The organism is Polaromonas eurypsychrophila, assembly GCF_014641715.1.
In the GTDB taxonomy this organism is placed as follows: domain Bacteria; phylum Pseudomonadota; class Gammaproteobacteria; order Burkholderiales; family Burkholderiaceae_C; genus Polaromonas; species Polaromonas eurypsychrophila.
Genome location: NZ_BMIG01000003.1, coordinates 112,870 through 335,486, shown reverse-complemented (window position 1 = coordinate 335,486; position 222,617 = coordinate 112,870). Strand labels below are relative to the sequence as shown.

General features: G+C 62.0%; 224 protein-coding genes, 1 tRNA gene and 2 pseudogenes (1 of these 227 running past the window's edge). 160 read left to right on the top strand and 67 right to left on the bottom strand.

The genetic code is table 11. The features are described from left to right. Nucleotides 1-493: the 5' end (the start) of a sensor histidine kinase gene (locus tag IEX16_RS06540; protein WP_188707537.1), read on the bottom strand. 983 nt of this gene lie to the left of the window's left edge; only the first 493 of its 1,476 coding nucleotides appear in the window; the start codon lies at nucleotides 491-493; its stop codon lies beyond the left edge, outside the window. A 170-nt stretch (nucleotides 494-663) separates the two neighbouring features. Between IEX16_RS06540 and dtd the strand changes: the two genes are divergently transcribed. After that, nucleotides 664-1,110, top strand: coding sequence for a D-aminoacyl-tRNA deacylase (dtd, locus tag IEX16_RS06535; RefSeq protein ID WP_373288294.1), 447 nt, complete (start codon nucleotides 664-666; stop codon nucleotides 1,108-1,110). Nucleotides 1,111-1,367: 257 nt separating this feature from the next. Here dtd and IEX16_RS06530 read toward each other — a convergent pair whose 3' ends face one another. After that, on the bottom strand, nucleotides 1,368-2,057 hold the full coding sequence (locus IEX16_RS06530; protein ID WP_188707535.1) for a glutathione S-transferase family protein: 690 nt from the start codon (nucleotides 2,055-2,057) through the stop codon (nucleotides 1,368-1,370). A gap of 96 nt (nucleotides 2,058-2,153) precedes the next feature. Beyond that, complete coding sequence (locus tag IEX16_RS06525) at nucleotides 2,154-3,143, bottom strand: complex I NDUFA9 subunit family protein (RefSeq protein ID WP_188707534.1); 990 nt, start codon at nucleotides 3,141-3,143, stop codon at nucleotides 2,154-2,156. 237 nt (nucleotides 3,144-3,380) lie between these two features. On the opposite strand from IEX16_RS06525, the gene IEX16_RS06520 reads away from it, so the two are divergent. Further along, nucleotides 3,381-3,824, top strand: coding sequence for a hemerythrin domain-containing protein (locus IEX16_RS06520; RefSeq protein WP_188707533.1), 444 nt, complete (start codon nucleotides 3,381-3,383; stop codon nucleotides 3,822-3,824). Here the strand turns inward: IEX16_RS06520 and IEX16_RS06515 are convergent, their stop codons facing one another. Together IEX16_RS06515 and IEX16_RS06510 are read right to left on the bottom strand one after the other, a co-directional pair. Continuing rightward, on the bottom strand, nucleotides 3,825-4,367 hold the full coding sequence (locus IEX16_RS06515) for an MgtC/SapB family protein (RefSeq protein WP_188707532.1): 543 nt from the start codon (nucleotides 4,365-4,367) through the stop codon (nucleotides 3,825-3,827). A gap of 182 nt (nucleotides 4,368-4,549) precedes the next feature. After that, nucleotides 4,550-6,577 (bottom strand): lytic transglycosylase domain-containing protein, encoded by a 2,028-nt coding sequence (locus IEX16_RS06510; RefSeq protein WP_188707531.1) that lies wholly within the window; start codon nucleotides 6,575-6,577, stop codon nucleotides 4,550-4,552. A gap of 9 nt (nucleotides 6,578-6,586) precedes the next feature. Here IEX16_RS06510 and IEX16_RS06505 point away from each other — a divergent pair, with 9 nt between their 5' ends. Next, the gene (locus IEX16_RS06505) at nucleotides 6,587-7,225 is read left to right on the top strand and encodes a 5-formyltetrahydrofolate cyclo-ligase (RefSeq protein ID WP_188707530.1); all 639 of its coding nucleotides are present in this window, start codon (nucleotides 6,587-6,589) and stop codon (nucleotides 7,223-7,225) included. 559 nt (nucleotides 7,226-7,784) lie between these two features. Here IEX16_RS06505 and IEX16_RS06500 read toward each other — a convergent pair. Beyond that, nucleotides 7,785-8,771 carry a LysR substrate-binding domain-containing protein gene (locus tag IEX16_RS06500; RefSeq protein ID WP_188707529.1) on the bottom strand — a complete coding sequence of 329 codons (987 nt, stop codon included), beginning with the start codon at nucleotides 8,769-8,771 and terminating at the stop codon, nucleotides 7,785-7,787. Nucleotides 8,772-8,890: 119 nt separating this feature from the next. Here IEX16_RS06500 and IEX16_RS19945 point away from each other — a divergent pair, with 119 nt between their 5' ends. Further along, nucleotides 8,891-9,499, top strand: a complete 609-nt coding sequence (locus tag IEX16_RS19945) for a DUF2917 domain-containing protein (protein WP_229676212.1) — start codon at nucleotides 8,891-8,893, stop codon at nucleotides 9,497-9,499. Nucleotides 9,500-9,516: 17 nt separating this feature from the next. On the opposite strand, the pseudogene IEX16_RS19940 reads toward IEX16_RS19945, so the two are convergent. Continuing rightward, a pseudogene (locus IEX16_RS19940) lies at nucleotides 9,517-9,708 on the bottom strand (TfoX/Sxy family protein); the annotation flags it as partial. A 114-nt stretch (nucleotides 9,709-9,822) separates the two neighbouring features. On the opposite strand from IEX16_RS19940, the gene IEX16_RS06490 reads away from it, so the two are divergent. Together IEX16_RS06490 and IEX16_RS06485 are read left to right on the top strand one after the other, a co-directional pair. Then, entirely contained in the window at nucleotides 9,823-10,419 is a 597-nt protein-coding gene (locus IEX16_RS06490) for a TetR/AcrR family transcriptional regulator (RefSeq protein WP_188707527.1), read from the top strand. Nucleotides 10,420-10,612: 193 nt separating this feature from the next. Beyond that, nucleotides 10,613-11,602 carry an MBL fold metallo-hydrolase gene (locus tag IEX16_RS06485; protein WP_188707526.1) on the top strand — a complete coding sequence of 330 codons (990 nt, stop codon included), beginning with the start codon at nucleotides 10,613-10,615 and terminating at the stop codon, nucleotides 11,600-11,602. Nucleotides 11,603-11,924: 322 nt separating this feature from the next. Here the strand turns inward: IEX16_RS06485 and IEX16_RS06480 are convergent, their stop codons facing one another. Continuing rightward, complete coding sequence (locus IEX16_RS06480; RefSeq protein WP_188707525.1) at nucleotides 11,925-12,329, bottom strand: BLUF domain-containing protein; 405 nt, start codon at nucleotides 12,327-12,329, stop codon at nucleotides 11,925-11,927. 159 nt (nucleotides 12,330-12,488) lie between these two features. Here IEX16_RS06480 and IEX16_RS06475 point away from each other — a divergent pair, with 159 nt between their 5' ends. Then, entirely contained in the window at nucleotides 12,489-13,181 is a 693-nt protein-coding gene (locus IEX16_RS06475; protein ID WP_229676225.1) for a Crp/Fnr family transcriptional regulator, read from the top strand. A 273-nt stretch (nucleotides 13,182-13,454) separates the two neighbouring features. On the opposite strand, the gene IEX16_RS06470 is transcribed toward IEX16_RS06475, so the two are convergent. Beyond that, nucleotides 13,455-14,375, bottom strand: a complete 921-nt coding sequence (locus tag IEX16_RS06470) for a DUF6279 family lipoprotein (RefSeq protein ID WP_229676211.1) — start codon at nucleotides 14,373-14,375, stop codon at nucleotides 13,455-13,457. On the opposite strand from IEX16_RS06470, the gene glmU reads away from it, so the two are divergent. Beyond that, nucleotides 14,374-15,786 carry a bifunctional UDP-N-acetylglucosamine diphosphorylase/glucosamine-1-phosphate N-acetyltransferase GlmU gene (gene glmU, locus IEX16_RS06465; protein ID WP_188707523.1) on the top strand — a complete coding sequence of 471 codons (1,413 nt, stop codon included), beginning with the start codon at nucleotides 14,374-14,376 and terminating at the stop codon, nucleotides 15,784-15,786. The two genes, IEX16_RS06470 and glmU, sit on opposite strands and share 2 nt — an antisense overlap. Nucleotides 15,787-16,791: 1,005 nt before the next feature. Here glmU and IEX16_RS06460 read toward each other — a convergent pair. Beyond that, nucleotides 16,792-17,274 carry an Lrp/AsnC family transcriptional regulator gene (locus IEX16_RS06460; protein WP_373288286.1) on the bottom strand — a complete coding sequence of 161 codons (483 nt, stop codon included), beginning with the start codon at nucleotides 17,272-17,274 and terminating at the stop codon, nucleotides 16,792-16,794. 146 nt (nucleotides 17,275-17,420) lie between these two features. On the opposite strand from IEX16_RS06460, the gene glmS reads away from it, so the two are divergent. Beyond that, a complete protein-coding gene (gene glmS / locus IEX16_RS06455) occupies nucleotides 17,421-19,268 on the top strand; it encodes a glutamine--fructose-6-phosphate transaminase (isomerizing) (protein WP_188707522.1) in 1,848 nt (615 codons plus the stop codon). Nucleotides 19,269-19,284: 16 nt separating this feature from the next. Here the strand turns inward: glmS and IEX16_RS06450 are convergent, their stop codons facing one another. After that, on the bottom strand, nucleotides 19,285-20,079 hold the full coding sequence (locus IEX16_RS06450) for an IclR family transcriptional regulator (RefSeq protein WP_188707521.1): 795 nt from the start codon (nucleotides 20,077-20,079) through the stop codon (nucleotides 19,285-19,287). 142 nt (nucleotides 20,080-20,221) lie between these two features. Here IEX16_RS06450 and IEX16_RS06445 point away from each other — a divergent pair, with 142 nt between their 5' ends. From IEX16_RS06445 to IEX16_RS06425, 5 genes are all read left to right on the top strand, one after another. Then, nucleotides 20,222-20,674, top strand: coding sequence for a type II 3-dehydroquinate dehydratase (locus IEX16_RS06445; RefSeq protein ID WP_188707520.1), 453 nt, complete (start codon nucleotides 20,222-20,224; stop codon nucleotides 20,672-20,674). A gap of 39 nt (nucleotides 20,675-20,713) precedes the next feature. Next, nucleotides 20,714-21,703, top strand: a complete 990-nt coding sequence (dctP, locus tag IEX16_RS06440; protein ID WP_188707519.1) for a TRAP transporter substrate-binding protein DctP — start codon at nucleotides 20,714-20,716, stop codon at nucleotides 21,701-21,703. 130 nt (nucleotides 21,704-21,833) lie between these two features. Continuing rightward, nucleotides 21,834-22,346, top strand: a complete 513-nt coding sequence (locus IEX16_RS06435; RefSeq protein WP_188707518.1) for a TRAP transporter small permease — start codon at nucleotides 21,834-21,836, stop codon at nucleotides 22,344-22,346. Next, the gene (locus tag IEX16_RS06430) at nucleotides 22,343-23,641 is read left to right on the top strand and encodes a TRAP transporter large permease (RefSeq protein ID WP_188707517.1); all 1,299 of its coding nucleotides are present in this window, start codon (nucleotides 22,343-22,345) and stop codon (nucleotides 23,639-23,641) included. Before IEX16_RS06435 ends, IEX16_RS06430 begins: the two co-directional genes overlap by 4 nt. Beyond that, entirely contained in the window at nucleotides 23,638-24,531 is an 894-nt protein-coding gene (locus tag IEX16_RS06425) for a shikimate dehydrogenase (RefSeq protein WP_188707516.1), read from the top strand. Before IEX16_RS06430 ends, IEX16_RS06425 begins: the two co-directional genes overlap by 4 nt. Before the next feature lie 82 nt (nucleotides 24,532-24,613). Here the strand turns inward: IEX16_RS06425 and IEX16_RS06420 are convergent, their stop codons facing one another. Beyond that, entirely contained in the window at nucleotides 24,614-25,090 is a 477-nt protein-coding gene (locus IEX16_RS06420) for an FKBP-type peptidyl-prolyl cis-trans isomerase (RefSeq protein WP_188707515.1), read from the bottom strand. Nucleotides 25,091-25,234: 144 nt separating this feature from the next. On the opposite strand from IEX16_RS06420, the gene IEX16_RS06415 reads away from it, so the two are divergent. Beyond that, entirely contained in the window at nucleotides 25,235-27,364 is a 2,130-nt protein-coding gene (locus IEX16_RS06415; protein WP_188707514.1) for a TonB-dependent receptor family protein, read from the top strand. A gap of 73 nt (nucleotides 27,365-27,437) precedes the next feature. Then, nucleotides 27,438-28,145, top strand: coding sequence for a 7-cyano-7-deazaguanine synthase QueC (queC, locus tag IEX16_RS06410; RefSeq protein WP_188707513.1), 708 nt, complete (start codon nucleotides 27,438-27,440; stop codon nucleotides 28,143-28,145). Here queC and IEX16_RS06405 read toward each other — a convergent pair whose 3' ends face one another. After that, nucleotides 28,146-29,957, bottom strand: a complete 1,812-nt coding sequence (locus IEX16_RS06405) for an ABC transporter ATP-binding protein/permease (protein WP_188707512.1) — start codon at nucleotides 29,955-29,957, stop codon at nucleotides 28,146-28,148. It lies immediately after the preceding gene. 100 nt (nucleotides 29,958-30,057) lie between these two features. Between IEX16_RS06405 and IEX16_RS06400 the strand changes: the two genes are divergently transcribed. Then, entirely contained in the window at nucleotides 30,058-30,873 is an 816-nt protein-coding gene (locus IEX16_RS06400) for a crotonase/enoyl-CoA hydratase family protein (protein WP_188707511.1), read from the top strand. Nucleotides 30,874-30,993: 120 nt separating this feature from the next. Here IEX16_RS06400 and IEX16_RS06395 read toward each other — a convergent pair whose 3' ends face one another. The 7 genes from IEX16_RS06395 to IEX16_RS06365 form a co-directional block, all read right to left on the bottom strand. Continuing rightward, complete coding sequence (locus IEX16_RS06395) at nucleotides 30,994-32,052, bottom strand: 5'-nucleotidase (protein ID WP_188707510.1); 1,059 nt, start codon at nucleotides 32,050-32,052, stop codon at nucleotides 30,994-30,996. Nucleotides 32,053-32,320: 268 nt separating this feature from the next. After that, a complete protein-coding gene (locus IEX16_RS06390; protein WP_188707509.1) occupies nucleotides 32,321-32,890 on the bottom strand; it encodes a histidine phosphatase family protein in 570 nt (189 codons plus the stop codon). Then, the gene (locus tag IEX16_RS06385) at nucleotides 32,887-33,732 is read right to left on the bottom strand and encodes an adenosylcobinamide-GDP ribazoletransferase (RefSeq protein WP_188707508.1); all 846 of its coding nucleotides are present in this window, start codon (nucleotides 33,730-33,732) and stop codon (nucleotides 32,887-32,889) included. Before IEX16_RS06385 ends, IEX16_RS06390 begins: the two co-directional genes overlap by 4 nt. 148 nt (nucleotides 33,733-33,880) lie before the next feature. Next, a complete protein-coding gene (cobT, locus tag IEX16_RS06380; protein ID WP_188707507.1) occupies nucleotides 33,881-34,936 on the bottom strand; it encodes a nicotinate-nucleotide--dimethylbenzimidazole phosphoribosyltransferase in 1,056 nt (351 codons plus the stop codon). Beyond that, nucleotides 34,899-35,069, bottom strand: coding sequence for a cysteine-rich CWC family protein (locus IEX16_RS06375; protein ID WP_229676224.1), 171 nt, complete (start codon nucleotides 35,067-35,069; stop codon nucleotides 34,899-34,901). Before IEX16_RS06375 ends, cobT begins: the two co-directional genes overlap by 38 nt. 84 nt (nucleotides 35,070-35,153) lie before the next feature. Beyond that, the gene (gene ilvA, locus IEX16_RS06370; protein WP_188707505.1) at nucleotides 35,154-36,743 is read right to left on the bottom strand and encodes a threonine ammonia-lyase, biosynthetic; all 1,590 of its coding nucleotides are present in this window, start codon (nucleotides 36,741-36,743) and stop codon (nucleotides 35,154-35,156) included. A gap of 167 nt (nucleotides 36,744-36,910) precedes the next feature. Beyond that, nucleotides 36,911-38,023 carry a porin gene (locus IEX16_RS06365; protein WP_188707504.1) on the bottom strand — a complete coding sequence of 371 codons (1,113 nt, stop codon included), beginning with the start codon at nucleotides 38,021-38,023 and terminating at the stop codon, nucleotides 36,911-36,913. A gap of 280 nt (nucleotides 38,024-38,303) precedes the next feature. Between IEX16_RS06365 and IEX16_RS06360 the strand changes: the two genes are divergently transcribed. Together IEX16_RS06360 and coq7 are read left to right on the top strand one after the other, a co-directional pair. After that, the gene (locus IEX16_RS06360; protein ID WP_229676223.1) at nucleotides 38,304-38,576 is read left to right on the top strand and encodes a type II toxin-antitoxin system Phd/YefM family antitoxin; all 273 of its coding nucleotides are present in this window, start codon (nucleotides 38,304-38,306) and stop codon (nucleotides 38,574-38,576) included. A 7-nt stretch (nucleotides 38,577-38,583) separates the two neighbouring features. Next, the gene (gene coq7 / locus IEX16_RS06355) at nucleotides 38,584-39,201 is read left to right on the top strand and encodes a 2-polyprenyl-3-methyl-6-methoxy-1,4-benzoquinone monooxygenase (protein ID WP_188707502.1); all 618 of its coding nucleotides are present in this window, start codon (nucleotides 38,584-38,586) and stop codon (nucleotides 39,199-39,201) included. Nucleotides 39,202-39,272: 71 nt separating this feature from the next. On the opposite strand, the gene IEX16_RS06350 is transcribed toward coq7, so the two are convergent. Further along, entirely contained in the window at nucleotides 39,273-39,743 is a 471-nt protein-coding gene (locus tag IEX16_RS06350; protein WP_188707501.1) for an OsmC family protein, read from the bottom strand. Nucleotides 39,744-40,130: 387 nt separating this feature from the next. Between IEX16_RS06350 and IEX16_RS06345 the strand changes: the two genes are divergently transcribed. The 8 genes from IEX16_RS06345 to IEX16_RS06310 all read left to right on the top strand — a co-directional run bounded on the left by IEX16_RS06345 (nucleotide 40,131) and on the right by IEX16_RS06310 (nucleotide 49,520). Next, complete coding sequence (locus tag IEX16_RS06345) at nucleotides 40,131-40,877, top strand: DUF3047 domain-containing protein (RefSeq protein WP_229676210.1); 747 nt, start codon at nucleotides 40,131-40,133, stop codon at nucleotides 40,875-40,877. Nucleotides 40,878-40,968: 91 nt separating this feature from the next. Then, nucleotides 40,969-42,549, top strand: a complete 1,581-nt coding sequence (locus IEX16_RS06340; RefSeq protein ID WP_188707500.1) for an ABC transporter substrate-binding protein — start codon at nucleotides 40,969-40,971, stop codon at nucleotides 42,547-42,549. A 145-nt stretch (nucleotides 42,550-42,694) separates the two neighbouring features. After that, a complete protein-coding gene (locus IEX16_RS06335; RefSeq protein ID WP_188707499.1) occupies nucleotides 42,695-43,675 on the top strand; it encodes an ABC transporter permease in 981 nt (326 codons plus the stop codon). Next, on the top strand, nucleotides 43,675-44,907 hold the full coding sequence (locus IEX16_RS06330; RefSeq protein WP_188707498.1) for a M20 aminoacylase family protein: 1,233 nt from the start codon (nucleotides 43,675-43,677) through the stop codon (nucleotides 44,905-44,907). Before IEX16_RS06335 ends, IEX16_RS06330 begins: the two co-directional genes overlap by 1 nt. Nucleotides 44,908-44,939: 32 nt before the next feature. Further along, nucleotides 44,940-46,523, top strand: a complete 1,584-nt coding sequence (locus tag IEX16_RS06325) for an ABC transporter substrate-binding protein (RefSeq protein ID WP_188707497.1) — start codon at nucleotides 44,940-44,942, stop codon at nucleotides 46,521-46,523. A 7-nt stretch (nucleotides 46,524-46,530) separates the two neighbouring features. After that, complete coding sequence (locus IEX16_RS06320; protein WP_188707496.1) at nucleotides 46,531-47,442, top strand: ABC transporter permease; 912 nt, start codon at nucleotides 46,531-46,533, stop codon at nucleotides 47,440-47,442. Between the two features lie 102 nt (nucleotides 47,443-47,544). Beyond that, nucleotides 47,545-48,522, top strand: coding sequence for an ABC transporter ATP-binding protein (locus tag IEX16_RS06315; protein ID WP_188707495.1), 978 nt, complete (start codon nucleotides 47,545-47,547; stop codon nucleotides 48,520-48,522). Then, nucleotides 48,519-49,520 carry an ABC transporter ATP-binding protein gene (locus IEX16_RS06310; protein WP_188707494.1) on the top strand — a complete coding sequence of 334 codons (1,002 nt, stop codon included), beginning with the start codon at nucleotides 48,519-48,521 and terminating at the stop codon, nucleotides 49,518-49,520. Before IEX16_RS06315 ends, IEX16_RS06310 begins: the two co-directional genes overlap by 4 nt. Nucleotides 49,521-49,587: 67 nt before the next feature. Here IEX16_RS06310 and ybeY read toward each other — a convergent pair whose 3' ends face one another. Next, nucleotides 49,588-50,043, bottom strand: coding sequence for an rRNA maturation RNase YbeY (gene ybeY, locus IEX16_RS06305; protein ID WP_188707493.1), 456 nt, complete (start codon nucleotides 50,041-50,043; stop codon nucleotides 49,588-49,590). A 2-nt stretch (nucleotides 50,044-50,045) separates the two neighbouring features. Then, complete coding sequence (locus tag IEX16_RS06300; RefSeq protein ID WP_188707492.1) at nucleotides 50,046-51,056, bottom strand: PhoH family protein; 1,011 nt, start codon at nucleotides 51,054-51,056, stop codon at nucleotides 50,046-50,048. Between the two features lie 84 nt (nucleotides 51,057-51,140). Between IEX16_RS06300 and ruvA the strand changes: the two genes are divergently transcribed. Both ruvA and ruvB read left to right on the top strand, forming a co-directional pair. Then, entirely contained in the window at nucleotides 51,141-51,713 is a 573-nt protein-coding gene (gene ruvA / locus IEX16_RS06295) for a Holliday junction branch migration protein RuvA (RefSeq protein WP_188707491.1), read from the top strand. Nucleotide 51,714: 1 nt separating this feature from the next. Continuing rightward, the gene (ruvB, locus tag IEX16_RS06290; protein ID WP_188707490.1) at nucleotides 51,715-52,794 is read left to right on the top strand and encodes a Holliday junction branch migration DNA helicase RuvB; all 1,080 of its coding nucleotides are present in this window, start codon (nucleotides 51,715-51,717) and stop codon (nucleotides 52,792-52,794) included. Here the strand turns inward: ruvB and IEX16_RS06285 are convergent. The 7 genes from IEX16_RS06285 to IEX16_RS06255 form a co-directional block, all read right to left on the bottom strand. Further along, nucleotides 52,774-54,516 (bottom strand): lysoplasmalogenase family protein, encoded by a 1,743-nt coding sequence (locus tag IEX16_RS06285; protein ID WP_188707489.1) that lies wholly within the window; start codon nucleotides 54,514-54,516, stop codon nucleotides 52,774-52,776. The two genes, ruvB and IEX16_RS06285, sit on opposite strands and share 21 nt — an antisense overlap. Nucleotides 54,517-54,535: 19 nt before the next feature. Next, on the bottom strand, nucleotides 54,536-55,663 hold the full coding sequence (locus tag IEX16_RS06280) for a DSD1 family PLP-dependent enzyme (RefSeq protein ID WP_188707488.1): 1,128 nt from the start codon (nucleotides 55,661-55,663) through the stop codon (nucleotides 54,536-54,538). Then, on the bottom strand, nucleotides 55,663-56,316 hold the full coding sequence (locus IEX16_RS06275; protein WP_188707487.1) for a histidine phosphatase family protein: 654 nt from the start codon (nucleotides 56,314-56,316) through the stop codon (nucleotides 55,663-55,665). The genes IEX16_RS06280 and IEX16_RS06275 overlap by 1 nt, the downstream gene beginning before the upstream one ends. A gap of 150 nt (nucleotides 56,317-56,466) precedes the next feature. Next, a complete protein-coding gene (locus IEX16_RS06270) occupies nucleotides 56,467-57,090 on the bottom strand; it encodes a DUF4136 domain-containing protein (RefSeq protein ID WP_188707486.1) in 624 nt (207 codons plus the stop codon). A 28-nt stretch (nucleotides 57,091-57,118) separates the two neighbouring features. After that, on the bottom strand, nucleotides 57,119-58,060 hold the full coding sequence (ttcA, locus tag IEX16_RS06265; protein ID WP_229676209.1) for a tRNA 2-thiocytidine(32) synthetase TtcA: 942 nt from the start codon (nucleotides 58,058-58,060) through the stop codon (nucleotides 57,119-57,121). A gap of 20 nt (nucleotides 58,061-58,080) precedes the next feature. After that, the gene (locus IEX16_RS06260) at nucleotides 58,081-58,452 is read right to left on the bottom strand and encodes a dihydroneopterin aldolase (protein WP_188707484.1); all 372 of its coding nucleotides are present in this window, start codon (nucleotides 58,450-58,452) and stop codon (nucleotides 58,081-58,083) included. Nucleotides 58,453-58,492: 40 nt separating this feature from the next. Then, nucleotides 58,493-59,287, bottom strand: a complete 795-nt coding sequence (locus tag IEX16_RS06255) for an SDR family oxidoreductase (RefSeq protein ID WP_188707483.1) — start codon at nucleotides 59,285-59,287, stop codon at nucleotides 58,493-58,495. A gap of 38 nt (nucleotides 59,288-59,325) precedes the next feature. Between IEX16_RS06255 and IEX16_RS06250 the strand changes: the two genes are divergently transcribed. Then, a complete protein-coding gene (locus IEX16_RS06250) occupies nucleotides 59,326-60,450 on the top strand; it encodes a class I SAM-dependent methyltransferase (protein WP_373288285.1) in 1,125 nt (374 codons plus the stop codon). Between the two features lie 25 nt (nucleotides 60,451-60,475). Here IEX16_RS06250 and IEX16_RS06245 read toward each other — a convergent pair whose 3' ends face one another. Together IEX16_RS06245 and zwf are read right to left on the bottom strand one after the other, a co-directional pair. After that, the gene (locus IEX16_RS06245; RefSeq protein ID WP_188707482.1) at nucleotides 60,476-61,324 is read right to left on the bottom strand and encodes a MurR/RpiR family transcriptional regulator; all 849 of its coding nucleotides are present in this window, start codon (nucleotides 61,322-61,324) and stop codon (nucleotides 60,476-60,478) included. Between the two features lie 144 nt (nucleotides 61,325-61,468). Then, nucleotides 61,469-62,935 (bottom strand): glucose-6-phosphate dehydrogenase, encoded by a 1,467-nt coding sequence (zwf, locus tag IEX16_RS06240; protein ID WP_188707481.1) that lies wholly within the window; start codon nucleotides 62,933-62,935, stop codon nucleotides 61,469-61,471. 107 nt (nucleotides 62,936-63,042) lie between these two features. On the opposite strand from zwf, the gene tal reads away from it, so the two are divergent. The 4 genes from tal to IEX16_RS06220 all read left to right on the top strand — a co-directional run bounded on the left by tal (nucleotide 63,043) and on the right by IEX16_RS06220 (nucleotide 67,247). Then, nucleotides 63,043-63,990, top strand: coding sequence for a transaldolase (gene tal / locus IEX16_RS06235; protein ID WP_188707480.1), 948 nt, complete (start codon nucleotides 63,043-63,045; stop codon nucleotides 63,988-63,990). Between the two features lie 106 nt (nucleotides 63,991-64,096). After that, complete coding sequence (gene pgi / locus IEX16_RS06230; protein ID WP_188707479.1) at nucleotides 64,097-65,674, top strand: glucose-6-phosphate isomerase; 1,578 nt, start codon at nucleotides 64,097-64,099, stop codon at nucleotides 65,672-65,674. A gap of 113 nt (nucleotides 65,675-65,787) precedes the next feature. Further along, entirely contained in the window at nucleotides 65,788-66,759 is a 972-nt protein-coding gene (locus tag IEX16_RS06225; RefSeq protein WP_188707478.1) for an MBL fold metallo-hydrolase, read from the top strand. Between the two features lie 176 nt (nucleotides 66,760-66,935). Beyond that, a complete protein-coding gene (locus IEX16_RS06220; RefSeq protein WP_188707477.1) occupies nucleotides 66,936-67,247 on the top strand; it encodes a DUF805 domain-containing protein in 312 nt (103 codons plus the stop codon). Nucleotides 67,248-67,430: 183 nt separating this feature from the next. Here IEX16_RS06220 and groL read toward each other — a convergent pair whose 3' ends face one another. After that, nucleotides 67,431-69,086: a chaperonin GroEL gene (gene groL / locus IEX16_RS06215; RefSeq protein WP_188707476.1), complete on the bottom strand. Its 1,656-nt coding sequence runs from the start codon at nucleotides 69,084-69,086 to the stop codon at nucleotides 67,431-67,433. A 49-nt stretch (nucleotides 69,087-69,135) separates the two neighbouring features. Beyond that, on the bottom strand, nucleotides 69,136-69,426 hold the full coding sequence (groES, locus tag IEX16_RS06210) for a co-chaperone GroES (RefSeq protein WP_096667046.1): 291 nt from the start codon (nucleotides 69,424-69,426) through the stop codon (nucleotides 69,136-69,138). A gap of 288 nt (nucleotides 69,427-69,714) precedes the next feature. Here groES and IEX16_RS06205 point away from each other — a divergent pair, with 288 nt between their 5' ends. The 7 genes from IEX16_RS06205 (at nucleotide 69,715) to IEX16_RS06175 (ending at nucleotide 77,125) form a co-directional block, all read left to right on the top strand. After that, on the top strand, nucleotides 69,715-69,921 hold the full coding sequence (locus IEX16_RS06205; protein WP_188707475.1) for a hypothetical protein: 207 nt from the start codon (nucleotides 69,715-69,717) through the stop codon (nucleotides 69,919-69,921). A 3-nt stretch (nucleotides 69,922-69,924) separates the two neighbouring features. Beyond that, nucleotides 69,925-70,119, top strand: a complete 195-nt coding sequence (locus IEX16_RS06200) for a hypothetical protein (RefSeq protein ID WP_188707474.1) — start codon at nucleotides 69,925-69,927, stop codon at nucleotides 70,117-70,119. Nucleotides 70,120-70,591: 472 nt separating this feature from the next. Next, the gene (locus IEX16_RS06195; protein WP_188707473.1) at nucleotides 70,592-71,398 is read left to right on the top strand and encodes a biliverdin-producing heme oxygenase; all 807 of its coding nucleotides are present in this window, start codon (nucleotides 70,592-70,594) and stop codon (nucleotides 71,396-71,398) included. Nucleotides 71,399-71,450: 52 nt separating this feature from the next. Beyond that, nucleotides 71,451-73,823 carry an ATP-binding protein gene (locus IEX16_RS06190; RefSeq protein ID WP_188707472.1) on the top strand — a complete coding sequence of 791 codons (2,373 nt, stop codon included), beginning with the start codon at nucleotides 71,451-71,453 and terminating at the stop codon, nucleotides 73,821-73,823. After that, entirely contained in the window at nucleotides 73,816-74,010 is a 195-nt protein-coding gene (locus tag IEX16_RS06185; RefSeq protein WP_188707471.1) for a hypothetical protein, read from the top strand. The genes IEX16_RS06190 and IEX16_RS06185 overlap by 8 nt, the downstream gene beginning before the upstream one ends. Continuing rightward, complete coding sequence (locus IEX16_RS06180; RefSeq protein WP_188707470.1) at nucleotides 74,007-74,264, top strand: response regulator; 258 nt, start codon at nucleotides 74,007-74,009, stop codon at nucleotides 74,262-74,264. The genes IEX16_RS06185 and IEX16_RS06180 overlap by 4 nt, the downstream gene beginning before the upstream one ends. Beyond that, entirely contained in the window at nucleotides 74,264-77,125 is a 2,862-nt protein-coding gene (locus tag IEX16_RS06175; RefSeq protein WP_188707469.1) for a response regulator, read from the top strand. Before IEX16_RS06180 ends, IEX16_RS06175 begins: the two co-directional genes overlap by 1 nt. 15 nt (nucleotides 77,126-77,140) lie before the next feature. Here the strand turns inward: IEX16_RS06175 and metK are convergent, their stop codons facing one another. Beyond that, nucleotides 77,141-78,328 carry a methionine adenosyltransferase gene (gene metK / locus IEX16_RS06170; protein WP_188707468.1) on the bottom strand — a complete coding sequence of 396 codons (1,188 nt, stop codon included), beginning with the start codon at nucleotides 78,326-78,328 and terminating at the stop codon, nucleotides 77,141-77,143. A gap of 174 nt (nucleotides 78,329-78,502) precedes the next feature. On the opposite strand from metK, the gene IEX16_RS06165 reads away from it, so the two are divergent. Continuing rightward, entirely contained in the window at nucleotides 78,503-79,366 is an 864-nt protein-coding gene (locus IEX16_RS06165) for a lysophospholipid acyltransferase family protein (RefSeq protein WP_188707467.1), read from the top strand. Continuing rightward, nucleotides 79,363-80,259 (top strand): LpxL/LpxP family acyltransferase, encoded by an 897-nt coding sequence (locus tag IEX16_RS06160; protein WP_268236601.1) that lies wholly within the window; start codon nucleotides 79,363-79,365, stop codon nucleotides 80,257-80,259. The genes IEX16_RS06165 and IEX16_RS06160 overlap by 4 nt, the downstream gene beginning before the upstream one ends. A gap of 72 nt (nucleotides 80,260-80,331) precedes the next feature. Here IEX16_RS06160 and IEX16_RS06155 read toward each other — a convergent pair whose 3' ends face one another. Then, nucleotides 80,332-81,249 (bottom strand): alpha/beta fold hydrolase, encoded by a 918-nt coding sequence (locus IEX16_RS06155; protein ID WP_188707466.1) that lies wholly within the window; start codon nucleotides 81,247-81,249, stop codon nucleotides 80,332-80,334. Between the two features lie 91 nt (nucleotides 81,250-81,340). After that, entirely contained in the window at nucleotides 81,341-82,057 is a 717-nt protein-coding gene (gene yihA / locus IEX16_RS06150) for a ribosome biogenesis GTP-binding protein YihA/YsxC (protein ID WP_188707572.1), read from the bottom strand. A 221-nt stretch (nucleotides 82,058-82,278) separates the two neighbouring features. Here yihA and IEX16_RS06145 point away from each other — a divergent pair, with 221 nt between their 5' ends. The 5 genes from IEX16_RS06145 (at nucleotide 82,279) to msrQ (ending at nucleotide 88,451) form a co-directional block, all read left to right on the top strand. Then, on the top strand, nucleotides 82,279-82,923 hold the full coding sequence (locus tag IEX16_RS06145) for a c-type cytochrome (protein WP_188707465.1): 645 nt from the start codon (nucleotides 82,279-82,281) through the stop codon (nucleotides 82,921-82,923). 171 nt (nucleotides 82,924-83,094) lie between these two features. After that, nucleotides 83,095-85,278, top strand: coding sequence for a cytochrome c biogenesis protein ResB (locus IEX16_RS06140; RefSeq protein WP_188707464.1), 2,184 nt, complete (start codon nucleotides 83,095-83,097; stop codon nucleotides 85,276-85,278). Next, nucleotides 85,275-86,630 carry a c-type cytochrome biogenesis protein CcsB gene (gene ccsB, locus IEX16_RS06135; protein WP_188707463.1) on the top strand — a complete coding sequence of 452 codons (1,356 nt, stop codon included), beginning with the start codon at nucleotides 85,275-85,277 and terminating at the stop codon, nucleotides 86,628-86,630. The genes IEX16_RS06140 and ccsB overlap by 4 nt, the downstream gene beginning before the upstream one ends. Nucleotides 86,631-86,713: 83 nt before the next feature. Further along, on the top strand, nucleotides 86,714-87,712 hold the full coding sequence (gene msrP / locus IEX16_RS06130) for a protein-methionine-sulfoxide reductase catalytic subunit MsrP (RefSeq protein ID WP_188707462.1): 999 nt from the start codon (nucleotides 86,714-86,716) through the stop codon (nucleotides 87,710-87,712). A gap of 85 nt (nucleotides 87,713-87,797) precedes the next feature. Then, nucleotides 87,798-88,451, top strand: a complete 654-nt coding sequence (msrQ, locus tag IEX16_RS06125; RefSeq protein ID WP_188707461.1) for a protein-methionine-sulfoxide reductase heme-binding subunit MsrQ — start codon at nucleotides 87,798-87,800, stop codon at nucleotides 88,449-88,451. Nucleotides 88,452-88,488: 37 nt separating this feature from the next. Here the strand turns inward: msrQ and lysA are convergent, their stop codons facing one another. Both lysA and lptM read right to left on the bottom strand, forming a co-directional pair. Beyond that, nucleotides 88,489-89,796 (bottom strand): diaminopimelate decarboxylase, encoded by a 1,308-nt coding sequence (gene lysA / locus IEX16_RS06120; protein ID WP_188707460.1) that lies wholly within the window; start codon nucleotides 89,794-89,796, stop codon nucleotides 88,489-88,491. Further along, complete coding sequence (lptM, locus tag IEX16_RS06115; RefSeq protein WP_188707459.1) at nucleotides 89,793-90,065, bottom strand: LPS translocon maturation chaperone LptM; 273 nt, start codon at nucleotides 90,063-90,065, stop codon at nucleotides 89,793-89,795. Before lptM ends, lysA begins: the two co-directional genes overlap by 4 nt. 12 nt (nucleotides 90,066-90,077) lie before the next feature. Here lptM and cyaY point away from each other — a divergent pair, with 12 nt between their 5' ends. Then, on the top strand, nucleotides 90,078-90,413 hold the full coding sequence (gene cyaY, locus IEX16_RS06110) for an iron donor protein CyaY (RefSeq protein WP_188707458.1): 336 nt from the start codon (nucleotides 90,078-90,080) through the stop codon (nucleotides 90,411-90,413). A gap of 6 nt (nucleotides 90,414-90,419) precedes the next feature. Here cyaY and IEX16_RS06105 read toward each other — a convergent pair whose 3' ends face one another. Further along, nucleotides 90,420-92,846, bottom strand: a complete 2,427-nt coding sequence (locus tag IEX16_RS06105; RefSeq protein ID WP_188707457.1) for a penicillin-binding protein 1A — start codon at nucleotides 92,844-92,846, stop codon at nucleotides 90,420-90,422. A 273-nt stretch (nucleotides 92,847-93,119) separates the two neighbouring features. Here IEX16_RS06105 and IEX16_RS06100 point away from each other — a divergent pair, with 273 nt between their 5' ends. The 39 genes from IEX16_RS06100 to tatC all read left to right on the top strand — a co-directional run bounded on the left by IEX16_RS06100 (nucleotide 93,120) and on the right by tatC (nucleotide 130,094). Continuing rightward, entirely contained in the window at nucleotides 93,120-94,199 is a 1,080-nt protein-coding gene (locus IEX16_RS06100; RefSeq protein ID WP_188707456.1) for a pilus assembly protein PilM, read from the top strand. Beyond that, the gene (locus IEX16_RS06095) at nucleotides 94,196-94,837 is read left to right on the top strand and encodes a PilN domain-containing protein (RefSeq protein ID WP_188707455.1); all 642 of its coding nucleotides are present in this window, start codon (nucleotides 94,196-94,198) and stop codon (nucleotides 94,835-94,837) included. The genes IEX16_RS06100 and IEX16_RS06095 overlap by 4 nt, the downstream gene beginning before the upstream one ends. Before the next feature lie 27 nt (nucleotides 94,838-94,864). Next, complete coding sequence (locus IEX16_RS06090) at nucleotides 94,865-95,533, top strand: type IV pilus inner membrane component PilO (RefSeq protein ID WP_188707454.1); 669 nt, start codon at nucleotides 94,865-94,867, stop codon at nucleotides 95,531-95,533. Beyond that, the gene (locus tag IEX16_RS06085; RefSeq protein WP_188707453.1) at nucleotides 95,530-96,090 is read left to right on the top strand and encodes a pilus assembly protein PilP; all 561 of its coding nucleotides are present in this window, start codon (nucleotides 95,530-95,532) and stop codon (nucleotides 96,088-96,090) included. The genes IEX16_RS06090 and IEX16_RS06085 overlap by 4 nt, the downstream gene beginning before the upstream one ends. Next, nucleotides 96,087-98,234 (top strand): type IV pilus secretin PilQ, encoded by a 2,148-nt coding sequence (locus IEX16_RS06080; protein ID WP_188707452.1) that lies wholly within the window; start codon nucleotides 96,087-96,089, stop codon nucleotides 98,232-98,234. Before IEX16_RS06085 ends, IEX16_RS06080 begins: the two co-directional genes overlap by 4 nt. Nucleotides 98,235-98,371: 137 nt before the next feature. Beyond that, complete coding sequence (locus IEX16_RS06075; RefSeq protein WP_188707451.1) at nucleotides 98,372-98,926, top strand: shikimate kinase; 555 nt, start codon at nucleotides 98,372-98,374, stop codon at nucleotides 98,924-98,926. Between the two features lie 62 nt (nucleotides 98,927-98,988). Continuing rightward, entirely contained in the window at nucleotides 98,989-100,104 is a 1,116-nt protein-coding gene (gene aroB, locus IEX16_RS06070; protein WP_188707450.1) for a 3-dehydroquinate synthase, read from the top strand. Between the two features lie 81 nt (nucleotides 100,105-100,185). Then, nucleotides 100,186-101,397 (top strand): deoxyguanosinetriphosphate triphosphohydrolase, encoded by a 1,212-nt coding sequence (locus IEX16_RS06065; RefSeq protein WP_188707449.1) that lies wholly within the window; start codon nucleotides 100,186-100,188, stop codon nucleotides 101,395-101,397. Next, complete coding sequence (locus IEX16_RS06060) at nucleotides 101,394-102,590, top strand: MFS transporter (protein ID WP_188707448.1); 1,197 nt, start codon at nucleotides 101,394-101,396, stop codon at nucleotides 102,588-102,590. The genes IEX16_RS06065 and IEX16_RS06060 overlap by 4 nt, the downstream gene beginning before the upstream one ends. A gap of 180 nt (nucleotides 102,591-102,770) precedes the next feature. Further along, nucleotides 102,771-103,919: an ABC transporter substrate-binding protein gene (locus IEX16_RS06055; protein ID WP_188707447.1), complete on the top strand. Its 1,149-nt coding sequence runs from the start codon at nucleotides 102,771-102,773 to the stop codon at nucleotides 103,917-103,919. A 73-nt stretch (nucleotides 103,920-103,992) separates the two neighbouring features. Further along, a complete protein-coding gene (locus tag IEX16_RS06050) occupies nucleotides 103,993-104,685 on the top strand; it encodes a transposase (RefSeq protein WP_188707446.1) in 693 nt (230 codons plus the stop codon). 223 nt (nucleotides 104,686-104,908) lie between these two features. Continuing rightward, nucleotides 104,909-109,705: a glutamate synthase-related protein gene (locus IEX16_RS06045; protein ID WP_188707445.1), complete on the top strand. Its 4,797-nt coding sequence runs from the start codon at nucleotides 104,909-104,911 to the stop codon at nucleotides 109,703-109,705. A gap of 24 nt (nucleotides 109,706-109,729) precedes the next feature. After that, complete coding sequence (locus tag IEX16_RS06040; RefSeq protein ID WP_188707444.1) at nucleotides 109,730-111,208, top strand: glutamate synthase subunit beta; 1,479 nt, start codon at nucleotides 109,730-109,732, stop codon at nucleotides 111,206-111,208. Nucleotides 111,209-111,882: 674 nt separating this feature from the next. After that, nucleotides 111,883-112,731, top strand: a complete 849-nt coding sequence (locus IEX16_RS06035) for an ABC transporter ATP-binding protein (protein WP_188707443.1) — start codon at nucleotides 111,883-111,885, stop codon at nucleotides 112,729-112,731. Next, complete coding sequence (mlaE, locus tag IEX16_RS06030) at nucleotides 112,728-113,513, top strand: lipid asymmetry maintenance ABC transporter permease subunit MlaE (protein ID WP_188707442.1); 786 nt, start codon at nucleotides 112,728-112,730, stop codon at nucleotides 113,511-113,513. The genes IEX16_RS06035 and mlaE overlap by 4 nt, the downstream gene beginning before the upstream one ends. A gap of 97 nt (nucleotides 113,514-113,610) precedes the next feature. Then, a complete protein-coding gene (gene mlaD, locus IEX16_RS06025) occupies nucleotides 113,611-114,117 on the top strand; it encodes an outer membrane lipid asymmetry maintenance protein MlaD (RefSeq protein ID WP_188707441.1) in 507 nt (168 codons plus the stop codon). A gap of 14 nt (nucleotides 114,118-114,131) precedes the next feature. After that, nucleotides 114,132-114,863 carry an MlaA family lipoprotein gene (locus IEX16_RS06020; protein WP_229676208.1) on the top strand — a complete coding sequence of 244 codons (732 nt, stop codon included), beginning with the start codon at nucleotides 114,132-114,134 and terminating at the stop codon, nucleotides 114,861-114,863. Between the two features lie 140 nt (nucleotides 114,864-115,003). Then, entirely contained in the window at nucleotides 115,004-115,639 is a 636-nt protein-coding gene (locus tag IEX16_RS06015) for an MlaC/ttg2D family ABC transporter substrate-binding protein (RefSeq protein ID WP_188707439.1), read from the top strand. A gap of 17 nt (nucleotides 115,640-115,656) precedes the next feature. After that, a complete protein-coding gene (locus IEX16_RS06010; RefSeq protein WP_188707438.1) occupies nucleotides 115,657-115,926 on the top strand; it encodes an STAS domain-containing protein in 270 nt (89 codons plus the stop codon). 83 nt (nucleotides 115,927-116,009) lie between these two features. After that, nucleotides 116,010-116,939, top strand: a complete 930-nt coding sequence (locus IEX16_RS06005; RefSeq protein WP_188707437.1) for an ABC transporter ATP-binding protein — start codon at nucleotides 116,010-116,012, stop codon at nucleotides 116,937-116,939. Beyond that, a complete protein-coding gene (locus tag IEX16_RS06000; RefSeq protein ID WP_188707436.1) occupies nucleotides 116,936-117,691 on the top strand; it encodes an ABC transporter permease in 756 nt (251 codons plus the stop codon). The genes IEX16_RS06005 and IEX16_RS06000 overlap by 4 nt, the downstream gene beginning before the upstream one ends. Nucleotides 117,692-117,840: 149 nt before the next feature. Next, nucleotides 117,841-118,086 (top strand): BolA family protein, encoded by a 246-nt coding sequence (locus IEX16_RS05995; protein WP_188707435.1) that lies wholly within the window; start codon nucleotides 117,841-117,843, stop codon nucleotides 118,084-118,086. A 4-nt stretch (nucleotides 118,087-118,090) separates the two neighbouring features. Beyond that, complete coding sequence (gene murA, locus IEX16_RS05990) at nucleotides 118,091-119,377, top strand: UDP-N-acetylglucosamine 1-carboxyvinyltransferase (RefSeq protein ID WP_188707434.1); 1,287 nt, start codon at nucleotides 118,091-118,093, stop codon at nucleotides 119,375-119,377. Then, nucleotides 119,374-120,021, top strand: a complete 648-nt coding sequence (hisG, locus tag IEX16_RS05985; protein ID WP_188707433.1) for an ATP phosphoribosyltransferase — start codon at nucleotides 119,374-119,376, stop codon at nucleotides 120,019-120,021. The genes murA and hisG overlap by 4 nt, the downstream gene beginning before the upstream one ends. 7 nt (nucleotides 120,022-120,028) lie before the next feature. Continuing rightward, nucleotides 120,029-121,351, top strand: coding sequence for a histidinol dehydrogenase (gene hisD / locus IEX16_RS05980; RefSeq protein WP_188707432.1), 1,323 nt, complete (start codon nucleotides 120,029-120,031; stop codon nucleotides 121,349-121,351). A gap of 47 nt (nucleotides 121,352-121,398) precedes the next feature. Continuing rightward, on the top strand, nucleotides 121,399-121,632 hold the full coding sequence (locus IEX16_RS05975; RefSeq protein ID WP_188707431.1) for a CopG family transcriptional regulator: 234 nt from the start codon (nucleotides 121,399-121,401) through the stop codon (nucleotides 121,630-121,632). Continuing rightward, a complete protein-coding gene (locus tag IEX16_RS05970; protein WP_188707430.1) occupies nucleotides 121,629-122,087 on the top strand; it encodes a PIN domain-containing protein in 459 nt (152 codons plus the stop codon). The genes IEX16_RS05975 and IEX16_RS05970 overlap by 4 nt, the downstream gene beginning before the upstream one ends. Beyond that, nucleotides 122,084-123,175: a histidinol-phosphate transaminase gene (hisC, locus tag IEX16_RS05965; RefSeq protein WP_188707429.1), complete on the top strand. Its 1,092-nt coding sequence runs from the start codon at nucleotides 122,084-122,086 to the stop codon at nucleotides 123,173-123,175. The genes IEX16_RS05970 and hisC overlap by 4 nt, the downstream gene beginning before the upstream one ends. Continuing rightward, complete coding sequence (gene hisB / locus IEX16_RS05960; RefSeq protein WP_188707428.1) at nucleotides 123,172-123,792, top strand: imidazoleglycerol-phosphate dehydratase HisB; 621 nt, start codon at nucleotides 123,172-123,174, stop codon at nucleotides 123,790-123,792. Before hisC ends, hisB begins: the two co-directional genes overlap by 4 nt. A 95-nt stretch (nucleotides 123,793-123,887) precedes the next feature. Next, nucleotides 123,888-124,577, top strand: a complete 690-nt coding sequence (hisH, locus tag IEX16_RS05955) for an imidazole glycerol phosphate synthase subunit HisH (protein ID WP_188707427.1) — start codon at nucleotides 123,888-123,890, stop codon at nucleotides 124,575-124,577. A 75-nt stretch (nucleotides 124,578-124,652) separates the two neighbouring features. After that, nucleotides 124,653-125,393, top strand: a complete 741-nt coding sequence (gene hisA, locus IEX16_RS05950; RefSeq protein WP_188707426.1) for a 1-(5-phosphoribosyl)-5-[(5-phosphoribosylamino)methylideneamino]imidazole-4-carboxamide isomerase — start codon at nucleotides 124,653-124,655, stop codon at nucleotides 125,391-125,393. A 110-nt stretch (nucleotides 125,394-125,503) separates the two neighbouring features. Continuing rightward, on the top strand, nucleotides 125,504-126,283 hold the full coding sequence (gene hisF, locus IEX16_RS05945; protein WP_188707425.1) for an imidazole glycerol phosphate synthase subunit HisF: 780 nt from the start codon (nucleotides 125,504-125,506) through the stop codon (nucleotides 126,281-126,283). Between the two features lie 230 nt (nucleotides 126,284-126,513). After that, the gene (hisI, locus tag IEX16_RS05940) at nucleotides 126,514-126,903 is read left to right on the top strand and encodes a phosphoribosyl-AMP cyclohydrolase (protein ID WP_188707424.1); all 390 of its coding nucleotides are present in this window, start codon (nucleotides 126,514-126,516) and stop codon (nucleotides 126,901-126,903) included. Nucleotides 126,904-126,916: 13 nt separating this feature from the next. Then, nucleotides 126,917-127,297 (top strand): phosphoribosyl-ATP diphosphatase, encoded by a 381-nt coding sequence (locus tag IEX16_RS05935; protein ID WP_188707423.1) that lies wholly within the window; start codon nucleotides 126,917-126,919, stop codon nucleotides 127,295-127,297. A gap of 32 nt (nucleotides 127,298-127,329) precedes the next feature. Beyond that, nucleotides 127,330-127,701, top strand: coding sequence for a DUF4870 family protein (locus IEX16_RS05930; protein ID WP_188707422.1), 372 nt, complete (start codon nucleotides 127,330-127,332; stop codon nucleotides 127,699-127,701). A 22-nt stretch (nucleotides 127,702-127,723) separates the two neighbouring features. Continuing rightward, nucleotides 127,724-128,098 carry a histidine triad nucleotide-binding protein gene (locus tag IEX16_RS05925; protein WP_188707421.1) on the top strand — a complete coding sequence of 125 codons (375 nt, stop codon included), beginning with the start codon at nucleotides 127,724-127,726 and terminating at the stop codon, nucleotides 128,096-128,098. Between the two features lie 263 nt (nucleotides 128,099-128,361). Then, complete coding sequence (gene tatA / locus IEX16_RS05920) at nucleotides 128,362-128,610, top strand: Sec-independent protein translocase subunit TatA (protein WP_188707420.1); 249 nt, start codon at nucleotides 128,362-128,364, stop codon at nucleotides 128,608-128,610. A 139-nt stretch (nucleotides 128,611-128,749) separates the two neighbouring features. After that, nucleotides 128,750-129,229: a Sec-independent protein translocase protein TatB gene (gene tatB, locus IEX16_RS05915; RefSeq protein ID WP_188707419.1), complete on the top strand. Its 480-nt coding sequence runs from the start codon at nucleotides 128,750-128,752 to the stop codon at nucleotides 129,227-129,229. A 70-nt stretch (nucleotides 129,230-129,299) separates the two neighbouring features. Beyond that, on the top strand, nucleotides 129,300-130,094 hold the full coding sequence (gene tatC / locus IEX16_RS05910) for a twin-arginine translocase subunit TatC (RefSeq protein ID WP_188707418.1): 795 nt from the start codon (nucleotides 129,300-129,302) through the stop codon (nucleotides 130,092-130,094). A 100-nt stretch (nucleotides 130,095-130,194) separates the two neighbouring features. Here the strand turns inward: tatC and IEX16_RS05905 are convergent, their stop codons facing one another. Next, a complete protein-coding gene (locus IEX16_RS05905; protein WP_188707417.1) occupies nucleotides 130,195-131,355 on the bottom strand; it encodes a S1C family serine protease in 1,161 nt (386 codons plus the stop codon). A gap of 150 nt (nucleotides 131,356-131,505) precedes the next feature. Here IEX16_RS05905 and cysK point away from each other — a divergent pair, with 150 nt between their 5' ends. Together cysK and IEX16_RS05895 are read left to right on the top strand one after the other, a co-directional pair. Beyond that, nucleotides 131,506-132,429 (top strand): cysteine synthase A, encoded by a 924-nt coding sequence (cysK, locus tag IEX16_RS05900; RefSeq protein ID WP_188707416.1) that lies wholly within the window; start codon nucleotides 131,506-131,508, stop codon nucleotides 132,427-132,429. 145 nt (nucleotides 132,430-132,574) lie between these two features. Further along, entirely contained in the window at nucleotides 132,575-133,357 is a 783-nt protein-coding gene (locus tag IEX16_RS05895; protein ID WP_188707415.1) for a Nif3-like dinuclear metal center hexameric protein, read from the top strand. Nucleotides 133,358-133,372: 15 nt separating this feature from the next. Here IEX16_RS05895 and IEX16_RS05890 read toward each other — a convergent pair whose 3' ends face one another. Beyond that, nucleotides 133,373-134,665: a 7TM diverse intracellular signaling domain-containing protein gene (locus IEX16_RS05890; RefSeq protein WP_188707414.1), complete on the bottom strand. Its 1,293-nt coding sequence runs from the start codon at nucleotides 134,663-134,665 to the stop codon at nucleotides 133,373-133,375. A 225-nt stretch (nucleotides 134,666-134,890) separates the two neighbouring features. Between IEX16_RS05890 and pdxA the strand changes: the two genes are divergently transcribed. Further along, nucleotides 134,891-135,931 carry a 4-hydroxythreonine-4-phosphate dehydrogenase PdxA gene (gene pdxA / locus IEX16_RS05885; protein WP_188707571.1) on the top strand — a complete coding sequence of 347 codons (1,041 nt, stop codon included), beginning with the start codon at nucleotides 134,891-134,893 and terminating at the stop codon, nucleotides 135,929-135,931. A gap of 185 nt (nucleotides 135,932-136,116) precedes the next feature. Here pdxA and mscL read toward each other — a convergent pair whose 3' ends face one another. Next, a complete protein-coding gene (gene mscL / locus IEX16_RS05880; RefSeq protein WP_188707413.1) occupies nucleotides 136,117-136,545 on the bottom strand; it encodes a large conductance mechanosensitive channel protein MscL in 429 nt (142 codons plus the stop codon). Between the two features lie 275 nt (nucleotides 136,546-136,820). Here mscL and petA point away from each other — a divergent pair, with 275 nt between their 5' ends. The 6 genes from petA to IEX16_RS05850 all read left to right on the top strand — a co-directional run bounded on the left by petA (nucleotide 136,821) and on the right by IEX16_RS05850 (nucleotide 141,083). Beyond that, nucleotides 136,821-137,444: a ubiquinol-cytochrome c reductase iron-sulfur subunit gene (gene petA, locus IEX16_RS05875; protein WP_188707412.1), complete on the top strand. Its 624-nt coding sequence runs from the start codon at nucleotides 136,821-136,823 to the stop codon at nucleotides 137,442-137,444. Between the two features lie 76 nt (nucleotides 137,445-137,520). After that, a complete protein-coding gene (locus IEX16_RS05870) occupies nucleotides 137,521-138,921 on the top strand; it encodes a cytochrome b (RefSeq protein ID WP_188707411.1) in 1,401 nt (466 codons plus the stop codon). A gap of 16 nt (nucleotides 138,922-138,937) precedes the next feature. Beyond that, nucleotides 138,938-139,708, top strand: a complete 771-nt coding sequence (locus tag IEX16_RS05865) for a cytochrome c1 (RefSeq protein ID WP_188707410.1) — start codon at nucleotides 138,938-138,940, stop codon at nucleotides 139,706-139,708. An 87-nt stretch (nucleotides 139,709-139,795) separates the two neighbouring features. Continuing rightward, nucleotides 139,796-140,407, top strand: coding sequence for a glutathione S-transferase N-terminal domain-containing protein (locus IEX16_RS05860; RefSeq protein ID WP_188707409.1), 612 nt, complete (start codon nucleotides 139,796-139,798; stop codon nucleotides 140,405-140,407). A gap of 20 nt (nucleotides 140,408-140,427) precedes the next feature. After that, nucleotides 140,428-140,982, top strand: a complete 555-nt coding sequence (locus IEX16_RS05855) for a ClpXP protease specificity-enhancing factor (protein ID WP_188707408.1) — start codon at nucleotides 140,428-140,430, stop codon at nucleotides 140,980-140,982. A gap of 25 nt (nucleotides 140,983-141,007) precedes the next feature. Further along, nucleotides 141,008-141,083 (top strand) — tRNA-Thr (locus tag IEX16_RS05850). Between the two features lie 108 nt (nucleotides 141,084-141,191). Here IEX16_RS05850 and IEX16_RS05845 read toward each other — a convergent pair. Beyond that, a complete protein-coding gene (locus tag IEX16_RS05845) occupies nucleotides 141,192-141,509 on the bottom strand; it encodes a hypothetical protein (protein ID WP_188707407.1) in 318 nt (105 codons plus the stop codon). Nucleotides 141,510-141,540: 31 nt separating this feature from the next. Between IEX16_RS05845 and IEX16_RS05840 the strand changes: the two genes are divergently transcribed. The 7 genes from IEX16_RS05840 (at nucleotide 141,541) to eutC (ending at nucleotide 150,573) form a co-directional block, all read left to right on the top strand. After that, nucleotides 141,541-142,521: a M23 family metallopeptidase gene (locus IEX16_RS05840; protein ID WP_188707406.1), complete on the top strand. Its 981-nt coding sequence runs from the start codon at nucleotides 141,541-141,543 to the stop codon at nucleotides 142,519-142,521. Nucleotides 142,522-142,656: 135 nt separating this feature from the next. Continuing rightward, nucleotides 142,657-145,419 (top strand): preprotein translocase subunit SecA, encoded by a 2,763-nt coding sequence (gene secA, locus IEX16_RS05835; protein ID WP_188707405.1) that lies wholly within the window; start codon nucleotides 142,657-142,659, stop codon nucleotides 145,417-145,419. A 36-nt stretch (nucleotides 145,420-145,455) separates the two neighbouring features. Beyond that, nucleotides 145,456-146,697 (top strand): bifunctional glutamate N-acetyltransferase/amino-acid acetyltransferase ArgJ, encoded by a 1,242-nt coding sequence (gene argJ, locus IEX16_RS05830; RefSeq protein WP_188707404.1) that lies wholly within the window; start codon nucleotides 145,456-145,458, stop codon nucleotides 146,695-146,697. A gap of 19 nt (nucleotides 146,698-146,716) precedes the next feature. Further along, on the top strand, nucleotides 146,717-147,679 hold the full coding sequence (locus tag IEX16_RS05825) for an ATP-binding protein (protein WP_188707403.1): 963 nt from the start codon (nucleotides 146,717-146,719) through the stop codon (nucleotides 147,677-147,679). After that, nucleotides 147,676-148,146 (top strand): NUDIX domain-containing protein, encoded by a 471-nt coding sequence (locus IEX16_RS05820; RefSeq protein ID WP_188707402.1) that lies wholly within the window; start codon nucleotides 147,676-147,678, stop codon nucleotides 148,144-148,146. Before IEX16_RS05825 ends, IEX16_RS05820 begins: the two co-directional genes overlap by 4 nt. A 179-nt stretch (nucleotides 148,147-148,325) precedes the next feature. Next, the gene (locus IEX16_RS05815; RefSeq protein WP_188707401.1) at nucleotides 148,326-149,732 is read left to right on the top strand and encodes an ethanolamine ammonia-lyase subunit EutB; all 1,407 of its coding nucleotides are present in this window, start codon (nucleotides 148,326-148,328) and stop codon (nucleotides 149,730-149,732) included. Between the two features lie 13 nt (nucleotides 149,733-149,745). Next, nucleotides 149,746-150,573 (top strand): ethanolamine ammonia-lyase subunit EutC, encoded by an 828-nt coding sequence (gene eutC / locus IEX16_RS05810; protein WP_188707400.1) that lies wholly within the window; start codon nucleotides 149,746-149,748, stop codon nucleotides 150,571-150,573. On the opposite strand, the gene IEX16_RS05805 is transcribed toward eutC, so the two are convergent. Together IEX16_RS05805 and IEX16_RS05800 are read right to left on the bottom strand one after the other, a co-directional pair. Continuing rightward, nucleotides 150,570-151,211, bottom strand: coding sequence for a lytic transglycosylase domain-containing protein (locus IEX16_RS05805; protein ID WP_188707399.1), 642 nt, complete (start codon nucleotides 151,209-151,211; stop codon nucleotides 150,570-150,572). The genes eutC and IEX16_RS05805 overlap by 4 nt on opposite strands. Beyond that, the gene (locus IEX16_RS05800) at nucleotides 151,208-152,950 is read right to left on the bottom strand and encodes a proline--tRNA ligase (protein ID WP_188707398.1); all 1,743 of its coding nucleotides are present in this window, start codon (nucleotides 152,948-152,950) and stop codon (nucleotides 151,208-151,210) included. The genes IEX16_RS05805 and IEX16_RS05800 overlap by 4 nt, the downstream gene beginning before the upstream one ends. 114 nt (nucleotides 152,951-153,064) lie before the next feature. Between IEX16_RS05800 and IEX16_RS05795 the strand changes: the two genes are divergently transcribed. After that, entirely contained in the window at nucleotides 153,065-153,754 is a 690-nt protein-coding gene (locus IEX16_RS05795; protein WP_188707397.1) for an RNA pyrophosphohydrolase, read from the top strand. After that, nucleotides 153,744-154,247: a CNP1-like family protein gene (locus IEX16_RS05790; RefSeq protein ID WP_188707396.1), complete on the top strand. Its 504-nt coding sequence runs from the start codon at nucleotides 153,744-153,746 to the stop codon at nucleotides 154,245-154,247. The genes IEX16_RS05795 and IEX16_RS05790 overlap by 11 nt, the downstream gene beginning before the upstream one ends. Here the strand turns inward: IEX16_RS05790 and proB are convergent. The 4 genes from proB to rplU form a co-directional block, all read right to left on the bottom strand. Next, a complete protein-coding gene (proB, locus tag IEX16_RS05785; protein ID WP_188707395.1) occupies nucleotides 154,237-155,373 on the bottom strand; it encodes a glutamate 5-kinase in 1,137 nt (378 codons plus the stop codon). The genes IEX16_RS05790 and proB overlap by 11 nt on opposite strands. A gap of 83 nt (nucleotides 155,374-155,456) precedes the next feature. Next, complete coding sequence (gene cgtA / locus IEX16_RS05780; RefSeq protein WP_188707394.1) at nucleotides 155,457-156,539, bottom strand: Obg family GTPase CgtA; 1,083 nt, start codon at nucleotides 156,537-156,539, stop codon at nucleotides 155,457-155,459. A 130-nt stretch (nucleotides 156,540-156,669) separates the two neighbouring features. After that, the gene (rpmA, locus tag IEX16_RS05775) at nucleotides 156,670-156,927 is read right to left on the bottom strand and encodes a 50S ribosomal protein L27 (RefSeq protein ID WP_188707393.1); all 258 of its coding nucleotides are present in this window, start codon (nucleotides 156,925-156,927) and stop codon (nucleotides 156,670-156,672) included. Between the two features lie 38 nt (nucleotides 156,928-156,965). Next, entirely contained in the window at nucleotides 156,966-157,277 is a 312-nt protein-coding gene (gene rplU / locus IEX16_RS05770) for a 50S ribosomal protein L21 (RefSeq protein WP_077593996.1), read from the bottom strand. 160 nt (nucleotides 157,278-157,437) lie between these two features. On the opposite strand from rplU, the gene IEX16_RS05765 reads away from it, so the two are divergent. The 8 genes from IEX16_RS05765 to IEX16_RS05730 all read left to right on the top strand — a co-directional run bounded on the left by IEX16_RS05765 (nucleotide 157,438) and on the right by IEX16_RS05730 (nucleotide 164,487). Then, complete coding sequence (locus IEX16_RS05765; RefSeq protein ID WP_188707392.1) at nucleotides 157,438-158,421, top strand: polyprenyl synthetase family protein; 984 nt, start codon at nucleotides 157,438-157,440, stop codon at nucleotides 158,419-158,421. A gap of 239 nt (nucleotides 158,422-158,660) precedes the next feature. After that, nucleotides 158,661-160,388, top strand: coding sequence for a type IV-A pilus assembly ATPase PilB (pilB, locus tag IEX16_RS05760; RefSeq protein ID WP_188707391.1), 1,728 nt, complete (start codon nucleotides 158,661-158,663; stop codon nucleotides 160,386-160,388). A gap of 82 nt (nucleotides 160,389-160,470) precedes the next feature. After that, the gene (locus IEX16_RS05755; protein ID WP_188707390.1) at nucleotides 160,471-161,688 is read left to right on the top strand and encodes a type II secretion system F family protein; all 1,218 of its coding nucleotides are present in this window, start codon (nucleotides 160,471-160,473) and stop codon (nucleotides 161,686-161,688) included. Further along, nucleotides 161,688-162,548, top strand: a complete 861-nt coding sequence (locus IEX16_RS05750) for a prepilin peptidase (protein ID WP_188707389.1) — start codon at nucleotides 161,688-161,690, stop codon at nucleotides 162,546-162,548. Before IEX16_RS05755 ends, IEX16_RS05750 begins: the two co-directional genes overlap by 1 nt. A gap of 4 nt (nucleotides 162,549-162,552) precedes the next feature. Then, nucleotides 162,553-163,161 carry a dephospho-CoA kinase gene (gene coaE, locus IEX16_RS05745; RefSeq protein WP_188707388.1) on the top strand — a complete coding sequence of 203 codons (609 nt, stop codon included), beginning with the start codon at nucleotides 162,553-162,555 and terminating at the stop codon, nucleotides 163,159-163,161. A gap of 34 nt (nucleotides 163,162-163,195) precedes the next feature. Then, entirely contained in the window at nucleotides 163,196-163,951 is a 756-nt protein-coding gene (gene zapD / locus IEX16_RS05740) for a cell division protein ZapD (protein WP_188707387.1), read from the top strand. A gap of 30 nt (nucleotides 163,952-163,981) precedes the next feature. Continuing rightward, nucleotides 163,982-164,188, top strand: a complete 207-nt coding sequence (locus tag IEX16_RS05735; RefSeq protein WP_188707386.1) for a DNA gyrase inhibitor YacG — start codon at nucleotides 163,982-163,984, stop codon at nucleotides 164,186-164,188. Nucleotides 164,189-164,238: 50 nt separating this feature from the next. Further along, complete coding sequence (locus tag IEX16_RS05730; RefSeq protein ID WP_188707385.1) at nucleotides 164,239-164,487, top strand: hypothetical protein; 249 nt, start codon at nucleotides 164,239-164,241, stop codon at nucleotides 164,485-164,487. Between the two features lie 40 nt (nucleotides 164,488-164,527). On the opposite strand, the gene grxD is transcribed toward IEX16_RS05730, so the two are convergent. The 4 genes from grxD to hemA form a co-directional block, all read right to left on the bottom strand. Next, nucleotides 164,528-164,848, bottom strand: a complete 321-nt coding sequence (gene grxD, locus IEX16_RS05725) for a Grx4 family monothiol glutaredoxin (protein ID WP_188707384.1) — start codon at nucleotides 164,846-164,848, stop codon at nucleotides 164,528-164,530. A 102-nt stretch (nucleotides 164,849-164,950) separates the two neighbouring features. Next, nucleotides 164,951-165,835, bottom strand: coding sequence for a peptide chain release factor N(5)-glutamine methyltransferase (prmC, locus tag IEX16_RS05720; RefSeq protein ID WP_188707383.1), 885 nt, complete (start codon nucleotides 165,833-165,835; stop codon nucleotides 164,951-164,953). Between the two features lie 79 nt (nucleotides 165,836-165,914). Then, on the bottom strand, nucleotides 165,915-167,033 hold the full coding sequence (gene prfA / locus IEX16_RS05715) for a peptide chain release factor 1 (protein WP_188707382.1): 1,119 nt from the start codon (nucleotides 167,031-167,033) through the stop codon (nucleotides 165,915-165,917). Nucleotides 167,034-167,137: 104 nt separating this feature from the next. Continuing rightward, nucleotides 167,138-168,418: a glutamyl-tRNA reductase gene (gene hemA, locus IEX16_RS05710; RefSeq protein WP_188707381.1), complete on the bottom strand. Its 1,281-nt coding sequence runs from the start codon at nucleotides 168,416-168,418 to the stop codon at nucleotides 167,138-167,140. A 94-nt stretch (nucleotides 168,419-168,512) separates the two neighbouring features. Between hemA and IEX16_RS05705 the strand changes: the two genes are divergently transcribed. Beyond that, nucleotides 168,513-168,803, top strand: coding sequence for a hypothetical protein (locus tag IEX16_RS05705; RefSeq protein WP_188707380.1), 291 nt, complete (start codon nucleotides 168,513-168,515; stop codon nucleotides 168,801-168,803). Nucleotides 168,804-168,825: 22 nt separating this feature from the next. On the opposite strand, the gene IEX16_RS05700 is transcribed toward IEX16_RS05705, so the two are convergent. Continuing rightward, the gene (locus tag IEX16_RS05700) at nucleotides 168,826-169,653 is read right to left on the bottom strand and encodes a siderophore-interacting protein (protein ID WP_229676206.1); all 828 of its coding nucleotides are present in this window, start codon (nucleotides 169,651-169,653) and stop codon (nucleotides 168,826-168,828) included. Nucleotides 169,654-169,845: 192 nt separating this feature from the next. Here IEX16_RS05700 and purT point away from each other — a divergent pair, with 192 nt between their 5' ends. From purT to IEX16_RS05675, 6 genes and pseudogenes are all read left to right on the top strand, one after another. Further along, nucleotides 169,846-171,072 carry a formate-dependent phosphoribosylglycinamide formyltransferase gene (purT, locus tag IEX16_RS05695; RefSeq protein ID WP_188707379.1) on the top strand — a complete coding sequence of 409 codons (1,227 nt, stop codon included), beginning with the start codon at nucleotides 169,846-169,848 and terminating at the stop codon, nucleotides 171,070-171,072. A gap of 10 nt (nucleotides 171,073-171,082) precedes the next feature. Then, nucleotides 171,083-172,175 (top strand): annotated as a pseudogene (locus IEX16_RS05690) (mechanosensitive ion channel family protein). A 79-nt stretch (nucleotides 172,176-172,254) separates the two neighbouring features. After that, the gene (locus IEX16_RS05685; RefSeq protein ID WP_188707378.1) at nucleotides 172,255-173,187 is read left to right on the top strand and encodes a LysR family transcriptional regulator; all 933 of its coding nucleotides are present in this window, start codon (nucleotides 172,255-172,257) and stop codon (nucleotides 173,185-173,187) included. Between the two features lie 143 nt (nucleotides 173,188-173,330). Then, nucleotides 173,331-173,687, top strand: coding sequence for an SDR family NAD(P)-dependent oxidoreductase (locus IEX16_RS20225; protein WP_268236600.1), 357 nt, complete (start codon nucleotides 173,331-173,333; stop codon nucleotides 173,685-173,687). A gap of 14 nt (nucleotides 173,688-173,701) precedes the next feature. Further along, on the top strand, nucleotides 173,702-174,067 hold the full coding sequence (locus tag IEX16_RS20220) for an SDR family oxidoreductase (protein WP_268236599.1): 366 nt from the start codon (nucleotides 173,702-173,704) through the stop codon (nucleotides 174,065-174,067). A 47-nt stretch (nucleotides 174,068-174,114) separates the two neighbouring features. Continuing rightward, entirely contained in the window at nucleotides 174,115-175,107 is a 993-nt protein-coding gene (locus tag IEX16_RS05675) for a Bug family tripartite tricarboxylate transporter substrate binding protein (RefSeq protein ID WP_188707377.1), read from the top strand. 16 nt (nucleotides 175,108-175,123) lie between these two features. Here IEX16_RS05675 and IEX16_RS05670 read toward each other — a convergent pair whose 3' ends face one another. Further along, a complete protein-coding gene (locus IEX16_RS05670; protein ID WP_188707376.1) occupies nucleotides 175,124-176,062 on the bottom strand; it encodes a LysR substrate-binding domain-containing protein in 939 nt (312 codons plus the stop codon). A 152-nt stretch (nucleotides 176,063-176,214) separates the two neighbouring features. Here IEX16_RS05670 and IEX16_RS05665 point away from each other — a divergent pair, with 152 nt between their 5' ends. The 17 genes from IEX16_RS05665 (at nucleotide 176,215) to IEX16_RS05585 (ending at nucleotide 195,604) form a co-directional block, all read left to right on the top strand. Further along, the gene (locus IEX16_RS05665) at nucleotides 176,215-177,486 is read left to right on the top strand and encodes an ABC transporter substrate-binding protein (protein ID WP_188707375.1); all 1,272 of its coding nucleotides are present in this window, start codon (nucleotides 176,215-176,217) and stop codon (nucleotides 177,484-177,486) included. Nucleotides 177,487-177,579: 93 nt separating this feature from the next. After that, nucleotides 177,580-177,732: a hypothetical protein gene (locus IEX16_RS05660; RefSeq protein ID WP_188707374.1), complete on the top strand. Its 153-nt coding sequence runs from the start codon at nucleotides 177,580-177,582 to the stop codon at nucleotides 177,730-177,732. 16 nt (nucleotides 177,733-177,748) lie between these two features. Beyond that, nucleotides 177,749-178,624, top strand: coding sequence for a branched-chain amino acid ABC transporter permease (locus IEX16_RS05655; RefSeq protein ID WP_188707373.1), 876 nt, complete (start codon nucleotides 177,749-177,751; stop codon nucleotides 178,622-178,624). A gap of 24 nt (nucleotides 178,625-178,648) precedes the next feature. Then, complete coding sequence (locus IEX16_RS05650) at nucleotides 178,649-181,183, top strand: branched-chain amino acid ABC transporter ATP-binding protein/permease (protein WP_188707372.1); 2,535 nt, start codon at nucleotides 178,649-178,651, stop codon at nucleotides 181,181-181,183. 47 nt (nucleotides 181,184-181,230) lie between these two features. Continuing rightward, entirely contained in the window at nucleotides 181,231-181,623 is a 393-nt protein-coding gene (locus tag IEX16_RS05645) for a cupin domain-containing protein (protein WP_188707371.1), read from the top strand. Continuing rightward, a complete protein-coding gene (locus tag IEX16_RS05640) occupies nucleotides 181,623-183,083 on the top strand; it encodes an aldehyde dehydrogenase family protein (protein WP_188707370.1) in 1,461 nt (486 codons plus the stop codon). Before IEX16_RS05645 ends, IEX16_RS05640 begins: the two co-directional genes overlap by 1 nt. Nucleotides 183,084-183,118: 35 nt before the next feature. Then, nucleotides 183,119-184,897 carry a thiamine pyrophosphate-binding protein gene (locus IEX16_RS05635; protein WP_188707369.1) on the top strand — a complete coding sequence of 593 codons (1,779 nt, stop codon included), beginning with the start codon at nucleotides 183,119-183,121 and terminating at the stop codon, nucleotides 184,895-184,897. A gap of 32 nt (nucleotides 184,898-184,929) precedes the next feature. Next, the gene (locus tag IEX16_RS05630) at nucleotides 184,930-185,652 is read left to right on the top strand and encodes an SDR family NAD(P)-dependent oxidoreductase (RefSeq protein ID WP_188707368.1); all 723 of its coding nucleotides are present in this window, start codon (nucleotides 184,930-184,932) and stop codon (nucleotides 185,650-185,652) included. 2 nt (nucleotides 185,653-185,654) lie between these two features. Then, nucleotides 185,655-186,557, top strand: a complete 903-nt coding sequence (locus IEX16_RS05625; RefSeq protein ID WP_188707367.1) for a sugar ABC transporter substrate-binding protein — start codon at nucleotides 185,655-185,657, stop codon at nucleotides 186,555-186,557. Beyond that, complete coding sequence (locus IEX16_RS05620; RefSeq protein ID WP_188707366.1) at nucleotides 186,554-187,531, top strand: Bug family tripartite tricarboxylate transporter substrate binding protein; 978 nt, start codon at nucleotides 186,554-186,556, stop codon at nucleotides 187,529-187,531. Before IEX16_RS05625 ends, IEX16_RS05620 begins: the two co-directional genes overlap by 4 nt. A 22-nt stretch (nucleotides 187,532-187,553) precedes the next feature. After that, a complete protein-coding gene (locus tag IEX16_RS05615; protein ID WP_188707365.1) occupies nucleotides 187,554-188,525 on the top strand; it encodes a Bug family tripartite tricarboxylate transporter substrate binding protein in 972 nt (323 codons plus the stop codon). 10 nt (nucleotides 188,526-188,535) lie between these two features. After that, nucleotides 188,536-190,050: an FAD-dependent oxidoreductase gene (locus IEX16_RS05610; RefSeq protein ID WP_188707364.1), complete on the top strand. Its 1,515-nt coding sequence runs from the start codon at nucleotides 188,536-188,538 to the stop codon at nucleotides 190,048-190,050. A gap of 111 nt (nucleotides 190,051-190,161) precedes the next feature. Next, nucleotides 190,162-191,571, top strand: coding sequence for an FAD-dependent tricarballylate dehydrogenase TcuA (gene tcuA / locus IEX16_RS05605; protein ID WP_188707363.1), 1,410 nt, complete (start codon nucleotides 190,162-190,164; stop codon nucleotides 191,569-191,571). Continuing rightward, nucleotides 191,558-192,718, top strand: coding sequence for a tricarballylate utilization 4Fe-4S protein TcuB (tcuB, locus tag IEX16_RS05600; RefSeq protein ID WP_188707362.1), 1,161 nt, complete (start codon nucleotides 191,558-191,560; stop codon nucleotides 192,716-192,718). Before tcuA ends, tcuB begins: the two co-directional genes overlap by 14 nt. Nucleotides 192,719-192,744: 26 nt before the next feature. Then, entirely contained in the window at nucleotides 192,745-193,533 is a 789-nt protein-coding gene (locus IEX16_RS05595; RefSeq protein ID WP_188707361.1) for a class II aldolase/adducin family protein, read from the top strand. Between the two features lie 50 nt (nucleotides 193,534-193,583). After that, entirely contained in the window at nucleotides 193,584-194,600 is a 1,017-nt protein-coding gene (locus IEX16_RS05590) for a Bug family tripartite tricarboxylate transporter substrate binding protein (protein WP_373288282.1), read from the top strand. Further along, nucleotides 194,597-195,604 (top strand): D-2-hydroxyacid dehydrogenase, encoded by a 1,008-nt coding sequence (locus IEX16_RS05585; RefSeq protein WP_188707568.1) that lies wholly within the window; start codon nucleotides 194,597-194,599, stop codon nucleotides 195,602-195,604. Before IEX16_RS05590 ends, IEX16_RS05585 begins: the two co-directional genes overlap by 4 nt. Nucleotides 195,605-195,693: 89 nt before the next feature. Here IEX16_RS05585 and IEX16_RS05580 read toward each other — a convergent pair whose 3' ends face one another. Then, a complete protein-coding gene (locus tag IEX16_RS05580) occupies nucleotides 195,694-197,193 on the bottom strand; it encodes an AMP nucleosidase (RefSeq protein ID WP_188707360.1) in 1,500 nt (499 codons plus the stop codon). 105 nt (nucleotides 197,194-197,298) lie between these two features. Between IEX16_RS05580 and phnC the strand changes: the two genes are divergently transcribed. The 4 genes from phnC to IEX16_RS05560 are packed head-to-tail and all read left to right on the top strand — an operon-like array spanning nucleotide 197,299 to nucleotide 200,576. Then, the gene (gene phnC, locus IEX16_RS05575) at nucleotides 197,299-198,162 is read left to right on the top strand and encodes a phosphonate ABC transporter ATP-binding protein (RefSeq protein ID WP_188707359.1); all 864 of its coding nucleotides are present in this window, start codon (nucleotides 197,299-197,301) and stop codon (nucleotides 198,160-198,162) included. Between the two features lie 37 nt (nucleotides 198,163-198,199). Then, nucleotides 198,200-199,165, top strand: coding sequence for a phosphonate ABC transporter substrate-binding protein (phnD, locus tag IEX16_RS05570; protein WP_188707358.1), 966 nt, complete (start codon nucleotides 198,200-198,202; stop codon nucleotides 199,163-199,165). Between the two features lie 59 nt (nucleotides 199,166-199,224). Beyond that, a complete protein-coding gene (phnE, locus tag IEX16_RS05565) occupies nucleotides 199,225-199,983 on the top strand; it encodes a phosphonate ABC transporter, permease protein PhnE (RefSeq protein ID WP_188707567.1) in 759 nt (252 codons plus the stop codon). Nucleotides 199,984-199,994: 11 nt separating this feature from the next. After that, the gene (locus IEX16_RS05560) at nucleotides 199,995-200,576 is read left to right on the top strand and encodes a phosphonate degradation HD-domain oxygenase (RefSeq protein WP_188707357.1); all 582 of its coding nucleotides are present in this window, start codon (nucleotides 199,995-199,997) and stop codon (nucleotides 200,574-200,576) included. Here the strand turns inward: IEX16_RS05560 and phnN are convergent. The 3 genes from phnN to phnF are packed head-to-tail and all read right to left on the bottom strand — an operon-like array spanning nucleotide 200,519 to nucleotide 202,571. Continuing rightward, nucleotides 200,519-201,109: a phosphonate metabolism protein/1,5-bisphosphokinase (PRPP-forming) PhnN gene (gene phnN / locus IEX16_RS05555; RefSeq protein WP_188707356.1), complete on the bottom strand. Its 591-nt coding sequence runs from the start codon at nucleotides 201,107-201,109 to the stop codon at nucleotides 200,519-200,521. The genes IEX16_RS05560 and phnN overlap by 58 nt on opposite strands. Next, nucleotides 201,106-201,801 (bottom strand): DUF1045 domain-containing protein, encoded by a 696-nt coding sequence (locus tag IEX16_RS05550; RefSeq protein ID WP_188707355.1) that lies wholly within the window; start codon nucleotides 201,799-201,801, stop codon nucleotides 201,106-201,108. The genes phnN and IEX16_RS05550 overlap by 4 nt, the downstream gene beginning before the upstream one ends. Beyond that, the gene (gene phnF, locus IEX16_RS05545; RefSeq protein ID WP_229676204.1) at nucleotides 201,798-202,571 is read right to left on the bottom strand and encodes a phosphonate metabolism transcriptional regulator PhnF; all 774 of its coding nucleotides are present in this window, start codon (nucleotides 202,569-202,571) and stop codon (nucleotides 201,798-201,800) included. Before phnF ends, IEX16_RS05550 begins: the two co-directional genes overlap by 4 nt. A gap of 97 nt (nucleotides 202,572-202,668) precedes the next feature. On the opposite strand from phnF, the gene phnG reads away from it, so the two are divergent. From phnG to IEX16_RS05505, 8 genes are all read left to right on the top strand, one after another. Continuing rightward, nucleotides 202,669-203,133, top strand: coding sequence for a phosphonate C-P lyase system protein PhnG (gene phnG / locus IEX16_RS05540; protein ID WP_188707354.1), 465 nt, complete (start codon nucleotides 202,669-202,671; stop codon nucleotides 203,131-203,133). Continuing rightward, complete coding sequence (gene phnH / locus IEX16_RS05535; RefSeq protein WP_188707353.1) at nucleotides 203,130-203,729, top strand: phosphonate C-P lyase system protein PhnH; 600 nt, start codon at nucleotides 203,130-203,132, stop codon at nucleotides 203,727-203,729. The genes phnG and phnH overlap by 4 nt, the downstream gene beginning before the upstream one ends. Before the next feature lie 79 nt (nucleotides 203,730-203,808). After that, nucleotides 203,809-204,954, top strand: a complete 1,146-nt coding sequence (locus IEX16_RS05530) for a carbon-phosphorus lyase complex subunit (RefSeq protein WP_188707352.1) — start codon at nucleotides 203,809-203,811, stop codon at nucleotides 204,952-204,954. After that, on the top strand, nucleotides 204,951-205,856 hold the full coding sequence (locus tag IEX16_RS05525) for an alpha-D-ribose 1-methylphosphonate 5-phosphate C-P-lyase PhnJ (RefSeq protein ID WP_188707351.1): 906 nt from the start codon (nucleotides 204,951-204,953) through the stop codon (nucleotides 205,854-205,856). Before IEX16_RS05530 ends, IEX16_RS05525 begins: the two co-directional genes overlap by 4 nt. Next, nucleotides 205,853-206,680: a phosphonate C-P lyase system protein PhnK gene (gene phnK / locus IEX16_RS05520; protein WP_188707350.1), complete on the top strand. Its 828-nt coding sequence runs from the start codon at nucleotides 205,853-205,855 to the stop codon at nucleotides 206,678-206,680. The genes IEX16_RS05525 and phnK overlap by 4 nt, the downstream gene beginning before the upstream one ends. Before the next feature lie 35 nt (nucleotides 206,681-206,715). Next, a complete protein-coding gene (gene phnL, locus IEX16_RS05515) occupies nucleotides 206,716-207,414 on the top strand; it encodes a phosphonate C-P lyase system protein PhnL (RefSeq protein WP_188707349.1) in 699 nt (232 codons plus the stop codon). Between the two features lie 14 nt (nucleotides 207,415-207,428). Next, entirely contained in the window at nucleotides 207,429-208,568 is a 1,140-nt protein-coding gene (locus IEX16_RS05510; RefSeq protein WP_188707348.1) for an alpha-D-ribose 1-methylphosphonate 5-triphosphate diphosphatase, read from the top strand. 142 nt (nucleotides 208,569-208,710) lie between these two features. Then, the gene (locus IEX16_RS05505) at nucleotides 208,711-208,938 is read left to right on the top strand and encodes a hypothetical protein (protein ID WP_188707347.1); all 228 of its coding nucleotides are present in this window, start codon (nucleotides 208,711-208,713) and stop codon (nucleotides 208,936-208,938) included. Here the strand turns inward: IEX16_RS05505 and gorA are convergent. Further along, the gene (gene gorA, locus IEX16_RS05500; RefSeq protein ID WP_188707346.1) at nucleotides 208,935-210,323 is read right to left on the bottom strand and encodes a glutathione-disulfide reductase; all 1,389 of its coding nucleotides are present in this window, start codon (nucleotides 210,321-210,323) and stop codon (nucleotides 208,935-208,937) included. The genes IEX16_RS05505 and gorA overlap by 4 nt on opposite strands. Nucleotides 210,324-210,489: 166 nt before the next feature. Next, nucleotides 210,490-211,392: a LysR substrate-binding domain-containing protein gene (locus IEX16_RS05495; protein ID WP_188707565.1), complete on the bottom strand. Its 903-nt coding sequence runs from the start codon at nucleotides 211,390-211,392 to the stop codon at nucleotides 210,490-210,492. 108 nt (nucleotides 211,393-211,500) lie between these two features. On the opposite strand from IEX16_RS05495, the gene IEX16_RS05490 reads away from it, so the two are divergent. From IEX16_RS05490 to IEX16_RS05470, 5 genes are read left to right on the top strand one after another with little or no spacing between them, the layout of a single operon-like run. After that, nucleotides 211,501-212,367: an amidohydrolase family protein gene (locus IEX16_RS05490; RefSeq protein WP_188707345.1), complete on the top strand. Its 867-nt coding sequence runs from the start codon at nucleotides 211,501-211,503 to the stop codon at nucleotides 212,365-212,367. Next, complete coding sequence (locus IEX16_RS05485) at nucleotides 212,364-213,179, top strand: SDR family NAD(P)-dependent oxidoreductase (protein WP_188707344.1); 816 nt, start codon at nucleotides 212,364-212,366, stop codon at nucleotides 213,177-213,179. Before IEX16_RS05490 ends, IEX16_RS05485 begins: the two co-directional genes overlap by 4 nt. Before the next feature lie 14 nt (nucleotides 213,180-213,193). Beyond that, nucleotides 213,194-214,177, top strand: coding sequence for a Bug family tripartite tricarboxylate transporter substrate binding protein (locus IEX16_RS05480; protein WP_373288280.1), 984 nt, complete (start codon nucleotides 213,194-213,196; stop codon nucleotides 214,175-214,177). Between the two features lie 36 nt (nucleotides 214,178-214,213). Then, on the top strand, nucleotides 214,214-214,726 hold the full coding sequence (locus tag IEX16_RS05475) for a carboxymuconolactone decarboxylase family protein (RefSeq protein WP_188707342.1): 513 nt from the start codon (nucleotides 214,214-214,216) through the stop codon (nucleotides 214,724-214,726). Between the two features lie 2 nt (nucleotides 214,727-214,728). Next, entirely contained in the window at nucleotides 214,729-215,364 is a 636-nt protein-coding gene (locus IEX16_RS05470; RefSeq protein ID WP_188707341.1) for a hypothetical protein, read from the top strand. On the opposite strand, the gene IEX16_RS20290 is transcribed toward IEX16_RS05470, so the two are convergent. Then, the gene (locus IEX16_RS20290; RefSeq protein WP_308421327.1) at nucleotides 215,356-215,700 is read right to left on the bottom strand and encodes a LysR family transcriptional regulator; all 345 of its coding nucleotides are present in this window, start codon (nucleotides 215,698-215,700) and stop codon (nucleotides 215,356-215,358) included. The two genes, IEX16_RS05470 and IEX16_RS20290, sit on opposite strands and share 9 nt — an antisense overlap. A 319-nt stretch (nucleotides 215,701-216,019) precedes the next feature. Here IEX16_RS20290 and IEX16_RS05460 point away from each other — a divergent pair, with 319 nt between their 5' ends. Beyond that, on the top strand, nucleotides 216,020-216,514 hold the full coding sequence (locus IEX16_RS05460; RefSeq protein WP_188707340.1) for a hypothetical protein: 495 nt from the start codon (nucleotides 216,020-216,022) through the stop codon (nucleotides 216,512-216,514). Nucleotides 216,515-216,523: 9 nt separating this feature from the next. Here IEX16_RS05460 and IEX16_RS05455 read toward each other — a convergent pair whose 3' ends face one another. Then, the gene (locus IEX16_RS05455; protein WP_229676203.1) at nucleotides 216,524-217,054 is read right to left on the bottom strand and encodes a LysR substrate-binding domain-containing protein; all 531 of its coding nucleotides are present in this window, start codon (nucleotides 217,052-217,054) and stop codon (nucleotides 216,524-216,526) included. Here IEX16_RS05455 and IEX16_RS05450 point away from each other — a divergent pair. Further along, entirely contained in the window at nucleotides 217,053-217,799 is a 747-nt protein-coding gene (locus IEX16_RS05450) for a pyridoxamine 5'-phosphate oxidase family protein (protein ID WP_188707580.1), read from the top strand. The two genes, IEX16_RS05455 and IEX16_RS05450, sit on opposite strands and share 2 nt — an antisense overlap. Nucleotides 217,800-217,820: 21 nt before the next feature. On the opposite strand, the gene IEX16_RS05445 is transcribed toward IEX16_RS05450, so the two are convergent. Both IEX16_RS05445 and IEX16_RS19930 read right to left on the bottom strand, forming a co-directional pair. Beyond that, nucleotides 217,821-218,474 carry a LysR substrate-binding domain-containing protein gene (locus IEX16_RS05445; protein ID WP_229676202.1) on the bottom strand — a complete coding sequence of 218 codons (654 nt, stop codon included), beginning with the start codon at nucleotides 218,472-218,474 and terminating at the stop codon, nucleotides 217,821-217,823. A gap of 68 nt (nucleotides 218,475-218,542) precedes the next feature. Beyond that, complete coding sequence (locus IEX16_RS19930) at nucleotides 218,543-218,821, bottom strand: LysR family transcriptional regulator (protein ID WP_229676201.1); 279 nt, start codon at nucleotides 218,819-218,821, stop codon at nucleotides 218,543-218,545. Nucleotides 218,822-218,838: 17 nt separating this feature from the next. Between IEX16_RS19930 and IEX16_RS05440 the strand changes: the two genes are divergently transcribed. Both IEX16_RS05440 and IEX16_RS05435 read left to right on the top strand, forming a co-directional pair. Further along, nucleotides 218,839-219,126, top strand: coding sequence for a DUF2917 domain-containing protein (locus tag IEX16_RS05440; protein WP_188707338.1), 288 nt, complete (start codon nucleotides 218,839-218,841; stop codon nucleotides 219,124-219,126). Next, the gene (locus IEX16_RS05435; protein ID WP_188707337.1) at nucleotides 219,120-219,905 is read left to right on the top strand and encodes a crotonase/enoyl-CoA hydratase family protein; all 786 of its coding nucleotides are present in this window, start codon (nucleotides 219,120-219,122) and stop codon (nucleotides 219,903-219,905) included. Before IEX16_RS05440 ends, IEX16_RS05435 begins: the two co-directional genes overlap by 7 nt. A 14-nt stretch (nucleotides 219,906-219,919) precedes the next feature. Here IEX16_RS05435 and IEX16_RS05430 read toward each other — a convergent pair whose 3' ends face one another. Beyond that, nucleotides 219,920-220,762, bottom strand: coding sequence for a phosphatase PAP2 family protein (locus IEX16_RS05430; RefSeq protein ID WP_188707336.1), 843 nt, complete (start codon nucleotides 220,760-220,762; stop codon nucleotides 219,920-219,922). A 273-nt stretch (nucleotides 220,763-221,035) separates the two neighbouring features. On the opposite strand from IEX16_RS05430, the gene dbpA reads away from it, so the two are divergent. Continuing rightward, on the top strand, nucleotides 221,036-222,475 hold the full coding sequence (dbpA, locus tag IEX16_RS05425) for an ATP-dependent RNA helicase DbpA (protein ID WP_188707335.1): 1,440 nt from the start codon (nucleotides 221,036-221,038) through the stop codon (nucleotides 222,473-222,475). Nucleotides 222,476-222,617: the final 142 nt, after the last annotated feature.

Genomic DNA, 222,617 nt, shown 5'->3' with positions numbered 1-222,617 from the left:
CACGCACCGCACTGGTATCGGGCGCCATCGGCCATTCGCTCCACGGCACGACGGCGCGCAAATCCATTTGCAATGCATAACTGGTTGGCTCGGACGCCAGCACCAGGTGGTAACGGCCTCGGGCGAAGTCGACGGCGGCCAGCGCCGGACGGCGCAGGGCGCGGGACAGGGCTTCTGCCACGCGCAGGCGTTCATCCGGCCAGGATGAGCCGCTGTCGCGCCTTTGCACGGAGAGGATTTGTGGGTAGAGGGCGCTGAGCCGCTGCTCGGGCTGGGAAGCAGGGGCTGCGGGTTGCAGCAGCGCCAGCGTGGCCATCACCGCATCGTGCTGCACCACGCGCTGGCTCAGCAGGCGGTGCACGATGCGTGCGTCGGTTTCAAATGCGTCGCGCTGGTGTGCCAGTTCCATGCGGGCCAGCATTACACAGCCCAGTGCCGTGATCAGCCCCCAGAGCAGGAGCCCGACCCAGCGGTGTTGTTGTGCTTTGCGCATCGCTGCATTTTTGCATAGCGTGCCATGCATCGGGGACAATGGCCTGATGAAGCTCCATACTGAAATCGCTGGCGCCCAGCGCCTGCTCCAGGCCTTGCGGGTCACCATTGCGCTGCTTCCGCCTGACATGGAAGCGCATCTGACGATGAGAGGAGTTTGATGTGATCAGCATGATCCAGCGGGTAAGCCAGGCCCGTGTGCTGGTCGGCGGCGAAGTGATCGGTGAGATCGGTATAGGCTTGCTGGTGCTGCTGTGCGCCGAGCGCGGCGACAGCGAGGTGCAATCCGACAAGTTGCTGGCAAAAATTCTCAAGCTGCGCATCTTCGCCGATGACGGCGGAAAAATGAACCGCAGCGTGCAGGACGTGGCCGGCGGCCTGCTCATCGTCAGCCAGTTCACGCTCGCCGCCGACGTGTCGGGCGGCAACCGGCCCAGCTTTACCGGCGCCGCAGCGCCGGACGAGGGCAGGCGGCTTTACGACTATTTTGTGGCGCAGGCGCGGGCTTTGCATCCCGTCGTCGGGACGGGGCAGTTTGCTGCGGACATGCAGGTGCATCTGGTCAATGACGGGCCAGTGACGATTCCGCTGCGCATTGATCCGCTATCAATTCAGTAGCTGTTTGCGCATACGGGATAAGGGCTGGCGCCGTATTTGATGTTTGATGTCGGCCCACTCCCTGCGTGCTCACGCGGGGATGGCTGACGGGCATAGGAGCCTGGGCGGCAGAAGGAACGTCGGCTGCAAAGCGGCTGCGACGGTCCATTTTTCACCGGCTTTTTGCCCCATAGCTACGGCTATGGCGCTGCAAACCCGGCAAAAACTGTCCTCGCCGGGGCTACTTTTCGCTTCGACGCCTTCTGCCGCCCAGACTCCTACCGTGCCACCCGGTAAGGCTCATCCGCCACCACAAAGTCTTTCTCGGCCAGGGCCTCGTCCATCCAGGCCTTCACGCCGGGCAGGGCGCAAACGCGGCCGATGTAGTCGGTGATGGGGGCTGGCACTGGCAGGCCGTAATTTTTCAGGCGCATGCAGACAGGGGCGAAATAGGCGTCGGCGATCGAGAACCCGCCGAACAGCAGCGGCCCCTTGTGCTGCGCCAGAAGTTCAGTCCACATCGTCACGATGCGCTGCACGTCGCTGCGTACCGCCGGCTGGTCGCGCCACACAATGGTGCCGGTTTGGGACAGGTCCGCTTCGATATTCATCGGGCAAGCGCTGCGCAGCGCGCCGAAGCCCGAGTGCATTTCGGCGCAGACGCTGCGGGCGCGGGCGCGCGCCTGCACATCCTGCGGCCAGAGCTGTTTGGCCGGAAATTTCTCGGCCACGTATTCCGCGATGGCCAGCGTGTCCCAGACCGCAAAACCGTCGTCCACCAGCACCGGCACCCGGCCCCCCGGACTGACTGCCAGCACCGCCTGCTTGAAGCTCGAGGTGGCGGTGAAGGGGTCGGCACCGAAACGCACCATGACTTCCTCGAACGGGATACCTGCCTGCTTGAGAAGCACCCAAGGGCGCATGGACCAGGACGAATAATTCTTGTTGGCGATGTAGAGCTTGAGCACGGGGCCTCCCTTGAAAATGACCGCTTATGCTACTGCGCACTTGCCATCCCATTGATGCGAAAAGGCGCGCCTATTGATGCATGCCCACGCAGTCGTCTAGAACCTTCCCGCGGTCTTGCGTTTGGCCACCAGGTTGCTGCGCAGGCCCCAGCCGCCGGCGTTGGGCCCGAGGTAGCTGGGCGCAATTGCTTCGAGTGCCGCAGGCTTGATGCCCAGCGCCTCCAGGCCCGGCAGGTTGCCGCTGGCGATGTTGGGCACGCTCATCGAATCGAGGTTGTCGCGGCTCATCAGCGGCTCGCCGGGTGCCAGCGCCATCAGGTGGGCCTGCAGCCGGCCCAGCGCCGCGGGTAAAGCCAGCACGAAGCGGCCGCGGCCCTGGTTGATGCCGCTGAAACGTCCCGCCAGCTCGACCAGTTGCTTCAGCGTGAAAACGTCCGGGCCGCAGGCTTCGAAGGTCTGGCCGGCGGTAGCGTGCAGGTGCGCGTCCTGCAGGCAGTGCACGATGGCGCTGGCCACGTCTTCCACCCACACCGGCTGGAACAGCGCGTGGCTGCCGGCCAGCGGGATCACCGGGAAAATCTTCTGCAGTTGGGCAAAGGTATTGAGGAATTTGTCGCCATTGCCGAACATCACGCTGGGCCGCAGCAGGGTCAGAGCCAGCTCCGCATGGTGTAGCACGACCTCGCCCTGGCCCTTGCTGCGCAAATACATCGACGGCGCGGCGTCCGGGTTGCGCGCGTCGGCGCCCAGCGCGCTGACGTGGACCAGGCGTGTCACGCCGGTGGCCGCGCAGGCGCGGGCGATCTTCCGCGGCAGTTCCACATGCGCGCGTTCAAAAGACGGCTGTGTGCCATGCAGGATGGCCACCAGATTGACCACCGCATCGTGGCCGGCCACCAGCCGCGTCAGCGCGGCTTCGTCATGCACATTGGCCTGAACGACGTCGAGCGAGGGCAGCATCTGGATGTCACGGGCGCGGCCTTGCTGGCGCGTCGGCACCGTCATGCGCCATTGCAGTTGCGTGAGTTTTTCGCAGACGTGGCGGCCCACGAATCCAGTGCCGCCGAGAATCAGTATTTTTTTCATAGTCCCTTATTAAACGCTTTCATGTTCCAGGATGCGGAAAATCCGCGGATTTATCTCAATATCGGCTTGCAGTCCATAAACGAGAAGCGTGTATCGCTCCTAAAATTATCGCGCCCAACGCGTGAACAAATGCTCCCTGACGCCCTCGGAAATCTCCCCGGTGTAGGCAGCCACCGCAACAAATCTGGGCATGCCGGCCTACAGGCTTCAGGCGGCCTGCTGGCCATAATCAAGCGCATGAATATTTTTGAAGCCCTTCGCACCAGTCACGAAACCCAGCGCGGCCTGGCCGACGCCCTGATCAAGACCTCCGGTGACAGCAAAGACCGCGACGTATTGTTCAAGGAGCTAAGAACAGAACTTGCTGCCCATGCCGCTGCCGAAGAGCGTTTCTTCTACGTGCCGCTGATTGCGCACGACATGACGCAGGAGCCTTCGCGCCACGGCATTGCCGAGCACCACGAAATGGATGAGCTGGTGGAAAAGCTTGAAAAGACGGATGCCAGCTCACCAGCCTGGATTGCGGTGGCCAAAGAGTTGCACCACAAAATCTTCCACCACCTGAAAGACGAAGAGCAGGGCATTTTCCAGCTGGCCGGAAAGGTCCTGACCGAAGCCGAGAAGCTGTCGCTGGCCAAGGACTACGAGGGCGAGTTTGTCTCGCAGCGCCTGAAAGACTGATCAGTCTTCCGTCTGGATGCGTTGGCGGGGCGGGTCTTCGTCGGTGTTCAGCGGTCGCGGTTTGTCGATCAGCTTGACCAGCACTGGCACGACGGCCAGCACCATCAGTGCCAGAACCGTCGCCAGCACCGCTGTCAGTTCACGGCCCAGACCTGCGGCCACTCCGATAGCAGCGGTCAGCCAAAGACCGGCTGCCGTCGTCAGGCCTTTCACCTCGCCGGCCTTGTCTCCCTTGAGGATGGTGCCCGCACACAAAAAACCGACGCCTGCCGTTAGGCCCTGAATCACGCGGCTCAGGTCGTCCTTTTCCATGCCGAGTTGCTGTGACACCAGCACAAACAGCGCCGCGCCCATGGCCACGAGCATGTGGGTTCGCACGCCGGCCGCCTGCCCCTTGTGTTCACGCTCCCACCCGAGCAGGCCGCCCAGCAGGGCCGCCATCACCAGACGCAACACCACGCGGGTGGTCTGCATCACGTCGTTCAGGTCAGAAAATTCGGAGGCAATGGTGCCGGCAATCTGTTGCCACCAGCTGGGATTCATTCGTGTCTCCTGCGCATGGGAAAGCGTTTAATTTGGTCTGCACGTGTCGTTCGGTGAATAGCGCAAACCTGCAAAGGCCGGGTTTTCCGGGCGATCGTCCTCACGTTTGAAGTGTTTTTGACCTCCGGCCCATGGCAGGTGGTCGTCGTTAGCTATCAAATCAGGAGCGTCCCGGCTGCAACTCAGGGCATCTTTTCGTCCGGCGGAGGTGCCGATGCTTCGCGAGGCCCGACTGTGCCCAGCCGCGCCTTCAGCGACTGCGGCTGGCCGCTGAGCAGGGCAGCGTAGTTGGTGGTGTTGGACAGCACTTTCTTGACGTAGTCGCGGGTCTCGCTGAAGGGCACGTTTTCGGCCCAGATCGCAGCTTCAATCACCGGCCCGTTGCGCCAGCTGCGCGGCCGACCGGGTCCGGCGTTGTAGGCAGCGGCAGCCAGCGGCATGGACCCGCCGAAGTCGTCGAGTGCACGCTTGAGGTAGGCCGTACCGATGATGATGTTGGTGTCGCGGTCGTTGATCTGGTCGGAAGAGAAACCTGTCATGCCGATGTGGCGTGCGGTTTCGCGCGCGGTGGCCGGCATCACCTGCATCAGGCCCGAGGCACCGACGCCGGAGCGCGCGTCCATGATGAAACGCGATTCCTGCCGGATCAACCCATACACATAGGCTGGGTCCAGGCCAATGCCCTGGCTGCGCTGGGTCACAGCGTCGCGAAACGGCATGGGGAAGCGCTGCTCGACGTCGAAGGCAGTCGGCGTACGTTCGCTGGTGTTGATGCAGCGGTCCCAGATGGAGCGGTTGCAGGCAAACTGGGCGGCTGCCAGCAGCTCGCGCTCGTTCATGCCGCCGCGGGTGTGCAGGTTGGTGCTGTAGTTCCACTCGCGCACGCCTTCGCTGCGCAGGCCGATGGCAATCGCGTAGGCACCGCGGTTCAGGCCAGGGTTCAGGCGCGCTGCTTCTTTTTCCTCGGCAGTCGGCGCGGGCGGTCTGGCCGGCAGGGTGATCTTCTGACCCAGCTCTTCGAGCGCGAGTTGCTCGTAAAAGCCGCGCACCGAGGCAATCGACTGCAGCAGGGCCAGCGCCTCTGCGCGTTGTGGCGACACCGCCGCGCTGGCAGCAGCGGCCGGGGCATTGCCCAGCAGCGCGCGTGCCTTCCAGTAAACCCAGACCGGCTCCTTGCGCGCGCCTTCACTCATGGCGTTGATGCCGGCCAGCACCAGCGGCCAGCGCGGCGTGCTGCCGGCGCGCAGTGAGGCGCGCACCTTCCAGCCCAGCATGTCGTCGCTGAGGTCGGTGTCTTTGGTGACCCTGGCGAAATAGCCGACCGAGTCCGTGCTGGCCAGCCGCGTCGCCGCCTGCCGGCCAATGGCGCCCCAGACCCAGTTGCGTTCCTCGTCGCTGAGCTGCGAGCCCCACTTGTCCTCCATGAAGCGCGCTGCGCCCTCGGCATCGGTGCTGGCCAGCTTGACCAGTGCCAGCACAATGATTTCCTTGCGAACCTTGCTGATGGCAATCACCTTGGTGCTCAGGAAGCGCGCCGGGCTGGCAGTGAGTTCGATCACCAGGCTCACAGCTTGTGGCGCGATGATCTCGATCGCATCACGCGCAGCACGCGGCCGGTTCGCTTCTGTCGCGAGCCTGGCCTTGATCCAGGCGTCTTGTGTTGTCAGGTTCCGGTTGCCGATCAGGCGTGAAGCGGCAGCGGTGCAGCCGTCGCTGGCCTCCCGCTGGGCAAACCAGTTCCGGCGGACCTCGTCGGCCAGCTGTGCATCGGCGCCAGGGTTTTTCAGGTGTTCGATCAGCAGTGCATAACAGCGCACATCGCGGTCGTCGCCCATGCGGTAGTTCGGGTATTCAGCGGCAAAGGCAGACCAGTCGCGGCGCTGGCCCAGCAGCAGCAGCCAGTCGTTGCGCAGGCGGTCTTCCTGGTAACTGCCGGCGTAACGCGCCATGACGTCCTGCACCTCCTGCGCGCTGGCTTCACCGAGCCGGGCCCTGATCTCCCAGTAGGCCGCCCACGGCTCCAGCGCATGGCCGCGCGCCTGCGGCAGCAGGGCGGACAGGCGGTTTTTGTCACCGCGTTTGGAGGCCTGGTTCATCTCCACCAGCACTTCGTCGGCGCGCGAAGCGTTGTTTTGCGCCCATGTGGGCTGGAGGATCAAAAAGGACAAGAGGCCCGAAATCAGGGCGGTGACAACAAATTTGGATAGCATCGGTTCATTATGGACAAATTAACTGCGCGAAAAGCGTTGATCGAACAACGCCTGAACCTGCCCGACCGTCTACAGCGCGCCGACCTGTTACAGCGGGTCATGCGGATCTGGCTGGTGGGGCGCGAAGATGCGGTAATCGGCGCCTACTGGCCGATCAAGGGGGAGTTCGATCCGCTGCCCGCGCTGTACCGCTGGCAGGAAGACGCGATTTTAAGCCAGGAATCTGAATCCAATCAGGCCCCAGCCCATGAGGGACGGGCGGAAGCAGCTACAGAAAACATAGCAAACCGCTCGCCCCGCAAAATCGGCCTGCCGGTGGTCAACAAGCTGCACAAGACCCTGACCTTCCACGCCTGGTATCCCGGCTGTCCGATGGAAGAAGATGCCTATGGCATTCCCAAACCCAAGGACACCGAGATCATCGTGCCGACCCTCCTGTTTGTGCCCTGCGTCGGTTACGGGCCGGGCGGTTTTCGGCTCGGCTACGGCGGCGGCTTTTACGACCGCACGCTGGCGACGCTACAGCCCAAACCCTTCACCGTCGGCCTTGGCTACAGCCACGGCTGGCTTCCGGATCTGGAACCCGAGCCGCACGATGTGGCGCTGGATGCCATCCTCAATGACAACGGGGTGGTTTGGCCGGTGTGAGTTTGGTTATGGCTTGTCATCCCGGACTGGATCCGGAATCCATGTTCGCAGACCCCGATCGTCCGGTCTGAGCCTGTTGAGGCCTTTGCAAGCCTGTGCTTCGGTGGATCTTCCAGCAAGCCGGGGGTTGCCCGGCGGCAACTTACTTTCTTTTTTGCGTCGCCAAAAAGAAAGTGAGCAAAGAAAAAAGCGACCCGATGGTCTGGGTCCCTCCGCTTCGCTGCGGGCAGCCTGCGGTGCTCGACGAAAACGGGGTCTCGCTCGAACTCGCTTCGCTCAGACAATCGCTCGCCCTGATCCGTTTTCGCCTGCGCTCCTCGGCCCAGCCCGACGGGTGGGGAAACCAATACCGGACACAAAATCCGGAGACCAATGCGCGCGAAGCGCGCATTGGTCGGGATTCCCCACAGACGGTCATGTTTGCATGCGAGCGCAGCGCACGCGGCCACATGAAGTTCCCCTCCATCGCCCAGCGGGGCGAGGGAGGGGTTAGGGGTGGGAGTGGGGAGGCAGACCTGCTGTCGGACGCAAGCTGCAGCGGCAACGGAAGTGCCTGAGATCAATCAATGTCATCCACCGTGTCCGGATCCGGTACATCGCCAATTGCCTGGCGCGTGAGTGCGCCCTGCACCAGCAGCCAGTCGCAAAAGGCCTTGACCTCCGGCCGCGCCGCACTGCGCGGGCCGACGACGAGCCAGTAGGCCATGGGGGAGTCGAGCCGCAGATGCGGCAGCGGCTCGATCAGGTCGCCAGAGGCCAGGCTTTCGGCGATCAGTGGCAGGCGCGCAAGCACGATGCCCTGGCCGGTCAATGCCGCCTGCACCATCTGGTAGGCGTAGTTGAAATAGAGCCAGCGTTTGCCTTCCAGCTTGGGCGTGCCGTTGACTTCCAGCCAGCGCCGCCAGGTCAGCCATTCCATGTGGGTGGCGTGCGAATCGCCGGCCTCGATCAATGCGAAATTGGCGAGGTCTTCGGGCTTTTTCAGACGCGGGCTGCTTTTGAGCAGCCAGGGACTGGCGACCGGCGTGAGCTGTTCGCCAAACAGCCGGATCGCGCCGGAAGACGCCATGCGGCTGGCCGGACCGTAGCGCAGCGCCATGTCCAGATCCGAGGTGTCCAGGTCGATCGCGGAGTCCGACGCATCAATGCGGATGTCCATGTCGGGGTTGTCCCGCTGGAAGGCTTCCAGCCGCGGGATCAGCCACATCGACGCGAAGGAGGCGAAGGTGGTGAGCGCCACACTTTTGCGGCCCGCACTCTGGCGAATCTGCCGCACCGCGCCGTCGATGCGCTCAAGCGAAGGTGTCACGGCGCGCAGCAAAATGCCGCCGGCCCCGGTGAGTTCGACCGACCGGGTATGGCGGTGAAACAGGCTCAGGCCCACCTCTTCTTCCAGCGCCTGAATCTGCCGGCTCACGGCGGACTGGGTCAGCGCGAGTTCCTCCGAGGCGGCACGAAAGTTCAGGTGTCGGGCCACCGCTTCAAAGGCGCGCAACTGCCCGGCAGAGATCGGCCGGGAGCGCAAATGGGTCTGTGAATGCTGCATGGCGGGTTTTTCGATTCATGCGTTTATGGAATGAATAGCGTAACCCGAAATCATTGGACTGCCAAGCACCGCGCGAGGATCATTCACTTGCCCTTACTGGCTTTTGTTGGAGAAATGCAATGACCACCTCGACCCACTTTCCTCTGCAATCATGGAGCGGCGCTGATGCGTTATCGGGCTGCTGGAAGCTGGACGGCGGGCGAGCGCTGACCTTGCGGCCGACCCAGGCCGGCGTGCTGCGTATTGCCCACGGTCAGGTCTGGATCACCTTCAACAACGCGCATCAGGACGACGGTGTGCGCGGCGGCGATCATTTTTTGGGCGCGGGCGAAGAACTCAGGCTGCTGCCGGGCCAGGTGCTGGTGATGGAGTCCTGGCATGCGGCCAACGCATCGCCCGCTTATTTCAGGTGGGATCCCTTGCCTGCCGCAGCGGGGGTGGCACTGGCCAGCCCGTTCCGGCATGCACTGGCGCAGCGGGCGGTCAGCCTGCCCTGGCGTGCCGGTGTGGCTCAACCGCTGCGCGATTTGCGCGGCGCTTTGGGGTTGGCCGCCGCCGCCTCAGGCCGGCTCGCCTTTGGCTTGACCGGTGTGTTTGGTGCCGCCTTGCTGGTGCTGTTGCCGCGTTTTGTCGTGGAGTTCGCCACCGGCCGCGTCCGCACAGCCTTGGCCGAGCGCGCCTTCAAGGCGCAGGCCAGCGAAAGCCGGGCCCACTGCGCCATCAGTTGAACGGACTCCATCGCGTCCGCGGGCGCGCTGTAGTAATTCAGTTTTATGGCCTTGTCTTTGGCCTCATAGACAAAAGGCTTGCAGCCTGCGGCCTTGAAGAGGCCGCAAGTCTCTGCATCGGCCTTGAGCCAGAGCGTATCGCCGCCGCCGAGGTCGGCCAGCAACGCGATGTGGATGCCGTCGGTGCTGATGCCGAAGCCGCCGAACATGCGGCGGGCTGTGCATGGGCCGGCGCTGGCGAGCAGTTCGCAGCAATAGTGGGCAAAGGACAGGTCCGCAGGCATCACGCTACTTTAGCGCGGCGGCGTGCTTCACAATAGCGCATGGCCCGTCCCAAATCTGCCACCCACGAGCTCCAGCGCGAAGCCATCCTCGATGTGGCTGCCCAGTGTTTTGCGCAGCGCAGCTACATCGCCGCCAGCATGAACGACATCGCGGCCGCCTGCGGCACTTCCAAGGCCAGGCTGTACCACTATTACCGCAGCAAGGAAGCCATCCTGTTCGACCTGCTGGACCGCTACACCCAGCATTTGCTGGTCATCATCGGCCAGACCGAAGCCAGTGCCCAGCGCAAGAATCTGGACGACCGCGCGGCGCTGCATGAGTTGATCCGAAATTTCCTCGACCAATACGAAAGTTCAGCCACGCGCCATGTTGCGCTGCTGGGCGACACCAAGTTTCTTGGTGACGTGCAGCGCGAGCTGATCCTGGACCGGCAGCGCGATGTGGTTTCGGCCATGACGCGTTTTCTCAAACGCGCCTACCCACAGCGCATCACGGCCGCCAACCAGACAGCCGTGACCATGATGCTGTTCGGCATGATCAACTGGACATTCACCTGGATGCGCCCCGATGGGCCTATGAGTTACCGCGCGTTTTCCGAAGAAGTGATTGCCATGCTGGAGCGCGGGCTGGCCTAAGTTTGCCCCCACGCTTGTCACTGCGTGTACTGCGCTGCCCCCCGAGGGGGCTGTGCTCGCTTGGGGCGGCCCTGCGCGGCGCACGGTTGATAGCCCAGTGATTCAACTATACGTAATAAGTTACGTATAGTAGAATCACTAGGAGCCCCACGATCCAGCGCCGGCGCCCGTCCGGCCACTCCACGGAGACCCCATGTCCAAAGCTTTTGCCTCGCAGTCCGACCTCACGGACAAGAAAATCACTTTTGAGCAACTCAGCGCCCATTGCTGGGCCTACACCGCCGAGGGCGACCCCAATTCCGGCGTGATCATCGGTGAAAAGTTCATCATGGTCAGCGACGCGACCGCCACGCCGGCGATGGCGCAGGACCTGATCGCGCGCATCCGTGCCGTCAGCGACAAACCCATCAAATACGTGCTGCTCACGCATTACCACGCGGTGCGTGTGCTCGGCGCCAGTGCCTATATGGCCGAGGGCGCGACCGAAGTCATCGCCAGCCAGGGCACTTACGAGCTGATCGTCGAGCGCGGCGCCGAGGACATGCAAAGCGAGATGGAGCGTTTCCCGCGTCTATTTCGCAATGCCGAAAGCGTGCCCGGCCTGACCTGGCCGACCCTGGTGATTGCCGGCGGCAACCCGGTCAAGGGCGAGGTGCCCGGCAAGCTGGTGATCGACCTCGGCGGCGTGCGCGTGCAGATATGGCACCCCGGCCCGGGCCACACACGCGGTGACACGATTGCTTGGGTGGCGGAGGAAAAAGTGCTGTTCTCCGGTGACCTGGTCGAGTACAACGCCGGCGTCTACACCGGTGACGCCCAGCTTGAGGAATGGCCGGCCACGCTCGAAGCGCTGCGCGCGCTCGGTGCCGAAGCCATTGTGCCGGGCCGCGGCGAAGCCATGAAAGGCGTCGTGGATGTCAACAAGGCGATCGACTACACCGTGCAGTGGGTGCAAACGCTGTACCGCTGTGGCAAGGAAGCCGCTGCCGCAAAGATGGACTTGAAAAGCGCGATGGCGCATACCCGCAAAAGCATGGACCCGATCTTCGGCCAGGTCTTCATCTACGAACACTGCCTGCCGTTTGACGTGAGCCGCGCGTATGACGAAGCCAGCGGGATCAAGAATCCGCGCATCTGGACGGCGGAGCGTGACAAGGAGATGTGGGCCGCGCTGCAAGCCTGATCTCATTGATCGGCCTTGCGCGGATTTCCCTCATTGTTTTGCGCGTCGACCCCCACTGGGGTGGGGCCCCTCGCCAATCGCAAAACAACTCGCCGCGCATCTGGACGGCGGAGCGTGACAAAGAGATGTGGGCGGCGCTGCAAGCCTGATCTCATTGATCGAGCTGGCGCGGATTACCCTCATTGTTTTGCGCGTCGATCCCCACTGGGGTGGGGCCCCTCGCCGGTCGCAAAACAACTCGCCGCGCATCTGAACGGCGGAGCGTGACAAGGAGATGTGGGCGGCGCTGCAAGCCTGACACTCGGCTTAACAGGCGCGCGCTTCAGCTATCCAGATCGACGCTGGGGATGAGCGCCAAAAACTGTGTCATCGCCTGTTTCGCACCTGCCTCTTCGATGCGCGCCAACACGTCCACGTCATCCATCGTGACATAGCCCAGGCTGAAGCGCCGGAAGCGGCGCTCCGCAAGCGGCCCATGGTGCAGTATTTCGACGTTGACGTGGCGCGGGTCGTGCCGGATGCGTTCGATCAGCGCGAGTACCGGCTTGCGCGGCCCCTCAATTTGCTGACAAAAACGCATGCCGTCGAAAACCAGCAAGCCAGTGACACCGGCCGATTCGTTGGCGATCCGGGCCTTCACTGCGATTTGGGAAACAACCTTTACGGGGGAGTCGGGGGACAGGGTGCTGACATAGAGCACCTCGTGTAATTGCAAGGCTTTTTCCATAAGTGGCGTGTAATGTAGCCAGCATGTTGACCCGCAACAATGTCAAAAGACACAGGCGCTAGCTGCACTAATTCGGCACTAGAATTCTGCGTGATCATCTCCCCGCTCTCCTACACCAGTGGGTGCCCGCGGCACTGCAAAGATTGCCGCTTGCGCGCCCTGGACGCCTTCAAACCGGTCACGCCGCAGGAGCTGGACTTCATCCAGGGCTTTCGCAGCGGCGCAGGGTTCGCAGCGGCTGGCAGTTCCATCATTTCTGAGCAAAATCCCAATGGCAAACTGTTCACGCTCTACGCCGGTTGGGCCTTTCGCTACAAAACCCTCAGCGATGGGCGCCGGCAGATTCTCAATTTTCTGCTGCCCGGTGACTTCATCGGTTTGCAGCAGGAGTTTGCCAACGGTGCCAGCCACGGTGTGGAAGCCTTGACCGACGCGACCTTGTGCGTTTTTCCGCGCGATGGTTTATGGGACCTGTTCCGACACTTTCCCAGCCTGGGTTATGACGTGACCTGGCTGTCCGCACGCGAGGAAGGCATGGTCGACGAAAACCTGCTGACCAACGGGCGGCGCAGTGCCACCGAACGGGTGGCCATGCTTCTGATCCACCTGTACCGGCGTGTCAAGTGGCTGGGACTCGCGACGGATGGGTCGATTGAATTCCCGATCAACCAGCAACACATCGCCGACGCGCTGGGCCTGTCGCTGGTGCACACCAACAAGACCTTGCGGCGCCTGAAACAGCTTGGGCTGCACGAGTTGCAGGACGGGCGTCTGCGCCTGCTCAACCCCAAGGCGCTGCATCGCCTGGCCGATTACTACGACCTTCCCATGCGTCAGGTACCTTTGTTGTAGGTCTGCGCTGACATCGCTGCACTGTGCCAGACGACAGTGCAAGCCCCGGTGGTTTTCTAAGCTCAGCTTTCCGTGTCACCGACGCGATGGAACGCAGAAAGCCGTGATGATGAACAACAAAATTATTTTTCGGCCCGGTTTGCTTCAGCAGCAACCGCGGCGGCCGGTCAACCAGCAACAGCAGCAAAGCAGCGGTTCGGGCGACTTCCAGCCTTCGCGCGGCGGGCCAGGCCTCAAGCCTGACCAGGCAGCAGAGCAACGACGTCAGCCGCGTTAAAAATCCTGCGCTGCCAGAGTCCTGAAGTCCTGTGCATACTCCCCCAGCGTCTGGACCGCTTTCGTGCGCTGTGCCAGGCTCGTGCTGTTATGCAGCAGCGCCAGTGTTTTGCAGTTGTCGCGTGTCAGCTTTTCCTGGTAGCTGCGGTAAACCAAATTCGGTGAATTCAAGGAGCGCTCAAAGTAACCCCTGATCGCCGATCTGGCCTGCGCCGCCGTGGCAGTGCCGCCTGCCAGCGGTGCCAGGGTTTGCAGCGCATCCTGCTGGCGGCGTTGATGCTCGGCCAGGGACACGCTGGGGTCAAACACCGACTGCGTGATCTGCCGGCGCAAAACCGCCAGTTGCTTTTCTTCCAGCGAGCCATACAACATTTCAGCGCGGCTTGCAGCTTTTTTAACGCGTTTGTCGATGCGCGACATCGGCGTGCCTTCCAGAAAGTCGCTCTGGTACTCGCGGTTCAGTTTTGAAAATTTACGCTGGAGAAACTTCAATTGCCCGGATGTCAAAGTGCCTGCAAGCTCGGCCACCAGTGGTTCGGCCCGGTTCGAAATTGCCAGCAAGCTGCTGCGGAGATCGTCGGTGGCGCTGCAAACCTGCCCCTCATCCAGGTCACCGGGCAGCAGCCCTTGCCATTTCTTCAGGAAATCACCATAGGCCGGCAACTGGGTGCTGCGGTGCCAGCGCTGGACTTTCACCAGTTCTTCCTTGACCCGGCTGGACTGTGCGTCGCTGAAATCAAAATACCCATCGAGCTGCAGGTAAGCCAGCTCGTGCGCCTGGTTGTAGGCGAGTTTTACCGCGCTGCAGGCGCCCAGCATGCCGGTCAGCGCCAGCAGACCGGCAAGACCGATAATCCGCAGCAAACCTCCAGATGGCGCCAGACGCGCGCCCCACACACTAGGCACAGGAAATTTCATGGCAACTCCAGTTGATGTCGTCATCATGGCAGCGGGCAAAGGCACCCGGATGAAAAGCCGGCTGCCCAAAGTGTTACACCGTTTGGGCGGTCGTGCGCTGCTGACCCATGTGATTGACTGTGCAGCGCGGTTATCGGCGCGGCGGGCGGTGGTGATCACGGGCCACGGCGCCGCCGAAGTCGAGGCCGCCCTTACCGCAGCGGCGCCTGGCGGCCTGCAACTGGCTTTTGCGCGGCAGGAGCCCCAGCTCGGCACCGGCCATGCGGTGCAGCAGGCCATCCCGCTGCTGGGCGACGACGGCGTCACGCTGGTGCTGTCGGGCGACGTGCCTTTGATGCAGGCCGACACCCTGCAAGCCCTGCTGGCGCAATGCGACGGCCAGCGGCTGGCGCTGCTGACGCTGAGCATGGCCGACCCCACGGGTTACGGCCGCATCGTTCGCGCCGGCAAGGAGCCCTCGGCACAGGTACGCGCCATCGTGGAGCACAAGGACGCCAGCGAGGCCGAACGCACCCTCTCCGAAATCTACAGCGGCATCATGGCGGTGCCGACCCGGCTGCTGCGCGGCTGGCTGGCCCGGCTCGACAACAAAAACGCCCAGAACGAGTACTACCTGACCGACATCGTGAAGTTTGCGGTGGCGGATGGCGTGGCCGTGGTGGCGCACCAGATCACCGACGCCGCCCAGGTCGCTGGTGTCAACAGCCCGGTGCAGTTGGCTGAGCTGGAGCGGGTCTACCAGCTACGGATTGCGACGGCGCTGATGGAGCAGGGCGTGCGCCTGGCGGACCCGGCCCGGTTTGATGTGCGCGGAACGCTGGACTGCGCGCAAGACGTGGAGATCGACGTCAACTGCATTTTTGACGGCGCAGTAACACTGGGCGAAGGCGTGCGCATCGGCGCCCATTGCATGATCGCCAACGCCAGCATCGCCGCTGGCGCGGTGATCCACCCCTTCACCCACATCGATGGGGAGAAGCTCGGTGTACAGGTCGGCGAAGGTGCGCTGGTCGGCCCGTTTGCACGCTTGCGGCCGGGCGCGCAACTGGGCGCCGAGGTGCATATCGGTAACTTTGTCGAAGTCAAGAATGCCAGCCTGGCGAGAGGCGCCAAGGCCAATCACCTGGCCTACGTCGGCGACGCCGTCCTGGGAGAACGCGTCAACTATGGCGCTGGCAGCATCACCGCCAACTACGACGGCGCCAACAAGCATCGCACTGTGATCGAGGCCGATGTGCACATCGGCAGCAACTGCGTGCTGGTGGCGCCGGTGACCATAGGCGCAGGCGGCACCGTGGGCGCCGGCTCCACCATCACCAAAAGCACGCCGCCCGGCACGCTGAACGTGGCGCGGGGCAAGCAGGTCAGTCTGACGAGTTGGCAGCGGCCGGCGAAAGCGCCCAAAGCGTAGCTTTCAAGTGATTCAGGCCTCCGGCCCATGTACATCGGGCGCAATCAGCTATTAAATTCATAGCGAAATGTTCCTTCCATCGCGCATGTTGTTATCCCGGACTTGATCCGGGATCCATGCTTGATAACTCGTGCTGCTGGGATGTGCCAGCAAGCCGGGTCTCACCCCGGCGGGCGACTCACTTTCTCTTGCGTCGCCAAGAGAAAGTAAGCAAAGAGAAGGCGACCCGATGGTCCGGGTCCCTCCGCTTCGCTGCGGGCAACCTGCGGTGCTCGCCGTTAAAGGGGGGCTAGCTCAAACTCGCTTCGCTCAGACAATCGCTCGCCCTGATCCACTTTCGGCTGCGCTCCTCGGCCCAGCCCGGCGGGTGGAGAGAGGGTCAGACCTTTACGAGTCTGTGCGTTCAGATCTCTCTACCCCATGCCCATCGGGCGCAATTAGCTATTAAATTCATAGCGAAATGGGCCTTCCATCGCGTATGTGGTTATCCTGGACTTGATCCGGGATCCATGTTTGATAACTCGTGCTGTTGGGATGTGCCAGCAAGCCGGGTCTCTCCCCGGCGGGCGACTTACTTTTCTTTGCGTCGCCAAAAAACCTAAGGAAAAGAAAGGCGACCCAGATGGTCTGGGTCCCTTCGCTTCGCTATGGGCAACCTGCGGTGCTCGCCGAAAGTGGGGCCGAGCTAGCACTCGCACGCTCAGACAATCGCTCGTCCTGATCCACTTTCGGTTGCGCTCCTCGGCCCAGCCCGACGGGTGGGGGACCCATGCTCGGACAAAATCCGGAGTGCAGGGAGCGCGCAGCGCTTCCTGCACGGGAATCCCAACAGACCGTCATGTTTGCACGCGAGCGCAGCACATGCAGCCAAATGAAGTCCCCCTCCATCGCCCAGCGGGGCGAGGGAGGGGTCAGGGGTGGGAGTGGGGAGTTGAAACTACTGTCCAGAACGAACTACTGCGGCAGCTGTGATGCTATGAATTCAGTAGCTTCTTACCCATGTATCTATTGGGCCAACAGCAATCTCGGCTCAAACTTCGAGCGCTTGACGCTGAAAAACGCCTTGACGTTACGCACATTCGCATCGCTGATAAACAAGCGCTGTGCCAGCGCCAGATAGGCCGGCATGTCGCTGACGTGCACCACCAGCACAAAGTCCGGGCCGGGCGAGACGCGGTAACACTGCTGCACCGCGCTGTCCGGCGTCACGCGGGCTTCGAATGCTTCCTGCCATTCGGTGCCCTGCTGATCCAGCGTAATTTCAACCAGCGCTGTCAGGCCGTGGCTTAACGCGCTGGCCAGCTTGTCGGGGTTGAGAATCGCGATTTCTCGCTCAATCACACCGGCATCCCGCAGGCGCTTGACGCGCCGCAAGCAGGTTGGCGGCGAAATAAACACACGGGCTGCCAGTGCCTGGTTGCTTAGCGAGGCATCGTCCTGCAAGACTTCAAGCAGTTTGATGTCAGTTTCATCGACGTCAAAAATCAATTTTATTCCATAACTTTATGTTGTTTGAAAGAATATTTCAAAAATTGAAGTGCATGAAATTTATACTATATTTTTAACAAAAAATGTAGATTCAAAAAAATATCTTAAGCCTAATATCCGCTCATTGTTTTTCTCTGGAGCAGTTTATGTGCGGCATTGTGGCGTCGGTTTCGACTCGAAATATTGTTCCCATCCTGGTGCAGGGCCTGCAGCGCCTGGAGTATCGAGGCTACGACTCCTGCGGCGTCGCCATTTATGCAGACGGCCTCAAACGCGCGCGCAGTACCTCGCGCGTGACCGAGCTGATGGAGCAGGTCAGTAGCGACAAACTGGAAAGCGGCACCGGCATCGCCCACACGCGCTGGGCCACACATGGCGCGCCTGCTGTGCACAACGCGCACCCGCACTTCAGCCACGGCACGGGCGAAGCGGCGAACAAGCCCGGCAAGGTGGCGCTGGTGCACAACGGCATCATCGAGAACCATGATGAGCTGCGCGCCGCGCTGCAAGCTAAGGGTTATGTATTTTCCAGCCAGACAGACACCGAGGTCATCGTGCACCTGATGGACAGCCTGTATGACGGCGACCTGTTCGAAGCCCTCAAGGCCGCAACGCGCCAGTTGCACGGGGCCTACGCAATTGCCGCGTTTTGCAAGGATGAGCCGCACCGCGTGGTCGGCGCACGCGCGGGCTCACCGCTAATCCTGGGCGTCGGCAAGGACAAGACCGAGAACTTCCTGGCCAGCGACGCGATGGCGCTGGCCGGCGTGACCGACCAGATCCTGTATCTGGAAGAAGGTGACCTGGTGGACATGCAGCTCGGCAAGTACTGGGTCATTGACCGTGAGCACAAGGCCGTGCAGCGCGAGGTCAAGACCGTGCAGGCGCACAGCGGTGCGGCCGAGCTCGGCCCGTACCGTCACTACATGCAGAAAGAGATCTTCGAGCAGCCCCGCGCCATCGGCGACACGCTCGAAGGCATCACAGGCATCACGCCCGAGCTGTTCGGTGACGAGGCCTTCCGCGTCTTCAAGGACATTGACTCGGTACTGATCCTGGCTTGCGGCACCAGCTACTACAGCGGCTGCGCGGCCAAGTACTGGCTTGAATCGATTGCAGGCATCCCGACGCAAGTGGAAGTCGCCAGCGAATACCGCTACCGTACGTCAGTGCCCAACCCCAGGTCGCTGGTGGTCACCATCACCCAGAGCGGCGAAACCGCCGACACCCTCGCGGCGCTGCGCCATGCGCAGTCGCTGGGCATGACCCAGACGCTGACCATCTGCAATGTGTCGACCTCGGCGATGGTGCGCGAATGCAAGCTGGCCTACATCACGCGCGCCGGCGTCGAGATCGGCGTGGCTTCCACCAAGGCTTTCACCACGCAACTGGCCGCCCTGTTTCTGTTGACACTCGCGCTGGCGCAAAGCAAAGGCAAGCTCAGTGATGAAGAAGAAGCCACCCACCTCAAGGCCATGCGGCATCTGCCGGCCGCGCTGCAAGCGGTGCTGGCGCTGGAGCCGCAGGTTATTGCCTGGGCCGAAGACTTCGCCAAGATGGAAAATGCCCTTTTTCTCGGCCGCGGGCTGCATTACCCGATTGCGCTGGAAGGCGCCCTCAAGCTGAAAGAGATCAGCTACATCCACGCCGAAGCCTACCCGGCCGGCGAGCTCAAACACGGCCCGCTGGCTTTGGTGACCAGCGCCATGCCGGTGGTCACTGTCGCGCCCAACGACAGCCTAGTGGAAAAACTCAAGAGCAACATGCAGGAAGTTCGCGCCCGCGGCGGCGTGCTGTATGTGCTGGCTGATGCAGACACCAAAATAGCAAGCGGTGACGGCCTGCATGTGATCCGCATGCCCGAGCACTACGGCGCCCTAAGTCCGCTGCTGCACGTGGTGCCACTGCAATTGCTGGCCTATCACACGGCAGTGGCACGCGGCACCGATGTTGACAAACCGCGCAATCTTGCAAAGAGCGTGACCGTCGAATGACGGGGACGGCGTAATTTCAGCCTTTTCCCAGCGGCGGTCGGCCGAACAGGGTGGAGGCGTTGCTGATCGGTCCAAGCTGCGCAGCCGAACTTAGCAGCGCGGGTGCGAGTTCGTGCATGAGTGCGCTATCCAGCCGTGAGCGTGGTCCTGCAATACTGATCACGCCGATCACTTCCTTGCGACGACATACTGGGGCGGCCATGGCTGCCATGCCGGGCGCGAAGACCTCGTCGATCATGGCGTAGCCGCGCACACGCGCCGCATGCAGAAAACCCAGCAAAGCCTTGAGGGTGGTCGGAGCCTTTGGGCCATACGCCGAAGGCAGGCCGAACCCCTGCCGCGAGACCAGCCCCAGCGCCCGCTCGTCGCTCAGGCTCATCAGCCAGGCGTGACCTGATGCCGTGCAGGACAGCCGCGCATCCATGCCCATGTCGGGGTCGTAGCGCAGCCCGGTTTGCCGCATGCCCTGCGACTTGGCAACCCAGGTCAGGCGGTCGTCATCAATGATGGACAGGCGCACCAGCTCGCCGGAAGTTTGGGCAAGCCGCTCAAGCAGCGGCTCGGCGACATCAACAATGCCCGCGCTGCTCAGAAAGCCCAACCCCAGCGACACCATCTTGAGCGTGAGCACATAGTCGCCCTGTTTGCGCGCCTGGCGCACGTACCCACGCTGCTGCAAGTCTGCGAGCAGGCGGTGGCAGGCGCTGAGTGGAATGTCGAGCTCCGAGGCAAGCAGTGACAGCGGCAAGCCTTCCGGATAGCGGGTCAGGTGTTCCAGCACGGCCAGGCCGCGTTCAAGTGCGAGGTTCATTTTGTAATATGGAATGTGTTTCCAGTTTAGAAACATTTTCCCATCAGGCCAGCAGAATTGCCAGCAATCCAACGAATTGCCCTGATAGCGCACCCCGGAGACAAGCCTTGTTCTGCAATTTCATTTACCTGATTCGTGCCGCATGAGCCGCACCATCTACGTTCTCAACGGCCCCAACCTCAACCTGCTGGGCGTGCGCGAGCCGCAGCTGTATGGCAACACGACGCTGGCAGAGGTGGCGCAGTTGTGCCAGCGCGTGGCTGGAGAGTTGGGGCTGGGTTGCGAGTTTCGCCAGACCAACCATGAAGGCGTTTTGGTCGACTGGGTGCAGGAAGCGCGCGAGAAAGCCGCTGCCGTCGTCATCAACCCGGCCGGTCTGTCCTTTCGTTCTATCCCGCTGCTGGATGCGCTCAAGACACTGGACCAGCCGATTGCCGAAGTCCATGTGACCAACATCCACAAGCGCGACGCACTGTATCAAAGTTCGCTGGTGTCGCTGGCAGCCACAGGCGTCATCTGCGGCTTCGGCCCGTTCGGCTACGAGCTGGCGATTCGAGCCCTGGCCCAGAGTCTGGCGGCTGCGCCGGCACCCTGATTTCACCGTTCCTTCATCACAACACCTCAGGAGACAACCATGAACCATTTCATTGATCGACGCACACTGCTGGGCGCTGGAGGCGCACTCGCTGCCGGCACCATCCTGCCGGCATGGGCGCAGAGCCCGCCCACCATCCGCTTCGCCGCCGTTTTCTCCGACAAGGACATCCGCGCGGAGATGATGAACCAGTTCACCAAAGAGGTCTCCGCCGATTTCAAGGTCGAGATGCACCTGAACTCCACGCTGTTCCGCCAGGGCACGGAGCTGGTGGCGCTGCAGCGCGACAACCTCGAGATGGGAAACATCGCGCCGCAGGACATTTCCAAGCAGGTGCCGGCCTGGTCGCTGCTGACCGCGGCCTACGTATTCCGCGATGCCAACCACCTGAACCAGTTCTTTGCCAGCGAGCAGGGGGCGCAGATGAAAAAGATGGTCGAAGACCAGCTGAAGGTGAAGATCCTGGGCCCCACGTTCTTCGGCACCCGCCACGTGGGCCTGAAGCCGAAGAAAAAGGTCAACACCCCGGCTGACTTGCAGGGCGTGAAGTTGCGCATGCCCCCCGGCGATGCCTGGCAGTTGCTGGGCCGCTCGATCGGCGCCAATCCGACGCCGATGGCCTACGCCGAGACCTACACCGGCTTGCAGACCGGTTCTGTCGATGGCCAGGACAACCCGCTGCCCAACGTCCAGAACATGAAGTTCAACGAAGTGATGTCGCAGATCGTGCTGACCTCGCACCTGGTGGCCTATGACCTGCTCACGGTCAACATGAAGACCTGGAACGCGATGAACCCGCAGAAGCAGCGCGCCTTCCAGGCTGCTGCCGACAAGGCCATCGCCTGGAGCACGGCCGAGCACCAGAAACGCGAGGCCGAACTGGCTGACAGCTTCCGCAAGGGCGGGCTTGACGTTTACGTGCCCAACCTCAATGCCTTCCGCGACTATGCGCAAAAGGTCTACCTGGCGTCCGACGAAGCCAAGGTCTGGCCGGCCGGCATGCTGGCCCAGATCAACGCGATGAAATAGGCCCCGAAACGGCCTTTGGCCGTCTCACTCTCCAGGGGATGCCACCAGCGACCGGCCAAGCCGGTTCTGCGGCGGCGCCGGAATCACATGGCTTGCAGGCGTGCCGGATGGCGCGTCAGTGAAAGGGACGATGATCGATCACATTCTCAAACAGCTCCACCGTTTTGCAGAAGCGGTGGCCGCGACCCTGCTGGCGGTGATCTTTGCCGCCTTCATCATCCAGATCGTCCTGCGCTACGTCTTCAACTGGCCGGTGGGCTGGACCACCGAGCTGTCGCTCGCGGCCTGGCTCTGGCTGGTGCTGTGGGGGGCCGCCTTCGTGCTTAAGGACGACGAGGAGATCCGCATCGAGATTCTCGTCGACCGGATGGGACCGAATGGGAGGCGTGTGCTCGCGGGGCTGGGCGCCTTGTGCGTCATCGTGTTCTTCGGCATGTCGCTCAAGCCCGCGTACGAGTACGTTGCATTCATGAAGGTGGAAAAAAGTTCCTACATGGGCATACGCATGGACTTCACCTATTCGATTTATATCGTTTTTGTCGTCGCCGTCCTGCTGCGCGCTCTGCGCACGCTGGTGCGCGCCATCCGCGGCACATTGCCGGCGCCCCGCGCTCCCGACGCTGCTACCACTTCCGCCATATGAACTTCGCCAGTCCCTTCGCTTTCGCCCTCTACACCATCCTGGGGCTGTGCCTGCTGGGTGTGCCGGTGGGCCACGCCATGATTGCCGGTTCGGTGCTTTATCTCTACATGCGTGGCATGGACATCGGCACCGTCGCCGAGCAGTTGCTCAACGGCACCAACCAGAGCTTCCTGCTGCTCGCCATTCCGCTGTTCATCCTGGCCGCGGCCATCATGAGCAACGGCAGCATCCTCGATCGGCTGCTCATCTTCTGCAATGCAATCGTCGGCCGTTACCGCGGCGGGCTGGCGCAGGTGAACGTGCTGCAGAGCGTTGTCTTCTCCGCCATGTCGGGCAGCGCGCTGGCTGACGCGGCCGGCTCGGGCAAGCTGATGCAGGAGATGATGACGCGCGACAAGAAGTACACGCCCGAATTCGCGGCGGCACTCACTGCGGTGTCCTCGGTGCTTGGTCCCATTCTGCCGCCGTCGATTCCGCTCGTCCTGTATGCGCTGGTTTCCGGCACGTCGATCGGCTACCTGTTCCTGGCTGGCATCCTCCCCGGTATCCTGCTGGGCGCTGTGCAGATGGGACTGATCTGGTGGCAGGCGAAGTCGCGCAACTTCCCCGTGGAGGAAAAGGTCCCCCTGCGCGAGCTGCCGCGCATCACGCGGGAAGCCTTTCCGTCGCTGGTGCTGCCGCTCTTGCTGCTCGGCTGCATGTACACCGGCATCACCACGCCCACCGAGGCTGCCGGCATCGCAGCCGCTTACGCCCTGGTGATCTGCGTCGTGCTGTACAAGCTGCGGTGGTCCGAGTTCTATGATGCGCTGCTGTCCAGCGCCCGCATGAGCATTTCCATCGGCATGCTGATCGCGGGCGCGCTGGTCTTCAACTACGTCATCACTTCCGAAAACATTCCGGCGTCGCTGAGCCAGCAGTTGGGTGGCCTGCAGCTCTCGGCATGGGGCTTCCTGCTGCTGGTGAACGTGTTCCTGCTGTTGCTGGGCGGCTTTCTCGAAGGCTCCACCATCATCCTGGTGATTTTGCCGGTGCTGCTGCCCACGGCCGTGGCGTTGGGCATCGACCCGGTGCATTTCGGGCTGGTGGCGGTGTTCAACATCATGATCGGGCTGTGTACGCCGCCGTTCGGCTTGCTGCTGCTGATGATGATGAAGGTCGCCGATGTACGGATGGGACCGCTGATGCGCGAGGTCTGGCCCTTTCACCTGGTGATGATCGCCGCTCTGGCCGTCTGTACCGTCTGGCCGGACTTCGTGCTGGTGGTGCCGCGGATGGCGGGCTATAGCGGATGACACCAAGCGCAGGCAAGCTGCTGGTCGGCCTGATTGGCTCCGGCATCCAGCGTTCGCTGACGCCGGCGATGCAGGAAGAAGAAGCGCGCCATCATGGGCTGCGCCTGCATTACCAGCTGATCGACCTGGACCAGACCCCGGATCCGCTGCAACAACTGCCGGCCCTGCTGGCCTCGGCGCGCACCATGGGCTTTGCGGGGCTGAACATCACCTACCCTTGCAAACAGGCGGTGCTCCCGCTGCTGGACGGCTTGTCGCCTGAGGCCGAAGCCATGGGCGCCGTGAACACCGTGGTTTTCCAGGGCGGCCGGATGGTGGGCCACAACACCGATGGATCAGGTTGGGCCTGGGGCTTGCGCCGCTCGCTTCCGCAGGCCGATCTGGCTTGCGTGGTGCTGTTAGGCGCGGGAGGCGCCGGCTCGGCGATTGCGGACGCGGTGATGCGCCTGGGCACCGCGCAATTGCGTGTGGTGGATACCGATCTGGCGCGTGCATGCGCGCTCGCCGAAGCACTGAAGACCCGCTTTGGCGACCGCGTGATCGCGCTGGGCGATGCTGCGCAGGCCCTGGCAGGCGCGACGGGCCTGATCCATGCCACACCCACAGGCATGGACAAGTTGCCGGGCATGCCGATTGCGGCTACGTTGCTGCGGCCCTCGATCTGGGTGTCCGAGATCGTCTATTTCCCGCTTCACACCGGCTTGCTGAAGGCGGCACGTGCTGCCGGTTGCTCCACTGTGGACGGTGGCGCCATGGCCGTGGGGCAGGCCGTGGGCGCGTTCGAGTTGTTCACCGGGCTGAAAGCCGAACCGGAGCGCATGGTGCAACATTTCCGGCAACTGCTGGGTGCGCAGGCGGGACATGCAGCACAATTGCTATTAAAAAAGTAGCTGCTTACGCTTGTCCGATATGGGCTGAGAGCATTTTTTATTTATAAGTCGCGCCTGCCCGCCCGGCGTGGCCGCCATATGGTCAGTGGTGATGCCCGTGTTCACCATGCACATGGCGGTGAGCAATCTCTTCGGCGCTGGCGGCGCGCACATCGGTCACGGCCAGAGTGAAGCGCAAGGCCTTGCCGGCCAGCGGGTGGTTGCCGTCGAGCAGCACCGTGTCGCCCTTGATCTTCATCACGTTGAACACGATGGACTTGCCGTCCTCCCCGCGGCCCTCAAGCTGGCCGCCGACCTTGATACCGGGCGGAAATTGTTTTTTCGGGATGGTCTGGACCAGGCTTTCATCGCGCAGTCCAAAGGCGTCCTGCGGCTGCAGCTCCAGCGTGGTCTGGTAGCCGGTCGTCTTGCCAGCCAGCGCTTCCTCGATCTTGGGCAGCGTGTTGCCGTAGCCGCCATGCAGGTAGACCATGGGTGTCTTGCTGTCCTCGATGAGTTTGCCGTCCAGGTCGGCGACCTTGAAGCGCAGGCTGACGGCGGTGTCTTTGTCGATGTTCATAGTGAGCTCAAAGGAAGAAGTGGAGGAGTTGACCGTCATTTTCACCGAAAGGGCAGGCCATGCCCAAAAACGGGAAAGCGCCTACTGCACGGATGGCCGACAGCCAGTATGCTGAGGCAGTTATTTTATTTGCCCGACATCCCCATGAAACTTCCCTCACACCATCCTTCTTTCCTGGCGGCCGCCCTGGCCCTCGCCTATTTGCTGGGTATTCCGGCTTCGGCCCAGACGCTGGCGCCCATCAACGTCACCGCCACCCGGACCGAAGTGCCGCCTTTCGAGGTCCCTGCGTCTGTCGATGTGCTGGACGGCGAGCGTATCCGTGGCGATGGCCGGGCGCAGGTCAATCTGTCGGAAAGCCTGGCACTGGTGCCCGGCCTGCTGGCGCGGGACCGGCTGAACCAGGCGCAGGACATGCAGTTGTCGGTGCGCGGCTTTGGTGCGCGCGCGACCTTCGGCGTGCGCGGCGTGCGTCTGTATGTGGACGGTATCCCGGCGACCATGCCAGATGGCCAGGGCCAGCTCTCGCACATTGACCTGGCCTCGGTCGGCCGGCTGGAAATTCTGCGCGGCCCGTTTTCAGTGCTATACGGCAATTCGTCGGGTGGTGTCATGCAGGTATTCACCGAAGAAGGGCAGGGCAGCCCGGTACTGAGCAGCAGTGTGGCCGCCGGCTCGTACGGCCTGCGGCGTGCCGACATCAAGGCCAGTGGCTCTGCGGGTGCGCTCGGTTATGTGCTCAGCGCCGGGCGTTTGAGCACGAATGGCTTTCGCGAACACAGCGCCGCCGAGCGCGAAGGCGCCAATGTGCGGCTGGACTGGGCGCTGGGCGACGACCGCAAGTTGATCTTGTTGGCCAATACACTGTCGATGCGGGCTGACGACCCCTTGGGCTTGAGCCGCGCGCAGTTTGACGCCGCGCCGCGCAGTGCCGATGTCTCGGCGACCACCTTCAATACCCGCAAAACCGTGCGCCAGAGCCAGGTCGGTGCGGTGTATGAGCAGCGTGTGGACGGCGACAACCAGTTGCGCCTGATGGTTTATGGCGGCGAGCGGGCCACCACACAATTTCAGGCGATTCCAACGGGCGTGCAGGCCAACCCCTTGCACCCCGGCGGCGTGATCGGTCTGGCGCGCAGTTACGGCGGTCTCGATGCGCGCTGGACCACACGCACGGCGCTGGCACAGCGTCCGCTGGAGATTGTCGGCGGCCTGGCCTACGACACGATGAACGAAACGCGGCGCGGCTGGCAAAACTTCCAGGGCAGCACGCTCGGTGTGCAGGGCGCTCTGCGGCGCGAGGAAGACAACCGGGTCACCAGCCTCGACCCCTATGTTCAGGCCACCTGGAAACCGGATGCGCGCTGGACCGTCAACGCCGGTGTGCGACACAGTGTTGTGCGCTTCAACTCGGACGACAAATACATTGTTGGCCTGAATCGCAATGACAGCGGCAGCGTGCGCTACAGCGCCACCCTGCCGGCGGCGGGCGTGACCTATGCCCCGTCGGATCAGTTTCGGGTGTACGCGGCGGCCGGGCGAGGTTTCGAGACGCCGACCTTCAATGAATTGGCCTATCGTTCCCTTGGTACCGGACTTAACTTTGCGCTGCGTCCTTCCCACAGTGACAACTTGGAGACCGGCGTCAAATGGCGGACCCTCCCCGGTGCCGCTACGCGCATGGAGGCGACAGCCGCAATTTTTCACACCGCAACCCAGGACGAAATCGTCACGCAGTCCAATGTCGGTGGCCGCAGCACCTTCCAGAATGCAGGTGCCACGCGCCGCCGCGGGCTGGAGCTGGCGACCAGCATCACGCCTGCGCGTCACTGGCTGGCGCAACTTTCCTACACCTTGCTGGATGCCCGCTACCGCGATGCTTTTGTCTGCCCGGTCAATGTCAACCTTTGTCCGGCGGGCCGGGTCCCGGCTGGCAACCGCATTCCAGGGACCGCGCGCAATACGCTGGCGGCCGAAATGGGCTGGCGGCCACCGACCGGCTGGCGCACAGGTGTTGATGCGCGTTATCTCGGCAGCGTCGCCGTCAACGATGTCAACAGTGATGCGGCGGCATCTTTTGTGACCCTGGGCGCGCATGTCGGCTATGTGCTGGCGCTGGACCGCTGGAACATCGTTGCGACAGCGCGTGTCGACAACCTGACAGACCGCAAGTATGCCGGCTCGGTCATCGTCAACGAGGGCATTGGACGTTATTTTGAACCGGCGGCGGGGCGCAATTACGTGCTTTCGCTGTCGGCCAACTACCGCTTCTAGGGACTCTGGCCCTGCTGGGTTGGAGGCTGTGCGAGGCACAATAGCCGCTTTCTTGCCACCCGATTTTCCGCCCATGCACACCACCGCCCTTGTTCTTTTTTCAGGAGGCCAGGACTCCACCACCTGTCTGGCCCAAGCCTTGTCCAACTACGAGCGCGTCGAAACCGTAGGTTTTGACTATGGCCAGCGCCACAGCGTGGAGCTGCAGGCGCGGCTGGTGGTGCTGCAGCAAATGCGTGCGCAGTTTCCGCAGTGGGCCACAAGGCTGGGTGAGGACCATGTGCTGGACCTGGCGGTGCTGGGCCAGGTCAGCGAGACCTCGCTGACACGCGACATGGTGTTCAAGATGGAAAGCTCGGGCCTGCCCAACACGTTTGTGCCGGGGCGCAACCTGCTGTTCCTGACACTGGCCGCGGCGCTGGCCTACCGGCGCGGCTTGCAGGTGCTGGTGACCGGTGTTTGTGAGACCGATTTTTCAGGCTACCCCGATTGCCGCGACGACACCATGAAGGCCATGCAACTGGCGCTGTCGCTGGGCATGGACAAACGCTTTCTGATCGACACGCCACTGATGTGGATAGACAAGGCCGCCACTTGGGCCATGGCCGAAACCCTGGGCGGCCAGGCGCTGGTGGACTTGATCATCGAACACACCCACACCTGCTATTTGGGCGACCGCGAACACCGCCAGGCCTGGGGCTATGGCTGCGCTACGTGTCCGGCTTGCGAGTTGCGCGCGCGCGGGTTCACAGCTTACGCTGCGACCTTGCGCGCGCGCTGATCAGCGTCGGGTCTCCCGCAGCTCGTAAAGCGCGGGCGCGCCTTCGGGCAGCTTTTCCAGTTCCCACTGCTTGTCATGAAAAGCCGCAACCGCCGGCCGGTGCGCGATGGACACCAGCGCGCCGCCCGCCTGCCTGACCTGCGCCACCAGCCGTTCGTAGAGGGTTTTTTCGGCAGCCTCGTCGAGCGCGCTGGTGGCCTCGTCGGCGAACACCCATGACGGCTTTTTCAGAAGCACGCGTGCAATCGCCAGGCGCTGCTGCTCGCCGCCCGACAGTTTCTGGCTCCAGGCGTCCTCGTCGTCGAGCCGATCACGGAGCTGCGGCAGCAGGGCGTCATGCAGCGCCTGACGCAGGGCCTTGTCGCTGTAGCTGCCGGCCGGCTGCGGGTAGGCCAAAGCGTCGCGCAGGCTGCCATTGGGGAAATAAGGGCGCTGCGGGATGAACATGGTGTTGGCCGGCAGCACGGTGCGGCCGCGGCTGAAGGGCCAGATGCCCGCCAGCGCCCGGAACAAGGTGGACTTGCCGCTGCCCGATGGGCCCTTGATCAGCACTGTGTCGCCGGCTTCGGCGTGCAGCGTCAGACCGGCCAGCAGCACGCTGCCAGTCGGCAGGGCCAGCGTCAGATCCTGGGTGTCCAGTGACCCGGATGAGGTCCGGACTGCTACTGAATTAATAGCTGCTTGCTCTTGCTGTGCGTGGGCTAGCGCCCTAAAACTGTCTTCAAAGCTGGTCAGCCGGTCGGTCGTGGCGCGCCAGGCCGCCAGACTGCTGTAATTGTCGACAAACCAGCTCAGTGAGTCCTGAACCCGGCCGAAAGCGGACGCGATCTGCATCAGTTGCCCGAGCTGGATGGCGCCGCCGAAAAAACGCGGTGCTGCGACGATGAAGGGAAATACCACCGCTGCCTGGCCGAAGAAGTTGGTGAACCAGATCAGGTTTTTCTGCTTCTTGATCAGCGTAAGGTAGTTGGTCAGCACCGTCGAAAAGCGGCTGTCCAGTTGCACCCGTTCGACCGCCTCGCCTTTGTCCAGCGCAATCGATTCGCTGTACTCGCGCACGCGCATCAGGTGGTGGCGAAAGTCGGCCTCGTAGCGCTGTTGCAGGAAATTAAGCCGGATCTGCGGTCGCCCGATGTAGTGCGTGATGATGCTGCCGACCGTGCAGTAGAGCACCGCCATCCAGACCATGAAGCCGGGAATGTTGAAGCTGTTGCCGCCCAGCGTGAAGGCAAACGGCCCCGACAGGCTCCACAGGATGCCGACGAAACTCAGCAGCGTGACCACGGCGTTGAGCAGGCCCATGCTCAGCGAGATGGTGTAGGTGGTGAACAGGTTCAGGTCTTCCTGGATACGCTGGTCCGGGTTGTCCGGTGTGGCCGGCTGCGCGCCCGAAGCCGCATACCGGGCCAGCTCCATCTGGTAGAAAGCGTGGTTGGCCAGCCAGCGCTGCAGGTAGTGCGCGGTCATCCAGGCGCGCCAGCGAATCTCCAGCAACTGCGTCAGGTAAAAGCGGTAGACCGCGATGATGATGAAGGCAAAGGCCAGGTAGGTGAAACGGCCCAGTTGCTCCCAGAACACCGGCTGGTTTTTCTCCTGCACCGCGTCGTAGAAGACCCGGTTCCACTCGTTGAGCAATACCAGCATGTAGACCGCAGCCAGGTTGAGCAGCACGATGGCCAGCAACAAGCCGCGGGCCTTCCACTTTTCTTCGGACTGAAAGTAGGGCCGCGTCAGCGCCCAGGTTTTGCGGCAGAAGTCCTTGAAGGCGGCGAATTTGCCGGACACGGCGGCGGCGGGAGGTGTCGTGACCATGGGTGCTGTCCTTCTTGAGCGGGAGTGAACCAGTGTAGTGCGGCGGCAGGCTGTCGCGCGGGCGATGCGCTGTGGGAGGCGGTAGCGCTAGGATGGTTCCATGAACACACCTCCTTCGCTTGCGCCCGCCGAGGGCAGCATCGACTGCACCGTGCAAGGCCCGCTGCTGCTGATCGCCATCAACCGCCCTGCCAAGCGCAATGGCTTCACGCCGAAGATGTTCCGTGAACTCGGCCAGGCCTACACGCGTCTTGACGACGACCCGGCGCTGCGCGTCGGTGTGTTGCACGCGCTGGGTGAGCACTTCACCGCCGGGCTGGACCTGCCGACGATTGCGCCGCTGATGCAGCGCGGCGAAAAAGCCGTGCCGCTGGGCCTGGTCGATCCATTGAACCTCGGCATGGATGGCTACCGACGCCGCAGCAAACCCATGGTGGTGGCGGTGCAGGGCATCACCTACACGCTGGGCATTGAGCTGATGCTGGCTGCTGACATTGTGGTGGCGGCGGATAACTGCCGCTTCTCGCAACTGGAGGTCAAGCGCGGCATCATGGCCACCGGCGGCGCGACCCTGCGCATGGCCGAACGCGCCGGCCTGGGCAATGCGCTGCTGCATCTGCTGACCGGCGACGAGTTCGGCAGCACTGAAGCACTGCGGCTGAATTTTGTGCAGAAGGTGGTTCCCGCCGGGCAGGTACTGGACGAGGCCTTGCGCATTGCCGACGTGATTGCCGCCCAGGCGCCGCTGGCGGTGGTGGCCACGCGCAACAACGCGCTCAAGGCGGTCGAACACGGCCCACTGGCCGCCATGCAGGATTTCATCACGGTGCAGCAGGGGCTGTCGCGCAGTGAAGATGCGGCGGAAGGCGTGCGTTCGTTTGTGGAAAAGCGGCCGGCCCGGTTCGAGGGGCGTTAGGTTTTATCTGTCATCCCGGGCGTGACCCGGGATCCATGTCGCATGCACCAGCTAAGCTGTTGGTCCGCCGGCATGGATTGCGGATCGAGTCCGCAATGACATCGCATTGGCACTGGCGTCTCAGGACAACTGGTTGGAGACGCCGCTGACCACATGGCCCGAAGGCACATGCTGTGACGCTGAATCGACATGGCCGGTTTGGTCGTCGAAGAAGAAGTCGGGTTCAAACTCGCGCAAAAACTCGCCCTTGGCCAGGCCACCGAGAAACATCGCTTCATCGACCTCGATGTTCCAGTCCATCAGTGTGCGGATGGCTCGCTCGTGCGCCGGCGCGCTGCGTGCCGTCACCAGCGCCGTGCGTATGCGCATGTGTGAAGTGCCGACTTGCTGCAGCCGGTGCAGCGCTTCGAGCAGCGGCTTGAAGGGCCCGGCCAGCAGCGGTTGCGCGGCCTTGGCGCGTTCGTGCGCCTGGAAGGCCGACAGACCGTGCGACTGAAACACGCGTTCGGCCTCGTCCGAAAAAATCACCGCGTCGCCGTCAAAGGCGATACGCACCTCGTTGGGGTGTTTGTCGCTGGCATGCGCCGACTGCGGGTAGACCTGCGCGGCTGGCACACCGGCTGCCAGCGCGTCGCGCACATCGCTCAGGTGGGCTGAAAGAAACAGGTTGGCGTGCAGTGGCTTGAGGTAGCGCCAGGGTGCCTCGCCGCGGTTGAAGGTGCCGCGCTGGATGTTCAGCCCGTAGTGCTGGGCCGAGCGGAACACCCGCATGCCGGAGACCGGGTCATTGCGCGAGAGGATCACGACCTCGACGCGCTGGGCCAGTTTCGAAGTGCCGGCGGGTGCAGGATTTTCCGACGGGCCGCCCCTAGGAAAATCAGCCCCCTCGGGGGGCAGCGAAGTACGCGAAGCGACGAGCGTGGGGGCCAGCTCTTCATCCAGGTTGTCGGGCGCGTCATTGAAGGCCAGCAGCTTTTTGACCAGCGAAAAAGCCACGCCGGGTTTGGCCGGCACGTCGAGCCGATCGAGTTGCAGCTGCATGTAGGCCGCATCCTTCTTGGTGCCGGGCACCGGCGGCTGGACCTTGCCGTCCTCGAACACGCGGTTTTCTTCTTCAAAGTCGAACAGTGCGCGTGATGAGATCGCCACCACCAGTTGTCCGTCGAGCGTTGCTGCCATGTTAGGGCCTATTCACACTATGGATGCAAGTGCGAACATGGTTAAAACGGCACCAATCTAGGCGCGCGACGACGCTCAGCCTGGGCGGCTGAGCTAGGAGTGCAACAACGAGTGGTGCCGTTTTAGCCATGTTCCCTTCGGGTTGCGGCCAAAAAGGCCATGCGCAGCGTTGCAAAGCCTTGCCGGGCGTCAACCCGGCTGCATTTTGCGCCTCGCGCATGACCTTTTTGACTCGCAACGCATTTTGCATCCATAGTGTGAATAGGCCCTACCTTGCGGAGGGTTTGTCCAACGATAGCTCAAGTGTGCGCCATTGCCCGCAGGCCACACCGTCCTGCGGCCACTGGTCAGCGCGGCTGATCTGGCGCACACCGCTTGCCAGCAGCTGTACCGCGCGGATGATGCCGGCGTGGGTGATCCAGACGTGATCGGGCGCGTTGGGCAACTCGTCAAAAGCCTGAGCCACACGCGCCATGACCCCGCCGACGCTTTCGCCGTGACTGCCTACCGCATGATCGGCAAAATTGGCGGTCCAGTCGTCGAACTCGCTGCGCGCAATGTCAGCCCAGGGCCGGCCTTCCCAGGTGCCAAAGTTCATTTCCTGCAGGCGGGCGTCGGTTTTACAGATCAAATCCGGCCGCAGTCCAATCAGCGCCCGTGTAAGCTGCTCGCATCTTTGTAGCGGAGAGGTGCTGATGCAGGCGCCCGCCGGCAACACTGCGGCCAGGGCGTGGGCGCATGCCAGCGTCACCTCGGGGCCGGCCGGCACATCCAGTGCGCCGTAGCAGGTTCCGGGCGTGAACAGCACCTGGGCGTGACGAACCAGCCAGAGTTTCATGCCAAACCGATGGCCAGGCCGAGGTAAAAGGCGATTTCGCAGACCTGCTGCGTGGCACCCAGGCAATCTCCAGTGAAGCCCTGCAGACGCCGCGTGAACAGCCGCCCCATCCACAGCAGCGCGATCACGGAAAAGCTGCAAGCTGCTATCAATGCAATAGCGTCCAGCACATAACTGGCAAGGGCCAGGGCCATGAAACACCACAAAAAAGCGGCGGCTAGGCTGCCCATGCTGATCTGGTCGGCCAGCGGTTTGGACTTGGACGTGGCGGTGTCGCCCACATGCGGCAGCACTCGAATCAAGAGCAGGGGCAAGCCGCGCGAGACGACGTGGGCGGCAAACAGCGCAGCGGGTACCAGCCAGGGATCATGCGCCAGCGCGGCTTCCTCACTGTCCCGAAGCTCGGTTTCAACGGAGCCCAGCAGTGCGATCAGTGCCAGCTTGCAGCCCAGCACCAGCACCAGTGCCAGCGCGCCGAAAGCGCCGACACGCGAGTCCTTCATGATCTCCAGCGCGCGCGGCGCATCGCCGCTGCCGCCGAGGCCGTCGCTGACGTCGGCCAGGCCGTCCTCATGGAAGGCGCCAGTCAGCAGCACCGTGGCGACAGTGGAAAGCGCAGCAGCCACCAGCGGTGTGAACAGGCTCAGGGGCAGCAGCACCATCAGCAGGGCATAGACGGCCGCCGCGACAGCGCCGACCAGCCAGCCAATGCCGGGGAAATGCGCGGCGCTGGCACGCAGCATGGTCGGGCTGTAGCCGACCCAGGCTGCCAGCGCGCCGGTCACCGGAATGCGGGTGAAAAACTGCACGGCGAGCAGGAAATGACGCAGGAACTGGCTCATGGCGTGGCACTGGTCGGAGTTGTCATTGCGGGCTTGACCCGCAATCCATGCTGGATCACTGCGCCTGTTGGTACATGCTGCATGGATCCCGGATCGAGTCCGGGATGACAACGCAGGAAGGGGGACATCACTAAACCGGCCACGACGCCTATATCTCCGTTTTTCCGCTGACTCCGGCCGAATCAAAACTCGCCATCTCGGCCAGAAACAGCGACGCCGACTGCAGCAGCGGCCAGGCCAGAAGCGCGCCCGTGCCTTCGCCGAGGCGCATGTCGAGGTTCAGCAGCGGTGTGGCCTGCAGGTGTGCCAGCAGCAGGTGGTGGCCGCGCTCGGCCGAGCAGTGGCAAAACACCAGATAGTCCTTCGCTGCGGGCAGCAGGGCGCACGCAACCAAGGCGGCGGCGCCGGCGATGAACCCATCGACCAGCACCACGCGGCGCTCGCTGGCGGCTTGCAGCATGGCGCCGGCCATCATGGCGATTTCGAAGCCGCCCAGCGCCGCCAGCACCGCCAGCGGCTCCTGCACATCAGCGTGGTGGGCGAGCGCCCGCGTGAGCACGGACCGCTTGTGGACCAGTTGTGCATCGTCGAGTCCGGTGCCGCGTCCGACCACCTCGCTGATCGGCAGCCGGGCCAGCCGGGCCAGCAGCAGCGCGGCGGGCGAGGTGTTGGCGATGCCCATCTCGCCGAAGGCAACCACATTGCCGGGCAAATCTTTTACCACCGCCATACCGGCGTGTATGGCTTGCACCGCCTGCGCCGACGACATCGCGGGGCCTGCGCAGAGGTTGGCGGTGCCTGCTCCGATTTTGCGTTGCAGCAGTTGCGGGTGAGCGGCCAGCTCGGCGGCCACGCCGGCATCCACCACCTGCAGCGCAAACCCGTGCTGACGCGCAAACACATTGATGGCCGCGCCGCCGGCCAGCATGTTGCCGACCATCTGCAGCGTCACAGCCTGCGGGAAGGCCGACACCCCTTCGCTGGCGATGCCGTGGTCGGCGGCGAACACCACCATCTGCGGTGCATAGAAGCGGATGGTCTCGCTACGCTGGATCAAACCAAGCTGCAACGCGAGTGTTTCCAGCTGGCCGAGTGCACCCAGGGGCTTGGTTTTGTGGTCGATAAGGTGTTGCAGCCGCGCCGCCAATGCGGCGTCGGCGGTGGCTTCAATCGCGGGCAGGAGAAGGGCTGTGTTGTCGGTCATCGGTGATTTGTTGGAGGCAGGCGGGGCAGAAGCAGGAAGCTCCCGGCGCGCCGGTTGTAGATGGAGGCCCGGAAGGCACCGGCATGATGTGGGGCAGTTTGACGCACCAGCATTCACTGTCCCCGCCGACCATGCCACAGCGGAAACCGACGCCGCAGCGGGAGCACGAGGAGTTGGCTGACACGCCGTCCATTGCTGCAGTCATAACAGGGCTGGGTCAGGCTTGCAGAAACAGCCGGTAGACCGGGTTATCGGTCTCCTCCACATGCGGGTAGCCCAGGGTGTCGAGAAAGGCCTTAAAGGCCTTGTTGTCGGTCCTGGGCACCTGCAGCCCGACCAGGATGCGGCCATAGTCGGCGCCCTGATTGCGGTAGTGGAACAAGCTGATGTTCCAGCCAGGCTGCATGGTGGACAAAAATTTCATCAGCGCGCCGGGACGCTCGGGAAACACAAAACGCAGCAGCCGCTCGTTTTTTGACAGCGCCGTGTGGCCGCCCACCATGTGGCGGATGTGTTCCTTGGCCAGCTCGTCGTGGGTCAGGTCGAGTGCCTTGAAGCCGTGTTTGCTGAAATTGTTGGCGATCTTCGTGCTCTCGCCCTTGCCCTGCGTGGTCAGACCGACAAACACATGGGCCTGGCTGGCATCGCTGATGCGGTAGCTGAACTCGGTCACGCTGCGCGGGCCGCCGGGCAACTCGCCAATCAGCTCGCAAAAACGGCGGAAGCTGCCGCGCTCCTCGGGAATCGTCACCGCAAACAGCGCCTCGCGTTCCTCACCGACCTCGGCACGCTCGGCGACAAAACGCAGGCGGTCGAAGTTCATGTTGGCGCCGCACAGAATGGCTGCGTAGGTTTCGCCTTTGGTCTTGTGGGTGGCCACGTATTGCTTGATGGCGGCCACACTCATGGCGCCCGAGGGCTCGACAATGCTGCGGGTGTCGATGAACACGTCCTTGATCGCGGCGCAGACAGCGTCGGTGTCCACTGTGATGAATTCATCGACTAGTTCGCGGCTGATGCGGAAGGTTTCCTCGCCGACCAGCTTGACGGCCGTGCCGTCGGCAAACAGGCCGACGTCGGGCAGGGTGACACGTTTTCCGGCGCCCACCGACAGCGCCATCGCGTTCGAGTCGCTCATCTGCACGCCAATGACTTTGACCTCGGGGCGCACGGCCTTGATGTAATTGGCCACGCCGGAGATCAGGCCACCGCCGCCAATGGCGACAAAAACTGCGTCCAGCGCGCCTTTGCCGATGGTCTGGATCTGGCGCAGGATTTCCATGGCAATCGTGCCCTGGCCGGCAATCACGTCCGGGTCGTCGAACGGATGCACAAAGGTCATCCCGTTTTTTTTCTCCAGCGTGAGCGCGTGCAGGTGCGCGTCCGAGTAGCTGTCGCCGTGCAGAATCACTTCGCCGCCGAGTGCGCGGACGGCATCGACTTTGACCTGGGGGGTGGTCACCGGCATCACGATCACTGCGCGCGTGCCAAGCTTGTTCGCACCCAGGGCCACGCCTTGCGCATGGTTGCCGGCCGAGGCGCAGATCACGCCCTTCTTGAGTTGAGCCGCGCTCAGGTGCGCCATCTTGTTATACGCGCCGCGCAGCTTGAAGCTGAACACTGGCTGCTGGTCCTCGCGCTTGAGCAAGACCGTGTTGAGCAGGCGCTTGCTCAGGTTTTTTGCGGGTTCCAGGCCGGATTCCACCGCCACGTCGTAGACACGTGCGGTCAGGATTTTTTTAAGGTAGTCGGCCGGTTGAAGGCCAGGCGCCCGGGGGGCAGATGTTTTGCGGGTGGGCAATGTCATGGGGTCACTCTCTGCCTTCGATGATAGTGGGGTTTGAGACCGCGTCGAGAACGCTTCGTCTCGGCGCGTCTGTACGAAGCGCAGTTCAAAAATAAAAAAGCCGCCAGGTCCGAAGACTTGGCGGCTTTTGAGCTTTGAATCTCAAGCTGGCTTAAGCCAGCGTGGGATTAGAAAGCGTGGCGAACGCCGAGGTACAGCTGGCTGGCATCTTGGCCGACGGCGTTGTTAGGCGTACCGTTCAGAGCAGCTTGGGTGTACAGGTTGTAACCGGCTGCGGACTCGTTGTTGATGCGGGCGTAAGACACACCCAGCGAAGTGCGCTTGGACAAGGCGTAGTCGTAGCCCACCGACATCATCTTGGCGCCAGTGTTAGCAACGGTCGTGCCATTCAGCTTGACCCTTTGTGCTTTGGTGTACGTCACCAGGAAGGTGCCAGCACCAAGCGGCACGGTCACAGGGATGGAGAATGCACTGCGACGGCTTTCAGAAGAAGCGCCGCCGATGAGGCCACGGTCGATTTCGGAGCGGTCAAAGGTCAGGCCAACGGTGGCAACACCGAAGTTCCAGTCGACGAACGCAGTACCGGCTTCCTGGTCACCACGCGTTGCGCCAAGGACGCGGCTTTCGGTCTTGGCATCCCAGAGAGACACGCCAGCCTTCAGAGGGCCGTTGCCGTAGTTCAGGCCCAGCTGCATTGCGCGGCCTTTGCCTGCTTCGCCAACGGCGCCTTCAGAGCCAGCGAAGCTGGTGCTGTAGTTCGCCTGAGCCTGGAAACCAGAGAAGTTAGGCGAGGTGTAACGAACGACGTTCTGCGAACGGCTGGTGTTGGCAATCGCGTTGACGCCGCCGTTCACAAAACCGAGCAGTGCGCAGCTGGAAGCTTGCAGAGCAGTAGCGCGAGCGCCGTGCGAGTCAGAGCCTAGGCAGTAGTGAGTGTCGAGCTTGCCCAACTGGATCATGCCCAGGCCGCCGCTCAAGCCGACGAAGGTGTTGCCGCCACCCAGGGGGCTGGAAGTGGGCGCGCCGCCGTTGTCGTCAACGCGGACACGGGTGTCGAGCTGGAAAACAGCTTTCAGGCCGCCACCGAGGTCTTCAGTGCCACCGATGATGAAACGCGAAGAACCGTCAGCAATGGACAGGCCATTGCCATTGCCCGCAGGAGCGCCGGAGTATTTGGTATGTGCAATACCGCCTTTGACGTTGCCGGACAGGGTCACAGAAGACTGAGCGAAAGCGCCAACAGCCGCGAATGCAGCCAGAGCAACTAGGGATTTTTTCATTGCGAGTTTCTCCAAGGTTAAACATAGGGCTCCAGGATTTTGGATCCCCGGGCCAACCTCCATTTAGGAAGTTATACGTATTGCACCAGAGGCCGGAAGCTTTCGCAAAGGAATTAGCCTGCTAAATACATTTCCGTTGCACACCTGCAACAAATCTTTTTGCGGGAGTGGGCAAGCAGCCATGAGGCGCTTGGTCTTTAATAAGTACTACAAAGTGTAGTACATTGATCGCGGCAGCCGCCCAAACCTTTGTGTGATCTTTAACCTTGGTTGTCACTTGATGTCTCACCAATCGATCTCCCTGCGGGAGGCCAACCAGAACTTTTCCCGGGTGATTGCCGCAGTTGAGCGCGGCGAGGTGTTTGCCATCACCCGACGCGGCCACGAGGTGGCCCGCTTGGTACCCTGGAATCACGCTGCAGACGCTGCGCCAGACTCCAGCGCCACGGGGAAAAACCCCTTGGCCGATGCAGCCCTTGCTGAACGCATGCGCAGACTGGAGATCCTGGTGGATAAACTGTTGTTTGCCCTTTCTGAACCCGCCAAGAAGTAGACACGCCATGGACACCCTGATCAACGCCGCTGACAGCGCCCTGCGCACGCTTTTCGCAAAACCGCATGCGAGCCGGAGCTGCCCCACTGTGCCAGGACAAACGTCGGAGCTTTCCGGCGCAGACAAGGCACTGGCCGGCGCGTTGATGCGTGTCAACCATGTCGGCGAGGTGTGTGCCCAGGCGCTGTATGCCTCACAGGCGCTGAGTACGCAAAACCCGCTGCTGCGCCAGCATTTCATCGAGGCCAGCAAGGAGGAGGGCGACCATCTGGCCTGGACCCGCGAACGGCTTGAGGAACTGGGCGCCCGGCCTTCGCTGCTCAACCCGCTCTGGTACGCAGGCGCTTTTGGGCTGGGCTTGCTGGCCGGACGGCTGGGTGACAGGGTCAGCCTGGGCTTCGTGATGGAAACCGAGCGTCAGGTGGAATCGCACCTGGCCCGCCACCTGGAACGCCTGCCTCAGGGCGATCACGCTTCACGCGCCATCGTGGCGCAGATGAAGGACGATGAGGCGCGCCATGCCCAGGAGGCGCAGGGTGCTGGCGGCTTCGACCTGCCCGCGCCCGTGAAGGCCTTGATGCGGGCGTCGGCCAAAGTCATGACGACCACGGCGCATTACATCTGAGGCGAGCCGCTCCTCTTTCGATAGCTGTCCATGCTTGTTGGATATGGGCTGAAAGCCAATTGGACTTGAAATCAGGCTTCGACCAGCTCAAAACTCGTGGTGATGTCGGCGGTCTTGCCCAGCATGATGGTGGCCGAGCAGTATTTGTCGTGGCTCATGGCAATCGCGCGTTCCACGGCGCTGGCCGGAATGCCGCGCCCGGTGACCACAAAGTGCATCTGGATGCGGGTAAATACCTTGGGATCGGTTTCTGCCCGTTCGGAGTTGAGCTGGACCGTGCAGCCGCGCACATCGTGGCGCCCGCGCTTGAGGATCAGCACCACGTCATAGGCGGTGCAGCCGCCAGTTCCCGCCAGCACGGTTTCCATGGGACGTGGCGCAAGGTTGGCGCCGCCGTTTTCCGGTTTGGCGGCATCCGGCGCGCCGTCCATGACCAAGGTGTGGCCACTGCCGGTGGTGGCCAGAAAACGCATTGCCGACGCCGGCGTGCCGGTTGTGCCAGTTGAAGTGTTTGGGCCGGTCCAGCTCACTGTGCATTGCATAAATCGCTATCCTTTAAAACCAGAAATATTTGGATAAAACGCTGTAAATGTTCATTTTTCACAACAGATTATTGCTGCGGTGCAACATGCCTCCGCTATACTGAAATCATCGCACGAACATGCAAATGTTTTCATGCAATGGTTGTCTCCTCCATCCCTGAAAGGGTGGATTTACAGGTCCAGATCGCAAGGTCTGGACCTTTTTTCTTGCCTGAAGGTTTTCCGTAGCTTCGCGCCGCCTTGCAGCACAGACCCAAAAGGTGGGTAGGTGATTTTCAACAGCGCTGCCTATACTCGCGGCATTGTTTTAACCCCGTTCGCACTTGCATAAGTAGTGTGAACAGGCTCCAACCAGGCACGCCAATGTTTTACAGGGCAATAGCAACCGTGTTGACCGCAGCTGCCTTGATGCTGCTGGCAGCCTGTGCGTCGCCGCCCGACTTGCCCGAGGGGCCGGCTACGGCAGGCTTGGCGGCCACGCCGTGGACCCTCGCATCCAGTGCGGTGCCTGACGGCCCGGCCTGGCAGCACTACAAACTGCCGGGCAAGCAGCCCAGCCAGTTCAGCTACGTTCGCAAGGATGGGCGTGACGCCATGTCGGCTAATTCGACAGCTTCCGCCAGCATAGTGCGCCAAGTGGTGCGCATTGAGCCTGACGAACTGCGCAGTGTTCGGTTTTCATGGAAAGTGCCAGAGCTGATCGCCCAAGCCGACATGGCCTTGCGCGAGATGGACGATTCGCCGGTGCGAATTGTGCTGGCTTTTGAAGGTGACCGCAGCAAGTTCTCCGGTAAAAACGCCATGCTGTCCGAACTGGCGCGCGCGCTGACAGGGGAGGAGATGCCCTACGCCACCTTGATGTATGTGTGGTGCAACACGCGCCAGCCAGGCAGCGTCATTGTCAACCCGCGCACCGACCGCATACGCAAACTGGTGGTGGAGTCCGGCACCGGCAAGCTGCGCCAGTGGGTGGACTACGAGCGCAACATCCGCGCCGACTATGAAAAGGCCTTTGGCGAGGCGCCCGGGGCGCTTGTGGGCATCGGCATCATGACCGACAGCGACAACACCCGCAGCACGACCCAAGCCTGGTACGGACCTGTCACCGTGGGGACTTTCGGGCGCATGAAGTAGCTGCAGCGCAGCAGTTAGTGAAGGAAAGCCCTGATGCCGTCCCGGCCCGCTTATTGCATAGTAGCGGTCTTTCAATTGACGAGGAGTTTTCATGAAATTCAAACAGCTTGCCTGGTCTGCGGCCGCCCTTGCGGTGTTTGCTGCCGCACCGGCGTTACAAGCCAAACCTTTCAAATGGTCCAGTGCCAGCGACATTCCCACGCTGGACATCCATTCCCAGAACAATGCCTTGGGTAATGGCGTGCACGCCGCGATTTACGATTCGCTGGTTTATTACAACAGCCAGACCTTCAAGCCCGAAGCCCAGCTGGCAACCGCCTGGCGCGATGTGTCGCCAACTCAAGTACGTTTCACCCTGCGCTCCGGCGTGAAGTTCAGCGACGGCACGCCGTTCACGGCCGATGACGTGGTGTATTCCATCACTCGTGCCATGGCCAAGACCTCCAATTACGCGGTCTACACCCAGGGCATTGACAGAGTGGTCAAGGTCAACGACAGCACCGTTGACTTCATGATGAAAGGCCCGAACCCGGTGCTACTGAGCCAGTTGACCGAGCTGCGCATCATGAGCAAGGCCTGGGCGGAAAAAAACAAATCCGTTGAGCCCAAGGATATCCGCGCCAAGGATGAAACCTACGCGCACCGCAACGCCATGGGAACCGGCCAGTTCATGGTCAAGGAATGGCAGCCCGACCAGAAGCTGGTGCTTGTCAAGAACCCGAACTACTGGGGCACCACCCCTTCGAATGTGACGGAAATCATCTACACCCCGATCAAGTCCGAAGCGACGCGCGTGGCCGCGTTGCTGTCCGGAGAAGTCGATTTGGTGCTGGACCCGAGCCCGCAGGATATGACGCGTCTGCGTGGCAATGCCAATCTCAAGGTGATCGACGGCATCGAAAGCCGGACCATCTTCTTCGGCATGGACCAGTTTCGCGACGAGTTGCCCGGCTCCAACGTCAAAGGCAAGAACCCGCTGAAAGACCAGCGCGTGCGCATGGCGCTGTACCAGGCCATCGACATCAACAGCATCGTGCGCGTGACGCTGCGCGGCCTGGGCCAGGCGACCGGCACCATCGTGGCGCCGCAGGTCAACGGCTGGACCGAAGGCGTGCACAAGCGCTTCCCGTATGACCCCGAGGCTTCCAAGAAGCTGCTGGCCGACGCCGGCTACCCCAATGGTTTCGAGGTGGATTTCGCCTGCCCGAACAACCGCTACATCAACGACGAGGAAATCTGCCAGGCGGTCACGGCGATGTGGTCGCGCATCGGCGTCAAGGCCAAGCTGCGCACCTTGCCACTGGTGACCTACTTCCCGATGATCCAGCGCTTTGAGGCCAGTATCTACATGCTGGGCTGGGGCGTGCCGACCTTTGACGCGCTGTACAGCCTGCAGTCGCTGACGCGCAGCCTCGGCACGGGTGGCGACGGCAACTACAACGTCGGCCGTTACAGCAACCCGCGCATGGACATCATCGTGGACCGCGTGAAGGTCGAAACCGATTTGCCGGTGCGCAACCGCTTCCTGACCGAAGGCCTGCAACTGAGCAATGACACGGTGTCGCACCTGCCGCTTCACAACCAGATCATTCCCTGGGCCATGAAGAAAAATATCGACGTGACACACCGGGCCGACAATCGGCTGGACTGGCGAGTCATCAAGGTCAACTGATTGGCCTGGGTCCGCGAGAAATCAAAAAGAGCCCTCTGGGGCTCTTTTTTTGGACACAAAATAATATCTTTAAACCTAAAGGAAACCCGATGTTGGCACGTTGCGTGCTCTGCTAGCATCGGTTCTCGATTAAAAAACCTGCACGATGTTCGCATTTATTCTCCGTCGCCTGTTCCAGGCTGTGATCGTGATGGTCACGGTGGCTTTTCTGGCTTTCATGCTGTTCCAGTACGTGGGCGACCCTGTGGTGTTTTTGCTTGGGCAGGACGCGCAGCCCGACCAGATCCGTCAGCTCCGCGCTGATTTGGGGCTGGACAAGCCTTTTTTCGTGCAGTTCGGCCACTTTCTGGTCAACGCCGTGCAAGGCGAGTTCGGATTGAGCCTGCGTCAGGGCGCCAAGGTGTCGCGCCTGATTGCTGAACGCTTTCCGGCCACGCTGGAGCTTGCGATGGTGGCGGCCCTGATTGCGCTGCTGATCGGTGTGCCCATGGGTGTTTATGCGGCCTTGCGTCGGGGCACATTTTTCAGCCAGTTGCTGATGACGGTGTCACTGCTCGGCGTGTCGCTGCCGACCTTTTTGATCGGTATCCTGTTGATCCTGGTTTTTGCGGTTGGGCTCGGCTGGTTCCCCAGTTTTGGACGCGGTGAGGTGGTGCAGATGGGCTTCTGGAGCAGTGGCTTGCTGACGCTCAAGGGCTGGCACCACATCGTGCTGCCCGCTGTGACACTGGCCATCTTTCAACTCACGCTGATCATGCGGCTGGTTCGCGCCGAGATGCTGGAGGTGCTGCGCACCGACTACATCAAATTTGCGCGCGCCCGCGGCCTGTCCAACCGCGCAATTCACTTCGGTCATGCGCTGAAGAATACTCTGGTGCCGGTGATGACCATCACCGGCCTGCAGCTCGGCGGACTGATCGCCTTCGCCATCATCACCGAGACGGTGTTCCAGTGGCCAGGCATGGGTCTGCTGTTCATCCAGGCCGTGACTTTTGCCGATATTCCCGTGATGGCCGCCTACCTGTGCCTGATTGCGCTGATCTTCGTGGTTATCAATCTGGTGGTGGACCTGCTTTATTTCGCCGTTGATCCGCGCCTGCGCGTGGGCAATGCGGGAGGCCACTGATGCTGGCGCCCCGCCCCGCCCCGACGCTGAAGGCCAACGGCCGCGTATTTGCCCAGATTACCGAGTTCCATCCGGAGTTGACGGCTTTTCGCCGTGACCTGCATGCCCATCCCGAGCTCGGTTTTGAAGAGGTCTATACCGGGGCGCGCGTCCGGGAGGCTCTTGAGCGCTGCGGGGTGGACGAAATCCACACGGGTATCGGCAAAACCGGTCTGGTCGCTGTTATCAAGGGCCAGCAGAGCGGCAGCGGCCGGATGATAGGCCTGCGAGCCGACATGGACGCGCTGCCGATGACCGAGCACAACGAGTTTGCCTGGAAGTCGTCCAAAACCGGCCTGATGCACGGCTGCGGTCACGACGGCCACACCACCATGCTGGTGGGTGCGGCGCGATACCTGGCCGCCACCCGCAATTTCGACGGGACGGCGGTGTTGATTTTCCAGCCTGGTGAGGAAGGTTTTGCCGGCGCCCGCATCATGATCGAGGACGGCCTGTTTGACCGCTTCCCGGTGCAGGCGGTTTACGGCATGCACAACTGGCCGTCGATGCGACCCGGCACCGTGGGTATCCGCCCGGGCCCGATGATGGCTGCGGCCGACCGCGTCACCATCGACATTACCGGCCACGGCGGCCACGGCGCCCACGCTTACATGACGGTGGACCCGGTGGTGGTGTCGGCGCACATCATCACGGCGATTCAGAGTATTGTGTCGCGCAACGCCAACCCGATCGACAGTGCGGTGATCAGCATCTGCGCCATGCAGGCCGGTGACATGGGCGCCTTCAGCGTGGTGCCTGGCAAGGCCTCACTGGTGGGCACGGTGCGCACTTTCAGCCCCGATGTGCAGAACATGGTGGAGCGCCGGCTCAGTGAGTTGTGCAGCGCCGTGGCCTTGGGTTTCGGCGCCACCGCCTCGGTGCGTTATGAACGCATCTATCCCGCGACCATTAACTCCTATGACGAAGCCGTGTTTGCGGCCAACGTGGCCGAGGCCCTGGTTGGCACCGACCATGTGGTGCGCGACATGGCGCCCAGCATGGGCGCCGAGGATTTTTCCTTCATGCTGCAGGTCAAGCCAGGCGCTTACCTGCGCATCGGCCAGGGCGCCGAAAACGGCGTCGGCAGTTGTTTCCTGCACAACACCCGCTACGATTTCAACGATGACATCCTGCCGCTGGGCGCCGCTTTGCACGCGGGCCTGGTGGAGCAGTCCATGCCTTTACCCGTGTAGCCCCAAGACATTCCCACTCACAGGAGAATTCCATGAATTTCAAGAAAAAAACAGTCCTGGCCCTTATTGGCTCTGCGTTAGCCGCTGCAAGTTTTGTCGCATCGGCCGTCACGCTGCGGATTGGTAACCAGGGCGATGCGCAGTCGCTGGACCCCCATTCGCTCAACGAGTCGCTGCAACTCACGGTGGTTGGCAATGTTTACGAACCATTGGTCACACGCGACCGCAACTACAAGCTGGCGCCTTCGCTGGCCACCGACTGGAAGCAGACCTCACCGACAGTCTGGCGCTTCAACCTGCGCAAGGGCGTGCAGTTCCATGACGGCACACCCTTCACCGCTGACGACGTGATCTTCAGTTACGAGCGCGCCAAGGGCGACGGGTCGGACATGAAAAGTTATGTCGGCCAGATCAAGGAAATCAAGAAAATCGACGACCACACGATTGACTTCGTGTTGAACAACCCCTTTCCCATCCTGCCCGAGTTGTTCACGCAGTGGCACATGATGAGCAAGAAGTGGTGCGAGACCAACCAGGCGACCAAGCCGGTGGATCGCCGCAAGGGCATTGAAAACGCCGCGTCCTTTCGTGCCAATGGCACCGGCCCGTTCCGCGTGCGCGAGCGCCAACCGAATGTGCGCACCACCTTTTCCCGCAACGGCAACTACTGGGGCAAGATCGACGGCAACGTCGAAGAGGTTATTTTCAACGTGATCGGCAATGACAGCACGCGCGTCGCGGCGCTGCTGTCGGGCGAGGTTGACGTGATGGAGCCGGTGCCGGTGCAGGACGTGGCCCGCGTGCAGGCCAACAGCGCGCTCAAGGTGCTGCAAGGTCCCGAGCTGCGTGTGATTTTCCTGGGCATGGACCAGAAGCGCGATGAGCTGCTGTTTTCCAGCGTCAAGGGCAAGAACCCCTTCAAGGACAAACGTGTGCGTCAGGCCTTCTATCAGGCCATTGACATCGAGGCGATCAAGAGTCGCGTCATGCGCGGTGCGGCCACGCCGATGGCCATTCTGTTGCCGCCGCAGGTCAAGGGTTTTGCCCCGGACCTGGCCAAACGCCTGCCATTTGACGTTGAAGCGGCCAAGAAGCTCATGGCCGATGCTGGTTACGGCGCGGGTTTCGAGCTCAAGATGAACTGCCCGAACGACCGTTATGTGAACGACGGCGAGATCTGCCAGGCGGTTGCCGCCAACCTCTCGCGCATCGGCGTGAAGATCAACCTCGAGGCGGAGACCAAGAACAATTACTTCCCGAAAATCCTGCGCCGCGACACCAGCTTCTACATGCTGGGCTGGACCGCCAGCACCGTGGATGCGCACAACGTGCTCTACCCCATCATGTCCACACCCGGTGATGGCGGCCGGGGACAGTTCAACCTGGGCGCTTACAGCAACCCACGCGTGGACGAATTGACTAACTTGGTGGCGTCCGAGACCGACGACAAGAAACGCATGGAGATGATTCGCGAAGCACTGAAGATCCACCAGGACGATGTGGGCCATCTTCCGCTGCACCAGCAGGCCATCAACTGGGCCACGAAGAAAAATATCGAACTGGTGCAGTGGCCCGACAACGGCATGCCCTGGAAATTCGTCAAGCTGAACAAGTAATCTGTTGATGAGAAGCGCGCTTTTCCGGTTCTGGGACGGCGACGTCGGCTACAGCTTTCGCACCTCCCCGGTGGCGATGGCTGCGGCTGCGGTCGCCCTGATCTGTATTTTCTGTTCGGTGTTTGCGGGCTTTGTCGCTCCGCACAACCCGTTTGACCTGACGACGCTGGAACTCAGTGACGCGCGTTTGCCTCCGGCCTGGTCTGACGGGGGCTCGTCCAAATACCTGCTCGGCACCGACGACCAGGGCCGCGACATTCTGTCGGCCCTCATGTACGGTGCACGGGTGTCGCTGGCCGTGGGTTTTGCGTCGGTGGTTCTGTCAGTGGTATTTGGCGTGGGTCTGGGCCTGCTGGCCGGTTTCTACGGCGGCTGGATCGACTCTGCCCTGATGCGTTTGTGCGACGTCATGCTGTCCTTCCCGGCCATTTTGGTGGCTTTGCTGATTGCGGGGGTGGGACGGGCGCTGTTCCCCGATGCCCAGGACTCGCTGGCGCTGGGGGTGTTGATCATCTCCATCACGCTCACGGGTTGGGTCCAGTACGCGCGGACCGTGCGCGGCTCGACCCTTGTCGAACGCAGCAAGGAGTACGTGCAGGCCGCCCGTGTGACCGGCGTCGCACCGCTGCGCATCATGCGCCGCCATGTGTTGCCCAATGTGATGGGGCCGGTGCTGGTGCTGGCCACCATCCAGGTGGCCACAGCCATCATCACCGAAGCCACCTTGTCGTTCCTGGGCGTGGGCGCGCCGCCGACCTCGCCTTCGCTGGGCACGCTGATCCGCATCGGCAACGACTACCTGTTTTCAGGCGAGTGGTGGATCACGGTGTTTCCGGGTGCGATGCTGGTGACGATTTCGCTGAGCGTGAATTTGCTGGGTGACTGGCTGCGCGATGCGCTTAACCCGAGGCTCAGATGACACCCCCGAAGCGGCCTGCGGCCGCCTCTCCCTCGAGGGGGCGCCACCTGCGGCCCGGCAAAGCCGGTTCCACGGTGGCCGCTTGAATTTATCGAGAAGCTCATGAGTCTTTTACAAGTCAAGAACCTGATCGTCGAATTCCCTGGCCGGCGCGGTACGCTGCGTGCGCTGGACGACATTTCCTTTGAAATCGCACCGGGCGAAATCCTCGGTGTGGTCGGTGAATCCGGCGCCGGCAAGTCGCTGACCGGCGCGGCCATCATCGGCCTGCTGGAGCCACCCGGGCGCATTGGCGGCGGGCAAATTTTGCTCGAAGGCCAGCGCATCGACAACCTGCCCTATGAACAGATGCGCCACATTCGCGGCCGCAAGATAGGTGCGATTTTCCAGGACCCGCTGACCTCGCTGAACCCGCTTTACAGCGTGGGCCGGCAACTGATCGAAACCATCCAGGCGCATTTGCCGGTGAGCCATGCCGAGGCGCGGCAACGTGCGATCTCACTGCTGCAGGACACCGGCATTCCCGCCGCCGAGCAGCGCATCGAACATTTTCCGCACCAGTTCTCCGGCGGCATGCGCCAGCGTGTGGTGATTGCCCTGGCGCTGGCCGCCGAGCCCAAGCTGATCGTTGCCGACGAGCCGACAACGGCGCTCGACGTGTCGATCCAGGCGCAGATCATCATGCTGCTCAAAAACATCTGCAAAAAACGCGGCGCCGCCGTGATGTTGATCACCCACGACATGGGCGTGATCGCCGAAACCTGCGACCGCGTGGCCGTGCTGTATGCCGGGCGTATTGCCGAGATCGGCCCGGTGCATGAAGTCATCAATCATCCCGCGCATCCCTATACCGAAGGACTGATGGCGGCCATTCCCGACATCACGCTGGACCGCGAGCGGCTTAACCAGATCGACGGTGCCATGCCGCGTCTGAACGCCATCCCGCAAGGTTGTGCTTTCAACCCGCGCTGCCCCAAGGTGTTCGAGCATTGCCGCCAGGAGCGGCCCGACCTGCTGCCTGCCGGAGCGACGCGCGCTGCCTGCTGGCTGCATGATGTGCCGGTGGGGGTGAGCGCATGAGCACCGTTGCACCACTGGTTCAGGCGCATGACCTGGCCATGACCTTTGACGTGTCACCGCCCTGGCTGAACCGGGTGATCGAGGGCAAGCCACGGGTGATGCTCAATGCCGTCGATGGCGTGAGTTTCGAGATCGAAAAAGGTAAAACCCTGGCGCTGGTCGGCGAGTCCGGCTGCGGCAAAAGCACGGTGGCCAAGCTGCTGGTGGGGCTTTACAACCCGACCCGTGGCGGCCTGACTTTCGATGGCCAGGATGCCCATGCCGCCTTCAAGACGCCGCAAGGCCGACAGTTGCGCAGTCGCATCCAGATGATCTTCCAGGACCCGTATGCCAGCTTGAACCCGCGCTGGATTGTGGAGGACATCGTCGGCGAGCCGCTGCGCGAGCATGGCCTGATCACCGACGATGCCGAGCTCAAGGCCAAGGTGGGCGAGTTGCTCAAGTCGGTCGGCCTGTCGCCGCTGGATGGCCCCAAGTACCCGCACCAGTTCTCGGGCGGGCAGCGCCAGCGCATTTCGATTGCGCGCGCGCTCGCGACCGAACCTGAGTTTTTGGTGTGTGACGAGCCAACCTCCGCGCTTGACGTGAGCGTGCAGGCGCAGGTGCTCAACATCATGAAAGACCTTCAGCGCGAACGTGGCCTCACCTATTTGTTCATCTCGCACAACCTCGCTGTGGTGCGCCATGTCAGCGACCAGGTCGGCGTGATGTACCTGGGACGCCTGGTCGAATTGGCCGACAAGCAGACATTGTTCGCGGCGCCGCGCCACCCCTACACGCGCATGCTGCTGGACGCGATTCCGAAGATGCACGACATCGGCCGAGACCGCACGCCGGTGCAGGGCGAGGTGCCCAACCCCTTGAACCCGCCAACCGGTTGCACTTTCCACCCGCGCTGTCCGCACGTCAACGACCGCTGCCGCGCCGAGCGGCCGCAACTCCTGACGATCCAGGGCGTGAAGATCGCCTGCCATGCGGTGGAAGAGGGCAGGATTTAGTTGCTATTGTTTTTATAGCTGGTGGCGCTTGCTGGTCATGGGCCAGAGCACAGTCTGGTGCAAATATTTAGCGGTAGGGGTTGGCGATGCCGAGCCCGGCGAGAATCTTGACCTCGCGCGCTTCCATGGCTTGCGCATCGGTTTCGCCGGTCTCGTGGTCCCAGCCCTGCGCATGCAGTGCGCCATGCACCAGCAAGTGGGCGTAATGGTCCTTCAGCGTCTTGCGGTTCTCGCGCGCCTCTTTGGCAATCACCGGTGCGCACAACACCAGGTCGGCGGTGACCAGCGGCCCAGCGCGATAGTCGAAGGTCAGCACATTGGTCGCGTAGTCTTTTTGCCTGTAACCGCGGTTCAGCGCCTGGCCTTCGTCGGCACCGACGATGCGCACCGTGATCTCGGCGTCGCTGTCCAGCGCATGGCGGATCCAGCGCGCGACGCTGTGGCGCGGCAGGGCGGCGCGATGGCGTTTGGCGTCCTTGATGTCGCCGAACTGCAGCGACAGACTCAGCTGTTTAAGCGCCATGGTTAAGAGCCATTGCGGCTTTTGGTCCGGCTCGGGCGCGCCACCGGCACCACCACATCGGTGTCATCGGCTCCCGGCGTCTTGGGGGTGTAGCCGTCGTAGGCGTCCACAATGCGCGCCACCAGCGGATGGCGCACCACATCGGCGCTGGTCAGGCGCGTGATCGCAATGCCCTTGACGCGCTTGAGCACACGTTCGGCGTCGATCAGGCCGCTGAGCTGCGTGCGTGGCAAATCGACCTGGCTGACGTCACCGGTGATCACCGCCTTGGCGCCGAAGCCGATACGCGTCAGAAACATCTTCATCTGTTCGGGCGTTGTGTTCTGCGCTTCGTCGAGGATCACAAACGCATGGTTGAGCGTGCGCCCGCGCATGAAAGCCAGCGGTGCGATCTCGATCTGCTGTCGCTCGAAAGCTTTCTGCACCCGCTCGAAACCCATCAGCTCATAGAGCGCGTCGTACAGCGGCCGCAGGTAAGGGTCGACCTTCTGGTTGAGGTCACCCGGCAAAAAGCCGAGTCGCTCGCCGGCTTCCACCGCCGGGCGCGTCAGCACGATGCGCTGCACCGCGCTACGCTCCAGCGCATCGACCGCGCAGGCAACCGCCAGGTAGGTCTTGCCGGTGCCGGCCGGGCCGATGCCGAAGGTGATGTCGTGGGTGGCGATGTTGTCCAGGTACATGCCCTGGTTCACGGTGCGCGCACGCAGGTCGGCACGCCGGGTTGACAGCGCCGCGCTGCCATCGGGTGCGGTGGGCAGCGCGCTGTCGCCGGCCAGCATCAGCTGCACGGTTTCTTCAGGAATGGGCCGGTTTGCCATTTCATACAGCGCCTGCAGCACCTCCAGCGCCTGCTGGGCCTTGGCTTTGGGGCCGTCGATCTTGAACTGCTCAAAGCGGTGCGCAATTGTCACCTGCAGCGCCGCCTCGATGGTACGGATATGGGCGTCCATCGGTCCGCACAGATGGCCCATGCGGGTGTTGTTGGGCGGCGAGAAGGTGTGTCTGAGGATCAAGGCGTGGGGTTTCCTGAAAAGGAGGGGTTCTGCCCGGATTGTCCACCCAATTTTCAGGCGCTGCCCGGCTGATAAGATTTGCCCATGATTGGACGCATCACTGGCCTGCTGGCCGAAAAGAACCCACCGGAACTGTTGGTGGATTGCAACGGCGTCGGGTATGAGGTGCTGGTGCCCATGAGCACCTTTTACAACCTTCCGGCGCTGGGCGACAAGGTCAGCCTGCTGACACATTTTGTAGTGCGCGAGGACGCGCAAATCCTCTACGGTTTTGGCTCGGCCAGCGAACGCGCGGCCTTCCGCCAATTGATCAAGATCTCCGGCGTCGGCCCGCGGACCGCGCTCAGCGTGCTCAGCGGCATGAGCGTCGATGAACTGGCGCAGGCCGTGACCAGCCAGGAAGCCGGCCGCATCATCAAGGTGCCGGGCGTCGGCAAAAAAACCGCCGAACGATTGCTGCTCGAACTCAAGGGCAAACTCGGCGCCGATATGGGTATCACCGTGAGCGTCGCCGACGATGCGCAGTCCGACATCCTGCAGGCGCTGGTGGCCCTCGGCTACAGCGACCGCGATGCGGCGCTGGCTCTCAAGGCGTTGCCGAAAGATATTGGCGTCAGTGACGGCATCAAGCTGGCTTTGAAGGCGTTGGCGAAATAGCATGACCATCCAGACCGACGACTTCGACATGTCGGGCGTGCCGCCTGTAAAGCGGGTGATGTCTGCCGCGCCCGCTTCGCCCAACGAGGAGGCGATAGAACGCGCCCTGCGGCCCAAGCTGTTTGACGAGTATGTGGGCCAGTCCAAGGTGCGTGAGCAGCTTGAAATCTTTATTGGCGCGGCGAAAAAACGCAGTGAAGCCATGGACCATGTCCTGCTGTTTGGCCCGCCCGGCTTGGGCAAAACCACACTCAGCCACATCATTGCGCATGAGCTGGGCGTCAACCTGCGCCAGACCTCAGGCCCGGTGCTCGAAAAACCGAAAGACCTGGCGGCGCTGCTGACCAATCTCGAAAAAAATGATGTGCTGTTCATCGACGAGATTCACCGCCTGAGCCCGGTGGTCGAAGAGATACTGTACCCCGCCCTGGAGGACTATCAGATCGACATCATGATTGGTGAAGGCCCGGCGGCGCGCAGTATCAAACTGGATTTGCAGCCCTTCACCCTGGTGGGTGCCACCACGCGCGCCGGCATGTTGACCAATCCGCTGCGCGACCGCTTTGGCATCGTCGCACGGTTGGAGTTTTACACTGCCGAGGAATTGGCGCGTATTGTCCGGCGCAGTGCCAAGCTGCTGAACGCGCCCATGGACGAAGAGGGTGGCTTTGAGATTGCACGCCGTTCGCGCGGCACGCCGCGCATTGCCAACCGTTTGCTGCGCCGCGTGCGCGACTACGCAGACGTCAAGGGCAGCGGCCACATCAGCCTGGACATCGCCAACAAGGCGCTGGCCATGCTGGACGTGGACCCGCAGGGTTTTGATGTGATGGACAGGAAGTTGCTTGAAGCCGTGATTCACCGCTTTGACGGCGGCCCGGTCGGCCTCGACAACATCGCCGCCAGCATTGGTGAGGAGCGCGACACGATCGAAGACGTGATCGAGCCCTATCTGATCCAGCAGGGGTATTTACAGCGCACGCCGCGCGGACGCATCGCCACGCTGGCGGCTTACCGGCATCTGGGTGTAGCCGCACCGGCAAACCGTCAGGACGGCGGCTCAGACCTGTTCGTGCCCTGATGCTTCGGCAGCCGTCACCGGCCTGGCGTTGAACACGATCAGGATTTGTGCGACGTAGTAGGTGCTCAGCACCCACAGTTGCACCATCGGTAGTGGATACGCAAAACGGTTGGTCGCCAGCAGTGCGTCGCTGAGCATGAAAAAGCCGGCGCCTATGGCCACAGCCAAAGAGGCCTTGTCACGCAGCACTGTGGCCCGGCTGATCGCCTGTGCCGCCATCAGCGCGATCACCACCACATAAGCCGCCACCGCGATACGCAGCACCGGGTTCAGGCCGTCGAACAGAAACGCGTACATCGCGGCGCCTATCGCCAATGTCGCTGCCAGCGAACGCCGGCTGGCAAACCAGGGCGAGCCTTGCCTGAACAGGGCGATGTAAAACAGGTGCGCGATCAGGAAAGCCACCAGGCCCGGAATGAAAAAACCGGGGAACATCAGCAGGCAGTCACCCGCCAGCGAAAACACGAGCGCGGCCAAAAGTATGTGGTCAAATCGGCGACCTGCCCATACCGGTCTTGCACGAATTGCTACTAAAACAATAGCAAGCCCCAGCGCCAGCGGCTTGAACACCCGGTGCGCTTCCAGCAGGCCCAAGGCCGCAGTGGCGGTGGCCAGCACGGCCGCCTCGATCAGCAGCACCTCCAGCATCGACAGCCGGCCCTGCAACAGGCCGCCCACGGCCCACAGGCCGGTGCCCAGGGCGGCCAGCCAGACCACCGAGGGGCCCGGCGCCATGCCATCGGCCTGCCAGAGGAAATAGGCAACCCCCGCCAGCAGGGCGGCAAACTGGACGGCGCCGAACAGCGCCACCGAGCGCTTGATGGGCGGATGGAAATACTCAACACGCGCCATGTCAAAAGCGTCTTTCGGAAAACGCGCTGCCAGGTCTGCCGGCCGCCAGCCCGGCGGCTTGAGCCAGACGCGTATCTTGTCGCCCCAGGTTCGTGCATGCCACGATTCCTTGCCCAGCGCCCAATACACCTCGGCATTGGCCCACAAGGGGTTCCAGCTGTTGAGCGGACTGCGCGTGCCGTAAACACACTTCTCGTCCTCTTCCTTGAAGCTGCCGAAGAGACGGTCCCAGACGATCAGGATGCCGCCGTAGTTTTTGTCGAGGTAGCGTTCGTTGACCGCGTGGTGCACGCGGTGGTTGGACGGTGAGCAGAACCAGCGGTCGAACCAGCCGAGTTTGGGCACGTGTTCGGTGTGCACCCAGAACTGATAGAGCAGGTCGATCAGCGCAACGATGCCGAAGATCAGCGGCGGCACGCCGGCAACCGCCATCGGGACGTAGAAAATCCAGCCAAACAGCGCACCGCTGCTGGTTTGCCGCAAGGCGGTAGACAGGTTGTAGTCCTGACTCTGGTGGTGCACCACATGCGCGGCCCAGAACACAGCGCTTTCATGGCCGGCGCGGTGCAGCCAGTAGTAGCAGAAGTCGTAGAACACCAGCGCGATCAGCCAGCCGTACCAGGTGTTCCAGAACTCCGGGTTGGGGTAAAGCGCAACACTGGAATAAATCGCGGTGTAGATGCCGATGCGGAATAATCGCGTGAACACTGCGCTGACCTGGCTCAGCATGCCCAGACCGATGCTGCTGACAGCGTCGTTCAGCCGGTATGTGTTGCGGCCTTTGGCGTAGCCCCAGGCGAATTCGATGGCGATCAGGACAAAGAATACGGGGGTTGCCAGAACGATGATCTGGCTCGGCGAGAGATTCATGCCGCCATTCTGGCGGCGATCAGGTCAAAGCGCCTCTGGCATCAACCCTGATGATCTGTTCGACCTTGCCGTGCTGCAGGCCGCCACGCACACCGAGCAGGTGATCGTGCAGGTTGACGGTCGGGTCGCAGTGGCCGGGAATCAGCCACACCGTTTCACCGATGGCCGGCAGCAGCGCGCCGCGCAGAATGCCGTGTTCGTCGCCGCCGTTGGCGTAGTCCAGCGGCAACCCGTGCACGGATGGCAGGCCGGAGTCGATGGCATGGCTTTTGTGACCGGCGTCCACCACCGCGTGATCAGCGCAGACACTCATCACCTGGCTTTTGACAAACAGCGCGTGTTCAAAGGCCGGCTGCGCCGGATCGCGTTCATTGCTGGCGTAGTCGCGGTCCATGAACAGGTAGGAGCCGGCCTGCAGCTCGCCGTAGACACCGCTGGCGGCCTCCAGCGAGAAGGTGCCGGTACCCGCGCCGGTGACCAGCGGCACCTCGAATCCCGCTGCCTGCAAGGCTGCTGTCGTGGCCAACACGTGGGCGATGACCTGGGCGATGCTTTCGCCCCTCTCGGCCACGCTGCGGAAATGCTGGGCGCGGCCGTGGTAAGCCTGCAGGCCGCCGAACTGCAGCGCGGGATGGCCTGCTATCTCCGCCGCCAGCGGCACGGCGGCGGCGCCCGGCGCCGTGCCGCAGCGCCCGTGGCCCACATCGATCTCGATGAAAACGCGGATCACGCAGTGTTGACCGTGCACCGCTTTTGCCAGCCGTTGCAGGCCTTCCATGCTGTCCACTGCGATAGCCAGTTGCCCGCCCAGTGCTTCCAGTTCGCGCGCCAGCGCGACCACGCGTTTTAGCTTGAAGGGCGAGACCACCTCGTTGCTGATGTAGATGTTGTTCACGCCCAGCGCCGCCAGCGCTTCGGCTTCCGAGGTCTTCTGCACACAGACACCAACCGCGCCGTGCGCCATCTGCAGTTTGGCAAGTGTGGCGCTTTTGTGCATCTTGGCGTGGGGCCGCAATTTGACGCCATGTTTCGCCGCGAAGGCCGCCATGACGGCCAGATTCCGGTCCATCGCATCGAGGTCGATCACCAGCGCCGGGGTGTCGATGTCGGCCGCCGGGCGGCCCAGAATGTCAGACAGCAAATACATCAGGTGCTCGTTTCGTCCAGGGGTTTGGCATCAGCCTCAAGCTCGAGGTGCTGGGTATCGGCCCAGCCGACCAGGGTGAAGCCATCGGGCGTCCACAGCAGGCGGTTGATGGCCGCATTGCCGAGCGCCCAGGTGCGTGGTGCCTGCAGTTCCAGCCGGGTCGCGGCGCGGTAAAGCACATCGAGTACGCCGCCGTGGCCGACCATCACGATCAACTCACCCGGATGCTGGGCGGCGAGCAGCTGCGCGGTGCTGACCACACGTTCGCGCAACTGCCTGAGCGACTCGCCGCCGCTGGGTGCAAAGTCCGGATCACGCGTGCGCCACAACATGGCCTGCTCGGGCAACGCTGTCTCGATGTCGGCGAAAGTCTTGCCCTGGAACTCGCCGAAATGCCGCTCACGCAGGCCGGGTGTGGGGATCACCGGGACACCGGTGGCGCGGCCGACATGCTGCGCGGTGTCGAACGCACGCCCCAGGTCGCTCGCGTAAATGGCAGTGATGGGCTCGCCAACAAGGGCCTGCGCCAGCCGACCGGCCTGCCAGCGCCCGGTGTCGTTCAGACCGATGTCCAGCTGGCCCTGGATGCGCGTGTCCACGTTCCAGGTGGTTTCGCCATGGCGGATGGCCAGAACGCGTGCGGCTTCACTCACCGCGCAGGCTCCCGACAAACCGCGGACCACGAAGCGCAGGGGGCGTCTTCAGACCAGCCGGGGCCGCGGGTCCGGCTCCGCCGGCCCGCAGGCGCAGCGCCCCCTCGGGGGGCAGAGAGCTACACGAAGTGAGCGAACGTGGGGGCCGCATCACCGCTGTATTTCGATGCTGATCCGGCGCGTTCCGACGGGCGGCACCGGGAAGTTGCGCAGGGCGGCGTCCAGCATGGTGGAAATCACGGGCCCGTCGTCGGCCCAGGGGTCTTCACTGAATGCGCGGGTTTCATAGACGGCGGTGTTGCCGCGCAGCTCGCGGATCACCAGATTCACGTCACGCCGGTAAAGCGGGGACTCCATGCCGACGCCGATCGGGATGCCGAAACCAAAACCCACGCTGCCTCCGCCTCCGCCGATGCCGCTACCGATAAAAATGCTGGACCCGCCGCCGTAGGGGTAGCCGTCCCAGCGCGGGCGCATGATGGGCTGGGTGGTGGCGCTGACCTGCACGCTGAACGCGGCGGCCTGTGGGTTGTGCTGCAGCCCCACTTTGGCCAGCGCGGCCTGGGCCAGCCCTTCGAGCGCCGGCTGGCGTGCATCGGGCGGCTGCTGCGAAAGCAGGCGCTCGAAGCGGTAGCTGCTGCCGGGCGCCGGCGGCGCCGGCATCCAGCGGGAAAAACTGGTGACATCGCTGTTGACCAGGCGCGAGTTAGCGCAACCGCCCAGCAGGCCAACCACAGTTGCTCCAAAAATAATAGCTGTCAGCGCACGTTTCATAGGGCCTCCAGGCTCAATTGGCTTGAAATTACTGAAGCGCCACCACGGCCAGACCGGGCCGCAACGGCTCCGAAAACGCTTCCTCGTCAAAGGCCTTGTCACCGTTCGGGTCCGGCATGCCGGTGCTGCGTATGCCCTTGAAGTCGTGCTGCTTGCCGTCCATCAGGTGTGAGGGCACGACGTTCTGCAGCGAGGTGAACATGTTCTCGACGCGGCCGGGAAACTTCTTGTCCCACTCGCGCAGCATGTTGCCGACCTGCACACGCTGCAGGTTCTGCTGGCTGCCGCACAGGGTGCACGGGATGATGGGGAAATCGCGCACCTGGGCCCACTTGATCAGGTCTTTTTCGGTCACATAGGCCATGGGCCGGATCACCACATGTTTGCCGGTGTCGCTGACCAGCTTGGGCGGCATGCCCTTGAGGCGCGAGGCAAAAAACATGTTCAGGAAAAAGGTCTGCAGCATGTCGTCACGGTGGTGGCCCAGCGCGATCTTGGTGGCGCCCAGCTCTTCGGCCACGCGGTACAAAATGCCGCGGCGCAGGCGCGAGCACAGCGAACACATGGTTTTGCCTTCAGGGATCACGCGCTTGACGATGCTGTAGGTGTCCTGGGTTTCGATGTGGAAAGGCACCCCGAGTTTTTCCAGGTACTGCGGCAGGATGTGATCGGGAAAGCCCGGCTGCTTCTGGTCCAGGTTGACAGCAATCAGCTCAAAATTGATGGGTGCGCGTTTTTGCAGCTTGAGCAGGATATCCAGCATGGCGTAACTGTCCTTGCCGCCGGACACGCACACCATGACCTTGTCGCCTTCCTCGATCATGTTGAAGTCGACAATTGCGCGGCCGACCTCGCGGCACAGGCGTTTCTCGAGCTTGTGCTCTTCGCGCTCTATCTTCAGACCGGCTTTCGCCTCGGCGCCTGCCGCGTCACCGGTCTCGTTGATCACATCGTTCAGTACTGCACTCATGTCGTTTCCATCCATCACTTTCACCATTGCCCGGTCTCGACGCGAATGGCCACTTCGCAGTCGTCAAAAATTTCCAGTTTTGCAATTTTCACACGCACACCCAGCACACCCGGCAATTGCATCAAGCGGTGCGCCAGCTTGCCAATCAGCGTTTCCAGCAGGTTCACATGTTCTGCCCGGCACTCATTGATGATGATCTGCCTCACCTTGCGGTAATCCAGCACATGGTGGATGTCATCGTCGCTGGGCAGCAGCGGCTGCGTACCCAGGTTCAGCTCGGCATCGACCTGTATCGGCTGCGGCGCGGTTTTCTCCTGATCAAGAATGCCAAGGTTGGCGTCGAAACGCAAACCGGCCAGCGTCAGTATCTGGTTGCCACTGGTATTGAACATGTTGGGTATCGGGCTGGGGTGCGTGTGTAGGAAGGCGCGCTCACATCAGTGAGAAATCGCGCTCGAATTTCATCAGGTGCTGACCGCCGTCGACCAGCAGCGTCGTGCCGGTCATCGAGGCGTTTTCCAGCGCGAATTTGACCGTGGCGGCCACATCGGCAGGGTTGGATGAGCGGCCCAGCGGCGAAAGTTTGTGCAGCGCCTCGAATTTTTCTTCGCTGAGCAGGTGGCTGGTCAGGGTCAGGCCGGGCGCCACGCCCACCACACGCACCTGCGGCGCCAGCGCGATCGCCAGCATGGTGTTGGCCGCTTCCAGCGCCGCCTTGGACAAGGTGTAGCTGAAAAAATCAGGGTTCTGGTTCCAGAGTTTCTGGTCCAGCAGATTCACGACCGCAAACCGCCCGGTTTGCTCAGCCACCGCGCTCGCTGCCAGCCGGGCCAGCACGTGGGCGTGCAGCGCCTGCGCCAGCACAATCGCCGCGCCGGCATTGCTGCGCATGTGTTTTTCCAGGGCCGCAAAGCTGAAACTTGCCGCGCCGTCGTGTTCAAAGGTGGAGGCGTTGTTGACCACCGCATCGACCTGGCCGAAATGGCCGATGACTTGCGGCAACAGGCTGTGGACCGCCGTCTCATCCTCAAGATCACAACAAAAGTGGGCTGCAGCCCCTGCCAGGCTTGTGCAGTCAGCTACCGTTTTTATAGCATCTTCTTGCGAGCTGCGGTAATGCACGGCCACGCGCCAGCCGCCCGCGGCCAGCGCGAGCGCGATCTCGCGGCCCAGCCGCCTAGCGGCGCCGGTGACGAGAACAACAGGAGCAGGAGACACAGGTGGCATGGGTGGAGGGTGACAGTGCAATCGCCGACAATCCGGGGGTGACCCCCCCGACCCTGACGACACCCCCTAGTTTAACGAGCGCCCTTGCCGGGCACATCCGTGAGGCCATCGCCGCTGCCGGCGGCTGGATCAGCTTTGACCGCTTCATGGCGCTGGCCCTGTACACGCCCGGACTCGGTTATTACGCCCATGATTCGCGCAAATTCGGCCTGATGCCGGGTTCGGGCAGCGATTTTGTGACCGCGCCCGAGCTGTCGTCGCGTTTTGGCCAGGCGCTGTCGCGGCAGGTTGCACAGGCGCTGCGGGAATCGGCCACTGACGAGGTCTGGGAGTTCGGCGCCGGTTCGGGTGCACTCGCGCAGCAGTTGCTGGGCGCTCTGGGTCCGCAGGTCAAACGCTACACCATCGTCGATTTGTCCGGCACGCTGCAGGCAAGGCAACGCGAGCGCTTGGCGGCATGGGGCGACACGGTGCGCTGGGTCAGCGAGCTGCCCGCGCAGATGCGGGGGGTGGTGGTCGGCAACGAGGTGCTGGACGCCATGCCGGTCCAGTTGCTGGCCCGGCACGATGGAAGCTGGTTTGAGCGCGGCGTGGCCGTTCAGGACGCGTTGTTTGTCCACGCCGACCAACCGACCGCGCTGCGCCCGTCTTTTGAAGTGGTGGGCAACCATGACTACCTCACCGAAATTCATCCGCAGGCGGAAGCTTTTGTCGCCACGCTCGCCGACCGCCTGCAGGCCGGCGCGGTGTTCCTGATCGACTACGGTTTTCCGGAGCACGAGTATTACCATCCGCAACGCAGCATGGGCACGCTGATGTGCCACCGCGGGCATCTGGTCGATGCCGATGCGCTGCAGGATGTCGGCGAGAAAGACCTCACCGCGCACGTCAACTTCAGCGGCATCGCACTGGCCGGGCAGCAAGCCGGGCTGCAGGTGCTGGGCTACACCAGCCAGGCGCGCTTCCTTCTGAACTGCGCGGTGCTGGACGGTATGGAGGACGCGCCGCTGGCCGAACGCGTGATGGTCCAGAAACTCATCAACGAGCATGAGATGGGGGAGCTGTTCAAGGTGATCGCCTTGGTGGTCGATTCACCAGAGCGGCCCTGGGGCGGGTGGCAGGCGATGGGGTTTGCGCGGGGTGACCGAACCCACACTTTGTAGGCTGCCGACGCCGCACCCCCGGCCATCAAGCGTAGCGTTTGCTCCGCAAATTGTTTTTCATTTCCTTGAGCAGCGGCTGCAGCTTCTCACCGCCTATGCGCAGCGCCACACAGGTGGCCAGGATGTCGATGATCATCAGGTGCAGCAGGCGCGACACCATGGGACTGTAGCGGTCATAACCTTCCGGGTGGTCGGCCGCCAGGTGGATGTGGCCGGCCGAGGCCAGTGGCGAGCCGCTGGCGGTGATCACGATGGTGGTGGCGCCGTTTTTGCGCGCAATACTTTCGGCGTCCATCAGGTCGCGGGTGCGGCCCGAGTTCGAGATGATCACCACGCAGTCGCCTGGCCGGAGCATGGACGCGCTCATGACCTGCATGTGGCCGTCGCTGTAAGCGATGGCATGCACCCCGAGCCGGAAAAACTTGTGCTGGGCGTCCTGCGCGACGATGCCCGAATTGCCGGCCCCGAAAAACTCGATGCGATGCCCGGTCTGGTAGGTGGCGGCCAGCGCAGTCGCCGCCTTTTCAATCGCGACCGAGCTGGCGTCGTTGCGGTATTTCAGGAAAGCCGCCACCGTGTTGTCGATGACCTTGACCAGCACATCGCTGGTCTTGTCGTCCACGTCCACGCTGCGGTGAATGAAAGGCACGCCTTCGCTGACGCTGCCGGCCAGCTTGAGTTTGAAGTCCGACAGGCCGTCGTAACCGACGCTGCGGCAAAAGCGGATCACCGTCGGTTTGCTGACATGCGCACGCGACGCCAGCTCCGTCACAGGCAGGTTCGCAAAAGCCCGTGGATCGCTGAGCACCAGGTGCGCTACCCGCTGCTCCGCCGGCGCCAGCGAAGGAATCGACGCTTTAATACGATCAAGCACGGGATAGCCCCCACGGCTCGCATACTGCAGCCCGGTTTCCGAATTGCCAGTCGGGGCCGCGGGTCCGGCTCTGCCGGCCCGCAGGCGCAGCGGCCCCCCCGGGGGGCAGGGAGTTACGCGAAGCGAACGACCGTGGGGGCCACATCAACATTCTTCGCTCCAACAGTAGTCGTCTTTGGCAATCATGGCGCTGGAAGCGCTTGGCCCCCAGGTACCCGCTGCATACGGACGTGGTCCCGAGCTGTCCTGCTGCCAGGCGTCCAGAATGGGTTCGACCCAACGCCAGGCCTCCTCCTGTTCGTCGCTGCGCACAAACAGGTTCAGGCGTCCGTTGATCACATCGAGCAGCAGGCGCTCGTAGGCGCCCACCCGTTCGGTGCCGAAACGCTTGTCGAAGTCCAGGTCCAGTTGCACCGGCGCCAGCGTCTGGCTGGACGCGCGGCTACCTCCCCGGTTGTCCTGACCCTGGGCGAACAGGTGCAGCTCCAGCCCGTCCTTGGGTTGCAGGTTGATCACCAGGCGGTTGCCCGCACCCTGCGGCAACTTGAAGATCGCATGCGGCGTCGGCCGGAAGTTGACTTCAATGTGGGCGTCGCGGTCGGCCAGGCGTTTGCCGGTGCGTATGTAAAACGGCACACCGGCCCAGCGCCAGTTGGCAATCTCGGTGCGCAGCGCCACAAAAGTCTCGGTCCGACTGTCCGGGTTGACGCCAGCTTCCTGCAGGTAGCCGGGCACCGCCTCGCCGGCGATGCTGCCGGCCGCGTACTGGCCGCGCACCACGTGCTGCTTGAGCGTTTCAGGTGTCCATGGCTTGAGCGAACGCAGCACCTTGAGTTTTTCATCGCGGATCGCGTCGGCATGCGCATTGATGGGTGGCTCCATACCGATGGCGCAGAGCAATTGCAATGCATGGTTTTGCACCATGTCGCGCAGCGCGCCGGTGCTGTCGTAGAAGGCGCCGCGTTTTTCAACGCCGAGCTCCTCGGCAATCGTGATCTGGATGTTGGCAATGTTTTCGCGGCGCCACAGCGGCTCGAACAGCGAGTTGCCGAAACGCATGGCAAACAGGTTCTGTACCGATGGTTTGCCCAGGTAGTGGTCGATGCGGAAAATCTGCTTTTCCGGCAATACACGCAAAACGGCTTCGTTGATGGCGCGGTTCGAGGCCAAGTCGTGGCCCAGTGGCTTTTCCAGCACCACGCGGGTTTGCGGGCCGTTCAGGCCAACAGCCGCCATGTTCTCGCAAATTCCAGTGAACAACGCCGGCGCGGTCGCCAGGTACATCACCACGGTCTCGGCCTGGCGGGCTTTCAGCGTGTCGGCGAGTTGCGCATAGTCGGCGGGCTGGGACAAGTCCATGCGCAGGTAATGCAGCAGGGCGGCAAAACGCTCGAACTCGCCGCCGCTGGGGCGTTTGGCGAGCTCCACGCTGTCAAAGCGCGACTGGATCAGCGCGCGGTACTGCGCATCACTCATCGCGTCACGACCCACGCCGATGATGCGCCCCTCAGGCGGCAACGATCCGTGCCGGAAGGCCTGGAACAGCGCGGGCATCAACTTGCGCCAAGTGAGGTCGCCGGTGCCGCCAAACAGGACCAGATCAAAACTCATAATTGAATCGTCATGTAATAAAGTTTCATATTCTGGGCTCATAATCGTAACTCAATCGAGCCCTCCGCTGACAGGCTCCGCCGTAGCCAGACATCTACACTTCGACCATGAACCAACTCGACGCCCTCAAACAGTTCACCACCGTGGTTGCCGACACCGGTGATTTCAAACAGCTCGACGCCTTCAAGCCGCAGGACGCGACCACCAACCCGTCGCTGATCCTCAAGGCAGTGCAAAAGCCTGAGTACCAGCCCCTGCTGGGCGAGACGATGGCGAAATTCAGCGGCCGGGCGCTGGACGAAACCATGGACCGCCTGCTGGTGCGTTTCGGCTGCGAAATCCTGTCCATCATTCCCGGCCGCGTCTCGACCGAGGTCGACGCGCGCTTGAGCTTTGACAGCAATGCCACTTTCACCCGTGGCGAACGGATCATCGAGTTGTACGAGGCTGAAGGCATCCACATTGACCGCGTGCTGATCAAGGTGGCCGCGACCTGGGAAGGCATTGAAGCCGCGCGCCGTCTCGAAGACCGCGGCATTCACACCAACCTGACCCTGCTGTTTTCGTTTTGCCAGGCGGTGGCCTGCGGCCAGGCGAAGGTGCAACTGATCTCGCCTTTTGTCGGGCGTATCTACGACTGGTACAAGAAATCGGCCGGCGCTGCCTGGGACGAGGCCGCCAGGTCTGGCGCCAATGATCCCGGCGTGTTGTCGGTGCGCGAGATCTACAACCACTACAAACATTTCGGCATCGCCACCGAAGTCATGGGCGCGAGTTTTCGCAACATCGGCCAGATCACCGCGCTGGCCGGCTGCGACCTGTTGACCATCAGCCCCGAGCTGCTGGCCCAACTGGCCGCCAGTGAGGCGCCGCTGCAGCGGGCGCTGGACGCCAAAGCCGCCCAGGCGCTGGACTTGCCGGCCGTCAACTTCGATGAAGTGACTTTCCGTTACGCGCTCAACGAGGACTCGATGGCCACCGAGAAGCTGGCCGAAGGCATACGCGCGTTTGCGGCCGATGCGGTCAAGCTTGAAAAGCTCATGTTGGCCGCATGAGTTACGCAGCGAGGGACCCCGGCACGGGGATCGATGCCAAGACGAATGCGGCCGAGCCACCGACGCCGCAACGCCGGAGCATTGCTGGCTGCGCGGAGGTGGCCGCATGCGTGAAGCCCTGATCCGCTGCGACCGCACGCCCGCTTGGGCGGCGTTGCGCGCGCTGTATGCGGCAAACGGCAGAACCTTCGATCTGCGAGAGGCGTTTGCTGCCAACCCTCGACGCTTCACTGACTTCAGCCAGGACGCGCCGCATTTGTTTGCCGACCTGTCGAAAAACCTGATTGATGCGCAAACGCAGACGCTGCTGCTGAAGCTGGCGCTTCAATGCGGGCTGGAGGGCCATCGCGATGCGATGTTCGCCGGTGAAAAGATCAATAGCACCGAAAACCGTGCAGCCATGCACTTTTTGTTGAGAAATCCGGCCTCAGCCCATGCGGGACGGGCGCCCGCAGCTCCTGAAAATATAGCAAACGAACTTGCCCGGATGCACGAGACGCTGAACGCCATGCTGGCTTATGCCGAGCAGGTGCGGCAGGACGCAGCCATGACCGACATCGTGAACATCGGCATCGGCGGCTCCGACCTGGGACCGCAGATGGCGGTGCTGGCGCTGGACGAGTTCCGCCTGTCGGGCAAGCGGATTCACTTTGTCTCGAACATCGACGGCCAGGAGCTGGCCGCTGTGCTGGCGCAACTCAAGCCGCAGAACACGCTGTTCCTGATTGCATCCAAGACCTTCACCACGACCGAGACCATGACCAACGCCGGATCGGCGAAACATTGGTTCGAGGCGCAGGGCGGCACGGACATCGCGCGCCACTTCGCCGCGCTGACCACCAACGTCGCGGCGGCGAACGACTTCGGCATCAGTACCACCTTCGGATTCTGGGACTGGGTCGGCGGGCGTTATTCGCTGTGGTCGGCGATTGGTCTGCCGCTGGCCATCGCCATCGGCGCGCAGGGTTTTCGGGATTTTTTGGGCGGCGCTCACGCCATGGACGACCACTTCCGCAGCGCGCCGCTGGCGCAGAACCTGCCGGTGCGCCTGGGCCTGCTCGATGTCTGGTACCGGAATTTTCACGGTTTCACCAGCCGCAGCATCGCGCCTTACAGCAGCGCCTTGCGCCGCTTGCCGGCCTATCTGCAGCAGCTTGAAATGGAGAGCAATGGCAAACGCGTGGATGCGGACGGGCAGGTTCTGCCATTTGCCACCGCGCCGGTGCTCTGGGGCGAACCGGGCACCAACGGCCAGCATGCCTACTTCCAGATGCTGCACCAGGGCACCGAGGTGGTTCCGGTCGAGTTTGTCGCCATCAAGCGGGTGGCGCGCAGCCTGCCGGGGCACCACAACAAGCTGCTGGCCAATGTGTTGGCCCAGGCCCAGGCGCTGATGCAGGGAAAAGACGATGTGGGCGGCCACAAACATTTCACGGGCAATCGGCCCAGCACCTTCCTGCTGCTTGAAGCGCTGACCCCGGCCAGCCTGGGGGCATTGATCGCGCTGCAGGAGCACCGCGTGTTCGTCAGCGGCGCCATCTGGGGCATCAACAGTTTTGACCAGTGGGGGGTGGAGCTGGGCAAGGTATTGGCGAGCGATATCGAGCAGCGGCTGCAAAGCGGCGACGCGGTGGGCCTGGACGCATCGACTGCCGGCCTGCTGCAGCGACTGCAGCTGTCCTGAAGTCCCGGATTCCCCCAGAAAGCTACTGGGTAATTGGCATGGCGCTGGCGGCTTGTGCCTGAGTCGGAGAGCATTCATTGAGTTTCTTTAACCCATGACCCAGGAGATATTTAATGATCAATCGCCGTGACCTGCTCGTCGGAGGAGGCGCAGCTGCCGCCGCCTATCTGGCCGGATCCTTCGTACCACTGGTGGCCCAAAACGCCCCGAATTTCGGCGCACCCAGCGTCGTCCAAGTGGGTTTTCGCAAGCAAAAGCTCGGCGATATGGAAGTCATCGCGCTGAACGATGGCGTGGTGCGCCGCCCACTGGCGGCCGAGTTTGTGCGCAATGCGCCGCTGACCGAGGTGCAGGAACTGCTGCGTTCGCAGAACCTCCCCACCGAGTATGTCGACGTGCCCTACACGGCGTTCCTGATCGTTGCCGGCAACCGCCGCGTGCTGATTGACACCGGTTTTGCCGACAACGGCCCCGCCACCACAGGCCGCTTACAGGCCAACCTGAACGCCGCCGGTTTCACTGTCAATGACATCGACACCGTGGTGATCAGCCATCACCATGGCGACCACATCAACGGCCTGCGCAGCAAGGCCGGCCAGCTGGTGTTCCCGAAGGCCAGCATCATGGTGCCCACTGTTGAGCACGCCTTCTGGATGGATGACGCCAGGATGGCTGCGGCGCCGGACGCCATGAAGGGCGCCTTCCAGAATGTGCGCCGCGTGTTCGGCGGCCTGGGGACCGACCAGTTGATCCAGTTCCAGGCCGGCCAGGAGATACTGCCCGGCGTGAGTACAACTGCCGCTTACGGCCACACACCGGGCATGGTGACGGTCAGCGCGCAAAGCCGTGGCGAGAAGTTTGCCTATTTGGCCGACCTGACCAATGTGCCCCAGCTTTTCGCCCGAAATCCGGACTGGGCCGTGGTGTTTGACATGAACCCCGAACAGGCGCGCGAGACCCGCCGCAAGGTGTTCGAGATGGTCGTCAATGACAAAGTTCTGGCCGGTGGTTTCCACTTCCCCTTCCCGGCCTTCGGCCGCATCGAGAAGCTGGGAAACGGGTACGACTTCAAGCCGGTGGCCTGACCCTGAGCGTGAAAAAAAGCCTGCGAGGCGCAAGCCCTGCGGGCCTTTTTCTAGCTCCCAAAGTGAGAAGTCCCAGTGGCTCTTTCGCTTCAACGGCTGCGTCTGGCCCGGCGTCATTTCGGTCGAATATCATGTTGCGGGGAATTCGCCCTGCACACTCCTGAGGAGGAGAACACATGAACTTCGGTCAAGCCATCTCGACCTGCTTTTCCAGATACGCCACCTTCTCCGGGCGCGCCGCGCGCCCCGAGTTCTGGTGGTTCTTCCTGTTTCAGATACTGGTCTCAATTGCCGCCTCCATGCTGGGTGACATCGTCGCCGGCCTGGTGTCCCTGGCCTTGCTGCTGCCCGCGCTCGCGGTCGGTGCCCGCCGCCTGCACGACATCGGAAAAAGCGGCTGGTGGCAACTGATCATGCTGACTGTCATTGGTTTGCTGCTGCTGATCTATTGGTGGGTCCAGCCCGGCAGCAGCGACGCTTCCGATTAGTTCGAGCGCTCATGAAAAAACCCGCAGGGCGCGAGCCCAGCGGGTTTTTTTTGTTGATTTGTCCGAAAGCCTTGAAGCCACCGGACGCAGCATGAGGGCTTAGCGCGAGGCGCGGGGTCGCAGACAGTACCAAAGGTACGGCAAGACCCCGCAACGCGGCGATCAGTCCTCAGGCAAGGACCCTTACATGCCCATGCCGCCCATGCCGCCCATATCACCCATGCCACCACCCATGCCGCCGCCGCCAGCGCCAGACTCGTCTTTCGGAGCCTCGGCAACCATGCATTCGGTTGTCAGCATCAGCGACGACACGGACGCTGCGTTTTGCAGTGCGGTGCGGGTCACTTTGGTGGGGTCCAGGATACCCATGTCGATCATGTCGCCATAAGTGCCGTTCTGGGCGTTGTAGCCGTAGTTGCCTTTACCGGCCAGCACCGCATTGACCACAACGCTTGGCTCTTCGCCAGCATTGGCGACGATGATGCGCAGTGGCTCTTCAATGGCGCGCATGATCAGCTTGATACCGGCGTCCTGGTCAGCGTTGTCGCCCTTGATGGTGCCAGCCGACTGCTTGGCGCGCAGCAATGCCACGCCGCCGCCGGCAACAATGCCTTCTTCCACAGCAGCGCGGGTAGCGTGCAGGGCGTCTTCAACGCGGGCTTTTTTCTCTTTCATTTCGACTTCGGTGGCAGCGCCAACCTTGATCACGGCAACACCGCCAGCCAGTTTGGCCACGCGCTCTTGCAGTTTTTCACGGTCGTAGTCGCTGGTCGCTTCTTCGATCTGGACACGAACCTGCTTGACGCGGGCTTCGATGTCAGCAGCGGCGCCAGCGCCGTCGATGATGATGGTGTTTTCCTTGCCCACTTCGATGCGCTTGGCCTGGCCGAGGTCAGCCAGTGTCACTTTTTCAAGTGTCAGGCCAACTTCTTCAGCAATGACCTTGCCGCCGGTCAGGGTAGCGATGTCTTCCAGCATGGCTTTGCGGCGGTCGCCGAAACCAGGGGCCTTGACAGCCACAACCTTCAGGATGCCGCGGATGGTGTTGACCACCAGAGTTGCCAGGGCTTCGCCTTCGACGTCTTCCGAGATGATCAGCAGTGGACGGCTGGACTTGGCAACTTGCTCCAGGGTGGGCAGCAGGTCACGGATGTTGCTGATCTTCTTGTCGTAGAGCAGAACAAACGGGTTGTCCAGAATCGCGGACTGCTTTTCAGGGTTGTTGATGAAGTAGGGCGAGAGGTAGCCGCGGTCAAACTGCATGCCTTCAACGACGTCGAGTTCGCTGTTCAATGATTTGCCGTCTTCAACAGTGATAACGCCTTCTTTGCCGACCTTGTCCATCGCTTCAGCGATGATCCGGCCGACTTCTTCGTCGCTGTTGGCAGAAATGGTACCGACCTGGGCAATTTCCTTGCTGGTGGTGGTGGGCTTGGAAGCTTTTTTCAGCTCTTCGACCAGGGCCGTCACAGCCTTGTCGATGCCGCGCTTCAGGTCCATCGGGTTCATGCCGGCGGCGACGTACTTCATGCCTTCGCGGACGATGGCTTGTGCCAGAACGGTAGCGGTCGTGGTGCCGTCACCAGCGATGTCAGAGGTCTTGGAAGCAACTTCCTTGACCATCTGCGCGCCCATGTTCTGCAGCTTGTCCTTGAGTTCGATTTCCTTGGCGACGGACACACCGTCCTTGGTCACGGTGGGGGCGCCGAAAGAGCGCTCCAGCACCACATTGCGGCCTTTGGGGCCCAGGGTAACCTTGACTGCGTTGGCCAGGATGTTCACACCCTCGACCATGCGTGCGCGGGCTTCGCCGCCGAAAATGACGTCTTTTGCTGCCATGTTTAATTCTCCAGATTCAGTTGATTAATGATGTGTGAAAGGCGAGAAGTTACTTCTCGACAACTGCGAACAGGTCGTCTTCCTTCATCACGAGCAATTCGTCGCCATCGACCTTGACGGTCTGGCCGCTGTACTTGCCGAACAAGACGCGGTCGCCGACCTTGACGGCCATGGCGCTGATCTCGCCTTTGTCGTTTTTCTTGCCAGGACCCACAGCCAGGACTTCGCCCTGATCAGGCTTCTCGGCGGCGCTGTCAGGAATGACGATGCCGGAGGCGGTTTTGGTCTCGTTTTCAACGCGTTTGACAATCACGCGGTCGTGCAGGGGGCGAAGTTTCATGGGAGCTCCTTGTTTGAAACAGTTGGGAATCAAAAAGCACAGCGCGGAACGCAGTGCGTGTGAAATGGCTGGATTGGGCGGCGTTGTTAGCACTCAATACCATCGAGTGCTGATGATAATGCTGTTTTATGACGGTTTCAAGGCTGGCCGCTCAAAAATTCTCCAATCAACCTCCGGCTTGTCCTACAAAACTGAAAGGATGAATCTGACAAACCTTTTTGATGCTCCTTGCCTATAGTTCAGAGAGCTCGCCGATTGCGCGGGAAAACTCATTCTAAGGAAATGCCGATGACTCACTTAAGTATCGAGTTGCCAAGTCGCTTTCAGGATTCCCGCCCTGGCGATTTGCTCGCCAACGAAGATAAAACGCCGGTTGGCTTCGCCAGAGCCTATATAGGGCGTGCTGCTTGGCCGTTTTTGGTGGGCACCAGCAGGTCGACCGACAGCGGCCAGCGCCAAGGTGGACTGGCAGGCGAATCCGGTTTTTCGAGCTGATCCATGAGCAACACCAGTGTTGGTCAGGGGGACGGCCGCGACAAGAACGAAAACGACGTCGCCGTTGGAAAACCCAAAAAAAAGACTTTTGGGGAAGAAGGCACGAACAAAACGCAGCCTGTGCCCGATCCAAAAGCCAAGTCGTCGGACGTACCCGGTAGCGGCAAGCATATGGAACCTTCGCCATATGTCCGCTGATCGCCTCAGACCTTTCAGGCTGCCCAGAAACCACCGTGAGGTGGTTTTTTGACGCCCACATTTTTGCAAGCGTTGCCAGGTTTCGACGTAGTCTCCCGCAACTTTGAGGGTCCGAAAAACTGGTGTTTTTTACACGCAGGCAGACCATTTCCCGCCGTGACCGGTGAAATGTATCACTCCGTTCGGGTGAGTCACCAACTGGTCCAGCCGGTAGACTAGGTCCACCGCCGAGCTCTTCGCGCTGTCGCGGCGTACCCACGAGGGCGATGAACGAGCCAGGTGGCAAAAAAAACAGGCCTAGTTGGCCACTAAGGCGTTTGGCGGCCTGCTTGCACCACATTGGGGTGCCATGGACCGGAGCATGTGCCGGGCGGGGTTTGGTCAGCATAGTCCTGATACACATCGGTTCACTGTAAGGCGATACGTGTGCAAGCCACTGCGAAAGTAGCGAGCGCCGTTGACTCTTCCTGTGATGGAAACCAGACTCATTCTTGGATCAATGCGTGGTATCTTCTTTTGTCAACACCCCTTCCGGATTCTCACAGCATCGCGAGACTTCATGGCCGTTCTCATATTGAGCGCTTTTTTAAATCAGGGTGCGGCGCCTTTAATTGCCCAAGCAGCCACGCCGTGTTCCGTCCTCACCCGCCTTCGGCTGGAAACGCGGGGCGAACATGATGCCGTCGAACGCTTGCTCGATTTAATGGGCACCGGGCTCACACGCGAAGTTTATTGTCGGCGGCTTGAGCAGTTTTACGGCTTCTATCGACCGCTTGAGGCGGCACTGAAAATTCGCTGTGCACTGCCGGGTGACCATGGGGTCGGAGCGACATCGCAACTTGCAACGCTCTTACCCCGGTTGAAAAAAACCACCCGTCTGCAGCGAGACCTCCACTATTTAGGCGTCGAGACTGCAGACCTGCCGCTTTGCAGGAACTTACCGCCACTGGAAACCGAGGCCGAGGTATTGGGCTGCCTGTACGTGATTGAAGGCGCCACGCTGGGGGGGCAGATGATTACCCGGCATGTACGGACCAACATTGACATTACGCCGACCACGGGAGGCAGTTTTTTTGAAGGCTACGCGGCCGACACCGGCAAGATGTGGCAGGCCATGCGGCAACTGCTGGTCAGCGGCGCGATTGACCCCCAAACTGAAAGCGCGATGGTGGTCAGCGCGATTACCACTTTTGCCAGCTTGCGTGGCTGGTGTGCACTGGCTAACACCTGCGCGAAGAATCTGACAGAAAACCACCGAGAGGCAGACCAGCGTGCATGAAAACCTTAGCAGCAACGCACAGAATGTCGAGGCTTTGGTATCAGGGCCCCCAATGACCAGCGCTGCACCGTGGGCCACACAACCTTACAGCATCAAGCGCGACGGCCTCACCCTGGTCAACTGTGATGACGAACCTGTGCGCACCCCCGGCTGCATTCAGGCTCATGGCGCGCTGCTCGTGCTTCGCCAGGCAGACTTGTCGATTTTGCAGGCCAGCGAGAATACCTTGGTGATACTCGGTCGTGCCGCCGCCGAGCTGCTGGGCCAAAGCGTGGCGGCAGTTGTCCAGTCAGCGGGAGAGGTCCGACTGCGAAACGTTCTGGACACCGAGCCGACTGAGTGCAATCCAATTTACGCCTTCACCCTGCCCGCAGGCGAGCAGGTTGCCGCGATGGACGTGACCGTGCACACGCTCGACGGCGTGGTGATGGTGGAGTTTGAAGCCACCGGTCGAAGTCCGTCTACCCAGATCGTCGGTGAAGAGATGCCTGGTCCGAAAAATCAGCCTGACTATTACTCACTTATCAAGAAAACGGTGACCCGCCTCCAAACCATGCAAACGGTGCAGACGTTTTGCCAGGCGCTCGCCGATGAGGTTCGGCTGTTGTCTGGCATGGACCGGGTGATGATCCACAAGTTCCACGCAGATCACCACGGGGAGGTTTTTGCTGAAAGCTGCGGGAGCGATCTGCCGCCTTGGCTGGGCATGCATTACCCGGCCGAAGACATACCAAAACCGACGCGCGACATTTTTACCAAAACCTGGATTCGACCAGTGCCCGACATCAGTGGTGCGCTTGCTGAAATGATGCCGCTTGTGAACCCCGACACCGGCAAGCCGGTGGACATGACGTACTGCGCTTTGCGCGGCGCCTCGATGATGTACGCCGAATATTTGAAAAATATGGGTGTGACGGCCTGCCTGACACTGGCGCTGCGCCGCGACAACCTGCTGTGGGGATTGATTGCCTGCCACCAATACAGCGGCCCGCGCCATGTGCCCTATGAGTCGCGTGCAGCCTGCGAATTTCTTGCACAAGTCGGCTCGCTGCTGCATAAATCCGTTGAAGACCGTGAAAACGCGGCTTACCGTATTCAACTGGAGGAGGTCCATCAGCAGCTGCTGAAAAATGCCGCGCAGGAAGGTGGACTGGCATGCATGACCGATGGCGCGCCTTCGTTGCTGAGTGCCATGCAAGCGGGCGGCGCGGCGCTGTTCCACCGCGAACGATGGTGGCGGGTTGGTCAGACGCCCAGTGAAGTTCAGTTGGAAGCACTCGGTCAATGGGTGGTGCAACGGCTCGATACCGGCTCGCTGGCCCGGCCGCTGTACGCAACGCAATCACTGGCGGCGGACTATCCACCTGGTGCAGCATTTGCTGATGTGGCCAGCGGATTGTTGGCCGCACCGCTGTCGCGCAGTGGCGAGAACCTGATGATGTGGTTCAGGCCCGAAGTGGAAAAAACAATCAACTGGCGCGGCAATCCGCATTACGAACCCAAGGTGACAGGGCCGCATGGATCGCGGCTGACGCCCCGGCGAAGTTTCGAGCTGTTCAGTGAGTCGGTTCATCAGCAGGCCCTGCCGTGGCTGCAGGTTGAGATTGACGCGGCTGCGCGGCTACGTACCTTCATCATGGAACTGGTGATCGAGCGCGCCGAGCAACTGGCTGGCCTGAATGCCGATCTGGCGCGCAGCAATGAAGAGCTTGATGCCTTTGCCTATTTGGCCAGCCATGATCTGAAGGAGCCGCTGCGCGGCATTCACACCTACGCCCACCAGTTGAGCGAATCCGCCCCCGCCGATGAAGGGGAAAAGCGCAAGCTCCAAGCCCTGATACGCCTGACGTTTCGCATGGACAGCCTGCTCGATTCGCTGCTGCATTTTTCACGGGTGGGCCGCGAAGAGCTGACGCTTGAAAACGTCGATCTGAATGAGGCTTTGGCCGATGCGATGGAAATGACAGGCTCTCTCACGGGAAATTGCCGTACGCAGATCGTCGCGCCCCGGGCGCTGCCGCGCATCCTGTGCGATCGTGTTCGGATTGGCGAAGTGCTGGTGAATTTGCTGTCGAATGCGCTGAAGTACAACGATCAGTCGGCCAAGCGAGTCGAAGTCGGCTTCATCGACGCGCATGAATCAGCGCTGCGCACTGGATTTCCCCAAACGACTGACGGGCAGACCGTGTATTACGTCCGCGACAACGGCATCGGCATCGCGTCGCACCATTTCGATCAGGTGTTCAAATTGTTCAAGCGCCTGCATGGCCGCGAAGAATACGGCGGCGGCGCCGGCGCCGGCCTGACGATTGTGCGCAAACTGGTGGAGAGGCATCGCGGCCAGGTCTGGCCTGAGTCGGCGGTTGGTGAAGGAACGACGTTTTTCTTCACGCTGAACCCGGCGCGTGGCAACCAGCATGCCTGAATCACTGGCCGCGCCGATTCCGGTCTTGCAAGACCCGGATGAAGACTTTGACACCCTTCGCGCTGCCGCAGCCGCAGGCGGCCTGGCACGAATTATTTACCGCGTTGCTTCAGGTGGATATGGGTTGGCGGTGCTGCGTGGTGAAGGTGATGTCCAGTTGCCTCTTTGTCGGTCCTTGGTTTTATGAACCTCAATTCTCACTGTGTCGACGGCCGTCAAACCATGGTCGCCACCAAGACTGATGACGGTTTGAATGAAATTCCGATGGTGGTTCTGACGACGTCGGCCAATCCGAAAGACGTGGCTTTTTGCCATCAGGCAGGCGCCAATGCACCATGTCAAGCACGTAGCTATGGCCAGTATCTGCTGCCGCTGGGTTCTTCATTGAATGACTGGTTTGAGAGCGGCACGCTGCATACCGAAACCTTGAAAGTCGATTGATGCTGCACGCCGACAAAGAAATCTTGAAACCCTGGTGCGTCTTCATCATTGACGACAGTCCCGAGGACCGGTCAGAGATTCACCGCATGCTGCTGAGTGGCTCGGAGCGTCGTTTGACATTTGTCGAGGCTGGAACAGGTGCAGCCGGAATCAAAGCGGTACTGGGCGCAGTGCCTCCGCCCGACTGTGTCGTGCTGGACTACAACCTGCCAGACATGGACGCACACGAGGTACTGGCTGCTCTGATAGGCAGCGACGGTATGCCAGTGTGCCCGGTGGTGGTGGTAACGGGCGTTGCCCGTCGGGAAGACGGCCGGCGCGTGCTGCGCGCTGGTGCACAAAACTACATAGGCAAAGACTGGGCCGGCGCGCAAGCACTGACCCGGGCACTTGAAACTGCCTGCGAGGGCTGGGCCATGGCACGCGAACTTCGCCAGGGTAGAGACGCCCTGCGATTGGTGGCTGACCGAGAAACATTCCGCAGAGTTTTCGGCGACGCGGTGCGTGGCCTGACCGACGAGCATGTGATTCAACAAACGGCTTCTGATTTGCTGGGCGCACACCTGCAAGCAAGCAGGGTCATGTCTTTAGAGGTGGCGGGTGAAGAACATGTCGTTGTGGGCCCAAGCTACGTCAGCGACGTGAACCGTATGGCGGGTATTTACAGGCTGGAAGACTATGGCCCGAAGCTGCTCGCCACTTTGCGGTCGGGTGAAAACGTGGTTGTAACTGACATACGCGGCGATGGCGGCTATTCTGAAAGCGACAAATCGGCCTACGCCCAGATGGAAATTGCGGCCAATCTGGGTATTCCCGTTCTGAAAAGCGGCAAACTGGTTGCAGTACTCGGCGTTCACCAAAATGTGCCGCGCATGTGGACCAGCGAAGAAATTGCGATCGCTAAGGAAATTGCCGAGCGCACCTGGGCGGCGGTGGAGCACGCGCGTGCGGATGCAAAGGTGGTTGCCAGCAGGGTTCAGTTGTCGCAGATTGTTGCAATCATGCCGTCGTTTTCGGCTGTGCTGAAAGGCCCTGAACACATCTTCGAGCTTGCAAATCAGTCGTTTTATGACCTTGTGCAGCATGGATCTGAAATTCTCGGAAAAACCTGTCTGGAGGCCCTCCCGGAGCTTGCCACGCAGCCGTTTCCTGATTTGCTCGACAAGGTGTACCTGACCGGTGAAAAATTCGAGGCCGCAGGGATGTCTGTGTTTTTACGGCGCGGGCCACTGGAAGTACAAACTGAAATTTTTGTCGATTTCGTTTACCTCCCGCTGCGTGGCGCTGATGGTCAGGTGTCAGGTATTTTTTGCCACGGTGTAGACCGAACGGCCGAAGTTCGCGCCGCACAGTCGTTGAGCATGCGGGAGCGCGCGTTGCGCAGTCTTGCCGACAACACGCCCGATTTGCTTATGCGTTTCGACCGCCAGCTGCGCCATGTTTTTGTCAACTCAGTGGTTGAAAAAATCACCGGGCGAAAGGTCGAGGAACTGCTGGGCAAGTCCAATCGCGAGATGGACATGCCGGCCTATCCGTGTGACCAGTGGGATGCTGCTATCAACCATGTATTCGAACACGGCTCGCATTCTTCGCTGGACTTTGAGTGGGCAACACCGAATGCCGGCGTGCGTTACTACTCCAGCCGGCTGGTGCCCGAGTTCAACGACGACGGCGGGGTTGAATCTGTGCTGTGCGTCACGCACGACGTTACACGTCGCAGGGCTTTTGAGCAGCAACTGGCTGACCAGGCCCGTAGAAAAGACGAGTTTCTGGCCACGCTGGCGCACGAGCTGCGCAATCCGCTGGCGCCTATCCGCACCGGGCTGCAGGTGCTCAAGCTTGCGCCGGATTTGGCCGTTGTGACACAAATTCTGCCGGTGATGGAGCGGCAGCTTGGTCAGATGGTGCGCCTGATCGACGATCTGCTGGATGTATCGCGCATCAACAGCGGCAAGATAGTTTTGAGGCTGGAGCGGTTGTCGCTGCAAGAGGTGGTAGCCAGCGCATTGGAGGCTTCGCGTCCGCTGATTGAAGCCGCTGGTCATTCATTGCGCGTTGATTTGCCGGCTGATCTGGTCTGGCTGGAGGCCGACCCGACCCGGCTGTCGCAGGTGCTTAACAACCTGCTGAGCAATTCGGCCAAATACACCCGGACTGGCGGCCAGATCCATCTTGCGGCCACGCTGCTGGGCAAAGAAGTTCACATTGCTGTCGCCGACAACGGAGCCGGCATTCCCGAAGACATGTTGTCCAGCGTCTTCGACATGTTTACCCAGATCAAACGCACACTCGACCGGGCCGAAGGCGGCCTGGGTCTGGGCCTGTCGCTGGTCAAAACATTGGTGCAGCTGCATGGCGGCACTGTGCGCGCTGACAGCCCTGGCATCGACCAAGGCAGCAAGTTCACGGTAACCTTGCCGACGGCGACCAGACCTGATGGCCAGCCGGCCTGTGAGGCCAGTAGCCCGACCTCGACAGTGAGTAATGGCCGGCGCATTCTGGTGGTGGACGACAACGTGGACGCAGCGGAGACCATGGTCATGCTGCTGGAGTTGTCGGGTCATGAGGCACGCTCGGCTTACGGCGGCCAGCAGGCGCTGGATGTGGCGCTTTCGTTTCGTCCCGATCTGGTGTTTCTGGATATCGGTTTGCCAGACATGAACGGTTATGAAGTGGCGCGGCGACTGCTGGCCGATCCGGCCACCGCATCGACCAAACTGGTTGCCCTGACAGGCTGGGGCACTGAAGACGACATTCGAAAATCAAAAGTGAGCGGCTTTCATGCGCACCTCACCAAGCCGGTGGAGCATGAGGCCGTAGAGGCCTTGCTGGTTTCACTTCTACCGACGAGGCGGGCTTGATGGTTGGTGCCGGGCTTAGTTCAATCCAGCAGCGGCCCGCAGCGTGGCGGCTTTGTCGGTTCGCTCCCACGTGAATTCCGGCTCGTCGCGGCCGAAGTGGCCATAGGCCGCGGTTTTTTCGTAGATCGGGCGCAGCAGGTCCAGCATCTGGATGATGCCTTTCGGGCGCAGGTCAAAATGTTCGTTGATCAGGGCCGACAGTTTCTCATCTGACATCACGCCAGTGCCTTCGGTATAGACCGTCACATTCATGGGGTGCGCGACGCCGATGGCGTAGGCCACCTGAATCTGGCACTGCTTGGCCAGGCCGGCCGCCACGATGTTTTTCGCCACATAACGTGCGGCATAAGCGGCCGAACGGTCCACTTTGGACGGGTCCTTGCCGCTGAACGCGCCGCCGCCGTGTGGGCAGGCGCCACCGTAGGTGTCCACAATGATCTTGCGGCCGGTCAAGCCGCAATCACCTTGCGGGCCGCCGATGACAAAACGGCCGGTCGGGTTGATCAGATACTTGGTGTCCTTGGTCAGCATACCTTTGGGCAGCACCGGCTTGATGATTTCCTCGATGATGGCCTCAATAAACGAGGCCTTCATCTTGTGTTGAGTTTCACTTTGGTCGGGGCTGTGCTGGGTGGACAGCACCACGGTGTCGATGCTGTGCGGCTTGCCGTCCACATAACGCATAGTGACCTGGCTCTTGGCGTCGGGGCGCAGGAAAGGCAGACGGCCGTCCTTGCGCAATTGCGCCTGGCGCTCCACCAGGCGGTGCGCGTAATAAATCGGCGCGGGCATCAGTTCGGGCGTTTCGTCGCAGGCGTAACCGAACATCAGACCCTGGTCACCGGCGCCGGTGTTCAGGTGGTCGTCGGACGCGTGGTCCACGCCCTGGGCAATGTCGTTGGACTGTTTGTCGTAGCAGACCATGACCGCGCAACCCTTGTAGTCGATGCCGTATTCGGTGTTGTCGTAGCCAATCCGCTTGATGGTGTCGCGTGCGACCTGGATGTAGTCCACATGCGCGTTGGTGGTGATCTCGCCGGCCAGCACAACAAGGCCGGTGTTGGTCAGGGTTTCGGCTGCGACACGGGACAGCGGGTCCTGCTTGAAGATGGCATCCAGGATGGCATCGGAAATCTGGTCGGCAACCTTGTCGGGATGGCCTTCGGAGACGGATTCGGAAGTAAAGAGAAAATCGTTCGCCATTGCGTACACTCCATGAAGTTAGTCGGCGCGTTGCCGGCTTGGGGTGCCTCGGCGAACGCTTTAGCAGGTTGGTTTAACGTCGCCCTGCAAGTTGTTCAGTAACTCGGCGACAGCTGCCATTATATCGCTTCACTGCTTTTTCCAGCGCCTGCGCCCCTGTCCTTGTACCCTTTCATGATCCATCTGTTCCGGTTTCTGTCCCACTGGCCGCTGCGCGTTCTGCATGCGCTGGGCGCCGGTCTGGGCTGGCTGGTCTGGTGTTTGAGCCCCGGCTATCGGCGGGAATTTCGTGCCAATGTGGCCCAGGCCGGGCTCGCGTTTGAAGCGGCGCGACCTGGTATTGGCGAGGCCGGGCGCTTCGTGGCCGAATTGCCCAAGCTGTGGATGCGTCCGCCCAGGGCCTCTTGCCTGGGCAATGTGCGTATCGAAGGGCAGGGTCATGTTGCCGACGCCTTCGCTCGGGGCAAGGGTGTGATTTTTTTTGGTCCGCATTGCGGCAGCTTTGAACTCGGACCGCAGGCGTTGGCCGAGCTGTACGGCCCGATCACGGCGATTTACCGGCCGGCGCGAAAACCCTGGCTGGCGCGGCTTGAACTGCTGGCTCGCAGCCGTCCGGGACTCACGGTGGTGCCGGCCAGCCTCAGCGGGATTCGCCAGATGTTCCGCACCCTCAAGAGCAACCAGGCGGTGGCGCTGTTGACCGACCAGGTGCCGCCCGACGGGCAGGGCGTGTGGGTGCCGTTTTTTGGCAAACCGGCTTACACCATGAGCCTGGCCGCGCGGCTGGCGCTGCAAAGCGGCGCGGTCGTGCTGCCGGTCAGTTGTGAACGGCTGGCGCGCGGTCAAGGCTATTTCCTGAAAATCTGGCCGCCGCTGGCTGCGCTCGACAGTCTGCCCAAAAGCGAGCTGTTGCCGGCGGTGACGGTCATCAACCGGGCGATTGAAGCGATTGTGTTGAGTCAGCCTGGTCAGTACCTGTGGGGCTATGCCCGCTACAAGCAGCCGCGCCAGCAGCATGCCGATGAAGGTGCGCCGTGAAGACGCCGCGCCAACTCGCCAGCTACCTGTTCACCCGCAGCGGCATTGTGTTCATGCAATTGCTGGCCGCGCTGCCCCTGCCCGTGGTGCGGGCCATGGGCGTGGCGCTGGGCTGGCTGCTCTATGGGCTGGCGGTTCCGCGCCGCCGGGTCGTCCAGACCAACTTGCTCCTGTGTTTCCCCGAGCGCCTGGAGGCCGAGCGGCACGTGCTGGCACGGCAGACCTTTGTGTTTTTCGCCCAGGCCTGGCTGGACCGAAGCTGGCTCTGGCACGGTCATCCGGAAAAACTCAGGCGGCGCCTGCAGCTCAAGGGCGCGCTGGTCGAACTGGACGGCGAGCAGCCGGTGGTGCTGTTTGCACCGCATTTTGTTGGCCTCGATGCCGGCTGGGCTGCGCTGACACAGCGGGTGCCGCGTGCTTTCACGACCATCTACACCGACCAGGCCAACAAGCTGCTGGACCGCTGGATCCTGCGCGGACGCAGGCGCTTCGGCAACGCGCGCCTGTTTGGCCGGGCCGAGGGGGTGCAGCCCATCATCAGTGCGCTGCGCGCGGGGCAGCCGCTGTACCTGCTGCCCGACATGAACTTCGGGCCGGAAGAGTCGGTTTTTGTGCCTTTTTATGGCGTGGATGCCGCCACCGTACCCTCGTTGTCGCGTTTTGCCAAATTGGGCCGCGCGAAAGTTGTTCCGGTGGTCACGCGTATGACGAGTACCGGTTACGAGGTGGAGGTGATGCCCGCCTGGGCCGACGTACCCTCGGCAGACTTCGTGGCCGACACGGCGCTGATGAATGCACGGCTGCAGGACTACATCAACACGATGCCGGCGCAGTACTACTGGGTACACAGGCGCTTCAAGAGCCGGCCTGAAGGTGAGCCTTCGATCTATTGAAGGCAGACCCAACGCCTTTTCATGCCTTCAGCCCATGCTGGACGGGTCCTGGCAGCTATCAAAAACAGAGCGTCAACTCTGGCTCAAAAAGCCTTGCAGCATGCGGGCGACCAGAGCAGGCTGCTCGTGCACGATCCAGTGCGAGGCGCCCGGAATCTTCTCCAGCTGCATGTTTGGCACATAGGCTTCGAGCCCGGCTATCAGCGCCGGTGGCAGGGCGATGTCGTCCATGGCCCAGAGCACCAGCGTCGGCAGCAACACCGTCAGCAGCTCCGACGGCAAGGTCACCGCAGCGGCGGCCGGATCGTGGGGGCGCGGTGGGCGCAGCGGTGACGCGCGGTAGAGGTTGCAGCCACCGGTCAGCCCGGCGTTCCAGACCGCGCGGTACTGGTCCTTGACGTCTTCCGTCAGCCAGGCCGATACGCCGCTGCCCTGTGGATCCTTGCCATTGGTCAAAAACTGCCAGAGCCGGCGGAAGTCGTCCGCGGCCAGCAGGGCTTCCGCATCGGGTCGGATCAGGAAATTCATGTAGGCGCTGGAGGCCTGCTGCGCTGGCGAATGCTGCAGTTCGCGCAAAAACGTGCCGGGATGCGGCGAATTGATGATCGCGAGTTTTTTCATGAGCTGTGGCATGGTTGCCGCCACGCTCCAAGCGACGGCGCCACCCCAGTCGTGCGCCACCAAGGCTTCGAGCTGACCGCCAGGCGCGATCCGTGCGATCAGCGCCGCGATGTCCTGAACCAGGTGTTTGGCGCGGTAGGCTGTCGCATCCGGGGGCGCGCTGGATTGTTCAAACCCGCGCAGATTGGGCGCGATGCAGAAGTAGCCGCCGTTTTCAGGCTGCGCAAAGTGTTCGAGCAGGCCGTCCCAGACAAAGGCCGCTTCCGGGAAACCATGCAGAAACATCAGTACCGGCCGGCGCTCGTCGCCCGCCATGCGGCAGGACAGGGTGATGCCGTGGGGCAGGGTCAGGAGGCGGGTCTGGATCATGATGCTATGCATTTAATAGCTGCTCACCCAATTCAGTCGTGGGTTGGAGGCAAATTTTCTCAAAAAAAGTAGGGCGGCCGACCCGCCGGCTTTACCCGGCGTCGGGCTCGTCGGCAGGCGCTGCGGCCACTGCAGCCTGGTCGTCCTGTACCGGCGGATGCGCCCACTGCCACAGGTGCTGGGCCACCTCTTCCACGCCTTGCCGCTTCAGCGATGAAAACAGTTTGACATCGCCGCCGCCAGCCTGCAGTCGCACAATGGACAGTGCTCTGGCCGCTTCGGTCTTGTTGAGCTTGTCGGACTTGGTCAGCAGCACCAAAAACTTCAAGCCTTCTCCCACGCGCGGACGGATCACGTCGAGCAGAATTTCGTCGAGCTCGGTCAAGCCGTGGCGCGGATCACACAGCAGCACCACCCCCCTGAGCGTGTCGCGCGTCTGCAAATAGTTGCCCATGACCTGTTGCCAGCGGGCCTTGGCTGCCTTGGGCACCGCCGCATAGCCGTACCCGGGCAGGTCGGCCAGCACCGCGTCCATGACGCCTTGCTTGCCGAGCGAGAACAGGTTGATGCTTTGGGTGCGCCCTGGTGTCTTGGACGCAAAGGCCAGCCGGTTGATCTGGGTCAGCGTGTTGATGCAGGTGGACTTGCCCGCGTTGGAGCGGCCGACAAAGGCGATTTCCGGTACATCCAGCGGTGGCAGGTGTTTGAGCTCGGGCGCGGTGGTCAGGAATTTGGCGGTGTGCAGCCAGCCCATGGCGATCTTCGCCTCGGCAGATTGGGGCACTTGGGCCGCCAGGGCCGCCGCCATTTTGGCCGCCGCCACTTTGGGGATGGGACGCTTGTGGCTGGGCTTCTGCGTTTTGATGGGGGTGGAACGGGGAGATATGCTCATATTTGGGATTGTCCCCCAAGCCATTGTAAAATCAGGAAGTTTTGCGTGAAGTTGCTGTCCCGATGGGGCTTTTTATGCAGCTTGAGGCGCGCGCCGATTGCCAAGTCCACTTTAGAGTCAACTATTAAACCCCCGATATGAAGCCAGTTTCCACTTCGTTGATTACTTGTTTGTTTGCTGCCCTGCTGGCTGTGCCGGCCCTGTCCTTGGCCGCTGGTGAAGCTGCCCCGGCCAAGGTCGCCAAACCAGATCTTGTCAAGGGCGCAGCGACTTATGCCGCAGTCTGCGTGGCTTGCCATGCCGCTGACGGCAACTCGGCCATCGCGGCCAACGCCAAGCTGGCGCAGCAGCATCCCGAGTACCTGGTCAAGCAGTTGCAGGAATTCAAGTCCGGAAAGCGCAAAAACGCCATCATGCAGGGCTTTGCCGCAGCGCTGTCGGATGAGGACATGCGCAATATTTCTTACTGGGTGGCCTCCAAGCCTGTCAAACCCGGCTTTGCCAAAGACAAGGCGCTGGTCGCCCTGGGCGAGCGTATTTACCGCGGCGGCATTTCCGACCGCCAGGTGCCCGCCTGCGCCGGTTGCCACAGCCCGACCGGTGCCGGCATTCCTTCCCAGTACCCGCGTCTGGGTGGTCAGCATGCCGAATACACCGCGACACAGCTAACCGCTTTCCGTGACGGTGGCCGTAACAACAGCCTGCAGATGAATCAGGTCGCCGCCAAACTGAACGACCGCGAGATCCGCGCGGTTGCCGATTACATCGCCGGTTTGCGCTAGGCCCCGGCTGCGTCAGCGCAGCCGCCAGCCAGCCGCCTTTTTGCGGAAATATGGCGCTTTTCAGCGGTTTGTATTGAACCCCGGCCGACTTCAACACTCCATACCAAGGCGGGTCCCGATGAAGGCCCGCCTTTTTTTATTGCAGTCCACTTTGCCCATGGCCCCACACGCATGACAGTTTCCACCCACGGCCTGCGGCTCAAGTCCGGTTCCCACGCCCTGCGCTCCAGCGTGGAGCTGCTGTCATCAATGCGGTTTTCGATCTCGTTGCTGACCGTCATCTGCATCGCCTCGGTGATCGGAACCGTGCTCAAGCAGCAGGAGCCACTGACCAATTACGTCAACCAGTTCGGTCCGTTCTGGGCGCAGGTGTTTGGCGCGGTCAATCTCAACACCGTTTACAGCGCCTGGTGGTTCATGCTGATCCTGGCGTTTCTGGTGCTGTCCACTTCGCTGTGTATTGCCCGCAACACGCCGAAAATTCTGGCCGACTGGAACCAGCTCAAGGAAAACGTCCGAGAGCAAAGCCTGAAGGCTTTCGGCCACCGCGCCGAGCAGGCGCTGGGCGAAGCGCCCGAGACGGCTGCCCGGCGCATCGGCCAGACCCTGGTACAGAGCGGCTGGAAGGTCAAGCTGCAGCAGCGGGACGCGCCCGGTGGCAGCGGCTGGATGGTTGCCGCCAAGGCCGGCGCTGCCAACAAGCTCGGCTACATCGCTGCGCACGGCGCCATTGTGCTGGTCTGTGTCGGCGGCCTGCTCGACGGCGACCTGGTGGTGCGCGCGCAGATGTGGCTCAATGACAAGTCCATCTACACCGGCGGCGGATTGATCGCCGATGTGCCGGCCCGGCATCGCCTGAGCGAGCGCAACCCCACCTTTCGCGCCAACCTGCTGGTGGCAGAGGGCACGCAGTCCAGCACTGCCATCCTGAACCAGCCTGGCGGTGTTTTGCTGCAGGACCTGCCCTTTTCGGTGGAGCTCAAAAAATTCATCGTCGAGTACTACTCGACCGGCATGCCCAAGCTGTTTGCCAGCGAGATCGTGATCCATGACCGGGAAACCGGCGAAAAGATTCCCCATCGCGTCGAGGTCAACCATCCGGCGCACCACAAGGGCATCGAGATTTATCAGTCCAGCTTTGACGACGGCGGTTCCAGCGTCACGCTCAAGGCCGTGCCCATGGCCGTGGGCCCCCAGCCTTCCAGCAAACCGTTTGAAATCCAGGGCACGATAGGCGGCTCCAGCAGCCTGACCAACGGCCCTGAAAAAATGACGCTCGAATACACAGCGCTGCGTGTCATCAACGTCGAAAACTTCAGCGGCGCCGGCAACCTGGGCGGTTCGGGTGCCGACGTGCGCAAGGTAGACCTGCGCCAGTCCATTGACGCGCGCATGGGCGCGGCCAACAAGACCAAAGAGCAAAAAGAGCTGCGTAACGTCGGCCCCAGCCTGAGCTACAAGCTGCGCGACGCGGCCGGCCAGGCGCGCGAATTTCACAACTATATGCTGCCGGTGAAGATGGACAGCGCCGAGTTCACGCCGGCGCTGTTTCTGCTCGGCGTGCGCGAAACACCGGCTCAACCTTTTCAGTACCTGCGCATTCCGGCCGATGAACTGGGCAGCATGGAAGGCTTTTTGCGGCTGCGTCGCGCGCTCGCCGATCCGGTCCAGCGCGAGCGGGCGGTTCAGCGTTATGTGCGGCAGGCCATTGCGGCGGACCGTCCTGATCTTGCCCAGCAACTGGCGGCCTCTGCATCGCGCGCTTTGGTCTTGTTCGCCGGGCCGGACCAGCCCGTCGCCGGTCAGAAACCGCCGCTGGCGGGTCTGCAGGCGATCTCGGACTTCATGGAAGCCAATGTGCCGGAGGCCGAACGCAACCGTGCCGGCGAGGTGCTGGTGCGCATTCTCAACGGTGTCTTGTTCGAGCTGGCGCAAATAACGCGTGAACAAAGCGATCTCAAGCCCCTGCCCCTGGACGACAGAACCCAGGCCTGGATGGCGCAGGCCGTGTTGTCTCTCAGCGACGCCCACCATTATCCGGCGCCCATGACGTTTGAGCTCAAGGACTTCACGCAGGTGCAGGCCAGCGTGTTCCAGGTGACACGAACCCCCGGCAAAAACATCGTCTACCTCGGTTGCGCGCTGCTGATCCTCGGTATTTTTGCCATGCTGTATGTGCGTGAGCGCCGGCTCTGGATCTGGCTGGCGCCGGCTGGCGGCGCAGATGCCGAAAAGGGACCAGAATCTAGCCCAGGCAGTCAGGCGACCATGGCCTTGTCGACCAACCGCCAGACCATGGAAGTTGACAGGGAGTTCGAGATGCTGAAGACCAAACTTTTACAGGTGCCACGATGAACACCACCACGACAACGCTGAGCTCGCGCGGAGCCGACGCGACCACCATCAGCCTGCATGAAGGCTACTTTGCCAAACGCAGTCTGGCCGACTGGATTTTTGCGGCGCTGGTGCTGGCTGGCGGTCTGTTCGCCTTTGCTCGTTACCACGGCTTCATGGATGTGTACGAAAAAGGCATCCTGCTGGGCACGATTCCAGCTGCCATTGCGATGGGCTGGTTCTGGCGGCCGTTGCGCGTGCTGATGGGGGTGGTGGCGCTGTTCTCCTTGCTCGGCATCGCGTCTTACCAGGGTGACCTGGCGCGGGCCGAGCAGGTGTTCTGGCTCAAGTACTTCCTTTCCAGCCAGTCGGCCATCCTCTGGATGAGCATGCTGTTTTTCATGAGCACGGTGTTTTACTGGTTGGGCATGTTCATCCGCCAGCCGGGCGATGCGCTGGAGTCGCTGGGCAGCAAGCTCGCCTGGGTGGCCGTGGGCATGGCGCTGATCGGTACCATGGTTCGCTGGTACGAAAGCTACCTGATAGGCGCGGATGTGGGCCATATCCCGGTCAGCAATTTGTACGAAGTATTCGTGCTGTTCTGCTGGATGACGGCCGCGTTTTACCTTTACTTCGAAGCGCAGTACAAGACCCGCGCCATGGGAGCGTTTGTGATGCTGGTGGTCAGTGCCGCTGTAGGTTTCCTGCTCTGGTACACGGTGGTGCGCGAGGCGCATGAAATCCAGCCGCTGGTGCCGGCGCTCAAGAGCTGGTGGATGAAGCTGCATGTGCCGGCCAACTTCATTGGTTACGGCATGTTCTCGTTGGCGGCCATGGTCGCGCTGGCCTACCTGATCAAGCAGCAGGCGCTTGAGACCCGCTGGTACAAACTGACGCCCCTGTGGCTGCTCGGTGTGGTGCTGTGTTTCGTACCGATTGTTTTCCGTAAATCGCCGGCCGATGTCGGCGGCGGCAACTACTGGGCCGGTTATTTGCTGGTCTCGGGCCTGATCGCGGCTGGCATCCTGCTGGGCCGCAAGCGCATCGCCGCACGCCTGCCGTCGGCCGAGGTGCTTGACGACGTGATGTACAAGGCGATTGCGGTGGGTTTTGCCTTCTTCACCATCGCCACCGTGCTGGGCGCGCTGTGGGCGGCCGAGGCCTGGGGTGGCTACTGGAGCTGGGACCCCAAGGAAACCTGGGCGTTGATCGTCTGGCTGAACTACGCGGCCTGGCTGCACATGCGCTTGGTCAAGGGCCTGCGCGGCACCGTGGCGTCCTGGTGGGCGCTGGTGGGGCTGGCTGTGACCACGTTTGCCTTTCTGGGCGTGAACATGTTCTTGTCGGGGCTGCACAGTTACGGAACCTTGTAGCCCCTGTCTGAATCCTTGTAAGAAGTGGCTGCGTATCCAGACTAACCGTCAAATCCTGACCAAAACGACTACAAGGAAGCAAGATGCTCATCAAGACCCGTGACAGCGGTTTTATTCACCCGGTTTCCAGCGAGATCACGTCCCAGGGCATGTACCAGCAGCGCCGCGACATGATCAAGCTGATGGCCGGTGGCGCAGCCGGTGCAGCTCTGGCTGGCTGGGCAGGGCGAGAGGCGCTGGCGCAGGGCGTGGGCAAACCCGGCAAGCTGGCAGCGCTGCCTGGCGCGAAGTCTGGCGTGGCTGGTGCGGTGACCATGGAAAAAGTCACTGACTACAAGGACTCGACGACCTACAACAACTTCTACGAGTTTGGCACCGACAAGGCCGACCCGGCCAAAAATGCGCATACCCTGGTTACCAAGCCCTGGACCGTCGCGGTCGAAGGCCTGGTCAAGCAGCCGAAAACCTGGGCGATCGAGGACCTGATCAAGCTCAGCGCCCAGGAAGAGCGCATCTACCGCCTCCGCTGCGTGGAGGGCTGGTCCATGGTGATTCCCTGGGTTGGTTATTCGCTGGCTGAACTGATCAAGAAGGTCGAGCCGCTGGGCAACGCCAAATACGTCGAGTTCATCACCCAAGCCGATCCCAAGACCATGCCTTTTGTCGGCTCGCGTGTGCTCGACTGGCCTTATGTCGAAGCACTGCGCATGGACGAAGCGATGAACCCGCTGACGCTGCTGACCTTCGGCATGTACGGCGAAGTGTTGCCCAACCAGAGCGGTGCTCCGGTGCGTCTGGTGGTGCCCTGGAAATACGGCTTTAAAAGCGGCAAGAGCATTGTCAAGATCCGTTTCACTGACAAGGAACCGCGCACCGCGTGGAACAAGGCCGCCGCCAACGAATACGGGTTTTATTCCAATGTGAACCCGGATGTGGACCATCCGCGCTGGAGCCAGGCGACGGAGCGCCGCATCGGCGAGGACGGCCTGTTTGCCAAGAAGCGCAAGACGCTGATGTTCAACGGCTATGAGGCGCAGGTCGGCCAGCTTTACGCCGGCATGGATCTCAAGAAGAACTTCTGATGCATATGGCCCCCACGCTCGTCACTGCGTGTACTTCGCTGCCCCCCGAGGGGGCTTCATCCGCCTTGGGGCGGCCCGGCGGCGGATGAGTGCCGCGCTCAACAAGGCCTTGATGCATGCGGCGGCCAAGCCACTGGTGTTTGCGCTGGCCTTGCTGCCTTTTGCGTGGTTGTTTTACGGCGCCTTCACCAACAACTTGGGTGCCAACCCGGCCGAGCACCTGATACGTGCGACCGGCGACTGGACCCTGCGTTTCCTGTGTATCGTGCTGGCGGTTACGCCGCTGCGCGTGATCAGCGGCACGCCGGCGCTGGCACGCTTTCGGCGCATGCTGGGGCTGTTCACTTACTTCTATGTGGTGATCCACCTGCTGAGCTACGGCTGGTTCGACATGGGCTTTGACGTGCCCGAGATCATCAAGGACATCATTAAGCGACCGTTCATCCTGGTGGGTTTCTCGGCTTTCCTGTTGCTGACGCCGCTGGCCGCCACATCTTTCAACGCCGCGATCAAAAAGATGGGCGCCAAACGCTGGCAGATGCTGCACAAGCTGGTTTACCTGATCGCCAGTTTGGGCCTGCTGCATTTTTTCTGGATGCGTTCGGGCAAGAATGACTTTGCCGAAGTGGCGGTGTACGCTGTGATCCTGGCCGTACTGCTCGGCTGGCGTGTTCGACAATACATGAAGAAAAAACGTATCCAGCCCATATCCACCGGGCGCGAACAGCTATCAAAATAATAGCGATGCAAGCCTGGCCTGCAGTGCCTGACGCCGTTCAGGCGGAGACCTGCTGCTCCTGCCGCATCTGGTCGGCTGCGGTCTCCCGGCGGCGAATCACGTGGACCCTGGTGCCATCGACCAGCAGTTCGGCGGCGCGTCCGCGCGTGTTGTAGTTGCTGGCCATACTCATGCAATAGGCGCCCGCCGACAGCACCGCCAGACAGTCGCCGGCCTGCACCGCCAGCGCACGGTCGCGGCCTATCCAGTCACCGCTTTCGCAGACCGGACCGACCACGTCGTAAGTGGTCTCCGGCCTGTCCGATGCGGGAACGACAGGCACGATGGCGTGGAAGGCCTGGTACATCGCCGGACGCGGCAGATCGTTCATGGCAGCGTCGATGATGCAGAAGTTTTTCTGCTCGCCGGGTTTCAGATAAAGCACCTCGGTCAGACAGACGCCGGCATTGCCGATCAGCGAGCGGCCGGGTTCTATCATCAGTTTTTTGCTGCCGTAGCCGCGCGCGTCCAGCTTGGCCAGCAGCAGTTGCCACAAGGCATCCGCCGCCGGCGGGGTGTCCTGGTTGTAGTTGATGCCGAGGCCGCCGCCAAAGTCGATGTGATCAATGGCAATGCCCGCAGCCTCGATAGCCGCAACCAGGTCCAGCACCCGGTCCATCGCGTCCAGGTAAGGCGTGGTCTCGGTGATCTGCGAGCCAATGTGGCAGTCGATGCCGGCGACCTTCAGGCCGGGCAGTGATGCCGCGTATTGGTAAATGCGCAATGCGTCTTCATGCGCCACGCCGAACTTGTTGCCCTTCAGGCCGGTCGAGATGTAGGGGTGGGTCTTGGGGTCTACATTGGGATTGACACGGATGCTGACGGGTGCCACCTGGCCCATGGCCACGGCCACCTCCGACAGCACATCCAGCTCGGCTTCGCTTTCGACGTTGAAGCAGCCGATGCCGGCCGACAGCGCCAGCTGCATTTCCGCGCGGGTTTTCCCAACGCCCGAAAAAATGACCTTGCGCACATCGCCGCCGACGGCCAGCACGCGTTCCAGCTCGCCACCGGAGACGATGTCAAACCCGCAGCCGGCCTGCGCAAACACCTGCAACACGCCCAGCGAGGAGTTGGCTTTCATGGCGTAGCAGATTTGCGCATCGCGTCCCGCAAAGCCCTGCTGGTAGGCCGCCAGCGCGGCCAGCATGGCGGCTTTGGAGTACACAAACAGCGGCGTGCCGTGTTCTTGGGCCAGCGCATGCAGGCTCGTCTCTTCCAGGTGCAGCCGACCCTGCCGATAGGCAAGCTGGGGGGCACCCGGCAAATCTGTCACCGACGCAGTGGGCGGGTTCGGCGGGCTCATCGCGGTGCCGAGGTAGGCGGCGCGGCGGGTGGCGGCTGGGGGATGTTGGGTGCCTCTACCAGTGCGCCGAGGGTGCTGGCTGGGGTGACCGGCGTGACGCCTGCCGTGGGAAGCGCTTTCGGCGGTGGCGGGAAAAACAGCGGGCCCTTCTGGCCGCAGGCCGTCAGACCGGCTGTCGCGGCCAGCGCAAGGGTGCAAAAGCCATGAGCCGCGACGAGAGCGCGTGCACGGCCTAGAATTTGAGCTCGAATATGTGATCTTGCAAACATGATGGGATTGTAATGACGGACCTGGATTATCTGGACCATGCGGAGGCTGCGCTCAAGGCCATTGAAACGGCCTGCGACTGCATTAACGACGAGACCGATGCCGATGTGGACAGCCAGCGCACGGGCGGCATGATCACGCTGAGTTTTGCCAACCGCAGCCAGATCATCGTGAATCTGCAAAAACCCCTGCAGGAAATCTGGCTGGCCGCCCGCGCCGGCGGTTTTCATTACAAGCTGGTTGACGGCATGTGGCGTGACACCAAGGATGGCAGTGAGCTGTTTGCCGGGCTGTCGCTTTACGCCAGCGAGCAGGCCGGACAACCGCTGGTGTTTGCGGCGCCGTCCTGAAGGCGCTTAGTTTTTGAACAGATCGAGTATCCGTTTTCTCTCATCGCTGGGTGGCGGTGACTGAATCGCAGCGCCGGGCGGTACCGGCTGGCCCTGGACCGGGTTGTCCGCGCCCGTGCCGGGGGCAGGCCTGTCGCTCAGACCGACGCTGCTGACGCCTGAGCCTTTGGCGTATTCGTCGTAAAACCATTCGCCGCCGATATTGACCACCCCCTCGGGCGGCGTGAATTCGGTGACCGGCACGCCCTTGAGCGCATATTCCATGAAGTTGATCCAGACCGGCAGACTCAGGCCGCCGCCGGTTTCCCGGTCGCCCAGTTTTTTGGGCGTGTCGTAGCCCATCCAGACTGCGGCCGTCAGCGTCGGCTGGTAGCCGACGAACCAGGTGTCGATCGAGTCATTGGTCGTGCCGGTCTTGCCGTATAGGTCGGGCCGTTTCAGCGTGGCCTGGGCTTTGGCGGCGGTGCCAGTGCGCGCCACTTCCTGCAACAGGCTAGACATGATGAAAGCATTGCGCGCTTCGATGCCGCGGACCGACTCATCCAGGCCGGGGATCGGGGTTTCAATGACAGTGCGCCCTTTCTGGTCGGTGATTTTGGTGATCAGGTAGGGGTTGACGCGGTAGCCGCCGTTGGCGAAGACCGAATAACCGATGGCCATCTGTAGCGGTGTCACCGAGCCGGCACCCAGCGCCATGGTCAGGTAGGCCGGGTGTTTCTCCGCGTCGAAACCGAACCGGGTGATCCATTCCTGGGCATTTTTCGCGCCGACGGCCTGCAGCACCCGGATGGAAATCATGTTTTTTGATTTGGCCAGCCCGCGCCGCAGGCTCATCGGACCGTCAAAGGTGCCGTCATAATTTTTGGGCTCCCATGGCTGGCCGCCAGTGACGCCTGCGTCAAAAAACAGCGGTGCATCGTTGACGACGGTGGCCGGCGTAAAACCTTTTTCCAGCGCCGCCGAGTAGATAAAAGGCTTGAAGCTGGAGCCGGGCTGGCGCCAGGCCTGGGTGACGTGGTTGAACTTGTTCTTTTCGTAGTCAAAACCACCGACCAGCGCCCGCACCGCGCCGTTGCGCGGGTCGATGGCTACAAATGCGCCTTCGACTTCCGGCAACTGCGTGATTTCCCAGGTGTTTTTGGGCGTTTTGGTGACGCGGATCAGGGCACCACGCCGGATCTTGATATTGGGTGCTGCCTTGTCGGCCAGGCCAGACTGGGCGGGTTTCAGGCCGTCTCCGGTGATTTCAATGATCTCGCTGTTCTGGCGCACCGCGACGATTTTTTTCGGACCGGCTTCGAGCACGATGGCCGACATCACGTCGTCGTTGTCGGGGCTGTCTGCCAGGGCATCGTCAATCGCGTCTTCGGTTTCCTGGGGATCTTTGGACAACTCGATAAACTTTTCGGGCCCGCGGTAAATTTGCCGCCTTTCATAGTCCATGATGCCTTTGCGCAAGGCCTTGTAGGCCACCGTCTGGTCGGCGGCGCGCAGGGTGGTGAAGACATTGAGGCCGCGGGTGTAGGTTTCGTCACCGTACTGGCTGAACACCAGCTGGCGCACGGTTTCGGCCACAAACTCGGCGTGAACCCGACCGGTGTCCGGTCCGGACCGAACCTTGAGCTGCTCGGCTTTGGCTTCTTCGGCCTGAGCCTGCGTGATGAAGCCGTTGTCCTGCATGCGCTCAATGATGTAGAGCTGGCGCGCTTTCGCGCGCTTCGGATTACTCACAGGGTTGTAGGCGGACGGGGCCTTGGGCAGCCCCGCCAGCATGGCTGCTTCCGCGATGCTGACATCCTTGAGCGGTTTGCCAAAATAGGCTTCCGACGCGGCTGCGAAACCATAAGCACGTTGCCCCAGGAAAATCTGGTTCATGTAGATCTCGAGGATCTGGTTCTTGCTGAGCAAGTGCTCCAGCTTGAAAGTGAGCAGAATCTCATAAATTTTGCGGGTATAGCTTTTCTCCGTCGAGAGGTAGACATTGCGCGCCACCTGCATGGTGATGGTCGAGGCGCCCTGGCTCTTGGCGCGGCCCATATTGGCCAGGCCGGCACGGATCACGCCGATGTAGTCCACGCCGCCATGCGAGAAGAAGCGCGCATCTTCAATGGCCAGCACGGCGTCCTTCATTACCTTGGGGATGTCGGCAATCGGTGTCAGGTTGCGTCGCTCCTCGCCGAATTCGCCCAGCAATACGCCATCCGACGAATACACCCGCAAAGGCAGCTTGGGCCGGTAGTCGAGCAAATCGGACACGTCCGGCAGGTTCGGATAAGCCACGGCCAGGGCAACTGCCACCACCAGCAGGACGGACACAGCACCGGCCGCCAACACACCTAGGCTCCACGCGGTGGCTTTCAGCAAGGCGGGCAGCCAGGGCAGGCGATGGGCGGTCGAAGCGCCGGTGTCGGAGGACGGGGAATTTGAAGCCATGGAGGTCTAATGTAAGTGCGCGCCAGCATTATAAAAAATGCATGTTTTTAAAGAATGGGGGGGCGCATCGGGGATTTCAAATTTTGCATTTACTGATAGCCGGTTGCTTGTTCACCAAAAACCGTCAAAACTCGTCAAAAGCGTCAACTTTTGACAACGGTGATAGTAAGCCAAAACCGAAAAATCCTTTGTCGTACAAGGACCTTACTGATAGCATTCAAGTGATTTCTTAAGTTTGCAGTGCTACTTGTTAGCCGTCATTTGGGGACCGTCTTGATCTCTTTGGGATCCTTATTTAACCGTCAATCGTCCGCCTTGCTGGGTTTGGATATCAGCTCGTCAAGCGTCAAGCTGGTGGAATTGAGCCGCGACAAGGCAGGCAACCTGGTGCTCGATCACTGTGCTATTGAGCCCTTGGAGAGGGGCTGGATCACCGACGGCAACGTCGAAAAATTTGACGAAGTGGCCGAAGCGGTGCGCCGGGTGGTCAAAAAGAGCGGGACCCGGACCAAAAATGTGGTCATGGCTTTGCCGGCGTCGGCGGTAATCACCAAGAAAATCATCCTCCCCGGCGGCTTGAGCGAGCAGGAGCTCGAAATCCAGGTCGAAGCCGAAGCCAATCAGTACATTCCGTTTTCCCTGGACGAGGTCAGTCTGGACTTCTGTGTGCTTGGCCCCAGCGCTACCTCTGCGGGTGATGTGGAGGTGTTGATCGCTGCGTCACGCAAGGAAAAAGTCAACGACCGACAGGGACTGGCCGAAGCGGCGGGTCTGAAGCCGGTGGTGGTAGATGTCGAGTCCTACGCATCGCGCCTGGCGACGGCGCGCTTGATAGAAAACTTGCCGAACAAGGGGCTGGACACCATGGTGGCCCTGTTTGAAGTGGGCGCTCTCACGACCAGCATGCAGGTCATCAAGAATGACGAAGTACTGTATGAACGCGATCAAGCGTTTGGCGGTGCCCAGCTGACCCAGTTGATCGTGCGCCAGTATGGCTTTTCTCCTGAAGAGGCAGAGAGTAAAAAACGCAGCGGCGACTTGCCTGATGATTATGGCGTCAGCGTGCTCAAGCCCTTTGTCGACAGCATGGCACAGGAAATCGGCCGGGCGCTCCAGTTCTTTTTTACCAGCACCCCGCACAACAAGGTGGACCACGTGATGCTGGCCGGCGGCTCTTCAGCCTTGCCGGGTTTGACCGATGCGGTAACGCAACAAACCTCATTTGCCTGCATGGTAGCCAATCCTTTTGAGGGCATGACACTCAGCGGCAACATCCGTGAAACCAAGATGAAGCGCGAAGCAGCGTCGTACCTGACGTCCTGCGGCTTGGCCTTGCGGAGGTTTTTCCAGTGATTCTGGTCAATTTACTTCCCCACCGTGAAGCGGCGCGCAAACGCAGGCGCGAGGCTTTTTTTGTGGCATTGGGCATTGCAGCCCTGATGGGCGGTCTGATTTGCGGGGCGGTGTATTCCTGGTATCAAGCCCAAATTTCCGGGCAGCAGGGTAAAAATCTTTTCCTCAAGACCGAGATCACTCGTCTCGAGAACCAGATCAAGGAAATCGCCGGCCTGCAGCAGGAAATTGCCGCGCTACGTGCCCGCCAGAATGCCGTGGAAGATTTGCAGGGTAACCGGAATTTGCCGGTCTACTTGCTCGATGAGCTGGTGCGGCAATTGCCTGATGGCGTGTACCTGACCAGCATGAAGCAGGACAACCAGGTGGTATCGCTGACGGGGATTGCACAGTCTAATGAGCGGGTGTCTGAGCTGTTGCGAAACTTGAGCAACAACAGCCCGTGGCTGACCCGGCCTGAACTGATTGAAATTACCGGCAGGGCGCTTGCGCTCAGCCCCCGGGATCAGCGGCGTGTGTCTAATTTTTCGATGCGAGTGGCTCTTAAACGGGCGACCGACGGGCAAAAAGCAGGGGCTGCTGCCAGCCCGGCGGCGGGCAAGCCCACACCGGCCGCGTCCGCCGCAGGCAAGGGCTGACGGTGTGGTCTGGAACAGGCACTGAACATGGCTAAAGTCAACATCAATTTTGCTGCGATTCAAGATGGCGTGAAAGCACAGTTCGTCGGGCTCAATCCGAACGATCCGCCTTCCTGGCCGGCATTTCCGCGTTATCTTTTGTGCGTTTTCGTGACCGTGGCGGTGGTCGTGGCGTTGTGGTTTGTCTGGCTCAGTACGTCCGATGAAGAGCTGAAGGCCGAACAAGCCAAGGAGCTGGTACTGAGAGAAGACTTCAAGAAAAAACTGGCGCTGGCGGCCAATCTGGACGGTTTGAAAAAACAGCGTGAGCAGGTCCAGCAATACGTCACCCAGCTTGAAAAACAGCTGCCGAGCAAGGCCGAAATGGATGCGCTGCTTTCGGATATCAACCAGGCCGGTCTGGGCCGCAGTTTGCAGTTCGAGTTGTTCCGGCCAGGGCAGGTGAGTGTCAAGGACTACTACGCTGAATTGCCTATCGCGATCAAGGTCACGGGCCGGTATCACGACATTGGGGCATTTGCCGCCGACATCGCGAATCTGTCGCGCATCGTGACCCTGAACAATATCGCGATTTCTCCGCTCAAAGACGGCACGATGAGCATGGACAGCACGGCAAAAACCTTTCGCTATCTCGATCCTGAAGAGATTTCGTCGCAGCAAAAAACCGCTCCTGCTGCAAAAGGTCCGAACAAATGAAACAGCTTCGCATCAGGAAGATAACGTTTCTGCTGGCCGCCCTTGGAAGTTGTTTGGGATTGGTTTCTTGCAGCTCCTCAGAACATGAAGAGTTGCAGCAATGGATGGGTGAACAACGCAGCCAAACCAGGCCCAGGATTCAGCCGCTGCCCGAACCGACCAAGTTTTCGCCGCAGGCCTACACCCAGGAAGGCGCCATCGAGCCCTTTAGCAACCAGAAACTGTTGCAGGCGCTCAAACGAGACTCCAGCCAGGCGAGCTCGAATGCGGCGCTCATCGCGCCAGAATTGAACCGTCGCAAGGAGCCGCTTGAGGCCTTGCCGCTGGATGCGGTGGCCATGGTGGGCAGCCTCATCCGGCAGGGGCAGCCCGTGGCCTTGCTGCGCGTGGACAATTTGCTTTACCAGGTACGGGTTGGCAATTACCTCGGTCAGAACTACGGCCGAATCATGAAAATTTCTGAAACCGAGCTGGCCCTGCGTGAAATTGTGCAGGACGCCGCCGGGGAGTGGACCGAGCGGATGGCGAACATACAGCTTCAAGAGGGATCAAAATGAACAAGAACGCATGCACTACCGGGGCGGGGACGTTGCATCGCGCGTGCGCGCAGCTGTCTGCACGGGCAGTGATCGGTGTGGCCCTGTTGACCGCTTCCTTGCCGGCCGCGTTGTGGGCGCAAGCACCCAACGCCATAGAGTCCGTGACGGGGTCTGTTCAGGGCGGTACGGAAGTGATTCGCATCGACCTGACGGAGGCATTGACGGCCGTGCCGACGGGTTTCACGATCCAGACGCCGGCTCGTATCGCACTGGATTTTCCCGGCGTCACCAATTCCATGGGTCGTTCGGCGGTGGACCTGAATCTGGGTAATTTGCGTTCTGCCAATGTGGTGCAGGCTGGCGAGAGAACCCGTGTGGTGCTCAATCTCAAGGCGTCTACTGCCTACAGCACACAGATTCAAGGCAAGTCCCTGCTGATCACCTTGGCCCCAGTTGCTCTGGTTGCACCATCAGCGGTTGCCGCGCCGGTTTTTGCCGAGAACCGCAACCGCGATACCTTGCCGCTCAAAGACATCGATTTTCGGCGCGGCACCGATGCGTCGGGCCGGATCGTGGTTGACCTGGCGAACAACCAGGTCGGTGTCGATATCCGCCAGCAGGGTCAGACCCTGGTCGTGGAATTTTTGAAAACTGCATTGCCCGAAGGCTTGCGCCGCCGTCTGGACGTGTCGGACTTTGGCACCCCGGTGCAAAGCGTGACAACTTCCCAGTTTGGTGACAAGGTCCGCATGGTGGTGGAGCCCAAAGGCTTGTGGGAGCACAGCGCCTACCAAAGTGACAACCAGTTTGTGCTGGAGGTTCGCCAGCAGAAGGTGGACGAATCCAAGTTGTCGCAGGGGCCAGGTTACACCGGCGAGAAGCTGTCCCTGAACTTCCAGAACATTGAAACCCGCTCCTTGCTGCAGGTCATCGCCGATTTCACCAACTTCAACATCGTGACATCGGACAGTGTCACGGGCGCGGTGACACTGCGCCTGAAGGATGTACCTTGGGACCAGGCGCTGGATATTATTTTGCAAGCGCGGGGCCTGGGCATGCGCAAAACGGGCAATGTGCTGCTGATCGCGCCCAAGGATGAATTGGCTGCGAAGGACAAGCTCGATCTGGAGTCGCGCAATGCAATCCAGAGTCTGGAGCAGGTTCGTACCCAGGACTTCAAACTGAACTATGCCAAGGCGGAAGAGATTGCCAAGGGCTTGTTGGGATCCGGAGCACCGGGCGCCACCAAGATATTGTCGGCTCGCGGCAGCGTGATCTCGGAAACCCGCACCAACCAATTGTTCGTGACCGATATCCCGTCGAAGCTGGAGCAGGTTCAAAGCTTGATTGCCAAGCTGGATATTCCCGTGCGGCAAGTACTGATCGAGGCGCGAATCGTGGAAGCCTCCGATACTTTTGGTAAGTCCCTGGGCGTGAGGCTGGGTGGCCGTCCCTTCACATTGAACGGCAGCCAGAACACCCAGTTTGGCGCGACCTACATCACGCCGAATATCCCGGCGGGTACGGCGGCCCAGTTGGGGTCAAATTTCGGAACGACGGCAGGAGATTTTATCAACCTGCCCGGCGTCGGTCAAAATGGTTTTCCTGCTGCAACTTTCGCTGTGTCTCTCTTCAATTCATCGCTGACCAGGTTGTTGAACCTTGAAATTTCCGCGATGGAGGCCGATGGCAAGGGCAAGATTGTGTCCAGTCCCCGCATCGTGACGGCCGACCAGGTCAAGGCGCTGATCGAGCAGGGCACGGAATTGCCTTACCAGCAGGCTACTTCCAGCGGTGCCACCTCCATTGCTTTTCGCAAGGCCAACCTGAAGCTTGAAGTTACGCCTCAGATCACGCCGGAAGGCAATATCATTTTGAATGTCGACGTGAACAAGGACAGTGTGGGCCGCGCCACCGCCAATGGCTTCGCGATTGACACGAAACACATCCAAACCCAGGTGTTGGTGGAAAACGGCGGCACGGTGGTGATCGGCGGCATTTTCGAGCAGAACGAGCGTGAGGATGTGACCAAGGTTCCCCTGCTCGGCGATTTGCCGGGCGTCGGCAACTTGTTCAAAACCAGAACGCGCACCGCCAACAAGTCTGAACTGCTGGTTTTTATCTCGCCCAAAATGATCAGCAACGGTGCTGCTTTACGCTGACGTTTGCCGATGGGTTAAGGTAACGCAGAGGTGAGCTGCGTAGGCGGGCGGCGCATTGTCCCCTTGAAGCTTTTGTGACTCGGATGTCGCGCGCTATTGGCTTCACCTCCTCTTTCGATGACCCGATCAAAACTGACATGGATGCTCCTTCGAATTCAGTTGCCCATGTCGCCTTCGTCGGCCTTCCCGGCTCAGGCAAGTCCACCGTCGGTCGCCAGCTCGCCCGGCGCGTGGGCTGGCCCTTCCTGGACACCGACCAGGTCATTGAAAAACGCATCGGTCTGTCCATCCGCGAGTTTTTCGAACGCGAGGGCGAAGAACCTTTCCGCGACTTGGAGCAGGCTGTCATTGACGAACTGACCTCAGGCGAGCCCTGTGTGCTGTCCACGGGCGGCGGCGCCGTACTCCGGCCAGCCAATCGCGAGCACCTCAAGCAGCGCAGCCATGCGATCTATCTGCATTCGTCGCCAGAAGACGTTTTTCGCCGCTTGCGCCATGACCAAAATCGGCCGCTGCTTCAGGTGACCGATCCGCTGGCACGTTTGCGTGACCTGTATGCCCTGCGCGACCCGCTGTACCGCGAGAGCGTGCGCTTTGTTGTCGAGACCGGGCGGCCCTCTGTGCCGGCACTGGTTCACCTGATTGCGAGTCAGCTCGAAACATCAGGTCTGGTGCCGGCTCCGCGTAACTGAGGCACGGGCGCGAGGTGGGTGACACCCGGCAAGCCTCGAAGCGAAGCCTCTACACTTGAGGCATGCATGCAAATTCTTCTCCAGCAACGCAGCAGGTACGCATCGACCTGGGCGAGCGCAGCTACCCCATCAACATTGCTGCTGGCCTGCTGGGCGATCCGGCGACTTACCAGAACCTGCCGGCTGCAAGCACCGCCCTGGTCGTGACGAATGCCGTGGTGGCGCCGCTGTATGCCGACGCCCTGCGCAACGCCCTGCAGCCGCACTACAAGCGCGTGCTGCTGGTGGTTTTGCCCGATGGCGAGGTCCACAAGGACTGGCCCACGCTGCAACTGATTTTTGATGCGCTGCTGGAAAATGGTTGCGACCGCAAGACCGTGCTGTTTGCGCTCGGCGGCGGCGTGGTCGGGGACATGACGGGGTTTGCCGCTGCCTGCTACATGCGTGGCGTGCCGTTTGTGCAGGTGCCGACCACGTTGCTGGCACAGGTGGATTCTTCCGTAGGCGGCAAAACCGCTATCAACCACCCCCTGGGCAAAAACATGGTGGGCGCGTTTTACCAGCCCGAGCGGGTGATCTGTGACCTTGATGTGCTGCAGAGCCTGCCGTCTCGCGAGCTCAGTGCCGGACTGGCCGAAATTATCAAATACGGACCGATTGCCGACATGGGTTTTTTCGGCTGGATCGAAGACAACATTGGCGCCCTGCTGGCGCGCGATCCGGCGGCGCTTGCGCACGCGATCCGGCGCAGCTGTGAAATCAAGGCGCACGTGGTAGGTCAGGACGAGCGTGAAAACGGCTTGCGGGCCATCCTCAATTTTGGACACACCTTTGGCCATGCCATCGAGTCGGGGCTCGGTTACGGCCGTTGGCTGCACGGCGAGGGCGTGGGCTGCGGCATGGTGATGGCGGCGCGCTTGTCGCAGCGCCTGGGCCTGGTCGATGACGCTTTTGTGGAACGCCTGCGTGCGCTGATCCAGCGCGCCGGGTTGCCGGTCACCGGCCCGCGCCTGTCGCCTGAAGACAGCGCCGGGCGTTACCTGGCGCTGATGCGCGTCGACAAAAAAGCCGAGGCTGGAGAAATCAAATTCGTTGTGATAGCCGCACCGGGCAGCGCCATGGTTCGCAGCGCACCCGACGCCCTGGTGCGCGAAGTGATTGATGCCAGTTGCGATTGAATGCGACGCGCGATCGCTATTAAAATAATAGCTGATGGCGCATGTCTGATAGGGGCTAAAGGCCGATTTGATGCATAAACCATGACTCTGCTGGCCCCCTACGCCTGTGATCCCGCCGCGTCCCGCGGCCGCCGTTATGCTGAGCCGGCCGCGCCCACGCGCTCCGCCTTCCAGCGCGACCGTGACCGCATCGTACATTCGACCGCGTTCCGCAGGCTGGTCTACAAGACCCAGGTGTTTTTGAACCACGAGGGCGACCTGTTCCGCACCCGCCTGACGCATTCGCTCGAAGTCGCCCAGCTCGGCCGCTCCATCGCCCGCACCTTGCGGCTGAACGAGGACCTGGTGGAAGCCATTGCGCTGGCGCATGACCTGGGCCACACGCCGTTTGGCCATGCCGGGCAGGACGCGCTCAATGCTTGCCTGAAAAGCCACCATCCCGACAGCGCCGGCTTTGAACACAACCTGCAGAGCCTGCGCGTGGTGGATACGCTGGAAGAGCGTTACCCCGACTACGATGGTCTGAATCTGTCGTTTGAGACCCGCGAAGGCATCCTCAAGCACTGCTCGCGCCGCAACGCCCGGCGCATCGAGGCGCGTGAGCCTTGTGGTGTGGCGCAGCGTTTCCTGGCTGCGGCAGAGGGGCAGCCCGTGTCGCAACCGGGCCTGGAAGCCCAACTCGCCAACCTGGCCGACGAGATCGCCTACAACGCGCATGACATTGACGATGGTGTGCGTTCCGGCCTGTTGAGCCTGGCGCAACTGGCTGAGGTCGAGCTGTTCGAGCAGTACAGCCGCGAAACCTTGCTGCAGCATCCGGGGCTGCAGGGGCGCCGCCTGCTGTTCGAAACCATTCGCCGCATGCTCAGCGCCCAAGTCTACGATGTCATGGATGCGACCCGCGCGGCGTTGGACACCGCCGGCGTGGACAGTGTGCATGCGGTGCGGCTGAGCCCGCCGCTGGTGTGTTTCAGCACGGAGATGGCGTTGAAGTCCTCGTCGCTCAAGCGCTTCCTGCTGCAAAACCTCTACCGCCATCCGCAGGTGGTCGAGACCACACAGACCGCGCAGCAGGTGGTGCGCGAGCTGTTTGCCGCTTATATGGCCGATCCGGCCGAAATGCCGCAGGCGCATACCGACCGTTTCGACCGGCTTGAGAGCAGCCCGGTGGCAGGCGCCAGCTCGCCGGCCAAGCCCGAGCGGGTAGTGGCCGACTACATTGCCGGCATGACTGACCGTTTTGCCGCCCGGGAACATGAACGGCTGATCGGCCGCGTGGCCTTCCCCGCTTGAAGCTGATCCATCCCGCCGGCTGTGTGATTGCCGCTGGCGTGGTGGCCGCACTGCACGTCGCCAAATTGCCGCCGGCGCTGCCGGTGTTGCAGCAGCTCATGGGCGTGTCTTTGTTGCAGGCCGGCTTTTTGTTGTCGCTGGTACAGCTCGCCGGCATGGCGCTGGGCCTGCCGGCCGGCTTGCTGATCCAGCGCTGGGGTCCGCGGCGCAGCGTGTTGACCGGCCTGCTGCTGCTTGCCGGAGCCAGTACGCTGGGTGGTGCCGCGCCGACCGCGACAGTCCTGCTGCTGTCGCGCGCGCTGGAAGGGCTGGGCTTTCTGTGTGTGGTGCTGCCTGCGCCTGGTCTGCTGCGTGTGCTGGTGCCTCCCGGTCAATTGAGCCGGGTGCTCGGCGGCTGGGGGGCATACATGCCGCTGGGTGCCGCGCTGGCCTTGCTGGCCGGCCCGGCCGTGATGGCACTGGCCGATGCCGCCTGGGGCTGGCGCCTGTGGTGGTGGGGGCTGTCTGCATTGGCGGTGCTGCTCGCCGGGCTGGTCTTGGTGCGGGTGCCTGCTGACGTGCCAGCAGGATCGCAGCAGGCGGGTGCGGCATCACCCCCTTGGCGCGCCTTGCTTAAGCTCACCTTGCGCTCGCGCGGCGCCTGGTCTGTGGCCCTGAGTTTTGCGATGTATTCGGGGCAATGGATGGCCGTGGTCGGATTCCTCCCGTCGATTTATGCGCAGGCGGGTCTGGCGCCAGCGACCACGGCCTGGCTCACAGCGCTGGCGGCCGGTGTCAACATCATCGGCAACCTGGCTGCTGGCCGGCTGCTGCATCGCGGCGTTGCGCCTGTCGCACTCTTGGCAACCGGCTTTGTGGCGATGGCACTCGGCACGCTTGTGGCGTTCGGCGTAGACGGCCATCCCCAAGTGCAATACCTCGCCGTGCTGGTTTTTTCCATGATCGGTGGGCTGATCCCCGGAACGCTGTTCAGTCTCACGGTCCGGCTCGCGCCTGGCCTGCAGACGGTGCCGACCACGGTCGGCTGGGTGCAGCAGTGGTCTGCAGTGGGGCAGTTCTGCGGGCCGCCGCTGGTGGCTTGGGTGGCGGCCCAGGCCGGCCACTGGCAATGGACCTGGGTGGTGACCGGTGCCTGCTCGGTGGCCGGTTTGTTTTTGGCCTGGCAGATTCGGGCGCTGCTCCATCGGCCATAACTGCCGCCTGCTGTGAGCGGTGTTTGCATGGCCTGCATAGCCTTATGACGTGCTGGCATTCCGCCGCGTCCTTTTCGAGGGGCGAAAGAATTAACCTTCTCCCTTCTTTCAATTGCTTACAAGCGACTGCCACAAATTGCAGCACTCCTCTTGCGAAGCTGGCCACTCTATAAGGTTTGTATGAAAATCAATCGTCGTGCACACATCGCCAGCGCCCTGACAGCGGGCGCAGCAGTTTTCGGTCCTGCCGTGTGGTCTCAAACGGGTAGAGGAGGCCGCAAACTGGTGGTCGGGCAATCTGTTCCCCTGACCGGTGCGGCCGACCAGATCGGCCTGGCCTACCTCAACGGCGCCAAGCTCTATTTCGATGCGATCAATGCCAAAAATGGTGCAGCCGGTTACAAAATTGAGGTCAAAACGCTCGATGACGGCTACAACCCTGAAAAAGCAGCTGCGAACGCCAAACAATTGATCGCTGAGGATGTCGATGCCTTGTTCGGTTTTGTCGGTACAGCCAGTTGCGATGCAGCCTTTGCCGTGGCCAAACCGGCCAACACGCTATTTTTTGCGCCGTTTGCAGCGTCGGACAGCCTGCGTGAAGCTTCCTTGAGCAACGCTTTCCACATCCGGCCGGCGCTGGCCGATGAAGCCTACAAGATGGTGCGCCATTGCGCGACGCTGAACCAAAACCGCATCGCCGTGTTTGCTGAAGACGACGCCATGGGCCGTGCCGGGCTGGCGGCCGTCAACCAGGCCCTGGTGGACTTGAAGCTGCCGCCGCTGGTGGCGAGCGCGTTTTCGCCGCTCAACAGCGACAAGGTTGGTCAGGCAGTGGCCCTGTTGGCCAAGTCGAATGCTCAGGCCATCATCCAGGTCAGCCTGTTCAATACCTCGGCCGCCTTCATCCGGGCCATGCGCAAGACCGGTTTTGCCGGTCAGTTTCTTAACTTTTCGGTGGTGGGAATTGATCCGCTGTTCACGGCGCTCGGTAAGGAAATCAGCGGCGTGATCATCTCCCAGGTGGTGCCGTCGCCGCGCAGTGCGGGCACACCTATCATCAAGGAGTACCTGGACGTGTTGAACCAAACCGACCAGAACCCGAGCTACGAAAGTGTGGAGGGTTATATCGCCGCCCGCACTTTTGCCGAAGGCGTGCGGCGCAGCGCCGCCGCCGGAAAGGTGGACCGTTCGGGACTCCAGAAAGCTTTCGAGTCGGTCACCGACTACGACGTCTGCGGATTCCGCGTGGACCTGCGTGCAAAAAAATATGAATCGGTGCGCCTGGTTGATCTGGTCACCATCACACCCGATGGCAAGGTGGTGCGATAGACAGAGAGTTCGCTGGGAATCGGGGGACAGATCCGATTTATGATGCGTTGGACCACAGCGCATCACCACCATCATGGCTCGTCTCCCCCGTCTCAGCCTTCCAGGTTTCCCGCAACACATCATTCAACGCGGCAACAATAGGCAAGCTATTGCTACCTCCACGGCCGACTACCAAAGCCTGCTGGCGTTAATCGACGACAACGCCAGGAAATTCTCCGTTGCCATCCACGCCTATGTGTTGATGGACAACCACTTTCATTTGCTGGCCACGCCGGACACGGCGGAAGCCCTGCCGCAAATGATGCAGGCCATAGGCCGGCGCTACGTACGTTATTTCAATGACAGCCACGGCCGTTCCGGCACCTTGTGGGAGGGGCGCTACCGCTCTACCGTCATCCAGCCCGAAATTTTCCTGCTGGCCTGCATGGCCTATATCGACCTCAACCCCGTGCGCCATGGCCTGGTGGCTCAGGCGCATGATTATCCGTGGTCTAGCCACGGCCACTATGCCGGTTTGCGGGTGGACAGACTGGTGGCGCCGCATCCGCTGTTCTGGACACTCGGCAACACGCCTTTTGCACGCGAAGCGGCTTATGCAGAAATGGTGCAAGGGGGCGTGGCGGCTGATCGGCAATTGGCACTGACGCAATCCGCGCTCAGTGGATGGGCGCTCGGGGACGCACTTTTTGTTGCCGATTTGCAAACCCGCACACAACGGCGAGTAAGTAGGATGTCGGCTGGCCGCCCCCCTGCGACCAGCTCGTAGACAGTTATTTGAAAAATTTACTGATTTTTATCATGTCCCCAATTAATTTTTTACAATCATTTCTAGTAACTAATAAGAATCTGACCCCAATTATTTGGTTTGGCATTGTTGTTGCACTGCACTATGCTTGTCTATCCCCGTGACATATTACGAAACCCGGCAGAACAGGGTTGGCCGTGCATTTTTGCCGCCACCGCAGTCTGCCATCGACCAGGAGTGCGCCATGACCACGGCTGCTGAAATCAGGCATTTTGAAGAAAACGGTCTTTACAGTCCGGCCCACGAACACGATGCCTGCGGTGTCGGTTTTGTTGCGCACATCAAGGGCCACAAAAGCCATGCGATTGTCCAACAGGGTCTGAAAATTCTTGAAAATCTTGACCATCGCGGCGCTGTCGGTGCCGACAAGCTGATGGGTGACGGCGCTGGCATCCTGATTCAGCTGCCTGACGCGCTGTACCGCGAAGAAATGGCCAAACAGGGTGTCAACCTGCCGCCTCCCGGCGAATACGGTGTCGGTATGGTGTTTCTGCCGAAAGAGCATGCCTCGCGTCTGGCCTGCGAGCAGGCGCTCGAACGCGCGGTACGCGTTGAAGGTCAGGTCCTGTTGGGCTGGCGCGATGTGCCGGTCAACCGTGACATGCCGATGTCGCCGACAGTGCGCAAGAAGGAGCCCATCCTGCGGCAGATCTTTATCGGCCGCGGCAATGACGTGATCGTGCAGGACGCGCTGGAGCGCAAGCTCTACGTGATCCGCAAAACCGCGAGCGCCGCCATCCAGCGCCTGAAACTCACGCACAGCAAGGAATACTACGTTCCCAGCATGTCCAGCCGCACCGTGGTCTACAAGGGCCTGCTGCTGGCGGACCAGGTCGGTACCTACTACCTGGACCTGACGGACCCGCGCTGCGTGTCGGCCCTGGGCCTGGTGCACCAGCGCTTTTCAACCAACACCTTCCCCGAGTGGCCGCTGGCCCATCCCTACCGCTATGTGGCCCACAACGGCGAGATCAACACCGTCAAGGGCAACTACAACTGGATGAAAGCCCGTGAAGGCGTGATGTCTTCGCCGGTGCTGGGCGCGGACCTGCAAAAACTCTACCCCATCAGTTTTGCCGACCAGTCCGACACCGCGACTTTCGACAACTGCCTGGAGCTGCTTACCATGGCCGGTTACCCGATCAGCCAGGCCGTGATGATGATGATTCCCGAGCCCTGGGAGCAACACACCACCATGGACGAGCGCCGCAAGGCCTTCTACGAATACCACGCGGCGATGCTGGAGCCCTGGGACGGCCCGGCCTCCATCGTGTTCACCGATGGCCGCCAGATTGGCGCCACGCTGGACCGCAACGGTCTGCGGCCATCGCGTTACTGCGTGACCGATGACGATCTGGTGATCATGGCCTCCGAGTCCGGCGTGTTGCCGATTCCCGAAAACAAGATCGTGCGCAAATGGCGGCTGCAGCCCGGAAAGATGTTCCTGATCGATCTGGAACAGGGCCGCATGGTCGACGACGAAGAGATCAAGGCCACGCTGGCCCACAGCAAGCCCTACAAGCAGTGGATTGAAAATCTGCGCATTCGCCTCGATGATGTGCAGGCGACGAATGTGCCCGCGCCCACCGACGGAACCAACATGGGCAGTGACGAAGCCAGCGCAACCTCGGCATCAAGCTCCGGCCTGACCGAGTCGCACTCGCTGCTGGACCGCCAGCAGGCTTTCGGCTACACCCAGGAAGACATCAAGTTCCTGATGTCGCCGATGGCCGTCAATGGCGAAGAGGGCACCGGCTCCATGGGCAACGACAGCCCGCTGGCCGTGTTGTCCAACAAGAACAAGTCGCTCTACAACTACTTCAAGCAGTTGTTTGCACAGGTCACCAACCCGCCGATCGACCCGATCCGCGAGGCCATCGTGATGTCGCTGGTGTCTTTTGTCGGCCCCAAGCCGAATCTGCTGGACATCAACCAGGTGAACCCGCCGATGCGGCTGGAAGTCAGCCAACCGGTGCTCAATGTCGCCGACATGCGCAAGCTGCGCGATATCGAGACCTATACCCAGGGCAAGTTCCGCAGCTACACGCTGGACATCACCTACCCGCTGAGCTGGGGACGCGAAGGGGTGGAGGCCAAACTCGCCTCGCTGTGTGCGGAAGCGGTCGATGCGATCAAGAGCGGGAAAAACATATTGATCGTCAGCGACCGCGCCATCAGCCCGGCGCAATTCGCGATTCCGGCCTTGCTGGCGCTGTCGGCCATCCACCAGCACCTGGTCAAGGAAGGCCTGCGCACGACGGCCGGCCTGGTGGTGGAGACCGGTTCGGCGCGCGAGGTCCATCACTTTGCCGTGCTGGCCGGGTACGGCGCGGAAGCGGTTCACCCCTACCTCGCGATGGAAACACTGGCAGAGCTGTCCAAAGACCTGCCGGGTGAGTTGAGCACCGACAAGGCGATCTACAACTATGTCAAAGCGATTGGCAAGGGCTTGTCCAAGATCATGTCCAAGATGGGCGTTTCGACCTACATGAGCTACTGCGGCGCCCAGTTGTTCGAGGCCATTGGCCTGAACCGCGTGACCATTGAGAAGTTTTTCACCGGAACCGCCAGCCAGGTCGAAGGCATGGGTGTGTTCGAGATTGCCGAAGAAGCCCTGCGCATGCACAAGGCCGCCTTCGGCAACGACCCGGTGCTGGCCAACATGCTGGATGCCGGCGGCGAATACGCCTGGCGCGTGCGTGGTGAAGATCACATGTGGACGCCCGACGCGATTGCCAAACTGCAACACGCGACGCGCGCCAACAACTGGAATACATACAAGGAATACGCCCAGCTGATCAACGACCAGAATCGCCGACACATGACCTTGCGTGGGCTGTTCGAGTTCCGCATCGATCCGTCCAGAGCAATCCCGATTGACGAGGTTGAGGCGGCCAAAGAAATCGTCAAGCGTTTCGCCACTGGCGCGATGTCGCTGGGCTCGATCAGCACCGAAGCGCATGCCACGCTGGCGGTTGCGATGAACCGCATCGGCGGCAAAAGCAACACCGGTGAAGGCGGTGAAGATCCGAACCGTTACCGCCAGGAGCTCAAGGGCATCCCGATCAAGCAGGGCGAAACGCTCAAAAGCGTTATCGGCGAAGGCGCGGTCGAAGTCGACCTGCCGCTGCAGGACGGCGACTCGCTGCGCTCGCGCATCAAGCAGGTGGCTTCGGGTCGCTTTGGTGTCACCGCCGAATACCTGGTGTCGGCCGACCAGATCCAGATCAAGATGGCGCAGGGTGCCAAGCCTGGTGAGGGCGGCCAACTGCCGGGCGGGAAGGTCAGCGAGTACATCGGCCAGTTGCGTTATTCGGTGCCTGGCGTCGGCCTGATTTCACCGCCGCCGCACCACGACATCTATTCCATCGAGGATCTGGCGCAGCTGATCCACGACCTGAAAAACGTCAACCCGCGCGCCAGCATCAGCGTCAAGCTGGTCAGTGAAGTGGGTGTGGGCACGATTGCCGCTGGTGTGGCCAAAGCCAAGTCCGACCACGTGGTGATTGCTGGCCACGATGGCGGCACCGGTGCGTCGCCCTGGTCGTCGATCAAACATGCGGGCTCGCCGTGGGAAATCGGCCTGGCCGAAACCCAGCAGACCCTGGTGCTGAACCGCCTGCGTGGACGCATCCGGGTGCAGGCCGATGGCCAGATGAAAACTGGCCGCGATGTGGTGATTGGCGCCTTGCTGGGCGCCGACGAGTTCGGTTTCGCGACTGCACCGCTGGTGGTTGAAGGCTGCATCATGATGCGCAAATGCCACCTAAACACCTGCCCGGTGGGTGTGGCCACGCAGGACCCGGTGCTGCGCCAGAAATTTAGCGGTAAACCGGAACATGTCGTCAACTATTTCTTCTTCGTCGCCGAAGAGGCGCGGCAGCTGATGGCGCAACTGGGCATACGCACTTTTGACGAACTGATTGGCCGCGCCGACCTGCTCGACACCCAGAAGGGCATCGAACACTGGAAGGCCGGTGGACTGGATTTTTCACGCCTGTTCTACCAGCCCAATGTGCCGGCCGACGTGCCGCGCCTACATGTGATGGCGCAAGACCACGCGCTGGAAAAAGCCCTGGACGTTCGCTTGATCGAAAAATCAAAAGCAGCGCTGGAAAAGGGCGAAAAAGTCCAGTTCATCGAAGTAGCACGCAACGTCAATCGCACGGTTGGCGCCATGCTGTCGGGCGAGCTGACTCGACGCCATCCCGAGGGGCTGCCGGACGACACCCTGCGTATCCAGCTCGAAGGCACGGGCGGCCAGTCTTTCGGCGCCTTCCTGGCCAGGGGCATCACTTTGTACCTGATCGGTGACGCCAACGACTACACCGGAAAGGGCTTGTCAGGCGGCCGCATTGTCGTGCGCCCGAGCATTGACTTTCGTGGTGACGCGGTCAAGAACACCATCGTCGGCAACACGGTGCTCTATGGCGCCACCACTGGCGAGGCCTTCTTTAGCGGTGTGGCTGGCGAGCGTTTCGCTGTGCGCCTGTCGGGCGCTACGGCGGTGGTTGAAGGCACGGGCGATCATGGCTGCGAATACATGACCGGCGGGACCGTCGCCGTGCTGGGCAAAACCGGACGCAACTTTGCGGCCGGAATGAGCGGCGGCATTGCCTACGTATACGACGAAGACGGCCAGTTTGCCAAGCGCTGCAACACCGCCATGGTGTCGCTGGAAAAAGTCCAACCCACCGCCCAGCAGGAGGCCGGCGGCGAACAGGCGCTTTGGCATGGCGGCCAGACCGACGAAGCGCAGCTTCGCAAGCTGCTGGAAGACCACAACCGCTGGACGGGCAGCAAACGTGCCAGGGAGTTACTGGACAACTGGGCAGAAGCACGCGGCAAATTTGTCAAGGTGTTCCCGCTCGAATACAAGCGAGCGCTGGGTGAGATGGCTGCAAAAAAAGCGGCCGCAGCAGCACACGCCCTCGCCGTTGGCAAGCCCGCCACAGCCAAAGCCGCCAAAACCGCAGCCTGAACAAGAAGTATCTGGAGTAGCCACATGGGAAAAGTCACCGGTTTCATGGAATACGAACGCATCGAGGAGGGCTACAAGCCGGTTCCCGAGCGCCTGAAAAACTACAAAGAGTTCGTAATCGGCCTCGATGACGCACAGGCCAACAAGCAGGCGGCGCGCTGCATGGACTGCGGCACGCCCTTTTGCAACAGCGGCTGCCCCGTCAACAACATCATTCCTGACTTCAACGACATGGTGTTCCGCGCCGACTGGAAAAGTGCCATCGACACGCTGCACAGCACCAACAACTTTCCCGAATTCACCGGCCGCATCTGTCCGGCACCCTGCGAGGCCGCCTGCACGCTGAATGTCAATGACGACGCGGTAGGCATCAAGTCCATCGAACACGCCATCATCGACCGCGCCTGGGCCGAGGGCTGGGTGCCGCCGCAGCCGCCGCAGCACAAGACCGGCAAAAAAGTGGCGGTGGTGGGCTCCGGTCCCGCCGGTATGGCCGCTGCGCAGCAGCTGGCCCGCGTCGGCCACGACGTGACCCTGTTCGAGAAAAATGACCGTGTAGGCGGCCTGCTGCGCTACGGTATTCCCGACTTCAAGATGGAAAAAATCCATATCGACCGGCGCGTGACGCAGATGCAGGCTGAAGGCGTGACCTTCCGCACCGGTGTCATGGTCGGCCATGCCAATGACCCGCTGGGCAAGGACTCCAAAGTCACCAACTGGGCTAAGGAAACCATCACGCCCGAACAGTTGCAGAAAGATTTCGATGCCGTGCTGCTGACCGGCGGCGCCGAGGAATCACGCGACTTGCCGGTTCCGGGGCGTGATCTGGCCGGCATCCATTTCGCGATGGAATTTTTGCCACAGCAAAACAAGGTCAACGCCGGTGACAAGGTCAAGGACCAGTTGCGCGCCGAGGGCAAACACGTCATCGTCATCGGCGGCGGCGACACCGGATCCGATTGCGTCGGTACCAGCAACCGCCATGGCGCGGCCAGCGTCACACAGTTTGAACTGATGCCGCAGCCGCCCGAAGAGGAAAACCGCCCCATGACCTGGCCTTACTGGCCGATCAAGCTGCGCACCTCGTCTTCGCATGAAGAAGGTTGTGATCGTGAATTTGCCATTTCGACGAAGGAACTGATCGGCGACGGCGGCAAGGTCACCGGCCTGAAAACCGTGCGCGTTGAGTGGAAAGACGGGAAGATGCAGGAAGTGCCCGGCTCGGAGCAGACGCTCAAGGCCGACCTGGTGCTGCTGGCCATGGGTTTTGTCGCTCCTGTATCCGCCGTGCTGGAAGCTTTCGGCGTGGAGAAGGACGCCCGCGGCAACGCCAAAGCCAGCACCGATTTCACAGGGGGGTATGCGACCAACGTGCTCAAGGTGTTTGCGGCCGGCGATATCCGTCGTGGGCAGAGCCTGGTGGTGTGGGCGATTCGCGAGGGCCGGCAGGCCGCGCGTTCGGTCGACGAATTCCTGATGGGTCACAGCGACCTGCCGCGCTGAAAGGGACAGCCCTCGCAAATCGCCCGGTGGGCGGCTTGACGATCGTGCAGGCTGGGGCCTGCACGGCGCGGGGGCCGGCAGGCCGCGCGATCTGTTGATGAATTCCAGATGGGTTACAGCGACCTGCCGCGCTGAAAGGGACAGCCCTCGCAAATCGCCCGGTGGGCGGCTTGACGATCGTGCAGGCTGGGGCCTGCACGGCGCGAGGGCCGGCAGGCCGCGCGATCTGTTGATGAATTCCTGATGGGTTACAGCGACCTGCCGCGCTGAAAGGGACAGCCTTCGCAAATCGCCCGGTGGGCGGCTTGACGATCGTGCTGGCTGCGGCCTGCACGGCGCGAGGGCCGCCAGGCGCGCGGTCGGTCGATGAGTTCCTGATGGGGTATAGAGACCTGCCGCGCTAGGGTTTGCCTTCGGGCAGTTGCCCAAATGCTATAAAAAAGATAGCTCGTAGTGACCGTGAATAAAGGGCTAGGACCCGATTTGACATACGGGTTCTACGTCGCGAGGCAGTTATCGGTATTTTTATACCGCTTTGCGCGCTGGGTGCCCCTGTTCAACGGGGGGCTTTAGGGGACAAGCCCTCTGTTTTAGCAACTTCATCAGGGCAAACCCTTTATCATTGGGGCCTTTGCAATCGAAGCCTGTACTCTCGCCGGCTTTTTCTTCCCCTCATGTCCGACAGCGTGCCTTCTCCTCTGGTTGAATTCCAACATGTGACCTTTGCCTACCCTGGCGCCACAGGTGATCGTGTGATCCTGAACGATGTCACGCTGTCCGTGCCGCGTGGCAAGGTCACCGCGTTGATGGGCGCTTCGGGCGGCGGAAAAACAACCGTGTTGCGCCTGATCGGCGGCCAGCAAAAGGCCAAGAGCGGCGAGGTTCTGTTCGACGGCCGCGAGGTGGGGCGCCTGAGCCAGACCGAGCTTTACGCGGCGCGTCGCCGCATGGGCATGTTGTTCCAGTTCGGGGCATTGTTCACCGACCTGAGCGTGTTCGACAACGTGGCTTTTCCGTTGCGCGAACACACGTCCCTGACGGAGGAACTGATCCGCGACATCGTGCTGATGAAGCTCAACGCGGTTGGCCTGCGCGGTGCGCGCGACCTCATGCCCAGCGAAGTCTCCGGCGGCATGGCAAGGCGGGTGGCACTGGCACGCGCGATCGTGCTGGATCCGGAACTGATCATGTACGACGAGCCGTTCGCCGGCCTCGACCCGATCTCGCTGGGCACAGCCGCGCAACTCATACGCCAGCTCAACGACACACTGGGCATCACCAGCATCGTGGTGTCGCATGACCTTGAAGAAACATTTCGCATCGCCGACAAGGTGATCATCCTGGCCAATGGCGGCATTGCGGCCCAGGGTACACCCGAAGAAGTGCTTCACTCCACAGATCCGCTGGTGCACCAGTTTGTCAATGCGCTGGCCGAAGGGCCGGTCCAGTTTCATTATCCGGGACCGAGTGAGGCTGACGATTTTGGGTCACAGGCTTCGGTGGGCAAGGAAAAGCGGCCATGAGTATCGTCAACCTGATTGCCGACTTGGGTGACGCCACACGCAGCAAGCTGCGCGAGGTCGGCTACGGCGCCCGCATGATGGCGCGCCTGCTTGCGCTGACCGGGCCGGTGTTCGCGCGTTTTGGCCTGATCCGCGACCAGATCTTTTTCCTCGGCAACTACTCGCTGGCCATCATCACGGTGTCGGGGCTGTTTGTGGGCTTTGTACTCGGCCTGCAGAGTTATTACGCGCTGCAGCGTTATGGTTCCTCGGAGGCGCTAGGGTTGCTGGTGGCCCTGAGCCTGGTTCGCGAACTGGGTCCGGTGGTGACGGCGTTACTGTTTGCCGGACGCGCCGGCACAGCGCTGACGGCCGAAATTGGTTTGATGAAGGCCGGCGAGCAACTCTCGGCGATGGAGATGATGGCGGTCGATCCGGTGCGCCGGATTCTGGCGCCGCGTTTTTGGGGCGGTGTGATTGCCATGCCCTTGCTGGCTGCGGTGTTCAGCGCCGTCGGCATTCTCGGTGGCTGGGTGGTCGGCGTGGTGATGATTGGCGTGGATGCGGGCGCTTTCTGGAGCCAGATGCAGTCTGGGGTTGACGTCTGGCGCGATGTTGGAAATGGCGTCATCAAGAGTTTCGTATTTGGCGTGACGGTGACCTTTATTGCGCTTTTTCAGGGCTTTGAGGCCCAGGCGACCCCCGAAGGGGTAGCGCGGGCCACGACCCGGACGGTGGTGCTGGCTTCGCTGGCCGTGCTGGGACTGGATTTTGTCCTGACAGCCCTGATGTTCAGCGTGTGACTTTTATCACCCCGACAAACCGTTCCACCAATGCGAAAATCCATTTATCTCCATCGATCCGTTCATGCGGAAACCGATGTTTTTCCAAGGAATCCTGATGCAACGCTCCAGAAATGACGTGTGGGTTGGCCTGTTTGTGCTGGCTGGTGCGGCAGCGATTTTGTTTCTTGCGCTCAAGTCTGCCAATTTGCTGACCCTGAGCTTCGACAAATCGTATGCGGTGGTAGCCAAATTCGACAACATTGGTGGTTTAAAACCACGCGCCGCGGTCAAAAGTGCGGGCGTAATTGTCGGCCGCGTCGCAGATATTACGTTTGATGACAAATCCTATCAAGCGAGTGTTAATCTGGCGATGGAAAGCCGGTACGTTTTCCCCAAGGACAGCTCTCTGAAAATACTCACCAGTGGGCTGTTGGGAGAGCAATATATCGGGATTGAGGCGGGTGCTGACGAGAAAAATCTGGCGGCGGGCGACGTAGTCAAGCAGACCCAGTCGGCCGTGGTGCTGGAGAACCTGATCAGCCAGTTTTTGTACAGCAAGGCGGCGGACAGCAGCTCCCCATCGACGACTGCGCCGCCGGCAGGGACCAACGAAAAAAAATGAAAACACGAAACACGATGAAATTTTCCGGCCTCTGCGCTGGCTTGCTTGCTCTTGCATTGCTGCAAGGCTGCGCTACCGGATCTAATCCGCGGGACCCGTTTGAGCCTTTCAACCGCAGCATGAGCCGCTTCAATGACGGCTTGGACGAGGCCATCGTCAAGCCCGTGGCGCAGGTCTACCAGGACGTGCTGCCGTCGCCGGTTCGCACGGGCGTCAACAACTTCTTCGGCAACCTCACCGAAGTCTGGTCCATGGTCAACAACCTGTTGCAGGGGCGTCCGCAGGCGGCCGGCGACAGCCTGATGCGTTTTAGCGTCAATACCACCATCGGCCTGGGCGGCGTGCTGGACTGGGCCACCGAGATGGGCATCGAGCGGCATCGCGAGGATTTCGGCAAGACGCTGGCGCGCTGGGGTGTGGACAGTGGTCCTTACCTGGTGCTGCCAGTGCTCGGTTCCTCGACCGTTCGTGACACTGCCGCGCTGGTGGTGGACACCAAGGGCGACCTGGTGGCCCACTGGCATGACGTGTCCGCCCGCAATTCGCTCTATGTTCTGCGGGCTGTCGACTTGCGGGCCAGCCTGCTGCGCGCCGGCGAGGTGCTGAACCAGGCCGCACTCGACAAATACAGCTTCACGCGTGATGCCTACCTGCAACGTCGTGGCGTCGTGCTGGAGTCCAATGGCGATGCCGAAGAGCGTTATGACCTACCCGAAAAAACGCCTTCGCCAGCACCGGCCCGGTAAAGAAGCTTTACAACTTCATTGCCTTAACTTCACCGGGCGCATGAACCAAAGCGGCAAAGCTGCTGTCCAATCAAGTCAGTCGGCCTCGCGCACACATCACGCAATTCCGCCCGCCATTGTTCCGATTTGAAAGTGAAACCATGAACCGTCGAATTTTTAGCCATGTTGTTGGTGCCTCCCTGTCACTGGCCCTGTTCGCGGGGCTGGCACCCGCGCGCGCAGCGGACGAGGCGCCTGACGCCCTGATCAAGAGGACTTCCACCGAAGTGCTGGACGCCATCAAGGCTGACAAATCCATCCAGTCCGGTGATACCGGGAAAATCATTGCTCTGGTGGACGGCAAGGTAATGCCCCATGTCAATTTCACTCGCATGACTGCCGCCGCCGTGGGCCGGAACTGGCGCCAGGCGACGCCCGAGCAGCAAAAACGCCTGCAAGATGAGTTCAAGACCCTGCTGATTCGCACCTATTCGGGCGCCCTGACCCAGGTCAAGGACCAGACCGTCAGCGTCAAACCGCTGCGCGCTGCTGCGGCCGATACCGAGGTCCAGGTGCGCACCGAAGTGATTGGCCGGGGTGACCCGATCCAGCTCGACTACCGCATGGAAAAAACACCCAACGGCTGGAAAATTTATGACCTGAATGTGCTGGGCATCTGGCTGGTGGAAACCTACCGCACCCAGTTTGCGCAGGAAATCTCCGCCAAGGGTGTGGACGGCCTGATCGCTGCGCTGGCCCAGCGCAACCAGTCCAACATCGCTGCCAAAAAGCCCTGAGCCGGGCCTGAACTGCCGTGTTGCTGCTCCCCGTCCGTTTGACCCACGACCTTGCCGCGTCTGCGGTGGCGGCGCTGGGCGTCATGCTGGCCCGCGAGACCGCCACCGGGGTCGTTGCGGACGCCAGTGCGCTGCAGCAGTTCGACTCCTCAGCGCTGGCCGTGTTGCTGGCCTGCCGCCGCCAGGTGCTGGCGGCCGGCAAGGTGTTTTCAGTCCGCGCCTTGCCGGATCGCCTGCGGCAGCTGGCCGGCTTGTACGGCGTGCAGGACTTGCTGCCAGCCGTTTGACGGGTGGTGGCCGGCCAGGGCAATGCCCTTTTCCCGGCGCGGTCCCGGTGAAGCTGCGGCTTGCACCTTAAAATAGTCGGCTCATGCCAGCCATATCCTTCCATTCTGTCTGCAAAAACTACCCCGGCACCCGCAACCGCTCCGCCCCTGGCGTCAGGGCGCTGGACGATGTCAGTTTTGACATCCAGCCGGGAGAATTTTTCGGCCTGCTCGGGCCCAACGGCGCCGGTAAAACCTCGCTGATCAGTATTCTTGCGGGCCTGTCCCGCGCTACCAGCGGCACCGTGACGGTTCACGGCAGCAATGTGGTGAGCGATTACGCCGCCGCGCGCCGCAAGCTTGGCGTGGTGCCGCAGGAGCTGGTGTTTGACCCCTTTTTCACGGTGCGCGAGGCGCTGCGCATCCAGTCCGGCTATTTCGGTGTCAGGAACAATGACGACTGGATCGACGAACTGCTGGCCAGCCTGGGGCTGTCGGACAAGGCCAGCGCCAACATGCGCCAGCTGTCCGGCGGCATGAAGCGCCGGGTGCTGGTGGCGCAGGCGCTGGTGCACAAACCGCAGGTCATCGTGCTCGACGAGCCGACCGCCGGCGTGGATGTGGAACTGCGCCAGGCCCTTTGGCAATTCATCGCCCGGCTCAACAAGCAGGGCAGCACCGTGCTGCTGACGACACACTACCTCGAAGAGGCCGAGGCCCTGTGCAGCCGCATCGCCATGCTCAAACAGGGCCGCATGGTGGCGTTGGCCACCACGTCGGAGTTGCTTAAAACCGCCTCCTCAAATGTGCTCCGGTTCAAGATTGACAGCGAGTTGCCGAAGGCGATTGCCGACAAGGCGCGCATCACCGGCCGCATCGTGCAACTGCCCGCTCACAATGCCATCGAGATCGAGCATTACTTGAGCGCCATCCGCGAGGCTGGCTTGGTGGCCGAGGATGTCGAGATCCGCAAGGCCGACCTCGAAGATGTCTTCCTCGAGGTGATGGCCGAAAAAATTGGAGCGTCAGCATGACCGGCTGGCAAACCCTCTTCTACAAGGAGGTCATGCGCTTCTGGAAAGTCGGCTTCCAGACTGTCGGCGCGCCGATACTCACGGCCGTCATGTACATGCTGATTTTCGGCCACGTGCTGCAGGACCAGGTCAAGGTCTACGGCACGGTCAGCTACACCGCCTTCCTGGTGCCCGGGCTGGTGATGATGAGTGTGTTGCAGAACGCCTTTGCCAACACCTCTTCCTCGCTGATTCAGAGCAAAATCATGGGCAGCCTGGTGTTTGTGCTGCTCACGCCGCTGTCGCACTGGGCCTGGTTTTGTGCCTATGTGGGCTCGTCCATCGTGCGCGGGTTGGCGGTTGGACTGGGGGTGTTTGCCGTCACCGTCTATTTCGGCCGGCCAGGTTTTGTAGCGCCGCTGTGGATTGTGGTTTTTGCGTTAATGGGCGCCGGTTTACTGGGCGCGCTGGGCCTGATCGCCGGCTTGTGGTCGGAGAAGTTTGACCAGATGGCGGTGTTCCAGAACTTTGTCATCATGCCCATGACCTTTTTGAGCGGTGTGTTTTACTCGATTCATTCCCTGCCACCGTTCTGGCAAACCGTCAGCCACATGAATCCGTTTTTCTACATGATCGACGGTTTCCGCTATGGCTTTTTCGGTGTCAGCGACGTCTCGCCCTGGTTGAGCCTGGCCATCGTTGGCACGGCCTGGCTGGTGGTTAGTGGTATCGCGGTAAATTTGCTGCGCATTGGCTACAAAATCAGAAATTAATATGGCCCCCACGCTTGTCACTTCGTGTACTGCGCTGCCCCCCGAGGGGGCCGCTTCGCCTGCGGACCGGCGGAGCCGGATCCGCAGCCCCGGCTGAAAAAAAGAAGTTGCATCGAGAATATATTGACGATCCGCGTGACCAAAAAATTATGACCAGCGAAGAACTTCAAGCCATCATTGCGGCGGGCCTGCCCTGCGAACATATCGAACTCACCGGCGACGGGCGGCACTGGTATGCCACCGTGGTCTCCAGCGCTTTCGAAGGCCACCGCCTGATTCAGCGCCATCAGCGGGTGTATGCCACGCTGGGCGGACGCATGCAGACCGACGAAGTGCATGCGCTGTCAATGAAAACCTACACACCCGCCGAATGGGCTAATCACCCCGCAGAATAAATACATGGACAAACTACTGATCAAGGGCGGCAAGACGCTGGCCGGCACCGTTGATATCTCCGGCGCCAAAAATGCGGCCCTCCCCGAGCTGTGCGCAGCCCTGCTGACGGCCGAGCCGGTGACGCTGGAAAATGTGCCGCGCCTGCAGGACGTGGCGACCATGCTCAAGCTGATACGAAACATGGGCGTGACGGCAGAGCGCGTTGAAGGCAGCTCGGGCGCTGTTCTGGTCAACGCCGGCGGCCTGAGTTCGCCGGAGGCACCGTACGAACTTGTCAAGACTATGCGGGCCTCGGTGCTGGCGCTGGGCCCGCTGCTGGCGCGTTTTGGCGAGGCGACCGTTTCGCTGCCGGGCGGCTGCGCCATTGGCTCGCGGCCGGTGGACCAGCACATCAAGGGCATGCAGGCCATGGGCGCCGACATCGTGGTCGAACACGGCTACATGATTGCCAAACTCCCGGTCGGGCCTAACGGCCAGCGCGGTCGCCTCAAGGGCTGCAGCATCACGACCGACATGGTCACCGTCACCGGTACCGAGAATTTCATGATGGCCGCCAGCCTGGCGGAAGGTGAAACCATCCTTGAGAACGCGGCGCAGGAGCCGGAGATCGGCGACCTGGCCGAGATGCTGATCAAGATGGGCGCGAAGATCGAAGGTCATGGGACCAGCCGCATAAGCATCCAGGGCGTGGAGCGCCTGCATGGCTGCACGCATCAGGTGGTGGCCGACCGGATCGAGACCGGTACCTTTCTCTGCGCCGTGGCAGCGGCCGGGGGCGATGTGGTGCTGCGCCATGGCCGTGCCGACCACCTCGATGCCGTGATCGAGAAGCTCCGCGACGCCGGCGCCGTGATCACCGCTGGTGACGGTTTCATCCGCGTGCAGGCGCAAGGTCGCATGCAGGCGCAATCGTTCCGCACCACCGAATATCCGGGCTTCCCGACCGACATGCAGGCCCAGTTCATGGCGCTCAACGCGATTGCCGAAGGCGCCAGCAAGGTCACGGAAACAATCTTTGAGAACCGCTTCATGCACGTCAACGAGATGGTGCGCCTGGGCGCAAATATCCAGATTGACGGCAAGTTTGCGATCCTCGAAGGCGTGGAGAAACTTTCGGGCGCCACCGTGATGGCAACCGACCTGCGCGCGTCCGCCAGCCTGGTGATTGCCGGTCTGGTGGCCGAGGGCGAGACCCTGATCGACCGCATTTATCACCTTGACCGCGGCTATGACCAGATGGAAGCCAAGCTGCGCGGCATTGGTGCCGATATTGAACGGATCAAATCATGATCACCCTCGCTTTGTCCAAAGGCCGTATCTTTGACGAAACGCTGCCGCTGCTCAAAGCCGCCGGCATCGAAGTGCTGGAAGACCCCGAAAAATCGCGCAAGCTGATCCTGGCGACGAATCGGCCGGATGTGCGCGTGGTGCTGGTGCGCGCCACCGACGTGCCGACCTATGTGCAGTACGGTGGCGCCGACATCGGCGTGACCGGCAAGGACACACTGATCGAACACGGCGGCCAGGGCCTGTACCAGCCGCTGGACCTGCAGATCGCCAAATGCCGCATGAGTGTCGCGGTGCGTGACGGCTTCGACTACGAGGCCGCGGTCAAACAGGGCTCGCGCCTGAAGGTGGCGACCAAATTCGTCAGCATTGCGCGCGATTTTTTCGCCACCAAGGGCGTGCATGTGGACCTGATCAAGCTCTACGGCAGCATGGAGCTGGCGCCACTGACCGGCCTGGCTGATGCCATCGTCGATCTGGTCAGCAGCGGCAATACGCTCAAGGCCAATCACCTGGTCGAGGTCGAACGCATCATGGACATCAGCTCGCACCTGGTGGTCAACCAGGTCGCGCTCAAGCTCAAGCAGGCGCTGCTTCGGGACATCATCGAAGCCTTTGCTTCCGCCATCGGCAAATCCACCGCTTGAAAACGCTATGAAATTTGTAGCTACCCCCGCCCGACTGTCAACGGCTGACGCCACATTTGATGCCCAATTCACGGCGCGTCTGCACTGGTCGGCCGACACCGACGCGGCCATCGAAAAAGTGGTCGCCGACATCCTGGCCGACGTGCAGCAACGCGGTGATGCGGCGGTGCTGGAGTACACCCGCCGTTTCGACCACCTCGATGTGGCTTCGCTGCAGGCGCTGGAGTTGACACAGGCCGAGCTCAAGGCGGCCTTCGATGCGATTCCCGCAGCACAGCGCGACGCCTTGCAGGCCGCTGCCGCTCGTGTGCGCAGCTACCACGAGGCCCAGAAGAAGGCCAGTGGCGAGAGTTGGCAGTACCGCGATGCCGACGGCACGCTGCTGGGCCAGAAGGTCACGCCGCTGGACCGTGCCGGCATTTATGTGCCGGGTGGCAAGGCGGCTTATCCCTCTTCAGTGCTGATGAATGCGATTCCTGCCCATGTCGCCGGGGTCGGCGAGATCATCATGGTCGTGCCCACGCCGCGCGGCGAAAAAAACGCGTTGGTGCTGGCAGCTGCCTACGTGGCCGGCGTCACGCGCGCCTTCACCATCGGTGGCGCACAGGCGGTGGCCGCCTTGGCGTACGGCACGCAAACCGTGCCCAAGGTCGACAAGATCACTGGACCCGGAAACGCCTACGTGGCCAGCGCCAAAAAGCGTGTCTTTGGCACCGTCGGTATCGACATGATTGCCGGCCCCAGTGAAATTTTGGTACTGGCCGACGGCACAACGCCGGCCGACTGGGTGGCCATGGATTTGTTCAGCCAGGCCGAACATGACGAACTGGCGCAAAGCATCCTGTTGTGCCCCGATGCGGCCTATATCGACGCCGTCCAGGAGGCCATCAATCGTCTCTTGCCCACCATGCCGCGCGCCGAGATCATTGCCAAGTCGCTCAGCGGCCGCGGTGCGCTGATCCACACTCGCAGCATGGAAGAAGCCTGCGCCATCAGCAACCGGATTGCGCCCGAGCACCTGGAGGTCAGTAGCCACGACCCGCAGCGCTGGGAGCCCCTGCTCAAACATGCCGGCGCGATATTTCTCGGCGCTTACACCAGTGAATCGCTGGGCGATTACTGCGCCGGCCCCAACCACGTGTTGCCAACCAGTGGCACCGCGCGCTTCTCCAGCCCGCTGGGCGTCTACGACTTCCAGAAACGCTCCAGCCTGATCGAGGTCAGCGAAGCCGGCGCGCAGAGCCTGGGGAAAATTGCCGCCGAATTGGCTTATGGCGAAGGTTTGCAAGCGCATGCCAGGGCTGCTGAAATGCGGATGAAAAAAGACTGAAACACACGAACTTCGTGTTGCACGAATTTCGTGTTAAAATCTCAAACATGAAAAACGTCACGGTCACGGTCGAAGAACCTGTTCTGAAATGGGCGCGCATGGAGGCTGCCAAGCGCAACACCAGCGTGTCGCGGCTGGTAGGGGAAATGCTAGCCGAGAAGATGCGCAGAACCGATGCCTACCAGCGCGCCATGCACGACTGGCAGACCAAAGACCGGCTTTGGGTCTCAGACGGGCAGGCCTATCCGAAACGCACCGAACTTTATGATCGCTACGCATGAGTGGTGCATCTTTCGGAGTTTTTGTGGATGCCAACATTCTGGTGTACAGCGAAGACGGTTGCGACCCGGTCAAGCAGAAGGCTGCCATTGCATGGCTGAGTTTGCTCTGGCAGCGAGGCATAGGCCGTGTCAGCACTCAGGTTCTGAATGAGTTTTACGTTATAAGCACGCGCAAAATCAAGCCACCCATGCCTGCCGGTGATGCACGCGCGGAAGTTCGGCGCTACGAACTCTGGCAACCCTGGCAGATTGACCATGCCACCGTTGAGTCAGCGTGGGCCGTTGAAAGCCGCTACGGCTTGCACTATTGGGACAGTCTGGTGGTAGCAGCGGCCCAACACATGGGTTGTCGTTATTTGCTGAGCGAAGACATGGCGCACGAGCAGCACTATGGCGACGTTCAGGTGATCAATCCATTCAAGGCCAGCGTCGAACTGCTGGAGCTGACCCAATGAAAGCCTGTCTGGCAAACCTTATTACCACACGCATTCGTCAGGACGTGCAGTCCATGCATGCCTACGCCATCCAGGAATCAACAGGCCTGGTCAAGCTGGACGCAATGGAAAATCCGCACCGGCTACCGGCGGCCTTGCAGGCGCATCTGGGCCAGCGCCTGGGTGCGCTGGCGTTGAACCGCTACCCGGACGGGCGTATCAATGATCTGCGCGAGGCTCTGGCCGAGTACGCCGGCATGCCCGAAGGCTTTGACATCATGCTCGGAAACGGCTCTGACGAGCTGATCTCGCTGCTGGCCATGGCCTGCGATGTGCCGGGTGCCTCCATCCTGGCGCCGCTGCCTGGTTTTGTGATGTATGGCATGAGCGCGCAATTGCAGGGCCTGAAGTTCATTGGCGTTCCCTTGAGCCCCGACTTTGAACTCGACGAAGCCGCCATGCTGGCCGCGATCGCTGAACACCAGCCGTCCATCATCTACATCGCCTACCCGAACAATCCGACCGCCAACCTGTGGGACGACGTGGTGATCGACAGGATCATCGCCGCGGCACCGGGGTTGGTGGTGATGGACGAGGCCTACCAGCCTTTTGCCAGCCGCAGCTACATCACACGCCTGGCTCAGGAGCCGGGGCGCTACGGCCACGTACTGCTGATGCGCACCATGAGCAAGTTTGGCCTGGCCGGCGTGCGGCTGGGCTACATGATGGGACCGAAAGCGCTGATCGCCGAAATCGACAAGGTGCGCCCGCCTTACAACATCAGCGTGCTCAATTACGAATGTGCGCTGTTTGCGCTGGAGCATGCCGATGTGTTTGCCGAACAGGCGCAAGACATACGCGCCCAGCGCACCCTGCTGGTGGACGCACTGCAGGCCTTGCCCGATGTCAAAACCTGGAAAAGTGACGCCAACATGGTGCTGATCCGGGTGGCCAATGCCGCAAAAACCTTTGAAGGCATGCGCTCTTGCGGCGTGCTGGTCAAAAATGTTTCTAAAATGCATCCTTTGCTGGCTGATTGTTTGCGCCTGACCGTCGGCACCGCCGACGAGAATAAGCAGATGCTGGCAGCGCTCAAAAAATCCCTATGACCACCCAGACCGCCCTGGCTCCTGTTGCCCCGAGAACTGCCGAGATCTCGCGCAACACCGCCGAAACCAAGATCACCGTCAAGCTTAACCTCGACGGCACCGGGCAGTCGCGCCTGTCCACCGGCATTGGCTTTTTCGACCACATGCTGGACCAGATCGCGCGCCATGGTCTCATCGACCTGGACATCCATGCCGACGGCGACCTGCACATCGACGGTCATCACACGGTGGAAGATGTGGGCATCACCTTCGGCCAGGCGGTGGCCCAGGCGGTTGGCGACAAAAAAGGCCTGCGCCGCTATGGTCATGCCTATGTGCCGCTGGACGAGGCGCTGTCGCGCGTGGTGGTCGATTTTTCGGGGCGGCCCGGCCTGGAGATGCATGTGCCGTTCAAGAGCGGCATGATTGGCAGCTTCGACAGCCAGCTCGCTTATGAGTTTTTCCAGGGGTTTGCCAACCACGCGTTTGTCACCCTGCACATCGACAACCTGCGCGGCGACAACGCACACCACCAGGCCGAAACGGTGTTCAAGGCCTTTGCGCGCGCCCTGCGCATGGCGCTGGAGATCGATCCGCGTTCTGCCGGCGTGATTCCCTCGACCAAAGGGTCGCTGTAAGGCAAAAAAACATGGCTTTGAGCATTGTTTTAGCCTCCAGCCCATAGCTCACGGGCACAAGAAGCTATCAATTTAATAGCATTTTCCTGTTTTTAATGGCACACACCAACACTGTCGCTGTGGTCGATTACGGCATGGGCAACCTGCGCTCGGTGTCGCAGGCCGTCCAGCATGTGGCGCAAGGCAGCGGCGTCGAAGTGATCGTCACCTCCCGCGCCGAAGAGGTCATGAAAGCCGGGCGTGTGGTGTTGCCGGGCCAGGGCGCAATTGCCGATTGCATGCGTGAGCTGGCCGACTCCGGCATGCTTCCTGCCGTGCTGCATGCCGCAGCGAACAAACCGCTGTTCGGCGTCTGCGTCGGCATGCAGATGCTGCTCACGCACAGCCAGGAAGGACAGCCCGGTGACGGCGACGCCGGCACCGCTGGCCTGAACCTGATTCCCGGCGAGGTCCTCAAGTTTGACCTGGCGGGCCGCACCCAGCCCGACGGCAGCCGCTTCAAGGTGCCGCAAATGGGCTGGAACCAGGTTGACCAGGCGACTGCGAAGGGTGCAGCGCCGCACCCGGTGTGGGACGGCGTGCCCGACGGCGCTTACTTCTATTTCGTTCACAGCTTTTATGCACAGCCGTCGGATGCGCGCCACACTGCGGGTTTTGCTGACTATGGCGCCCGCTTTACGGCGGCGCTGGCACGCGATAATATTTTTGCGACCCAATTTCACCCCGAAAAAAGCGCAGACCACGGCCTCGCCCTGTACCGCAACTTCCTCCACTGGAATCCCTGAGCCCCTGCGCCTGCCGCCGCACGCCTTTTTTCGCCCATCGCTTTTCCTTCCCATCCACCGCTTTGCCTCACTCCCATGCTACTCATCCCCGCGATTGACTTGAAAGACGGCCACTGCGTTCGCCTCAAACAGGGGGACATGGACCAGTCCACCATCTTCAGTGAAGACCCGGCGGCCATGGCGCGCAGCTGGGTCGACAAGGGTGCGCGTCGCTTGCACCTGGTGGACCTGAACGGGGCTTTTGCCGGCAAACCGAAAAATGAAGCCGCGATCAGGAAAATCCTGGCTGAAGTCGGCAGCGAGATCGACGTGCAGCTCGGCGGCGGCATCCGCGACCTGGACACCATCGAGCGTTACCTCGACTCCGGCCTTCGCTACGTGATCATTGGCACGGCTGCGGTGAAAAACCCCGGCTTCCTGCAGGACGCCTGCACCGCGTTTGGCGGCCACATCATCGTCGGCCTGGATGCCAAGGACGGCAAAGTCGCTACCGACGGCTGGAGCAAGATGACTGGCCACGAGGTGATCGACCTCGGCAAGAAATTCCAGGACTACGGCGTTGAAGGCATCATCTACACTGACATTGGCCGCGACGGCATGCTCACCGGCATCAACATTGAAGCCACCGTCAAGCTGGCGCAGGCACTGACAATCCCGGTGATTGCCTCCGGTGGCCTGTCAAACATGGCCGACATCGAGGCGCTGTGCGCGGTCGAAAACGAAGGTGTTGAAGGCGTGATTTGCGGCCGCTCGATTTACAGCGGCGACCTGGATTTCGCCGCAGCGCAGGCCCGGGCTGACGAATTAAATGGATAACCCCCCGAAGCGGCCCTTGGCCGCCTCCCCCCAGGGGGCGCCACCAGCGGCCCGGCAAAGCCGATTCCGCGGTGACCCTGGCCTCAAACCGCTTCGCTGGCCTGCCTGTCTTGCTCGCTAAACGGATTATTCCCTGCCTTGATGTGACCGGCGGCCGCGTGGTCAAGGGCGTTAACTTCGTTGAGTTGCGCGACGCCGGCGATCCGGTCGAAATTGCTGCGCGTTACAACGAGCAGGGTGCCGACGAACTGACCTTTCTGGACATCACGGCCACCAGCGACGGGCGCGACCTGATCCTGCACATCATCGAGGCGGTGGCTTCCCAGGTCTTTATTCCGCTGACGGTCGGTGGCGGTGTGCGCACGGTGGACGACGTGCGGCGTCTGCTCAATGCAGGGGCCGACAAGACCAGTTTCAACTCGGCCGCGCTGGCCAATCCGCAGGTGATCGAAGACGCCTCGGCAAAATACGGCGCGCAGTGCATCGTGGTGGCCATTGACGCCAAGCGTCGCTCCGACGAGGAAGCGCTCACGCGCGGACCGGGCTGGGATGTTTACAGCCATGGCGGGCGCAAGAACACCGGGCTGGACGCGGTGGCCTGGGCCAGCGAGATGGCGCGCCGCGGCGCCGGCGAAATTCTGCTGACCAGCATGGACCGCGACGGCACCAAGGCCGGTTTCGACCTGGCGCTGACGCGCGCCGTCAGCGACGCGGTCAGTGTGCCGGTGATCGCCTCCGGTGGCGTCGGCAATCTGGACCACCTGGCAGACGGCATCCAGCTGGGCGGCGCCGATGCAGTGCTGGCCGCCAGCATCTTTCATTACGGCGAGTACACCGTGCAGCAAGCCAAGGCGCACATGGCGGCGCGCGGCATTCCAGTACGGTTTTAATTTCAAGTCATTTTGAGCTCCAGCCCTTGTCTGGCGGGCGCAAGCAGCTATAAATTTGGTAGTGAGTGCGCATGAACTAGGGTCTGCCTCCCCATTCCAGCCGGGGCCGCGGGTCCGGCTCCGCCGGCCCGCAGGCGTAGCGCCCCTCTTCCTCGTGCAAGGGGCAGCGCTCCGCCGAAAGTACACGAAGTGACAAGCGTGGGGGCTCCACAATCACGGACAATAGAACTATGAAATGGCTAGACGACATCCAATGGGACGACAAGGGTCTGATTCCCGTCATCGCCCAGGAAGCCTCCAGCGGCGACGTATTGATGTTTGCCTGGATGAACCGTGAGGCGCTGCAAAAAACTGCCGAACTGGGCCAGGCGGTGTATTACAGCCGCTCGCGCGGGCGCTTGTGGCACAAGGGCGAGGAGTCCGGCCACCTGCAGACGGTGCACGAGATCCGCATGGACTGCGACAACGACGTGGTCCTGCTCAGGGTGACCCAGCTCGGACACGAGCCGGGCATTGCCTGCCACACCGGCCGCCATAGCTGTTTTTTCAGCCTTTACAAAGACGGCCAGTGGGTGGTGACCGAGCCGGTCTTGAAAGACCCGAAAAGCATCTACAAATAGACGAGAACAAGCCATGACTTCCAACGACTCCCTGCAGCGCCTGGCGCGCATCATCGAAAGCCGCAAGCCGGCCCAGGGCGGCGACCCCGACACCAGTTATGTGGCGCGCCTGCTGCACAAGGGCCCCGATGCCTTCCTGAAAAAAATCGGCGAGGAAGCCACTGAAACCGTGATGGCGGCCAAAGACGTTGACCACGGCGGCGGGACGCCTGAACTCAATGCCAAACTGGTCGGTGAGGTCGCTGACCTGTGGTTTCACAGCCTGATTGCGCTGGCCCATTACGGGCTGTCCCCGGCCGACGTGATCGCCGAACTCGAGCGCCGCGAGGGCACCAGCGGCATTGAGGAAAAAGCCCTGCGCAAGGCGCAGGACCGCGACGCCGCTGAAAAATAGCATCATCCCGCACGCAGCAACAAGGAGAGACCATGAGCGAGACCAACCTGGCCGAGTTCGACACCAAAAGCCCGAACGACCGCATCGTCATGCATGTGCTGTATGGCCTGCACACGCTGGCCTGGTTCAGCGGCGGCATCTTCGCGGTGGTCGCACTGATCGTCAACTACGTGCGCCGTGGCGAGGAGTCCGATGTGCTTTACATCGACCACCACAACTACATGATCCAGACCTTCTGGTGGACCCTGATGTGGCTGGTGCTGCTGTCGCCGCTGTGGCTGCTGTTCATCGTGCCCGGCATGATCGCTTACGGCATCGTCTGGCTCTGGTACCTGTACCGCTGCATCCGCGGCTGGATGCGTTTTAACAGCCAGCGTCCGGCCACCTCGCACCCTGAACTTTGAGTCAATCCCACTCCAGCCGACCATGAGCCAGCCCAGCCACGCCCACGACGACAAATGCATTTTTTGCAAGATTGCCGCCGGAAAAATCCCCAGCCGCAAGGTCTACGAAGACGCCGACATTTTTGTCTTTGACGACATCAACCCTTGGGCCCCGGTGCATTTTTTGATGATCCCGAAGGCGCATGTCGCGTCGATGGCGCAGGTCGGTCTGGCGCATGAGGCACTGCTGGGCCGCATGATGGCGCTGGCACCCAGGCTGGCTGTTGAAAAAGGCTGCAAACCCTACCCTGAAGGTGGTTTTCGCATTGTCATCAACACAGGCGCCGAGGGCGGCCAGGAAGTGCATCACCTGCACATCCATGTCATGGGTGGTCCGCGACCCTGGATAAAGGGTTAGCCCCCACGTTCGCCCACTGCGTGTGGCTCTCTGCCCCCCGAGGGGGCCGCTGCGCCTGCGGGCCGGCAGAGCCGGGCCCGCGGCCCCGGCTGGGTTAAGAGGGCCACCGTCGTTCGCGGGTAAATCCCCACTTGCAACTTGGGCATCACACACCAGATGCAAGCATGCGGTTTATGCAGGGCTATTCGAGCGCGCCACTGCGCAAGGCCTTTAGAATGGTCCTAACCTTGTGCAACATTGCAATTAAAGCTTAGGAGAGAAACATGGGCTCATTTTCCATTTGGCACTGGCTGATCGTGCTGCTGATCGTCGTGATGGTGTTTGGCACCAAAAAACTCAGAAATATGGGCGGCGACCTGGGCGGTGCCGTCAAGGGTTTCAAGGACGGCATGAAAGAAGGCGGCCAGACCGCTGAAGAAAAAGCCGCTGCCGCCGCACCTGCCGGTCAAGTCAGTCATGCGCAGGCCGCCGACAAAACCACGATCGACGTGGAAGCCAAGCAAAAGCTCTAGAAATGTTCGCCCCCACGCTCGCCACTGCGTGCCTGCGGCTCGCTGCCCCCTGCACTCGAAACGGGGCTGGCCTTGCTTGGGGCGGCCCTGCGCGGCGGCCGTTTGCCCCCAAACCCGTCCGCTTGCCTGCTGATCCCGCATGATTGACATCGGCCTGTCCAAAATCGCGCTGATAGGCGCGGTAGCGCTGATCGTGATCGGCCCTGAAAAACTGCCGCGTGTTGCGCGTACCGTGGGCATGTTGCTGGGCAAGGCGCAGCGTTACGTGTCTGACGTGAAGCAAGAGGTCAGTCGCTCGATGGAACTCGACGAGCTCAAGAAGATGAAGGAGTCGATGGAGGGTGCGGCGCGCGACGTCGAGAACTCAATCCAGACCAATACCAGCGACTTTGAAAAATCCTGGGCAGAAACCACTGGCGCGGCCTCCAGCGACGAGTTGCCCGGCATGATCACACTGCCAGAATACAAACACCCGAAGAAAAACTGGCGGCTCAAGACCGGCGCCACCCCGCAGTGGTACAAGGCGCGATCCGGCGTGCGTACCAAGGCGCTGTCGGGTGCGGCCCGCGTGGCGCGTTATCGCCCCCGCCCCAGCACGTCCTCCGGTCAAAACGGCTGATTTCCCTTTTTAACGCATCCACGCGCAGCCCCCGGCGCCCCTTCGCCCCTTTCCCAGCGCAAAAATCCTCATGAGCGACCCCACCACCGACAAGCCCGACGAACTCGCGGGCACCGAGCAGCCTTTTGTGCAGCACCTGATGGAGCTGCGTGACCGGATGATCCGGATCGTGATTGCCATCGGCATCGCGGCTGGTTTGCTGGCCATCTGGCCCGGTCCCGCCGTGTTGTTTGACCTGTTGGCCGCGCCGCTGGTCGCCACCCTGCCTGCGGGCGCCTCGCTGATCGCCACCTCAGTGATCTCGCCGTTTCTGGTGCCACTCAAGATTTTGTTGATGGCCGCCTTCATGCTGGCCTTGCCGGTGGTGCTTTACCAGGTCTGGGCCTTTGTGGCGCCTGGCCTGTACACACATGAGAAAAAACTGGTGATGCCGCTGGTGGTGTCCAGCACCCTGCTGTTTTTTGTTGGCGTGGCGTTTTGCTACTTCTTTGTTTTCGGCCAAGTGTTCAAGTTCATCCAGAGCTTTGCACCCAAATCGATTGTGGCGGCGCCCGACATCGAGGCCTACCTTGGTTTTGTGCTGAGCATGTTTCTGGCTTTCGGCATGGCATTTGAAGTGCCGATTGCGGTGGTGGTGCTGGCGCGCATGAACATCGTCAGTATCGAAAAGCTCAAGAACTTCCGCGGTTATTTCATCGTGCTGGCCTTTGTGGTGGCCGCCATCGTCACCCCGCCCGACGTGGTGTCGCAACTTGCGCTCGCGATTCCGATGTGTATCCTGTATGAGGTCGGCATCTGGGCGGCGCAGATTTTCATCAAGCACACCCAGGCGCCCGACGACGACGCCGAAGCCGCCAAGCCCTGAGTCAAACGCGGGCCAATCGCCAGGCCCGATTCAGAGCCAAATACGGCACTAGCCCATAGCCAGTAACCGCAAACAGCTATAAAAAACAGAGCAAACCCGCTTACGGTCGGCGTGTTTGCGGGCGCTGCCGGGTGCCGGGCACCACCGCCACCTGGTTTTTCTTGTCCTTGCGCAGCAGCCCTACCGGCGCGGACACGCCCGGCTTGAGCGCGGCGACAGCGGTCAGCAGCTCCGACACGGTGCGAACCGGTTGGCCGGCGACGTCCAGAATCACGTCACCGGGCATGATGCCGGCTTGCGCGGCCGGCCCGTTTTGCAACACGCCGGTGATGATCACGCCGCCGCCGTTGAGCGCGCCGGGCTTGAGGCCGAAGGTCTCTGCCAGTTCCGGGCTCAAGTCTTGCGGCTCCACGCCTATCCAGCCGCGCGTGACCTGGCCATCTTTCAAAATACTCTCCAGCACCTGCTTGCCGGTAGACACCGGAATGGCAAAACCGATGCCCATGGAGCCGCCCGAGCGCGAGTAAATCGCGGTGTTGATGCCGAGCAGCCGGCCCTGGGTGTCAACCAGCGCGCCACCGGAGTTGCCGGGGTTGATGGCGGCGTCGGTCTGAATGAAATTCTCGAAGGTGTTGATGCCGAGCTGGTTGCGGCCCAGCGCGCTGACGATGCCGCTGGTCACCGTCTGGCCCACCCCAAACGGGTTGCCGATGGCCAGCACCGGGTCGCCGACCTGCGCGGTGTCGGAGCTGCCCAGCACGATGATGGGCAGCTTGTCGAGTTCGATCTTCAGGATGGCCAGGTCGGTTTCGGGGTCGGTGCCTATGACTTTAGCCTTGGCCCTGCGGGTGTCGTTGAGGATGACCTCGATGTCGTCTGCGCCTTCGACCACATGGTTGTTGGTCAGGATGTAGCCGTTCGGGCTGACGATGACGCCGCTGCCCAGACCGACCTGCGGCTCGCTACTTCCGCCCTGGTCGCCAAAGAAAAATTTGAACCAGGGGTCATCCATATTGGGGTGGCGCGCCGCCGCCTTGCTGGTGTTGATGCTGACCACGGCGGCTGACGCAGCCTTGGCGGCGGCGGCAAAACTGCCGGCTGGCGCGGCGCCGCCTGCCGAGCCTGCGGGCGCCTCAATGACAGAGATGGCATTGCCCAGCGCCTGCCGGTTGACCCATTGCGGCTGCAGGGTGGCGACCACAAAGTAGGCGGCGAGCAGCAGCGTGACGGTTTGGGAAAACAGAAGCCAGGATTTGCGCATGGTGGGTCCAGGAGATAAAGCCGCCGCAGGCTTGGGAGTTCAGGCTTGACGGCAGGGTGTACCCGCAATTTTCGCCCAATTTGCGCGTCTTTTCACCGGCTATGGCTATGGGAGCGGCCATAATTTGCTGCACAACCTCAAGGATTCGCCATGAAAGCCTCCAGCGTTCTCGCCACCATCGGCAATACGCCGCACATCCGCATCAACCGGCTGTTCGGGCCGTCCAGCCAGACGCACCAGATTTACGTCAAGTCCGAACGCAGCAACCCGGGCGGCTCGATCAAGGACCGCATCGCGCTGAGCATGGTCGAAGCCGCCGAGCAATCCGGTGCGTTGAAACCCGGCGGCACCATCATCGAGCCGACCTCGGGCAACACGGGTGTTGGTCTGGCCATGGTGGCTGCCGTCAAGGGCTACAAGCTGGTGCTGGTCATGCCGGACAGCATGAGCATTGAGCGGCGCCGCCTGATGCTGGCGTACGGTGCGAGCTTTGAACTGACCCCGCGTGAAAAAGGCATGAACGGCGCGATTGCGCACGCCAAAGAACTGGTCGCGAAAACACCCGGCGCCTGGATGCCGCAGCAGTTCGACAACCCGGCCAACATCGAGGTGCATGCGCGCACTACCGCAGAGGAAATCCTGGCCGACTTTCCGCAGGGCGTGGACTATTTCATCACCGGCGTCGGCACCGGCGGCCATCTGAGCGGTGTGGCTCAGGTGCTGAAAGCCAAATTCCCAGCGACGAAAGTGTTTGCGGTGGAGCCAGCGGCGTCACCGGTCATCAGCGGCGGCAAACCGTCGCCGCACCCGATTCAGGGCATAGGCGCGGGCTTCATTCCGGTCAACCTGCAGACGGCTTTGCTCGACGGCGTGATCCAGGTCGAGGGCGACGCCGCCAAAGACTATGCGCGCCGCTGCGCTGCCGAAGAAGGCCTGCTGGTGGGCATCTCCTCGGGCGCCACGCTGGCGGCCATTGCGCAGAAGTTGCCCGAGATTGCTGCCGGCAGCACGGTACTGGGTTTTAACTACGACACCGGCGAGCGTTACCTGTCGGTCGAAGGCTTTTTGCCGTGATGGCCCCCACGCTTGTCGCTGCGCGTACCTACGGTGGTGCGCTGCCCCTTGAACGACAAGGAGGGGCGCTGCGCCTGCGGACCGGCAAAGCCGGATCCGCGGCCCCGGCTGAACAAGACCTCTGCGTTGCGTCCGGTGCTTGCTCATGAACCCCGATAGCGCCGCCATTGCGCCGCGCGCGCTGCTGCTGACGGCTTTCGACCAGTTGCTGCAGCCCGAAGCGTTCAAGGACTACGGGCCCAACGGCCTGCAGGTCGAAGGCAAGGCCGAAGTGCGCAAGATTGTCTCCGGCGTCACCGCCAGCCTGGCGTTGATCGAAGCCGCCATTGCCGCGCAGGCCGATGCGATTTTTGTACACCACGGCCTGTTCTGGCGCGGCCAGGACGGCCGGGTCACGGGCTGGATGAAGCAACGCCTGGCGCTGCTGCTGGCGCACGACATCAACCTCTACGCCTACCATCTGCCGCTGGACGCGCATCCGGAGCTTGGCAACAACGCGCAACTGGGCCTGCAGCTCGGCCTGAAGGCGGACCGCTGGTTTGGCGACAACAAGCTCGGTTTCCTCGGTAGGCGCAGCGGCGCCGAAGACGGCTTCGACAGCGCCGAGAGTCTCGTCTCGCACGTCAAAAACGCACTAAATCGGCCTGTGACCCTTGTGGGAAAAGGACCGACAGCTATTAAAAACATAGCGTGGTGCACAGGCGGTGCGCAGGGTTACTTCGAGGACGCCATCGCGGCTGGGGCCGACGCCTTCATCACCGGCGAGATCTCCGAGCCTCAGGCGCATTACGCGCGCGAGATGGGTGTGGCCTTCATCGCCTGCGGCCACCACGCGTCCGAGCGTTACGGCGCGCCCGCCGTGGCGGCGCATGTGGCGGCGCAGTTCGGGCTGGCGCACGCGTTCATCGACATCGACAACCCGGCCTAGCAGCCTGGCCGCGTTTCAGACGGCGGTGCGGCGCTGCCGGACCGGTTGCAGCGCGCGTGCCGGGTGCGAGCGGGCTGTGCGCATGGCGTGCCAGCTGGCGCCAAGTTCGGCGTTTTCCACCGGCACCGCCAGGTGGCTGATCTCGTCGAGCAGCGCGGCGCGCGAACGCATGGCACGCGCGGCCGCCGCCACGCCTTGCACTTCATGCAGGAGTTCGTCCACGTCTTTGCCCGCGCCAGACAGGTGCACCAGACCAACGCCGATGTCGACGCTGACTTTGATGCGCTCGCCGTTGAGTGCGGTCACTTCCAGCGGCTTGCGCAGGCTGGACGCCACGCGCAGCCCCATGGTGCGTATCCAGCGCGGCGAGTGCAGGGTCTCGATCAGCACGATGAAGCAGCGGTCGTAATAACGCCCGGCGGGGTTGACCACGCCGGTGTGGCGCTGCATGCGCCGCGCGAGCTGGCTGTAGATCTCGTTGAGGCCATAGTGGCCGACCTGGGCCAGCAGCCGCTCGGGGTCGAACAGTTGCACCGCCATCAGCGCCCCGTCGCGGCGGGTACGCGACAGGCGGCGCTGCGCACGCACGATTTTCCGCACCGTTACCGCGCTGCTGTAAAGCTGGGTGACCGGGTCGCGCCGCGAACGGGAGTGAGGGTGTATCTGGAGAAGCTGGTGGTTGCGCAGCCATAACAGGCCGGCGATCAGGGACATGCTGACCAGACCCAGCAGGGCCACGCCGGCCTGGCTGGCTGTGGACAGGCGGTTGAGGTCCAGAGCCAACCAGTACAAACCCAGTTGCAAGGGCAAAGTAAGCAGACTTGCAAAAGCCAGCCCCCAGGCGAGGCGGTCGCCGTGCCGGGCTGCGCGCGCGGTCAGCCATAGCATGGCGCTCACAGTCACCATGGTCAGTGCGGCCGACACGGGCAATTGCTGGGGGCGCGGCAACAACAGGCACAAAGGCCCCCCGACCATACACAGCCACGCCATGGCGCGCAAACTGATGTCCGTCAACCGGTCGCGCTTGGCCGACCCCAGCCATTGCCTGCCCCAATAAATGCCCATGGCGCTGCGCAGTGGCCCGATCAACACCTGGGCGATGTGTATCCATGGCGCGCTGGCCAGCGGCAGCGTGGTCTCTGGCAAGCCGTTCAGCAAGGTAAAAAACAGCCAGTACATGCCGAGGTAGATCAGGCTTTGCACGCTGGGGCGGCTGCGGGTGTAAACGGCCTGGGCAGCGGCCAGCAACACAATCAGGCCCATGGAGCCTGTGGCGGCGCTCCAGAGGATGGTTTCGGCCGTATTCATGGCGTTGCCGGCAAACCGCCCGCGGGCAATGCCATTTGCGCGAAAATACCGAAAGAATGCATGTTGCTGCTTCCTTCCATCAGGCTGCCTGTGGCCTGCCTTTTCCCGTGGATGCGGGGCTGGGGCAGGCAGGCATGCAAATCATTATGGGCCGTTCAGATGGCCAGGGGAAGTTATGAAAAACACCAAGTTCCTGTCGGTTCAAGCCGCGAGTTTTTTATGGCAATGACCCGGCCGCTGGCCATCACCATGGGCGATCCGGCCGGTATCGGTCCGGAGATCATCGCCAAAGCCTTTCGCGACGCGCCAGCCGAACTGGCGGGTTGCCTGGTTGCGGGCGATCTGGCCACGCTGCGCCGTGCATCCCAGTTGATCGCTGCTGACGGCGCGCTGGCGCTGCCTGTGGTGCAGCTTGAAGGCGTCGCCGGTTGGCAGGCCGTGCCGCCGCGCTGTATTCCCGTGCTGCAGACCTGTGTGTTGCCGACCCGGGCCGCTTTCGGGCAGGTCAGCGCTGCCGCTGGCAAGGCTGCGGCAGATTGCATTGTCTGGGCCGCCCGTGCGGCGCTGGTGGGCGAAGTGGCCGCCATGGTGACCGCGCCGATTCACAAGGAGGCGCTGGCCCTGGCTGGCGCAGGTTTTGAGCGCTTTCCCGGCCACACCGAACTGCTGCAGGCCGAAGCGGCGGCATTTGCCGGCAAAACCGTGACCGACATGCCGGTGCGCATGATGCTGGCCAATGAGGAGCTTAAGACCGTGCTGGTCAGCATCCACTTGTCCTTGCGTGATGCGCTGGACGCGGTGACTTTCGACAATGTGTTGCAGACCCTGCAGATTGCGCACCGCTGTGTGCGCGGAGCTGCGGGCGGCGCGCCGCGTATTGCGGTGGCCGGCCTGAACCCACACGCGGGCGAGGGCGGCCTGTTCGGCCGGGAAGAAATCGACATCATCGCGCCGGCCATCGCAGCTGCCCGCGCTCAGGGCCTGAATGTGAGCGGCCCCTTCGCGCCCGACACCGTGTTTATGCGGGCGCGCACCCCTGCCGGTCAGGCGGGCGAGTTCGACGTGGTGGTGGCGATGTACCACGACCAGGGCCTGATCCCGGTCAAGTACCTCGGTGTGGAGCAGGGCGTCAACGTCACCCTGGGGCTGCCGCTGGTGCGCACCAGCCCGGACCACGGCACGGCCTTTGACATTGCTGGTACCGGCGAGGCCGATGCTTCCAGCCTGATCGCCGCCGTTCGTATGGCGCGCAGCCTGGCCGTTTGAATCACTCCTGACTATGTGCCGAAAAGGCCTCCAGCCCTTATTTGGCGAGCGTAAGCAGCTACTAAATCAATAGCGATTGCCGTGTCTTCGCAAGCAGGGGCCGCGCGTCCGGCTTTGCCGGCGCGCAGGCGCCGCCCCTGGAAGGGGGAAGGCGCTACACGCAGTGAGCGTCCGACAGGGTGAACCTACTTCCTCAAGCTGTCGCGAATCTCACGCAGCAGCATCACGTCTTCGGGCGTGGCCGCGGGCGCGGGTGGGGCGGTCGGGGCTTCTTTCTTCAGGCGGTTGATTTGCTTGATCATCAGGAAAATGATTAAAGCCAGGATGGCGAAGTTGATGGCGACAGTGATGAAGTTGCCATAGGCAAACACCGGCACGCCGGCCTTTTTCAACGCGTCCAGCGTGGTGACGGTTCCCGCCGGAACATTGCCCAGCACGATGAACAGGTTGGAAAAATCGATCTTGCCGATCACCGCGCCGACCAGCGGCAGGATCAGGTCGCTGACGACGGAATCGACAATCTTGCCGAAAGCCGCACCGATGATGACGCCGACCGCTAGGTCGACGACGCTGCCCTTGACGGCAAACTCCTTGAATTCCTGCATCATGCCCATGGCGTACTCCTTTTTGTTGCCAGATGAATATTTTTTAACTGCCACGCCGCAGGCGGGCCGGCAGCCGGATTATCTTCGTTGCTCTGGCTTTCGCGCCAGCTCTTTGCGCTGGTGTTTCCCGCTGTTTTAGCGTGCTGGCTTGTGCGTCAAGCCGCCGTGAGGGTGCCCGAAGGCAGTCTCTGGCTTGAAATTGCTTTGCGCGCTCCGTTACAATGCCGGGTTGACCCCAACGCACTCCTTTTTAGGTTTTCAAGCCCTGTTCTTGTAGGACACCCATGACCGAAGCTAGTCTCAAGGCGCCGCTCAGTGCGCCGATTGATAAAGATAAAAGAAACTGGATAGTCACCACTTGTGCCGTTGGTGGCGCGGGTGTGGCGGCTGTCGCTGTGCCGTTTGTCAGCACCTTCCAGCCGTCCGAGCGCGCCAAGGCCGCTGGTGCTGCCGTTGAGGTGGATATCTCGGCGATGAAACCGGGCGAAAAACTGACCGTCGAGTGGCGCGGCAAGCCGGTCTGGATTGTCAAGCGTACGCCTGAGCAACTGGCTGGCCTGCCCAAGCTGGACTCGCAACTTGCTGACCCCAAATCCGAGCGCAACCCTGGCGACCTCACGCCTGAATATGCGCGCAACGAAGGCCGTTCGATCAAGCCCGAGATATTTGTGGCGGTCGGCATCTGCTCGCACCTGGGTTGCTCGCCGATCGACAAATTTCAGATCGGCGGACAGCCTTCATTGCCTGATGACTGGGCCGGAGGCTTTCTTTGCCCCTGCCATGGTTCAACCTTCGACATTGCTGGCCGCGTTTATAAAAACAAGCCCGCACCAGATAACCTGGAAGTGCCGCCCCACATGTACCTGTCAGATGCCAAGCTGCTGATTGGTGAGGACAAAAAAGCCTGAAGCTTTGCTGGACCAGGCGGCCGACCGATTGATGCGCCCGCCCAAGTCCTCCACCGACTAGCAAATAGGACCCCTTATGGCTGAATTCAAAGAACTATCCCCCGATGCGCCGGCTGCTGCCAAGTTGATGAACTGGGTTGACAACCGCTTCCCCGCCAGCAAGCTCTACAAAGAGCACATGAGCGAGTATTACGCGCCGAAGAACTTCAACTTCTGGTACGTTTTTGGCTCGCTGGCACTGCTGGTGCTGGTGATCCAGATCGTTACTGGCATCTTCCTGACCATGCATTACAAGCCCGATGCCGCACTGGCTTTCGGCTCGGTCGAATACATCATGCGCGACGTGCCTTGGGGCTGGCTGGTGCGCTACATGCACTCCACCGGCGCCTCGGCATTTTTTGTGGTGGTCTACCTGCACATGTTCCGCGGCCTGATCTACGGCAGCTACCGCAAGCCGCGCGAGCTGATCTGGATTTTCGGCTGCGCGATTTTTCTGTGCCTGATGGCCGAAGCCTTCATGGGCTATCTGCTGCCCTGGGGCCAGATGAGCTACTGGGGTGCCCAGGTGATCGTCAACCTGTTTGCAGCAATTCCCTTCATCGGCCCCGACTTGGCGCTGCTGATCCGCGGCGACTACGTGGTGGGTGATGCAACACTAAACCGCTTCTTCGCCTTCCATGTGATTGCCGTGCCGCTGGTGCTGCTCGGCCTGGTGGTCGCACACCTGATCGCGCTGCATGAAGTCGGCTCCAACAACCCCGACGGCGTCGAGATCAAGAAGTACAAGGACGCCAGTGGCAAGCCGCTGGACGGCATTGCCTTTCACCCCTACTACACGGTGCACGACATCTTCGCCGTGAGCGTGTTCCTGATGGTGTTCTCGGCAATTATTTTCTTTGCGCCTGAAGCGGGGGGTTACTTCCTGGAGTACAACAACTTCATCCCGGCCGACTCGCTGAAGACGCCTTCGCACATTGCGCCGGTCTGGTACTTCACGCCGTATTACTCGATGCTGCGTGCCATCACCAGCCAGATGATGTATGCGCTGGTCGCCTGCGTGCTGGTCGGCGCCGTGCTCGGTGTGCTCAAAGCCAAAATCGGCGGCTTGTTCAAGGCCGTCATCGTTGGCGGTGCAGTGGTGCTGGTCATTGCGATGTTGATGTTCGATCCGAAGTTCTGGGGAGTGGTCGTCATGGGCGGCGCGGTCATCATTCTCTTTTTTCTGCCCTGGCTGGACCACAGTCCGGTCAGGTCGATTCGCTACCGTCCCGACTGGCACAAATACATGTACGGTATTTTCGTGATCAATTTTGTGGTGCTCGGCTACCTCGGCATCAAGCCGCCCTCGCTGATCAATGAGCGTGTGTCGCAGATTGGAACCCTGTTTTACTTCGGTTTCTTCCTGCTGATGCCTTGGTGGAGCCGCCTGGGAACCTTCAAGACACCGCCTGATCGCGTGACTTTTGCTGCCCACTGAGCCGGAGATTCTGACCATGACGAAAACATTGAAACAACTGGCGCTGGGACTGGTGGCCGTGCTGGCACTGGCCGGCAACGTGGCGCATGCGGCAAGCGAAGGCATCGCCTGGGACAAGGCGCCCAACAAGACCAACGACCTGGGTGCCCTGCAAAACGGCGCCAAGCTGTTTGTCAATTACTGCCTGAACTGCCACTCCGCCGCATTCATGCGATACAACCGCCTGACCGACATCGGCCTGACCGAGCAACAGATCAAGGACAACCTGCTGTTTGCCACCGACAAGGTGGGCGAAACCATGAAGGCTGCGATTGATCCGAAGCAGGCCAAGGACTGGTTTGGCGGCAACCCGCCCGACCTGACCGTGATTGCTCGCTCCCGCGCCGGTGCGGGCGGCTCTGGCGCTGATTACCTCTACACCTATCTGCGCACCTATTACCGCGACGACACCAAGGCATCCGGCTGGAACAACCTGGCATTCCCGAGCGTGGCCATGCCGCATGTGCTCTGGGAGCTGTCAGGCGAACGCAAGCCGCTCTTTGACGTGAAGGAAGAGCATGGCCACAAGGTGCAGGTCTTCAAGGGCTGGCAACAAGTCACGCCCGGCACCCTGAGCCCGCTGCAGTATGACCAGGCCATGGCTGATCTGGTCGGTTACATGCAATGGATGGGAGAGCCGGCCCAGAACACCCGTGTCCGGGTCGGTGTCTGGGTGCTAATGTTTCTGCTGATGTTCACCTTCATTGCCTGGCGCCTGAACGCTTCGTTCTGGAAAGACATCAAGTAATTTTTTTCGCCGGGACTCGTTTCCCGGCACCTTCTGGAGTGGATGCCTTCACCGTATCCACTCCTTTGCATTTAGGAGTTCGCAACCATGATGGTCCTTTATTCAGGCACGACCTGCCCGTTCTCGCACCGCTGCCGTTTTGTGCTGTTTGAAAAAGGCATGGACTTCGAAATCCGCGATGTGGACTTGTACAACAAGCCGGAAGACATCAACGTCATGAACCCTTACGGCCAGGTGCCTATCCTGGTCGAGCGTGACCTGATTCTTTACGAGTCGAACATCATCAATGAGTACATCGACGAGCGTTTTCCGCACCCGCAACTGATGCCCGGCGACCCGGTGGACCGCGCGCGCGTGCGGCTGTTTTTGCTGAACTTCGAAAAAGAGCTGTTCGTTCACGTCAACATCCTGGAAGCCCGTGCCTCCAAGGGCAATGAGAAAGCGCTGGAAAAAGCCCGTTCGCACATCCGCGACCGCCTCACGCAGTTGGCCCCGGTGTTCCTGAAGAACAAGTTCATGCTGGGCGACAATTTCTCCATGCTCGACGTCGCGATTGCGCCGCTGCTGTGGCGCCTGGACTACTACGACATCGACCTGTCCAAGAACGCGGCGCCCTTGCTCAAGTACGCCGAGCGCATCTTCTCGCGCCCAGCGTATATCGAAGCTCTCACACCTTCAGAAAAGGTGATGCGCAAGTAAGCGCAATTGCAGCGACCCTGATGAACGCGCTCGACTCCACTTCGACCCGCCCCTACTTGATACGGGCGTTGTACGACTGGTGTACCGACAACGGGCTGACGCCCTATGTGGCGGTGGCCGTGGATGAAACCGTTCAGGTGCCGCGTGAATACGTCAAGAACAACGAGATCGTGCTCAACATCAGTTTTGACGCCACCAGTTCGCTGAAGCTGGGCAACGACTTCATTGAGTTCAAGGCGCGTTTCGCCGGCAGTGCCCGCGAAATCATGGTGCCCATCGCTCGCGTGATTGCCATTTATGCGCGTGAAAACGGTCAGGGCATGGCGTTTCCACTGGCCACGCCGGCTTCGGCCCTTGCGCAGCCAGTCCATGATGGCGAAGGGCATTCCTCCCAGGAACTGCCACCGCCCGACACAGCGACTGCAGAGCCCACAGTCGGGACAGGGCCCGAGGCGAAGATCGTACAATTGGTTCCTGCAAACCTTACCGTGTCGGCGCGTGAAGACGATCCGGCGCCACCCGAGCCCCCCAAGCCAACGCAAGGCAAACGGCCTTCGCTCAAACGGGTGAAATAAACAGGTCACGTAAAATAGAGTTTGTGCCGCTTTAGCTCAGTTGGTAGAGCAACCGCCTTGTAAGCGGTAGGTCGTCAGTTCGAATCCGACAAGCGGCACCATTTCCCTGCATTCATCCCGGCCCTTGCCGTCGGCACGCAGAACTATCACTTCGATAGCAGCTACTTCAAACCGCGCAAGCCTCTAGCGCATGGCTGTATTGGTAAATACTACTTTTTGGCTATTAGTATCTTCAGCCGAATTGAGGTAACCTTCCAACCTTTGCCAATCAGGCGCGACTGGATCAGCGGCAACAACTGGCGGACTTTGGCAGCGGCGGCATTGCTGCTGACCAGCAGGCACCAGACGTCCTCATTAATCGGGCCGGCCTGAACCGCAGGGCGCAGGGCTTCCGGGATCAGCGACTCAATGGCCTTGAGCCGGTCATTGGATTCCTGGACAAGCCCGGCCAGCCGCGCCAATGAGGGCGAGTTCTCGACAGCCTGGCTGAAAGTGACAGCCCCATGGGGGCGGGGTGTGGGATTCACGGCAGTGGGCTCAGTTCAAGGAGTTGGATACGTGCATTTGATTATCACGGATGCGTGGCTTGCCAAAAGCCGTGCTGTTTATTTAAGTGGCACCCGGCTTGTGTTGGTGGGTTTTGTAGCGGCACTGGCATTGATGCTGGTGGCCGCTGGCATGTACCACTGGGTCTTTCTCAAAGGCGCGCGTGAGGGCTGGCCGCTGATCGGCTCGCTGGTCAAACTCGTGGTGAAGGACGAGTTCGAGCAGCGTGATCGCTTCATGCGTGAAAACCTCGATGTCATGGCCAAACGCCTGGGTGAAATGCAGGCCAAGATGATGCAGCTTGAGGCGCTGGGCGAACGAGTATCAGGCCTGGCTGGCGTCAATCCCAATGACATCAAGACCCAGCCCGGTCGCGGCGGTGTGCTGGTGACGGGCCGCTCCCTCACCATGGAAGAATTGCAGGCCACGCTGGCTGACCTGGACAGGCTGACCGATCAGCGCGTGGACCTGATGACCGTCATGGAGTCCCGCCTGTTCGATCAGAAAATCAAAAAAATGATGGTACCCACCCAGCAACCGGTACAGACCGGCATTCTTGGCTCGTCGTTTGGCTGGCGCATTGACCCTCTGAACGGCCGTTCCGCACTGCACACCGGGCTGGATTTTCCGGCCGAGCCCGGCACCTCGATCCTGGCGGCTGCGGGCGGCGTGGTGGTCACCCAGGAATACCACGCTGCCTACGGCAACATGGTCGAGGTCGATCACGGCAACGACCTGGTCACCCGCTACGCCCATGCCTCACGGGTGCTGGTCAAGAAGGGCGACCTGATCAGGCGCGGCCAAAAAATAGCCGAGGTAGGCACCACCGGGCGTTCGACCGGGCCGCATCTGCATTTTGAAGTGCTGGTGCAGGGGGTGTACCAGGATCCGCAGAAGTTCCTGACCGCCGGCCAGAAACTGCCTCAGGCCCCGACAGTGGCCATCGCCCAGTCACCGGCCGCGCAGCCTGCCCAGATACCGCGTCCGAAGTAGCAGCGCGGCAGAGGTAAAATCTGCGTTTGGCGCGTAGTTGAACAAACCGCGGGCGCCCACACTTACGTCGATACTCAATAAGGGATTTCGGCCGCACTGCCAGCTCACCGGGGCTGCCAGCGCGGCCTCGCATTTATGGCTTCCAATATCCTGACCAAACTCTTCGGCAGCCGCAACGACAGGCTGCTCAAAACCTATCGCAAATCCATAGAACGCATCAATGCGCTGGAAGCACCGCTTGAAAAGCTCGACGACGTTGAGTTGCGCGCCAAAACCCGGGAATTCATAGACCGCGTGGCCACCGGCGAAACCCTGGATGCGATCCTCCCCGAAGCGTTTGCTGTGGTTCGCGAAGGCAGCAAACGGGTGATGAAGATGCGCCACTTCGATGTGCAGATGCTGGGCGGCATGGCGCTGCACAACGGCAAGATCTCCGAAATGGGCACGGGCGAAGGCAAGACATTGACCGCCACGCTGCCGGTTTACCTGAATGCGCTGACCGGCAAAGGCGTGCATGTCGTGACCGTCAACGATTACCTGGCTAGCCGGGATGCGCGCTGGATGGGCCGGCTCTACAACTTTCTGGGCCTGACCGTCGGCATCAACCTGCCCAACATGCCGCGCGAGGAAAAGCAGGAAGCCTACCGCTGCGACATCACCTACGGCACCAACAACGAATACGGTTTTGACTACTTGCGCGACAACATGGTCTACGAAGTGGCCGACCGGGTGCAGCGCGGCCTGAACTTTGCCATCGTCGATGAGGTGGACTCCATCCTGATCGATGAAGCCCGTACGCCGCTGATCATCAGCGGCCAGGCCGAAGACCACACCGAGATGTACCTGGCGATGAACAAGGTGGTGCCCTTGCTGACCCGCCAGGAAGGTGAGGCCGACCCGCGCACCGGTGAAGGTGTCATTAAGCCTGGCGACTTCACGCTTGATGAGAAGACGCAGCAGGTGTTCCTGACCGAGCAGGGCCACGAGAATGCCGAACGCATTTTGTCCAGCATGGGCATGATTCCCGAGAATTCCACCCTGTACGACCCGGCGAACATTTCGCTGATGCACCATCTGTACGCCGCATTGCGGGCCAACAACCTCTATCACCGTGACCAGCACTATGTGGTGCAGGACGGCGAAATCGTCATTGTTGACGAGTTCACGGGACGCCTGATGTCGGGCCGGCGCTGGAGCGAAGGCCTGCACCAGGCAGTGGAGGCCAAGGAAGGGGTGCAGATCCAGGCTGAAAACCAGACCATGGCGTCGATCACCTTCCAAAACTACTTCCGCCTCTACGGCAAGTTGTCCGGCATGACCGGCACCGCCGATACCGAGGCCTACGAGTTCCAGGAAATCTACGGACTGGAAACCACGGTGATCCCGCCGAACAGGCCCAGCCGCCGCGGCGACCAGCTAGACCGCGTCTACAAGACTACGCGCGAAAAATACGAGGCGGCTATCAAGGACATCCGCGAATGTCACGAGCGTGGACAGCCGGTGCTGGTGGGCACGACCTCGATTGAAAATTCCGAGATCATCGACAAGCTGCTGGAGGCGGAGAAGCTGCCGCACCAGGTGCTCAACGCCAAGCAGCATGCGCGTGAGGCCGACATCGTGGCCCAGGCCGGCCGTCCCGGCATGATCACGATTGCGACCAACATGGCCGGCCGCGGCACCGACATCGTGCTTGGCGGTAATGTGGAAAAGCGCATTGAGGCCGTGGACGCGCTGGAGACCTCTCGCGAGGACAAGGACGCTGAAATTTTGAAGCTGCGCACCGAATGGACGCAGGAGCATGAAAAGGTCAAGGGTCTGGGCGGGCTGCGCATCATTGCGACGGAACGCCATGAATCGCGCCGCATCGACAACCAGTTGCGTGGCCGCTCCGGCCGCCAGGGCGACCCCGGGTCTTCACGTTTTTACCTGAGCCTGGACGATCCACTGATGCGCATTTTTGCCGGTGACCGGGTCCGCGCCATCATGGAGCGGCTCAAGATGCCGGACGGTGAAGCGATCGAGGCCGGCATCGTGACCCGCAGCATCGAGTCGGCGCAGCGCAAAGTGGAGGCGCGCAACTTCGACATCCGCAAGCAGTTGCTTGAATACGATGATGTGTCCAATGACCAGCGCAAGGTGATTTACCAGCAGCGCAACGACATCATGGACGCAAGCAGTCTGGCCGAGCAGATTGCCTCGCTGCGCGCAGGCTGCTTCACCGACCTGACCCGGCAATACATTCCGGCGGAAAGTGTTGAGGAGCAATGGGATATTCCAGGCCTGGAGAAAGTGCTGCGCGATGAATGGCAGATCGAGCTCTCACTGCAGCAGGAAGTGGAAGCGGCGAGCGCGATCACTGACGAAGACCTGCTGGAAAAGGTGATTGCTGCGGCCGATGCAGCTTTTGCCGGGAAGGTCGAGAAAATTGGGGAAGAAAGTTTTACCCAGTTCGAACGAATTGTGCTGCTGCAAAGCATAGACAAACACTGGCGCGATCACCTGAGCGCGCTCGACCACCTGCGTCAGGGTATTCATCTGCGCGGCTACGCCCAGAAGCAACCCAAGCAGGAGTACAAACGCGAAGCCTTTGAGCTGTTCGGTCAACTGCTCGACAGTGTCAAGAATGAAGTCACCAAAATCCTCATGACGGTCCAGGTGCAGTCGGGCGAGCAGCTCGGGCAGGCCGCCGAGGAAATGGAAGACCGGGCAGAACGTATCGCCAATGTGACCTACACGGCGCCGACGGAAACCGGAGAAGTCGAAACCACGGTGGATGAGGAATCGCTGCGCTACAAGCAGGCCTTGCCTGCTGGCGCGGTGCCGCGTGTCGGCCGCAACGATCCCTGCCCCTGCGGCTCCGGAAAAAAATACAAACTCTGCCACGGGAAGCTGAACTGAACCCGGCCCGCGGCCCGTCATCTGGAGTCAAGAAACATGGCTGTCAATCTGCTCGCCACGCCCGCTGCTGATCTGTATCCCGTGCCCGGCGTGCGTTGGGGCATCACTGAAGCCGGCATACGCAAGGCCGGGCGCAAAGACCTGTCGGTGCTGCTGCTCGATGAAGGTGCTTGCGTAGGCGCAGTCTTCACGCAGAACCGCTTTTGCGCCGCACCGGTGCAAATCTGCCGCGAACACCTGGCCAAAAATGGTGGCAAGAGCCTGGGCATACGCGCCATGCTGATCAACACCGGCAACGCCAATGCAGGCACTGGCGCGGACGGCCTGAACCGTGCGCAGGCGAGTTGCATCGCCCTGGCGCGGGAACTGAATATTGCCCCTGAGCAGATCCTGCCGTTTTCGACCGGTGTGATCATGGAGCCTTTGCCGCATGACCGCATTGCCGCCGGCCTGCCTGCCGCAGTGGCTGATGCGCAAGCGTCACACTGGGGCAAGGCCGCCGAAGCCATCATGACCACGGACACCGTGGCCAAGGCCTTCTCCCGCCGCGTTACCTTGGGCGGCGCGAGCGTCACGATCACCGGCATCAGCAAAGGCGCCGGCATGATTCGCCCCAACATGGCGACCATGCTGGGTTTCCTCGCGACCGATGCCTTTGTGGCGCAGGGGTTGATGGCGCAACTGGCCACCGAACTGGCCGAAGGTTCCTTCAATCGCGTTACGGTGGATGGCGACACTTCGACCAATGACTCCTTCGTTGTGATGGCTACCAACCGCGCCAAACATGCGGAGATCACCTCGCTGGACAGCCCCGATGGTCAGGCCCTGAAGGCGGCCATGCTGGCTGTGGCGCGTCAGCTCGCGCAAGCCATTGTGCGCGACGGTGAAGGCGCCACCAAGTTCATCACCGTCCAGGTCGAGGGCGGCAAAACCGCTGCGGAATGCCGGCTGGTGGCTTATGCGATTGCGCATTCGCCGCTGGTCAAGACGGCGTTTTTTGCCAGCGACCCGAATCTTGGCCGCATCCTGGCGGCGGTCGGTTATGCTGGCATCGCCGATCTGGATCAGACAACCATCGATCTCTATCTGGATGAGGTGCTGGTGGCCAAAAACGGCGGCCGGCATGTTGACTATGTCGAAGCCGATGGCCAGCGCGTGATGAAACAAAGCGAAATCACCGTGCGTGTGTCCCTGGGCCGGGGCCAGGCCACGGACACGGTATGGACCTGCGACCTGTCCTACGACTACGTCAAGATTAACGCAGACTACCGCAGCTAAGCTGCTGAGCCATCGCCCCATGAACGAGCAATTTGAACGCCTGATGGTTCGCGCAGAGTCCCTGCTGGCGCGCATTGAGTCGGTGCTGCCGCAGCCGCTGTCGGCGCCTGACTGGAGCGCCTCGGTCGCCTACCGCTACCGAAAGCGCAGCTCCGGCCATGGCTCGCTCGAACCTGTGCGACACATCGGCAGCATGAATTTGACCGACCTCAAGGAAATCGAGGACCAGAAAGAAAAAATCCGGCGCAATACCGAGCAGTTTGTGAGCGGCAAACCCGCCAACAATGTGCTGCTGACCGGTGCGCGCGGCACCGGCAAGTCTTCGCTGATCAAGGCCTGCCTCAACGAATACTCGGCGCGCGGCCTGCGCCTGATCGAGGTCGACAAGGCCGACCTGACCGACCTGCATGACATCGTTGATGTGGTCTCTGGCCTGAACGAAAAATTCATCGTGTTTTGCGATGACCTGAGTTTTGAGGAGGGTGAACCCGGCTACAAGGCGCTCAAATCCATTCTCGACGGCTCGGTCGCGGCCGCCACACCCAATGTGCTGATCTACGCGACCAGCAACCGGCGCCACCTGCTGCCGGAATACATGACAGAAAACCTGACCTACTCTCGCAGCGAGGATGGCGAGGTGCATCCCGGCGAGGTGGTGGAAGAGAAGATTTCGCTGTCCGAACGTTTCGGCCTGTGGGTCAGCTTCTACCCCTTCAGCCAGGACGAGTACCTGACCATCGTCGCGCAGTGGCTGTCGTCGTTCGGCGTGACGCCTGACGCCATCAGTGCGGCCAAACCGGCATCGCTGGTCTGGGCGCTTGAGCGCGGCTCGCGCAGCGGCCGTGTCGCCTACCAGTTCGCGCGCGACTACGCCGGTCGTGACAGCGAGCAGCGGCCGGTCACCGCAGCGCCCATCGCCGCGTATGAACGTCCGGGTGCGGCGTCCGACCCCGGCGACCAGGCGGCTGATCACGCCACATGAGCGTGCTGGTCGCCGACGGTGATCGCCCGCGCGAGGGCGGTGCGGATCGCAAGGTGGTGGATGTTGCGGTGGGTGTGCTGCTGCGGTCCGACGGCGACTTCCTGCTGACCTCACGACCACCCGGAAAAGTCTACGAGGGTTATTGGGAGTTCCCCGGCGGCAAGCTGGAGGCCGGCGAGACGGTGGAGCAGGCGCTGCGCCGCGAACTGCATGAAGAAATCGGCATCACCATAAGCAAGGCCCAAGCCTGGAAGGTGGAGCTGGTGGACTACCCACACGCCCTGGTGCGGCTCAATTTCTGCAAGGTGTTTGACTGGACGGGCGAGTTGCACATGCGCGAGGGTCAATTGTTTGCCTGGCAGCGCTTGCCGGTCCAAGTGAAGCCGGTGCTGCCGGGCACGCTGCCGGTGCTGCTGTGGTTTGCCGAGGAGCGCAAATTTTCCGGGCTGACCCACACCCGGGTTTGAAACATGCTCTGTTATTGATAGCTACTATCGCTCACCAGATATGGGTTAGATGGCTTTTTCATCAAAAATTCAGATGAAATGGCCGAATTTAAGCGTGCCGTGTTGCTGCGCCGCACAAATGGCCTCAAGATAGCCTTGCTACCCGTTCTGCTGGGAGCTGAATTTGAGGATTTGTCGCTATGCCTGACCCTGCTTTCAGTCACACCGCCGGCACTGCCACTTACCACTTTCATGATCTGAAAGACTTGCTGGCAAAAGCCTCGCCGCTTCGATCGGGGGACGTGCTGGCCGGTGTGGCCGCAGCCACCGATGAAGAGCGCGTGGTGGCGCAGATGACGCTGGCGGAGGTGCCGCTGGTCCGGTTCCTCAACGACACCGTGATTTCCTACGAAGACGACGAAATCACCCGGCTTGTCATTGACAGCCATGACGCGGTCGCCTTTGCGCCCATCCGCCACCTGACGGTGGGCGACTTCCGCAACTGGCTGCTCAGCGATGCAGTCGACAGTGTTGCCCTGGCGGCTGTAGCGGCCGGCATCACGCCAGAAATGGCGGCGGCCGTCTCCAAACTCATGCGCAACCAGGACCTGATTCTGGTGGCGCAAAAATGCCGCGTGGTCACGGCGTTTCGCAACACCATCGGCTTGCCAGGGCGCTTGTCCACGCGGCTGCAGCCCAACCACCCGACCGATGACGCGGCCGGTATCGCGGCCAGCCTGCTTGACGGCCTGCTCTACGGTAGTGGCGACGCGGTGATCGGCATCAACCCGGCCACCGACAACCTGCCGCAAGTCATCCGGTTGATCGGCATGCTGGACGACATCATCCAGCGGTATGCCATTCCGGCGCAATCGTGCGTACTCACCCATGTGACCAACACACTGGAGGCGATTGAGCGCGGTGCGCCAGTGGACCTGGTGTTTCAGTCGATTGCCGGAACCGAGGCGGCCAACCGCAGCTTCGGCATTGACCTGAAACTGCTGGCCGAGGCGCAAAGCGCTGCCTTGTCCCTGGGGCGCGGCACAGTGGGCAACAACGTGATGTATTTTGAAACTGGCCAGGGCAGCGCCTTGTCGGCCCAAGCGCATCACGGCCTGGACCAGCAAACCTGTGAAGTGCGGGCTTATGCGGTGGCCCGCCAGTTCAAACCGCTGCTGGTCAACAGTGTGGTGGGATTCATCGGACCGGAATATCTGTACAACGGCAAGCAAATCATTCGTGCCGGGCTCGAAGATCATTTTTGCGGCAAGTTGCTGGGCTTGCCCATGGGCTGCGACGTTTGTTACACCAACCATGCCGAAGCCGACCAGAACGACATGGACGTGCTGCTGACTTTGCTGGGCGTGGCCGGCTGCACCTTTGTCATGGGTGTGCCGGGGTCTGACGACATCATGCTCAACTACCAGAGCACCTCGTTTCACGACGCCTTGTATGCGCGCAGAGTGTTGGGCCTGCGCCCCGCGCCAGAGTTCGAGGCCTGGCTGGAAAAGATGCAGATCACGGGTGCGAGCGAGGGCGGGGGGCCGGTGCAACTGGCGCATCAGGTGCCGCCGGCATTTCGTGACGCGCTGCTGCGCTTGAGCTGAACCGGATGAACACATGAAGCCGCCGCCCCCGTCCGTGCTTGCCAATCCCTGGCAAGCACTGCGCCAGTTCACAGCCGCGCGAATCGCGCTGGGGCGGACGGGTGTCAGCCTGCCGACCCAGCCGCAGTTGGCGTTTCAACTGGCCCATGCGCGGGCGCGCGATGCGGTGCATCTGGCGCTGGATGTGCCGCAATTGCTGAAGGATCTGGAAACTGCGCAGCTTGCCCGCGCCGATACTTGCCTGGTGCTGGACAGTGCGGCGAGTGACCGCCTGCAGTACCTGCAGCACCCCGACAAGGGGCGACGTCTGGACGATGCCTCGCGTGAGCGCCTAAGGGCTTTGCCGCAGCCGCCAGACGGAAGGCGCTGTGACATCGCTTTTGTGATCGCGGATGGCTTGTCGGCTCTGGCGATTGCACAACATGCCGTGCCCCTGCTGGACGCCGTGATGCGGCTTATCGCGGCGGAACACTGGGTGCTGGCGCCGCTGACCGTTGTCAGACAGGGCCGGGTGGCGGTGGGCGACGAGGTTGGCGAGTTGCTGGGTGCCCGGCTTGTGGTGCTGTTGATTGGCGAGCGTCCTGGGCTGAGCTCACCTGACAGCCTGGGCATCTACCTGACCTGGATGCCGCGTGTGGGGCTGACGGATGAGCGCCGCAACTGCATATCCAATGTTCGCCCCGCCGGCCTGTCGCATGAGGATGCCGCAGCCAAAGCGTTTTACCTGGTGTCGCAGATGCGCCGACGGCAGTTGTCGGGTGTCCGGCTCAAGGATGACAGCGCTGTTGATTCCGGCCTGCAGGGCGTGGCGCGTGGCAATTTTCTGCTGGAACGGGATTAGCTGAAGTCCCACTGTTTTTTGGCGCCAAGCACCGCGTCGGGGTAGGGCGCCTTGCCACGCGAGCCGTTGTAGCGGCCCAGACCCATGAAGAGATCGCCTTTTTCACGGTCCAGGTAGTGGCGCAGGATCACGCAACCAAAACGCAGGTTGGTCTGCATGTGGAACAGCTTGCCGGCATCGCCGTCGCCGATCACGCGTGTCCAGAAGGGCATGACCTGCATGTAGCCGCGCGCGCCGACACGGCTGACGGCGAATTTACGGAAGTTGCTCTCCACCTGAATCAGGCCCAGCACCAGCGCCACGTCGAGCCCGGCGCGTTTGCTTTCGTACCATACGGTCTGCAAAAATTCCTTGCGAATCTGCCACTCCGGTTTTTTCTTGTGCAGCCTGTCGCTCATGGTGCCCAGCCAGCGCAGGTAAGCCAGCCGGCTCTCGGTGTCGCGAAACTCGGGAATCGGCGGCGCCTGGCTGGCAATGGCCGAACTCAGTGCGGTGCGCACCGAGTCGATCAGCGGCTCTTCAATTTGCCCGCCAGCGTTGACTTGCTCTGAAATAAATAGCAGAAAAGCCCCGGCCGACAAGGACTGGAGGCATATTCTCCTTGCAGGGCTGGCGGGGTCGGACGCCACTGCCCTCATGCGGCCAGTTTGTCCTTCAAAAATGCAAAAACCTCGCCGACCGCTACGCTGCTGGCGGCCGTGTCGCGACGGTGCTGGTATTCGATCTGGCCTTCCTTGAGGCCGCGGTCGCCGAGGGTGACGCGGTGCGGCACGCCGATCAGTTCCCAGTCGGCAAACATCGCACCCGGACGTTCGCCCCGGTCATCCAGGATCACGTCCACGCCGGCAGCAAGCAATTCGTCATGCAGCTTCTCGGCCGCGGCTTTCACGTCGGGGAAACGGTCCGGGCTGATCGGGCAGAGCACCACGGTGAAAGGCGCAATCGCGTCGGGCCAGATGATGCCGCGTTCATCATGGTTCTGTTCAATCGCAGCGGCCGGCAGGCGCGTGATGCCGATGCCGTAACAGCCCATTTCGAGAAACTGTGGCTTGCCGTTTTCCCCGAGAAAGGTCGCGTTCATCGCCTGGCTGTATTTGGTGCCGAGGTAAAACACATGGCCGACCTCGATGCCGCGCTCGATGGCCAGCACGCCCCGGCCGTCGGGCGAGGCATCGCCGGCGAGCACGTTGCGCAGGTCTGCGACGAGTTCGGGCTCAGGCAGGTCTCGGCCCCAGTTGACACCGGTGATATGAAAGTCAGGCTCATTGGCGCCGCAAACCCAGTCTGCCAGCGCCGCGACTTCGCGGTCGGTGACCAGCCTGACCGGCTTCTTCAAATTCAGCGGGCCGAGGTAACCGGGCTTGCAGCCGAAGTGATCCTCGATCTCCGGCAAGGTCGCAAAGCGGAAACCCGCCAAGCCTTCGACCTTGCCGACCTTGACTTCATTCATGTCGTGGTCGCCGCGCAGCAGCAGCAACCAGACCTGCGTCTTGGCGACTTTGCCAGCCGCGTCGAGTTCGTCCGTGGCCAGCACCAGCGACTTGACCGTCGACGCCAGCGGGATGGCCAGCAGTTCGGCCACCTCGCCGCAAGTGGCCTTGCCCGGTGTGGCCGTTCTTGTCATGGGCTGCGCGGCCGCTTTTCGCTCGCCCTGTGGCGCCAGCGCTTCCGCTTTTTCCATATTCGCGGCGTAGTCGCTGTCCGGGCAGTAAACGATGGCGTCTTCGCCGGTCGCAGCGATCACCTGGAACTCTTCGCTGAGGTCACCGCCGATGGCGCCGCTGTCTGCCGCCACCGCGCGGTAGCTCAGGCCAAAGCGGTCAAAAATCCGACGATAGGCCTGCGCCATGATCTGGTAACTGGCTTTGGCGGCAGTCTGGTCGCGGTCAAAACTGTAGGCGTCTTTCATGGTGAACTCGCGCCCACGCATCAAACCAAAACGCGGACGGCGTTCGTCACGAAACTTGGTTTGGATCTGGTACAGGTTTTTCGGCAATTGCTTGTAGCTGCGGATGTCCTGGCGCATCACGTCGGTGATGACTTCTTCACTGGTCGGCTGGACCACAAAATCACGGCCATGGCGGTCCTTGATGCGCAGGAGTTCCGGCCCCATTTTTTCAAAACGGCCGGTCTCCTGCCAGAGCTCGGCGGGCTGGATCACCGGCATGCTCATTTCAACAGCACCGGCGCGGTTCATCTCTTCCCGCACGATGGCTTCTACCTTGCGGATCACGCGCAGCCCCATGGGCATGTAGTTGTAAATGCCGGCACCCAGTTTCTTGATCATGCCCGCCCGCATCATGAGCTGGTGGCTGACCACCTCGGCGTCCGCAGGCGCTTCCTTGAGCGTGGAAATGAAGAACTGGGATGCTTTCATGGCTTGTTTTTCTGGGCTTCGTGAAGTTTTTGGGACGACCGTCCCGGCGTGCGCTTGGCTCTGAGCATTCTGCTGTGCATAATGGACTCAGTTTAAAAAATTTGAGGTTTGATTATGCTTGACCGGGACGGCTTTCGGCCCAACGTCGGCATCATCTTGCTCAACCAGAGAAGTCAGGTTTTTTGGGGCAAGCGCATACGGACTCACTCCTGGCAGTTTCCGCAGGGTGGCATTGACCGGGGCGAAAATCCCGAGCAGGCCATGTTCCGCGAATTGCACGAAGAAGTGGGGCTGATGCCGCAACATGTGCAGGTGCTTGCCCGGACCCGGGACTGGTTGCGCTATGAGGTGCCTGACCGGTTTATCCGCCGCGATGCGCGCGGACATTACAAAGGCCAGAAACAAATCTGGTTCCTGCTGCAACTGGTCGGCCACGACTGGGACCTGAACCTGCGTGCGACCGATCATCCGGAGTTCGACGCCTGGCGCTGGAACGACTACTGGGTGCCCCTCGACGTTGTTGTTGAATTCAAGCGCGGTGTCTACGAAATGGCATTGACAGAGCTGTCCCGTTTTGTGCCGCGCGTCGACAACCGTTTTGATGCCAGGCCGGATCACCGCAATCGCTATCTGCGTGGTGGCATGCGCCAGCGTGATCCAGGCGAAGCTGGCAGCGGCGAGCAGAGTCTGCATTCGACCGGGTTGCCGGGTGCCTCGTTTGAACTGCCGCCAGGCGCTACTTTTGAACCGGATCCGCAAACCAGTTTGGCGGCCGTTTCCCGAAATAAAAATCATGATCTCTAAATCGCTGGTGATGATGTGTCTGCTGAGCCTGTCAGCCGGGGCCTGGGCGCAACGGGACGCCGAACTGGCGGACTGGAAGGAAGAAGCGGTTGCGCCGCCGCCGGCTTTTGATACGGGAAAACTGCTGACTTTTGATGTGTCCCAAGCCTCATCGCTGACCTATGGGGTGGACCCGGCCACCCTCCGGATTTCGAAAGACGGCGTGCTCAGTTATGTGATGGTCGCCACCAGCGCCAGCGGCGCACGCAACATTCTGTATGAAGGCCTGCGCTGCGTCACTGGCGAGGTCAAGACCTATGCGCGCTACAGCCCGTCCGGCGCATGGACTCTGGCGGCCCAGCCTGAATGGCGGTCGCTGTTCGGCAACATGCCTTCCAAACATGCGCTGGCATTCGCCAGGGCTGGCGCTTGCGATGGCGCGGCACAGGCCTCCTCTGTCAACGAGATCACCCGTCAGCTCAAACTCAACCGCTTCAGTCGTTTTAGCTGGTGAGCACCAGATTGGTCCGATGGACCATCTCGGCTTCGCCCGTGTAGCCCAGCAGCTTTTCGAATTCCGTTGAAGGTTTGCGGCAAATCAGTCTGGCCTCTGCGCTGGAGTAGTTGGCCAGGCCGCGCGCGATTTCGCTGCCTGCGGCGTCATGTACCGCGATCACATCCCCGCGCGAGAACTCGCCCTGCACAGAGACCATGCCGATGGGCAGCAAGCTTTTGCCTTCGTCACGTACCTTGACGGCGGCGCCCGCATCGACCGCCACCGAGCCGCGCAGTTGCAGGTGGTCAGCCATCCATCGTTTGCGTGCCTGGTTTTTCGGCGTCTGGGCCAACAGCAGGGTGCCGATGGACTCGCCTTGCGTCAGGCGGATCAGGGCGTTCGGCTCCCGCCCCCAGGCGATCACAGTGGAGGCGCCTGAACCGGCCGCCCGCTTGGCTGCCAGGATTTTGGTGATCATGCCGCCTTTGCCAATGCTGGAGCCGGTGCCGCCCGCCATGGCTTCCAGCGCGGGGTCGCCGGCTTTGGCTTCACTGATAAACCGCGCGGCGGGGTCCTTGCGCGGGTCGGCGCTGTACAGGCCTTTCTGATCGGTCAGGATGATCAGGGCATCGGCGTCGACCAGGTTGGCGACCAGTGCGCCGAGGGTGTCGTTGTCGCCAAACTTGATTTCGTCGTTGACGACGGTGTCGTTTTCATTGATCACTGGCACCACGCCGAGCTGCAGCAAGGTCAGCAGGGTGGAGCGGGCATTGAGGTAACGCTCGCGGTCGGCCAGGTCGGCATGGGTCAGCAATACCTGGGCGCTGCCTACGCCGTTGTCGCGCAACTGGCTTTCGTAGACCTGGACCAGGCCCATCTGACCGACGGCGGCCGCTGCCTGCTGCTCATGGATGGCCTTGGGCCGCGTGGCCCAGCCCAGGCGTTTCATGCCTTCGGCAATCGCGCCGCTGCTGACCATGATGACCTCGCGGCCGCTTTTGACCAGCACCGCCAGTTGCTGGCACCACTGGCCGATGGCCGCGGCGTCGAGGCCACGTCCCTCATCGGTGACCAGGCTGGAGCCGACCTTGACCACGATGCGCTTGGCATTGAGAAGAACCTGGGAACCTGTTTTTTCTTGCATGTTCTGGTGGTTTTAGTGCTCCAGACCCTGTCGGGTGGGCGTAGCTAGCTATGAATATCGTAGCAATCGAAGCCGAAAGCGTCTCAGGGCGTGTCAGGCCCGCCTGGCAAGTCGACGAATCGCGGGTCGATCTCTTCCGGTTCCTGCTCGCTTTTCTGGACGCTCTTGACGTGCTGGTAAATCGTCTTGACCAGCTGCTCGCAGCCTTCGCGCGTCAGGGCAGAAATCTCGAACACCGGGCCCTTGAACTTGAAGCGTTTGACGAAATCCTTGACCAGGGCGGCGCGTTTGTCGTCGTCCACCATGTCCAGCTTGTTGAGAACCAGCCAGCGCGGCTTGTCATAAAGCGCCGCATCGTATTTCTTGAGCTCGCCGACAATGGCCTTGGCTTGCGCGACCGGGTCCACGCTGTCGTCAAACGGCGCCATGTCCACAATGTGCAGCAACAGGCGGGTGCGCTGCAGGTGACGCAAAAACAGGTGACCGAGGCCGGCGCCTTCGGAGGCGCCCTCAATCAGGCCGGGCAGGTCGGCGACCACAAAACTCTGTTCAGGCCCCACGCGCACCACGCCCAAGTTGGGATGCAAGGTGGTGAAGGGGTAGTCGGCAATACGTGGCCGCGCATTGGACACGGCAGTGATGAAGGTCGATTTGCCCGCATTGGGCATGCCCAGCAGGCCGACGTCGGCCAGCACCTTGAGTTCGAGCTTGAGGCTTTTGCGCTCGCCGGGCCAGCCGGGTGTCTTGCTGCGCGGCGCGCGGTTGGTCGAGCTTTTGAAGCGCAGGTTGCCAAAACCACCGTCGCCGCCTTTCGCAATCAACAGTTCCTCGCCGGGCACCAGCAGTTCGTACAAAACCTCGCCGGTTTCAGAGTCGGTCAGGATGGTGCCCACCGGCATCTTGAGCATAATGTCGTCGCCCTTGGCACCAAACATGTCCGAACCCATGCCATGTTCACCGTTGCGCGCTTCGTGGCGGCGAGAAAAGCGGAAATCTACCAAGGTGTTCAGGTTGATATCGGCCACCGCATACACATGACCGCCGCGTCCACCATCGCCGCCGTTGGGCCCGCCGAATTCCTTGTACTTTTCGTGGCGAAACGAGACGCAGCCGCTCCCGCCATCGCCCGCAGCGATGTCAATATAGGCTTCGTCAACAAATTTCATGGTGTGAGGGGCGATCCGACCGCAGGCGCAGCCGGACAACACAAGGATAGTTTACAAATGCACAAATAGGAAAGGCCAAAACAACGAAGCCCCGACCAAGCGGGGCTTCGATGCCATCGAAGTGATCAGCTTACGCTGGTGTCACATTGACGGTGTGCTTGCTCAGCGCGCCTTTGATGGCAAACGAGACCGAACCGTCCACCAGCGCAAACAGGGTGTGGTCCTTGCCGATGCCGACGTTGACGCCCGGATGGAACTTGGTACCACGCTGGCGCACGATGATGCTGCCTGCGTTGATCACTTCGCCGCCAAACTTCTTGACACCCAACATCTTGGGCTGCGAATCGCGCCCGTTTCGCGTAGAGCCGCCGCCTTTTTTCTGTGCCATTTTTCAATACTCCTTGGTGAGTCCTGGTACTTCTGTGCTTAACCGACGATGGCGCCGATTTGCAGTTCAGTGAAGTTTTGCCGGTGACCCTGGCGTTTTTGGTAATGTTTGCGACGACGCATTTTGAAAATGCGAACCTTGTCGTGCCTGCCCTGGGAAAGGACAGTAACCGTAACGGTAGCGCCGGACACCAAGGGCGTACCAACCGTGATTGTGCTGCCGGTTCCGACAGCCAATACCTGGTCAATAACGATCTCTTGGCCTACGTCCGCAGCAATCTGTTCTACTTTAATTTTTTCACCCGTAGCAACTTTGTATTGTTTGCCACCGGTTTTTATGACCGCGTACATGTGAGACCTCGTATGTGAGTTTTGCGGACGGATTTCCACAGAGCCCTCTATTCTAGCACGGGACACGGAAAACCCGCGTTGCCGCCTGTCCGGACTGACGGACAACCGGGCGTCGGCTGCAGGCTTCCTATAATCTGGTCAACCTCTTGTCTGGACCGCCTTGACTGTCAATTCTTCTAGCACGACCGCTGCGCTGGCCCTGATTGCCGGCGACATGCAGGCCATGGACGCGGTGATCACGCGCAGCCTCAGCTCCGATGTGCCGCTGGTAAGTCAGGTGTCGCAGCACATCATCGCCGCTGGCGGCAAGCGCTTGCGCCCCGCGTTGCTGCTGCTGATGTGTGGCGCGCTTGACTATCGCGGCGAGCAGCGCTTCAACCTGGCGGCTGTTGTGGAATTCATACACACCGCGACCTTGCTGCACGACGACGTGGTTGATGAATCCACCCTGCGCAGGGGCCGCGCGACGGCCAACGCCTCGTTTGGCAACCCGGCCAGCGTGCTGGTCGGCGATTTTCTGTATTCGCGGGCCTTCCAGATGATGGTTGATGCTGGCGACATGCGCATCATGCAGACCCTTGCCGAAGCGACCAATATCATTGCCGAGGGCGAGGTGCTGCAACTGATGAACATGCACGACGCCGGTTTGTCGGAGGACGGCTACCTGCGGGTAATCCGCTCCAAGACTGCCAAGTTGTTCGAAGCCAGTGCGCGGCTGGCAGCCTTGCTGGCAGGGGCTTCGGCTGCAGTTGAGCAGGCTTGCGCAGACTACGGACAGGCGCTGGGCACAGCTTTTCAGGTGATTGACGATGTGCTGGATTACGACGGCGATGCAGCCGAGATGGGCAAAAACCTGGGAGATGACCTGCGGGAAGGCAAGGCCACCTTGCCCTTGATCATCGCCATGCAGCGCGGCACGGCGGCAGAGCAGGGCATGATTCGCCATGCCATTGAGACCGGCGGAACCGAGCGCCTGGCCGAAATTGTGGCCATCGTCAGGCAAACCGGTGCCCTGCAAGCGACCCGCGATGCGGCAGCCTCTGAAGCGCAGCGGGCAATCCAGGCGCTGGCGGTCCTAGGACGCAATACCTACAGCGAGGCCTTGCTAGAATTGGCTTCCCAGCTGCTGCAGCGCCGTTCATGACGCCGGATCGGGATAGCTGTCAAGGGTAGCTCAGCCTGGTGGAGCGCTACGGTCGGGACGTAGAGGCCGGAGGCTCGAATCTTCTCACCCCGACCATCCGTCGCCTGTTCCCATTCACGTTTGCGGCTTCGTTGTCGTCGTTCCAACACCGGGGCGGTGGTAACGGCCATTTCGATTTACATCCCCCGAACCATCAACGATGATGTCAATTTTGTCAATTTGAGGTAGATTCGTAAATTATGGCCGCTCTCGATACCGTCATCAATGCACCCGCTTTGCCCGGTTTGGGACGGGCGCTGGTGATGGCTGGCAAGCTCGGGCAAAAAGCGGCAGAAGACATTTTTCGCAAGGCTCAAAGCGGCCGAACCAGCTTCATCGCGGAACTGACCGGCTCTGGCGTTGTATCCGCGTCAGATCTGGCGCACACCATGTCCACGGCGTTCGCGGCGCCCCTGCTCGACCTCAGCGCCATTGATACCCAGCGCCTGCCCAAGGGCCTGCTGGACGCCAAAATTTGCCAAGCCTATCGCATTGTTGTCTTGAGCAAGCGCAGCAACCGCTTGATTGTTGCGACGGCGGACCCCTCTGATCAGGAGGCGGCTGAAAAAATCAAGTTTTCGACCCAGATGGGCGTGGATTGGGTTATCGCCGAATACGACAAGCTGTCGAAGTTGGTAGAGGCATCGGCCACCACGGCATCCGAGGCGATGGAAAGCATCATTGGCGATGACTTCGAGTTTGACGAGTCCACCGCCGAGGCGGCCAGTGCCGACAGCGGCGACACCGGCGTATCGGAGGTTGAGGATGCGCCCGTCGTCAAGTTTTTGCACAAAATGCTGCTCGATGCCTTCAGCATGCGCGCGTCGGACCTGCATTTCGAACCCTATGAGCACACCTACCGCGTGCGTTTCCGCGTCGATGGGGAGTTGCGCGAGATCGCTTCGCCGCCGGTCGCCATCAAGGAAAAGCTGGCTTCCCGCATCAAGGTGATCTCCAAGATGGATATCTCTGAAAAGCGGGTGCCGCAAGACGGGAAGATGAAGCTCAAGATCGGACCGGATCGGGTGATCGATTTCCGGGTCAGCACCTTGCCGACCATGTTCGGCGAAAAAATCGTGATCCGTATTCTGGACCCGAGCAGTGCCAAGCTGGGCATCGATGCGCTCGGTTACGAGCCGATCGAAAAGGAACGCCTGCTCAATGCGGTTCAGCGACCTTACGGCATGGTGCTGGTGACGGGCCCCACCGGTTCGGGGAAAACCGTGTCGTTGTACACCTGCCTGAATATCCTGAACAAGCCGGGTGTGAACATATCGACGGCCGAAGATCCGGCCGAAATCAACTTGCCCGGCGTCAACCAGGTCAGCATGAACGACAAGGCGGGCCTGACTTTTTCAGTGGCCCTGAAAGCGTTTTTGCGCCAGGATCCGGACATCATCATGGTCGGCGAGATTCGTGATCTGGAAACTGCGGAAATTTCCATCAAGGCGGCGCAAACCGGCCACCTCGTGTTGTCTACTTTGCATACCAACGATGCGCCCGCCACGCTGACCCGGCTGCGTAACATGGGCATTGCGCCCTTCAATATTGCATCCAGCGTGATTCTGATCACCGCCCAGCGGCTGGCGCGCCGTCTGTGCCCCAACTGCAAGGCGCCGGCGGACATCCCGCGGGAGACCTTGCTCGACGCCGGCTTCGAGGAAGACGATGTTGATGGCTCCTGGACCCCGTTCCGTCCGGTTGGGTGTTCCATGTGCAACAGCGGCTACAAGGGCCGCGTGGGTATCTACCAGGTCATGCCGATCACGGATGAAATCCAGCGGATCATCCTGCGCGATGGCAGCGCCCTCGAAATTGCCGAACAGGCTGCCAAGGAAGGGGTGAAAAGCCTCAGGGGCGCAGGTTTGCAAAAGGTCAAAACGGGGATGACCTCGCTCGAAGAGATTCTGGGGTGCACCAATGTCTAGGCCCGCCACGTTACCCCTGCCCGTCCGGCGCGGGAAACGCCCCGGGCTTCAATCATCCTGTCCGCACTAGTAAGAAGGCAACATGGCAACAGCAACATCCAAAGCCATCAAGGAATTTGTCTTTGAATGGGAAGGCAAGGACCGCAATGGCAAGCAGGTCAGGGGTGAGACCCGTGCTGTCGGCGAAAACCAGGTCAAGGCATCGCTGCGTCGGCAGGGGGTGTTCCCGACAAAAATCAAGAAGCGCAGCATGCGCTCCGGCAAGTCCATCAAGCCCAAGGACATTGCCATTTTCACGCGGCAGCTGGCGACCATGATGAAGGCCGGCGTGCCGCTGTTGCAGTCGTTTGATATCGTTGGACGCGGCAATCCCAATGCCAGCGTGACCAAGCTCCTCAACGATGTGCGCACTGACGTGGAAACCGGCACTTCGCTCAGCGCTGCTTTCCGCAAGTACCCTCTGTATTTCAATGCGCTGTACTGCAATCTGGTGGAGGCCGGTGAGGCCGCCGGTATCCTGGAGGCGCTGCTCGATCGGTTGGCGGTTTACATGGAAAAAACCGAAGCCATCAAATCGAAAATCAAGTCCGCGTTGATGTACCCGGCTTCGGTCGTGGTTGTGGCCTTTGTGGTGGTCGCCGTGATCATGATTTTTGTGATCCCTGCATTCAAAGAGGTTTTCAAGTCATTCGGTGCGGATCTTCCCGCTCCTACGCTTTTTGTGATGGCCATCAGCGAGGTTTTTGTCGCCTATTGGTGGCTGATTTTCGGCGGTATCGGTGGCGGTATTTACTTTTTCATGCAAGCCTGGCGGCGCAATATAAAGATGCAGCGTGTGATGGACCGTGTCCTGCTGAAAGTGCCGGTGTTTGGGGTGTTGATCGAGAAGTCGTGTATTGCCCGTTGGACCCGCACGCTGTCAACCATGTTTGCTGCGGGTGTGCCCTTGGTCGAGGCGCTGGATTCGGTCGGCGGTGCATCGGGCAATTCGTTGTATGCCGACGCCACAGAAAAAATCCAGCAGGAAGTCTCCACCGGTACCAGTTTGACGGCTGCGATGGGCAATGCCAACCTGTTCCCGACCATGGTGTTGCAGATGTGTGCGATTGGCGAGGAGTCCGGCTCGGTCGATCACATGCTCGGAAAAGCCGCCGATTTTTATGAAGCCGAAGTCGATGAAATGGTCGCCGGCCTGTCTAGCCTGATGGAGCCCATCATCATCGTGTTTCTTGGTGGTTTGATCGGTGGCATTGTGGTGTCCATGTACCTGCCGATCTTCAAGCTCGGCCAAGTGGTTTGATGTCAGGGCTGGTGTCCGGTTGGCATGCGGGTTTCGACGCCGCTTTGGCCGGGATTTTCGGGCTGTTGATCGGCAGTTTCCTGAACGTTGTTATTTACCGCCTGCCAAAAATCATGGAGCGCCAGTGGGCGCTTGAATGTGCCGAGATGTCCGGCTTCACGGCGCAGAACACGGCAGCCTTCAACCTGTTGATGCCGCGCTCGCGGTGTTCGAGTTGTGGCCATGTGATTGCCTGGTATGAAAACATTCCGGTTTTGAGCTACCTCTTTCTCAAGGGGCAATGCTCGGTCTGCGGCACGAAGTTCGGCTTGCGTTATCCCCTGGTGGAGCTCGCAACGGGCGGTTTGTTTTTTTTCTGCGGATGGCGATGGGGTTTGAGCTGGACCGGTCTGGCCTGGGGCGGCTTTGCGGCGGCTCTGGTGACGCTCGCCATGATCGACTGGGATACCACCCTGCTGCCGGATGACATCACCCTGCCCCTGCTCTGGGCTGGCCTGATTGTTGTCGTACTGGGCTGGAACCCGGCCATCAACCTGAGCCAGGCCTTGTGGGGCGTGGTGGCCGGCTACCTGTCGCTGTGGCTGGTCTACTGGGCGTTCAAGTTGGTGACCGGAAAAGAAGGCATGGGTTACGGGGACTTCAAACTTTTCGCGGCGCTGGGGGCCTGGTTTGGCTGGTCGGCCCTGGTGCCCATCATTCTGATGGCTTCGGTCATAGGCGCGCTGGTCGGAATTACGATGAAGTTTTCCAGTGGCTTGCGTGAAGGGGGTTACGTGCCCTTTGGCCCGTTTCTGGCGGCCGCGGGTTTGACGGCAATGGTGTTCGGCCCCCAGGCCATTCTTGGCGTGATCGGCCTGTAGCAGCATGCCTGCCTTGCGCGTGGGCCTGACCGGCGGCATTGGCAGCGGCAAAAGCACGGTGGCCGGAATGCTCGCTGAGTGCGGCGCAACCATTATCGATGCCGATACGATTTCGCGCCAGACCACCGCGCCAGGGGGGGCGGCGATTGCCCTGATTGTCCAGGCGTTCGGTGCCGACCTGGTGACGGCCGGCGGTGCACTGGACCGTGATCACATGCGTCAGCTGGTTTTCAGTGATCCAGACGCAAAACGCCAGCTGGAAGCCATCATCCATCCGCTGGTGGGTGTGGAAACCGCTCGCCAGGCGGCGCAGGCGCAGCAAGCGGGGCAGGCCTGCATCGTGTTTGACGTGCCCCTGCTGGTGGAGTCCGGTCGTTGGCGCCAGCAGGTGGACCGGGTACTCGTGGTGGATTGCAGTGACGAAACCCAGATCAGCCGCGTGATGGCCCGCAGTGGCTGGACGCGGCAGATGGTTGAACAGGTGATGGCGGGGCAGGCCAGCCGCATGCAGCGGCTCGCTGCGGCAGACGTTTGTATCGACAACGATGGGACGGTCTCGCTGGGCGCGCTGGCGCTGCTGGTCCGGCAGGCGGCGCAGCGCTTCGGGCTATGATGGCTAACCCTCCCGCTGAAAAAGATATATCGCAGTGATTCTTTACGAATATCCCTTCAACGAACGCATTCGCACGTATTTGCGGCTTGAGCACCTCTTTCACCGCCTCGGCGAACTGGCCGCGCGGGACCATCCGACCGACCACCACTACGCGATCACCACCATTTTTGAAGTGATGGACGTGGCGGCCCGCGCCGATCTGAAAACCGATGTGCTCAAGGACCTGGACCGGCAAAAACACCTGCTCAATGGTTACCGCGGCAACCCGGCCATTTCCGAAGCGGTGCTTGATGAAGTGACGGGCCAACTCGACGAGTGTTTTGTCACCCTGACCGGCCTGCCGGGCAAGGCGGGCCAGTCGCTGACTGAAAACGACTGGTTGATGAGCATCCGCAGCCGCATCGGCATCCCGGGTGGCACCTGCGAATTTGATCTGCCAGCCTATTTTGCGTGGCAGCATTTTGATGCGATCACGCGGCAGAAGGACTTGCAACGCTGGATTGCCACGCTGGTGCCGCTGGCCGAGTCGATTCGCATGTTGCTCAAACTGTTGCGTGACTCTGGCCTGCCGCAAAAGGTGGTGGCGACCGGCGGGCAGTACCAGCAGACCCTGCCGCAGGGCCGCACTTTCCAGTTGCTGCGCCTGCGCATTGACCCGGGGCTGGGGCTGATCCCCGAAATCAGCGGCAACCGCCTGATTGTTTCCGTCCGCCTGATGCGCCATGAGAGCGACGACCGCTTGCATTCTTCGACCGACGATGCGGCTTTTGAATTGACGCTCTGCTCCTGATCGCGACAAAGGTTCAAGCTGGAGTTCAAGATGACTTCTGACCTGCCACAACCCAAGATCGTGGTCTGCCCCGCCTGTAGCGGGCCCAGTGTGTTCGGGCCGAACAACCGTTTCCGCCCTTTTTGCAGTGAGCGCTGTAAAAATGTCGACCTGGGCGCCTGGGCCAGCGAGAGTTTTCGCATGCCGGCCGACGCGCCGCCGGATGACCAGGTGTATGGCGACGCGAAATTGCAGTAGCGTTGTTTGTGCAGGCAGGCGGCAACGACCGCCAACTCAGGGAGCTTGAAATGACTCGACACTCTTTTTTCCGGCGCGGGACACTTGCTGCTGCGGGCATCGCGATGTGGCTGGGACTGTCAGCCGCGCCTGGCCTTGCCGCCACCGACACGGCCAAAAAGGGTGCCCCTGCAAAGAAACAGGGCAACACCAAATTCATGCCAGGATCAGAGGAAACCCGAAAAGAGCGTGCGACGCGGCTCAAGCGGGAGTGCAAAGGGCGGGTCAACGCAGGCGCCTGCGAAGGCTACACGAACTGAGGCTGCAGGCTGGCCAGTCTGCAACGGCGGGAGCTCCGGCTCAGGCGGCTGGTGTGCCGAGGACCTGCTGCAACTCGCCGTTTTCGTACATCTCCATCATGATGTCCGAGCCGCCGATGAACTCACCCTTCACGTAGAGCTGGGGAATCGTTGGCCAGTTGCTGTATTCCTTGATACCGTTGCGGATGTCCGGGTCTTCGAGCACGTTGACCGTGGCCGGTTTGTCCACGCCGCAGGCCTTGAGCACCTGGATTGCGCGGCCCGAAAAACCGCATTGTGGAAACTGCGCCGTGCCTTTCATGAAAAGCACCACGTCGCTGGATTTCACGATCTGGTCTATGCGTTGCTGGGTATCACTCATGTTGGATCCTTGGAAGGTGTCACGCCGTTGCCGCGCGGATCAGGTCGATCTGGCGGCCGTCCATCTGCAGATGGATTTCAACGGCGAAAAATCAATGCCTGATTATCCCGCTGTTTGCGGCGTGCTGCGTGCGCCCGGCCAGCATCCCCCGGAACAGCGGCGGATGCCTGCCAGATCGGTGCGGCTTTGCACCTTGCCAAAGCCGCGCTGGACCAGCAGTTCGCGCACGGCCGCAGCCTGGTCGTAGCCATGCTCCAACAGCAGCCAGCCATGTGCGTGCAGGTGGGCAGGCGCCTGATCGATGATGGTCCGGAGATCGTTCATGCCGTCCGGCCCGGCAGTCAGAGCGCTTTGGGGTTCGTGGGTCAGGGCAGACAGATGCGAATCGCCATCGGCTACGTAGGGCGGGTTGCTTGCGACCAGGTGAAAGTGTCCGCTTACATTTTCAAACCAGCTTCCCTCGATGAAATGGATAGCCAGCCCAAGGCGGTTGGCATTGGCGCTGGCCACGGCGAGGGCGTCGGTGCTTGCATCGACGGCCGTGACATCCAGCATCGGCCGGGTTTTTTTAAGCGCCAGTGCAATTGCGCCGCTGCCGGTGCCGAGGTCCAGCACACGCGCGCCGGTCGGCATGCCGGATGCGGCCAATTGCTCAAGGGACCAGTCCACCAGGGTTTCGGTGTCCGGGCGCGGCACCAAAACGCGGCCATCAACCTGGAGTTGCAGACCAAAAAACTCCTTGCTTCCGACGATGTAGGCCAGCGGTTCGCCGGCCGCGCGGCGCAGGCTCAGTTGCCGGAAACGGCTGGCTGCATCCTCGGCCAGGGTATCGCCGTCATGCGCCAGCAGCCAGCCCCGATCACTGTCGGGCCGGCCGAGCGCGTGCAGCAGCAGCAACTGGACATCCAGGCGCTCCAGCCCCAAGGACTGGGCCGCAGCCAGCGCCTGGCTGCAAGTGGGGGTGTGTGACAAGGCTTGGTTAAACATTCATTTGCTATCAAATGAGGAGCATCTTACAGATGCGGGACAAGGGCTAGAGGCCGATTTGATTCATAAAATACAGCATTCAAGCGTTCGAGGCCGATTCCAGTTCGGCCAGCAACTCCGCCCCGCGCGCCACCTGCAGCGCGGTCACCACGTCATCCATGTCGCCTTCCATGATGGACAGCAGCTTGTACAGAGTGAGGTTGATGCGGTGGTCGGTGAGGCGGCCCTGGGGAAAGTTGTAGGTCCGGATGCGGTCGCTGCGGTCGCCGCTGCCGATCAGGCCCTTGCGCGTGGCAGCGTCTTTGGCTGCGCGTTCCGATCGATCTTTTTCATGGATGCGCGCGGTCAGCACCTTGAGCGCCTGCGCCTTGTTGCTGTGCTGGCTGCGGCCGTCCTGGCATTCGGCGACGATGCCAGTCGGCAAATGAGTGATGCGCACGGCCGAGTCGGTCTTGTTGATGTGCTGGCCGCCGGCACCGCTGGCGCGGTAGGTGTCGATGCGCAGATCCGACGGGTTGATCTGGATGGCGACCGCTTCGTCGGGCTCGGGCAGCACCGCGACGGTGCAGGCGCTGGTGTGGATGCGGCCCTGGGTTTCGGTGACGGGAACGCGCTGCACGCGGTGGCCGCCGGACTCGAAACGCAGCTTGCCGTAGACCCCCACGCCGAGCGCGTCGTTGGCGCCGTCCACGCGAATCACGACTTCCTTGTAGCCGCCGAGCTCACTCGGCGATTCGCTGATGATCTCGACCGTCCAGCGCTTGCGCTCGGCAAAGCGCGAATACATGCGCAACAGGTCGCCGGCAAACAGCGCTGACTCGTCGCCGCCAGTACCGGCGCGAATCTCGATGAAGGCCGGGCGCGCATCGTCCGGGTCTTTCGGGATCAGCATCAGCTGCAGCTCGTCGTCCAGGGATGTGATGTCGGCCTGCGCGACGGCGATCTCTTCTTCCGCCATCGCGGCCATCTCGGGGTCGTCTTTCGCTTCGGCCAGCAGGGTCTGCGCGCCGGCCAGGTCGGCTTCGCGGGCCGTCATGCGCTGGTACTGGCCGACCACGATGCTGAGCTCGGCATGTTCGCGCGTCAGGCTGCGAAAACGCTCCATGTTGCTGACCACGTCGCTGGCCGACAGCAACGCGTCGAGCTCATGCAGGCGGAAGATCTGGCGGTCCAGGGTCTGGCGGAGAAAGGGTTTCATGGGAGAAAACGCGCGGGGGAAAAACGATGGTGAAGGGGCGTCCGACCAGCGCCGGTAGCGGGAGGGGCCAGCGGGCGCGCCGGCTGGTCGGGGTCACAACGCCGCTAACGCTCTTTGTTTTCCGCGGACAGGCCGCCGCGCAGAAACAGGCGCGACACCGTATGCGCGGTGGCTTCGCGGCTGTCGGCGTCGCCGGTGTGCAGTTCGGCCAGCGCGCCATGCAGCATTTTTTGCGTCAGGCCGCGTGACAGCGCCTCCAGCACGGTGTCGACCGACTCGCCGCGTGCCAGAAGCTTTTTCGCACGCGCGATTTCGGCGCCGCGCCATTCGTCGGTTTGCGCGTTGAGCTGCTGGATCAGCGGCACGGTGCGGCGCTGGCCCAGCCAGTGCATGAAGTTCTGCACACCGGCATCGATGATGACCTCGGCTTGGGCCACAGCGGCCTGGCGGCTGTCCTTGCCGGTCTGCACCACGTGGGCCAGATCGTCCACGGTGTAGAGGTAGATGTCGGGCAAGGCCTTGACCTCTGGCTCGATGTCACGCGGTACCGCCAGGTCCACCATGAACATGGGCCGGTGTTTGCGCAGCTTGACCGCGCGCTCCACGGCGCCCAGGCCGATGATGGGCAGGGTGCTGGCGGTGCAGCTGATCACCGCGTCGAACTCGTGCAGGCGGCTGGGCAGATCGGCCAGGCGCATGACCTCGGCGCCGAAGCGGCTGGCGAGTTTTTCGCCGCGCTCCAGTGTGCGGTTGGCAACCGTCATCGATTTGGGATTTTTGGCGGCGAAGTGGGTCGCTGCCAGGTCAATCATTTCGCCGGCGCCGACAAACAACACGCGGATGTCGCTCAGGTCCTCGAACAGCTGGCCGGCCAGCCGCACCGAGGCTGCCGCCAGGCTGATGCTGTGCGCACCGATTTCGGTGCTGCTGCGCACTTCCTTGGCCACCGAAAAGGAGCGCTGGAACAGCTGGTGCAAGGTGCTGCCCATGGCACCGGCATCTTCGGCCGCGCGCACAGCGTCCTTCATCTGGCCGAGGATCTGCGGCTCACCCAGCACCATGGAGTCCAGTCCGCTGGCGACGCGAAACGCATGGCGCGCGGCTTGCCCACCCTCCAGCGTGTAGGCATGGGAGCGCAGCAGCGCTGGCGAGACGCCGCCGTGATGCGCCAGCCATTCGAGCGTGTGGTCCAGATCGGACCGGTCGCTGGCACAGTAAATTTCTGTACGGTTGCAGGTCGACAGCAGCGTGGCTTCAGGTTGCCGCGCCAACGACTCGCGCAAACCCTTCAAGGTCGGCTCGATTTGGTCCATGGCGAACGCAAACCGCCCGCGTAAATCGAGTGGTGCAGTGTTATGGTTGATGCCCAAGGCCCAGACTGACATTGCCCGATTATAAAATTGATGGCAAGGGTCGGTGCTGACATTCTTTCAATCCCCTTGATACACGGCAAGCCGGCCGGAAATCCGCTCACAGGCCATGACCGCACTCAATCTGATCAACCAATGGCTCAATTTTGTGGCGCCGGCCGCCTGCGTGGCGCTGCTGGTGGTGCTGCTGGCGCGTATCTTCTCCGGATTTTTAAGATCAAAAAGGCCTCTGGCCCATACCCTGTGGTCGCAAGCAGCTATTATTTTTATAGTGGGTGTGCTGTTGTCGCTGACCGGTCTGGTGCTGTTCGGCCGGGACGGCAAGATGGCCAGTTATGCCTTGCTGGCCGTGGGCGCGGCCAGTTGCCAGTGGGGCCTGTTGCGCGGTTGGAAAGGCTGAGGCCCAGGCCGCTAGCGTCCGTTCAGGCATCCTCGCCGTAGTCATGGTCGGGGTGATTCATCACGTCGAGTTTCCAATAGCCCCGACCGACGATCTGCTTGCGGCTGACACCGAGCTCGCTGGTCAGTAGCGTGCGGATGCGCCGCATCGCCGCCGCTTCGCAGGCCAGGTAAATTTGGGTATCCGGGGCGATCGGCGGCAAGGCGCGCAAGGCCTTTTCTGTTGGCAGGCCGGCCGCGCGATGGTCGGTGCCGCGGGCCAGCCAGGTCACGTCCAGCTGCGCCGGGCTGTGCAACATACGTTCCTCGGCGGCGGCGATCACTTCCAGCAGGACCTGTGCACGCGCTGTTACAGGCAAGGAAGCCAGAATGGTCTCCACCGCCGGTAGCGCGCTGTCGTCGGCAATCAGCAAGTGGTGTGGGGCGTCGGCATCCAGCGCGTAGCCGGGACCCGGCCCCATCAAAAACAGCGCCTGCCCGATACTGGCCTGCGCCGCCCAGCTTGAGGCGGGGCCTTCACCGTGCAGCACAAAATCCACGTCTATTTCCAGGGCTTCTGGCCGGAGGGCCAGAGGCGTGTAAGTGCGCATTGAGACGGCGCGCGGCCCGTCCGGCAAAGGCCGAACCGGCTCGGTCTGCCCCGGCTCCGGAAAAATCAGCTTGATGTAGCTGGCCGGACCACTCGCTGCAAATCCTTCGAGTTCGGCGCCGGTGAGCGTGATGCGCCGCATCGCTGGGCTCAACACCTCGATGCGGCTGACCTCGACACGGCGCGGAGGGCGGCGCTTGCGTGGCGCAGGAGTAGACGCTTCAGTGGGGGAGACGTCGGGCAGGGGCGGTGTGTTCGTCAAGAAAGGCTTTCGACAGATGGGCGGATGAGAATAATTGTCATTTATTTCGGGTGGACTGGCAGGCTGTAGGGACAAGCCACCAAAACGCTGTGCCCAGGCTGGTTCATGGGTGAAGTAAAGTGTCAGGCTGCGCTGGCGCCATGCGTGTCTCCCCGTCAAGCCGCTTCTTTTTAACCCCCTCCCCCCAGACCCATGACCACCTTCGGCACCCCCCTGTCCCCCCACGCAACCAAAGTCATGCTGCTCGGCTCAGGTGAGCTCGGCAAGGAGGTGCTGATTGCGTTGCAGCGTCTGGGCGTGGAGACCATCGCGACCGACCGTTATGACAATGCACCAGGCCAGCAGGTCGCCCACCATGCGCGCACCATCACCATGAGTGACCCGGCGCAGCTCAGGGCGCTGATTGAAAAGGAAAGGCCGCACCTGGTGGTGCCCGAGATCGAGGCGATTGCCACGGCCATGCTGGAAGAGCTCGAAGCCGCCGGCATTGTGCGTGTGGTGCCCACTGCGCGCGCCGCGCGCCTGACCATGGACCGCGAAGGCATACGCCGGCTGGCGGCCGAAACCCTGGGCCTGCCGACCAGCCCTTATGTCTTCTGCGACTCACTGGACGAGTTGCAGGCTGCCATAGCCACCAAGATCGGTTACCCCTGCGTCGTCAAGCCAGTGATGAGTTCGTCCGGCAAGGGCCAGAGCAAGATCGCCGGGCCCGATGACATCCAGGCCGCCTGGGACCATGCGATGGCCGGCGGCCGCGTCAGCCACGGCCGCGTCATCGTCGAAGGCTTTATCGACTTCGACTACGAGATCACCCAGCTCACCGTGCGCGCCAAGGGCGCCGACGGCCAGATAGAAACCCATTTTTGTGAGCCGATTGGCCATGTGCAGGTCAGTGGCGACTATGTGGAGAGTTGGCAGCCGCAGCCCATGGCCGCGGCCGCGCTGCGAAAAAGTCGCAACATCTGCAAGGCCGTGACCGACAACCTGGGGCTGGGCCATGACGGCCAGCCCGGCGGTCTCGGGCTGTTCGGCGTGGAACTGTTTGTCAAGGGTGACGAGGTCTGGTTCAGCGAGGTCAGCCCCAGGCCGCACGACACTGGCATGGTGACAATGTGCACGCAGTGGCAAAACGAGTTCGAATTGCATGCCCGCGCCATTCTCGGCCTGCCGGTGAACACCGCGCTCAAGAGCCCCGGCGCCAGCGCCGTGATTTACGGCGGGGTCGATGCGCAGGGCATCGTGTTCGACGGCGTGGCCGACGCGCTGCGTGTGCCCAACACCGACATCCGCCTGTTCGGCAAGCCCGAGAGTTTTGTCAAACGCCGCATGGGTGTGGCGCTGGCTTTTGATGCCGATGTGAACATCGCACGCGACAACGCCAAGCTGGCGGCATCACGCGTCAAGCCGCACGTCGTCTGAGAACGAGCGCATGTATTTTCCGGAACTCGTCAACCTGCTCGGCTGGGCCAACGACTCCACCTTGCGCATCCTGCTGGTTGCAGCCGTGGCAGTGGTGCTGGCCTTGCTGGTGCATGCAGCAGGTTCAGCGCTGTTGCTGCGTCTCACACGCTTCATGCCGGTGGCCGCCGTGGTGGCACAGCAGTCCAGGGCGCCGGCCCGGTTGCTGCTGCCCTTGATCGCCTTGCAGGCGGTGTGGCAGGGTGCGCCCGATGACCTGCCTATGATTGGCGGTATTCGCCACGGCAATGCATTGTTGCTGTTGCTGGTACTGACCTGGCTGGGGTTGCGCGCCATTCGTGGCCTGGCCCAGGGCGTGATCGCCAGGCATCCGGTCGATGTCGAGGACAACCTGCAGGCGCGCCGCATCCATACCCAGACCCGCATGCTGGCGCGCACCGCGATGTTTGTGGTGCTGCTGGCGGGTCTGGCGCTGATGCTGATGACTATTCCGGGCGCACGCCAGTTCGGCGCCAGCCTGCTGGCTTCGGCTGGCGTGGTTGGGCTGATCGTGGGTATTGCGGCGCGGCCTATTTTCAGCAACCTGATTGCCGGGCTGCAGATCGCGCTGGCCCAGCCGATCCGGATGGACGACGTACTGGTCGTTCAGGGTGAGTGGGGTCGCGTCGAGGAAATCACCGGAACTTACGTGGTGCTCAAGATCTGGGACGAGCGCCGCCTCATCATTCCGCTGCAGTGGTTCATTGAAAATCCCTTCCAGAACTGGACGCGTAAAAGCGCCAGCATCATAGGCACGGTTTTCCTGTGGGTAGACTACCGCATGCCGCTTGCGTCGCTGCGCGCCGAGGCTCAGCGCGCCTGCGAAGGCTCGCCTGACTGGGGACCAGCGTCTTTGCAAGCTGCAGGTCACCGAAGCCGGCGAAAGTGCGATCCAGCTCCGCCTGCTGGTCACCTCGGCAAGTTCAGGCCAGAACTGGGACCTGCGCTGTAGCGTGCGTGAAGCCCTGGTCGATTTCATGCAGCACGAGTATCCGCAGTACTTGCCGGTGACGCGCGCTGAGTTGAGCGCGCCACGGCCTGAAAAGCTTTCTCCATTGGATTGAGGCCTCTCTGCGTGGTGTCGCCCCGTGCGATGATTACGGGCATCACAAAACGTGATACTTGAACCCAAAGAGGAGTTGCATGGAACTGCGCCAGTTGCGTTACCTGGTCCGCGTGATCGAGCTTGGCAGCATCAGCCGCGCCGCGTTGGACCTGGACCTGGTGCAGTCGGCGTTGAGCCAGCAAATCAGCCGGCTGGAAAGCGAGCTGTCGACCCGCCTGCTTCAGCGCAGCCCCAAGGGCGTCACGCCCACCGAGGCCGGGTTAGCGTTTTTCCGTGAGGCCCAGCTCGTGCTGCGCCACGCCGAGCAGGCGGCGCGCGCGGCGCAGCAGTCGCGGCTGTCCGGCAGTGTCAGCGTGGGCATGGCGCCTACCACCGCTGCCGTGCTGGGCCTGCCGCTGATCCGCGCCATGCGCGAGCGTTATCCCGATGTACGTTTGCACATGGTTGAAAGTCTGTCGGGGCACCTCACAGGCATGCTCAATGCGCGTCAACTGGACCTGGCCGTGCTGTTTGACCCCCGCGCCGGGCGTCGCTGGAGTGTGATGCCCTTGCTGGAGGAAAAGCTGTACTTGATCCAGTCGCGGCGGACCCTGGTCGGCAAGCCCACTGCGCGCATCAGTATCGCGCAGCTGGCCGGCAGGCCGCTGATACTCCCCACCGGCCTGCATGGCCTGCGCAGTACATTGGAAAGCGCTTTCGCTCGTGCCAAATGCAAACCCACGCTGGTGGCTGAAATTGATTCGCTGGCCATGCTGATGGACGCGGTCGATGGGGGGCTGGGCTGCACGCTGCAGCCCTGGGCCGCCGTCAGCCGCTTCGCAGATGCCCAGGAGCGCTTCCATCTCACGGAAATCACCGATATGCTGGCAAGCCGCGTGAACTCTCTGTGCAGCTTGTCGGACGACGAACTCTCGCCCGCCGGGCTGGCTGCACGTGTGGTGCTGAGCGACTGTGCCAGAGAAGCCGTGCGTTCGGGCCGCTGGGTCGGCGCGCGACTGGTCGGCGTTTGAGCGTTGGTCATCACGTTTTGTGATGGCCGTCTGTCATCCGATGTCTTTCACGAAAGGCGTTTCAGCGCTAGATTTCTGTGGTCCTCCCTTCAGACATCGCGACGAGGACGCACCATGGATGTGCAATTGGAGATAAAACAGCGTTGGTCACCGGCACCGGCACCGGCACCGGCACCGGCATCGGGCGGGGCATTGCGTTGGTACTGGCCGCCCAGGGTTTGAAGCGGGCCACTTCTGCACGTCGTGTCGCGCTGCTTGACGAGGTGGCCGAGGACATCGTCAGCCGTGGTGGTCACAGGCCGGTGGTCATCGCGTCCGAGCTGTGTGTCGAGGACGCCGCCAAGACCCTGACCGATGCCGCCCTGGCCGGCCTGGGCAGGGTGGGCATCCTGGTCAACAGCGCCGGCGGCTCGCGCTCCTTTGCCGAGCTGCATGTCAGCGAAGACCGCTGGCAGGAAGCGATCACCTTGAACTTTTACCGCCTCCGTCAGGTGGCGTAGGCGCTGCTGACCAGATGATCGCCCGCAACTGGGGTCGCATCATCAACATCACCGGCAAAAGCGAACCTGACCACGTCAATGATGCGTTCTGCGCCAAGGCAGGTACCCACAGCTGGGCCAAAGGCCTGAGCCGCATGGTCGGCAAGAACGGCATCACGGTCAACAGCATTCCGCCGGGGCGAATTCATTCGGAGCAGATCTTGCGCAACTACACGCCCGAGTACCGCAAGTGGCAGTGCGACAACGAAATCCCGGTGGGCCGGTACGGCGAACCGGAAGACCTGGTCAACCTGGTTTGTTTTCTGTCCTCGCCGCTGGCCAGCTACATCACCGGTGCGGTAATTCCGGTGGATGGGGGTTTGCGCCGATACCAATTTTGAATCGCCGGGAATAGACTGGGCCAACTTTATCGATTGGAGTTTCTGTCATGTCCACTGCTTTCCCGACCCGGCGTCGTGCCCTTCAGACGGCGGGGCTTGCCGCCTCCATGGTGGCCATGCCCTCGCTGTTTGCGCAAACCGCCTGGCCGTCCAAGGCGGTGCGGTTTGTCGTTCCCTTTGCGCCGGGCGGCACCTCTGAAATTGTCGCCCGATCGGTGGCTGCGGAACTCAGCAAGCAGCTTGGGCAAAGCGTTTATGTCGAAAACAAGCCGGGCGGCGCGGGCACTGTCGCGATGCAGGATGTGGCCAAGTCGACGCCAGATGGTCACACCCTCATCCTCGGACATGTGGGCACGCTGGCGGTCAATCCCTACATGCTCAAGAGCCAGACCTATGACGTCAACAAGGACTTCATCGCGGTCACGCTGCTGGCGAAGGTGCCGAATGTGTTTGTCATTCACCCCGATGTGCCGGCCAAAAATTTCCAGGAGTTTGTGGCGTACGCTAAGAAGAACCCCGGTCAGCTCAACTACGGTTCCGCCGGTAATGCCAGCGCAGGCCATCTCGCCATGGAATACCTCAAGCTGGTGACGGGCATGTTCATCACCCACATCCCTTACCGCGGCACCGGCCCCCAACTGACCGACTTGCTGGCTGGGCGCACACAGGCTTCGTCCGCCGGTATGCCAGCGCTGGGCGCGCACATTCGCAGCGGCAAGCTGCGCGCCATTGCGGTTGGAACCCAGCAACGCATCAGCCAGCTGCCCGATGTGCCCACTGTGGCCGAGATGGGTTTCAAGGACTTCGAGACTTCCCAGTGGTACGGCATCCTGGTACCTGCGGGAACCCCCCCGGACATCGTGAAGCGTGTGCAGGAAGAGTCGCTCAAGGCCCTCAAATCTTCGGCTGTGACGGAACGTTTTGCTTCTGACAACGCCGTCGGCGGTGGCGGGCCTTCAGCGGAGTTCGCGTCCTTCATCACGCGTGAACAAAAGATATGGAGCGACATCGTCAAGCGCGCCAACATCAAGGCCGATTGAGCTGCCGCATCATCGGTCAGTACAACAGGTCGACCCCTTCCCAGGCACCGGACACCACCAGCTGCCGGATGGTTTCCTTGAGTTCGGCGCGCACTGCGGCCGCTGCCGGTGAGAGCCGTTCCGGCACCACCGAATACAGATAGTTTTGCCGTTTCATGTTGGCGTCCGAAATGGGCAGGCAGCGCCAGCCCTCGCGCAGCTGGCCGGCCAGCAAGCCAGCGGCCATGGGTTTGATGGTTGCCCCCATGCCCTCGTACACACAGGCCATCAGCAGCGACAGTGAGTCGATCTCGGCCACCACCTGTGCGCTCAGGTTGCGCTGTTCGAACTCGGCGGTGATGCGCCGCCTCAAGCCGTGGATACCGGTCGGCAAAATCAACGGCAACTGAGCGGCTTCGGCGATACTGAGTTTGACGCGTCGCTCGGCCACCAAGTCGCTGTGGGTCGGCAGCAGCACAAACAACTCCTCTTCGACCAGCGGGTCGGCCGGCAGCTCGGGAATGGCGTCGCGCCCGAACAGAATCACCAGATCCAGCTGGCCCAGCTGCATCATCTGCCGCAGGTGTCCGCTCATGCCCTCGACCACGTTGAGCACGATGCCGGGGTATTTCTCGCGGATCCTGCGCACAAAAGGTACGCCCACGGCGCAGATGGTGGTGGCAGCCAGGCCGACCGACACCATGCCGTGCACTGTGCCGGCCTCCTGGCGCGCCACCGACAGCGCCTGGTCCAGCTGGCGCAGCATGAAACGCGCATGGTGGTGTAGCGCCGTGCCGTTTTCCGTGGGCGTGACGCCTTTGGAGGTTCGGATCAGCAGCGGTTTTCCCACCTCCGCCTCCAGCTTCGCGAGCTGCTGGCTCAGCGCCGGCTGCGCAATGTAAAGCTGCCGCGAGGCCTTGGCCAGACTGCCACTTTCAATGATTTGCACAAAGTACTTGAGTTGTCTGAGGTCCATGAAGGGTCTCCGGGTTGTGATGCCGAGAGCATATAAGAAATAGCTATAGCCCATCTCGGAAAACGGTATTTTCCCTTTGTCATCCATTTTCCTAAAATTCGCAGGCCAATAGAAATTTGGCCGCTTCGGTCAATACATAAGGAGACAAAGACATGGAACAAGACAACAAGGCTGGCGTGGCCACACTGCAGTCCTTGCAGCGACGCAATGCATTGAAAGCCGGTGCCGCGATCGCCGGTGCTTCCGCCCTGGGCTTGCCGGCGCTGGTTGCCGCGCAGTCCGAAAAAATCAAAATCGGGCACCTGACCCCGCTGACGGGTTTCCTCGGTGCACTCGGTGACTACGCCGTGCAGGGCATCAAGATGGCCGCCGAGGAAATCAACGCCGCCGGCGGTGTGATGGGTCGCCAGCTTGATGTCATCAGCGAGGACTCGGTCAACCCGCAGACGGCTTCCAGCAAAGCGCAGCGCATGATAGAGCGCGACAAGGTGACGGTGCTGATGGGCGAGATCAACTCCGCCTCGGCCCTGACCATCGCCCAGGTTGCTGCGCGCAACAAGATTCTTTTCATGAGCATAGGCGCGCGTTCGGACGCCTTGCGCGGCAAGGACTGCAATCGCTACACCTTCCACGTCGACATCCCGGTGACGGTGATGGTCAATGCCGCCGGCGAGGCCTTGCTGCGCGAGGGTTTGGTCAAGGGCAAGAAAGTCTACGCCCTGACCTCCGACTACCTGTTCGGCCACGACCTGTCGCGTCAGGCCAAGCGATTTTTCGCGGCCAATGGCGGCACAGTGATCGGTGACGAACTGGTGCCGACCGACCTGACGGACTTCAGCGCGCAACTGCTCAAAATCCGCCAGGCGAGGCCCGACTTGATCGCCACCAATCTGGGCGGCAACCAGGTGACCAACTTCGTCAAGCAGTACGCCGAGTTCGGGCTGCAGTTCCCGGTGGCCGGCTTCAACCTGAACACGGCCGACGCCTGGGCCGCCGGCGAGGGCAACCTCGGTGGCATCTGGCCGACGGTCTGGCACCATGAGATCAAGACGCCGGGCTCGCAAGCCTTCGTCGAGAAATTCACCAAAAAATATGGCCGCATTCCCGAGAACCATGCCTGGATCGAGTACATCTCGCTCAACATGATGGCCCAGGCCATGACCGCCACCAAGTCGACCGATACCGACAAGCTGATTGCCTATTTCGAGTCGGAAGCCCAGTTCGACGTGCTCAAGTTGCGCAAGGCTTACTTCCGCAGTTGGGACCACCAGCTGATGCAGGAGGCTTACCCCTTCACCGTCAAAGCCAAGGGCCAGGCCAAGCACAAGCAGGACTTCCTTCAGTTCGGCGACGCCGTGCCGGCAGCGAACGAATCGCTGGAAAAACTGGCTCCGCCGAAGTCGGAGAGTGCTTGCAAGATGTAAGCAAACTGAGCGTGATTGGACCGGTCGCCGCGCGCGATGCCGGCTTCAATCCGGGCCGATAGCGGCCGTACCGCAACCCGAAAGTATCGAAACATGAAAGCGCGCCTTCGCACCCATGGCGGTGTTGCAACCCTTGCGAAGGCGTCCAGCCTTCGCTACGGCTTGCGCCTTGCCCAGGGCATGAAACCATCACTTTCATTTTGTTCCGCTACTTCCGTGCTGCAGTACCTGCGGCGTGTCTTCTAACTCCCTCTGGATTCTCATGGAAATCGTGTTTTTTCTCGAACAGGTCGCCAACGGCCTGGTACTCGGCGGGTATTACCTCCTGCTGGCGCTGGGGCTGTCTTTGATCTTCAGCGTCGGCGGCATTGTCAATCTGGCGCACGGGGCGTTTTATGCGCTGGGTGCCTACCTGTCACTGGAGGTCATCAAGTACACCGGATTCGCCGGCAGCATTTTCGTCACGCCTTTGCTGGTGGGTCTGCTGGGCATCCTGTTCGAACGCTACCTGCTGCGCCGTTTCTACACGGCCGACCCCATCCTCAGTCTGCTGGTTACCTTCGGCTTGGCTCTGGTGGCCGAGCAGGCGCTGCGCATGATCTGGGGCTCAGCCCCGCTGCCCTCGACCATGCCGCCCGAATTCAAGGGCAGCGTGATTCTGGGCGATTTCTTGTTCTCCAAATACCGGCTCTTCATTCTGGGCGTGGTGACCGTGGTGATGGCCGGCATCTGGCTGCTGCTCCACAAGACCTCCTTCGGCCGTGTGGTGCGCGCGGGCGTGCAAAAACCTGACATGGTGGCGGTGCTGGGCATCAAGCTGCAACCGTACATGACCGTCGTCGTGATGTTGGGTGTGGCTACCGCCGCGCTGGGCGGCGTGTTGTTCGGACCGATTGCCATCGTACATCCGGCCATGGGCATGGAGATCATGACGGTGGCCTTCGTCGTGGTCGTGATCGGCGGGCTGGGCAGCTTCTGGGGTGTGGTGCTGGCGGCCTTGCTGGTGGGTGTGGTGCGCGGCATCACCACCCACTTCCTGCCGGCCGCCAGTGAGGCCTCCATGTACGTGCTGATGTTCCTTGTGCTGATGTTCCGGCCGCGCGGCCTGTTGGGTGAGCGCATTGAGCGCTTCGAGTGAGAACGATGTGAACGGATACCATCAATGACTGCTTTCCTGAATACGAAATACCGCTTCCTGTTGATAGCGGCGGCCAGCCTGGTGTTGCTGCCCATCGCTTTCCAGCTCATCGGCCTGACTCTGGATGCCGCGACCGTGGTGGTCATTTTTGCGATGGCAGCCATGGGCCTGAACCTGCTGGTCGGCTATACCGGTCTGGTGTCTTTCGGTCACGCCGCCTGGTTCGGCATCGGCGGATACGCCGCCGCGCTGGCCCAACTGCACTGGTTCAAGGGCCAGATGCTGCTGCCCTTTGCCTTCTCCATCCTGTTCACGGCCGCGCTGTCGCTGATCGTCGGGCTGCTGATCCTGCGCCGCCGCGGTGTCTACTTCTCGCTGCTGACGCTGGCCTTGTGCGCCCTGACCTTTGCAACGGCCTTCCGCTGGACCAGCCTGACCGGCGGTGAGGGTGGCCTTGGCGGGATCGAGCGCGGTACCCTGGGCCCGCTCAACCTGGACGACCACCTGACTTACTACGCGCTGGTGGCTGTCATCACGCTGGGCGTGGTTTACGCTTTGCAGCGTGTCGTGCGCTCACCCTTCGGCCACGTGCTGGTGGCGATCCGCGAGAATCAGCAACGTGCCACCTTTCAGGGCTATGACACCGACCGGTACAAGTTGCTGGCCTTTGTGCTGTCGGCCACAGTCACCGGACTGGCTGGGGCCCTGATGGTGTTTTTGCACCGGCTGGCGGCTGCTGAATCCACCGCCGTGCACTTCTCGGGTGAGCTGCTGGCCATGGTGGTGATAGGCGGTATGCACACCTTTCTGGGCCCGGCCTTGGGTGCGCTGTTCTTCCTGCTGTTTCGCGAGCTGTTTTCCATGTGGACCGACAACTGGCTGCTTTATTTCGGCCTGATCTTCGTCGGGTTCATCATCTTTTCGCCGGCCGGCCTGAGTGGCATCGGGGCCAAGTTGCACAAGCGCTTTCGCCCACCGCCGGAGGATGGCGCGGCCATGAGCAAGCGGAAAATTTATGAAGGCCTGCCCTTGCCCGCATTCCTGCGTCCGGCGCGCCGCGAAGGTGCCGTGCTCGAGGCGCAGGGAATCAGCAAGCGCTTCGGCGGCATCCAGGCGGTGCGTGACAACAGCCTGAGCGTCGAGGCGGGGCAGATCCACGCGCTGATCGGTCCCAACGGCGCCGGCAAGACTACAACCTTCAACCTCATTTCCGGCATGTTCATGGCCGATACCGGCACCGTGCGCCTGCATGGCAAGGAGATCCAGTATCTGCCGCCCGAGCAGATTTGCCGACAGGGCCTGGCGCGCTCCTTCCAGATCACCAACCTGTTCCAGGGACTGACGATTTACGAAAACCTGCGTCTGTCCCTGCAGGCCCAGCATGCGGCGCGTTTCAATGTCTGGCGCGACATCGACAGTTATCCGGAGATCCATGCCGAGACCGCTGAACTGATGAAATTCCTCGGTCTCGAAGGCATGGAAGAAGTCGGCGGCGGTGACCTGTCCTATGGCGGCCAGCGGCTGGTCGACCTGGGCATCGCCCTGGGCTCCAAGCCGAAGGTGTTGCTGATGGACGAGCCGCTGGCGGGCCTGGCTGCGGCCGAGCGCGAGCGTGTTTCACGCCTGGTGACGACGATTGCCAGCAACATTCCGGTGCTGATCGTCGAACACGATATTGATCGCGTGTTGTCGCTGTCACACCGCGTCACGGTGATGAACCAGGGCGAAGTGCTGATGAGTGGCTCGCCCGACGAGGTGCGTAACGATCACCGTGTGCAGGAGATCTACACCGGGACCGGCACGCCCCCGGTGACGGGCCGTTCCGGGGTGGCCTCGGACGACCGTCCACTGGTGCTCGATTTCTCCAAGGTCAACGCCTTCTACGGCAAGAGTCACATCCTCAACGACGCCAGCCTGCAGGTGCGAGAGGGTGAAATCGTGGCGCTGCTGGGGCGCAACGGTGCCGGAAAATCAACCTTGCTCAAGGCCCTGACCGGCCTGCTCAAACCCGCATCCGGCAAGGTCGACTACGCGGGTCGCAACATCGCCGGCATGGGTGCGCCGGACATTGCCCGGCTCGGCATCGGGTATGTGCCGCAGGGCCGCGGCTTGTTTGCGGGCATGACGGTGGCTGAAAACCTGGCGCTGGGCCGGCTGGCCCGCGCCACCGATGGCAGTCAGGGCATCGTCTGGAGCGAAGCGCAGATCCTCGAATATTTTCCGCGCCTTAAAGCGCGCATGCATGTAGCGGCGGACTACCTGTCCGGCGGTGAGCAGCAAATGGTGGCGGTCGCGCGCGCCTTGTCGGGCAACGTCAGGCTGCTGCTGCTCGATGAACCGTTTGAAGGCCTGGCCCCGACGGTGGTGCAGGAGCTCTTCACCGTGTTCGACAAGCTGCGCCAGCATGTGTCCATCGTGATCGTCGAGCACAACCTGGACCTGGTGCTGGCGTTGTCAGACCGCGTGTATGCGCTGGAACGCGGCGCGGTCTTCCACGAGGGTCCGGCACAGCCCCTGCTGACTGACCTGGACTACCGCAAGAAAATCCTCTGGCTTTGACCCATGACAACACGCAACCCAGCACATCACTCAACACAGGATCAATCATGACCACACCCAACGCCATGAAAGGCAAGGCGCTCGTCGAAAAGATGGCTAATCTCCCATGGAAGGAGTATCCGGGGCACTTTGGAGGCGCACTGTCGAAGGCGCTTGCCGCGCCCGAAAACACCGGAAGCAGCCGCATCGATTTCCGCATCTCCCGTTACGCACCGGCCGCTTGTGTGGGCGAGCATGTACACAAAATCCAGGAGCAGGTGTATTACGTGCTGGAAGGCGAAGGCGTGCTCACGCTGGACGACGAAAAACACCTGATGCGACCGCATGACTATGTGTATGTGCCTCCCGGCATTCGCCACAGCTTCACCAACACCGGCTTGTCCGGCCTGGTTTTCCTGGTGATCACCACGCCGGCCGACGACGAAGGGGGGACGCTTTGATGACGCCTCAGATCAAGCTGGTGGCAGACGTGGAGCAGCAGGCCTGCGCACGCCTGCTGGTGGACGGTTTATGGGTTGATGGTGAGGGTCCCGAGGTACCGGTATACGACAAGTACCGCCTGCAGCCATTTGCCACAATCACTCTGGCCGATGCCGCGCAGGTCAGGGCGGCAGTGGATGCCGCCCATGCTGCATTTCGCCGCGGCGGGCCAGTGGCTTATGAGCGCGGGACTGTGCTTGAGCGAGCTGCGGTGCTGATGGACCAGAGGCTGGATGACTTTGTCCGAACCATGCAGCTGGAAGCCGGCTTTACGGCCGCGGATGCCGCCGGCGAGGTTCGCCGCTGCATCCAGACGCTCAAGCTGTCGGCCGAAGAGGCTCGTCGTCTCGCCGGCGACGTGATCCCGCTCGAAGGCGCGCCCAACCAAGCTGGCCGGCTGGCCTTCACGCTGCGCGTTCCGCTCGGTGTAGTCGTTGCGATCACGCCCTTCAACTCGCCGCTCAATACCGTCACGCACAAGGTGGCGCCGGCATTTGCCGCGGGCAATGCTGTGATCCTCAAACCCTCCACCCACACGCCGCTGACGGCCTGCAAACTGGCGCAAGTGCTGCTCGACGCTGGCATGCCGAGCGGCTTCCTGTCGGTGCTGCACGGTAGCGCCGAGGTGGTCCAGTGGCTGCAGAACGACGAGCGTATCCGCTTCTTTGCGTTTACGGGTAGCACCGAGGTGGGCCGCAAGATCCAGCAGGCGGCCGGCCTGCGGCGCACGCAGATGGAGCTCGGCTCGATTGCCTGCACCATCCTGTGCGAGGATGCGCAACTCGACGCGGCACTGCCAAAGATTGTCAATGCCGGCTACCGCAAGGCCGGCCAGGTGTGTACCTCGGTGCAACTGCTGCTGGTCCACGTATCGCGGCTTGCCGAGGTGGAGTCGCGCCTGTCGGCCCTGGTCAAGGCGCTGCCCTTCGGTGACCCACATGATCCGGCCACGGTGGTTGGCCCGGTCATCAGCGAAGAGGCCGCGATCCGCATTGAGGGCTGGATTGAAGAGGCCGTGACCAGCGGTGCGACCTGCCTGGCTGGCGGCGCACGTGAAGGCGCGGTGGTGCCTCCGACGCTGCTGACCAACATCAGCAACGCGATGAAGGTTGGCTGCAGCGAGATTTTTGGACCGGTGGTTTGCATCGCCCCGTTCAGCACGCTGGATCAGGCGATTGAACGCGTCAACGCCACGCCCTTCGGCCTGGCCTGCGGCATCTTTACCAATCGGCTCGGCGACGCTTTTGCCGCGGCGCAACGGCTGGAAGTCGGTGGCGTGCATATTAATGAAACATCGAGTTCACGCGTGGACCTGATGCCATACGGCGGATCCAAGGACAGCGGCTTCGGCCGTGAAGGGCCACACTACGCGATTCATGAAATGACCGAAGAGCGGATCGTGACGTTCACGACCTGCTGAAACAACGGAAAACGCAAGAAAATGGAAATCTGACAATGGCAAAAATGAAAGGTGGCGAACTTATCGCCAACTACCTCGTACAGGAAAAAATGCCCTATGTGTTCGGCATTTGCGGCCACGGTAACGTCGGCATCCTGGATGCGCTCTACGACGTGCGCGACAAGATCCAGCTGATCTCGCCGCGCCACGAACAATGCGCCGGCCACATGGCCGACGCCTACTTCCGCGTCAAGCACAAGCCGGTGGCCACGCTCACCTCCACCGGCCCGGGTTCGGCCAACATGGTGATGTCGCTCGCGACAGCGCTGTCGGACTCCTCGGCCTTTATGGCCATTACCTCCAACGTGCCGACATCGCAGCACAACCGCGGCCCGTTCCAGGAACTCTACGCGCACAACCAGGCGGACTTTGCGCAGGTGCTGCGGCCGGTGGTCAAGCGCGCGTTTCAGCCGACCCGGGTCGACATGCTGCCGCTGGCTCTGCGCCAGGCCATGGACACTATGGTCACGGGCCGCCCCGGTCCGGTGAACCTGGACATTCCCTACAACGTCTACCAGGAAGAAGCCGACGTGGAGCTGCCGCAGGCATCGGCCCTGCACTGCGCGCACCGGCCGGGTGCCAGCGATGCCGATGTGGCGGCCACGCTGAACCTGTTGGTTGCGGCGCGCAAGCCGGTGCTGTTCATCGGCCACGGCGCGACCCTGTCCGAAGCCGGTGCGGAAATCACCGAGTTCGCGCAGCTACTGGGCATTCCCGTGATCACTTCGCCCAACGGCATGGGTTGCATTGCTGGTGATCATCCTCTGGCGCTGGGTTTCATCGGCCGCAATGGCGCTTACCCGGCCAACGAGGCCGGCCGCCGTGCCGATCTGGTGATCACACTCGGAACCCGTTTTGACGACCGCAGTTCATCAAGCTGGCAAGACGGTTATTCGTGGAACTTCCCCAAGACCCAACTGGTGCATGTCGACATTGATCCGCAGGAGCTGGGCCGCAACTATGTGCCCACCGTGGGCATCATTGCCGACATCCAGGTGTTTGTGCGGCAACTGCTCACCGCGCTTGCAGCACGCGCGGACATCACCGCCGCAGCATATGCGCCGTGGCTGGGCCAGGTGCAGGGCTGGCAGGCCGAGTGGGAGACCTTTGTCCGCCCGCATTTCGGCGACTCGACCAACCCCTTACGGCCTGAATTCGTGGTGGGCACGCTGCAGAAAGTGTTGCCCGAGGATGTGATCCTGTGCCTCGATTCCGGCGTGCATCACAACTGGTTCATGCAGTTCTGGAAAGCACGCCGACCACAGAGCATGCTCAATAGCTGGGGCTACTCCAGCATGGGTTTTGGCGTGTGCGGGGTGCTGGGCGCGCAACTCGCGGCACCCGACCGACCCTGCGTCGCTGTCGTCGGTGACGGCGGTTTCACCATGGCGCCTTACGTGCTTTGCACTGCGGTGGAATACAACCTGCCGGTGGTCTGGATCGTCTGGAACAATTTTGCCTGGGGTGCCATTCGCGACCTGCAGTATGGTCTGTTCAATGGCCGTGAGATCGGTACCGCTTTCTACAAGGGCCAGACCGGCGAGCGCTACAACCCTGACTTTGCCGCCTGGGCGCGTGCCTGCGGCGCCGATGGAACCACCGTGACGCGGCCGCAGGACCTGGCTGCTGCGGTTGAACAGGCGCTGAAAAACCGACGCCCCTGCCTGATTGATGTCCATGTGGACGCCGATGTGCGTCCACCGTCCACCGGCACCTGGCAACTTCCCCCGATTCCCTACAAGGAACCGGTTTTCGGCAAGCCTTGGGTGGCCTGACGCGTTTTCATTCACGACTTTTAAGGATTCACATGAGCAACAACATCGCCCTTGTTTTTGGCGGCACCCGCGGCATTGGCGCGGCCTGCGTGCAGAAACTGGCAGAAAGCGGCTATGACGTCGCCTACACCTATGTCACCAGCGCGCCGGATCTGCCGGAAAAAATCGGCGGCGCCCGCACCCGTGGTTATGCCGTGGATATCTGCGAACCGACGCAGGTTGAGCAGGTGTTTGCCGATGTGGCGCGCGATTTTGGCGCTGCCCCGCACTGTGTGGTGGCCAACGCCGGCATCAATGTACCGCCCGGCCCGATGGCGCAGTTCAAGCCGGAGGACTTCCGCAAGCTGGTCGAGGTCAACATCGTGGGTGCTTTCAATGTGCTCAGTGCTGCGGCCAAACATGTGGCGGACGGCGGCAACATTGTGGCGCTGACGACGTCCATGGTGCGCATCGGCGTGCCTGGTGGTGGCCCCTACACCGCCACCAAGGCGGCGGTGGAAAGCCTGGTGCGTTCCATGGCCAAGGAACTGGCGCCGCGCAAGGTGCGTGTTAACGCGGTTGCGCCCGGACCGGTGGACACCGACTTGTTCCGCGCCGGCAAGAACGACGAGGCCAAGGCCCGTTCCGCCGCTATGAGCCCGTTCAATCGCATTGGCACGCCCGACGAAGTGGCCGAGGTTGTGAGTTTCCTGGCGTCCGACAAGGCGTCGTGGGTCCATGGGCAGGTGATCCAGCCCAACGGTGGCATGGTCTGAACATGCGCTTGCGCCTGGCGGTCTTCACCAAAAATCTGACCAACCCGGCTTATGGCGCAGCCCGCCTCGGCGCCGAGCGTGCAGCAGCTGCGCTGGGTGCCGAGGTGCTGCACTTTGTGCCAAAAAAGGGGGATGACCCGCAGGAGCAAATTGAACTGGTTGACCAGGCGCTGGCGCTGCTTCCCCGGCCGGATGCTTTCGTGTTCTCGCCGGTGCATGCCAGCAAGGTCGATGCTGCGGTGCGGCGTATCGCGGCAGCGGGAATTCCCATGGTCGGGTTTGTCAATCCGATCGATGCCGCGACTATGGTGAGTTACGTGAGTTCGGACGACTACCGCCTTGCCCTGGCGATAGCAAATTACCTGTTCAGTCACCTGCAGGGCCACGGGCAGGTACTGATCGTCACCGGACCGGTTGATTCGGTCACCAGCCTGGCGCGCTTGCGGGGATTCCGAGACGCCGCGAGCCAGCACCCCGGCATCACCATCACCGGAGTCATCGCAGGCGACTATGTGCGGGACTTGGCGCGCGAACGTACCGCGCAGTGGCTGCAGGCCAACCCCGGTCCGCAGGCCTGCCTGGTCGCCAACGACATCATGGCCATCGGCGTGCTGGACGCGCTCGATGCCGCCGGACACAAAGCGGCGGTGGTTGGCGTCAACGCCATTCCCCAGGCCGTTGCGGCTATCGCCGCAGGCCGCATGCTTGCCACGGCCGATTTCAACGCCATGCAGATCGCCTGCCTTGCTGCCGAATGCGCCGTGCGCCACCTGCGTGGCGAGGAGGTACCCGTCACCATCGAACTGCCGGTGCAGATCGTGGACGGCGGCAACTACCGGCAGTGGGACCAGCCCTATGCGCAGCGACCCGTGATAACCCTTGAAAAACTGAGGAGCAAGACATGAAAAGATCATTCCTGAAAAGCCTGGGCCGCAGCGTGCTTGCCGCGACGCTGTTTTGCTGCGGCGCGGCCATGGCGCAGGACTATCCCACCCAGTCGATCCGCCTGGTGGTGCCCTTCCCGCCGGCCGGTGTCGCCGACATTCTGGGCCGCATGGTCTCGCAGCGGTTGGCGACGCCCTATGGCCAGTCGATCGTCGTGGACAATCGGCCAGGTGCCAGCGGCCACCTGGGCGCGCAGGTGGTGTCCAAGGCACCGCCGGACGGTTACACCCTGATGGTCGGTACCATTGGCATCCATGCGGCTTACGCGAGTTACAGCAAACTCAACTACTCGCCCGCTTCAGAACTGCAGCCGATCATGATTCTCGGCGAAGCTCCCAACATCGTGCTGGTGCCGGCCAACTCGCCGTTCAAGACTTTTCCGGAACTGCTGGCCTTCGCCAGGGCCAACCCCGGCAAGCTCAACTATGCCTCGGCCGGCCCGGGTTCCTCGGTGCACATGGTCACGGCGCTGTTCGAACTCGAAAGCGGCACCAGGATGAATCATGTGCCCTACAAGGGCAGCGGTCCGGCACTGATCGACCTGATCGGTGGGCAGGTGGACCTCATGTTCGACAACATGTCGTCCAGCGTGCCGCATATCCAGAGCGGCAAACTACGGGCACTTGCCGTGACCAGCGCCAAACGTAATGCCAACCTGCCGAATGTGCCCACCATTGCCGAGTCGGGTGTTCCCGCTTATGCCGGCACCTCGTGGTGGACGCTGGCCGCGCCGGCGGGCACCCCTCCGGCGGTGATCGACAAGCTCAACCGGGATGTGCTTCGCGTCGTGGCCACACCGGATGCGCAAAAACAACTGGCCGCCCTGGGCGTCACCATCACGCCAAACACCCCCGCCGAAGCGCAGGCCTATTTCAAGTCGGAAACGCAGAAGTGGGGACGTGTGATCGAAGCGGCCAAATTGAAGCTGGATTGATCTACATCTAGGAGACAAAAAAATGGTTGAAAAATTCCTGCATCCCATGCTCGCCCTGGGCCTTTGCGTGGCCCCGTTCCTGGTGTCCGCCCAGGACGCCTACCCTTCGAAACCCGTCAAGTTGGTGGTGCCTTATGCGGCGGGCGGGCCGGCTGACCTGCTGGCGCGATCCGTGGCCGAGAAACTGGGCGCCCGTCTTGGCCAGCCCGTGGTTATCGAAAACAAGCCCGGCGCCGGCGGGCACACCGGTGGCGAACTGGTGGCTCGGGGTCCGGCTGACGGTTACACCCTGGTGTTGGCTACCATCGCCCACAATGGCGCGGTCGCGCTTTACCCCAAGCTGCGCTACGACCCGATGAAGGAGTTAAAGCCGGTGATCCTGCTGGCCGAGGCGCCCAGCATCCTGATCGTCAAGCAGGACATGCCGGTCAAGTCGGTGCAGGAGTTGTTGGCCCTGGCCCGAAGCCAGTCCGGCAGACTGACCTATGGTTCGGCGGGCAACGGGTCAGCCATGCACATGGCGGCCGAGCTGTTTCGCTACATGACAAAGATCGATTACACGCACGTGCCTTACCGCGGCGGAGCGCCGGCCATGGCCGACCTGCTGGGTGGCCAGATCGACATGCTGTTCGAGAGCCTGGGCACGGCGCATCCGCACCTCAAGAGCGGTAAAGTGCGTGCATTGGCCGTGACCGGCACCAGCCGCAGCGCCAGCCTGCCAGACGTGCCTACGGTGGCCGAAGCCGGTGTGGCCGGTTACTCGTCCGTGCCGTGGTACACCATTTCAGTGGCCAGCGGTACGCCCGCATCCATCGTCAGCAGGCTCAACAGCGAGATCAACGCCGTGATCAAGGCACCGGACCTGGCGCAGCGCTGGGATGGCTTGGGCATCGTACCGCTGGGCGGCAACCCGGCCGATGCGCAAAAGCGCAACGAGATCGAGACCACCAAATGGAGCGCCGTGATCAAGGCTGCCAACATTCAGCTGGATTGAGCGGGCGGACATGACGCAATTGGAGGAAGTTCATGACGTGGTGGTGGTTGGCGGTGGCGGCGCCGGACTGGCAGCGGCCATCGAGGCGCGTGCGGCCGGCGGGTCGGTGTTGTTGCTTGAGAAAAACGCCGCACTGGGCGGTTCCACCGCCTGGTCCATCGGCTCGGTTAGCGCTACGCAGACGCCGCATCAAAAAAAACGCGGCATCGTCGACAACCCGGCGGACCACTGGGCCGACATGCCCGGTTTTGCCGGCGAGCTGGCTTCGCGAGACAACAACGAGCTGCGTCGCATCCTGTGTGACGGCATGCCCGACACCTTTGCCTGGCTGCTGGACTCTGGCGTGCGTTTCATGGGCCCCATGCCCGAACCACCGCACCGCCAGCCGCGCATGCACAACGTGCTGCCCAACTCACGCTCCTTCATCTACCACCTCGAGCGCCGCGCCCGCCGAGCCGGGGTAGTCATCCGCACCGGCATGCAGGTCACGGCCATCGTGCAGAAAGACGGGTGCATCACCGCCGTGGATGCCGAAGGCGAGGGCAGCAAGTGGCGCTTTGTGGCGCGCGGCGGCGTGGTGCTGGCCGCCGGTGACTTCACCAACAGCCCGGCGCACAAGGCGCGCTTCATGGGTTCGCAGGAGGCCAAGGTCGAAGGTGTCAACCTGACCGCCACAGGTGACGGCCAACGCATGGCCGAGGCGCTGGGGGCGCGCATCGTCAACGGTGACCTCGCACTCGGTCCCGAAATCCGATTTATCGCACCGGCCACCGAAACCCTGATGCGGCGCCTGCCGCCCTGGCGCTGGCTGGCCGTTTTCATGGAGTGGTCGCTGGACCATCTGCCGGCCGCTGTGTTGCGGCCTTTCATGATGAAGTTTTTGACCACCGCGCTGGCGCCGTCCACCGCGCTGTTCGACGGGGGCGCCCTGCTGGTCAACCAGCGCGGCGAGCGCTTTGGCGACGAGCTGGACCGGCCCGCATGGCGCCTGCCTGACCAACCCGGAAAACTGGCCTACATCATCATCGACCAGGCCCTGGCCAGCCGGTTCTCAAAGTGGCCCGATTTTGTATCCACCGCGCCCGGCATCGCTTATGCCTACATTCCCGACTACGCTACAAACCGGCCGGACGTGTATACCCAGGCGGTGACCCTGGGCGCACTGGCGCACAAGCTGGGCATGGACCCGGCGGCGCTGGCGCACAGCGTGTCGTCGACCGGCCGCCAGCCGCTGGGCGCGGGCCCGTACGTGGCCCTGGGTCCGGTGCGTTCGGTGTTTGTACACAGCGAGGGCGGCCTGATGGTGGACACGCAGCATCGCGTGCTGGACGCCGGCGACCGACCTTTGCGGGGGTTGTACGCAGCAGGTTCCACCGGTCAGGGCGGTCTGCTGCTCAAGGGCCATGGGCATCACCTGGCGTGGGCCTTTGTCTCGGGCCGGCGGGCCGGGCGATTTGCTGCGCAGGCCGCCGGCGGGGACAGCGTGTCAGGAGGAGGGGCGGACGCCAGGTATCACGAATCGTGATGCCCTCATGCCGCCGGCTCCCTGTGCGTTTTCTCTTGCCGCCCGTATATTCAACAGCTTGTGTGGCCAGCCCCTGACCCGCCTGGTTTTTCTGATGGAGATGTTCCCACGATGCTTGATGTTTTGGTCATAGGCGGCGGTAACGCGGCGCTGTGCGCGGCGCTGATGGCGCGGGAGGCGGGGGCTTCGGTGTTGCTGCTGGAATCGGCGCCGCCCGAGTGGCGTGGCGGTAATTCGCAACACACGCGCAACCTGCGGTGCATGCACGATGCGCCGCAGGATGTGCTGATCGAAGCCTATCCGGAAGAGGAATACTGGCAGGATCTGCTGAAGGTGACCGGCGGGCTGACCAACGAACACCTCGCGCGGCTCACGATCCGCGCATCCTCAGAATGCCGCGACTGGATGCGCAGCCATGGCGTGCACTTCCAGCCGCCGCTGTCCGGTGCGCTGCATGTAGCGCGTACCAACGCGTTTTTCATGGGCGGCGGCAAGGCACTGGTCAATGCCTACTACCGCAGCGCTGAAAAACTCGGTGTGAAAATCCGCTACAACGCCGCGGTGGACCGGCTCGACATCCGCGATGGCCGCTTCGTCGCCGCGCATACCGGTGATGAACGGATTGAAGCCCGGTCTTGTGTGCTGGCTGCCGGCGGTTTTGAGTCCAACCGCGAATGGCTGCGCGAGGCCTGGGGCCAGAATGCCGACGGTGAATGGCCGGCCGACAATTTCCTGATTCGCGGTACGGCCTTCAACAAGGGCGTCCTGCTCAAACACATGCTGGATGAACACCATGCCGACAGCATCGGTGATGCCACCCAGGCCCACATGGTGGCCATCGATGCGCGCTCGCCGATGTACGACGGCGGTATTTGCACCCGCATCGATTGCGTCTCGCTGGGCGTGGTGGTGAACAAACAGGCCAGGCGTTTTTACGACGAGGGCGAGGATTTCTGGCCCAAGCGGTACGCGATCTGGGGCCGACTGGTGGCGCAGCAGCCCGGCCAGACCGGTTATTCCATCATCGATGCCAAGGCCGTGGGCCGCTTTATGCCGCCGGTGTTTCCCGGCGTCAAAGCCGACTCTCTGCCCGAACTCGCCCGCAAGCTCGGCCTGGACGAAATCACTTTCATGCAAACCCTCAATGACTACAACGCGGCCTGCCGCATTGGCACTTTCGACCACACTGCGCTGGACGACTGCCACACCGAAGGCGTATTGCCAGCCAAAACCCACTGGGCGCGGCCGCTGGATACCGCGCCGTTTTATGGATACGCGCTCAAGCCAGGCATCACCTTCACCTACCTGGGCCTGAAGGTCAACGACAGTGCCGCTGTGCATTTTGGCGGCCAGCCCAGCCCCAACCTGTTTGTCGCCGGCGAGATGATGGCCGGCAACGTGCTTGGCAAGGGTTACACGGCCGGGGTTGGCATGTCGATTGGTACAGCGTTTGGCCGGATAGCCGGCACCCAGGCAGCGCAAGCCGCTATCAAAAGTGGAGTGCATCTTGCTGCATCTTGAAGCCCTGACCCGCGACGCCCGCGCACTGGCGCTTGGCGAGATGCCACTCACACCTTACGAAACCGAGGTCGGCCGGCAACTGCAGATTTGCAATGCCTGCCGCTATTGCGAAGGTTTTTGCGCCGTGTTTCCGGCCATGACGCGGCGGCTGGAGTTCGGCAAGGCCGACATCCACTACCTCGCCAACCTGTGTCACAACTGTGGCGCCTGTTTCCATGCCTGCCAGTACGCGCCGCCCCACGAGTTTGCAGTCAACGTGCCGCAAGCCATGGCCCAGGTACGTGGCCAGACTTATGCCGACTACGCCTGGCCACCTGTCCTGGGCGCGCTGTACAAGCGCAACGGCCTGACTATGGCCATGGCGCTGGCCGCCGGGTTGGCGCTGTTCCTGGTGCTGGCGGTAGGAGTCAATGGCACCCTGTTGCACGCGCCACTGGCCGGCAACTTCTACGCGATTTTTCCGCACAACCTGCTGGTGCTGATGTTTGCGCCCATCTTTTTGTTCGCCGTGCTCGCGCTGGGACTGGGCGTACGCAAATTCTGGTGCGATGTTTCGCCCGGCCAGGCCACAGGTGCCGCTGTCACCGAGGCCAGCCTCAATGTGCTGCGCCTCAAATACCTGGACGGCGGGCATGGCGAAGGCTGCAATGAAAGCGATGACGCTTTCACGCTGTGGCGTCGGCGTTTTCACCACTTCACCTTCTATGGCTTCATGCTGTGTTTTGCCGCCACTTCGGTGGCCACGCTGTACCACTACCTGCTGGGTTTGCAGGCGCCCTACGCGCTGACCAGCCTGCCGGTGTTGCTGGGAACGGTGGGCGGCATCGGCCTGCTGATCGGCCCGGCCGGCCTGTTCTGGCTCAACCTCAGACGCCATCCCATGCATGGCGATGCTGCACAGAAACCGATGGACCGTGGCTTCATCGCGCTGCTGTTTTTTACCAGCCTGACCGGCCTGGCCTTGCTGGCCTGGCGCGACACCGGTGCCATGGCGCTGCTGCTGGCGGTCCATCTCGGCGTGGTGATGGCCTTGTTCCTGACCCTGCCGTACGGCAAATTCGCCCACGGCATCTTCCGCAGCGCGGCCCTGCTCAAGTGGGCCATTGAAAAGCGCCAACCCAGCACGCTGAAGCTGGGCGACGACTGATACGGCATTTGACCCGGAGAAACATCATGCAAGACGACCGCAGCCTCAAAATTGAATCCATTAAGGGCCGTTGCTCGCCCGCCGAATGGCAGGCCCGCGTGGACCTGGCAGCCTGTTATCGGCTGGTAGAAATTTATGGCATGTCGGACATGATGGCCAACCACATCTCGGCGCGTGTGCCCGATGAAGACGGGGCTTTTCTCATCAACGCCTACGGCATGATGTACGAGGAAATCACCGCGTCCAGCCTGGTCAAGATCGATCACGACGGCAACATTCTGGCCAAGCCTGATTTCGGCGCGCTCAACTACGGCATCAACAAGGCCGGTTATGTGATCCACAGCGCGGTGCATGAGGCCAGGCCGGAAGTGGCCTGCGTGATCCACACGCACAGCTGGGCGTCCATGGCGGTGTCCTCGTTGCAATGCGGACTGCTGCCGATCACCCAGACGGCCATGCGTTTCCTGAAGATCGCCTACCACGACTATTGCGGCGTGGTGCTCAACCTCGACGAGCAGGAGTCGCTGGTGCGCGACCTTGGCGACGGGGAGGCGCTGATCCTGCGCAACCACGGCGTGCTGACGGTGGGCCGCAGCATTGGCGAGGCCTTCAACTGGATGCACCGGCTCGAGCTGGCCTGTCGCTCCCAGCTCGCGGCGATGGCCTGCAACAGCCCCTTTGTTCCTGTTGCCCAGCCTGTGCTGGAGGAAACCTGGAGCAACTACCAACCTGGCACGCGCCGGCCCTACGGCTTGATGGAATGGCCCGCGCTGCTGCGCAAGCTGGACCGGATGGACCCGACTTACCGTGATTGATCAACTGCAGAAGAGAACTGAACGCAGATTTAACAACCAAGGAGAGATCAATGAACGCAGATCACACAACCATGTTCAATACCCCGGTGGGGAGCCGCCGTCAGCTGCTGGCCACCGCCGCAGGCATGGCAGCCGGCTTTGCGCTGCCTGGCCAGGTCTTCGCGCAGGCCGGCTCAGCGCCGTACCCGAACAAGCCGGTTCGGGTGGTCGTCGCCTTCACGGCCGGTGGCACCACCGACATTCTGGCCCGATCAGTGGGCCAGAAGCTGACCGAGCGCTGGAAACAGCCCTTTGTCATCGACAACAAGCCGGGGGCGGGCGGCAACATCGGCACCGAGCAGGTGGTGAGGGCCGCGCCCGACGGCTACACACTGATCGTCAACTCGGTCGGCCCGATTGCCGTGAATCCGTCACTTTACAAGCGCATGAGCTACAACCCGCTGACCGATCTGGTGCCGGTGGTTCAGATCGCCGATGTTCCGAATGTGCTGGTGGTCAGTCCGTCCATGCCGGTGCAAACGTTTGAGGAGTTTGTGGCGTATGCCAAGGCGAAACAAGGCCTGAGTTACGGGTCCACCGGCACCGGCACCTCCGCGCATCTGTCGGGCTTCATGCTTGGCAAACGCATCGGCGTCGACCTCCTGCATGTTCCCTACAAGGGCGCGAATGCGCTGAACGATCTGCTCGGAGGGCAAATCAACTTCATGTTCGCCACGATCCCCTCGGTGATCAGCCAGATCCAGGCCGGCAAGCTGAAGGCGCTTGCCGTGACCAGTGTCAAACGCTCGCGGTCCATGCCGGACGTGCCAACGGTATCCGAACGCGGCTTTCCGGGTTTTGTAGCTGGCTCCTGGTTTGGTTTTTTTGCGCCCAAGGGCACACCGCTGCTGGTGGTGGCCCAACTCAACCGCGCGGTCAATGAGGTCCTGCCTTCGCTTGAAGCGCAGATGATTCGCGAAGGCGCCGATCCGGTGGGCGGCACGCCCGAGCAGTTCAGCCAGTTTGTCAAGAAGGAGCACGAAAAGTGGAAGCTGGTGGTACGCCAGTCGGGCGCAACCTCGGAATGACGCTGGCCGCGTCCGCGCCTGTGCGCATTCTGCTCTCGGCACCTGCGGCGGCCGGGCTGAAGGGGCGGATCGCGCAGGTGCTGGGCGAGCGGCCCCATGCGCTGGTGCTGGCCGAAAAACTCGCTCCCGGCGATGACTTCGACCTGGCTTTTGTTTCGCGCGATGTGACTGGCCAGTCCACCAAACATGAGGTGCTGCCGGCGACGCAGAATTTTTACGATTTGTTGAGAGGTGGGACCGGCCTGCAGTGGGTCCACATCCACTCAGCGGGCGCGGACCGGCCGATTTACTCCGAACTGCGGGCGCGCGGTGTCCAGATAAGCACTTCGTCCGGCGCGAATGCCGAGGTGGTGGCGCAGACCGCGCTGGCCGGCTTGCTGGCGCTGGCCCGGCGCTTTCCGCAGCTGATGGCCGCCCAGCAGGCGCGCCGCTGGGCGCCGCTGGTGCGTGAGGGCCAGGCGCCGCGCGACCTGGCGGGCCAGACGGCGGTGATCGTCGGCTGGGGGCCGATAGGGCGGCGCATTGCGGCCTTTCTGCGCTTGCTCGGCTTGCGGGTCGTGGTGGCGCGCCACAGCTCCGCGCCAGCGCCCGAGGAGGGGGTCGAGATGGTGGGCCTGGCGCAACTGCCTGCCGTGTTGCCGCACGCCGACTGGCTGCTGTTGGCTTGCCCGCTGACGCCGCAGACACGCGCTCTGGTGGACGCCCGCATGCTGGCCCTGCTGCCGGCCGGCGCCTGTCTGGTCAATGTCGCGCGCGGCGAGGTGGTGGTAGAAGCCGACGTGATCGCGGCCCTGCAATCCGGGCAACTGGGCGGGGCCTACCTCGATGTGTTCGAGCATGAGCCGCTGGACAGCGCCTCACCGCTGTGGAGCCTGCCCAACGTCATCGTCACGCCGCACTCGGCCGGCCACTCCGACGGCAACCAGCAGCGCGTCAGTGCGCTGTTCCTGGCCAACCTGGCGCGCTGGCATGCGGGTCAGCCGCTGCAATACACTGTCGCCTGAAATACAAGAGAAATTGGCCTCCAGCCCATACCAGGCAAGGGCGAATAGCTATTAAAACAATAGCGCAGCTGGTCGCTTTCAGCGACCGCTTATTGAAATGCCACCTCTGAAAAACTGCGCAACTTGCGGCTGTGTAACTGCGTCGTGCCCTGTTCGCGCAGCAACTCGATGGCGCGCATTCCGATACGCAAATGCTGGTCCACACGTTCGCGGTAGAAGTGGTTCGCCATGCCCGGCAGCTTGATCTCGCCGTGCAGCGGCTTGTCGCTGACACACAGCAAGGTGCCGTAGGGCACGCGGAAACGGAAACCGTTGGCCGCAATGGTGGCGCTTTCCATGTCCAGCGCGACCGCGCGGCTCTGGCTGAAACGGCGCTGCGGCTGGTTGCCAGGCAGCAGCTCCCAATTGCGGTTGTCGGTCGAGGCCACGGTGCCGGTGCGCATGATGCGCTTTAGGTCCGGTCCTTCAAGCCGTGTCACATCCTTGACCGCGCGCTCCAGCGCCACCTGGATCTCGGCCAGCGCCGGAATCGGCACCCACAGCGGAAGTTCCTCATCGAGCACATGGTCCTCGCGCACATAGCCGTGCGCCAGTACATAGTCGCCGAGCTGCTGGCTGTTTCGCAGGCCGGCGCAGTGGCCCAGCATGATCCAGGCATGAGGACGCAGCACGGCGATGTGGTCGGTGATGTTTTTGGCATTGGCCGGGCCGACGCCGATGTTGACCATGGTGATGCCGCTGCGGTCCGCGCGCATCAGGTGGTAGGCCGGCATCTGCGGCAGGCGCGGCGGTGCCATGCCAAGTTCATCGCCTGCGATGGGCGGCAGGCCAGCGCGCCGCGTGACCACGTTGCCAGGCTCGGCAAAAGCGATGTATTCACTGCCGGGATTGGCCATCTCCTCGTGGCCCAAGCGCACGAACTCGTCGATGTAGAACTGGTAGTTGGTGTACAGCACGAAGTTCTGGAACCAGTGCGGCGAAGTTCCTGTGTAGTGGCGCAGGCGCTGCAGCGAATAGTCGACACGCGCGGCGGTGAACAGCGCCAGCGGCTGCGGCTCACCGGGACTGGCCTCGTAAGTGCCGTTGGCAATGCCGTCGTCCATGGCGGCCAGGTCCGGCAGGTCGAACACATCACGCATCAGCATGCGGCGCGCGGCGCTCAGACTGCCCTCGATATGGTCGTGTTCGGCAAATGAGAAGTGCACCGGAATTGGCTGGGTGCTGGTGCCCACCTCCAGTTCTACCGAATGGTTTTGCAGCAGCAGCCGGAACTGCTCCAGGTAGTAGTTGCCATAGAGGTCGGGCCGGGTCAGCGTGGTCTCGAAACGGCCGGGGCCGGCCACAAAGCCATAACTGAGTTGCTCGATGTCGGGCGTCTCAAGGATGGCGCGGGCAACGGTCTCGGTCTGCACGCGCACAAAGGGGTAAAAGGCCCGCACATGGCCGGGCAGGGTTTCACCAGCCACGTAGCGGTGCATGGCGCTGCGCAGGTGGGCGATCTGCTGGTCATAAATCAGGCGGACTTGCGCCAGCGCGGCGACAGGGTCGGTATAGCGGGTGGGCGCGATGAAGACGGGCAGGTAAGGCATGGACATATTGTGCCGCGCTGGCCAAAACGCGAGTTTTGGCGGCCACTGACACGAAACCGACACATTGCGACCCTAGATTCAATGGCAACACCACCTGGAGAGACCATGGACGCTGCCATTCGAATCAACACGCTGAGCAAGACATTTGGCAATGGCCGCAAGGCGCTGCAACAGGTCGACCTGAGTATTGCGCCAGGCGAAATGGTGGCGCTGATCGGGGCTTCGGGTTCGGGAAAATCCACCCTGCTGCGGCACATGGCGGGCCTGATGGCCGGCGATTCGACCGGGCAGGGCTCGATTGTGATCCATGGCCGCACGGTGCAAAGCAATGGGAAAATCGCCGCCAACATCCGCTCCGTGCGTTCCGGCATCGGTTTTGTGTTCCAGCAGTTCAACCTGGTTGGCCGCCTGCCGGTGCTGGTCAACGTGTTGGCCGGCACCCTGCACCGGGTGCCGATGTGGCGCAGCCTGATCCGCTGGTTCACACCCGAAGAAAAAGCCAGGGGCATCGAAGCCCTGCGCCGGGTCGGTATTGCCGAATGTTTTGCCCAGCGCGCGTCCACCCTGTCGGGCGGCCAGCAGCAGCGCGCCGCGATTGCACGCGCGATGGTGCAGGGCGCCAAAGTGGTGCTGGCCGATGAGCCGATTGCCTCGCTGGACCCGGAGTCCTCGCGCAAGGTGATGGACATTCTCGCGCGCATCAACCGCGAAGACCGCTGCACGGTGGTGGTGTCACTGCACCAGGTCAATGTGGCCATGAAATACTGCGCCCGCACCATCGCCCTGCACCAGGGCAAGGTGGTGTACGACGGCCCCTCCGTGGGCCTGACGCCTGCCGTGCTGCGCGACCTGTACGGCGCCGAAGCCGACGACATCCTGTCCCTGGGCGATGCCATCTCCAGCCTGGAAGACAAGGTCAAACCGGTTCCCCACCTGGCCTGGCCGACGCCGATGGCGCAGGCTGCCTGATCTCACCTTTGCATACCCACCTTTTCAAGGAATTACCATGATCAAAAATCTATTGACCGGACTGGCCGCTGCGGCGCTGCTCGTGCTGGCGCCCGTCCATGCGCAGGACCTCAAGGAGATCAACTTCGGCATCATCTCCACCGAGTCGTCGCAAAACCTGAAGTCCGACTGGCAGCCGCTGATCGACGACATGCAGAAAAAGACCGGCTACAAGGTCAATGCCTTTTTTGCGCCTGACTACGCCGGCATCATCGAAGGCATGCGCTTCAACAAGGTGCATGTGGCATGGTTTGGCAACAAATCAGCCATGGAGGCCGTGGACCGCGCCAATGGCGAAGTGTTTGCGCAGATGGTCAACGCCGACGGCACCCAGGGTTATTACTCGCACCTGATCGTGCACAAGGACAGCCCCCTGAAGAATCTGGACGACGTGCTCAAGAACGCCAAGAGTCTGTCTTTCGGCAATGGCGATCCCAACTCCACCTCGGGTTTCCTGGTGCCCAGCTACTATGTTTTCGCGCAAAACAAGATCGATGCCAAGACAGCCTTCAAGGTGTCGCGAGGCGCCAACCACGAAAGCAACGCCCTGGCGGTCGCCAACAAGCAGGTCGATGTGGCTACCAACAACAGCGAGAATCTGGACAAGGTCAAGGACAAGTTGCCCGAAAAATTCAAGGATATTCGCGTGGTCTGGACCTCGCCGCTGATTCCGCTGGACCCGCTGGTCATGCGCAAGGACCTTCCTGCCGTCACGCAGCAAAAGCTCAAGGACTTTTTCTACACGTATGGCCAGGGCGGCCAGCAGGAAAAAGACGTGCTGATGAGAATCTCCAAGCTGTCGGCCTTCAAGCCTTCCACCAACGCCCAGCTGATTCCGATCCGCCAACTTGAATTGTTCAAGGAACGCAACAAGTTCGAGGCCGACGCCAACCTGCCTGGCGCCGAAAAGCAGGCCAAGGTCGCCGAGATTGACCGCAAGCTCGCCGAGCTGGCCAAGAACTGAGCGGCGCTGTGAGTACCACTGCGCGCCTGCCGGTGCCAACGCCGCCTGCGCTGCCGGACATGCCGCGCACCAGCCTGCTGGGCCTGATGGCCTGGGGGGTGTTGCTGGGATTGCTGGCCCTGTCCTGGCAGGGCGCCGACATGCGCCCGCTGGACCTGCTGCGCGACTCCGGCAACATGGCCGAATACGCGGCCAGTTTTTTTCCGCCCAACTTCAAGGAGTGGCGCAGCTACCTGCATGAGATGGTGATCACAGTGCAGATCGCCTTGTGGGGCACGGCTCTGGCGGTGGTCTGCGCGGTACCGCTGGCGCTGCTGTCGTCCGCCAACATCGCGCCGGTCTGGGTGCGGCAGCCGGTGCGTCGGTTGATGGATGCGGCGCGCGCCATCAACGAGATGGTCTTTGCCATGCTGTTCATTGTGGCCGTGGGGCTGGGGCCGTTTGCCGGCGTGCTAGCGCTCTGGATCCACACCACCGGCATCCTGGCCAAGCTGTTTTCGGAAGCCGTGGAGTCGATTGACCCGCAGCCGGTAGAAGGCATACGCGCCACCGGCGCCAATGCGCTGGAGGAGATCCTCTACGGCGTGATTCCTCAGGTATTGCCGCTGTGGATCTCCTACACGCTGTACCGCTTCGAGTCGAACGTGCGCTCTGCCTCGGTGGTCGGCATGGTGGGGGCTGGCGGCATCGGCGTGGTGCTGTGGGAAATCATCCGCGGTTTCCAGTACGCCGAAACCTGCGCCGTGATGATCATCATTGTGGTCACCGTCAGTGTCATCGACCTGATCTCGGCACGCATACGCAAGGCGCTGGTTTAGAAGCGGGCAACATGGCGTTGACACTTGATGAGATCACGGAGCTGTTCCATACGAACGGAGCGGTGCAATACGGGTCCGAGGCCGTCACCCAACAACAGCACGCGCTGCAGTGCGCGCAACTGGCCGAGCAGGCGGGAGCGACGCCGGCGCTGATCGCGGCGGCGCTGCTGCATGACCTGGGACATTTGCTCGCCCCCGAACAGCGCCCAAAATCTGTGGGAGTGGACGACCTGCACCAGTTCATGGCGCTGCCGTTTTTGCGAGATGTGTTTCCGGATGCCGTGTTGGCACCGATACGCATGCATGTGGATGCCAAGCGTTACCTGTGCCAGGCAGACCCGGGCTACTGGGCTGGCCTGTCGCCGGCTTCCCAACGAAGCCTGGCGTTGCAAGGCGGGCCTTTCTCGGCGGAAGAAGCCGCGGCCTTCATCGATCAGGCGTTTGCCGCCGATGCGGTGGCGCTACGGCGCTGGGACGATGGCGTCAAAATTCCGGAGGCTTCAACGCCCGACTGGACACACTATGCCGCTGTGCTTCAGCGCGCCCGCTGCGTGGGCCCCGCGTCTGCCGACAGGGTGGATTCTTCCAGGTAGTTTGCAAGCTGCCGGCCAGCGTCAGCCAGCTCGCCGTCGTTAAAAATCACACAGTCGGCGGGCATGGCGTCGAAATCCGCGTTGCGTTCCAGGCGCCGTGCCACCGCTTCGGCGCTGTCGCGGCCGCGCCGCAACAGGCGCTGGGCCAGTGCCGTCGGCTCCGCAGTGATGTGAAGCACAAGCCGGTCGGGCGAAGCTGGCAAACCATTGACGTGCTCGCGTGATCCGTTGACGATCACCAGGCATCCCGCCCCGACGGCTTCGTCATAGTGCCTGGCGATGCCATATGAGAAGCCGTGGGCCCGCCAGTGCCAACTCAGGCCACCCGCCTGTGCCAGCGCAGCAAAAGCCGCTGGCGTCAGCGCATCGTGGTCGGAGCCCGCGTGCACAGGACGGCTGACGAAGCGCCGTGTGAAGACGATGTCGCTCCGGGCCGCAAGCGCCTGTTGTGCATACGCGATCACGCTGTCCTTGCCCGAACCAGACGGCCCGCAAATAAATACCCAGGCGCCGGTCTTTTGCGCGGTGCTCATGCGCGCAAGCGGATGTCGATGACGCGCTGAAACGGCGCCCCGGGTTTTCGTTCGACAAACAGACAGAGCCGGTCCAGTGTCAGGGGAGCCTCCAGATTGAGGCATGCCACGTCGCGGGCAAGGACCTCGCTGACGCGTTCGGCTGCCGCCATGTCGACCGGCCCGGTCAGCGTCATGTGGAAGCGAAACCGCTCCAGCACATGCGGATAGCCATGCAACGCCAGCAACTCTCTTTCACGCGCATCAAGTCCGGCACTTTGACGGCGGGCGAGTTCCGCCTCGCTCAGTGGCGCCCGCAGGTCGTCCAGGTCGGTGACGCAGGCTGCAGCCAGCGACTGCAAACCTTCCGGCGCAGCCTCGGGGACCAAAGCCATAAAGTTGCCCAGATTGGCTAGCTTTAGGGGACCCAGTGTCACGGATGCCAGCGTCTGTGCAAGACGGCCCAGGCGCGCGACCACGTCGGCCTCGTCGTGGCCGGCCGAAAGGTGAAAAGGGGCTTTGAGCGTGGCGTGAAATCCATAACGACGCGGCTCGGCCGTAATGCCTGTCAGCTCTGCGGGACTGATCCCAAGCGCCTCAGGCTGAGGCCGTTCGGTGTCGCCGTGTTCATCGCGGCCGAGCCAGTGCGCACCGAAGGTCCACCAGGCAGAGTGTTTGGCCGGCGAAAAATAAATCGCGTAACGCGCACTCATGCGCTTTCTCCTGCGTCCCGACCGGCGCTGACCACCAGTTGCACCCGGTCACCGCAGAAAACCGTCTCGCCATATTTGATGGGCCGTCCGTCCATGTCCACGTCGAGACACTCGACACTCAGCACCGGTCGGCTGGTGGCCTGCTTGAGCAGGCGTGCGGTTTCATCGGAGGGCATTTGTGTGGTGATGCGGCTTTCCGCGCGCACGTAGTCGGCGACACCGAAATGTCGCAGGATGTCCGTGGTGCTGGTTCCGTCGTTGAGCATCTCCAGCAAGCCGGCAAATCGTGCGGCGGGGTAGTACGCGGTGGCCAGCGCAATCGGCTGGTTGTTGGCTTCGTCCAGCATCTCCACCATCAGCACCTTGGTCCCCTTGTCCAGCCGGAGTTCGTGTGCGGCACGCTCCGGGGCAGTCATTTCGCGGGCGGTCAGCAACTGTTTGCTGGGAAGCAGTCCCTGGCGCTGCAGGTTCTCGCTGAAGCGGGTCCGGCGCGATAACACGTAGTCAAGCAGCTCGTGCTGGACAAAGGTGCCGCGTCCCGGCTCGATGCGCACCAGGCCATCAAGCTGCAGGGCCGCGACAGCCTGGCGAAGGGTGTGGCGGTTCACGCCAAAACGTAGCGAGAGTTCATTTTCACTGGGCAGACGGCCGCTGGCGGAGAAGGCGCGGTTGCGGATTTCCGTGCTCAGTGTGTCGGCAATCTGCTTCCACACCGCCACGCCGCTGCGTCTGCCGGGAGCGCTGGGAAAAGTACGTTCGCTTGTCATCATTTGGTCATGTTGTCCGGTTGAACTAGGCTTCTCTTGCATTCGATGTGCAGCTTTTCTTGCACTGCTGTCAACTCTAGTGACTGATTTAGACATCTGTATGACAAACCAGGCTGATCATGAAAACCAGGCCGCCCGCAAGCGCTGGCTGGGCGTGTTGTCGCGTGCCCGACGGGACGAACTGGAGCAGGCGCTGACGACACTCGGCGACCTGCCACCCGTCGAACATGTCCGGCCGCCCGAGCCGGGCATGGTCATGTTGCGGGGCCGGGTCGGTGGCACCGGCGATGCCTTCAACCTCGGCGAGGCCACCGTCACGCGTTGTGCGGTACGGGTGGGCGCCGGTGCGCTGGGCGTCGGCTACACGCTGGGACGCGACCGCCGCAAGGCCGAGCTGGTGGCACTGTTCGACGCGCTGCTGCAGGACGAGACGCGCCAGGCCCGGCTGCAGCGCGACTTCATTGCGCCCATGCAGCAACGGCAGGCGTTGCAGCGCGAGGCCACGAGCCGTTCGGCCGCCACGTCCAAAGTCGAATTTTTTACCTTTGTGCGGGGTGACGCATGAATCAGCAGCAGCCACTGAGCTCCGGTTTTGTCGACCCGGTGCACGAGGCCCAGGCGGCTTTCCGGGGTGTGCTGGAGGCGCTCTCGCGGCCGGGACAGCCCAGAGTCATCGGCCGTCCGGTCCCCGGTCTTGGCCTCGGCCCGGCGATGGCGCACCTGTTGCTGGCGCTGAGCGATGACGATACACCGGTCTGGTGGCAGCAACCTGAAAGTGCCGCTGACTGGCTGCGTTTTCATAGCGGCGCTACGCTGGCGGACTCGCCCGAACAAGCGACTTTCGCGGTGATCGCTGACGCTGCTGCCATGCCCCCGCTTTATGCATTTTCGGCGGGGTCTGTGGAGTTCCCGGAGCAGGCGGCCACCTTGCTGATCGAGGTTGCGTCCATGAGCGATGGCCCGGCGGTGGAATGGCATGGCCCAGGCATACGCGAGATGCAGACGGTTCGGCTTGCCGGCCTGCCCGAAAGTTTCTGGACCCAGTGGCAGGCCAACCATGCAGCCTTCCCGCAAGGTGTGGACATTGTTTTTACCTGCGCGGATACCGCGCTGGGTTTGCCGCGCACCACCCGTGTACGCCGGTTGGAGGGAATTGCATGAACCCCCGCGCTCACATTTGTTCGCTGCCCCCCGAGGGGGCGCAGGCCGCCTTTGAGGCGGCTCGTCAGGAGGCCTAGCCATGTACGTTGCAGTCAAGGGCGGCACCGCCGCCATCGAAGCCTCCTGGCGTCTGCTGGCTGCGCAGCGCCGCGGCGACACTACGCTGCCGGCCCTGTCGGTGGCGCAGATCCGCGAGCAGTTGCCGCTGGCGGTGGACCGTGTGATGTCGGAAGGTTCGCTCTACGACCCGGAGCTGGCCGCGCTCGCGATCAAGCAGGCCAGCGGTGACCTGGTCGAGGCGATTTTTCTGTTGCGCGCCTACCGCACCACCTTGCCGCGTTTTGGTTACAGCCTGCCCATGGACACCGCACGCATGCAACTGGAACGCCGGGTCTCGGCGACCTTCAAGGATGTTCCCGGCGGCCAGGTGCTGGGCGCTACTTACGACTACACCCAGCGCCTGCTTGACTTTGCCCTGCTCGCCGAAAACGACGATGAGCTGCCGCAGCACACGCCCGCCGAACCAGCGCAGACCTTGCCGGACAGCATGCCACGTGTCAATGAACTGATGGCGCGCGAGGGCCTGATGGAAACCCCGCAGCCAGGCGCGCAGGCGCAGCCCGGCGACCTGACGCGTGATCCGCTGATGTTCCCGGCCGATCGTCCGCTGCGCCTGCAGGCACTGGCGCGCAGTGACGAAGGCTGGCTGCTGGCGCTGGGTTATTCCACCCAGCGCGGTTATGCCAACAGCCATCCGTTTGCCGGTGAAATCCGGCGCGGCAAGGTCGCGGTGGAAATCCAGGCCGACGAACTCGGGTTTGCCATCGACATTGGGGACATCGAGTTGACCGAGTGCCAGATGATCAACCAGTTTGCCGGTAACCGGGAGCATCCACCGCAGTTCACCCAGGGATACGGCCTGGCCTTCGGCGGGGCCGAACGTAAAAGCATGGCCATGGCACTGGTGGACCGGTCGCTGCGCGCGCGCGAGTTGGGCGAACTGGTGACCTCTCCCGCGCAGGACGAAGAGTTTGTGCTGTCGCATGCGGACAGCCTTGAGGCCTCCGGTTTTGTGCAGCATCTGAAGCTGCCGCATTACGTGGACTTCCAGTCCGAGCTGGAACTGGTGCGCAAGCTGCGAGCCGCCCACGCGCAGGAAAAGCAGACCGACCAGGGGGAAACAACCCCTGGGCAGACGGTGACCACGATACAGAAAGCCGCATGATGGACGAGAACTACAACTTCGGCTTTCTGGACGAACGCACCAAGAAGATGATCCGGCGCGCTATGCTAAAGGCCGTGGCCATCCCCGGCTATCAGGTGCCTTTCGGCTCACGCGAAATGCCTTTTGCCTACGGCTGGGGCACAGGCGGCGTGCAGGTCACCGCCAGCATCATCGGGCGCGAGGATGTGCTCAAGGTGATCGACCAGGGCGCCGACGACACGACCAATGCAGTCAACATCCGGAGATTTTTTGCGCGCACCACCGGCGTGAAAACCACCGAAAAAACGACGGAAGCCAGCATCATCCAGACCCGGCACCGCATTCCTGAAACCGCCCTGAAGGAAGGCCAGATCATGGTCTACCAGGTGCCCATGCCAGAGCCGCTGTTTCGTCTCGAACCACGCCGCCACGAAACCATCACCATGCATGGGCTGGCCGAGTACGGACTGATGAACGTGAAGCTTTACGAAGACATTGCCCAACTCGGCGCGATCTCCAAGACCTACGACTACCCGGTGCTGGTCAACGGGCGTTACCTGACGTCGCCCTCGCCAATACCAAAATTCGACAACCCCAAGATGCACATGAATCCGGCGCTGCAAGTTTTTGGGGCCGGGCGGGAAAAACGCATTTACGCGATTCCGCCTTACACCGCTGTGCGCAGCCTAGATTTCGAAGACCACCCGTTCGAGGTGCAGCGCTGGGACCATGCCTGCGCGTTGTGCGGCGCGGCCGACAGCTTTCTCGATGAAATGATTGTGGACGACGCAGGCAGTCGCCTGTTTGTCTGTTCGGACAGCGACTACTGCGGCGAGCGCCGCGATACCGGGCACACCGGGACGCAACAGGCGGTGCAGATGCCCGATGTGCTGACGCGAGCCGGTGTGGAGGGCGCACGATGAACAGCGATCTTCTTCTGTCTGTGCGCGGCGCCGGCAAACAGTTCATGCAGGCAAACCGCCTGCGCTGGGCCTGCCGCGATGTGAGTTTTGACCTTTACCCCGGCGAAGTGCTGGCGGTGGTCGGTGAATCCGGTTCCGGAAAATCGACTTTGCTGCGCCTGCTGGCCGCACGCCTGGCCTGTGACGCCGGCTCGGTGCATTACGACGTGCGGGAGGAGGCCGGTGCCGCCGGCGCTGCGCCCGCCCGCAGCGCAGCCGGTTTGGTAAATCTCGCGAATCTGTCCGAGGCTCGCCTGCGCTGGCTGGCTCGCACAGACTGGGGTTTTGTCGAACAGCACGCACGCGATGGATTGCGCATGAATGTCTCGGGTGGCGCCAACATCGGCGAACGCATGATGGCCCTGGGCAGCCGCCACTACGGCAAGCTGCGCGGTCAGGCACTTGACTGGATGGAGCGTGTCGAGCTTGACGTGGACCGTATTGACGACCTGCCTGGCACCTATTCCGGCGGCATGCAGCAGCGCCTGCAGATTGCGCGCAACCTGGTCACACACCCGCGGCTGGTGTTCATGGACGAACCGACAACCGGGCTTGATGTGTCGGTCCAGGCGCGCTTGCTCGACCTGCTGCGCGATCTGGTGGACCAGCTCCAGCTCGCGGCGGTGATCGTGACCCATGACCTGGCGGTGGCGCGCCTGCTGGCGCACCGCATGCTTGTCATGAAGGACGGACAGGTGGTCGAGCAGGGGCTGACCGACCGCGTTCTCGACGACCCGCAGCACGCCTACACGCAATTGCTGGTGTCCTCGGTGCTCACCCCTTGAGGCCACCCCTTCGACATTCCTCACGCGATCCCATCATGACTGCCCTGCTTGAAACCACCCAACTTTCAAAAACCTTCACCCTGCACGGTCGCAGCGGGCTCGAGCTGCCGGTCTTTTCTGGCATAGACCTCAGCGTCCTTCCCGGCGAATGCCTGGCGCTGACCGGCCATTCCGGCAGTGGCAAAAGCTCCTTGCTGCGCTGTCTGTACGGCAACTACAGCGCCAGCGCCGGCGAGGTGCGTGTGCGCCACGACGAGGCATGGGTCAGTCTGTCGCATGCCGAACCTCGCGAGGTGCTGGAAGTGCGGCGCCGCACGCTGGGTTATGTGTCGCAGTTTCTGCGCGTGATACCGCGTGTCTCCACGCTGGATATCGTGGCCGAGCCGCTGCGCCGGCTCGGTGTGGCGGCCGAAGAGGCACGCGACCAGGCCGCGCAGTGGCTGGCGCGCCTGAACCTGCAGGAGCGGCTGTGGCATTTGCCGCCCGCGACTTTTTCCGGCGGTGAGCAGCAACGCGTCAACATTGCACACGGCCTGATCGCCGGCCAGCCGGTATTGCTGCTGGACGAACCGACCGCCTCGCTGGATGCAGACAACCGCGCCGTTGTGGTGGACCTGATCCGGGCTGCGCGTGACCGGGGCGCGGCCATCATCGGAATTTTTCACGACGACGAGGTCCGCGAAGCGGTGGCGAGCCGCTGCTTTGACGTTGAACAGCATCGCCCCTCCCACTGAACCGGAAATCACACATGACGCAACGCATTATCAAGAACGCCAGGATAGTCACCGCCAAGGAGGAATTCACCGGTTGCATGGTGATCGAGGGCCCAAACATCCAATCCATAGACAGCGGCGATACCTCTGTGGCAAGTGCTGAAGACTGGGCTGGCGACTGGCTGCTGCCGGGCCTGGTTGAACTGCATACCGACAACCTCGAGAAACACCTGGTGCCACGCCCCGGTGTGTTGTGGAATGCCCATTCGGCCACCGTCATGCATGACGCCTTGTGTGCCGCCGCCGGCATCACCACGGTGCTCGATTCCATCGTGATCGGCGACATGGACCGCGGCGGCGCCCGCAGCCAGACCCAGCATGTCTCCATCCAGGCGCTGCACGAGTGCCGGGGTGAAGGCCTGCTTAGGGTGGAGCATCTGCTGCACCTGCGCTGCGAAATTTCGGCGCCCGACATCGTCGAGGTTTTCGAGCGCTATGCCGACGACTCGCTGCTGGAGCTGGTCAGCGTGATGGACCACACGCCGGGCCAGCGCCAGTGGCGCGACCTGTCCAAATACCGGCGTTATTCCGAGCGTTACGGCCGCTTCGACGATGCGCAGTACGAGGCGCTGGTGGCGGAACTCACGGCGCACCAGTTGCGCTACGCCATCCCGAATCGCGCCGCCGTGATTGCCGCCAGCCATGCGCGCGGCTTGCCGCTGGCCAGCCATGACGACACCGAAGTCGGCCATGTTGAACAGGCCAGCGAGGAAAACATCGCTATCTCGGAATTTCCGACCACGGTGGCAGCGGCGCAGGCGGCACGTGATGCGGGCATTGCCATCGTGATGGGCGGGCCCAACCTTGTGAAGGGCGGTTCGCACTCGGGCAATGTGTCGGCGGCCGAGCTGGCCCGGCTCGACCTGCTGGACATCTTTTCTTCTGACTACGTGCCTGCCAGTCTGCTGCAATCGGCCTTTCTGCTGTGCGAAACCGCAGGCTGGAGTCTGCCGAAAGCCGTCAACACCGTCACCCGCAACCCGGCCCACGCGATTGGCCTGACCGACCGCGGCGAGCTGGCGCCCGGCCTGCGCGCCGACCTGATCCGCGTGCGAAAAAGTGGCGGCATGCCCATCGTGCGTGGCGCCTGGCACTTGGGAGAACGGGCTTTCTGACGTGTCGGACGCGGCGATGCGTGTGTCAGCCGGACGCCTACATGCGATCTGGCTGCTTGCTGACTAGCCGAAATTTCAAGTCTCTCCTACAGTCACAGCCATCCACACATCGCTGTGCCACGGACTCATCCCAGGAGCTACCATGAGAATCGATACCCCGCTTGCCAATCCGTTTGCGCTGATGATGGCGCCCCAGCAGGTGCTGGAGGCGATGGAGAAATCGGATTCACTGCGCCGGCTGCAGCATCAGGTGTTTCACCCGCTGGACACGCGTGCCGCCTTCCAGGCCGATGCCGATCTGGCTGCTTTTGATGCGGCGATTGAACGCGCCAACATCGTGCTAGCGCCAGAGTCCGACGAGGCCGCCTAAGCCTTTGAAGCCGGCGCGGCCTTCACCGGCTCGCGCATGGTGACAAATTCTTCTGCCACTGTCGGGTGAATGCCGATGGTGCTGTCGAACACGGCTTTGGTGGCGCCGGCCTTCATCGCCACCGCAAAACCCTGAACAATCTCGCCAGCATCCGGTCCCACCATGTGCAGGCCGACCACGCGGTCGGTCGCATCGTCGACCAGCAGTTTCATCAGCGTGCGTTCGCCACTGCCGCTCAGGGTGTGCTTGAGCGCCTTGAAATCGGCGCGGAACACCGTGACCTGACCGAATTCCTTGCGCGCGTCGGCCTCTGAATAACCGACCGTGCCGACATTGGGGTGCGTGAACACCGCCGTCGGCACAAACTCGTAACTCATGCTTCGCGGCTTCTTGCCGGCGGCAGCACCCAGCAGGTGATCCACCACCACCATGGCCTCGCCGAGCGCCACCGGTGTGAGCTGCAGGCGCGCCGTCACGTCGCCGAGCGCATAGACAGAGGGCAGCGAGCTCTGGTAGTGGCTGTTGACCTCGATGGCGCCTTTGGCATTGAGCTTGACGCCGGCGGACTCCAGGCCCAGGCCGCTGGTGTTGGGTACGCGCCCGGTGGCGTAAAGGACGGCGTCCACAGCGAAGGCCGCGGCGCCACCCTTGATCTCGACCGTCAGACCATCGGCGGCTTTTCCGATGGCGGCGACTTCGGCGCCGAACTGCAGCCGGACGCCGGACCTGGCCATCTCGACGGCGACAAAGCTGCGCACGTCATCGTCGAAGCCGGTCAGCAGTTTTTCGCCGCGGTGCACCTGAATCACTTCGGCACCCAGGCCGTTGAAGATAGAGGCGAACTCGCAGGCGATGTAGCCGCCGCCGACGACCAGCAGACGCTTCGGAAAAGGCGCCAGGTCGAACATCTGGTCCGAGGTCACGATGTGTTCGCGCCCCGTCACGGCCGGCACCGTCGGTGTACCGCCGGTGGCGATCAGGATGTTTTTGGCGGTGAAGGTTTTTTCATCGACCTTGACGGTGTGACCGTCCACCAGCGTGGCCCAGCCGGTGATGATGGTGGCACCGGCGCTGGCCAGCAGGCCTTGGTAGATGCCGTTCAGGCGGGTGATCTCCTTGGCGCGGTTCGTCTTGAGCACCTCCCAGTTGAAAACCGGTGCTTCGCCGGCCCAGCCGAAACCGTGCGACTCCTCGAAGGATTCGGCATAGTGGGCGGCGTAGCTATAAAGTTTTTTCGGGATACAGCCGACGTTGACGCAGGTGCCGCCCATGGCCGCCACCTCGGCCAGCGCCACACGCGCCCCACGTTGGGCCGCCATGCGCGCGGCGCGCACACCGCCACTGCCGCCGCCGATGACAAACAGGTCAAAGTCAAAAGTTTGCATATGTTTCTTTACTGGAGTTCTGCCTGAGCATGCCTGCAGTGGCTTGAACCCGCATTGTGCGGGATATTTGTTATAAAAATGATAGCTGCTTGCGCCGGATAGATAAGGGCTGGAGCCTGATTTGATGCTTGGCTGCGCGCTCATCGGACGCTGGCTGTACCGGGCTTCAATGCGCCTGTGCATCCTGGCCGTAGTGGCTTTCGGCCAGTTCCCGCGTCAGCTGCACGACAAAACGGCTCAGCCGGGTCGCCGGCCGGGCCCTGGGAACCGCCAGTACCAGGCGGTTGCGGATCACCGGCGCATAAATCGCGGCAATGGATGGTGGCGCGCCGTGGGTCCATTCGCGCAGTGAGCTGGCCGGCAGCACCGTGGCCGCCACGCCGCGCGCCACCAGCGACAGCACGGTCTGGATCGAGTCGACCTCGGCCACCACCTTCAGCGTCAGGCCTTTGGGCTGGGCTTCCTTTTCCAGCAACTGGCGCAGCGCGTTGGGCCGGCTTGGCAGGACCAGCGGAAGGGCAGCGACTTCGGCCAGACGCATGCGCGTTGGCAGAAGGGTGGTGGCCATGAGCACCAGCGGCTCACGCACCAGGGTTTCCATGTGCAGCAGCGGCGAGGCGGGCGGGTCAAACAGCACGGCGACGTCGAGCCGGCCGGCGACCAGCCATTCGCGCAGGCGAATGCTCAGGCCTTCGGCGACGCTGATGGCGGCATCGGGAAACTCGCTGCGAAAACGCTGGACCATGTCCGCAGTCATCGCATGCGCCACGCGCGGCGGCAGGCCGATGGTGATGCGCCCGCTGGGTGTGAGCTCCCGTTCGCGCATGTCCACGCGGGCTTTTTCCGCCAGCTCGAAAATGCCGCGCGCGTGGACCAGCAGCGCCAGCCCGGCTTCGGTGGGCTCCACGCCGCGGCCGGTGCGTGTGAACAGGCGCTGGCCGGTCTCCTGCTCCAGCAGGGCGACCTGCTGGCTGAGCGCGGGCTGCGACATGTGCAGCGCCGCCGCGCCCTGGCTGAAGCTCCCGGCTTCTGCGACGGCGACAAAATATTCAAGGCGGCGCAGATCGATGGCGGGCTCCGGATTGTCAGGGCAGAAGTTTAGTCCAATGGTTTATTAAATAACTGATATTGATAAAAGTGTTGGATAAAAACGGGTGTTCCCGACCAGAATAGGCGCATGTCCCAAGCTGTTTTGACTTACATGCGCAAGCCGTCCACACCCAGGCTGCACTTGCCGCCCGGCGCCTGCGATGCCCATGTGCATGTGTTTGGCCCGGCTGCGGCGTTTCCCTTCTCCCCCGACAGTGCCCTCGCGCCGGCTGATGCGTCCAAGGAAACGCTTTTTGCGTTGCACCGGAAATTGGGCATCACACGCTGCGTGATCGTGCAGTCGCTGGTGCATGGTTTTGCCAACGGCGTGGTCGAGGACGCGATACGCGCAGGCGGTGGACGTTACCTCGGCGTGGCGCTGGTTCCGCACACCGTCAGCGATGCCGAGCTGCATCGCTTGCAGGCGGCCGGCTTTCGCGGCGTGCGGTTCAATTTCATGAAGCATCTGGGGCAGGGCGCCACACCGGCGCAGGTGGTCGCGCTGACGCAGCGCCTCGCGCCTCTGGGCTTGCACCTGCAGGTGCATTTCGAAAGCAGCCTGATTCATGAACTTGCGCCGGTGCTCAAACAGTCGGCCGTGCCGGTGGTGATCGACCACATCGCGCGGGTCGATGCGACGCTCGGCGAGAACCATGCTGATTTCCGTGCGTTGTGCACGCTTCTTGAAGACCCCCGCTTTCATGTCAAGGTCAGCGGGGTGGACCGCGTGTCTCCGGGTGCCCCGTATGCCGAGGGTGTGGCGCTGGCGCGCCACCTCCTGCAGGAGTTTCCGGAACAATGCTTCTGGGGCACCGACTGGCCGCATCCCAATCACCACCATGTCCCTGACGACGGGCAGCTGGTGGACTTGCTGGCGTTGATCGCGCCGACCTTGCCGGCCCTCGAGGCATTGCTGGTGCGCAACCCGCAGCGGTTTTACAGGTTTGAGGCATGAGCGGCGCGGCTGTAGCCGGACGCCTTCAAGGTCAGGTGGCGCTGGTCACGGGGGCCGGCTCGGTAGGCCCGGGCTGGGGCAATGGGCGCGCCATTGCCGTGCGTTTTGCGCAGGAAGGCGCACGCCTGTTCGCGGTGGACCGCGACCTTGAACGCTTGCAGGAAACCGTGCGCCTGGTCGAAGAGGCCGGCGGCGAGATCACCACCGCGAGCTGCGATGTCACGCAACTCGATGCGGTGGCTGCAGTGGTAGCCCAGTGTCTGGAGCGTTTTGGGCGCATCGACGTGCTGGTCAACAACGTGGGCGGCTCAGCGGCGGGCGGGCCGGTCGAGCTGAGCGAGGAAGCCTGGCAAGCCCAGATGGACCACAATCTAAAAAGCGTCTTCTTGACCTGCAAACATGTGTTGCCGGGCATGGAACGTCAGGGTAGCGGGGCGATCGTCAACATTGCGTCCACTTCCGGCACGCGCTGGACTGGCGCGGCCCAGGTGGCCTACGCTTCGGCCAAGGCTGGCGTGATCCAGTTTTCCCGCGTGGTGGCGGTTCAGTATGCCAAGGCCGGCATACGCGTCAACACCGTGGTTCCGGGCCAGCTCTATACCCCCATGGTTGATGTGCGGCTGGCTAAACAGCGCACCGGCGGTGACGTGAGCGCGCTGCTGGCGCAGCGGCAATCGCGTATTCCGCTGCCCTTCATGGGCGACGGTCGCGACACCGCCAACGCGGCACTTTTTCTGGCTTCCGGGGAAGCCCGCTTCATCACTGGCACCGAGCTGGTGGTTGATGGGGGTATGTCTGTTCGTTGCGATTGATCAATAGAAGGAAAATGACTATGAGACAAAAAACTTTTCAGCGCCGGTCCGCTCTCGCTCTTCTGACCGCTACAGTGCTGGGTGTCGGTCTGCCGGCTTTGGCCCAGGGAAAAATAACCCGGATCGTGGTGGCGTTTCCGTCCGGTGGGCCCGTGGATTTTGTAGCGCGCGCCATTGGCGAGCAGCTCGGCAAGGAGCTGGGCCACCAGGTCATCGTGGAAAACAAGGCAGGCGCCAATGGCGCGATTGCGGCGGAATATGTGGCGCGCTCGGCGCCCGACGGTCAGACCCTGTGGCTGACCAGCGTGGGCGCGGTGGCCATCAATCCGCCGTTGTACGACAAGTTGCCGTACGACCCGGTGCGTGATCTTGCGCCGGTATCGCTGGTCGTCAACAACGTCGAACTGCTGGTGGTTAATGCCACCAACCCAGCCAACACCGGTGCCGAGTTCGTCGCCAATGCCCGACAGCAATCCAAAGGTGCGACCATGGCCTCGTCGGGCATAGGCAGCGTGCCGCACTTGGCAATGGAACTGCTGGCCGACGCCACCCAGGCCAAACTGCTGCATGTACCCTACAAAGGCGCGGCACCTGCCATCACGGACGTGGTTGCCGGCCATGTGGATGGTTTCTTCGGCGACATTCCCGGTCTCATTGGTTTCGTCAAGGCCGGCAAGCTCAAGCCGATTGGCATCGCGGCCGCCAAGCGTCATCCCCTGCTGCCTGAAGTCAAGACTTTCGACGAGATGGGTATCAAGGGCGTGGACTCCGACAACTGGTATGCCCTGTTTGCGAGCAAGGCCACCCCGGCTGCCGACATCGAGCGTCTGAATGGCGCGGTGCGGCGCACTCTGGGCAATGAGGCTGTCGCAGCCAAGCTGATGGCGTCGGGCGCCGTTCCCGCAGCGTCCAGTCCGGTCGAGCTGGCCACCCTGCTCAGGAACGACACCGCCAAATGGGCCCGCGTGATCAAGGCCAAGAACATCAAGCCCGAGTGAGAACTTGGCACCGCTCCACAACGCCCGATTGCGCTCATGAGAATTGACCCTGTCCTTCCCGGCAGCCGCCCAGAACTGGCCACACTGGAAGCAGTCATTGCGGCAGAGCGCGGCCGCGTCTCGCCGCTGTACCAGGTGCTGCTCAACAGCCCTGCCATGGCACAAGGCTGGGAGCAGTTGTTAAGCGCTGTGCGCAATCGCAGCAGCCTGGCGGCGGATCTGCGCGAAATGGTAATTTTGCGTGTGGCAGTGCTGAACCGGGCGCTCTACGAGTTCGATGCGCATGTTCCGCATGCGCTGAAAGCCGGTGTCCGCGAGGAAAAAATTGCGGCACTGCGCGAGTTGGCAATAGACCCCATTTTTTCCGGTATCGAGTGCAAGGTCTTGCTGCTCACCGACGCCATGACCCGGGACATCGATGTGCCGGCGCCCTTGTTCGAATCGGTCCAGGCCGGTTTGACTGCGCAGGCCATGATTGACCTGACCGTCACCATCGCGGCCTATAACATGGTGTCGCGGTTTCTGGTGGCCATGCGGATCGGGCATTGACGATGGCTGTTCCAACCGACGTTGTGCTGGTGCAGGCGGCCGTGCCGTCTCAGGTGGTGGCCGACATGATGTGTTCCGGTGTCTGGCTGGCCGGTTTTCCATGCCTGGCTGGTGCACAGTTGCATCCCGTCTGGTCGGGCACTTCTCAGATGTTGTACCTATCCATCGCGTTGCCGGAACCGCGGCCGGTGAACAGAGCCAACCTGGCTGAATTGGAATCGGCCTTTCAGCGCAACTTTCCTTCGGCCTCCGGCGTTCGTACATCGCGCCTGTCGCGCATGTTTGACATCCTTGGGGCGTCCAGCGGCGAGTTGCCTGCTTTCCACTACGTGGTGGAGACTGATCCCGAGACTGGCTGGGCTGAAGAAATTGCCCGCTGGTACGACAACGAACACATGCCCGGGCTTGCGGCGGTGCCGGGCTGTGTGCGTGCCAGCCGCTACCTCAACCATGACCACGGCCCGCTGTCATATGCCTGTTATGACTTGGTGACCCAAGAGACGCTGGGCTGCGATGCGTGGCTCGCGGTCCGCAACACCGACTGGAGCAGCCAGATGCGGCCGCACTTCACCAACACGCGGCGCACCATGTTTTCTTTGGCCGGTCGCCTTCTGGACTTGCGCCAGCCATCAAAGTAGGGGCTTCGTAGCAAAGGTTGGCAACGCTTTGTGGAGACTGGCGTGACGGTGGTACAGCACGTTCATGGCTGGCTTCAGTAACTGGAATGCCCGCGAGTTTGGGTGCCAGCCAAAGCGCGGCGAAGGAGGGCGTGGTGGTGACCGCCACTGATCCCCTGTCGACCGCCAGCAGGCGGTTCCAGCCGAGGCCAGTTGCGCCAGCGATACGCGGGCCTTCGCATAAACCTCGCGCCCTTGCCGTGTCAGGCTCAGCCCCTTGCCACTGCGCAGGAACAGCGCCGTGCCCAGCGCGTCTTCCGGGGATTTGATTTGTTTGCAGACCGCCGACTGCGTGATGCACAGCTCCTCGGCTGCGGCGGTGAAGCTCAGCTGCCGCCGTCGATGACAAACAGGTCGAAATCAAAATTTTGCATAAAAGGGTCTGTTGGTGCGGAACAGAAGGTTGCAGCATGCCTGTAGCGACTTGAACCTGTGCGGCGCGGAGACTTCAGTACAAAAAGGATAGCTGAAGGCGACCGCCACATCAGGGCGTGGGGCTGTTTTGCTGTCAAGGCAGAGGCGCGACCGGCCGGGCGGGCAAACACCGTTTGTTTTCGGCAGAAAAAGCCCCAGACTGGGCATGTGACACCGCGTCGCGTTTGCAAGCCATCTTTCCATGACTTCTGTTTCTGCCTCCTCCCCTGCATTGGCCGTCGAAGTCGATTCGTTCAGTAAGGTCCTGCTTGTCGGTGGCTTGGGGGTGGCCCTGGATTTTCTGAACACGCGCACGGGTTACCGCTTCACCTTTATCTACAAGTGCGAACTCCCCCATGCCCGGCGTGTCATGGTTCATGACCGTGAATTGCTGTACATCCCCAGTCGCGACCTGGTGCCGGTGACGCAAACGTTTTTTGAATTCATGTTGATCGAGCCGGTTTTCGTCACCGCCGATGGTCTGGTGGACGAACGCTGCTGTGTGCATCCCGGCCGCAAACATTTCCGCGGCTTTTGCGGCATCCAGCTGTTTCACTCTGATGGAAGGCATTTTGGCTGGCTGGCCCACGCTAATCCGGGCCCGGTGCCTGTGCCCACTGGAGAGGTCGAATTTCTTCATCTCGTTGCGCCCGTTCTGATGCAGGTCCTGGAGACGATGGTGCCGGACAAAGGCTGACATGCCGGGTCAGTCAGGCTCTTGGAGCCGAAACTCCCGCAGTTCATGTCGAATCCAGTCGATGAAAACCCGGGCGCGCATGGGAAGCAGGCGCGCATGGGGATAGACCACACTGATGGGGCGGGGCGGCGGCTCAAAATTTTCCAGGATGATGCGCAGCTGTTTGCTTTTCACGAAGGGCGCGACCTGATACGAAAAAAAGCTGCCGGGACCGATGCCGGCGGCGCAGGCGGCCACTGCGGGTGCATTCTGGTTGAATTCCAGATTGCCGCTCACCGCCAGCCGCAGTGGGCGGCCACGGACGTTGAAGGATCCCCAGGTCGGTGCATGGTCGGTGACACGCACGCAGTTGGCCTTGAGCAGGTCCCTGGGATGGCTTGGCGTGCCGTGGCGCCGCAGCCAGGCCGGGCTGGCCACCACGACGTGACGGATATGCCTCACGGGTTGCGAAATCAGGGAGGAATCATGGAGTTCGCTGATGCGGATGCCCACATCGATGCCTTCTTCAAGCAGGTTGACCACGCGGTCCGCCAGCACCATGCTGCAACGCGAGTCGCCGGACCCCCGCCGCCTGCTGCTGCACGCACAGCCACTGGCGGGTGACCCGCTGCAAAGCACGCTGACGGACGGCGCGCCCTTGGACATGTTGGGCATTGAGCCGCATACACGACGGCGCAACCGGATGAACGGGGTGGTGCAGGGCGTGACGCAGACGGGATTTCAGGTGTGCGTGAGCCAGAGTTTTGGCAATTGCCCCAAATACATCCAGGCTCGCCAGCCGGTGTATGTGAGTGGTCAGCAGCCGCACAAGCCTCTCCTTCATGACTCCGCCGGGCTTGATGGGGCGGCGCGGCGCCTGGTGGAGGCAGCCGACACCGTGTTCATCGCCACCGCCTATGCTGGTGACAGCGTGCAGGCCGGGCAGGCCGGCGGCGTGGATGTCTCGCACCGCGGCGGCAAGCCAGGCTTTGTGCGGGTCGATGCCGACAACACTCTCACCATGCCGGACTTCCTCGGCAACTTATTCTTCAACACCCTGGGCAACATGGCCGTCAATCCCCGTGCCGGCCTGCTGTTCATCGACTTCGCCAATGGCGATTTGCTCTACCTGGCGGCAAGCGCCGAGATCGTGTGGGACGGACCCGAGCAGGAAGCTTTCGACGGTGCGCAGCGCCTGCTGCGTCTCAGGGTGCAGACGGTCAGGCGGCTGCATGCCGCGCTGCCTTTGCGTTGGGGCGCGGCGGAACCCTCCCCGGCACTGGACGCAACCGGCGTCTGGCAGTAGGTCGTCACTTATTGAGTCGCTTCAGCCCATGGCTTCCCGCGCAAATTCGTGCTCCAGCCAGGCGCGAAATTTCTGGACTGCCGGCCGCTGCGCGCTGTGGACCGAGGTCACGATGCGGTAACCCAGGCCCGCCACCGTATGGCCGGGCAGGACGACTTTCAGCTGGCCGCTGCCCAGCAGCGGCAGCACCAGAGGCGTGCGCCCTATCGCGATGCCAGCGCCTTGCACGGCAGCGGTCAGCACGTGTTCGTACTGCGAAAAATACAGGCATGGCTGCCGGGCCGACTGCTTGAGGCCGAGCCGCTGGTACCAGGCTGTCCACGACATCCAGGAAAAGCGGGTGGCCGGATCGTGATACACCAGCAGCGGCGTGTGCAGAATGTCGGCGTCGCAGTGGATGCGCGCCGCGATGGCCGGCGCGGCGACCAGCAAGGCTTGCTCCTGCAGCAGGGGCGGAGGGCCTTCGCTGTCGGGCAACACAGGGCTCAGCCGCACGGCTAGGTCCATGCCTTCGCGCTCCAGGTTTACGCGCGCCTCCGAGGCGTCCACGCGCACGTCAATGGCGGGCTCGAGCAGCTGGAATTTCGCAAGCTTGGGCGCCAGCCACAGCGCGACGAATGAGGGTGTGGTGGTGACGGCCACCGACGCCCGGTCGACCGCCAGCAGGCGGTCCACGGCCGAAGCCAACTGCGTGAGAGCCGCTCGGGCGGTCTCATAAAGCTCGCGACCCTGCGGCGTGAGACTCAGCCCCTTGCCGCGCGCAGAAACAGCGCCGTTCCCAGCGCCTCTTCCAGGTTTTTGATCTGTTTGCTGACCGCTGACTGCGTGATGCACAGCTCCTCGGCCGCTGCCGTAAAGCTCAGGTGCCGCGCCGCCGATTCAAAGCCGCGTATCGCGTCCAGCGACATGGCGCGCAGCGCATGGGAAGAAGAAGGACTCAGCATGGCATGAATGGCAGGAATACCCCGGATGACAAACCATCCGGCCGCGCGGGCCGGTACGAGGGAAGAATCAAACCACACTTTTTAAGGAGACCACAATGCTTGCCCCGCTAACCCTTCAAGCCCCGCTGACGCTCGGGCACATCCCGAAACCCCTGCGTCTGCGGCGCGGTCAGGTCCTGACCTGCACCGGCGGTTGCCTCTGGATCACCAGCGATGCGCTTGCCGGACGCGGCCCGGACAGCGACGTCGTGCTGCACAGCGGCCAGTCCTTTGTCACGCCGCAAGCCGCGACCTACTTTGTCAGCGCCCCGCTCGGTTGCGGCGTCCTGTCATTTTCATCCCCCGCTACCTTTGCCCGAAACTCCCTGGAGGCAACATGCTGATAGAAACCGAGCGCCATGGCCAACATGTGGTGCTCACCCTGAATCGCCCCGACAAACTCAATGCGCTGAGTTATGAACTGATAGACGAGCTCATGGACAGACTCAATGCCCTGGAGCGCGACGACGGCGTGCGTTGCCTCGTGCTGACGGGGCAGGGCGACAAGGCCTTCAGCGCGGGCGCCGACATCGCAGGCTTTGCGCCGGACGTCGCCGCATCGCCCGAGGCCGCATACCGCAACTTCGTCCTGCGCGGCCAGGCCATGACGCGGCGCATCGAGAGTTACCCGAAACCCATCATCGCGGGTGTCAACGGCATCGCTTTCGGCGGCGGCTGCGAAATCATGGAGGCTTGCAGTCTGGCGATTGCGGCGGAACACGCGACTTTTGCCAAGCCAGAAATCCGGCTCGGTTTTCCGCCGCCATTTGGCGGCACGCAGCGCCTGCCGCGCCACATCGGGCGCAAGCGCGCCAACGAGATGATCCTGACCGGCGACGCCATCAGCGCCGAGGAAGCCCTGCTGATCGGGCTGGTCAACCATGTGGTGCCGGCCCATGAACTGCTGCCAGCCTGTCTGCAGATGGCCGACAGCATCGCCAAAAACTCCGCCGTGGCCGTGACGGCCGCCTTACGCGCCGTGACGCGCGGGCTCAATGCGTCCATCGACGAGGGCCTGGCCATCGAGGCGGCGCAGTTCATGGTTGCGGTGGCTTCACCGGATGCGCGTGAGGGCACTGCCGCCTTCCTGGAAAAGCGCCGGCCGGTGTTCTGCCACCAGTGAGGGCAGCGCCTGTCTTAGCCCGGGGCGCCGGCGCCGCTGCGCGCACGCCGGTAGTGGCTGGCCCATTCGATGCTGGCCACACAAATGGCCAGCCAGGCCGTGCCTGAGGCAAAGCCGGCCAGCACATCGGTGGCAAAGTGAACCTGAAGAAAAATCCGGCTGCAGCCCACGCTGAAGGCCGTGGCGGTGGCCAGCAGCACCAGCGGCAGGCTCGCGCGCCAGGCCAGCGCCGTCGGCAGGCTGCGTATCAGCACATAGGCCAGCATGCCGTAGAGCACCACCGAGCCGGAACTGTGCCCGCTCGGAAAGCTCCAGCCCTCGGCCTGGATCAGGCCGCTCTCATGCAGCGGCCGGGTTCGGGCAAACAGCGCCTTGAGCGTGGTGTTGAGAAGGGCATTTCCGCTCACCGCCAGCACCCAGGCCAGCGCCAGCCAGCGCCGCCCGCGCAGCAGCAGTGCGGCGGCCACCACGATGCACACCACGCTCAGCGTCGCGGTGTCACCGAGCCGGGTGATCCAGGCAAAGGCCTGCAGCGCCCAGGCGGCGGTGTGTTCACGCACCGCATCGGAAAATAGCTGGTCGAGCTGGCCGGCGCGCTCACCGTCCCCCAGCTCCTCGGCGATCCCGGCAAACAGGGCCGCGCCGCCGACCAGCACCGCAAAACCTGTGGCCAGGCGGATCATTAAATAAGCGCCGGGGCTCAGGGTGCGGGTGTCGCGCGGCAGCGCATACCGCTGCGCCAGCCACCACAGCGTGGCCGTCAGCGGCAGCAGCATGGCCAGCAGCAACGCAAACAGCAGCAGGGCGTGGACGCCAAGGCTTTGGACCAGGGCGGCGGGAAAGTCGTTGTCAGGCATAAAGTTGGTGGGAGGCGACGGGCAAAAGGTGCCGTCTGCCCATGGCACCAAGCTTAAAGCCTGCGCGTGCGGCCTGCCCCGGCGGGCGTTCTACAAGGCTGGTTGAAAGCCCGTAGCTATGAATATGATAGCTGCTTGCGCTGTCTGAATATGGGCTGGAGATCAATTGTGCTTGTAGCGGAGTCGGGACGCTGCGGCCCGCTGCCGACGCTGCGCAAGGTCTCCCGGCAGCCATTGGAGCGGCGAAAAACCCTCAGCGCCGATAATCGACCCATGACTTCTTCCCCTTCGACTTCCGCCGCAGCAAGTACTGATTTCAGTTCACTGCCGCTCAACCCTGCGATGCAGGCCAATCTGCAGACCCTCGGTTACCTCGCCATGACGCCGATCCAGGCGGCCAGCCTGCCGCTGGCGCTGGCTGGCAAAGACCTGATTGCGCAGGCCAAAACCGGCAGCGGCAAAACGGCCGCCTTTGCGATTCCACTTCTGGCCAACCTTAATGCGCGGCGTTTTGCGGTTCAGGCCATGGTGCTCTGCCCGACACGCGAACTGGCGGACCAGGTCGCCACCGAGATCCGGCGCCTCGCGCGGGCCGAGGAAAACGTCAAAGTGGTCGTGCTGTGCGGCGGCGTGCCGCTGCGCAATCAGACCGCCAGCCTGGAAAACGGCGCCCACATCGTGGTCGGCACGCCCGGCCGCATCATGGACCACCTGGCCCGCGGCCACCTGACACTGGAAGCCATGAACACCCTGGTGCTCGACGAGGCCGACCGCATGCTGGATATGGGCTTTTTCGAGGACATCGTTACCGTCGCCAAACAGTGCCCGAAAGAGCGCCAGACCCTGCTGTTCTCTGCAACCTACCCGGAAGGCATCGCCAAACTGAGCCAGCAGTTCATGAAGGCGCCGCAAACCATCAGGGTAGAGGCCCAGCACGAAAAAACCAAAATCCAGCAACGCTGGTACCAGGTGCCCGACAGCGACCATGACGAGGCCCGACTCGGCGCGGTGGCCCAGGTGCTGCGTCACTTCCGCCCGGCCAGCACGCTGGCGTTTTGCAACACCAAGTCGCAGTGCCGTGCGCTCGTGGCTTATTTGAAGGAACAGGGCTTTAGCGCGCTGGCGCTGTTCGGCGAGTTGGAGCAGCGCGAGCGCGATCAGGTGCTGGTGCAGTTTGCCAACCGCAGTTGTTCGGTGCTGGTGGCCACCGACGTGGCGGCGCGTGGCCTGGACATCGCGCAACTCGCGATGGTCATCAACGTGGACGTGACGCCGGATGCCGAGGTGCACATCCACCGCATCGGCCGCACCGGCCGTGCCGACGAAGAAGGCTGGGCCATCAGCTTGGCCAGCATGGACGAGATGGGGTACGTCGGAAAAATCGAGGTGCTGCAAAAAACCGAATCCGAATGGTACAAGCTGGGCGAACTCACCTCGGCCAGCAACGAGCCGCTGCTGCCGCCCATGGTGACCCTGCAGATCGTCGGCGGCCGCAAGGAAAAAATCCGCGCAGGCGACGTGTTGGGCGCCTTGACCGGTGATGCCGGCAACATCCCGCCCTTCACGCGAGAACAGGTCGGCAAGATCAATGTCAACGAGTTCTCGACCTATGTGGCGGTGGACCGCGCGCTGGCCAGCCAGGCGCAGCTAAAACTCGCCAATGGCGGCGTCAAGGGCAAAAGTATCAAAGTGCGCTTCATGGATGAGGTCTGAGCCGTCTGGCATCAAATTGTGCTCCAGCCCATGATGGACGGGCATAAACAGCTATAAAAACAGGAGCGGTACACGGATTGCCGCTCTGCTGTAGGCGGATGTGCTGCGCTTGCGTCAGGCGCGGTGGCGGCTTGGCATGAGG

Excerpts from the sequence above, each read along its gene's own strand:
- ruvB (WP_188707490.1), top strand. The coding sequence starts at position 51,715 with ATGACCATCCAGACCGACGACTTCGACATGTCGGGCGTGCCGCCTGTA.
- yihA (WP_188707572.1), bottom strand. The coding sequence starts at position 82,057 with ATGGCGGCGGCCCTGGCGGCCCAAGTGCCCCAATCTGCCGAGGCGAAG.
- IEX16_RS06220 (WP_188707477.1), top strand. The coding sequence starts at position 66,936 with ATGAACTTCGGTCAAGCCATCTCGACCTGCTTTTCCAGATACGCCACC.
- IEX16_RS06520 (WP_188707533.1), top strand. The coding sequence starts at position 3,381 with ATGAATATTTTTGAAGCCCTTCGCACCAGTCACGAAACCCAGCGCGGC.
- ruvA (WP_188707491.1), top strand. The coding sequence starts at position 51,141 with ATGATTGGACGCATCACTGGCCTGCTGGCCGAAAAGAACCCACCGGAA.
- IEX16_RS05455 (WP_229676203.1), bottom strand. The coding sequence starts at position 217,054 with ATGGTGCTGGCGGACCGCGTGGTCAACCTGCTTGAAGAAGGCATCGAT.
- IEX16_RS06335 (WP_188707499.1), top strand. The coding sequence starts at position 42,695 with ATGTTCGCATTTATTCTCCGTCGCCTGTTCCAGGCTGTGATCGTGATG.
- IEX16_RS06185 (WP_188707471.1), top strand. The coding sequence starts at position 73,816 with ATGCCTGAATCACTGGCCGCGCCGATTCCGGTCTTGCAAGACCCGGAT.
- aroB (WP_188707450.1), top strand. The coding sequence starts at position 98,989 with ATGCATGCAAATTCTTCTCCAGCAACGCAGCAGGTACGCATCGACCTG.
- prmC (WP_188707383.1), bottom strand. The coding sequence starts at position 165,835 with ATGTTTAACCAAGCCTTGTCACACACCCCCACTTGCAGCCAGGCGCTG.
- IEX16_RS06225 (WP_188707478.1), top strand. The coding sequence starts at position 65,788 with ATGATCAATCGCCGTGACCTGCTCGTCGGAGGAGGCGCAGCTGCCGCC.
- IEX16_RS06435 (WP_188707518.1), top strand. The coding sequence starts at position 21,834 with ATGATCGATCACATTCTCAAACAGCTCCACCGTTTTGCAGAAGCGGTG.
- msrP (WP_188707462.1), top strand. The coding sequence starts at position 86,714 with ATGCTCATCAAGACCCGTGACAGCGGTTTTATTCACCCGGTTTCCAGC.
- phnE (WP_188707567.1), top strand. The coding sequence starts at position 199,225 with ATGCCGCGCACCAGCCTGCTGGGCCTGATGGCCTGGGGGGTGTTGCTG.
- dctP (WP_188707519.1), top strand. The coding sequence starts at position 20,714 with ATGAACCATTTCATTGATCGACGCACACTGCTGGGCGCTGGAGGCGCA.
- IEX16_RS06320 (WP_188707496.1), top strand. The coding sequence starts at position 46,531 with ATGAGAAGCGCGCTTTTCCGGTTCTGGGACGGCGACGTCGGCTACAGC.
- tatB (WP_188707419.1), top strand. The coding sequence starts at position 128,750 with ATGATTGACATCGGCCTGTCCAAAATCGCGCTGATAGGCGCGGTAGCG.
- IEX16_RS06040 (WP_188707444.1), top strand. The coding sequence starts at position 109,730 with ATGGGAAAAGTCACCGGTTTCATGGAATACGAACGCATCGAGGAGGGC.
- IEX16_RS06310 (WP_188707494.1), top strand. The coding sequence starts at position 48,519 with ATGAGCACCGTTGCACCACTGGTTCAGGCGCATGACCTGGCCATGACC.
- IEX16_RS06350 (WP_188707501.1), bottom strand. The coding sequence starts at position 39,743 with ATGCAATGCACAGTGAGCTGGACCGGCCCAAACACTTCAACTGGCACA.
- IEX16_RS06260 (WP_188707484.1), bottom strand. The coding sequence starts at position 58,452 with ATGTTCAATACCAGTGGCAACCAGATACTGACGCTGGCCGGTTTGCGT.
- IEX16_RS05970 (WP_188707430.1), top strand. The coding sequence starts at position 121,629 with ATGAGTGGTGCATCTTTCGGAGTTTTTGTGGATGCCAACATTCTGGTG.
- IEX16_RS05530 (WP_188707352.1), top strand. The coding sequence starts at position 203,809 with ATGTACGTTGCAGTCAAGGGCGGCACCGCCGCCATCGAAGCCTCCTGG.
- IEX16_RS05480 (WP_373288280.1), top strand. The coding sequence starts at position 213,194 with ATGACTATGAGACAAAAAACTTTTCAGCGCCGGTCCGCTCTCGCTCTT.
- zwf (WP_188707481.1), bottom strand. The coding sequence starts at position 62,935 with ATGAGTTTTGATCTGGTCCTGTTTGGCGGCACCGGCGACCTCACTTGG.
- gorA (WP_188707346.1), bottom strand. The coding sequence starts at position 210,323 with ATGCAAACTTTTGACTTTGACCTGTTTGTCATCGGCGGCGGCAGTGGC.
- hisD (WP_188707432.1), top strand. The coding sequence starts at position 120,029 with ATGAAATTTGTAGCTACCCCCGCCCGACTGTCAACGGCTGACGCCACA.
- IEX16_RS05635 (WP_188707369.1), top strand. The coding sequence starts at position 183,119 with ATGGCAAAAATGAAAGGTGGCGAACTTATCGCCAACTACCTCGTACAG.
- IEX16_RS05460 (WP_188707340.1), top strand. The coding sequence starts at position 216,020 with ATGACTTCTGTTTCTGCCTCCTCCCCTGCATTGGCCGTCGAAGTCGAT.
- IEX16_RS06000 (WP_188707436.1), top strand. The coding sequence starts at position 116,936 with ATGACCGGCTGGCAAACCCTCTTCTACAAGGAGGTCATGCGCTTCTGG.
- IEX16_RS05705 (WP_188707380.1), top strand. The coding sequence starts at position 168,513 with ATGACCGCACTCAATCTGATCAACCAATGGCTCAATTTTGTGGCGCCG.
- IEX16_RS06375 (WP_229676224.1), bottom strand. The coding sequence starts at position 35,069 with ATGGTCGGCGGGGACAGTGAATGCTGGTGCGTCAAACTGCCCCACATC.
- ttcA (WP_229676209.1), bottom strand. The coding sequence starts at position 58,060 with ATGAGTGCAGTACTGAACGATGTGATCAACGAGACCGGTGACGCGGCA.
- pilB (WP_188707391.1), top strand. The coding sequence starts at position 158,661 with ATGGCCGCTCTCGATACCGTCATCAATGCACCCGCTTTGCCCGGTTTG.
- IEX16_RS05640 (WP_188707370.1), top strand. The coding sequence starts at position 181,623 with ATGACGCCTCAGATCAAGCTGGTGGCAGACGTGGAGCAGCAGGCCTGC.
- phnN (WP_188707356.1), bottom strand. The coding sequence starts at position 201,109 with ATGAGCACCGCGCAAAAGACCGGCGCCTGGGTATTTATTTGCGGGCCG.
- IEX16_RS05505 (WP_188707347.1), top strand. The coding sequence starts at position 208,711 with ATGAGAATCGATACCCCGCTTGCCAATCCGTTTGCGCTGATGATGGCG.
- IEX16_RS06145 (WP_188707465.1), top strand. The coding sequence starts at position 82,279 with ATGAAGCCAGTTTCCACTTCGTTGATTACTTGTTTGTTTGCTGCCCTG.
- IEX16_RS06045 (WP_188707445.1), top strand. The coding sequence starts at position 104,909 with ATGACCACGGCTGCTGAAATCAGGCATTTTGAAGAAAACGGTCTTTAC.
- IEX16_RS05610 (WP_188707364.1), top strand. The coding sequence starts at position 188,536 with ATGACGCAATTGGAGGAAGTTCATGACGTGGTGGTGGTTGGCGGTGGC.
- IEX16_RS06340 (WP_188707500.1), top strand. The coding sequence starts at position 40,969 with ATGAAATTCAAACAGCTTGCCTGGTCTGCGGCCGCCCTTGCGGTGTTT.
- IEX16_RS05750 (WP_188707389.1), top strand. The coding sequence starts at position 161,688 with ATGTCAGGGCTGGTGTCCGGTTGGCATGCGGGTTTCGACGCCGCTTTG.
- IEX16_RS05430 (WP_188707336.1), bottom strand. The coding sequence starts at position 220,762 with ATGCCTGACAACGACTTTCCCGCCGCCCTGGTCCAAAGCCTTGGCGTC.
- hisG (WP_188707433.1), top strand. The coding sequence starts at position 119,374 with ATGATCACCCTCGCTTTGTCCAAAGGCCGTATCTTTGACGAAACGCTG.
- IEX16_RS05615 (WP_188707365.1), top strand. The coding sequence starts at position 187,554 with ATGGTTGAAAAATTCCTGCATCCCATGCTCGCCCTGGGCCTTTGCGTG.
- IEX16_RS06360 (WP_229676223.1), top strand. The coding sequence starts at position 38,304 with ATGTCTCACCAATCGATCTCCCTGCGGGAGGCCAACCAGAACTTTTCC.
- IEX16_RS05815 (WP_188707401.1), top strand. The coding sequence starts at position 148,326 with ATGCCTGACCCTGCTTTCAGTCACACCGCCGGCACTGCCACTTACCAC.
- IEX16_RS05670 (WP_188707376.1), bottom strand. The coding sequence starts at position 176,062 with ATGGACCTCAGACAACTCAAGTACTTTGTGCAAATCATTGAAAGTGGC.
- IEX16_RS05665 (WP_188707375.1), top strand. The coding sequence starts at position 176,215 with ATGGAACAAGACAACAAGGCTGGCGTGGCCACACTGCAGTCCTTGCAG.
- cgtA (WP_188707394.1), bottom strand. The coding sequence starts at position 156,539 with ATGAAATTTGTTGACGAAGCCTATATTGACATCGCTGCGGGCGATGGC.
- IEX16_RS06330 (WP_188707498.1), top strand. The coding sequence starts at position 43,675 with ATGCTGGCGCCCCGCCCCGCCCCGACGCTGAAGGCCAACGGCCGCGTA.
- IEX16_RS06015 (WP_188707439.1), top strand. The coding sequence starts at position 115,004 with ATGAACCGTCGAATTTTTAGCCATGTTGTTGGTGCCTCCCTGTCACTG.
- IEX16_RS05935 (WP_188707423.1), top strand. The coding sequence starts at position 126,917 with ATGACTTCCAACGACTCCCTGCAGCGCCTGGCGCGCATCATCGAAAGC.
- IEX16_RS06480 (WP_188707525.1), bottom strand. The coding sequence starts at position 12,329 with ATGGAAAAAGCCTTGCAATTACACGAGGTGCTCTATGTCAGCACCCTG.
- dtd (WP_373288294.1), top strand. The coding sequence starts at position 664 with ATGATCCAGCGGGTAAGCCAGGCCCGTGTGCTGGTCGGCGGCGAAGTG.
- IEX16_RS05730 (WP_188707385.1), top strand. The coding sequence starts at position 164,239 with ATGACTCGACACTCTTTTTTCCGGCGCGGGACACTTGCTGCTGCGGGC.
- petA (WP_188707412.1), top strand. The coding sequence starts at position 136,821 with ATGACCGAAGCTAGTCTCAAGGCGCCGCTCAGTGCGCCGATTGATAAA.
- IEX16_RS06405 (WP_188707512.1), bottom strand. The coding sequence starts at position 29,957 with ATGGTCACGACACCTCCCGCCGCCGCCGTGTCCGGCAAATTCGCCGCC.
- phnL (WP_188707349.1), top strand. The coding sequence starts at position 206,716 with ATGACTGCCCTGCTTGAAACCACCCAACTTTCAAAAACCTTCACCCTG.
- IEX16_RS05860 (WP_188707409.1), top strand. The coding sequence starts at position 139,796 with ATGATGGTCCTTTATTCAGGCACGACCTGCCCGTTCTCGCACCGCTGC.
- IEX16_RS06490 (WP_188707527.1), top strand. The coding sequence starts at position 9,823 with ATGGCCCGTCCCAAATCTGCCACCCACGAGCTCCAGCGCGAAGCCATC.
- IEX16_RS05645 (WP_188707371.1), top strand. The coding sequence starts at position 181,231 with ATGACCACACCCAACGCCATGAAAGGCAAGGCGCTCGTCGAAAAGATG.
- IEX16_RS06200 (WP_188707474.1), top strand. The coding sequence starts at position 69,925 with ATGAGCAACACCAGTGTTGGTCAGGGGGACGGCCGCGACAAGAACGAA.
- IEX16_RS06255 (WP_188707483.1), bottom strand. The coding sequence starts at position 59,287 with ATGCCACCTGTGTCTCCTGCTCCTGTTGTTCTCGTCACCGGCGCCGCT.
- groES (WP_096667046.1), bottom strand. The coding sequence starts at position 69,426 with ATGAAACTTCGCCCCCTGCACGACCGCGTGATTGTCAAACGCGTTGAA.
- IEX16_RS20220 (WP_268236599.1), top strand. The coding sequence starts at position 173,702 with ATGATCGCCCGCAACTGGGGTCGCATCATCAACATCACCGGCAAAAGC.
- IEX16_RS05795 (WP_188707397.1), top strand. The coding sequence starts at position 153,065 with ATGCTTGACCGGGACGGCTTTCGGCCCAACGTCGGCATCATCTTGCTC.
- IEX16_RS05475 (WP_188707342.1), top strand. The coding sequence starts at position 214,214 with ATGAGAATTGACCCTGTCCTTCCCGGCAGCCGCCCAGAACTGGCCACA.
- IEX16_RS05820 (WP_188707402.1), top strand. The coding sequence starts at position 147,676 with ATGAGCGTGCTGGTCGCCGACGGTGATCGCCCGCGCGAGGGCGGTGCG.
- phnF (WP_229676204.1), bottom strand. The coding sequence starts at position 202,571 with ATGATGACAAGCGAACGTACTTTTCCCAGCGCTCCCGGCAGACGCAGC.
- IEX16_RS05675 (WP_188707377.1), top strand. The coding sequence starts at position 174,115 with ATGTCCACTGCTTTCCCGACCCGGCGTCGTGCCCTTCAGACGGCGGGG.
- IEX16_RS06035 (WP_188707443.1), top strand. The coding sequence starts at position 111,883 with ATGTCCGACAGCGTGCCTTCTCCTCTGGTTGAATTCCAACATGTGACC.
- IEX16_RS06085 (WP_188707453.1), top strand. The coding sequence starts at position 95,530 with ATGAAACAGCTTCGCATCAGGAAGATAACGTTTCTGCTGGCCGCCCTT.
- rplU (WP_077593996.1), bottom strand. The coding sequence starts at position 157,277 with ATGTACGCGGTCATAAAAACCGGTGGCAAACAATACAAAGTTGCTACG.
- IEX16_RS05525 (WP_188707351.1), top strand. The coding sequence starts at position 204,951 with ATGATGGACGAGAACTACAACTTCGGCTTTCTGGACGAACGCACCAAG.
- IEX16_RS05825 (WP_188707403.1), top strand. The coding sequence starts at position 146,717 with ATGAACGAGCAATTTGAACGCCTGATGGTTCGCGCAGAGTCCCTGCTG.
- IEX16_RS05805 (WP_188707399.1), bottom strand. The coding sequence starts at position 151,211 with ATGAGGGCAGTGGCGTCCGACCCCGCCAGCCCTGCAAGGAGAATATGC.
- tal (WP_188707480.1), top strand. The coding sequence starts at position 63,043 with ATGAACCAACTCGACGCCCTCAAACAGTTCACCACCGTGGTTGCCGAC.
- IEX16_RS05510 (WP_188707348.1), top strand. The coding sequence starts at position 207,429 with ATGACGCAACGCATTATCAAGAACGCCAGGATAGTCACCGCCAAGGAG.
- IEX16_RS06005 (WP_188707437.1), top strand. The coding sequence starts at position 116,010 with ATGCCAGCCATATCCTTCCATTCTGTCTGCAAAAACTACCCCGGCACC.
- IEX16_RS06325 (WP_188707497.1), top strand. The coding sequence starts at position 44,940 with ATGAATTTCAAGAAAAAAACAGTCCTGGCCCTTATTGGCTCTGCGTTA.
- IEX16_RS06055 (WP_188707447.1), top strand. The coding sequence starts at position 102,771 with ATGAAAATCAATCGTCGTGCACACATCGCCAGCGCCCTGACAGCGGGC.
- IEX16_RS05620 (WP_188707366.1), top strand. The coding sequence starts at position 186,554 with ATGAAAAGATCATTCCTGAAAAGCCTGGGCCGCAGCGTGCTTGCCGCG.
- IEX16_RS05735 (WP_188707386.1), top strand. The coding sequence starts at position 163,982 with ATGACTTCTGACCTGCCACAACCCAAGATCGTGGTCTGCCCCGCCTGT.
- phnH (WP_188707353.1), top strand. The coding sequence starts at position 203,130 with ATGAATCAGCAGCAGCCACTGAGCTCCGGTTTTGTCGACCCGGTGCAC.
- IEX16_RS05590 (WP_373288282.1), top strand. The coding sequence starts at position 193,584 with ATGAACGCAGATCACACAACCATGTTCAATACCCCGGTGGGGAGCCGC.
- IEX16_RS05685 (WP_188707378.1), top strand. The coding sequence starts at position 172,255 with ATGGAACTGCGCCAGTTGCGTTACCTGGTCCGCGTGATCGAGCTTGGC.
- hisC (WP_188707429.1), top strand. The coding sequence starts at position 122,084 with ATGAAAGCCTGTCTGGCAAACCTTATTACCACACGCATTCGTCAGGAC.
- tatC (WP_188707418.1), top strand. The coding sequence starts at position 129,300 with ATGAGCGACCCCACCACCGACAAGCCCGACGAACTCGCGGGCACCGAG.
- IEX16_RS05975 (WP_188707431.1), top strand. The coding sequence starts at position 121,399 with ATGAAAAACGTCACGGTCACGGTCGAAGAACCTGTTCTGAAATGGGCG.
- groL (WP_188707476.1), bottom strand. The coding sequence starts at position 69,086 with ATGGCAGCAAAAGACGTCATTTTCGGCGGCGAAGCCCGCGCACGCATG.
- ybeY (WP_188707493.1), bottom strand. The coding sequence starts at position 50,043 with ATGGCGCTTAAACAGCTGAGTCTGTCGCTGCAGTTCGGCGACATCAAG.
- IEX16_RS06365 (WP_188707504.1), bottom strand. The coding sequence starts at position 38,023 with ATGAAAAAATCCCTAGTTGCTCTGGCTGCATTCGCGGCTGTTGGCGCT.
- pgi (WP_188707479.1), top strand. The coding sequence starts at position 64,097 with ATGCGTGAAGCCCTGATCCGCTGCGACCGCACGCCCGCTTGGGCGGCG.
- IEX16_RS05865 (WP_188707410.1), top strand. The coding sequence starts at position 138,938 with ATGACGAAAACATTGAAACAACTGGCGCTGGGACTGGTGGCCGTGCTG.
- IEX16_RS05580 (WP_188707360.1), bottom strand. The coding sequence starts at position 197,193 with ATGCCTTACCTGCCCGTCTTCATCGCGCCCACCCGCTATACCGACCCT.
- mlaE (WP_188707442.1), top strand. The coding sequence starts at position 112,728 with ATGAGTATCGTCAACCTGATTGCCGACTTGGGTGACGCCACACGCAGC.
- IEX16_RS06445 (WP_188707520.1), top strand. The coding sequence starts at position 20,222 with ATGAGCCGCACCATCTACGTTCTCAACGGCCCCAACCTCAACCTGCTG.
- mlaD (WP_188707441.1), top strand. The coding sequence starts at position 113,611 with ATGCAACGCTCCAGAAATGACGTGTGGGTTGGCCTGTTTGTGCTGGCT.
- phnD (WP_188707358.1), top strand. The coding sequence starts at position 198,200 with ATGATCAAAAATCTATTGACCGGACTGGCCGCTGCGGCGCTGCTCGTG.
- metK (WP_188707468.1), bottom strand. The coding sequence starts at position 78,328 with ATGGCGAACGATTTTCTCTTTACTTCCGAATCCGTCTCCGAAGGCCAT.
- IEX16_RS06080 (WP_188707452.1), top strand. The coding sequence starts at position 96,087 with ATGAACAAGAACGCATGCACTACCGGGGCGGGGACGTTGCATCGCGCG.
- IEX16_RS05625 (WP_188707367.1), top strand. The coding sequence starts at position 185,655 with ATGCGCTTGCGCCTGGCGGTCTTCACCAAAAATCTGACCAACCCGGCT.
- proB (WP_188707395.1), bottom strand. The coding sequence starts at position 155,373 with ATGCAAGAAAAAACAGGTTCCCAGGTTCTTCTCAATGCCAAGCGCATC.
- IEX16_RS05800 (WP_188707398.1), bottom strand. The coding sequence starts at position 152,950 with ATGAAAGCATCCCAGTTCTTCATTTCCACGCTCAAGGAAGCGCCTGCG.
- IEX16_RS05630 (WP_188707368.1), top strand. The coding sequence starts at position 184,930 with ATGAGCAACAACATCGCCCTTGTTTTTGGCGGCACCCGCGGCATTGGC.
- IEX16_RS05650 (WP_188707372.1), top strand. The coding sequence starts at position 178,649 with ATGACTGCTTTCCTGAATACGAAATACCGCTTCCTGTTGATAGCGGCG.
- IEX16_RS06420 (WP_188707515.1), bottom strand. The coding sequence starts at position 25,090 with ATGAACATCGACAAAGACACCGCCGTCAGCCTGCGCTTCAAGGTCGCC.
- IEX16_RS05855 (WP_188707408.1), top strand. The coding sequence starts at position 140,428 with ATGAACGCGCTCGACTCCACTTCGACCCGCCCCTACTTGATACGGGCG.
- IEX16_RS06090 (WP_188707454.1), top strand. The coding sequence starts at position 94,865 with ATGGCTAAAGTCAACATCAATTTTGCTGCGATTCAAGATGGCGTGAAA.
- queC (WP_188707513.1), top strand. The coding sequence starts at position 27,438 with ATGCACACCACCGCCCTTGTTCTTTTTTCAGGAGGCCAGGACTCCACC.
- purT (WP_188707379.1), top strand. The coding sequence starts at position 169,846 with ATGACCACCTTCGGCACCCCCCTGTCCCCCCACGCAACCAAAGTCATG.
- ilvA (WP_188707505.1), bottom strand. The coding sequence starts at position 36,743 with ATGACATTGCCCACCCGCAAAACATCTGCCCCCCGGGCGCCTGGCCTT.
- IEX16_RS05890 (WP_188707414.1), bottom strand. The coding sequence starts at position 134,665 with ATGAATACGGCCGAAACCATCCTCTGGAGCGCCGCCACAGGCTCCATG.
- IEX16_RS05660 (WP_188707374.1), top strand. The coding sequence starts at position 177,580 with ATGAAAGCGCGCCTTCGCACCCATGGCGGTGTTGCAACCCTTGCGAAG.
- IEX16_RS05485 (WP_188707344.1), top strand. The coding sequence starts at position 212,364 with ATGAGCGGCGCGGCTGTAGCCGGACGCCTTCAAGGTCAGGTGGCGCTG.
- IEX16_RS06385 (WP_188707508.1), bottom strand. The coding sequence starts at position 33,732 with ATGAGCCAGTTCCTGCGTCATTTCCTGCTCGCCGTGCAGTTTTTCACC.
- IEX16_RS05440 (WP_188707338.1), top strand. The coding sequence starts at position 218,839 with ATGCTTGCCCCGCTAACCCTTCAAGCCCCGCTGACGCTCGGGCACATC.
- IEX16_RS05470 (WP_188707341.1), top strand. The coding sequence starts at position 214,729 with ATGGCTGTTCCAACCGACGTTGTGCTGGTGCAGGCGGCCGTGCCGTCT.
- IEX16_RS05560 (WP_188707357.1), top strand. The coding sequence starts at position 199,995 with ATGGCGTTGACACTTGATGAGATCACGGAGCTGTTCCATACGAACGGA.
- IEX16_RS06505 (WP_188707530.1), top strand. The coding sequence starts at position 6,587 with ATGGACAAATTAACTGCGCGAAAAGCGTTGATCGAACAACGCCTGAAC.
- hisI (WP_188707424.1), top strand. The coding sequence starts at position 126,514 with ATGAAATGGCTAGACGACATCCAATGGGACGACAAGGGTCTGATTCCC.
- IEX16_RS06415 (WP_188707514.1), top strand. The coding sequence starts at position 25,235 with ATGAAACTTCCCTCACACCATCCTTCTTTCCTGGCGGCCGCCCTGGCC.
- IEX16_RS06105 (WP_188707457.1), bottom strand. The coding sequence starts at position 92,846 with ATGGCTTCAAATTCCCCGTCCTCCGACACCGGCGCTTCGACCGCCCAT.
- dbpA (WP_188707335.1), top strand. The coding sequence starts at position 221,036 with ATGACTTCTTCCCCTTCGACTTCCGCCGCAGCAAGTACTGATTTCAGT.
- IEX16_RS05450 (WP_188707580.1), top strand. The coding sequence starts at position 217,053 with ATGCTGCAACGCGAGTCGCCGGACCCCCGCCGCCTGCTGCTGCACGCA.
- IEX16_RS06280 (WP_188707488.1), bottom strand. The coding sequence starts at position 55,663 with ATGTATTTGCTGTCTGACATTCTGGGCCGCCCGGCGGCCGACATCGAC.
- murA (WP_188707434.1), top strand. The coding sequence starts at position 118,091 with ATGGACAAACTACTGATCAAGGGCGGCAAGACGCTGGCCGGCACCGTT.
- cyaY (WP_188707458.1), top strand. The coding sequence starts at position 90,078 with ATGACGGACCTGGATTATCTGGACCATGCGGAGGCTGCGCTCAAGGCC.
- IEX16_RS06485 (WP_188707526.1), top strand. The coding sequence starts at position 10,613 with ATGTCCAAAGCTTTTGCCTCGCAGTCCGACCTCACGGACAAGAAAATC.
- hisA (WP_188707426.1), top strand. The coding sequence starts at position 124,653 with ATGCTACTCATCCCCGCGATTGACTTGAAAGACGGCCACTGCGTTCGC.
- IEX16_RS06065 (WP_188707449.1), top strand. The coding sequence starts at position 100,186 with ATGACTCTGCTGGCCCCCTACGCCTGTGATCCCGCCGCGTCCCGCGGC.
- IEX16_RS06395 (WP_188707510.1), bottom strand. The coding sequence starts at position 32,052 with ATGGCAGCAACGCTCGACGGACAACTGGTGGTGGCGATCTCATCACGC.
- hemA (WP_188707381.1), bottom strand. The coding sequence starts at position 168,418 with ATGTCAGTCTGGGCCTTGGGCATCAACCATAACACTGCACCACTCGAT.
- IEX16_RS06180 (WP_188707470.1), top strand. The coding sequence starts at position 74,007 with ATGAACCTCAATTCTCACTGTGTCGACGGCCGTCAAACCATGGTCGCC.
- IEX16_RS06525 (WP_188707534.1), bottom strand. The coding sequence starts at position 3,143 with ATGAAAAAAATACTGATTCTCGGCGGCACTGGATTCGTGGGCCGCCAC.
- prfA (WP_188707382.1), bottom strand. The coding sequence starts at position 167,033 with ATGAAACCCTTTCTCCGCCAGACCCTGGACCGCCAGATCTTCCGCCTG.
- IEX16_RS05490 (WP_188707345.1), top strand. The coding sequence starts at position 211,501 with ATGTCCCAAGCTGTTTTGACTTACATGCGCAAGCCGTCCACACCCAGG.
- IEX16_RS05655 (WP_188707373.1), top strand. The coding sequence starts at position 177,749 with ATGGAAATCGTGTTTTTTCTCGAACAGGTCGCCAACGGCCTGGTACTC.
- lptM (WP_188707459.1), bottom strand. The coding sequence starts at position 90,065 with ATGTTTGCAAGATCACATATTCGAGCTCAAATTCTAGGCCGTGCACGC.
- secA (WP_188707405.1), top strand. The coding sequence starts at position 142,657 with ATGGCTTCCAATATCCTGACCAAACTCTTCGGCAGCCGCAACGACAGG.
- glmS (WP_188707522.1), top strand. The coding sequence starts at position 17,421 with ATGTGCGGCATTGTGGCGTCGGTTTCGACTCGAAATATTGTTCCCATC.
- msrQ (WP_188707461.1), top strand. The coding sequence starts at position 87,798 with ATGAGTGCCGCGCTCAACAAGGCCTTGATGCATGCGGCGGCCAAGCCA.
- tatA (WP_188707420.1), top strand. The coding sequence starts at position 128,362 with ATGGGCTCATTTTCCATTTGGCACTGGCTGATCGTGCTGCTGATCGTC.
- IEX16_RS05595 (WP_188707361.1), top strand. The coding sequence starts at position 192,745 with ATGCAAGACGACCGCAGCCTCAAAATTGAATCCATTAAGGGCCGTTGC.
- IEX16_RS06270 (WP_188707486.1), bottom strand. The coding sequence starts at position 57,090 with ATGAAACGTGCGCTGACAGCTATTATTTTTGGAGCAACTGTGGTTGGC.
- IEX16_RS06050 (WP_188707446.1), top strand. The coding sequence starts at position 103,993 with ATGGCTCGTCTCCCCCGTCTCAGCCTTCCAGGTTTCCCGCAACACATC.
- phnK (WP_188707350.1), top strand. The coding sequence starts at position 205,853 with ATGAACAGCGATCTTCTTCTGTCTGTGCGCGGCGCCGGCAAACAGTTC.
- IEX16_RS06425 (WP_188707516.1), top strand. The coding sequence starts at position 23,638 with ATGACACCAAGCGCAGGCAAGCTGCTGGTCGGCCTGATTGGCTCCGGC.
- hisB (WP_188707428.1), top strand. The coding sequence starts at position 123,172 with ATGACCACCCAGACCGCCCTGGCTCCTGTTGCCCCGAGAACTGCCGAG.
- IEX16_RS06500 (WP_188707529.1), bottom strand. The coding sequence starts at position 8,771 with ATGCAGCATTCACAGACCCATTTGCGCTCCCGGCCGATCTCTGCCGGG.
- IEX16_RS06470 (WP_229676211.1), bottom strand. The coding sequence starts at position 14,375 with ATGAAATTTCCTGTGCCTAGTGTGTGGGGCGCGCGTCTGGCGCCATCT.
- argJ (WP_188707404.1), top strand. The coding sequence starts at position 145,456 with ATGGCTGTCAATCTGCTCGCCACGCCCGCTGCTGATCTGTATCCCGTG.
- hisH (WP_188707427.1), top strand. The coding sequence starts at position 123,888 with ATGGCACACACCAACACTGTCGCTGTGGTCGATTACGGCATGGGCAAC.
- pdxA (WP_188707571.1), top strand. The coding sequence starts at position 134,891 with ATGACCCGGCCGCTGGCCATCACCATGGGCGATCCGGCCGGTATCGGT.
- IEX16_RS05930 (WP_188707422.1), top strand. The coding sequence starts at position 127,330 with ATGAGCGAGACCAACCTGGCCGAGTTCGACACCAAAAGCCCGAACGAC.
- IEX16_RS05870 (WP_188707411.1), top strand. The coding sequence starts at position 137,521 with ATGGCTGAATTCAAAGAACTATCCCCCGATGCGCCGGCTGCTGCCAAG.
- IEX16_RS05790 (WP_188707396.1), top strand. The coding sequence starts at position 153,744 with ATGATCTCTAAATCGCTGGTGATGATGTGTCTGCTGAGCCTGTCAGCC.
- lysA (WP_188707460.1), bottom strand. The coding sequence starts at position 89,796 with ATGAGCCCGCCGAACCCGCCCACTGCGTCGGTGACAGATTTGCCGGGT.
- IEX16_RS06390 (WP_188707509.1), bottom strand. The coding sequence starts at position 32,890 with ATGAAACTCTGGCTGGTTCGTCACGCCCAGGTGCTGTTCACGCCCGGA.
- IEX16_RS06285 (WP_188707489.1), bottom strand. The coding sequence starts at position 54,516 with ATGAATCTCTCGCCGAGCCAGATCATCGTTCTGGCAACCCCCGTATTC.
- IEX16_RS06430 (WP_188707517.1), top strand. The coding sequence starts at position 22,343 with ATGAACTTCGCCAGTCCCTTCGCTTTCGCCCTCTACACCATCCTGGGG.
- phnG (WP_188707354.1), top strand. The coding sequence starts at position 202,669 with ATGACAAACCAGGCTGATCATGAAAACCAGGCCGCCCGCAAGCGCTGG.
- IEX16_RS06175 (WP_188707469.1), top strand. The coding sequence starts at position 74,264 with ATGCTGCACGCCGACAAAGAAATCTTGAAACCCTGGTGCGTCTTCATC.
- cobT (WP_188707507.1), bottom strand. The coding sequence starts at position 34,936 with ATGACCGACAACACAGCCCTTCTCCTGCCCGCGATTGAAGCCACCGCC.
- IEX16_RS06020 (WP_229676208.1), top strand. The coding sequence starts at position 114,132 with ATGAAATTTTCCGGCCTCTGCGCTGGCTTGCTTGCTCTTGCATTGCTG.
- rpmA (WP_188707393.1), bottom strand. The coding sequence starts at position 156,927 with ATGGCACAGAAAAAAGGCGGCGGCTCTACGCGAAACGGGCGCGATTCG.
- IEX16_RS06195 (WP_188707473.1), top strand. The coding sequence starts at position 70,592 with ATGGAAACCAGACTCATTCTTGGATCAATGCGTGGTATCTTCTTTTGT.
- IEX16_RS06510 (WP_188707531.1), bottom strand. The coding sequence starts at position 6,577 with ATGCTATCCAAATTTGTTGTCACCGCCCTGATTTCGGGCCTCTTGTCC.
- IEX16_RS06075 (WP_188707451.1), top strand. The coding sequence starts at position 98,372 with ATGGATGCTCCTTCGAATTCAGTTGCCCATGTCGCCTTCGTCGGCCTT.
- IEX16_RS06140 (WP_188707464.1), top strand. The coding sequence starts at position 83,095 with ATGACAGTTTCCACCCACGGCCTGCGGCTCAAGTCCGGTTCCCACGCC.
- IEX16_RS06155 (WP_188707466.1), bottom strand. The coding sequence starts at position 81,249 with ATGATCCAGACCCGCCTCCTGACCCTGCCCCACGGCATCACCCTGTCC.
- ccsB (WP_188707463.1), top strand. The coding sequence starts at position 85,275 with ATGAACACCACCACGACAACGCTGAGCTCGCGCGGAGCCGACGCGACC.
- IEX16_RS06450 (WP_188707521.1), bottom strand. The coding sequence starts at position 20,079 with ATGAACCTCGCACTTGAACGCGGCCTGGCCGTGCTGGAACACCTGACC.
- IEX16_RS06205 (WP_188707475.1), top strand. The coding sequence starts at position 69,715 with ATGACTCACTTAAGTATCGAGTTGCCAAGTCGCTTTCAGGATTCCCGC.
- IEX16_RS05755 (WP_188707390.1), top strand. The coding sequence starts at position 160,471 with ATGGCAACAGCAACATCCAAAGCCATCAAGGAATTTGTCTTTGAATGG.
- grxD (WP_188707384.1), bottom strand. The coding sequence starts at position 164,848 with ATGAGTGATACCCAGCAACGCATAGACCAGATCGTGAAATCCAGCGAC.
- IEX16_RS05435 (WP_188707337.1), top strand. The coding sequence starts at position 219,120 with ATGCTGATAGAAACCGAGCGCCATGGCCAACATGTGGTGCTCACCCTG.
- glmU (WP_188707523.1), top strand. The coding sequence starts at position 14,374 with ATGGCAACTCCAGTTGATGTCGTCATCATGGCAGCGGGCAAAGGCACC.
- IEX16_RS06190 (WP_188707472.1), top strand. The coding sequence starts at position 71,451 with ATGACCAGCGCTGCACCGTGGGCCACACAACCTTACAGCATCAAGCGC.
- coq7 (WP_188707502.1), top strand. The coding sequence starts at position 38,584 with ATGGACACCCTGATCAACGCCGCTGACAGCGCCCTGCGCACGCTTTTC.
- IEX16_RS05905 (WP_188707417.1), bottom strand. The coding sequence starts at position 131,355 with ATGCGCAAATCCTGGCTTCTGTTTTCCCAAACCGTCACGCTGCTGCTC.
- IEX16_RS06165 (WP_188707467.1), top strand. The coding sequence starts at position 78,503 with ATGATCCATCTGTTCCGGTTTCTGTCCCACTGGCCGCTGCGCGTTCTG.
- IEX16_RS06515 (WP_188707532.1), bottom strand. The coding sequence starts at position 4,367 with ATGAATCCCAGCTGGTGGCAACAGATTGCCGGCACCATTGCCTCCGAA.
- tcuA (WP_188707363.1), top strand. The coding sequence starts at position 190,162 with ATGCTTGATGTTTTGGTCATAGGCGGCGGTAACGCGGCGCTGTGCGCG.
- phnC (WP_188707359.1), top strand. The coding sequence starts at position 197,299 with ATGGACGCTGCCATTCGAATCAACACGCTGAGCAAGACATTTGGCAAT.
- IEX16_RS06315 (WP_188707495.1), top strand. The coding sequence starts at position 47,545 with ATGAGTCTTTTACAAGTCAAGAACCTGATCGTCGAATTCCCTGGCCGG.
- coaE (WP_188707388.1), top strand. The coding sequence starts at position 162,553 with ATGCCTGCCTTGCGCGTGGGCCTGACCGGCGGCATTGGCAGCGGCAAA.
- mscL (WP_188707413.1), bottom strand. The coding sequence starts at position 136,545 with ATGGGCATGATGCAGGAATTCAAGGAGTTTGCCGTCAAGGGCAGCGTC.
- IEX16_RS05550 (WP_188707355.1), bottom strand. The coding sequence starts at position 201,801 with ATGAGTGCGCGTTACGCGATTTATTTTTCGCCGGCCAAACACTCTGCC.
- cysK (WP_188707416.1), top strand. The coding sequence starts at position 131,506 with ATGAAAGCCTCCAGCGTTCTCGCCACCATCGGCAATACGCCGCACATC.
- IEX16_RS05995 (WP_188707435.1), top strand. The coding sequence starts at position 117,841 with ATGACCAGCGAAGAACTTCAAGCCATCATTGCGGCGGGCCTGCCCTGC.
- IEX16_RS05925 (WP_188707421.1), top strand. The coding sequence starts at position 127,724 with ATGAGCCAGCCCAGCCACGCCCACGACGACAAATGCATTTTTTGCAAG.
- IEX16_RS05895 (WP_188707415.1), top strand. The coding sequence starts at position 132,575 with ATGAACCCCGATAGCGCCGCCATTGCGCCGCGCGCGCTGCTGCTGACG.
- eutC (WP_188707400.1), top strand. The coding sequence starts at position 149,746 with ATGAAGCCGCCGCCCCCGTCCGTGCTTGCCAATCCCTGGCAAGCACTG.
- IEX16_RS19945 (WP_229676212.1), top strand. The coding sequence starts at position 8,891 with ATGACCACCTCGACCCACTTTCCTCTGCAATCATGGAGCGGCGCTGAT.
- IEX16_RS05585 (WP_188707568.1), top strand. The coding sequence starts at position 194,597 with ATGACGCTGGCCGCGTCCGCGCCTGTGCGCATTCTGCTCTCGGCACCT.
- IEX16_RS06400 (WP_188707511.1), top strand. The coding sequence starts at position 30,058 with ATGAACACACCTCCTTCGCTTGCGCCCGCCGAGGGCAGCATCGACTGC.